The sequence below is a fragment of the Kribbella sp. NPDC050124 genome (assembly GCF_044460355.1).
GTDB lineage: Bacteria > Actinomycetota > Actinomycetes > Propionibacteriales > Kribbellaceae > Kribbella.
Genome location: NZ_JBITJU010000008.1, coordinates 110,044 through 327,870 on the forward strand (window position 1 = coordinate 110,044; position 217,827 = coordinate 327,870).

Here is a 217,827-nt window from a genome sequence, read left to right on the forward strand (position 1 = left end):
CGCTATTGGATCGATCCAGACATAGGACGTCCCATGTCATCGGTTTTGGACGCGTGGAAGTGGATAAATTACGAGGTGAACAACCGCCCCGTTGTTCACTTTCAGTTTTGGAGGCATCCGCCCATGCCCACCCGACTTCCACTCCTCGTAGCGCTCACGCTGCTGGTGCCCGCCCCGCCGGCTGCCGCGCAACCGCCCACAGAAGCCTTTGGCCCGACAGCAATCACCCAGACCGTGCTCTTCAACAAGGGAGACGCGGGATACGGCTGCTACCGCATCCCCGCGATCGTGAAGACCAAAGCCGGCACCCTGCTCGCCTTCGCCGAGGCGCGGCGAACCTGGTGCGCGGACTCGCAGGAGATCGACCTGGTGATGCGCCGCTCCGACGACGACGGCCGGACCTGGTCGGCGACGCAGACCGTGCTGTCCGGCAGCGACTCCGACCCGAACGCGGTGGCGACCCGCGGCAACCCGGCGCCCATCGTCGACTACGAGACCGGCCGGATCGTGCTGCTGAGCACGATGGACCCCGGTACGACGAGCCGGCCGCGGACGCCGTACGTGCAGACCAGTGACGACGACGGCCGGACGTGGAGCAAGGCAAAGGACATCGGTGATCAGATCGACGATCCGGCTTGGGGCTGGTACGCCACCGGGCCGGTGCACGGCATCCAGCTGACGCGTGGCGCGCATGCCGGGCGGTTGGTCGCCGGGACCAACTACGACAACGGCAGCGGTCGCGCGGCCGGGCAGTTGGTGTACAGCGACGACAGTGGTGAGACCTGGCACAAGGGTGCGACCGATCTGCGGTCCGATGGCGCCGTACCGCAGGAGATCAGTGTCGTCGAGAAGGTGGACGGTGGCGTCTACGCGATTGCCCGCAACAACACCGGTGCTGCCGGAGCCAGTCGGATGTCTGCGGTCAGCAACGACGGCGGGCAGACGTACGTCGCGCCGTACGCGACCATCTCCGGCCTGACCACGCCGGTGGTGCAGACGTCGCTGCAGCGGCTGCGGGCTGTGGATCGCGGGGACAAGTACAACCGGATCCTCTTCGCCGGGCCGGCTGATCCGGAGCGGCGGCGGTACATGACGATCCGGTCCAGCTTCGACGAAGGCAAGACCTGGCAGTCCGTGGCCGACGGCACCAGGATCACCAGCGACTGGTCCGGGTACTCCGACATGGCGATCCTCGACACCGGTGAGATCGGGCTGCTGTACGAAGGCGGCACCGTGGACGCACGCGACCAGATCCGGTTCGCCCGGTTCACCGAGACCGACATCGGCCACCCCGACGCACCGCTCGGCACGACGACGCCCGACGTCTCCGGGCTCGGCAACCACAGTTACCTGCGTGGCGGGACGACCGCGGTCACCGGCAAGTTCGGGCAGGCACGCGACCTCGATGGCGTCGACGACGCGATCCAGCTGCCGTTCGCGGAGTCGCTCGCGGTCGGCGCCGGCGACTTCACCGCGATGGCATGGATCAAGTACGGCGCGAGTACGGCGAACCAGGCGATCTTCTGGGGGTACGGCATCAACGAGTTCTCGCAGTTCTGGCTGCGGGCCGAACCCGCGGACAGCCGCATCCGCGGGCTGATCACCACCAACGGCAACACCGCATCCGTCTCCACAACCAGCGCGTACAACAACAACGCCTGGCATCACGTCGCCCTGCAGCGCAAGGCAGGCACGTTGTCGATCTGGGTCGACGGAGTCCAGGCAGCCAGCGTCACGGCGCCGGCCGGATCGGTCAGTCCGGCGCGACCGTTCAAGATGTACGTCGGCCAGCGGCTCGACGGAGCGCATCACTTCGACGGCTCCATGGACGAGGTCCGCATCTACAAGCGGGCGCTGACCGCGACCGAGATCAACAGCATCCGCACGACGAACAGCACCACGGTGGCGAACGTCGTACTCGATCTGCCGCTCGGATAGCACCATCACACTGGCCTGGCGGAGACCGTCAACCGCCAGGCCAGCTCGCCACTCGGCGGTACGACGGCCGCGTCCCCCGGACCGGCCTCCGCAAGATCGAACACCCGCCCGAGCATCGGCTCCACCCCCAGGCTCCGGTACGGCGTCTCGTCGGGGAAGCCGGCCTGGTTACGCCACAACGCCGTCGACACTGGTTGCCCGGGGCAACTCAATTCCAGCTGCAGGAGGGCACCGCGGTCGAGAACGGACACGGTGGGACAGTCGACGAGGATCGCGCCGACCGCGGTCCCGTCGGATGGACCGTAGGTGTTCAGGTCGAGCGGCGTCGGCCAGGTCGTGTCGAGCCAAGAGGCGTCCGCAGGCCACGGGGTCGAGAGATAGGGGGCGGCTTCGGGGTAGAGCCTGCAAGGAGTCCCACCGGATGCCAGCACCGATGCGCCGACCGCGCAGTCCAGCAGGGCATGCGCCGCCCACGTGAAGCGGTAGCCCGGAGGCGCCTGCAGGTGGTAGTCGGCGGTGACGGAATCGGCGCCGGATGTGAAGGTCCGAGTGAGAGCCGCGTCGCCAAACGTCACCGAGGTGGACCAGGGCTGGTTCCAGAGACCGCCGTGATCCGGCATGCCACGGATGGTGGGGAAGCATTCGTCGAGACCGCCCGCGTCGGTGAACGCGGTGTGGTTCGTGCGGGGTCCGCTCAGGAGCCCGGGTCCCTGCCAGAGCCACTCCCGACCGGCCAACTGTAGTGACTTCCAGCGGCCGCCGTCCTCCGCGTCGATGACTACCATTCGGCGAACGAGCCGTCCGGGTGGGTCCAGACCGGATTGCGCCAGCTGTGGCCGGTCTTGTCCGCTGCTCGGACCGCGGCCTCGTCAACCGTGATTCCCAAGCCAGGCAACGGATTCCAGTCGGCGTGACCGTCGACCCAGGTGTACGGCGCCGGGTCCGTCACGTACGACGTGAGGTCGCTCGCCTGGTTGTAGTGGATGCCTCGGCTCTGCTCCTGGATCAGGAAGTTCGGCGTCGCGAACGCGACCTGCAGACTCGCCGCCAGCGAGATCGGCCCGAGCGGACAGTGCGGCGCCAGCATCGCACCATGTGTGTCGGCCAGCACCGCGATCCGCCGCAACTCCGAGATCCCGCCGGCATGTGACACGTCCGGCTGGACCACCGCAACGCCGGCGTTCAGCGGCGCGACGAAGTCCGCGCGGTGGTAGAGCCGCTCGCCCAAAGCCAGCGGCACAGTCGATGCGCTGACCACCTCGGACAGATGCACCATGTGCTCAGGCAGCACCGGCTCCTCGACGAAGAACGGCTGCAGGTCCTCGACCGCGTGCAGGATCCGCCGCGCGCCGGCCACACCGACCCGGCCATGCAGGTCGATGGCCACGTCGCGCGTGTCCCCGAGAGCTTCACGAGCAGCGCTCAATCGAGCCACGATGTCCTTGATCTCGGCAACCGAAGGCGACGGCTGGATGAGTCCGCTGCCGTTCATCTTCACCGCGGTCATGCCCGCCTCGACCTGCTCGGCGACCTGGTCGGCCACAGCAGCCGGCTCGTCTCCGCCGACCCACGCGTAGACGCGGACCCGATCGCGGACCCGTCCACCGAGCAGTGACGCGACAGGAGCGCCGTACACCTTGCCGGCGATGTCCCACAGCGCGTGGTCGAGGCCGGCGACCGCGCTGCTCAGGACCGGCCCGCCGCGGTAGAACCCGCCCTTCGACAGCACCTGCCAGTGCCGCTCGATCTGCAACGGGTCCTGGCCGATCAGGTACTCCGACAGGGTCTCGATCGCGGTCCGGACGACCTCGGCGCGGCCTTCGACCACGGGTTCGCCCCAGCCGACGACGCCGTCGCTGGTCTCGATCCGGCAGAACAACCAGCGCGGCGGGACCAGGAAGGTCTCGATTCCCTCGATCTTCACGAGCGACGTCCCCGGCCCCGGGTCCGAGCCGACGAGGACCCACGGACCTCGGTCAGGTCCTCCGCCGCCTTGGCCAGCAACTCACGCATGGCCGCCTCCGCAGCGGCGGGGTCGCCGGAACGGACAGCGTCCACCACCCGCTTGTGGCTCGGCAGCGGATCGTCCGACGGCTTCACCTTGTGCACCAGCCGGTCGCGATCGGCGAGCCCGGTTTCCATGATCACTTCCATCTTGGTCAGCAGTTCGTTGCCAGTTGCCGCCAGCAGCGCCCGGTGGAACTTGAGGTCGGCATCGACGGCCGCGAGGTCATCCTTCGCTGACGCCATCTCCTCGAGCGCCGCGTCCAACGCCTCCAGGTGCGTCGACTCGGCACGCAGCGCGGCCAGTCGAGCGGCGGCCGGCTCGACGATGCCGCGCACCTCGTGCAGTTCCTCGAGGAGCTCCGGCCGTACGTCGTCGTCGAAGTGCCAGCGGATCATGTCCGCGTCGAGCAGGTTCCAGTCCGACCGCGGCCGGACGAACGTGCCACGCTTCTGCCGCGCATCGACCAGCCCCTTGGCGGTCAGCACCTTCAACGCCTCGCGGACCGCGGTCAGGCTGACGCCGAGGTCGGCCTGCAGTTCGGGCACGTTGATGGTCGCGCCCTCCGGGATCTGTCCGGACAGGATGCGCTGCGCCATCACCTCCACGATCTGCCCGTGCAGTCCCCGCGACACGCCGCGCTGAATCCCCGTCACACCGCTCTCCCTCATGCAGAGTCCTTCACCGCGGACCAACCACCGTCGACCACCAGGCTGGCAGCCGTCACGTACGACGCTTCCTCCGACAGCAGGAACGCGATCACCTGTGCCACCTCGTCCGGCTGCCCGAGTCGCCCGACCGCAGTGGCCTTCGCACTCTGCTCGCGGCCCTCGGCATCGACGCGGTCCCACATCGCGGTCTCGATCGGGCCGGGCAGCACAGTGTTCACCCGGATGGAGCCGCCGTACTCGACCGCGAGCTGGCGTCCGAGCGCAACCAGCGCACCCTTGGTCGCCGCGTACGCCGGGTGTCCCGGCAGGCCGACCAGAGCGTGCACCGACGACACCAGTACGACTGAAGTCAGGTCGCCGTACAAGGTGTGGAAGCCGAGGAACGCGGCGGTGAGGTTCACGTCCAGCTGCCGTTGCCAGGACTCGGCAGTGAGCTCGTGCGCCGGGCGAACCTCGACGAAGACCGCATTGCTGACGAGTCCGTCGATCGGCCCGAGCTCGTCGCGACCGCGCGACCGCACCTCGGCCCAGGTGTCCGGCGACGACACATCACCTTGTACGGCGATCGCCCGGCCCGGCACCTCCTTGCACGGCTGCACGTCGACCTGCACGACCGACGCGCCCTCGGCCAGCAGCCGCTCGACGCAGGCAGCGCCGATCCCGGACGCGGCTCCGGTCACCGCGATCACCCGCCCCGTCAACCGCACCCGCGCCTCCTCAACGAACCCGGCCGGCCGCCGAGCCCTCCAACGATGAACCAGTTGACCGTGACGCCGCTGTCCCGTCAAGCGATTTGCTCGTAATTTACGAATTAATATTGACACCCGGGAGCCCTCGCCGCAAGATCGTCCGCAACACACCCCTCACTCGACCGGCTCATCGCGCAGATGACCGTCGGGGCGATTTCAGGAGTTGGCATGACGGGTCTGGCAGCAGATCGGCGGACTTTCCTCAAGGGACTCGGACTGCTCGGGGCGGCCGCCCTGGTGCCCGGGTGCGCGACCTCGACAAGCAGTCCGGGCAGCGGCAGCGCGGCCACTGGTGAGCTTTCGCTGCAGTCGAACCTCTCCAGTGAGCAGGCGAAGGCCGCGATGGAGAAGCTCGTTGCCGCGTACAACAAAACGGGCGCGTCCCAGGTCAAGCTGAACACGGTCGCGTCGGAGATCTTCCGGACCCAGCTGCCGACCTACCTCACCTCGGCGAACCCGCCGGACGTCTACACCTGGTACGCCGGCTCGGTCGCGGACTCGTACGCGAAGAAGGACCTGCTGCTCGACGTCACCAGCGTCTGGGACGGCCTGGGCAACTACCCGAAGTCGATGCAGACGCTGTCCACCAGCAGCAACGGGCAGAAGATCTTCGTGCCGACCAGCTACTACTGGTGGGGCATGTTCTACCGGAAGTCGAACTTCGCCAAGTGGGGCGTGACGCCGCCGAAGACGTGGGACGAGTTCCTGCAGGTGTGCAAGACGATCCAGGGCAAGGGCGTCCCGCCGATCGGCATCGGGCTCGGCGACACCCCGTGGGTCGCGTCGGCCTGGTTCGACTACCTGAACATCCGGATCAACGGCGCGCCGTTCCACCGCGAGTTGCTGGCCGGCCAGGGTCGGTTCGACGACCCGAAGGTGAAGGCGGTCTTCACCAAGTGGCGCGAGGCGCTGCCGTACTTCGACCCGAAGGGCAAGTCGTTCCCGTTCCAGGAGGCGACCTCGGCGCTGCTGGCCGGCAAGACCGGGATGTTCCTGATCGGCACGTTCTTCGCGGACTCCGCGCCCAAGGACGCGCTGGACGACATCGACTTCTTCCAGTTCCCGATCATCGATCCCGCCGTACCGGTCGCCGAGGAGGCGCCGACGGACGGGTACTTCGCGTCGAAGAAGGCGAAGGACCCGGACGGCGTGAAGAAGTTCATGACCTGGCTGGCGACCGCCGAGGCGCAGGAGATCTACGTGCAGAACTCCTCCGGTACGGCGATCCCGGCGAACCCGGACGGCAAGGCCGCCGACACGCCGCTGGTGAAGAAGGGCAAGGCGATGATCGAGAGCGCCGCCGAGCTGACCCAGTTCTTCAACCGCGACTCCAGTGACGCGCTCCAGCCGACCGCCGACGCCGCACTCACCAAGTTCCTCGACAAGCCCGACCAGATCGACAAGATCCTGAAGGACTGGCAAGCCGCCGCCCAGAAGGTCTTCACAGCGTGACTTCGACCGTGACGTCGCCTCCCCACCAGTCCGTACGGACCGGTGGCGGGGCGGCTCCCTCCCGACGCCGTACCAGGCCTCGACGGGTGTCGCCGTTGATCCTGGTCTTCGTGTTCGTGCCGTTCGCGGTGGAAGCGGTGTGGGTGTTCTGGCCCGCGCTGCAAGGATTCTGGCTGGCGTTGACGAACTGGGACGGGCTGTCGGCGCCGACGTTCGTGGGGTTCGGGAACTTCGCCGACATGGTGTCGGACCCGATCTTCCGGACGGCGTTGAAGAACACCGCGATCTGGCTCGTGCTGTTCGGTGGGCTGAGTGTGATCGGCGGGTTCGGGATGGCGTTGCTGCTGCAGCGGGAGCGTCGCGGCGTCGGCATCTATCGCGCCGCGCTCTTCACCCCGGTCGTCTTCTCGCTCGTCGTCACCGCGCTGATCTGGCGCGTCTTCTACCAGCCCGATGGCCTGGTCGACACGATCCTGCGCACGATCGGCCTCGGTGACTTCATCCGCCCGTGGCTCGCCGACCCCGACACCGCGCTGTACGCCGTCATCGTGCCGGCGCTGTGGCGTCAGATCGGCTACGTGATGGTGCTGTACCTGGCCGGCCTCAAGGCGGTCGACCCCGCGCTCTACGAAGCCGCGAAGGTTGACGGTGCCTCGGCCTGGCAGCGGACCCGGTACGTGACGATCCCGCAGCTCAAGGGCGTGAACTCCGTCGTCCTCTCGGTGATCGTGATCGACTCGCTGAGATCCTTCGACATCGTCTGGTCGATGACGAAGGGCGGTCCGTACCACTCGTCGGAGCTGCTCAGCACCTACATGTACTCGACCGCGTTCCAGTCCACCCAGCTCGGCTACGCGTCCGCGCTGGCCGTGGTCATCTTCCTGCTCGCCCTCGCCGTCATCCTCGGCTACCTGATCCGCGCCTTCCGGGAGGAGACATGAACCGCCTCAAGACGTCCGGCTACCACCTGGCGATGGGGTTGATCTCGTTCCTGTGGGTCGCGCCGATCCTGTGGGTGATCGTGATCTCGTTCCGCAGCTTCGACGACGTCGCGGCGAACGGGCTCGGCTCACTGCCGCACTCGTTCACGTTCTCGACGTACAAGTCGGCGTGGGAGGACGCGGACGAGTTCCGGGCGCTGATCAACAGCTTGCTGGTGACGATCCCGGCGGTGATCCTGAGTCTCGGGCTGGCGTCGATCGCGGCGTACGGACTGGCGCGGTACAGCATCCCGTTCCGGCGGACGGTGTTGTTGCTGATGCTGATGGGCAACCTGCTGCCGCCGCAGATCCTGCTGATCCCGATTTCCCGGTTCGTGGAGCTGATCGGGTACTACGACACGCTCGTCGCACTCATCGCCGTCCACGTCGGGTTCGGGCTCGGGTTCTACACGTTCGTGCTGCACGGGTTCATGCGGGACCTGCCGCGGGAGATCCAGGAGGCGGCGACGATCGACGGCGCCGGACCGGGGAAGATCTACTCGAGTGTGATCCTGCCGCTGACCCGGCCGGCGCTGGCGGCGCTCGGTGCGCTGTCGTTCACCTGGATCTTCAACGACCTGCTGTGGTCGATCACCGTGATCCGGTCCGGCGAGAAGATGCCGGTCACGCCGGCGCTGCTCGGTCTGCAGGGACTGTTCGTCTCGTCCTGGAACGTGATCGCGGCCGGAACCGTCATCGCCGCGATCCCGACGGTCGCGGTCTTCCTCCGCTTCCAGAAGCACTTCGTCGGCGGCCTGGCGATCGGAGCCGTCAAGTGAGGACCTGGACGCTGCGCGGCCCGGGTACGTCGTACGTCGTCGGCGTACCCGACCACGGCGGGTGGGCCGAACTGGTTGCCTGGGGCCCGCACGCCGTCACCGAAGGACCCTCCACCCTCGCCCCCGAAGGCACCGAACACTTCCTCCCCCGCTCCGACATCCAACCCCTCGAATACGCCGCGCGCGGTGTCCGGTACGGCGCCCCCGTCGACCTGATCCTCTCCGGCCCCGACGGCTCCGACGAACTCCGCCCGACCTTCGCCGGTGTGCGTGAAGGCGGGGAGTTGCAGCTGGAGTTCAAGGACGAACTGCGATCGGTGTGGTTGGTGTTGCACTACCGGATGGTGGGGGATGTGGTGGAGCGGTGGGTTTCGATGCACAACGACGGTGCGGACGGGCTCACGTTGCATCGGCATGATTCGGCGGGGTTTGTGATTCCGGCGCAGGGGCCGATTCGGTACCTGTGGGGGGAGTGGAACAGCGAGTTCCAGCAGGCGGAGGTGAGCCTCGAGCGTGGGCGGTTCACGATCGGGAGTCAGCAGGGGATCACCGGGCACTCCTACTCGCCGTTCCTGGCGGTCGACGGGTACGGCGTGCAACTCGCGTGGACCGGGTCGTGGGAGATGTCGGCCGAGGTGGACACCACCGGGCAGACGCGGATCCAGGCTGGTCGTGCACCCTCCACGCTCGGGCTGAGGCTCGGCCCGGGGGAGTCGTGGGAGTCACCGAAGGCCGTCGGGGCGTACAGCTCCGAAGGACCAGAGGGCCTGGCGCGCGTGTTCCACGACTACCAGCGCTCTTTCTCGCGTCGCCGTACGCCGAAGGTCCTCTACAACTCGTGGTTCGCCACCGAGTTCGACGTACGCGCGGAACACCAACTGGAGCTGGCGCAACGGGCAGCCGCGATCGGCGTGGAGACGTTCGTCGTCGACGACGGCTGGTTCACCGGGCGGACCGACGACCGGCACGGACTCGGCGACTGGGACGTAGACCCGGCGAAGTTCCCCAACGGGCTCGACACGTTCATCACGCAGTTGAAGGGCCTCGGCCTCGACTTCGGGCTGTGGATCGAGCCCGAGTCGGTCAGCCCAGGTTCGAAGCTGGCCGCCGAGCATCCGGAGTGGATCCTGCGCACCGAGGGCCGCGAGCCGCTTCAGGTCCGCAACCAGCTCCTGCTCGACCTGAGCCGGGACGATGTCCGCGAGTTCATCTCGGACACGCTCGACAAACTGTTGTCGGCGTACGACATCACCTACCTGAAGTGGGACGCGAACCGCCCGCGCCTCGACGCCGGCGACCAGCGCCGCGACGTCGACGGTCGCGTGGTCGCCAACCTGTACGCGATCCTCGACCGGCTCCGGGCCGAGCATCCGCAGGTGTACGTCGAGGGTTGCGCCGGCGGCGGCGCTCGGGTCGACCTCGGGATGGCCGCGCGGGTCGATACGCTCTGGCCAAGTGACAACACGGCCCCGCTGGATCGGCTCAGGATCCAGCGGGGGTTCCGCACCGGGTACGCGCCGCACCTGATGAGCTCGTGGGTGACCGATGCCGTGGGCACCCATGACGGCCGGGAGCGGTCGCTCGACTTCCGGTTCCACGTGGCGATGTCCGGCGTACTCGGGATCGGCGCCGACCTGTCCCGGTGGACCGACGACCAGCTCAAGACGGCCGAGCACCACATCGCACAGTACAAGTCGATCCGCGATGTAGTTGTCAACGGCACCGTTCACCAGCTGACCGCCGGCCTGCAGTACGTCGGCGCCGACCGGTCGGTGGTGTTTCTGTGGGAGACGGGTGACGGCAACGTGCGCGGGACGTTGCCGACCAGGCCGCGCCGCGTGCCGCTCGTCCAGCTGGATCCCGCGACGAACTACCGGGTGGGAGACGAGGTCCACCCGGGCAGCTATCTGCTGCAGGCCGGCGTCCGTTGGGACGGCTCGGCCGACTCGAACTGCCTGGTCGTCGAAGCACTCGACTGACCGTTCCGCTCAACGGCAGCAAAGGACAACAGATGAAGCGACTATCCGCATTGCTTGCGGCGGCCCTGGTGAGCGCCTCGCTCGTCACCACCACGACGTCAGCCGGTGCGACCGGCGTGACGACGGCGCAGCCACAGGCCGACGTACTCAGCCCCACGCCGTACATGGGCTGGAACACGTACTACGGACTCGCCGGCGACTTCACCGAGGAGTCGGTCAAGTCGGTGGCCGACTCGATGGTGAGCCGAGGGCTCGCGAAGGCCGGCTATGACATCGTGTGGCTGGACGGGGGCTGGCAGGCCGACGTACCGCGGAGCGAGGCCGGTGACCTGCAGCCGAACCCGGCCAAGTTCCCCAACGGGCTCAAGCCGCTCGTCGACTACATCCACAGCAAGGGCCTGAAGGCCGGCATCTACACCGACGCCGGTCCGTACATCCCGGGCAAGTGTGGTCTCGGCAGCGGTGGTTACTACCAGCGGGACGCGGACCAGTTCGCGGCCTGGGGGTTCGACGCGGTGAAGGTCGACTACCTCTGCGGCATCGCCGCCGACCTCGACCCGAAGACGGTGTTCACCGAGTTCGCCCAGGCGCTGCGCAACAACGCCAGCAAGCGGCCGATGATCTTCAACCTGTGCAACCCGGTCACCTCGCCGGACTGGGGCAACTACCCCGAGTCCCAGCAGTCGATCAACTCGTGGTCGTACGCGCCCGGGATCGCGCAGTCGTGGCGGACGTACACCGACGTCGGCTTCCTCGGTGACATCAAGTTCAAGGACGTACTGCGCAACTACGACGCGAACGCGCGTCACCCCGAGGTGGTCAAGCCGGGTGCGTTCAGCGACCCCGACTACCTCGGACCCGAGCTCGGCATGACGGACGAGGAGTTCCGCAGCCAGTTCACCCTCTGGGCCGTGGCCGCGGCACCGCTCGTCATCGGCAGCGACGTCCGCAAGCTGAGCGCGACCACGATCGCCACCCTGACCGACCCCGACGTGATCGCGATCAACCAGGACAAGGCCGCGGTTCAGGCGGTCCGTGTCGGTGCCGCGGGTACGACGGAGACGTGGGTCAAGCGGCTCGCGGACGGCAGCCGGGCCGTGGTGCTGCTGAACCGCGGCGACAGCGCGAAGACGATCACGACGACGGCGGCCGCGGTCGGCCTGAGCGGAGATCGCTTCACCCTGAAGAACGCGTGGACCAACGCGGTGACCGAGAGCGCCGGCACGATCAGCGCAGCGGTCCCGGCGCACGGTACGGCGCTCTTCCGCGTGCAGCCCGCCACTGGTCTGCCGGGGATCCCGCACGTGACCGCCGGCATTCCGCAGGTGATGAAGGTCGGGACTGACGGACAGCCCGAGGGCGTTGCGCCGGTGGTTGCCGGTGGCGACGAGCTGACCGTTCAGGTTGCCGTTCGCAACGATGGCGTGCTGCCGGTGTTCAAGCCTGCAGTGAAGGTTGCCGGTGGCACCGGGTGGATCGTGAAGTCGTTGACCAAAGCCCCGGCCCTGCTCGCCAGCGGGCAGCAGGCGGCGTTCGCCTTCACCGTGAAGCTCCCCGCCGGCGCCCCGGCCGGATCCGCGAGCCTCACTGCGACGACGTCGTACGAGACCCTCGGGTACGGCGTTCAGCGGCAGACGACCGTGTCGCCGGTGATCGTGGCGCCGGAGCCGCCGGACGGTACGGTCCCGCTGTCGCACCACGACTGGATCAGCGCGACCAGTGGCTGGATGTCGCCGACGATCGACGAGAGTGTCGGTGGTGGCAACCCGATCAAGCTGCTGGGCACGACGTACCAGACCGGGATCGGCGTGGCCTCGCCGTCGACCGTGCGCTACTACCTGGGCAAGGCGTGCGCGCGGCTGACTGGGACCGTCGGGATCGACGACGTCGTCAGCAACGTCGGCCCGGACGGCGGGACGGCGACGTTCCAGGTGATTGGTGACGGAAAGGTGCTGTTCGACAGCGGTGTCGTCGACCGCTTCACCCCGAAGCAGTTCGACGTGGACTTGACCGGCGTACGCGTCCTCGACCTCTTCGTCGGCGACGCCGGCGACGGCGGCTACAACGACCGAGCCGACTGGGCCGCCCCGACGGCAACCTGCTAGCCGGCAACCGCGCTCAGAGGGGCAGGCCGCTCGCCGGTCTGCCCCTCTGGTCCGGCGGACAGGAGGTACCGGGCGCCGACCAGTGCACCTGAGCGTCAAACTCCGGGGCGTGTACGGCGTATCGGAGGTGCACTACCTGTCGAGCGGTACCCCCAACTCCCAAGTCGTCAGATTCTTACGGGGTTTGGCGACTCGCCGTGTGGTGGTGACATGTTGTTCATTCTGGGTCAGTCTCATGTTGTCGGAAAGTGCTTGTGCAGTTGGTTTCTATTACTGATTTTCATGGGTACTTGCGGCCGCCTTCGCCGGCGGACGGGGGGACGATCGCCGGGCCGGACGGGAAGGCTCAGGTTGTCGGGGGAGCGGCGTACCTGGCGACTCATCTGAAGACGATCCGGGCCGGGCACAGCAACTCGGTGTTCTTCGCCACCGGGGACAGCTTCGCTGGCTGGCCGTTCGAGGTGGATTCGCATGCGGACGAGCCGACGGTCGAGGTGCTGAACGCGCTCGGCCTCGAGTTCGACGCCGTTGGGAACCACGAGCTCGACGTGTCGAAGAGCTTCCTGGTCGACCACATGGCCAAGGGCAAGTGCTTCGGCGAGGTCGGCGTGGACAGCTGTTTCACGGACTCCACCGGCCGCCGCTTCCACGGTGCCGACTTCAGCTTCCAGTCGGCCAACATCGTCGACGCGAAGGGCCGGACCATCGTCGCGCCGTATACGATCCGCTGGGTCCGCAACCACGGTCGCGCGTACCCGGTCGGCTTCATCGGCCTGACCGTCCCGGACACCCCGGTCGGCTCCACGTCGTACCAGCCGGAGCTCAAGGCGCTCGACCCGCTCGCGTCCGCCAACCGGGCGGCGGCCGAGCTGACCCGGCGGGGTGTGAAGGCGATCGTGCTCAACATGCACGACGGCGGCACCGACGGCTCGGCGACGTACGACAACTGCGTCAACCCGAGCGGTCCCGCGATCGACCTGGCCCGCAAGGTGACGCCGGAGATCGACGCGATCGTGACCGGCCACTGGCACGCGGCGTTCAACTGCAGCATCCCGGACCCGGCCGGCAACCCGCGCCCGGTCGTCGAGGCGGCGAACCACGGCCGGCTGATCAACGAGATCAACGTCCAGCTCGACCCCAAGACCGGCGAGGTACTGCGGGACCGCACGACGTCGACCAACCACGCCGTCACTCGCGACGTCACGCCCGACCCGCAGATCCAGCGCATCGTCGACTACTGGACCGCGGCCGGCGACCGCAAGTACGCCGAGCCGGTCGCGACCATCACGGGCGACTTCACCCGTACGGCGAACGCAGTCGGCGAAAGCACCTTCGCCGATCTCGCGGCTGACGTGCACCTCTGGACCGCCCGCCAGAACGGCCACGCCGACCTCGGTGTCATCGCCGCCAAACCCGCCACCGGATCGACCGCACTCCGCGGCGATCTCCTGGTTGCCAACAGCAACAAGCCCGGAGATGCGGACGGCCGGGTGCTGCTGGGGGAGTCGTGGGAGGCATACGGGTACGGCAACCCGGTCCTGACCGTCAGCCTGACCGGTGCGCAACTGGACGCCGTACTCGAGCAGCAGTGGCAGACGCAGCCCGACGGCACGGTGAAGTTCGCACCGCTCGCGGTCTCAGGCAACGTCAGCTACGCCTTCGACGCCCGCCGCCCGGTCGGTGATCGAGTCGACCCGGCCGACGTCAAGATCGACGGCGCCGTACTCGATCCGGCCAAGACCTATCGGGTCGCCGCGCTGGCCTACACCGTGATCGGCGCGGACGGCTACGCCGCCTTCAAGGTCGCCACGGACCCCGTCCGCAACAACACCGACCACGAGACGTTCGCGTCGTACCTCAGGACTCACAAGACACTGACCCCGGCGCCGCTCACGCGAGTGGTTCAGAAGGGGTAGCCGCGGTGGCATAGTCGAGGTGTGGTGCTTGGGTTCGGGGGAGATCTGGAGTTCGACCCGGTGTTGTTCGAGGTGCGCCGGGGTGGAGTTCCGGTGCCGCTGGAGCCGCAGGCGTTCGACGTCCTCGCCTACCTGGTCTCGCACCGTGACCGGGTGGTCGCGAAAGAGGAACTGATGGACGGTGTCTGGGGCGGCCGTTTCGTGAGCGAGACGGCCGTCACCAGCCGGATCAAGCAGGTACGGCGGGCGCTCGGCGACGACGGCCACAGTCAGCGGATGATCCGGACCCTGCACGGCCGCGGCTACCGTTTCGTCGCGCCGGTCGACGCATCCGAGCCGCGTGCGGCCGAGCCGGTCCGCTACACCGTCAGCGACGGCTTGCACATCGCGTACCAGGTATCCGGCGGCGGCGACCTCGACCTGGTGCTGATCTCCGGGTTCGTGTCGCACCTCGAACTGGACTGGGCCGATCCGCGGCACGCCCACTTCCTGCACCGGCTGGGAACGATGGGCCGGTTGATCCGGTTCGACAAGCGCGGCACCGGGATGTCGGACCGGCCGTCCGGCCTGCCGGACCTCGAGACGCGGATGCACGACGTACTCGCGGTGATGGACGCGGTCGGGTCGCAGCGGGCGGTGCTGGTCGGGTACTCCGAGGGTGGTCCGATGGCGATCCTCTGCGCGGCGACACATCCCGAGCGGGTCGCGGGGCTCGTCCTGTACGGCGCCTACGCCAAGCGGATCTCGTCGGAGGGCTATCCCTGGGCGCAGACCCAGGAAGTGTGGCGGGCCTACACCGATGAGCTCGTGAACGGGTGGGACTGGGAGGCGGACATGCGGCGGCGCTGTCCGTCGGCCGACGCACCCATGCAGCGGTGGTGGGCACAGCGCATGCGAGCGGCCGCGACACCGTCCACCGTGCGGGCGCTGCTGGACATGAATGCGCTCGTGGACGTACGGGATGTGCTCCCGGCGATCCGCGTTCCGACGCTCGTGCTGCACCGGGTCGGTGACGCGCTGATCGAGGTCGGTGGAGCTCAGTTCATCGCCGACCGCATTCCCGGCGCGCGGCTGGAACTGCTCAAGGGCGACGACCACTTCGTTTCCGGGTATCCGGATCAGATCCTCGACCCGATCGAGCGGTTCCTCGCCGATCTGCCGGAGACGACCGCCCGGCCGCCGGCGCTGGCTGCTGTGGCCGCGCCCGCCGGGCCGGGAGCCGGTGACCTGGTCTCGAGCCTGGTCGCGGCCGGCGGGCGCCGGTGTTCAGGACCGGGCGCGCGAGCGATCGTGCTGTTCGACGGTCCTGCCACCGCCGTGCGTGCGGGACTCGCCCTTCTGCATCCTGCTGACGCGCTAGGGGTCGCGATCGCGGAGGTTCCCCGCGACGCGGTCGAGCTGGACGCGTACGGCGTACAGGTCGCGATCGGCCTCGCCGACCAGGCTGCCCCGGGGTCCCTGTTGGTCACCCCGGGGGTTCGTGACCTGTTGTCTGGCTCGGGGGTTGCGACAGAGCCCTCCGACTCGGTGTTCCGGGCCTTAACGACCGGGGTGTGATCAGGCGGTCGCGACGTCGATAGACACCGGGACGCCGTGCGTGATCACGTCGTACACCGCGGAGCGCCGGCGCGACTGGTCGACCAGGGCGGCCAGCTTCTCCGCCGCCGCGTCGCCCTTGACGTGGAAGACGACCCGGATCGCCTCGTACCCGTTGCGTACCTCGGGGTCGAGACCGAGGATGCCGAGCAGGTTGATGTCGCCCTCGACCGTCGAGGTGACTTCCCCGAGGTCGATGCCGCGGGCGGCGGCGATGTTCGCCAGCCCACTGGTGAGGCAGGCGGCCAACGCGAGCAGCAGGTGCTCGGCCGGGGTCGGGCCGTTGTCCCCACCGACCAGCACCGGCGGGTGGTCGGCGTCGAACGTGAAGGCGGCCGCGTGGGTGTGCTCCTGCCCGGCGCCGTAGAACCCGGTGATCGTGCCGCGGTTGTGGGTGCCGCTGATCCACCGGTTGGTGGCGCGGAACTGGAAGCGGGCGAGCGCGGGCTGCGCCTTGACCGCGTCGAGGGTGGCGAACAAGGTCGCGGTGTCGACGCCGTTGCGATGGTTCTCGGTCGTGGTGGTCATGATGCTTGTCCCTTCAAGCTGCTGAGCTGACGGCCTGGTGGCCGGGAAACGAGGCCAGCTGGTCGGCCTCTCGTTCGAGCACTTCGCTGAGCTGGACCTGCAGCTCGACGAAGCGTTCCGGTGCTGGGAAGGCGGTCAGTGCGCGCGTCAGGTCGAGGACCTCGCGCGCCATCGCGTTCCGGGTCTCCTGGTACGACGACATCGCCGCGCGCTCGGTGGACGGGTCGCGGAGTCCGGCGTCGACAGCCGTCGCGAGCAGCTCGGCATCCCGGAACGCATCGGTGATGCCGTGCCCGGTGATCGGGTCGCGGTGGTAGCCGGCGTCGCCGACGAGCGCCCAGCCGGGACCGTGGGCCTGGCGGAGGTAGTTCGGCAGGTCGGCCGCTCCGCGCAGTCGTTCGGTGATGCGACCGGCGCGAACCCGGGTCCCCAGGCTGGGCACCAGTTGCTCGAGTTGCTCGACGAAAGCCTCGGTACGGCGGGAGCCCGCCGTACGGATCGGGTCGAGCAGCGGAGTCGGCCGGATCAGCCAGACACAGGCCTCGTCGTGGTGCGTCGGGAAGACACCGGCGAACGCATCCGGCGCAAGGTGGAACTCGTAGGTGTCCGGCGCCAGACCGGTCACGTAGGTGAAGAAGACCGCACAGGGCGAGGTGTCGTGCTCGAGTGTCGTGGCTTTGACGAACTCCGCCATTCGTGAGCGGCGACCGTCTGCGCCGACGACGATGCGTGCGGGCAGCTCGATCCGATCGCCGTCCCGGTCGTGGCCGACGATGCCGGTGACTCGTCCGTCGCGTCCTCGCAATAGACCGGTGGCCGTCACACCCGTGCGGAGCTCGGCGCCAGACTCCACCGCCGCGTCGGCGAGCAGGCTGTCGAGGATTTGGCGACGTGGCGCGACCAGAACATCCACACCGTCGCGCGGCTTGATCCGTCGTAGCTTGGTCTCACCTGGCAGCTCGAACCGCACCTTTGTGACCGCCGGCGTCCCACTAGCCAGGACGGAGTCCAGCAGTCCCCAGCGGGACAACTGCACCACCCCACCCCGAAGCAGCCCATGCGTCGACAAGGTGTCGCTAGGCAGCCCCGCCTTGTCCACCATCACAACCCGGTGGCCCATCCTCCCCAGCAACATCCCCGTCGCCGCCCCCGCACACCGCGCCCCCACAACCACCACGTCGTACATCTCCCGCCCCCATCGTCGATACCCCGACTCTGCGGCAGAACGACCCCCAAAACTTGGAGACCGATTGGAGGTCCCGTCTCCACAATTCCTCCACAATTCGCGGACGTCCGACGATTCACGCCCCCGACGCTCTGTGGTTCCAGTTGCTCTCAGACCGGCGGGGTCGCGACCAGGGTGGCCGGGACCCCGCCGGGGGTGGTCGAGTGAGCGTGGGGGACTACTGCGTGCGGTGGTGTTGGGCGAGGGCTTTCAGGTAGAGGGCGCTGGCTTTGGGGGTTCGGGTCTGGGTTTCGTAGTCGACTCGGACGATGCCGAAGCGTTTCGCGTACCCGTAGGCCCATTCGAAGTTGTCCAGCAGGGACCACGCGAGGTACCCGCGGATGTCCGCGCCCTGCTGGATCGCGGAGGCGACAGCGGCCAGGTGTGACGTGAAGTAGGCGACCCGTTCAGCGTCGTCCACGAAGCCGGACGAGTCAGCATGGTCTTCGAAGGCGGACCCGTTCTCGGTGATGACCATCGGCAACCCCGGGTAGTCCCGGGCGATCCCGACGAGCAGGTCGGTGAAACCTTCGGGAACGATCTCCCAATCCATCGCCGTGCGCGGCTTGTCGAGCGGGATGGTCCGACTGACCGGCCGACCCTCGTCGTCGACCGTGCGCCCGTCCTCGCCGAACCCCGTGAACTTCTGGCTGAAGTAGTAGTTCACCCCGAGTACGTCGATCGGCGCAGCGATCACCGCAAGGTCGCCATCGAGAATCGGCAGTTCGACACCCTCCGCAGCAAGATCCGCAACCACATCGGCGGGATAACGCCCGAACACCAGCGGATCGAGGTAGATCCGCCGCCCCATCCCGTCCGCCCGCCGGGCGGCGTCGACGTCGGGCTGGGCATCCGAAGCCGGGTACGCCGTCGCCACGTTCAGCGTGATCCCGATGTCCAGCTTCCGCGGCGCCGCCTCCCGCATCCGGGTCGTCGCGAGACCGTGCCCGAGCAGCAAATGATGTACGGCGGCCAGCGCCGCCGGGTACTCACGTCGCCCCGGCGCATGAGCGCCGTACGCGTAACCGAGCATCGCCGAGCACCACGGTTCGTTCAGCGTGGTCCACGTGTCGACGCGATCGCTCAACGCGTCGAAGACGAGCATCGCGTAGTCCGCGAACCGGTACGCCGTGTCGCGCGCCGGCCAGCCGCCCGCGTCCTCCAGGTCCTGCGGCAGGTCCCAGTGGTACAGCGTCACCCACGGGTCGATGCCTTGGGCAAGCAGTTCGTCGACGAGCCGATCGTAGAAGTCGATGCCGGCCAGGTTGACCGGACCCTTCCCGTGCGGCTGGACCCGCGGCCACGCCACCGAGAACCGGTACGTGTCCAGGCCGAGGTCCTTGATCAGGGCGACGTCGGCCGGCATCCGGTGGTAGTGGTCGCAGGCGATGTCACCGGTGTCGCCGTTGTCGATCGCACCCGGCACCCGGCAGAAGGTGTCCCAGATCGAAGGCGTCCGCCCGTCGACGGCGACAGCGCCCTCGATCTGGTACGCCGACGTCGCGACACCCCACCGGAATCCGGCCGGCAGCCCCGCGATCAGTTCGGCGTCCCCCGAGACAGAAGTCGTACTCATGCAGAGCCTTTCAGGAGGTTGGTACGCGGCCAGGGAGCCAGCAGGCGACGGACCGGCTGGGATCGTTGCGTGCGGACGGAATTCCCAACACCGGGATCTCCGCCGAGCACCGGTCGAACGCGTGCGGGCACCGGGGATGGAACGAACAGCCGGACGGCATCCCGCGCAGGTCCGGCGGTGATCCCGGGATCCCGGCCAGCTCCCGCCGCGGACCACGCAGCGCCGGGAACGACTTCAGCAGGCCCTCGCTGTACGGATGCAGCGAGTCCTTGTAGAGATCCGCCGACCGCGCTTCCTCCACGATCCGGCCGCCGTACATGATCGCGATCCGGTCGGAGAACTCGACCAGCAGCGACAGGTCGTGGGTGATGAACAGCACCGAGAACCCGAGCCGCTCGCGAAGCTCGACCAGTTGGGCGAGGATCTGCCGCTGCATCACCACGTCGAGGGCGGTGGTCGGCTCGTCCATGATCACGACCTGCGGTTCGAGGACGAGCGCCATCCCGATCATCACCCGCTGCCGCATACCGCCGGACAACTGGTGTGGGTAGGCGTCCATCCGGTCCGCCGAGATCCCGACCAGTTTCAGCATCTGCGCAGCCCGCGCGGTCCGTGCCTGCGGCGTCAGCCCGGGCTCGTGCGCCTTGATGACGTCGAGCATCTGGGTCGAGACCTTGTGCACCGGGTTGAGCGAGTTCATCGCGCCCTGGAACACGATCGACGTCTCGGCCCACCGGAACGCCCGCAACTCCGGGTCCGTCAGCGCCATCACGTCGTACGCATCACCGCTCGGCGGGTGGTAGACGACCGAGCCGCCGCTGATCACACCCGGCGGCGGCAGCAACCGCGTCACGCCGTACGCGAGCGTCGACTTCCCGCTGCCGCTCTCGCCCGCGAGCCCGAGCACTTCACCGCGATGCAGCGTCAGCGTGACGTCGCGGACCGCCTGCACCGCCTGGTCGCCGAGTCCATAGTCGACGCAGAAGTCCTTGATTTCCAGCACCGGCTCCTTCATGCGGCTTCCTCCTTGCGCCGTACGACGGGGGTCGCAGGACCGGCCTTGGATCCGAGGACCGGCGTGAAGCCGACCCGCATCCGGACCGAGTGACCGTCCTTCGTCTTCACCCGGGTGTGCCCGCTGCTGCGCAACCGCGGGCTGACGAACTCGTCGATCCCGAAGTTGATCAGCGACAGCGCCGTACCGAGCACCGCGATCGCGAGACCGGCCGGGACGAACCACCACCAGGCGCCCTGGGCCAGTGCCTGCTGGCTCTGCGCCCAGAACAGGATCGTGCCCCAGTTCCACTCCGAGATGGTCGAGATGCCGATGAACGCCAGCGTGATCTCGGACATCACCGCGAAGATCACCGTGCCGACGAAACCGGAGGCGATGATCGCGGTCAGGTTCGGCATGATCTCGGCGGTGATGATCCGCCAGGTGCTCTCACCGGTTGCCCGCGCGGCCTCGACGTAGTCGCGACGCCGCAACGACAACGTCTGTGCCCGGAGCACTCGCGCGCCCCACGCCCACGAGGTGAAACCGATGACCAAGGCAACCATGAGATCGCCGGCCGAAGGGATCGTCGAGGCGACGATGATGATCAGCGGCAGCGCCGGGATGACCAGGAAGACGTTCGACAACGCCGACAGGCTCTCGTCCGCGGCGCCGCCGAGGAAGCCGGCGCTGACCCCGATCAGCACCGACAGCGCGGTCGCGACGATGCCGGCCAGCAGGCCGACGAACATCACGCCGCGGGTGCCGACGAGCACCTGGCTGAAGATGTCCTGGCCGAGGTGCGTCGTACCGAACCAGTGCTTGCCCGACGGCGGCTGGATCAGGTCGCTGCTGCGCGCGGACGGGTCGTACGGCGCGATCCACGGCCCGATGATCGCGATCACGCAGAAGAAGGCGAGCACGATCAGGCCGGTCGCGGCCTTCGGGTTGGCAACGAACCGCAGCCGGCGGCGTTTGGCCGGCGCGGCCGCGACCTCGGGACCTTCCGGAGTGACCGCGGTGATGGTGCTGGCTGGTGCGGACACGTCAGCCCTCCTTCCGGGTACGCGGGTCGAGCAGCAGGTAGGCGATGTCGGCCATCAGGTTGGCGACCAGGACGGACAGCGTGATGACGAGGAAGATGCCCTGCATCAGCGGGTAGTCCTTGGCGCCGACCGCCTGGAAGAGGTTGTAGCCGATGCCCGGGTAGGAGAAGACGATCTCGACCAGCAGCGTGCCGCCGACGATGAAGCCGAGCGACAGCGCGAAGCCGGAGACGTTCGGCAGCAGCGCATTGCGGGCGGCGTAGCTGACCATCACCCGGCGCTCGGGCAGGCCCTTGGCGTGCGCGACGGTGATGTAGTCCTCGGAGGCTACCGTGACCATCATGTTCCGCATGCTCAGGATCCAGCCGCTCACCGACGAGATCAGGATCGTGACCGCCGGGAGCAGGCTGTGCTGGATCGCGCTGCCGATGAACTCGCCGTTCCAGGACGGCACCAGACCGGGCTCGTAGCCGCCGGACGACGGGAAGATGCTGCCCGGGCCCGCCAGCAGGGTGATCGCCAGCAGGCCGAGCCAGAAGTACGGGATCGACGACAGAAAGGTTGTCACCGGCAACAGCCCGTCCAGCCAGGAGCCGCGGCGCCAGCCGGCCAGCACGCCGAGCGACGTACCGATCATGAAGCTGGCGAACGTGGTGATGCCGACCAGCGCGATCGTCCACGGCAGGCTCTGGTTCAGGATGTCGGCGACCGGCGTCGGGAAGAAGGTGAACGACAACCCGAGGTCGCCGCGGAACACCTGGCCCCAGTAGTCGACGTACTGGCTCCAGAGGCTGGCGTCGTTGTCCAGGCCGAACAGCACGTAGAGCGAGTTGATCGCCTCGGTGCTCATCTGCCCCTGGAACTTGTTGATCAGCGAGGTGACCGGGTCGCCAGGGATCATCCGCGGGATGAAGAAGTTGATGGTCAGCGCGGCCCACGCGGTGAACAGGTAGAAGGCGACGCGTTGCAGCAGGAACTTCACTTCGCCGCTCCTTCCTCGTACAGCCAGCACGCCGCCCAATGGCCGTGATTCGTGGGCAGGTCGAAGCGAGGCGGAAGGTCCGTCGAGCACTTCGGCATCGCGTGCACGCAGCGCGGGTGGAAGCGGCAGCCTGTCGGCGGGGCGATCAGGCTGGGCGGCTCGCCGCTGCCCCGATCTTCCTCGGACTGGAGATCGCCGACGCGGTCGAGCCGGTCCGGATCCGGCGCGCTCTCGATCAGCAGCCGCGTATACGGGTGCGCCGGGCTCTGCGTGACGGTCTCGGAGTCACCGCCCTCTACCATCCGGCCGGCGTACATCACCAGCGTCTCGTCGGCGAAGTACCGGGCCGACGCGATGTCGTGGGTGATGTAGAGGATCGCCAGGTTGAGCCGTTCCTTCAGGTCCCGCAGGAGGTTCAGTACGCCGAGCCGGATGGAGACGTCGAGCATCGACACCGGCTCGTCGGCGAGCAGCGCTTCCGGGTCGGCGCCGAGGGCACGGGCGATCGACACCCGCTGGCGCTGACCGCCGGAGAGCTCGTGCGGGAACTTGTCCAGGTAGCGCTCCGGGGGAGTGAGCTGCACGCGGAGCAGCAGGTCGCGCAGGTTCTGCTCGAGTTCGGCGGCCGACTCACCAGCCCGGCCGTGGATCTTCAGCGAGCGCGTCAGGTGGTACCGCACGGTGTGCGTCGGGTTCAGCGACGCGAACGGGTCCTGGAAGATCATCTGCACCCGGCGGCAGTACGCGCGGAACTTACGGCCGCCCTTCACCGTGACGGTCTCGCCGTGCAGCCGGATGTCTCCCGCCGACCGTGCGTACAACTGAGCCAGCAGACGGGCGACGGTCGACTTGCCCGAACCGGACTCACCGACGAGCGCGGTGACCCGGCCCCGGCGCAACGTGAGCCGGATGTCGTCGACCGCGTGCACGACCTTGCGCTCCTTGGTGAGCAGGTCGCGGACTCCCCGCCGTACCGGGAAATGCTTGGTGAGGCCTTCGGCCTCGAGGACCACCTCAGAGTCGGTGACCGTCATGAAACTCCAATCACGGCTCGCTCCGCTCGCCGGGTGTGGTAGCAGGGCACCGCGACGCCGGGGACGGCCCCGGCGTCGCGGTTCGGCGTCACTGGGCGCCGGCAGGCTTCAGGTTCAGGACGATCTGCAGCGCGTTCTGCTGGGTCGGCTGGGCAGGCGCGTACTGGTTCTGCTCGTCCGGCCAGCCCTCCCAGTTCTTGGTGCTGTAGAGACCGCCGACGTTCGAGGCCGAAGTCGGCACGACCGGCATCTGCTCGACCATGATCTTCTGCAGCGTGTTCAGCGCCGCGGTCCTGGTCGCGTCGTCGGTGGCGTTGGCGTACTGGTCCAGCGCTTTGGTCGCGTCCGGGCTGTTGAACCGGCCGTAGTTGCCGCTCACACCGCCCTTGCCGACCGGCTTGAGGATCTTGCCGTCCATGATGTTCTGGTAGATGTCGTACGGCGTCGCGCCGCCGTTGGTCCAGTGCATCCCGGCGTCGAAGTTGCCCTCGTCGAAGGCCTTGAACCAGGCGTCCTGGTTGGCCTTGTCGACGGTCGCCTTGATCCCGATCGTGGACAGGTTGTCCTTGATGATCTCCAGGTCGGTGATGTAGTCCGACCAGCCGGCCGGGTCGGTCAGCGTGATCGTCACCGGCTTGCCGGTCGGGTCCTTGAGTACGTCGCCCTCGAGCTTGAAGCCGGCGTCGGCCAGCTCCTTCTTCGCAGCCTCGACGTCGACGGAGTGCAACTTGTCCTTGAACTCCGGCGCGATGAACGACTCACCGGCCGGCGTCGGGATACCGGTGATCGACTCGACCTTCGGGTAGAAGTAGCCCGCCTCACCCTGCATGAAGATGTCGTCGCGGTTGATCACCTTGTCCATCGCCCGCCGCAGCGCCGGGTTGTCGAACGGCTTCCGGGTGGTGTTGATCCACAGACCGTGGATGCCGAGGTTCGCCGGGAACCACAGCTTGTGGTGCTCGGGGTCCTTGTCCTGGTAGACGGCCTTCACGTTCGGGACGAAGACGAAGCTCCACTCCGACGCGCCGTTGGCCAGCGCGGTGGTCTGAGCGTTGTTGTCGTTGTACGACGTGTACCGCAGTTCCTTCACCTTCGGCAGGTCCTGCCAATACGAGTCGCGCACCGTCAGCGTGGTCGTCTGCGGGGTGAAGGACTTCACCGTGTACGGGCCGGTGCCGACCGGGCTCTTCAGCGTGTCCTGGCTCGGGTCCTTGAGCGTCGACCACTGGTGCTTCGGTACGACGAAGACGGTCAGGATCTTGTTCTGGTTGACGAACTGGGACCGGGTGAAGGTCAGGTCGACCTTGTTGCCGGACGCCGTGATCGTGCCGTACGGGATGGCGTCGGAGTTCAGCCCCTCGTTGTCCTTACGGAGCTGGAAGGAGTACGCGACGTCGTCGGCGGTCATCGGCTTGCCGTCGGAGAACTTCACGCCGTCGCGGATGGTCAGCGACAGCTTGGTGAAGTTGTCGGCCCACTTCCATTCGGTCGCCAGCCAGGGCTTGCCCGGCTCGGTCGGCTTGATGCCGTTGATCATCACCAGCGGCTCGAAGATCATCCACCGGTACCCCAGCGAGGCACCCGAGGAGGAGCCGAGGAACGGGTTGTGGTTCTCGGTCTGCGGGCCGTTCGGCATCCCGACGTTCAGCACCGTCGCGGCGCTGCCGGATCCGCTGGTCGTGGTGCTCCCGTCCCCGCTACTGCAGGCAGCCAGCGTGGCTGCCGCGAGCAGGCCCGTCAGGGCCAGCGCGACTGTCCGTCGTGCTCGCATCGGTTCCTCCTGTGCATCTGTTGGCGGCTGTGTTGCTTCTTTGACTGGCTCACGCCTGAGCCGCGTGAGCGAGTGCATCGTGGCGTGAGAACGCTCTCATGGGAAGAGCGAACGCCTTAACGGATCGATCTCGGGGGTGCGCCGGCGGCGGGACAGGGGCAGCTGCCCCGCCGCCGGAGTCTCAGGAACGCCGGTGTCTCGGGGCGGGTTTCGGCGATCTCGACGGTGACTTCTTCGGGGCGGTTGAGCTGCGGACCACCAGCGTGGTCGGCAGCACTTGCGGGTCCTCGGGCAGCGGAGTGCCGCCGAAGTACCCCATCAGCATCCGGGCCGCCGCCTGGCCCATCTGGCGCATCGGCTGATGCACCGTGGTCAGCGGGGGCTCGGTGTGCTCGGCGTACGGGATGTCGTCGAACCCGACCACCGAGACGTCGTCCGGCACGTTCCGCCCGGCCTCCCGGACGGCCTGGATGGCGCCGCCGGCGGACAGGTCGTTGTGGGCGAAGATCGCGTCGAACTCGAGTTTCTGGTCCAGGGCCTGCTGGACGCCGCGGCGGCCGCTCTCGTGGGTGAAGTCGCCTTCGAACACGAGCCGCTGGTCGAGCTCGATCCCGGCTTCGGCGTAGGTGTCGCGGAAGCCGTCCAGGCGTTCGTGCGTGCAGCCGAACCGCTCGACACCGGTGATCACCAGCGGCTTGTGCCGGCCGAGCTCGATCAGGTGCCGGGCCGCCGACTCGCCGCCGGCCCGGTTGGTGGTGGCGACGGACGGGAACTGCGGCCGCTTGGCCCGGTCGTCGATCAGTACGACGGGCAGGCCGCGCGCATGCAGTTGCTCGATGTAGGTGAGTGTGCCCTCGGGCTCGATCACCAGCAGGCCGTCGAACGACTGGGCCGAGACCTGGGAGGCGAACTGGTGCATCGACTCCTCACCCCGGTTGAAGGTGAAGAGCAGCAGCCCGTACCCCTCGCTCTCGACCACGTCGACGGCGCCCTGCAGGACCTCGCCCATCCACGGCCAGGTCAGCGACGGGACCAGCATGCCGACGATCCGGGTCCGGCCGCGGGCCAGGCCGACGGCGCGGGCGCTCGGCACGTAACCGAGCTCGGCGATCACCTGGCGGACCCGCTCGGCGGTGCGCAGATCGAGCTCACCCTTGCCGTTGAGGACGCGCGAGACGGTCGTCTTGCTGACGCCGGCACGCGCTGCGACATCGGCGATCGTGATCGACAAGGCACTGCTCCCCTCGGGCGGGATGGGCCCCGGCCTGATCGGCCGGAACCGGTTTCGGAAGCGGTTCCGTAGAGTGAATCCGAGGGGGTCGGTCACCGTCAATCACGGGACGGTAACGAAACAGGTCTTAGTTCACGACCTGGATGAAGCCCGTCTTCCGGGCTGCCGGTGCGCCGTGATGAACTTCGCGTGAGCGGCCTGGCTGAGGCCGGACCAGGTAGGGGTAGACGGCATGGATGTACGGCGGACCACTGTGCGCGACATGCGGCGGTCCAACCGGGCGGCGCTGCTGACGACCATCTACCGGGAGGGCCCGCTCAGCCGGCACGAGCTGGGGCACCGCACCTCGCTGAGCGCCGCGAGCGTGAGCAACCTGGTCAGCGAGCTGATCGCCGAGGGCGTGGTCGAGGAAGCCGGGTCGGTCGACTCCGAAGGTGGCCGGCCGCGTGTCCTGCTGCGGGTCGCTCCGACGTTCCGGTACGTCGTGGGCGCCGAGGTCGGCGAGACCCGGGTCAAGGTCGAGTTGTTCGACCTCGCGATGAACGTGCTCGCGAGTGCCGACTATCCGATCGACGCACCGCAGCCGTCAGTGGTCGTGAAGCACGTGCTGGAAGGGATTTCGACGGTCATCGCCGCGTCCGGCGTACGGTCCGACCTGATCCTGGGAGTCGGGATCGGGGTCGCCGGCGTGGTCGAGGGGAACGCCGTCGTCGATGCGCAGACGTTGGGCTGGGACGCCGTACCGCTGCGGGAGCTGATTGCCGAGGGCACCGAGATCCCGATCCAGGTGGACAACGGGGCGAACATGCTGGGCAAGGCAGAGATGTGGTTCGGCGCCGGCCGGGGAGCGACGGACGCGGTGGTGGCGTTGGTCGGCTCCGGTGTCGGCGCGGCGTTGGTTGCCGACGGCTCCAGTTATCGCGGAACCCGTTCCAGTGCAGGCGAATGGGGCCACATGACGATCGCGTACGGCGGTCGCCAGTGCCGGTGTGGAGCGCTCGGCTGCCTGGAAGCGTACGCCGGCGCCGAGGCCGTGCTCGAGCGGTACCGGGAGGCCGGTGGAACCGTCTCGGCCACCGATGAGGAGGCAGCCTTCGTCGAGCTGCTCGACGCCGTCGGTACGTCGGAGGTCGCGGCAAGGATCGTGGACGAGACGGTCGGGTACCTCGCCGCGGGCGTCGCGAATCTGGTGAACCTGGTCAACCCGGAGCGGATCGTGCTCGGCGGATGGGCCGGACTGTTGCTGGGGGAGCGGTACTTGGACGACCTGCGCGCAGCCGTTGGTGAGCACGCGTTGCGGCAGCCGTACTCGCAGGTGTCGATCGAGCTCTGCGAACTCGGCAGGGACGCGGTCGCCCTGGGCGCCGCGACCCTGCCGGTCCTCCGCCTGCTACGCGACGGCGGCGTCGTACCCCCGCGAAGCTAGCTCCCCGCTGGTGGGCTGACCCACCCGGGTGCGGGTTTCCGACCCGGATTTCGGTAGGCCAACCCATCTTCCGGTGGGTCAACCCATCGGAGGGGCTAGACGGTCCACTTCTGGTTGGCTGCGCCGGTGCAGGTCCAGGTCTGCAGCGGTGTTGCGTTGGCCGAGTTGTTGCCGGTGACATCGAGACACTTGTTCGCCTGTGGGTTCACCAGGTCCCGGCCGGAGGTGTAGACCCATTGCTGGGCGCCGGTGCCGTTGCAGGTCCAGAGCTGCACTTTGGCGCCGTCGGCAACGGATCCGGCGCTCACGTCGAGGCACTTGCCCAGGGCCCGGATGGTGCCGTCACCGGGACGGCTCCACTGCTGGGCGTTGGTGCCGTTGCAGTCGTAGAGCTGGACCGGCGTACCGTCCGCGGTGTTGGCGGCGGCGACATCGACGCACTTGCCGGCCAGGCCGGTGATCGGCGTGCCACCTGAGCTGCTGCCGAGCGTGGAGACGCGGACGTAGTCGATGGTCATCGTCTGCGGCAGAACCGTCGTACCGTCGGGGTAACCGGGCCAGTTCCCGCCGACCGCGACGTTCATGATCATGAAGAACGGGTGGTTGAAGACCCACTGGTTTCCGTTCAGGTCGGCCGGCGTCCGGCGCTGGTACTGCACGCCGTCGACGAACCAGGTGATCGAGTCCGGCGCCCAGTCGACCCGGAAGGTGTGGAAGTCGTCGGCGAACGCCCACCCGTTCGGATGGTTGTACGCGGCCCCGATCCCGCCGGCGCCGGCGTAGCCCGGGCCGTGGATCGTGCCGTGCACGGTCGCGGGCTCGCGGCCGATGTTCTCCATGATGTCGATCTCGCCGTCGTTCGGCCAGTTGCCGCCGCCGAGCATCCAGAACGCGGGCCAGATCCCTTGCGTCCTGGGGATCTTGATCCGGGCCTCGAACCGGCCGTACGTCTGGGTGAAGGTCTGCGCGGTGAGCAACCGGGCCGACGTGTACTCGCAGGTGCCGTAGTGGCACTGGTGGCCGCCGCTCTCGCGGCGCGCGGTGATCACCAGGTTGCCGTTGCCGTCGAGCGCGGAGTTGCGGGTGCTGTTGGTGTAGTACTGGCGTTCGTTGTTGCCCCAGCCGGAGCCGCCGATGTCGTACCGCCACTTCGACTGGTCGGGCGCCTGGCCGGCGGGACCGTCGAAATTGTCCTCCCAGATCGTCGCCGTCGGTGCGGCGGCCGCCTGGGGATCGGCGTTGGCGGGGGACTGGAGCAGTGCGGCGCCGACCAGCGCGGCACCGAGGGCGACGAGCGCCGTGATGCGGGAACGCTTCATGATGCCTCATTTCTCGCGGGGGCGGTCGGGAGTCAGGGCTCGGCCGGATCTTGCTGTGAGAACGCTTTCACGTCAAGGTCGGGACTAAATAAAAGACGTGAAAAAAGTTCGGTTTCGGCGTTGACACACCCATATACGGATGGTTACCTCGTGCTGACCACCTGTTGCGGCGCGGGCAGACGCCGGAACCCTGAAACCCTTCTAGCCAAGGGAGAACCGCCCCATGCCCGCGAACGGGACACTCAGGCTGTCGCGCCTGATCTCGCGCCTACTGCGCGGCGCTCGGCACGGCACCTCGCCGCACTGGCCCGAAGGCCACGATGCTCCGCATCGAGACCTCCGTTCCAGCACGCCGATGCACCGCACCGAGCACCTGCTCGCTACGGCACGAGATCAGGCGCGACAGCCTCGTCGTGCCCGCCCCTGGCGACGACGCCTCCTGCCGGCCGCGGTCGCCGCTGCGTGCGTCGCCGCCGTACTGAGTGTCGGAAACCCGCCACCCGCCCAGGCCGCCGGTGAGCAGGTGAACATCTGGCTGACCACCACGAACGACTCGGCCGGCCGCAACGTCACGCGCGGACTGCAGCAGCAGACGCCGGTCAACTTCGGCCCGGCCGGCGGCACCGCGAACCAGACCATCACGGTCAACGAGAACACGACGTACCAATCCTTCGAAGGGGGTGGCGCGTCATTCACCGACAGCGCCGCCTGGCTGCTCAACAGCAGCAACACGATCACCGCCGCCACCCGCGACCAGGTGATGCGCGACCTGTTCGACCCGGTGAACGGGATCGGGCTCGCCTTCACCCGCAACCCGATGGGCGCCTCCGACCTGGCCCGCTTCAACTACTCCTACGACGACACCTGCTGCGACCTGAACGACTTCAGCATCAACCACGACCTCGCGGACGTGGTGCCGTTGACCAAGAAGGCCCGGCAGCTCAACCCTGCGCTGAAGGTGAAGGGCGCGCCGTGGAGCTCGCCGGCCTGGATGAAGGACAACAACAAGTTCACCAACCGCGGCTGGCTGAAGTGGGAGTACTACCCGCTGTACGCCCAGTACTTCGTCAAGTACGTCCAGCAGAACGAGGCCCAGGGCAACCACATCGACTACGTCTCGGTGCAGAACGAGCCGACCTGCTGCGGCACCGACGACACCGGCTACGCGTCGATGAACTGGAACGGCTCCGGGCTGCTCGAGTTCACCAAGAACCACCTGATCCCCGCGTTCCGGGCGGCCGGTCTCACCACCAAGGTGATGATCCTGGACTACAACTGGGGCAACTACAACGACCTCGGCTCGGTGCCGCTGGCCGACGCGGCGTTGCGCAACGACCCGCTGTTCGGCGGCATCGCCTGGCACGGGTACGGCGGTGACGTGAACCTGCAGACCCAGGTGCACAACCAGTACCCGGCCGTGAACCACTACATGACCGAGCACTCCGGCGGGACCTGGATCGCGAACCAGCAGGTCGAGGACATGAACAACCTGATCGACTACACCCGGAACTGGAGCAAGTCCTGGGTGAAGTGGAGCCTCGCCCTCGACCAGAACCACCTTCCGTACGTCGGCGCCGGCTGCAACGTGTGCACGGGCCTCGTGACGGTTCAGCGCGGTGGCAGCCGCGCGGGCCAGGTGGACAAGACGGTCGAGTACTACACGATGGGCCACCTGACGAAGTTCGTGAAGCCGGGCGCGGTCCGGATCGAGTCGAACGCCAACAACTCGGTGAAGAACGTGGCCTGGAAGAACCCGGACGGGTCGAAGGCGCTGATCGCGTTCAACACCACCGGGGGCTCGCAGTCGGTGCGGGTGAACTGGGGCTCGCAGTCGTTCGTCTACACGCTGCCGACGAAGACGTCCGCGACGTTCACGTGGTCGGGTTCGCAGAGCGGTGGCGGCACGGGTACGGCGATCACCGGGCTGGCCGGGAAGTGCATCGACGTTGCCGGAGCCAACAGTGCGGACGGGACCGCCGTACAGCTCTATGACTGCAACGGTACGACGGCCCAGCAGTGGACTCGGCCTGGTGACGGGACGATCCGGGCCCTTGGCAAGTGTCTGGACGTGAGTGGTGGGTCCGTCGCCGATGGCGCTCGCGTTCAGCTGTGGACGTGCAACGGCAGTGGTGCGCAGCAATGGACCTATACGAGCGGAAGAGATCTGGTGAATCCACAGGCGAACAAGTGTCTTGATGTGACCGGCAACAACTCCGCGAACGCGACACCGCTGCAGATCTGGAGCTGCACGGGCGCCGCCAACCAGAAGTGGACCGTCTGATGCGCCGGGTAGCGGCGGCGGCCGCAGCCGTTGTGCTTGGCGCCGGACTACTGGTTGTTTCATCTCCGGCTCAGGCGGCGACTGGCACGATCACCGGGCTGGCCGGCAAGTGCGCTGACGTTGCCGGGGCCAACAGTGCGGACGGGACCGTCGTACAGCTGTACGACTGCAACGGGACCGCTGCGCAGTCGTGGACGCGGTCGAGTGACGGGACGATTCGGGCCCTGGGCAAGTGTCTGGACGTGAGCGGTGGTTCGACCGCGAACGGTGCCCGGGTTCAGCTGTGGACGTGCAACGGGAGCGGTGCCCAGCAGTGGACGTACACGTCCGGGCGCGACCTGGTGAATCCGCAGGCGAACAAGTGCCTCGATGTCACCGGCAACAACTCGGCGAACGCAACACCGTTGCAGTTGTGGTCGTGCACCGGTGCGGCGAACCAGAAGTGGAACGTCCCAGCGGCCGACGACGGTCCGCCGCCGACGGGTGGCGCTCCGATGGCGGCGGCGCCGTACCTCTATCAGGGCTGGGGGAGCCCGCCGAACCCGGCGACCGTGATGAACGCGACCGGGGTCAAGTGGTTCACGATGGCCTTCATCTTGTCCAACGGGTACTGCAACCCGATGTGGGACGGGCAGCGGCCGCTGACCGGTGGCGTCGACCAGCAGGCGATCAACACGATCCGCGCGAACGGCGGTGACGTCGTCGTGTCGGTGGGTGGCTGGTCCGGCAACAAGCTCGGACAGAGCTGCAGCAGTGCCGGTGAGCTGGCGGCGGCGTACCAGAAGGTGATCAACGCGCTGTCGCTGAAGGCGTTCGACGTGGACATCGAGGCGGGTGAGTTCACCAACGCGACGGTCCGGCAGCGGGTGATCGACGCGCTGAAGATCGTCGAGCAGAACAACCCGGGGATCGCGACGTACCTGACCTTCGGTACGTCGACCACCGGGCCGGACGGCGACGGTCAGGACCTGATCCGGCGCGGTGCGGCGTCCGGGCTGAACCTGGACGGCTGGGTCATCATGCCGTTCAACTTCGGCGGCGGGTCGACGAACATGGCCACGCTGACCCGGCAGGCGGCCGACGGGCTGAAGAACCGGGTCCGGGACGCGTACGGGCTGAGTGACGACGCGGCGTACCGGAAGATCGGCATCTCCTCGATGAACGGCATCACTGATGTCGCCGGCGAGCGGGTCAACCTCTCCGACTTCGAGTCGATGCTGTCCTACGCCTCCCAGCACCACCTGGCCCGCTTCACCTTCTGGTCCGTCAACCGGGACCGCCCCTGCACTGGCGGGCCGGCCGACAGCTGCTCCGGCGTACCCCAGCAACCCTGGGACTACACCAAGGTGATCGGCCGCTACCGCGGCTGACCTTCGACTCGGCAGTCACCCGTCTCCGGGCGGGTGGCTGCCGTGTTGTTTGACTCTCCGGCTACCGGAGGGTGGAAGGTTAGGGGCATGACGGCGACCGTGACAGTGGGCGAGTTCTCCCGCCTGACGCACCTCAGCGTGAAGACGCTGCACCACTACCACGAGATCGGGCTGCTCGCGCCCGCTTCCGTCGATTCGTCCTCCGGCTACCGACGCTACGACACCGCCCAGGTCGACACCGCCCTGCTGATCCGCCGGCTCCGCGAGCTTCGCATGCCGCTCCCCGAGGTCCGGCAACTCGTGGAGACAAGTGAAGGCAGCCAGCGCGAGGAGACGCTCCGAGCTCACCTCGAGCGCATGGAACAAGAACTCGCCCACACCCGCGAGGTCGTCACCTCCCTGCGCGAAATGCTCACCCCTGGTCGCCCCACCCTCGACGTCGAGTACCGCTTCATCCCGGCGTTCCGCGCATACGGCGTCCGCGACCAGGTCGAGCGTGAGCTGATCGGCCCTTGGTGCGAGCGGACCTTCCGCCGACTGGGTGAGGTCGGCACCGCGCGAGGCATCTTCGCCACGTCCGGGGCGACGTACAGCGACGAGTTCTTCACCGACGACACCGGCGAGGTGGTCGCGTTCCTCCCGGTCGCCCCGGACCAGGAGCCGGCCGACGGCGTCGAGCTCGTCGACCTGCCCGGTGGCTTCTTCGCGATCGCCGTCCACGCCGGACCTCTCACCGACTTCGACCGCAGCTACGGCGCGCTCGGCAGTCACGTCGCCGAACACTGCGAGGTCGCCCCCGGGCCGATCCGGGAGCTGTACGTCGTCAGTCCGGGCGACGTGGACGACCCGGCCGCCTGGCGAACCGAAATCTGCTGGCCGATCCAGCGCATCCCCGCACCGAAAGGCTGAACATGTCCATCTCCATCGCCCAGGTCACCATCGACAGCGACAACCCGCGCGCCCTCGCCGGCTTCTGGTCCGCCGTACTCGAGCAGGAGATCGACGACTACGGGAACGAGTTCGTCGCCACGGTCGGCCGGGCCGGCGGCAGCACCACACCGCTGATGTTCATCAAGGTCCCCGACGAGCGCATCGGCAAGAACCGCCTGCACCTCGACCTCGCCACCGCCGAGTGGTCCGCCGAGATCGACCGCCTGGTCGGCCTGGGCGCCAAGCGCCTCGACGAGTACGACGAGTTCGGCACCCACTGGATCACCTTCGCCGACCCCGAAGGCAACCTCTTCGACCTCGCCGAGATCCGCTAAACCGTGAAGTAGCGGCTGCCGTCGTACGTCGCTGTGCCCTCGTCGACCAAGTTGTTGAGGTGGGCTCGGGCCTGTGGCACCGGCCAGCGGAAGGCGCGGCCCAGCTCGCCGGGGGTTGTTTGGAGCATGGTGCTCAAGAAACGCTCGGTGGCTCGGGGGTGGTCGGGTCCGCCGCCTACCTCGAACTGGTCGCAGGTGAGGGTGATCAGGGCGGCGGGCCAGCCGGAGGTGGTCTCGTGGACACCGGCTGTGGTGATGATGAGGTTGCGCTGGAGCTCGGTGATCGCTCGCTTGTAGCGGCCGGGGTCGCCGATCAGTGCGCGGAGGGTTGCGCTCGGCAACGGCTCGACGGCGATCGCCTTGGCGATCTCGTGGGCTGCGGGCGACAACTCGAGCGCTTCGTGGTCGCTGGGGTGGCCGGCGGCTGGGTACAGCGCTCGGAGGAGATCCGGTGCGAGGAACGATCCCCGGCCGCCAAGGTAGGCGCCGTACCAGGCAAGTCCTTGGCGTGGCAGCTCGTCCTTCCAGGTCCAGACGCGCTGCTCGTTCGTACCCATGCCTTCGCCGAACGGCGGCGCGTCCTCGCCGGCCACCGCCTCCCACAGTGACGGTACGGCGGCGCGCGGTGCCGGGAACAGCGCCGCGAAACCGACGTCCTCGACGAACGCGGCAGCGCGTTTGATCGACGCCACTTTTCGTCCTCGGACCCACCAGCGTGAGGCGCGTGCGCGACCGAGCTCGACGTCCGTTGTCATCGGCCCAGTCAACCACCGGCCTCGGACAGATTTCCCTCCGACGGGGGAGGAGTCTCCCTCGCTGTCGGGACGTGCTGGCGATGCGCTCCGTTCTACCGTCGGGGGGTGGCTGATCCGGATCGCTTGCGGCGCTGGCCGGCGTACTCGATGGCGGTGCTGATGCTCGGGTATGCGGTCGGCAAGGCCGCCTTCGCGTTGAAGTCGCAGCTCGGCTTCCCGGGTGGCCCGCCGGTGTCGGCTGCGGAGACCGCCGCCTACTTCCTCGACCCAGCTCTGGCTCAGTGGCTGGCCAGTGCGTCCGGAGTACTGGGTGCGTGCATCGCCGTCGCAACCGTCACCACACCAGGTCGCGGCGTGCCGAGACGCCTGATGCTGGTCGTGCTGGCGATCATGACGCTGGCCGTCCTCGGTGGTGGCGGAGTGATGCTGGTGGACGGCTTCGTCGGCATCGGTGTCGGCTGGCAGTGGTACCACGGAGTCGTCGGCCTGGCCGCGATCGTCTTGTCTGTGGAAATGTTCCGGTCCTACCTGACGACAACCCGTGCCACGCGCTGACCGCACGCGGGCAGCCGGCTACGGCGCGGCCCTACTTGCAGCCGCCTACGGATCGATGAAGCTCGCCCAAGCGCTCGGCGCCAACGCATTGGCCGACAAGGACCCGCTCCCTCCCGAACTGCGCGAACGGCTGCTCGCCCGCGACCCACTCTTCATCGCCAGTCACTGGGCACTCGCCTCCGCGGCGGCCATCGGCGTGATCGTCGCGTTGGCCACCGTCCGGCCCTGGGGTACGACGCTTCCACGCCGACTCCTCATGGTGGGGACCACGACCCTCGGGATCCTCATGATCGCCCGATCGGCCGGAGTCGTGGGGTTCGGTTTCGTCGGTGATGTCCTCCTGCTCACCGGACTACGACCGGCACGGCACGAGTACGCCGTACTGGCTCGGGACCTGGCGTGGTGGGACCTGTTGTTGTGGTCGCCGTTCTTCCTGCTGTGGGGTGCGTGCTGGGTGACCGCCGGTTGGCGGCTCCGCCGTACCGACCGTGAGCGGTTGTGATCGTCGAGACATAGGTGCGCAGGTGTGGGCGCCGGGCATTGCCAGGGCTGCGCTCGCGGAGCAATGTGGGTTCCGACCGGTGGCGCCACCGGGGCGCTGCCCTGAGGGGTAAGGGGGTGGATCGTGTACGCGCGTTCCACCACGATCAACGCCAAGCCGGGGTCGATCGACGCCGGCATCGCGCAGGTGCGCGACGAGGTGATGCCCATGATCCTGGAGATGGACGGCTGTATCGGCCTGTCCATGCTGGCCGACCGGGAGTCGGGACGGTGCATCGCCACCAGCGCCTGGCAGTCGGAGGAGGCGATGCGGGCCACCGACGAAGGGCTCCGGCCGATCCGCGAACGGATCGCCGAGACGATGGGCGCCGGCAACCTCAAGGTCGAGGAGTGGGAGATCGCAGTACTGCACCGCGATCACCGCTCAGGTGAGGGCGCCTGCGTTCGCGCGACCTGGGTGAAGGTCGACCCGGCGAGCCTGGACCGGTCGATCGACGTCTACAAGATGGCCTCACTGCCCCGGATGGAAGACCTGGCCGGCTTCTGCAGCGCGAGCCTGCTGGTCGACCGCGCTTCCGGTCGCGGGGTCTCGTCCGTCACGTACGACAGCCAGGAGGCGATGGACAGCAACCGCGAAGCCGCCGCCTCGATGCGTTCGGCCACCACCAAGGAAGCCGGCGCCGAGGTCCTGGACGTCTGCGAGTTCGAGCTCGCCATTGCCCACCTCCGGGTGCCCGAGCTCACCTGACCCCGCCTCACCCACCCGCACGGCCCGGAACCCCCTCCGGGCCGTCCGTCAGTCCATCGTGTCGAGGTGTGCTTCGAGGGCGTCCAGGCGGGACCGCCAGAGGTCGCGGTACGGCTCGAGCCAGGCGTCGATCTCAGTGAGCGGAGCGGGCCGCAGCCGGTACCAGCGGCGCTGGGCGTCGTGGCGAACCTCGACCAGCCCGGCATCACGCAGTACCTTCAAATGCTTCGACACGGCCGGCTGGCTCATCGACAGTTCCTCGACCAGATCGCCGACCGGGCGTTCCCCACTCCGCAGCAGGTCCAGGATCTCCCGCCGCCGCCCTTCCGCGAGCACTTCGAACGTACTTGCCATACAAGGAATATACGTCGATCCGCTGTCAGAGCGGGTGGCCGAATGTCGCCGTGAAGGCTTCCTCGAACAGCGTGCGCAGGTCGGGCTCGCCATCCTCGGCGGCCCAGCGGAGCAGGGCGATGTGGGCGACCCCCAGGCATGCGCTCGCCGCTGCACGTGCCTGGAACTCGGTCGCGGGGTCCTCGGATCCGCCGGTGAGTGCGGCGACGAGTGCCTCTTGGGTCGCGTACTGACTGTCGAGGTGGCGGGCGCGCAGGGCCTCGGTCGCGATCATCAGCCGCAGCCGGGCGAGGTGGAACTCCTTGTCCGCGATCGCGTCTTCGTAGGTCTTCGTGAGGGTACGCGCGATGCGTACGACGAGGGGCTCGTCGGCCGGTAGTTCGGTGACGGTCGCTGCGGCCTGTTGGTCGAACTCGTCGTACAGGACCAGGTCTTCCTTCGTGGCGAAGTGCCGGTAGACGGTCATCGCCGAGACGCCGGCCGCTTCGGCGACGTCGTTGACCGTGGTCGCGTCGTACCCGCGGTCCATGAACAGCCGGATGGCCTGTCGCTGGATCGTGTGCCGGGTCTCGCTCCGGCGACGTGCCCTCAGGTTCATGTGATAGATACTAACATCATGAGAGTATCTAACACTTCTGGCGGGGTGGCACTGGTGACTGGTGCCTCGCGTGGGATCGGGCGGGCGATCGCGGAGCGGCTGGCCGCGGACGGCGTCGAGGTGGGTGTGCACTTCAACAGCGACAAGGCGGGAGCCGAGGAGACGCTGGCTCGGCTCGGTCGTGGGTTCCTGGTCGGTGCGGAGCTCGGGGTGCCTGGTGATGTCGACGGGTTGGTGTCGCAACTCGAGGCCGGTCTGGCGGGTCGGCCGCTGGACATCCTCGTGAACAACGCGGCCGCACCTCCGGCGGGTCCGATCGAGACGGACACTGTTGACGCGTTCGATCGGTTGTTCGCGGTCAACGTCAGGGCGCCGTACTTCCTGATCCAGCGGGTGCTGCCGCTGCTGCGGGACGGCGGCCGGATCATCTCGGTGTCGTCGGTCGCGACGCGGATGGCGAATCCGACCCAAACCTCGTTTGCCATGACCAAGGCCGCCCTTGAAACCATGACGCTCACGCTCGCGCAGTCCCTGGGTCCGCGTCGCATCACCGTCAACGCCGTCGCGCCCGGCGCCACCAGGACCGACGCGAACGCAGCCTTCTTCGAGGCTTCCGGCCTGACCGACGCCATCACTGCCCTGACTGCCCTCAACCGGCTCGGTCGCGCCGAGGACGTCGCTGACGTCGTCGCCTTCCTGGCCTCGGATCAGGCTCGCTGGATCACTGCCCAAACCCTGGATGCGTCCGGCGGTCTCTTCCTCGGCCCTCGGGTCGCCTGACCTTTGGACCGCGGAGGCTGGGCCGTGGTCAGCCGGTCAGGTAGGTGACCACGGCCCGGATCCGGCGGTTGTAGCCGGGGGTGTGGGTGAGGCCGAGTTTGTCGAAGATGGCGTTGGCGTGTTTCTCGACGGCGCTGGAGGAGATGAACAGGCGCTCGCCGATCGCGTTGTTGTTGTGCCCCTCGGCCATCGCGGCGAGGACCTCGCGCTCGCGCGGGCTCAGGCGTTCCAACGGGTCGGTGTGGGTGGTGCGGGACAGGAGTTGCCGCACCACCTCCGGATCGAGGGCCACGCCGCCGGAACCGACTCGCTCGAGCGCATCGAGGAACTCTTCGACCCGCATCACCCGATCCTTCAGCAGGTACCCGATTCGTGTCTGTCCGGAGGTGATCAGCTCACTCGCATACGACCTCTCGACGTACTGCGACAACACGAGCACGCCCACCGACGGCCAGGCCTCCCGGATCGCCAGCGCGGCCCGCAATCCTTCGTCGGTGTGGGTCGGTGGCATGCGTACGTCGACGCACACAACGTCAGGCAGAACCCCGTCGTCGGCGCTCGCGCGCACCGCCGCAACCAACGCATCCCCGTCTCCAACGGCCGCCGGCACCTCATGGCCTTCCTCGACGAGCAGTCGAACCAGCCCTTCCCGCAACAATGTCGAGTCCTCCGCCAAGATCACGCGCACGAGATCTCCTCCGCATCGGCTGAGGTGGGTGCGGGCTGCTGGTTTCGACGGCGGGATCCGGGGGTGTAGGGGAACACGGCGTGAATCGTCGTGGGTCCGCCGGGTGGGCTGGTGATGGTGAGCTGACCGTCGATGGCGGCTACACGTCCGGCCAGGCCGGTGAGGCCACGGCCGTGCGGGTCGGCGCCGCCGTGGCCGTCGTCGGTGACGGCGATCAAGACGGTCGCTGGGTCCGGGATGGCCGGCGCCGATGCGTTCACTTCGTCCGGGGTGGCCGACGCGGATGCGTTCGCTTCGCCCGGGCTGTGCTCGTCGGCGGCGGGCGCCGTACTGGTGAGGGTCACGTCGATCTGCCTGGCGTCGGAGTGTTTGGTGGCGTTGGTGAGCGCTTCGGAGATGACGAAGTACGCCGCAGTCTCGAGGTCGGGGGATGGGCGGTCTGGCAGGTCGTAGCGCAGCCGCACCGGAATGCTCGAGCGTTCAGCGAGGACGGCGATGACGTCGCGGAGCCCGAGTTGGTCGAGGACGGTCGGGTAGACGCGCCACGCGACGTCGCGGAGATCCGCGAGCGCCAGCTCGGACTCCTCGTGTGCCTGGCGGACCAGCTCGGCGGCCTGGACCGGGTCACGGGTCCGGCGGGCGCGGCTGAGGAGGAGTCCGAGGGCGACCAGACGTTGCTGGACGCCGTCGTGCAGATCGCGCTCGATCCGGCGGCGTTCGTCGTTGACGACCTCGACCACCTCGGCGCGGCTCACGGTCAGCTCGGAGATCCGGCGGGCGAGCGTCTCCTCGACGGACGGCACCAGGTGGCGCCGGGCGAGCCGCGTGTCCAGATCGACGACGCCGATCAGCCCCATCACGTTCAGATAGAGCAGTAAGGCACCCGGAACTGCGGCGACCGCCATCGTGGCAGTGCTCACCCGGCCGGCGCTCTCGATGAAACCCCAGGTCCCGTCCAGTGCCCAGGCGCTGATCATCGTCCCCGCGACCACCAGACCGTACAGAAGGAGCAGCACGACGAGGCCGCCGAGCCCGCCGATCGCCCAGCGTCTGAGGACATAGCCGTACGCCGAACGGTCGGTGAACGGACCGAGATCCCGGATGCCGTGGAACGTGCCGAGCCGGCGCAGCTCCATCACCGAAAGTTGCCGTGCGCAACGATAATTGAACGCCTCGACCGTACGCCGGGCCCGCGGTGTCGCGACGACCGGCACCAATACGAGCGCAGACAGCAGCACAAAGCACAGCTCGACGACGGCCGTGAGCGTGCCGGACATCAGGCCCGCCAGGGTCGCGATGCCCCGTCGCAGGAGGCCGTGTCGTTGCTGCATGCACGCAAGAGTAGTGGGCACAGGACCAGAAGAAACTGCGGTTTTCCTCAGTTATGTACTGTGGAAAATCCCAGCAAAAGACGGCGGTTGGCCTCAATGTGCGGACCTCGTCCGCGCGCCTACCGTCGTCGCCATGTTCACGACGAATCAGGTGATGATGACCGCGCTGCAAGCGACGCACGAGCCGACTGGAGGAGTGGCCGGATGGGCGATCGGCTTGATGGAGAAACTCGGCGCACCCGGCGCCGGGCTCGCGGTGGCGCTGGAGAACCTGTTTCCGCCTCTGCCCAGCGAGGTGATCCTGCCGCTGGCCGGGTTCGCCGCCAGCCGGGGTGATCTGGGTCTCGTCAACGCGATCATCTGGACCACGATCGGCTCGGTCGTCGGCGCGCTCTCGCTGTACGGCGTGGGCGCGGGACTTGGCCGGGACCGGACCAGGGCGCTGGCGGGGAAGCTGCCGCTGGTCAAGATCGAGGACGTCGACAAGGCAGAGGGCTGGTTCAACCGGCACGGGCCGAGGGCCGTGTTCATCGGGCGGTTGGTGCCGGTGGTGCGAAGTCTGATCTCGGTGCCGGCCGGCGTGGAGCGGATGTCGGTGCCACTGTTCCTGATGCTGACCGCGGTCGGCAGCCTGATCTGGAACTCATTGCTGATCGTCGCTGGGTACCAACTCGGTGAGCGGTGGCACGTCGTCGAGTCCTCGGTGGGTGTCTTCCAATGGCTCGTGATCGCGGGCGCGGTGGCCGCAGTGACGTGGTTCGTGGTTGTCAAGGTTCGGGCCAGGCGTTCGGAATCTGAGAAAGTCAAGTAGCACGCTCGACTTTAGCTAGTCTCGATCCATCACTGCCGAGCTCAGGAGATGGGTCAGATGCCCTCAGTCGCGTTCGAACCGCAGGTCGTGCCGGATCCGCCGGTGTGGCCGCAGTCTGTCGTCACCGTGGTGGGCAACCCCCGGGCCGGTTCGCGGACCGCAGTAGCTGCCGCGTCCGTCGCCGAACTGCTGGCGTCTGAGCTCGGTACGCCGTACCGGATCGATGAGCTCGTGGATCTGGTGACGTTCGCGCCGGCGATCTTCCAGGGGGACGGTGCGGGGGAGGAGCAGCGGGCGGCGCTGGAGAACGCGATCGATCTGGTGTCGTCGGCGTCGGTGCTGGTCGTGGGGACGCCGGTGTACAAGGGCAGTTACACGGGATTGCTGAAGAGCTTCCTGGATGTGCTGAAGCCGCAGGCGTTGGCCGGGGCGGTTGTAGTGCCGGTCACGGTGTCCGCGGCGCCTAGCCACAAGCTGCTGGCGGATCAGCACTTGCGTCCGGTGCTCGCGGAGTTGGGGGCGAGCGTGCCGGTGCCTGGGGTGATCCTGGAGGAGCGCGACCTCGAGGACCTGCAGGTCGTCCTCTCCGGCTGGATCCGCGAAAACGCCGGCATAGTTCAAGCCACCACCATCGCCCTCCAACCGGTCGCAGAACCAACCCCCGCCCGCTAGTCCCCGCTGGGGCCGCAGAGTCGGGTGGTTGTGGGCTGCGGAGTCGGCTCTTGGTGGTGTTGCGGATGGCCGGGCGGGGGGTTCTGCGCGGTGGTGCTGCGGGCGGTCGACCTGCTCACGCGGGTCGGGCGGGGCTCCGGGGTGAGGGGTGTGGGGAGCTGCCGGTGGAGCTTCGCGAGTGGCATCCGAGGGTGGTCATCGAGCCGACGTGGGCAGGGCGAGGCTCCGGGGTGAGTGGTGTTGTTGTCGGTGTGCGAGTACCGGCGCGTCGAGCCCGGCTGGTGATCCGCTGCCACGGGGGTGCGCTCCGGACCGGCGCGGCGGTCCCCCCCGTGGTATCCAGCGGATCAGGCGTCGGGGATGGGACACCTGGTCGGGGCCGTGAACAGGCTATGTCATGTCCGAGCCCCCCGCTTCCTGGTCAAGCCACCGCTTGTTGACGTACTCCGGCTGGCTGTGCCGACTGGATGACGGTCTCTGGCGGTTGTCAGGTGAGCCGCTTTGCTGGTTGCGGGTTTGGCGGGTGGGGTTAGTCGGTGTGGGTGGGTTGGGTGGGGGAGTGGCGGAGGGTTGTGGTGGCGGGGATGAGGGTTGAGAGGAAGGTCAGGGCGGCTGCGGCTGCGGCGATGAGTAGGTAGATCCAGAGTGGGCCGGTGGGGAGAGCGGAGCCGGAGACCTTGGCGGAGAAGGGGATCAGGCAGGCTAGAGCTACCAAGGTGCCTAGGGTGATGCCGGTGAGCCACACCAGGGTGCTTTCGGTGGTGAGCATGCGTAGGACTTGGGCGCGGGTGGAGCCGGTGAGGCGTTGGAGGGCGAACTCGCGGCGTCGGCGCAGCGTGGTCGAGACGAGGGTGTTGACGACCGAGACTGCGGTGTACGCGATCAGCATGCCGACGAGCATGTAGTTGACCCAGGCCTGTGTCTGCAGGTCTTCCGCGTTGGCGGCGACCAGTGAGTCGCGGTCCGCGACCTGCACGCCGGGGTTCTTCGCGGCAAGGGCGGTCAGTGCCGGGCGTACGTCGGTGTCGGGCGCAGAGCGGACCAGCAGTTGCGTGATCAGCCCGTCGGTGGTGTGGGCCGCGACGAGCGATGCCGGCAGAATGATGGATTCGTAGCCGCGTTCGGCCGCGAAGGTCGCGACGACCCGCAACTTCACCGCCGTTCCGTCGCCCAACGTCATGTCGATCTCCGAGCCGAGGCCCCGGTCGATCTTCTTGGCCACATAGTCCGGCAGCGCCACGGTCGAGCCGGTCAGGCCGGACAGCGATCCGCTCGTCAACCGGACCGGCGCCGTACCGTCCGCTCCCTGCGCGTCCACTCCGATCAGCGGCGCGCCTTCCTCGTCGAACGGCGCGTTGCGCGGCTCGTCGATGACACCGGTACTGCGGACGAACGCCGAAGCACTCGCCACCCCAGGCGTCTCCCGGACCTCGGTCAGCAGGCGAGGCGACAGGCCTGCCGAGGAGACCAGTACGGCGTCCGCGCGGAGGTCCCGCGTGAAGGCCTCGGAGGCGGCGTGGACCTGCGTGGTCTGCATGTAGAGGTTCGCGGTGGAGATGCCGACGGCAAGCATCACCGGCATCGCGGCAGCCGACATCGCGACCGATCGCGCCGTGACGTTGCGGATCGCGAGGCGGCCGTTGACCCGGGTGAGTGCCTGCACCGGCCAGCGCCACACCAGCAGCACGACCTTCGTCCAGAACGGGCCTAGCAACGCGACGCCGATCGCCCAGCACAGGATCGACGGCCCAGCGGTCGCGCCGGCCAGCGGACCGGTCATCACGGTCGCGGTCACGATCAGCAGAGCCATACCGCCGCCGAGGAACAGCACGCCGAAGAGCAAACGCATCCAGCTGAACCACTTCCGCTGGAGCGACGCCTCCATCAGCGCCTCGACCGGGCGGATCTTGGCCGAGCGACGCGCCGCGATCAAGGCGGCGCCGATGGCCGCGAGTACGGCGGCTCCCGCGCCGGCGGCGAACGGAATCCAGCCCTGGGAGAACTCGATGACCGACGAGGCAATCCCGTGCGACCCGAGCTCCTCGAACAGGAAGCGACCAAGGAAGACGCCGGGTACGACGCCCAGCAGCACAGCCGGGAGTGACACCAACAGCGCTTCACCGAGGATCATCCGCCGTACCTGGCCCGGGGTCGTGCCGATGCCACGCAGCAGGGCGAACTCACGCTCGCGATGCTGGGCGGACAAGGCCAGCGTGGAGGCGACGACGAACATCATTGTCATCGCCGCGATCCCGCCGAATGAGCCGGCGATCGCGATCAGTGCGACCGCCTGTGACTCGCTTCCAGGGTGCTCGGCCAGGCCACGATCGATCCCGGTCCGGACCGAGATGCCGGCGTCGAGGGCCTCGATCCGGTCCTTGACCGCGTCGATATCGACGCCGGGAGCGAGCAGTACGCCGATGTCGGCGAAGCGCGTCGGATTGTCGACAATACGACGAGCGTCGCGGTCGGAGAAGAAGGCGTGACCGGCGGGACCCTGGGCGATGCCGCTGACTTCAAAAGCAGTAGGTGTGCCATCGAGAAGGAAGGTGACGCGGTCGCCGACCTTCGCGCCAGGTGCGGTGGTGACGACCTCGCCGGCGGATGGAGCCCGGCCCGAGGTCAGCTGGTACGGCGCCAGCGCGGCGGAGCTCCAGTTGTGGCCTTCAGCAACCGTCGGAGCGCCGGCCGAGGCGCCGGCGCCAAGCATCGTGGCCGGGAAGGTGTAGTCGCCCAGAGCGGCCGAAACACCTTCCACAGAACGGATCTGATCCAGCAATGAGGTCGGGACGCCGACGCGTTCGGGCAGCGGCGTGGCGTCCTCAGCGCCCGGTCGAAGATGCGACTGCTTGCCAGTGACAACGATCGGTGCGGCGGCGAGGCGTTCCGGTGCGACGTTGGAGCGGATACCGGTCTCCATCAAGCCACCGCAGGCCATCACGATCGCGGTGCCGAAGACGACCGCGACGAACGTTGCGATGAACCCGCCCTTGCGGAAGCGCAAGGTGCGGACAGCCAGGCGCATCATCCCGCCACCGCCGACAACGCACGCGCGCCCAGGTGGGTCATCCGGTCCGCGACCTGTTCCGCGGTGGGTGCGACCAGGCTGCCGGCCAGTACGCCGTCGGCGAGGAAGACCACCTGGTCGGCGTACGAGGCGGCGACCGGATCGTGCGTGACCATGACGACCGTCTGACCTTGGGTGCGGACCGGCTCCCGGAGCAGTGCGAGGACATCGGCGGCGGTCTGGGTGTCGAGGGCGCCGGTGGGCTCGTCGGCGAAGATCACCGCGGGCCGGGCGACCAGCGCACGGGCGATGGCGACGCGCTGCTGCTGACCTCCGGAGAGTTCCCCGGGACGGTGCTTGTGGCGATCCCCGAGGCCGACCCGGTCGAGCACCGCGCGGACGGCGGCGCGGTTGGCGCGGCGGCCGTCGAGCTCCTGAGGCAGGCAGACGTTCTGCCAGACGGTCAACGCAGGCAGGAGATTGAAGGATTGGAAGACGAAGCCGATGCGCTCACGGCGGAGCTCGGTCAGCTTGCGCTCGTTCAGCTCGGCAAGCGACTGGCGGGCGATGAGAACGCTGCCCGACGTGGGACGGTCCAGACCGGCCGCGCAGTGCAGGAACGTGCTCTTGCCCGAGCCGGACGGACCCATCACCGCGGTGAAGGTACCGGGGGCGAAGTTGATCGAGATGCCGTTGAGGGCGGTGACAGCGTTCGCGCCACGGCCGTAGACCCGTCGTACGTCGTTCAGGACGACCGAGTACTCGGGCCCGCCGACTGATTCCTGCAACCGTCGCGTCTTCTTCTTCATGCCCAAGACGCTACGGAGAACGAGCGGTGCTCCCCAGGGTGCTGGACCGCCGCGGATGGTGGGTGAAACTCCACCAATGCGCTACGGCTGGAGCAGTGCGCGCAGCCCGGCGCTGTAGGTGTCGGGAGAGACGTCGCCGATCAGCAGGCGCTGGAGCAGGAAGCCGGGGAGGAACCCGAACAGCGCCTGGGCGATGTAGCGCGGGTCGACCGAGGCATCCACCGTGCCGTCGGCCTGCGCTCGTCGCGCGACCGCCTCGAAGTGGCCGCGGAGCTTGCCGTACTTGCTCTGCGCGGTCTCCATGATCGCGGGGTTGCGCAGCGCCTCCGCCCAGGCCTGGATCGCGACCCTGGTGACGTCGCCGCCGGGGCGCTCGGCGATCGCGACGATGTGCTTGAGCGCGGCCTCCAGCGCGTCGAACGGAGTGAGCGGCTTCTCGGTCGCCAGGATCTTCTCGAAGAGCTCGTCGACCGTGCTCAGCGCTTCCTCGGCGATGGCCGCGACGATCTCCTCCTTGCTCTTGAAGTACCCGTACACCGCGCCGGCGGACAGGCCGGACTCGCGGATCACGTCGGCCATCGTCGTCTTGTGGAAACCCTGCTCGATCACGCACGTGCGGGCCGCGTCGACGATCTGCCGGCGCCGGGCCAGCCGGTGCTCCTCGGTGACTTTCGGCATGCCGGGAACATAAAACGAATGTCCGTTCTTGACAAGCTGCCCGCCCTGGGTCCACGCTCGAAGTAATAAAGAACGGTCATTCGGTTTACAAGGAGTCCCCTTCATGTCCGCTCAGCTGACCGGGCACCACCCGGAGCAAGCGCCCGAACACACGCCTGAACACGCCGCCGGCAACCGTCAACGGCCGCCGGTCATCGCCGTCATCACGCTGCTGACCGCCCTGCTCACCGTGCTGCTGATCGCGTTCGCCTGGCCGGCCGCGCGGTCCGAACCGCGCGACGTCCCACTCGCGGTCGCCGGACCTCAATCAGCCGTCGCGCAGGTGGAGCAGGGGCTCGAGCAGGCGATGCCGGGTGGCTTCGAGGTCACCGCCGTACCGGACCGGGCTGCGGCCGTGCAGTCGATCGAGGATCGGGACGTGTACGGCGCCATCGTGCTCGACCCGCAGCAGCCCGAGGTGCTGACCGCGTCCGCAGGGAGCCCCGCGATTGCGCAGATCCTCACGCAGCTCTCGGCCAAGTTGTCGCCGGAGGCGCCGGCCAAGGTGACGGACGTCGTACCGCTGCCGGCCGATGATCCGCGTGGTGCGGGGCTGGCCGCGGGTGCGCTGCCGCTCGTGCTCGGCGGGATCGTCGCCGCCGCGTTGCTGACCCAGTTGGTGAGGTCCGGCTCTCGGCGGATGGTCGGGGCGATCGGGTTCGCGATCACGGGTGGGTTGGCGCTGGCCGTCGTACTGCAGTTCTGGCTGGGGTCGTTCGAGGGCAGCTACTGGGGGAATGCGGGTGTGATCGCGCTGTCGATCGGTGCGGTGAGTCTCACATTGCTCGGGCTGGAGTGGCTGCTCGGCCGGGCGGGGCTCGCGCTCGGTGCGGCCGTAATGATGCTGCTGGGCAACCCGCTGTCGGGCCTGGCGAGTGCGCCGGAGATGCTGCCGAGCGGCTGGGGTGCGCTGGGGCAGTTGCTGCCGCCGGGAGCCGCGGGTACGGCGCTCCGCTCGGTGAGCTTCTTCGACGGCGCCGGCGCCGGGCGACCCCTCGTCGTACTGGGCTGCTGGCTGCTTGCCGGACTGCTCCTGTGCGTACTCGGAGCACTCAAGTCGCGACGCGTCGTACACCCCCAACACGAGCTGAAACCGGCTACTGTCTGAATGTCATGACAACGCGGTGACCGGATCGTTACGTGCCGGTCACCGCGTAGTCGCGCTCAGACCCGGACAACGTTGTCTGTCAAGCATTGACTTCGGCCGCCTCGGCCTCCTACGGTCGCAAAGCCCAGCGGGTTTGGGTCGTGGTACCGGGATGACAACGATTGCCCGAAGGTGGACGTGATGGTGACAAGGAAACGTTTCAAAGCAGCCGCCGCGGTGAGTGCGCTGCTGCTGGCGGTCTCGGCCTGCAGCCAGGGGTCGACGACCAAGGAGCCGGAGGCGGGGGGCTCGCAGAGCGCCGGTCCGGCGAACATCAAGATCGCGTACCAGCAGTGGGGCCCGGGCACGGTGATGAAGAACTTCCTCGCCGGCGTCAAGGCCGAGTACGAGTCGGCCAACCCCGGCTCGACCGTCGAGGTCCTGCCGATCGTGGCCAGTGAGAACGACTACTACACCAAGCTGCAGCTGATGATGCGGTCGCCGAACACCGCGCCGGACGTGGTCTACGAAGACACCTTCCTGATCAACTCCGACATCACCGCCGGCTACCTGAAGCCGCTCGATGACTACATCAAGAACTGGGACCAGTGGGGTCAGTTCGAGGACACCGCCAAGGGCGCGGCCAAGGCGCTGGACGGCAAGACGTACGGCGTCCCGGACGGCACCGACACGCGGGCGCTCTGGTACAACAAGCAGCTGTTCGCGAAGGCCGGACTGCCCGCCGACTGGCAGCCGAAGACCTGGGACGACGTGCTCAGCGCCGCCCGGACCATCAAGGAGAAGGTCCCCGGCGTCATCCCGCTGAACGTGTACTCGGGCAAGCCGATGGGTGAGGCCTCGGCCATGCAGGGCTTCGAGATGCTGCTCTACGGGACCAAGGACTCGCTGTACAACAACGACCAGCAGAAGTGGGTCGTCGGCAGCCAGGGCTTCAAGGACTCGCTGAACTTCATCAAGACCATCTACTCCGAGGGCCTGGCCCCGACGCCGAAGCAGGCGCTCGACCCGAACATGGGCAGCAAGGTCGGCACCGAGCTGCTGCCGGGTGGCAAGCTGGCGATCGCGCTGGACGGCTCCTGGATCTACGGCAACTGGCAGAAGACCGGCGCCAAGCCGTGGCCGCAGTGGAGCGAGGTGCTCGGCCAGACCGCGATGCCGTCGCAGGACGGCGGCGGCAAGGGCAAGGTCAGCCTCTCCGGCGGCTGGACCTGGGCGATCCCGGCCAAGTCGAAGAACCCGGACGCGGCCTGGAACCTGATCAAGACGCTGCAGACCCAGAAGAACGCGGCCAAGTACGCGACCGAGGGCGCGCAGATCGCCGTACGCAAGGACGTCGCCTCCGACGAGACCTACAAGTCGTCCGCGAAGAGCACCCAGTTCTTCACCGACCTGGTCTCGGTCACCGTGTACCGCCCGGCGTACGCCGAGTACCCGAAGGTCTCCAACGAGATCATCACCGCGATGGAGGCGGTGATGACCGGGCAGTCCACACCGGACGAGGCCGCCAAGAACTATGACGAAGCCGTCGAAGGCATCGTCAGCAAGGACAAGACGACCACGGACAGCGGCGGGCAGTAGCCCCCGTCTGTATCCCGTCAACTAGCCCCCGGCTGACGAAGGATCCCTCCCTGTGACGACGACAGTCGCTCCCGCGGCGGCCAAGCCCGCTCCGTCCGGCAAGAAGTCCGGACCGAGCGGGCGGCCGCGCGCCGCCAAGCTGTTCAGGATGTTGCCGCTGACACCGGCGATCGGGTTGATGCTGGTCTTCCTGGCCGGCCCGATCATCTACTGCCTGTACGCCGCGTTCACCAACATGGCGCTCACCGGCACCGGTGCGGCCGACGTCAGGTTCGTCGGCCTCGACAACTTCCGCAAGGCGTTCGGCAGCGGCGCGTTCACCAACGCGATCTGGCTGACCCTGGTGTTCACGCTGATCTCCGCGATCATCGGCCAGAACACGCTCGGTCTCGGCCTGGCCCTGCTGATGCGCCGGTCCACCAAGCTGGTCCGCAACTTCGTCGGTACGGCGGTCATCGGAGCCTGGGTGCTGCCCGAAGTGGTGGCGGCGTACCTGCTCAGCGCGTTCTTCAACGACGAGGGCACGCTGAACGTGATGCTGCACGCGGTCGGCCTGCCCGGCCAGGACTGGTTGTACGCGGCACCGATCATCGCGGTGTCGCTGGCCAACATCTGGCGCGGTACGGCGTTCTCGATGCTGGTCTACTCGGCCGCGCTCAGCGAGATCCCCAAGGAGATCGAGGAGTCCGCCGAGATGGACGGCGCCCGCGGCGGCCGGCGGCTGCTGTGGGTCACGCTGCCGATGATCAGCCGGGCGATCATGACCAACCTGATGCTGATCACGCTGCAGACGCTGAGCGTGTTCGGCCTCATCTACGCAATGACCCGCGGCGGGCCCGGCACCAAGAGCCAGACGCTGCCGCTGTACATGTACGAGCAGGCGTTCAGCTTCTCCCAGATCGGCTACGGTACGGCGATCGCCCTGGTGATGCTGGCGATCGGCGCGGTGTTCTCGCTGATCTACCTGCGTGGACTGAGCTCGGAGGCCGCATGACTGTACATATGCCACGCCTCCGGCGCGGCGGATCATCGGGCTGTAACTCCCGGCCTTCCCTCGTCACTCCGGTCGCTTCGCTCCCTTCACTCCTCAGTCCAGGCCGGGAGGCCCGATGATCGCGCGCGATCGAATCAGCAAGCTGTCCGCCAACCTCATCCTGTTGGCGATCGGCGTGCTGTTCGTCCTGCCGCTGCTGTGGGTGCTGTTCGCGTCGATCAACCGGACCGCCGGACTGCGGGTCGAGTTCCCGACGAATCCGACCCTCGGCAACTTCAAGGCGGTCCTCAACACCGATACGACGTACCGGCCCGTTCTGAACGGCGTGGTGCTGTGTGGTGGTGCTGCACTGCTCACGATGGTTTGTGCGGTGCTGGCGGCGTACCCGCTGTCGAGGTTCAAGTCGAAGTTCAACCGGCCGTTCCTGCTCACCGTGCTGTTCTGCACCGGGTTGCCGATCACCGCGGTCATGGTGCCGGTGTACGGCCTGTTCGTGCAGCTCAACCTGGTCGACACGATCGGCGGCACGATCATGTTCATGGCGACCTCGTCCTTGCCCTTTGCGATCTGGCTGACGAAGACGTTCATGGACGGCGTACCGCTGTCTCTCGAGGAAGCCGCGTGGGTGGACGGCGCCAGCAACATGCAGGCGCTGCGCCGCATCGTGCTGCCGCTGATGTGGCCGGGGATCGCGGTCGTGATGATCTTCACCTTCATCGGCATGTGGGGCAACTTCTTCGTCCCGTTCATGCTGCTGCTGTCGCCTGAGCGGCTGCCGGCCTCGGTCAGCATCTTCACCTTCTTCGGCCAGTACGGCGAACCCAACTACGGTCAGCTGGCCGCTTACTCCCTCATCTACACGACTCCTGTGTTGCTGCTGTACCTGCTCTTGAGCCGGAAGCTGGGCGGCGCGTTCGCCCTCGGCGGCGCAATCAAGGGCTAGTACGACGGGGAAGTCCAAGAGGACACCGCTTCGCGGCGGCAGTCCTGTTGGCCGCCTCCGGCGGCGTGCGCGGACTGTGGTGACGGGTCGATCTGGTCGGCGCCGCGGACTGCAGGCGGGGCAGGAAATGACGCCGCTCCGCGGCGGCTGATTCGTCGGGCGCGCACGCTGCGGTGACAGGCCTGCGTGGTTGGCGCGGCGGCTGTGGTCGGCGATCAACGGACGCCGCTGCGCGGGCGGCTGACCAGCTGGCCGCCTCCGGCGGCGTGCGCAGGCCGAGGTGGATGGCAGCGCTGGTTGGCTCCGTGGACTCGGGACGGTGGGAGAGAACGTCGCTGACTTGTCGGGGCGTTCACACCGGGTCGATGTGATTTGCGCGAGTTGCGGACGTGGGTCGTCGAGTTGTGGATTTCTGTTGCAGATCCGCTGGCCAGTGAACCGAAATCGACGACTCGCTACATCGCCGACACTGCTGGCCGGTCGATCGGCAATCTTCGCCGTGGCGGCCGGGGCTGCAGTGAACATCAAACCTGGAGCTCGCGGCATCTGGCTCTACAAAGGGGACGCCACGACGGCAGGTCGGCCGATGGAACTACCTGACCAGACCGCAGCTGGAATCGCGGCCCAGCGAGTAGCGAGTCTGGGGCTCCCGCGATGCGGAGGGAGGTATTGAGATGTTGCGTGCAGGGCCTGTCATTGCCGGGATGCTTGGCATCTTGGTTGTTGGATGCACGAATCAGACGCCAACGGGTGGTTCGGAATCGACGTCTAGAGTGACGGCGCCAGGTCAGTTGCCGACACACAGCTCCGACGAGTCTGGTCCGACCGAGGGTGAGATTTACGCTGCGGTCTACGAGGCGTTCACCGCTCCAGACGTTCTTGCTGTCTGGCCCGGGTCGACCGCGGAGTGCTGTCAGTGGGGACAGTTGGAGCGACTCCCTGAACGTGACCACACCACCGACAGCGGCGAGACGGTCCACGCATTCCCTATAGCACTTGACTACGTGGGCGAGTACTACGACAGCGACGGCGAGCTCATCCTGACTGTGCAACGTCGTGGCGCTGATCAGGCGCTCTGCTTCTTCCGGGCGGACGATGAATGGCAGAGCGAGATCTGCACTCCATAGAAGTTCTGCGTGGGCGTCCGGCGTAGGAGAGCGGTCAGAAGAGGGTCGGTGCGTCAGAAGCCGCTGTGGCTTGCAAGTCAGTGAGGATCGACGTCGGCACGGTTCTGTGTCATTAGCAGCTTCAAGAGGCGGGCGCAGGCGAGCGCGTCGTACGTTGCGCGGTGAGGGACGAGACCTGGAGGGAAGTCGAGATCCAGACCTAGGGCGTCGACGAGGAAGCCGAGGCTGTACGACGTTTGGCCCGGTAGCAGGCGTCGGGCCAGTCGCAAGGTGTCCAGGACGCGATCGGGTTGATAGCCAGGGACCGATCGAGTGACGACGCCGAGGTCGACGCTCGCGTTGTGGGCGACGAAGACCCGGTCGCCGAGCGACTCTCTCAGTTCGCCGACGATGTTGGCGACCGTTGGAGCATCAGCCACCTGGGCGTCGGTGATCCGATGGAATCGTCGTGCCATCGCGGTGATCGGGCGAGGTGGGCGGACAAGCCAGGTCTTGGGCTGACCGATCGTTCCCTGCTGGATCGGCACGATCGAGATCTCCACCAGATCGGGTGGGTTCTGACCGTTGCCCTCGACATCGACTGCTGCATACTCGAATGCTGTCCAAGTGGGCTGCGCCTCGACCATAGACCGTGTCCTTGTTGGTGCGGCTAGCGGTTGGTGAGGGTGTGGTGGGTTTGTTGCCAGAACTCGAGTCTTTGGGCGAAGGGCCAGTCCCATTGGTAGTCGGGGGCGGCTTCGGCGAAGCGGGACAGGGCGGGCGGCGCGAGCGCTGCGGTCGCGTCTGGGACGGCGTCGAGGACCAGGGCCAGTCGGACCGTGAAGGTGACGAGTCTGGTGAGGCGGGAGTGGTCTTCGAGGTCTTTTAGTTGGGTGCGGAGTTGTTTGATGGTGCGTAGGGCGGTGCGGTGTTCGGAGCGGCCTGGTGGGGTGAGTTCGTCGGTGGGGATGCCGAGGAGTTCGGCTAGGTCGGAGAGTGGGACCTCGGGGGCGGGGGAGGTGGGCTTGCGCAGCAGGCCTGGTTTGTCTGCCTGGAGGCGGTCGGCGATCTGGTTGAGCAGTTCGTCCAGGCCGCGGACGACTGCAGGGAGTGCGAGGTCGGCGGTTTTGCGGCGGTTGCCGGCGAGGGCGGTGACGCGTGCGTGGTCGGCCTCGACCGTCGTACGCAACGATTGTGGCCAGTCGTCGAGCCCGACCAGTTCCTCCTTGGGGGCAGCCGACGTGTTGAGATCACCCGTGCTGAGAGGCTTGCCGCCGGCGAGTGCTGCGGCGATCTCCTCTTCGATCTTCTTCTGCGGACCCGGAACGATTGAGCTCACCCATCCACCCTACGCAGGTCTGGGTGCTGCCGACGGGCTGGTGGGCGCTGCGGGTGTCCTTCGTTGTCGGTGGCGCTGGGTTGGGGTGGACTGGGGTGCGGGCCGCGAAGGTGGCGGTTTTGGATACTGAGAGTGATCATGTGAAGGGGTTCACGCAGGGCAGCTCATCACAACCCGTGATCGGTGAGGGCTGCCGTTGGGGCGGGGTTTTCGCTACCTTGGGGTATTGGTCCCTCGATTTTGCAGGAGGCTCCGTGAAGATCAACGACGTACTGCGCGGCAAGGGCAACCAGGTCGTCACCATCTCCCCAGAAGCCACTGTCACCGAACTGCTCGCCTTGCTGGCCGACCACAACATCGGCGCGGTGGTGGTGAGCCCGGACGGGTCCTCCGTGGCCGGCATCGTCTCCGAGCGCGACGTCGTGCGCCTCTGGAACGGCACCCCTGACGCGGGCGACGTCCGGGTCAGCTCGATCATGACGTCCCAGGTCCACACGTGTACGCCGGACGATCACATCGACAACCTGATGCGGCTGATGACCGAGCAGCGGATCCGGCACGTGCCGGTCGTGGTCGACGGTTCACTGACCGGTCTGGTCAGCATCGGCGACGTGGTCAAGTCCCGGATCGGCGAGCTCGAATTCGAGCGCGAACAACTGTCCAACTACATCAGCCGCTAGGCCGCGGAGAAGGCGAACAGCACCACCATCGCCAGGACTAACAGCAGGCCGATGGCGAGCAAAGCCGTGCCGATCAGGCCGCAGATCTGGCCGGCCTGGGCCATCCCGCGGTTGTTGTAGACGCCCGGCGACGCGTCGATCTCGGCGAGTGCCTGGCTGCCCAGCCACCAGGCGACCGGCGAGACGATCAGCAGGCCGGTGCACAAGGCGATCGCGCCGAGCACGAGGGCGACGGTGGCCTGCGAGTGGTCGCGCAGGACGCCGTACGCCGGCTGGTCCGGGAGGCCCGGCTGGAGCGGGTACGACGGGGACCAGAAGGTGTGGGTGCGGTCGGTCGCGTCGGTCGGCCGCTCGGTGAACGACATGGTCTTGCTCCTCTGCTCAGAACCCAGGCGCTGAGCAGAGGAGCCAGACGCTCTCAGCTCAGTTCGATCAGGTCGCCCAGCGCGAGCTCGGTGAGCTGCGGCCGGACGTCCTTCGCTTCCCCTACGACGACGACCAGCAGGCCGTTGGTTCCGACGTACCGCCGGTAGGCCTCGGTGGCCTCGTCGGCGGTGGTGGCGGCGATCTGGGCCAGGTAGGTGTCGGCGAAGCCGATCGGGACCCCGTTCGCGATGTTGCTGCCGACCTGCTGGGCGACCGAGTCGGCCTGCTCGTACCGCAGCGGGGCGGTCCGGATCAGGCTGTCCTTCGCCTCCTGGACCTCCTGCTCGGTCAGCCCGTTGCGCGCCTCCCGGAGGATTCGGAGCGCGTCGCTGATCGCGGCGCCGGTCACCTCGGTGCGTACGGCGCCACCCAGGCTGAACGTGCCGCCCTTGCGGGGCGCCGCGAAGCTCGTCCGGGTGCCGTAGGTGTAGCCCTTCTCCTCGCGCAGCACGGTGTCGACGCGCGACGTGATCGTGCCGCCGACCACGTGGTTCGCGACCGCGGCCGCACCCCAGGCGGGGTCGCGGCGGTCCGGACCGGCGCAGCCGATCAGCAACTGGCTCTGCACGGAGCCAGGCCGGTCGACCAGTACGACGCGGTCGCCCGGGATGTAGATCGGCTCGGGCGTATCGAGGGCCGGGCCGGACGCGGAGGTCCAACCGCCGAACGCGTCGTCGATGATCCCGGCCACGTCCACGCCAGTCGCGTCACCCGCGAACAGGATCTGCGCGCGGCCCGGGCCGATGTTGTCGCGGTAGAACTCGGCCACCTGGACGTTCGTCAGCGGCCGGATCGTGTCCGGTGTCCCGGCCGTCGGGCGCGAGCGTCGCGTCGCCTTGTCGAACAGGTTCGCCGCGAACGCCTCCCGCGCCCGGTACCCGGCGTTCGCCCGCTCCTGGTTGATCTCGCCGAGCCGGATCGTCACGTGCCGGCCGACATCCTCCTGGTTGAAAGCGGGCCGGGTGACCGCCTCGGCCAGCAGTGTCACCGCCGGCGCCAGGTGGGACACCGGCACCGAGATCTCCACGTGCAAGGCGTCCGAGCTGACGTCCACGCCGTACGCCGCTCCGTGTCGCTCCAGCGCGGCCGCGAAGTCGTTGGCCGACCGCAACTCGGTGCCCTCGTCGAGGGTCCGGGACATGATCGTCGCGACGCCCTCGAGCTCGCGCGGCTCGGCGATCAGCGGCATCGCGATGGTGACCCGGACGGTGGCGACGTACTGGCCCGGGCGGTCGAAGACGTGCACCGGGGTCCCGGCGGCGGTCGTCGTGGTGGTCGCGTCCGGGAACTTCCAGGGACGCTGCGCGCCGACGGCCGGCGGGGTGGTCACAACCTGGTTCATGCCTGCTCTCCTGCCGACTCGGTACGGCGGTAGGTCACCTGAGCGCGCCCGGACGCGCGGATCCACTTCGCGGCCGCGGCCTGCACCTCGTCGGCGGTGACCGCCTTGACCTGGTCGATGCGGGTGTTGATGCGGTTCGGGTCGCCGAACAGCAGGGCGTGGTGGGAGATCTCGTCGGCCCGCCCGGCGCAGGTGGCCAGCTGCTCCAGCCAGTCGCGCTCGGCCTGCGCCTGCACGGTGGCGAGCTCGTCCTCGGTGATGCCGTTCTCCGCGAGCTTCTCGATCTCCTCGAGCAGCGCGTCCTCGACCTTCTGCAGGTCCACGCCGTCCGAGGCGATCCCGGTCAGCGTGCCGAACGAGACGCCGCCGATCAGCGGCAGCGCGCCGCCGGACACCGACTGCGCGATCTGCTCGTCCCGGACCAGCCGGCGGTTCAAACGACCGCTCTGGCCGGCCGCGAGGATGTCGAGCGCGAGACCGGCCGCGTCCAGCTCCGGCGTGCCGTCGACCGGCAGCCGGAACATCATCGTGACCAGGTCGGACGGTACGTCGGACACCACGTCGTCCCGCAGCACCTCGGTCAGCGGGCCGATCGTGCCGTCCGGGGCGGCGGGCGGCTTCGGGATCGCCGGCAGGTGGCCGAAGTACCGCTTGGCGGCGTCGAAGGCGTCCTCCTCCGAGACGTCGCCGACGATCGTCAGGACGGCGTTGTTCGGGCCGTAGTACCGGCGGAAGAACGCGTGCACGTCATCGACCGAGGCGGCGTCGAGGTCGGCCATCGAACCGATCGTCATGTGCGCGTACGGGTGGCTGCCGGGGAAGGTGAGCCTGACCAGCCGCTCGTAGGAGTCGCCGTACGGGCGGTTGTCGTAGCTCTGCCGCTTCTCCTCCTTGACCACGTCGCGCTGGTTGTCCAGGTTCTCCTGGTTGACCGCGTCGAGCAGGTAGCCCATCCGGTCGGCCTCGAGCCACAGCGCCAGGTCGAGACCGCCGCTGGGCAGCGACTCGAAGTAGTTCGTGCGGTCGAAGAAGGTGCTCGCGTTCAGGCTGGCGCCGGCGGTCTCCAGCAGGCTGAAGTGCTGACCGGACGCCACGTTGCGTGACCCCTGGAACATCAGGTGCTCGAACAGGTGCGCGAACCCGGTCAGCCCCTCCGGCTCGTGCCGCGAGCCCACGTCGTACCAGAGGTTCACGGCGACGATCGGGACGGCACGGTCGGAGCTGACGACGACACGCAAGCCGTTGTCGAGCGTCTGCTCCGCGATGGGGTAGGTCAAGGGCATGCCAGCTACCCTACGTGGTCCCGAAAACCTCCGCGTGGGTTGTCGATCTCGCCCGTGTTCGCGCATCGGGTTGGTAGATGCTGGATTCCGACCTGCACAGGAGAGGTGAGATCGGTGGGCAAGTACCTGGTGATGATCTACGACAACGAGTCGATGTGGGCGGCCGCCGGACCGGAGGTCGCGGAGGCGAACCACCAGCGGCACCAGGCGTTCGCGGCGGCCAACGGGTCTGCGCTGCGCGGTGGTGCGCAGCTGGGTGAGAGCGGCACCGCGACCTCCATCCGCTCGGACGGCAACGGCGGGTACGTCGTCACCGACGGGACGTTCGTGGAGACGAAGGAAGTGATGGGCGGCTACTACCTGATCGAGGCGGCCGACCTGGACGAGGCGCTGGAGATCGCCAAGCAGGTGCCGGCACCGATGGGCGGCGTCGAGGTCCGGCCGATCGTGAACGGTGGCTGACTCAGTCGCGGAGGCCGTGGCGGAGGCCCACTCGTCGGAGTGGGCTTTCGTCCTGGCCGCGACGGCTCGGGTCGCGGCCGACCTCGACCTGGCCGAAGACTGTGTCCAGGACGCGTACGCGCAGGCGCTGGTGCACTGGAAGGAACAGGGCGTACCGCGCCGCCCGGGTGCGTGGCTGACGACTGTTGCCACGCGGCGGGCGCTGGAGCTGCGCCGCAGGGCGACTGTTGCCGAGCGGAAGCTGCCGCTGCTGGTGCCGGACCCGATCGACGACTCCGGCGCCGAGGTGTTCCCGGACGACCGGCTGCGGCTGGTGTTCACCTGCTGCCACCCGGCGCTCGCGCAGGAGGCGCAGATCGCGCTCACGCTCCGGCTGGTGTGCGGGTTGTCGTCGGCGGAGATCGCGAAGGCGTTCCTGGTCAAGGAGACCGCGATGCAGGCTCGGATCACCCGGGCGAAGCAGAAGATCTCCCGGTCCGGCATTCCGTACCGGGTGCCCCGGCTGACCGATCTGCCGGAGCGGACCGACGCGGTGCTGGACGTCGTACACCTGGTCTACACCGCAGGGCACACGGCTGCGGACGGTGCTGAGCTGTCGCGGCCAGACCTGGCCCGGCGGGGGATCGACCTCGCTCGGATGGTGCGGTTGCTGCTGCCGGACAGCGGGGAGGCTACTGCGCTGCTCGCGTTGCTCCTGCTGACGCAGGCGCGGCAGGCGGCGCGGGTCGACCACACCGGGCAGTTGGTGCTGCTGGAGGACCAGGATCGCTCGGTGTGGGACCAGACGCTGATCGCTGAGGGGCTAGCCCTGGTGCATGAGGCGCTGGGGTGGCCGGTTGGGCGGTTCGGGTTGATGGCGGCGATCGCTGCGGTGCACGCCGAGGCGGAGCGGTGGGAGGACACGGACTGGCCCGAGATCCTGGGGCTGTACGACCTGCTGGTCGCTCGCTGGCCGTCTCCGGTGGTGGCGCTCAACCGGGTCGTGGCGCTCAGCTACGTCGACGGGCCTGCCGCCGCGTTGCGGGTGCTGTCGGAGTTGGCCGACGATCCGGCGTTGGCGACGTACCCGTATCTCGCGTCCACTCGTGCCGAGATGCTGTGGCGGTGCGGCCGGGTCGCGGAGGCGCGAGCGGCGTACCAGGAGGCCCTGGCGTTCACGAGCAACGCCGTGGAGGCGGAGTTCCTGGTACGGCGGATCACTCGAGGCGCTTGAGGACCTCGTCGTGCAGGCGGCCGTTGGTGGCCACGGCGTTGGGTCCGTTCGGTCCGGGGACGCCGTCGACCGAGGTGAACTTGCCGCCGGCCTCCTCGACGATGATCGCGAGGGCGGCCATGTCGTACAGGTTCAGCTCGGGCTCGGCGGCGATGTCGACGGCGCCCTCCGCGACCAGCATGTAGGACCAGAAGTCGCCGTACGCGCGGGTCCGCCAGCAGGAGTCCATCAGGTCGGCCCACTGGTTCTTCTTGCCGAGCTTCTCCCAGCCCTTGAGCGACGCGTACGACAGCGAGGCGTCCTCGATCTTGCTCACGTCGCTGACCCGGCAGGGCTGTGAGGAGTGCAGGGCGCGGCCGGTCCAGGCGCCGTCGCCGTACGACGCCCACCAGCGCTTCCCGAGGGCGGGAGCCGACACCACGCCGACGACCACCTGGTCCTCGATCATCAGGCTGATCAGGGTCGCCCAGACCGGGACGCCGCGGATGTAGTTCTTGGTGCCGTCGATCGGGTCGACCACCCAGCGCCGTACGCCCCAGCCGGTGGTGCCGTCCTCCTCGCCCACGAACGCGTCCCGCGGGCGGGCCCGGGCGAGCGTCTTGCGCATCACGTCCTCGACCTTCTTGTCCGACTCGCTCACCGGGGTCAGGTCCGGCTTGGTGGCCACGTGCAGGTCGAGCGCCTTGTAGCGGTCCATCGTGGTCGAGTCCGCGTCGTCGGCCAGGATGTGGGCGAGCCGCAGGTCATCCGTGTGCGAAGGCATGCCGGAAGGCTAGCCTGAACCCCCGCTCAGCGGAGAGTGCGTCGGCAAAGGTTGCGGAACGGTTGCGACGCGGATTGAACCGAACCCGGTCGTTGAACGTGCATTAAGTGTCCCGTGAGCGGCGTGGCTTGACGCTACCGACGCCCAGGCACGCACCTCACGGCACTGGAGAAGCATCCACGATGCTCCGCATCGAGGACGCTCCTCCAGCACCGCGATGCACGCACCTGAACGCCGCTATCGTTCAAGCCACGCCGCTCACGGGACACTAGTGTCTGATCACGTTCACGACTGCCATGGAGGCGTCAATGTTCGAGCGCTTCGGGGACCTGCCGCTGCACGTGCTGGTGATCCACGCCGCGGTGGTCATCCTGCCGCTGGCCGCCCTCACGCTGATCGCCTTTGCGGTGCTGCCGCGGTGGCGCTGGCTGCTCCGATGGCCGGCCCTGCTGCTCGGGCTGGGTGCGCTGGTGCTCGCGTACGTTGCGAAGGAGAGCGGGCAGGCGTTCGTCGCCGCCGTACCGACGCTCGAACAGGCGGTGCGGGAGCACGAAGAGCGGGGCAACCTGTTGTTCTGGTTCTGTCTGGTGTTCGCGGCGGTGTCAGTGGCCGCTGTCCTGCTGCTCGGCGGGCCGTCCGCGCTGGCCAGCGGAAAGGGTGCCAAGGCAACCAAGAGCAAGCCGCTCGAACTGGCCACCAGCGCCGCCGTCGTGGTCATCGGCGTACTCGTCATCTACCAAACCATCCGCACCGGCGACGCCGGCGCCAAGGCAGTCTGGGACGGGCAGCTTCCTAAGTAGCCTCGGGAACGGCTGGGGGAGCGTCGCGGCCTTCGCGGCTGGCTAGGAGGCGGCGGAACGAGGCTACTCGTGCCGGATCCACGCCTTGGGCTTCGTCGAGGGCGCAGTCGGGGGCGGATTCGGTGTGGGTGCAGCCTCGGGGGCAGTCTTCGGCGATCTCGGCGAGGTCGGGGAAGGCGTGGATCAGGTGGTCGGGGTCGACGTGGGCCAGGCCGAAGGAGCGGATGCCGGGGGTGTCGATCAGCCAGCCGCCGTCGGGGAGGCGCAGGACCTGGGCGTTCGTCGAGGTGTGGCGGCCGCGTCCGGTGACCTCGTTGACGACGCCGATGGCCCGGTCGGCGCCGGGGATGAGTGCGTTGACCAGCGTGGACTTGCCGACACCGGAGTGGCCGACGAGCACGCTGGCGCGGTCGTGGAGCTGTTCGCGGAGTTCAGTCAGGTCGCCGTTCTGGTGCGTCGCCACCGACTCGACGCCGAGCGGCCGGTAGATCGAGAGCAGCGGGCTCGGGTCGGCGAGGTCGGTCTTGGTGAGGCAGAGCAGTGGCCGCATCCCGGCGTCGTACGCGGCGACCAGGAAGCGGTCGATCAGGCCGGTGCGCGGCTCGGGGTTCGCGACGGCGACCACGATGGCGAGCTGGTCCGCGTTCGCGACCAGCGGGCGCTCGACCGGGTCGTCGTCATCGGCCGACCGGCGCAGCAGCGTCGTACGCGGCAGGACCTCGACGATCCGCGCCAGCGTGCCTTCGTCGCCACTCGCGTCGCCGTCGAGCTTGACCCGGTCGCCGACGATCACACCCTTGCGGCCGAGCTGCCGGGCCTTCATCGCGGTGACCTGGCGATCGTCGACCCAACACGTGTAGCGGCCGCGGTCGCGGGTGATCACGAAGCCGATGACGGCGTCGTCGTACGAGGGGCGGTCCTTGGTCCGCGGCCGGGTCCGGCGCTTCGGCCGGTCGTACCGGGCCTCCTCGTCGTACCGCGACATCAGCCGGCCAGGCCGTGCGTGATGGTTCCGCGCCGTAGCGAGCAGGTGCTCGGTGCGGTAGCTCGGCGTGCTGGAGTGAAGGTCTCGATGCGGATCCATCGTGGCCTTTGCTCCAGTGCGGCGAGATGCCGTGCCGAGTGCCGCGCAGTAGGCGCGGGACCATCACGCACGGCCTAGCCCCGACCAGAGCTCGGGGAACTCGGGCAGGGTCTTCGCCGTGGTTCCGATGTTCTCGATCAGCAGGCCGTCGACGAGCAGGCCGAGTACGGCGGCCGCGTGCGCCATCCGGTGGTCGTGGTACGTGCCGAAAAGCCCACCGTGCAAGGGCTTCGGCCGGATCTCCAGTCCGTCCGGCGTCTGCGTCACGTCGCCGCCGAGCGCGTTGAACTCACGCTCGAGCGCCGCCAGCCGATCCGTCTCGTGGTTGCGCAGATGCGCGATCCCCCGCAGGTACGACGGCCCGTCGGCAAACGCAGCCACCGCGGCGATCACGGGCGTGAGCTCACCGACCTCGCCCAGATCCAGGTCGACGCCCTGCACCCGCCCGGTCCCGCGAACGGTCAGACCGTCGTCGGTGCGGGTCACCTCGGCTCCGAAGCGGGTGAAGATGTCGCGCAACTGGTCACCCGGCTGCGTGGTCTGTGCCGGCCAGCCGGTCACGGTGACCTCGCCACCGGTGAGTACGGCGGCGGCCAGGAACGGCGCGGCGTTCGAGAGGTCCGGCTCGATCGCGGTGTCCGTCGCGCGAATGGGGCCGGGGGCAACGACCCAGCGGTTCGGCTCGCTGTCGTCGACCTGGACACCGCGTTCGCGCAGCATGCCCACCGACATGTCCAGGTGCGGCTGCGACGGCACCGGCTTCCCGTCGTGGCGGATGTCGACGCCCTCGTCGTACCGGGCGCCGGCGAGCAGCAGCGCGGAGACGAACTGGCTGGAGCCGGACGCGTCGAGCGTGACCTTGCCGCCGCGGACCGAGCCCGCCCCGGACACGGAGTACGGCATCCGGCCGGTGCCGTTGTCGTCGATCTGGACGCCGAGCGTGCGCAGGGCGCCGAGGATCACGTTCATCGGCCGTTCCCGTGCGTACGGGTCGCCGTCGAACTCGACCACACCGTCGGCCAGCGCGGCCACCGGCGGGACGAACCGCATCACCGTGCCGGCCAGACCGCAGTCGACGCTCGCCGGGCCCTTGAGTGAGCCCGGAGTGACGGTGACCGTGCCGCCGTTCTCGGAGATGCCGACTCCGAGGGAGACCAAAGCGGACCGCATCAGCGTGGTGTCGCGGGCCGCGAGCAGGCCGGTCAGGTGCGACGGGCCGTCCGCGATCGCGGCGAGGATGAGCGCACGGTTACTGATCGACTTCGATCCGGGCACCGTGACCCGGCCGGTGACCGGTCCCTCGGCCCGCGGTGCCGGCCAGCCCTGCTCACTCATGCAACTCCTTCAGCTCGGATTTCCTGCCCCGAGCCTAGGGCATGAGCGTCATCGCGCCTCAGCTCAGGTGAGCTCCGCCTTCGCGAGCCGGGCCGCCTGCTTCGTCTCGCGGGCGAGCTGCTTGGCCTCGCGCTTGGCCGCCTTGGCTCCGCGCGTGGTCTCCCGCTTGGCCGCCTTGGCGCCGCGCTTCGTCTCGCGCTTCGCGGCCCGGGCGCCGTGCGACGCCCGCCAGGCGAGGCCCGGCTGGCCCTCGGTGTCGACTGCCGCGAGCAGCAGGCCGCCGAGCAGGCCGAGGTTCTTCATGAACTGGACCCGCTGCGCGGCCCGGGTCTCCTTGTCCTTCACCTGCCAGAACGGGTGGCCCGCGACGGTCACCGGGAGCAGCGTGGTCGCCAGCGTCGCGGCACCGAGCCGACGGCCCTTGCCGGTCGCCAGCGCGAGACCGCCGAGCACCTGGACGGCGCCGTTCAGGCGGACCAGGTTCACCGTGGTCTCCGGGATCCGGTCGCCGACCTGCGGCGGCGCGACCCGCTTCACCATCGGCACCAGACGGTCAGTCACCGGCTGGGCCTTGGGCACCAGCGGCTCGGGGTTGCGGATCGAGTTCGCACCCTGCACGACGAAGATCATGGACAGCAACGGCCTGGCCAGTGCGCGCACGACAGTCATGCCTCCTTCATACACCACGTTCCGGACGACTCCCGGTACCCACGGCTCAACCGTTCAGGCTTAGACGGGGCAGCCGTCCGGGCCGCAGGTGGGGTCGTCGGTGCCGGTCGGGGCGGTGATCAGGGTGACCGGCTTGCGGTCGGCGTTGGCCCGGCGCAGCGCCTCCTGGAACACCTCGACCGGCTGTGCACCACTCACGCCGTACTTCTCGTCGATGACGAAGAACGGGACGCCGTTGGCGCCGTACGCCAGCGCCTGGGCCTGGTCGGCGGCGACCTCCTCGGCGTACGTCGTACTGGCGAGGACGGCTGTGACTCGGTCGGAGGGGAGGCCGACCTCCGTCGCCAGGCTGGTCAGCGTGGCGTGGTCGCCGACCGGGAGGCCGTCGGTGAAGTACGCCTTGAGCAGGCGCTCCTTGAGGCGGTCCTGCGTGTCAGCCGGGACCTCGCCGGCGTCGACCAGCTCACGGGCCAGGTGCAGCACGCGGTGCGCGTCGACGGTGTTGGCGGACTTCGCCTGGTCGAGGTGGTACTCCAGGCCGACCTCAGCCGCGATCTCGGTGACGTGCGCGTTGGCCTGCACGCCCCACTCGCGGCCGCGGCCGTACTTCTCACCGAGCCGGGTCGGGAGGTCCCTGGGGTCGTCGCTGGTGGCCGACGGATCCAGCTGGAAGCTGTGCCAGACGATCTCGGCCTCCTCAGCGCTCTCGGCGAGCGCCTGCTCGAGGCGGCGCTTGCCGATGTAGCACCACGGACAGACCACGTCGGACCACACATCGATACGCATGCCCGGCGCAACCTGACCTGATCCGGACCTATTCCCAACCAGCTCCGGATGTGACGCGTCTGACGCTCCATGGACGACGACATGGACGAGGAACTCGTACGGTCCCTCTTGCAGGAACAGCATCCCGACCTGGCGTACCTGGAGCTGAAGGAGGTAATCGGCGGTTGGGGCAACCAGATGTGGCGGCTCGGCGACGACCTGGCCGTCCGGATGCCCCGGACCCACGGAGCCCCGGAACTGCTCCGCAAAGAGCACAGCTGGATGCCCGGTCTCGCCGCCCGTCTTCCCCTGCCCGTCCCGACCCCGCTGCGCCTCTGCGAACCGTCGGACCGCTTCCCGCGGACGTGGATGATCACCACCTGGGTCGCCGGAGAACCCGCGGACCATGCACCGATCACGGATCCGGCCGCCGCTGACGTCCTGGCCGGCTTCCTCAAGGCGCTGCACACCGACGCGCCGGCGGACGCGCCCGTGAGCGACAGATCCGGTCTGCCGCGCGGCCTGGGCTTCGAGGAGATCCACGAGTACGTCGGCCGCCGCGACGAGATCCGTGCGGTCTGGGAGGACGCGATCGCGGCACCGGCGTGGGACGGGCCACCGGTGTGGCTGCACGGTGACCTGCACCCGGCGAACGTGGTTGTTGCCGACGGCACGCTTGCCGGTGTGGTCGACTTCGAGGAGATCGGCGCCGGCGATCCGGCGACCGACCTCGCGGCCGCCTGGATCCTGCTGCCGGCCGGTGCCGCCGGCCGGTTCTTCGAGGCCTACCCAGCGGACGAGGCGACGGTACGGCGAGCCCGCGGCTGGGCGGTGACCCGGGCGCTGTTCCTGATCGCGATGGGGATCAACGGCGACAAGGGCCTCCCCGGCGGCAAGCCGCACTGGGGACCAGCTGGACAAGCGGCCCTCGACCGATTGCTGTAACGCGGGTTGTGCGGGGGGGGTGCGGAGCGCCAGGCCAGCACAACTTCGCGACCAGCTGGCCCGTGAGCGTGCCACGGGCACTGGGACCGCGATTGTGATGGCCTGGCGGTTCGGCACTCAGCGTCAGCTGACGGCCTGGGCGATCAGGTCGGCGACGGCCTTCGGCTGGGAGACCGAGACGGCGTGGGAGGCGTCGACCTCGATCGTGGTGGCGTCGGCGCGGGCGGCCATCTTGCGCTGGCCGTCCGGGTGGATCGCCTGGTCGCCGGTGGCCACCAGGAAGTGCACCGGCAGGCGCTTCCAGCTCGCCGGGCCGGACTTCTCCTCGAAGGCGGCGGCCGCGATCGGCCGCTGGAACCGGCCCAGCAGCTCGGCGTTCGGTACGTCGGCCGCGAACAGCGCCGGGAACTTGTCCAGCGCGAGGCTCAGGAACGTCTCCTCGCCACCGTCCCCGGTCGGCAGGGTGTGCGGGACCAGCCCGGACGCGAACTCGTTGGCGGGGAAGCTGCCGATCAGGCCCTGCAGGCTCTCGCCCTCGTCCGGCGCGAAGGCCGCGACGTACACGAGTCCGGTCACGTTGTCGGCCTCGTTCGCGGCGTTGGTGATGACGGCGCCGCCGTACGAGTGCCCGACCAGGACGACCGGGCCGTCGATCTCACGGACCAGCGCGGCGACCCGGCTGCCGTCGATGCCCGCGCCTCGCAGCTCGTTCGCCACGGCCACGGCCGGGATGCCCCGGCTGGTCAGCTCCGCGATCACCTCGGCCCACGCAGATCCATCCGCAAACGCACCGTGCACGAGGACGACGGTCGGGGTCTTGTCAGTCATGTTGCTCGATCTCCTTCGGTTGGCTTGTGTAGAAGGAAACCGCTTGGGGCCGGTACGACGGATCGGGCGAACAACTGAACTTCCGGCCACCGGATCCGGTCGTGGCAGGCTGGCCTGCACCCAAATCTCATGCGTTTGGGGGAGGGGTGAACCTTTCCAGCACCAGACGGGTCAGCTGGACCCGCGAGTTGACCCCGAGCTTGCCGAACGCCGACCGCAGATGCGTCCCGACCGTACTGGCCGACACCACGAGCTCCTCGGCAGCCGAGCGGTTCGTGTGCCCCTCGGCGACGAGCAGTGCGACCCGGCGCTCCATCGGCGTGAGCGCCTCCCACCCCTCCTGCGCTCGCGGCGGTACGGCGGCCCAGCGACGTCGCCGTACTCCGGCCGCCTGCAGCCTCGCCTGGATCCTCCCCGCCGGAGCGGTAGCACCGAGCCTGGTCAACGTGTCGAGCGCGTGCTCCAGCACCTCGATACCGGTGGCGCGGTCGCCAGCCTCAAGCTCAGCCCGGCCGTAGCGTTCCTCGGCAGTCGCCAGCAGCAGTGGTCGGTGCGCCCCGCCCAGGAGGTCGGTGGCGGCCTTCAACCGCTGGAGGTCGTCGCCAGCGGCCACCAGCTCAGCGGCCCCACGGAAGGCGGTCGACGGCGTGGCCGCAGCTTGAGCTGCCAGCTGGTCCCCGGCGTCTGCCTGCAACAGCACACCGGTCCGCTCGGGGAAGTCGAGTGGTACGTCGTGCAGCCGCGCAGCCGCCTTGGTGTCGCCGTCGGCCATGGCGAGCAGCGCGTTGATCGTCGGATCGTGGCCGGCGAGCTCACGGGCGTCGGTGAGCTGGCCGCGCAGCAGTGCGATCAGCGCGAGCACCTGGTGAGCTACCGGTGCTTGGGCCGAGTCGCCGAGGTCGGCCATCCAGCGCAGACCGGTCTTGGCGGCTGCCTCCGCATGCTGCAGGTTGCCTGCGGCCAGCTCGAGCCGTGCCTGCAGTACGGCCAGCTGTGGCGCCGACCACGAGTCGCCGGCGCTCAGGAGCTCCCGCACGCGCTCCAACGCTGCCGGGAGCTCGTCGGTCTCGGCGCGACAGTAGAGCTCGCCCACCTCGACCAGTGTGTCCGGCAGGCCTGCGCCGGCTTGTCGTGCTTCGACGTACAGGTCGCGCGCTTCGACGTACCTGCCTTCGGCCCGTGCGCGTTGGGCTGCGGCGACCTGCAGGACTGCACGTGCCACGGGGTCGTCTGCTGTGCTGGGAGCCTCTGCACCGGCTAGGACTCGGTAGGCGGCCAGGCGCTCGGCGAGATGCGGTGCGGTGTTGGGGACTGTGAGTTCGCGAGGATCCAGTCGGCTGGTCGCCCACTGGTGCGGGGCGAGCAGCAGGCGGAGTGATGCGGTGTGGTCGGGGGTGATGGGGCCGCGGTAGAGCGCCGTACCGCTCAGCAGGTCGTCGGCGAAGGCCTTGGCCCGGTCGTACTGACGCGCTGCGAGCAGCACACCGACCACGTCCGCACCGACCTCGGCTCGGAGTGGCTCGTCGACCAGAGTCAGGTCGAAGGCCTGCTGGATGACCTCGGCGGCAGTGCTCGACATCGTGGCGAGCAGGTCCTGAGTCGCTATGCGCAGGGTGGCGACAGCGGAGGCATCACCCGGCTGGGCGACCGCGATGACGTGCGGAGCCGCCGCAGCCGCTCCGCGTCCGGCTGTGATCAGCTGGTCGGCGATGGCACCGTGCAGTGCGCGCTGGGCAGACGGCGGTACGTCGGCCAGCGCAGCGGACCGCAGGAGCTCGTGCCGGAACCGCAGTACCGAGCCGGTGTCGGTCAGCAGACCAGCCTGGATGACCTCCTCCAGCGGCACCGCCAGCTTCGCCACCGGCTCAGCCATCAGTACGGCGACGTCCTCGAGCCGGAACTCGCTACCGAAGACCGCGGCCGTCCGCACCAGCGCCCGGCCTTGCTCGGACAGTCCGCTGGTGCGACGCCGTACGCCCTCGACCAGACCGGGCGGGAGCGGACCGGTCGGGGTAGCGGGGTTGTCGAGGTACAGGCCGGCGATGAGTTGCTCGGCGAGGAACGGGATGCCGTGGACGCCGGCCAGTTGCAGAGCGAGGGCCGAGTCGACCGGGGCGTTCAGGAGGTCGGCAGCGATGTCCTGGATGGCGTCCGGAGTCAGTGGGGTGAGGTCGATCGCGTGGACGGGGACCTGCGCACGGACGGCGTCCGTCAGCTGATCCGTCACGCCGCCAGGGTGCGGTCGGGTCGCGAGGAGCCAGAGGACGTGCGCCGTCGAGAGGCGGGGGATGACGACCCGCAGCACGAAGGCCGTCAGCGGGTCGGACCACTGGGCGTCGTCCAGCACGACCAGCGCGGGGCTGTCACCGAGACGGCGGCCGATGAGGTCGGCCAGCCGCTCAGCCAGCCAGAGTGGTTGGGTGTTGAGGCTGGCCAACTCCAGGAAGTGTTCCGTGTCGATCAGCGGGTGCTGGCCGGCGCGGAGAGCAGGGGCCAAAGAGGCGAGCGGACTGATGTTGTCGGTCTGCTGAGCGGCTGCACTGGCTACCAGGAAGCCACGGCGCTCGGCCTGCTCGACGGCTGCCCGCAGGAGCGCGGACTTGCCGATCCCCGGCTCGCCGGTGACGACAGCCAGCGAGGCCTGCCCGTCGCCAGCCGCGCGCAGAGCCTCCAGGAGCCGTCCAAGCTCCTGTGAGCGCCCCCGCAACGGTCCCATGGCGGACTTTGTATCAGCCGCAGCGCCGGACGGCTAAGAGGGCGTAAGCGCGGGCAGCGTGGAGGACTTCGTCGAGCCGGACGTGCTCGTCGGTCGCGTGCGCGTAGCGGACATCGCCAGGGCCGTACTGCAGCGTGGGGATGCCTGCGGCGGCGTACTGGCGAAGGTCCGAGCCGTACGGCGCGCCTCTGACTTCGGGAGCAGGGTCACCGGCCGCTGCCAGCGTGTCGGCGAGGAGCGGGTCGTCGCCCGCGAGCAGACCGGAGGCGAAGGCGCCGCCGGGCCACGTGACCCTGATCGGGTGGTCGCGGAGCCAGTCGTCCTTGGCACACGCCTCGGCGACCGCGGACTCGAACGCATCGCGCGCTGCGGGAAGCGACTCACCGAGGCGTACGCCGTACCTGCCTTCAGCGATCAGTACGTCGGGGACCGTGCTGGCCCAGTCGCCGGACTGGATCGTCCCGACGGACAGCGGGTTCGCCAGTTCGAGGTGGGCGAGCAACGGGTGCGGATCGCGGTTGCGCTCGGCCTCCAGCGCCTGCAACGCGGCCTGGATCACGACGAACTTCTCGATCGCGCTGACCCCGCGGGTCCGGGTCGAGCCGTGCGTCGCCAGGCCGGGGATCTCCAGCCGGAAGGTGAGCGACCCGGCGTTGGCCGGGATCACGCAGCCCGCGGTCGGCTCCGCGATCAGGCACGCCTCGCCGGTGTGCCCGCGGCGCAGCGTCGCGAACGTCCCGAGCCCACCGTCCTCCTCGCCGATCACCGTGTGCACCGCCAGCGGCTTCCGCAGCTGAATGCCCGAGGCAACGATCGCCGCGACCGCCCCGAAGATCGCCGCGACCCCACCCTTCATGTCACAGGTCCCCCGGCCCCACATCACCCCGTCCGCCACCCGTGCCGAGAACGGATCGCCGTCGGGCCACAGACCCGGCGGCACCACATCGACATGGCCGTTGAGGATCAACCCCGGCGTCCCGTCCCCGCCGAGCGTCCCGACGCAACCCCACGCCTGGTCCCGCTCGACCTCCATCCCGGGAAACTCCGGATCCGCGACCACGGCCGGGAGATCGATCGGCCAGTGGTCCACCTCCAGCCCAAGCTCCCCCAACCGCCCCGCACACCACGTCTGTACGTCGGCCTCCGCCGCCGTCCCGTCAACACTTGGAATCCGCACCAGCTCGCGCAGATCGTCGACAATCCGAACGTCGTCAATCGCCGCCAGCACCCGCCCCGCCACCTCACTCACCATGCGCACATGATGCACGGGAGCTGCCTCCGCGGGGACTGACCGTCCCCGCGGAGGCAAACGCATCAAGGTGTGAGGCGGTGGAGGTCGCGGGGGAAGAGGGTGACCTCGCGGATGTTCTCCGCGCCGGTCAACCGCGCCACGAAGCGCTCCAGACCGATCGCGAAACCACCGTGCGGCGGCATCCCGTGCTTGAACGCCTGCAGGTACGAGCTGTACGCCGGGGCGTCCGGCGACTCGCCACGGGCCTGTAATGCCGCCGCGTAGTCGGAGTAGCGGTGGAGGCGTTGGCCGCCGGTCACCAGCTCCACGCCGCGGAAGAGCAGGTCGAAGGAGTTGGACCAGCGTGGGTCCGACGGCTGCGGGTGGGTGTAGAACGGCCGCTTCACCATCGGATACCCCTCGACGGCGACGAAGTCGCTGCCGTGCTCCCGCAGTGCCCACTCGCCGATCGCGCGCTCGTCGGCCGGTGCCAGGTCCGGCTCGTCCGGGTTCGCACCGGCGATCTTCAGCGCCTCGCTGAAGTGCACCACCGGCACGTCGACCGGGATCTCCGGCAGCGCCACCCCGAGCCGCTCCAGCGCAGCGCCGGCCCTCGAGCCCACCGCGGCCAGCATCCCAGCGATCGCCGACCGCAGCACGGCGAGTACGTCGCGATGGTCCGTGATGAACCCGAACTCCGCGTCCAGCGACACGTACTCGGCCAGGTGCCGAACCGTGTCGTGCGGCTCGGCCCGGAACACCGGGCCGACCTCGAAGACCCGCTCGAACACCCCGACCATCGTCTGCTTGTAGAACTGCGGCGACTGCGCCAGGTACGCCGGTCCGCCGAAGTAGTCCAGCGCGAACACGTTGGCTCCGGACTCGGTCGCCGTACCGACGATCTTCGGCGTCTGGATCTCGGTGAAGCCCTGACCGTCCAGCGCCGTACGGAAGCCGTGCAGCGCCGCCGCGGCGATCTCCCACCCGGCCCGTACGGCGGGGTGCCGCAGGGCGACCGGTGCGTTGTCCAGTACGACGGGCAGCCCGGCGCCGACCGCCGGACGCCACAGCTCGATCGGCGGCGTCTGCGCCGGCTCGGTCAGCGGCTCGATCACCGGGTCGATCAGCTCGGCGCCACCCGGCGCCTGTGGGTTGGCGGCGACCGTGCCGGTCACCTGGACCACAGTCTCCTCACCGAGCTCGTCCAGCTGAGCCTGTGTCTCCGGCGCCTTCACGACGATCTGGCAGAGGCCCGACCGGTCGCGCAAGATCAGGAAACTGACGGCAGCGAGCCGTCGTCTTCGGTGCACCCAGCCGGCCACCGTGACGGTCTGGCCCACTGCTGAGGGGATCTCATGGCTGAGAATGCGCATTGCTGTTTCACCTCCAGGTCTGTACTCGAACCCCGGAGGTGTGGGCGAAGGGGAACTCGCGGTGCCACCACACCTTCACCGGATCCGGCGGACCCGGCCTCTTGCCGTGCAGTCGCTCAGGAGTGTCTTCGCCACCGCTCCAGGTATCGCCTCACAGCAACCGGCGACTCTCTCGGACCTGGCGTACGGCGCTACTTGGTTCCGTCAGCGCGAACATCACCAGAATAGGGCAGGCGGCAACCGCATTTCACCGGCGCGTCGTGGACGGCGGGATCTGGACGGTGTCGGTGTCCTCGCGACCGCCGACCCGGGCGTGCACGGTGATCTGGTTGGCCGAGCCGGTGCCCGGCAGCCACGCGCTCCACTCGGAGTTGAACGGCTTGACGTAGTTCTCGGTCCAGCATGTGGCCCGCCGTACGTCGCTCGACCGCGAGCAGATCCAGCCCTTGTCGAGCGTGGACAGGAACGACAGGTTGCGGCCCCACGAGATGTCCAGGGTCACCCGGCGATTCGCGACCCCGTTCACCTTCAGGAACCGGTTGTAGACGAACGGGTTCGGGTCGGTCCCCGCCGTCGGCGTGAGGATCTGCAGCAGCGACTCGTCCGGCTGGATCCCGGGCAGCGTCTCGGAGTCGGTGTCGCTGACCAGCCCGGCTGTCGCGGCCACGGTGAACGTCCGCGCCGCGGCCGACCCGTCCTCCGGTACGTCGAAGTCAGCCGGCAGCGGAGCCGGTTTCGCCGGGTTGGCCGCCGTACACGTCTGGGTCTTCGGGGTGCACGTCCAGCCGGCCGGGTTCCTGGCAATCGGCCACTCGAGGGCGGCGCCGTAGGTGATCTTCAGCGTCACGCTCGGGCGGTCCGTGCCGGGGGCAACGGTCAGGACGCGGTGGTGGACATCCGGGTCGGCCGTGCCGTCGACGATCTCGAGCAGGTTCTCGTCGGTGCGCGGCGCCGCGGTCAGGGTCTCGGAGTCGTCGTCGTAGAACCGGCCGGTCTTGGCCGAGACGGTGAAGGTCCGGTCGACCTGCGATCCGCCGGTGGGGGCGTCGTAGGTGACTGGCAGCGGCTCGGGGGCTGCCGAATTGTTCGCCGTACACGTCCCGGTCGACGCGGTGCAGATCCAGCCGCGCGGGTTGCCGCTCAACGGCCAGTTCAGGGCCTTGCCGTACTTGATGCCGATGACAACGGGGTTCGTGTTCTGCGCCGGGGTCTTGATGGTGATCACGAACCGGACGCCCTCAGCCTGCTCTTCGTCAGCGCTGAGGGCAGGTCCCCGACCGCCGGGCGGCATGCTGATCGTCAGCAGGCCCTCGTCCAGGATCGGCGTCGTCGGCACCGGCGGCGTGGCCGACGGGGACGTGGTCGTCGGCGCGGGCGGCGTCGGAGTGGGCGTCGGCTCGGGCTCCGACGGCTCGGTGGTCGGCGCAGTCGTCGGTGCGGTCGTCGGAGCCGTGGTCGGCTGGGTCGCCGGCGGCTTCTTGGTCGGGGGCTTCACCGGCGGGACCGTCGGCTGCGTGCCCGGTGGCTGGGTCGGCTGCCGCGTCGGCGGGTTGCTGATCGCCGCTGGGGGAGTCTCGTTGCCGGTCAGCGCCATGGCAGCGAGTACGGCGGCCACCGCAACGACCACGACCGCTCCGGCGCCGACCGCCGTACGCGTGCTGTTCTCCGTGGCCTTCTTCCAGCCGGTGACGAAGAAGCCGACCAGACCGACCTTGGCACCGGACGCGGCGGCCAGGTAGCCGAGGCCTGCGGTGCCCAGCAGGGCCGGGGCGAGCAGCGCCGGCAGCGCGCTGTTGACCTCGACCAGCTCGAGGTAGACCGCGGTGCACTTCGCGCAGTCGTCCAGGTGCTCGCGGACGTTGCGGTTCTCCCGCTTGGTCAGGCCGCCGCGGACGTAGGCGCCGAGGCGCTCGGTGGTCCACCGGCAGCGGTCGCCGGCCACGTCGGCCAGGTGCTGTTGCAGGTACGCCTGCCGCAGGCCCTCGCGAGCGCGGTAGGCCAGCGCGGAGACGCCGTTCGCGGTCAGTCCGAGCAGAGGAGCGATGGCGGCGGGCTTCTCGCCCTCGACCTCGGTGTGCCAGAGGACGGCCTGCCACCGCTCGGGCAGGCTCGCGAACGCCTTGGCCGCCGCGCCGCTCTCGAACCCGGTCACGGTCGGGTCGTCGAAGGTCTCCGGCTCTCGCTCGTACGACGCGATGTCGTCGGTCGCCTGCACCTTCCGGCCGGACCGGATCCGGTCGACATGCACCCGCCGTACCGTCGTCAGCAGGTACGCGCGGAAGGAGATGTCCGGGCCGCCGCCGGCGCGCAGCGCGTCGAGCACCTTGGCGAACGCGTCACTGGCCAGGTCGTCGGCGTCGTTGGCCGGGACCAGCTGGCGGGCCATCCGCTCGGCCGCGAGGTGGTGCCGGCCGAACAGCTCGCCGTACGCCTCGAGATCGCCGTTGCGGACGCGCGCGATGAGTTCGGCGTCGCTCGGTCCTTCCGGCGTCTCCATCTGTCTCCCCGGGTGATCACGACTGTCCGTACGACGACGTCACCGTCCGTCACGTCGTTGCCAGGGACAAGGTTCCCACGTGGGACGGCTCCGCGCACCATTCCTGACGCGGAACCGTGCTCCTTTCCTGACGAGATCGGTAGTGCGGAAGTTACGCGGAAAAAAGTTCGGCGAATCCGCGTCATGAACCTCCACCCCGGCTGTCTCACCTCCGGAACGACGCTTCCGGCCGACCGGTCGGGAGACTGACGGGGCTGTTCGAGGAGGGCCATGTCGCTGTTCGCGGACATCCGCAGACGGTTCGACCTGCGTCCGGCCAAGTCCCTGAACCTGGCGGGGTCGCCCGCCCGGACCCGGCCGGAGGAGTCGTCTCCCGACGATCAACCGTGCGAGTGGAGGGACACGCACGGCACCGCCGGCACAGACGTGACGAGCTGTCCGGCAAGCTGCTCCGACTCCAGCGCCTATCTCGCGATCGCCGAGGCGCTGCGGGACGGAGCCGATGTCGTGCCTGCGAGCGACGAGGTCGGCCGGCAGTTGGCGGCCGACGGAGTCTCGTTGCTCGAGGCACTTGATGGGCTGAGTGCGCTGTACCGCTCGATCGCCGGGGGCGAGCCGGCTTTCGCCGCGGTACGCGCACTCAGTTCCAGCTGGGCCGAGGCCTCGCTGGTCTACCTCCACTCGCTGTCCTGCGAGGACCCGCTGACCGGGCTGTCCAGCCTGGCGCACCTGCGGTCCCGGCTCGGCGAGCTCTACCGAGAGGCCGAATTCCGTGGAACTTCCGTACCGCAGACCCACGCACTGGTGGTTGTCGAGCCGCTCAATCCCCCGGGGACGACGCCGTTCGATCGCGAGCTCCGGCGCGTCGACGTCGCGGAGTGCCTGCGGATCGTCTTCTGCGGCGGTGACGTACTGGGCCGCGTCGGCTCACGCCGTGCGGCGGCGCTCGTCGGCCGCGAGCCGAACCTGCCGGAGCAGGTCGAGACGGTACGAGCCCTGATCACCCAGTGGCGGCTGGACACCGACGTACCGCAGCTGGCCCGGATCTGGATCGAGGGCCTGCCCGGGACCGACGCGATGGCCGGGAGGGTGCTCGACGAGCTCGCCAGACCCTAGGACCTGCGTCCGGACGCCTACAGGGGGCGCCCGGACGCATCAGGCCGGCGGTGGATCGCCCGACACGGGGTGGGCGATCCGCCGCCGCTTGGCTGCTTGGACTGTCGGTGCGGCTGACTAGGCCCTGTCCGCCGACCCCGCGCCTACTGCGCGGCGCTCGGCACGGCACCTCGCCGCACTGGCCCGAAGGCCACGATGCTCCGCATCGAGACCTCCGCTCCAGCACGCCGATGCACCGCACCGAGCACCTGCTCGCTACGGCGCGGGATCAGCGGACAGGACCTAGGCTGTCGGTATGTGCGGAAGGTATGCGTCCAGCCGGGATCCGTCCGACCTCGTGGCCGAGTTCGAGATCGAGGCCGGGAACGTGCGCGAGTCCGTGCAGGAGGTGGGTGAGAACTTCAACGTCGCGCCGACCAACCAGGTGATCGCGGTGGTCGAGCGGAAGAACCGCGAGGCGCCGGAGGAGACGGTGCGCAAGCTCACCACGGTCAAGTGGGGGCTGGTGCCGTCCTGGGCCAAGGACACCTCGATCGGGAACCGGCTGATCAACGCCCGGATGGAGACGGTCGCGGAGAAGCCGGCGTTCAAGAAGGCGTTCGCGACCCGGCGCTGCATCCTGCCCGCCGACGGGTACTACGAGTGGTACAAGTCCGAGCAGAAGGTGAACGGCAAGCCGGTCAAGCAGCCGTACTTCATCCGCCCGGCCGACGGCGGCATCCTGGCGATGGCCGGGCTGTACGAGATCTGGCGGGACAAGACCGTCGAGGACCCGGACTCCGACGAGGCCTGGCTGTGGACCTGCACCGTCCTGACGACCTCGTCCACCGACGATCTCGGCCGCATCCACGACCGGATGCCGCTGCTCGTCGAGCGCGAGCGGTACGACGCGTGGCTCAACCCGCTGAACTCCGACAAGGACGACCTGCTGGACCTGCTGGTGCCGGCCGCACCCGGTCGCCTCGAGGCGTACGCCGTGTCCAAGGCGGTCAGCTCGGTGAAGAACAACGGACCGCATCTGGTCGACCCGCTTCCACCCGACGGCATCGACCCACTCGACAAGCCTGAGGAGCCCAAGGAACCCCCGCTCTTCTGACGCACCGCGCCAACACCCACGATCCTCGCGCGAGTGATGACAGGATGGGGCGGTGACCGACGAACGGATTGTGGGGACGCCGCACGGGGACGCCCGGATCGTGGCGCATCGGGCCCGGCGACCGGTGGCGACGCTGGCCCTCGGTCACGGCGCCGGGGGCGGCATCGAGTCCGGGGACCTGGCCGCGCTGGCGTCCCGGCTGCCGAAGCAGGACATCAACGTGTTCCTGATCGAGCAGCCCTGGCGGTACGCCGGGAAGAAGCTTGCCCCGGGCCCGAAGATCCTCGACGAGGCCTGGATCGCCATCGTTGGCAAGCTCCGGATCCGCACGCCGCTGGTGATCGGCGGCCGCAGCGCCGGCGCCCGGGTGGCCTGCCGGACCGCGAGCAGTCTGGGGGCGTCCGGCGTACTGGCGCTGGCGTTTCCGCTGCATGCGCCGGGGAAGCCGGAGAAGTCCCGGGTGGACGAGTTGCAGGGCGCCGGGTTGCCGACGCTGGTGGTGCAGGGGGAGCGGGACCCGTTCGGGACGCCCGAGGAGTTCCCGCCGCTCACCGAGATGGCCGTGGTCCCGGACGCCGACCACTCGTTCAAGGTGCCGAAACGCGCCGAGCTGACCCAGCAGGAGACCCACGACCTGCTGGTCGAGGCCGTGTTCGAGTGGGTCAGTCGCGAAGTGTCCGGATAGTGGTCACCGGTTGACCGGCCCCCGCCGCCCCGGGAATGCCCCCGCGGCCGGGCGTGTTGTGCCGGTCATGATGGCGACGAGAGAGGCTCCGGCGAGGACCGGCGGGAAGACCCCGGTATTCTCGATCCCGATGCCGACTCCCACCACGACCGAGACACCCGAGCAGCGGACCGCGCGCTTCGAGCGTGAGGCGCTGCCCTTCCTCGACCAGATGTACGCCGCGGCGATGCGGATGACCCGTAATCCGTCGGACGCCGAGGACCTGGTCCAGGACACCTTCGCGAAGGCGTACAGCTCGTTCCACCAGTTCACGCCCGGCACCAACCTGAAGGCGTGGCTGTACCGGATCCTGACCAACACCTTCATCAACGGATACCGCAAGCGCCAGCGCCAGCCGACGCAGTCGCCGACCGAGGAGATCGAGGACTGGCAGCTGACCGCCGCCGAGTCGCACACTCCCGGTGGCCTGAAGTCGGCCGAGGCGGTCGCGCTGGAGCATCTGCCCGACTCCGACGTCAAGGAAGCCCTGCAGGCGATCCCGGAGGACTTCCGGCTGGCCGTCTACCTGGCCGACGTCGAGGGCTTTGCGTACAAGGAGATCGCCGACATCATGGGTACGCCGGTCGGCACCGTGATGTCGCGGTTGCACCGTGGCCGGCGTCAGCTGCGTGACCTGCTGGGCGACTACGCGCGTGACCGGGGCCTGATCCCGTCCGACGAGACCGGAACCGAGGAGGAGTCGTGAGCTGCGGCGAGCACCACGACATCGACTGCAGCGAGATCCTGCAGCGTGCGTACCTTTTCATCGACAACGAGCTCCAGGACGCCAGCACCGACGAGATCCGGCAGCACCTGGAAGAGTGCGCGCCGTGCCTGGACGAGTACGACCTGGAACGCTGCGTCAAGAAACTGGTGCACCGCTCCTGCGGCTCCGACCACGCCCCCGACGCCCTCCGCCAGAAAATCCTCCTCCGCCTCACCCAAATCCAGGTGGAAACCACCATCACCACCACCGACTGAACGCTGGTCAGGAGAAATTCGGCTGGTAGGTGTAGGTTTCGCCCCGGTCCAGTACGGCCAGCAGGTCGAGCGCGTCGCGTTCGACCTTGTCGGCAGCAGCATGGAGTGACGGGATGGCTTCGGCGAGCAGTTGTCTGGCGCTCTCCGAATCTCCGGACGCGGCCCTGATCTTCGCCAGCTGCAGCAGCAATCGGCCCTCGCGTAATCGATTTCGGTAAGCCCTGGCCAATTGGATCCCGGAGCGCGCGTGTTCCTCGGCTACGGCGAATTCTCCTTTGCCGGCGAAGGCCACGGTGAGGACCTCTTTGCTCTCGGACTGGGCATTGCCGTCACCCAGCCGTCCGGACGCCTCGATGCTCGTCCGCAGTGATTCGATCGCGTTGTCGAATCGCTGGTTGGCGACGTGCGAGATGCCCGCGTTGAGGTAGCGCTTCGCCAGCGATCGTTGATCGCGGCTCTGCTCGGCAAGCCGGATGCTCTCCGCGAACGCCCGGTCGGCGTCGGCGAAGTCGCCCAGCCGGTTGTGCAGGCCGCCGAGAGCGAGATAGGTGACGCCCTCGACCGACCTGTCGTCGAGCCGGCGACTGAGCTCCAGCGCCTGCTGGATCATTGACAGCGCCTCTTCGGTCCGGCCGAGCCGCTCGAGCACATGGCTGAGTGAGGAGCAGCAGCGAGCCTGACCCGCGATGTCGGAGACGCCGCGGAACCTCTCCAGCGCCTTGACCAGATGCGCCCGGGCAGACTCGAAGTCACCGAGCTCGACCATGGGGATCGCGGTGTCGTGCTCGAGCCACGCCGCCATCAAGGGCAGGCCCAGTCGCTCGGCGAGTTCGACCATGCCCCGGCTGAACTCGCGCATCTCGACCCAGCGGGACCGGGGCTCGTGGTAACCGAACAGCGCAAGGGCGAGCTCGGGTAGCAGCGCCGACCTGGCCAGCGACGTCGCCGACGCCTGGCGGAACCGGTCGATCAGGTTGCGCTCCTCGTCGTCCAGCCACCGCAGCGCCGAAACCGTGTCCCTGAGCGCCGGGACGGGCGGAATCCGGATGGTGGCGAGCCCAGGCCGCTGGCTTGCCTCGTGCGTAAGACTCTGACAGGCCCACGCGAAGCCGACGTAGAAGCGCAGCACGCGGCCAAGGCCCGCGTCGAGCTCGGACTGGGTGAGGGACTGGTCGGCCAGCTCGCGAGCGTAGGCACGGATCAGGTCGTGGAAGCGGTAGCGCTCGGGTGCGACGGGATCGAGGAGGTTGAGGTCGACAAGGCGTTCGAGAACGAGGACTGCCTGCCGGATCGGCACGTCGAGCAGGTGCGCGGCCACGGAGCTGTGCAGGTCCGAGCCGTCGGGCACACTCAGGGTCGGCAACGCCAGGGCTGCCTCGCGATCGACCTCACGATCGCTGGACTCGAGGAACCGCACGGAACTGGCGATGCTCGCGCGGACGCCGGTGTCGTCGGAACCCAGGCTGTCCAGTCGCCGTCCTTCGTCTTCCAGGACGTCGACGAGGTGCCGGATCGGCCAGCCCGGCCGCGCGGCGAGCCGGGCGCCGATCAGCCGGACGGCGAGTGGCAGCCGCCCGGCGAAGCGAGTCAGGCTCTCGGCGGCGTCTGGTTCGGCCGCGACCCGGTCCGGGCCGGCGACTCCGGCCAGGAGGTCGACGGACTCTGTTTCGGACAACGCGTCAAGGCGGATCTGGCGGGCCCCGGGCAGCGCTGCGAGCGAGGCCCTGCTGGTGATGATCGCCGCCGATCCGGGGCTGCCGGGCAACAGCGGCGTGACCTGGTGAACGTCGGTCGCATTGTCGAGCAGCATCAGCATCCGCCGGCCGGCCAGCTGGGATCGAAGCAGCGCGGCCGCCTCCTCCACGCCCTCGGGGATCAGCTGAACATCCAGGCCCAGCGAGCGGAGCAGCTGTCCCAGAGCGTCCGCGGTCGCGATCGGCTTGCCCGGGCCGTACCCGCGGAGGTTCAGATAGAGCTGGCCGTCGGGGTAGCTCTCGACCAGCTTGTGCGCTGCCCGGACTGCCAGCGCGGTCTTGCCGATCCCGCCCATCCCGGTCACGGCGACCAGGCCGACGGCGCCGCCACCCGATCCGTCCGGGTCCCGGAGTGCCGACAGGACGGCATCGAGCTGTGCGCTCCGGCCGGTGAAGTCGGGGATTGCCGGCGGCAGCTGCCAGGGCACAGGCAATGAGTCGATCGAGGCAGCCGGTCCGGAAGGCGCAGTAGTTGCCGGCGCCGGTCGCCTGGTGCCCCGGGCAACAGCCATGAAGCTGGCGGCGTCCGCGGCGTCCAGGCCGAGTGCTGTGATCAGTGCCCGAACGGTGTCGACGCGGGGGCGGCGACGGGTTCCGCGTTCGAGCACGCTGATCGCCTGCTCGCTCAGGCCGGCCTTTTCAGCCAGGGCGGCCTGAGTCAAGCCGAGCCTAGTTCGATGTCGCCGCAGCAGCTCACTCAGGCTCTCGACGCTCAGCCGAACCACCTCTCTCGCTCGCCGAACCGATCTGGTCACAGTCGGTTCCGGATGCCCGAGCCAACTCTAGGAGGTACGGCGACTGGATGGACGGCTTATCCACAACCTGATGGAACCGCTCCGCGCACTGTCAGGACGCCTGAGACCCCCACACAAACGACTGTTTGAACATGACAAAGGGTATTCGGCCCGGGACGCTCCGAATACGGGGCCCGTGTGAATGGCGATCTGACCGACCTGTGACCAAATTGCAAAGACCCCGGTTTTGGCCGGGGTCCTCGCTTTCTGTAGCCGCCTGAGTCAGGCGTTGGGGCGCTTACCGTGGTTTGCGCCCTTCTTCTTGCGTGCGCGGCGCTTGCGGCCGGTCTTGCCCATTCCTAAGCCTCCTTGTTACAACTGCAAAGAGTCACAGTCTCTCATATCGCGGGAGACTCTTCAGTTCGTGCGGCGGGTCACGGTCTGGCTTACAGTGTTTCGGCGCAGTCCTGATGAGCAAAATTCAAGTCGAGTCAGCGATGTGCTGTCTGCCCCCCTGCGCCCGCTGACTGGGCGCAAGACCAGCGACCCGCTGATCGGAGGTGACGTACTATGGTCGGCGACGTCTGGGACTGGTGATCCTTCTGTCATGGAGGGCATGAGATGACGTGGCGCCCCCGTGTCAGAATGCTGCGTTGTGCTGTCGCGGGAACCGCCGTCATCGCCCTGGTCGCGCTGGGGCTCGCGATCTCCGAGACACAAAATCCACTGGTGGTGGCCGGGCTGTGCCTGGTCGCGCTCGTCGCCAGTTCGCTGCGATCGGTGCACACTCAGCGCCAGATCGAACTGGTGTCCGTCGTTCTGGTTGCCGTCTACGTGATCGCAGGGCCCGCGGCGGCCGTCATCGTCGCTGCCGCCGGATCTCTCGTCCAGGCGCCGGCTCCGGCGATCAAGCGGATCTTCAACAGCGCGCAGCGGGTCGTGTCCGCCGCCGGTGCGGCGGTCGCCTATGCGGCCTTGGACGGACCGGTCGGCGACGAGGTCTTCGCCCGGGTCCCGGACGCCCTGATCGCGACGACAGCCGCCAGTGTCGCGCTCCAGCTCGTGAACGCCGTGCTCGTCTCGATGGTGCTCAGTCTCGAGCGCGGACCGAATGCCGTGAAGGAGTTTCTCCGGCACGTGGTCCGGACGACCGCACTCCCGGTGCTCGGCTACGGACTGCTCGGTCTGTCGATGGCCGTGGTCTGGCTCGGCGGTCTGAGCATCTTCGCCGGCGTGCTCATCCTCGGTCCGCTGGTCGTCGCCCGCTGGGCCCTGTCGCAGTACGAGGCCGAGCGGCTGGCCCAGGCGGCGACCATGCGAGCGTTCATCCAGGTCATCGAGGCCAAGGATCTGTACACGCGCGGGCACTCGGAGCGGGTCAGTGAAGGGGTCGGGATGCTCGGCAGGCAGCTTGGGCTGAACCAGGATCGCCAAAGCGCCCTCGAGCACGCTGGACTGCTGCACGATGTCGGGAAGGTCGGCGTGCCGACCAGCATCATCCGCAAGCCCGGCCGGCTGGACGACGCGGAGATGGACGCCATCCGCCTGCATCCGGCGCGGGGAGTCGAGCTGATCGGCAACATCCCGTTCCTGGAAGAGGTGAAGTCGGCGGTCCTGCATCACCACGAGAAGTACGACGGCAGTGGCTACCCAGCAGGGTTGGCCGGTGAGAAAATCCCGTATTTCGCTCGCATCATCGGCATCGTGGACGCTTTCGACTGCCTCACCTCCACGCGCTCGTACCGCCCGGCCCGGGGCGTCGAGGAGACGCTGGAGATCCTGCTGCAGGACCGCTACACGCACTTCGATCCGCTCTTGGTCGACGCGTTCGTCCAAGTGATCCGGCAGCAAGGCTGGAACGCGGCCGCGGACCAGCCGGCCCCGGATGCCAACGTGGAGGTCAGCATCGACCACGACGACCTCAGCCTCGGCAGCGGTGGTGGCGCGTCGGGGTCGGCGGCCGGACCGGCCGACGGATGAGCACCGTGCAGGGCAACTATCAGGTCCGGATCTCCGGCAGCGGGGTCGCCATCTTGCTGGTCGGGGCCATCCTCGGGGTGACGGCCACGGTGCTGACCATCGAGCGAGGAGTCACCGGCTGGTCGTTCGCGATCACTTTCGGGCTGCTGATCGCCGTGGGGGAGATGGTGCAGTTCCGGGTGGACCGAAGCCGCAACCGGGCGCCGATCGCGACAAGCGCCGCCTTGGCCTACGCGCTCCTGCGCGGGCCGGAGGTGCCGGTCGTGCCGGATGTCGCCCAGATCGTCACCGTTGTGGCGGTGGCCACCATTGCCGGCGTCATTCCGCGTACGGTGGCCGGCCTTCGGTGGGATCTGGTGATCTCCACTCGGCGGGTGATCTCGGTGGCCGCCGCCGCGACCGTGTTCGCGGTCGTCCTTCCGGACCATCTGCAGTGGGACGGGACCTGGTCGCACGCGCTGCCGATCACCGCGGCGATGTTCCTCGCCGTGCTGACCGCTGCCCTGAGCGACGGCCTGGTCGGCGCGGGGCAGATGACCGAGGCGTCGAACCGGCCGTTCCCGGCCGCCCTGCGCGACGAGCTGGTGGTGCTGGCGAGGATCGGGCTCGCGATGGGTATCAGCGGTGTCCTCCTGGCCGCGAGCACGTCGTTGCTCGGGTTGTGGGCCGTGCCGCTGGTGGTGGTGCCGTTGTTGTTGACTCAGTTCGCGTTCCGGCGGTTCGCGTCGGCGCAGCGGACCTATCGAACGACGGTTCGGTCGATGGCGCGGAGCACGGAGATCGCCGGCTTCAGCAGTCCGGGGCAGAACGCGCGAACGGCGCAATTGGCCGTTGCGCTGGGCCACGATCTGGGGCTGACTCCGCCGCGGATGGAGGCGCTGGAGTACGCCGCATTGCTGTCCGGGGTGGGGCAGTTGGCGTTGTCGGATCCCAGTCCCGGTGGAGCTTCGTTGCTGCGGACACGGGAGGAGCGGCAGCGGGCGGCCGAGATCGGCGCGTCGGTCATCGAACGGTCCGGTGTGCTGGATCGGGTGGCCGAGATCGTGCGGCACTCGAATGATCCGTATCGGCGGGGGCGGGCGAGGAACGCTGACATTCCGTTGGAGAGTGGGATTGTGAATGTGGCGTTGGCTTATGAGCAGTTGGTGGGGGAGGGGACCGGGCAGACGCCGGGGAAGGCGATGGAGTCGATCGGGTTGGGGATCGGGGCGGAGTACGACCCGGTGGTGGTCGAGTCACTCAGGAGGGTGATCGGCCGGGGCTTCCGCTTTTAGGCGGAGCAGGGCGGGGGTTCCGTCGCAGGGGTGCAGGTGATGCCACTGCGGTGCTTCGGTGGCTGGGATTCGGTGCGATCCGCCCATTCCGGCGTACAGGAGGAGGCCTGCGCCGGCGGCGATCAGGACGTCGCCGGGGCTGACCGCCTGACCGAGTCCAGGAAGGGCCACAGGTACGACGTCGCCGAGCCAAGGCAGCCTGGTCGCAGCGTCGACCAGCTCGTGACGCGGTGAGCTGACGAAGGGACCGACGCCGGCGCGGGTCAGCGCGTCGGCGTCGACCGGCATCGCGCCGTTCAGGGCGACCACCACGGCGTTGGAGAAGAAGCCCAGGGCAAGTAGTCCGACGCCGGGGTGCCGCAGGTTCTGGCGCAGGAAGACCGCGATGCAGACCGCGGACCCGATCAGCCCGACCGGGTACGCCGTACTGCCGATGATCGAACCGAGGAACTGGCCGATCGCGGCCGCGCCCAGCCAGTGCACGCCGGTCAGCGAGTTGGCGGCCAGGTTGGTGATCCGTCCACCGGTCGCCCAGGCCGCAGCCGCGGCGAGCACCATGACGAGGAGGACCAGCAACACCCTCGCGATTCTGCCGCGCCGGACCCGGAAACCCGGGCAAGCTGAGCCCGCAGCGTGTCGACATAACAGCAAAGAGTGATGGCGGCCCCTTCCGCAGCAGGGACCGCCATCGTGAAGGTCAGGACTTGGCCGAGGCCGCGCCGCCCTCGTCGAGCAACTCCGGCAGGTCTTTCACGCCCGGATCACCCGCGTCGGCGCGGTAGTCCGACGTGTGCGTGCTGTCCACACCGTCCGGCACCTTCACGGCCCGGAAGATCAGCGTCAGCACGACGACCACGATCAGGTTGAGGCCGAAGGCCGTCAACGCGATGTAGGCCTGGGTGTCGGTGAACGGGATGTTCGTCACCGAGCCGCCGAAGTGCTTGCCGGTCGCCGGGTTGACCACGTTGTAGGCCTCGAGGGTGCCGTACACCATCGCCACCGCCCAGCCGGCCAGCAGCGCCCAGCGATGGAACCATCTGGTGTACAGGCCGACCACGATCGCCGGGAACGTCTGCAGGATCCAGATGCCGCCCAGGAGCTGGAAGTTCAGCGCGAGGGTCTTGTCCAGCGTGAGCACGAACGCCAGCGCGCCCAGTTTCACGACCAGCGACGCCAGCTTGGAGACCTTCGCCTCCTGCGCCGGTGACGCGTTCGGTTTGAGGAAGTCGCGATAGATGTTGCGGGTGAACAGGTTCGCGGCCGCGATCGACATGATCGCCGCCGGCACCAGCGCGCCGACCGCGATCGCCGCGAACGCGATCCCGGCGAACCAGGACGGGAACTCCTGGTCGAACAGCCGCGGGATGGCCAGCTGCGGGTTCGCGATCCCGTCCAGGCCCTTCACGTCCACGTTCGCCTTGATCGCCATGAACCCGAGCAGCGCGAGCAGGCCGAGCAGCAGCGAGTACGCCGGCAGGATCGCGGCGTTCCGCCGGACGATGTTGCGGTTCTTCGTCGACAGCACCGCGGTCACCGAGTGCGGATACATGAACAGCGCCATCGCCGACCCCAGGGCCAGCGTCCAGTACGCCGAGTAGCCCGTCTCACCCGGGATGAACGCGCCGACCGGCTTGCCGGTGTTCGGGTTCGTCGCCGAGAGCTTGGCCTCCGCGGCGTCGAAGATCGAGCCCCAGCCGCCGAGCACGTGCGGCAGGTAGAAGATCGCGACGGCGATCACCAGGTAGATCAGGCCGTCCTTGACGAACGCGATCATCGCCGGCGCCCGCAGGCCCGACGAGTAGGTGTACGCCGCCAGCACCGCGAACGCGATCAGCAGCGGCAGGTCCTTGGCGAGCAGGTTGTCGCCGCCCAGGCCCATGGTCTCGAACACCGCCTGCATACCCACCAGCTGCAAGGCGATGTACGGCATCGTGGCCAGGATGCCGGTCACCGCGACCGCCAGCGACAGCGACTTGCTGCCGTAGCGGCCATGGACGAAGTCGGCCGGGGTCACGTAGCCGTTGCGGTGCGAGACCGACCACAGCCGGGACATGAAGATGAAGATGATCGGGTAGACCACGATTGTGTACGGCACCGCGAAGAAGCCGCTGATCGCACCGGTGGCGTACATCGCGGCCGGTACGGCGATGAACGTGTACGCGGTGTAGAGGTCGCCGCCGAGCAGGAACCAGGTGATGAAGGTACCGAACCCGCGGCCGCCCAGACCCCACTCGTCGAGGTTGTCCAGGTTGCCGGTGCTGCGCCAGCGCGCGGCCATGAAGCCCATCGCGGTGACGGCACCGAAGATGAGCACGACGATGATGAGCTGCACCCAGTCGACTGTGTGGTTCACTGGTCGCCCTCCTTCGCCGCAACCGGCTTGTCAGGGTCACCAAGGCCCTGCGCCGCCCGGCGCTTGCGCTCCTCGGTGACCACCAGCTTGTAGCAGATGCTGACCAGGGCGGCCGAGAGGAAGACCCACAGGAACTGGTACCAGTAGAAGAACGGGAAACCCCACAAGCGGGGCTCGTCCTTGGCGTACGTCGACACCAGGAGCGGCACTACGACTGCGATCGCCAGCAGGACGCCGGAGATCCAGTACGCGGGTTTGACCGCGGACAATCGGGACACTGCAAACCTCCTCGGGACACAGGCGCAACGGAGCACGCTACCGTTCGACAGGACACGGGACCAGAGCTTCCAGGGTGGTTCATGGATAACGAACGAGCATGGTTGGTACGGCGGGTCGTGCTGTCCGTTCTCTTTCTGCTGATCGTTGCCACCCCGCTGTATCCGGAGGTGTACGGCCTAGACGAGGTCACCCCTTTCGCGCAACTTGTGGCGTTTCGCCCGCAGGGACTGGCCGTTCTGCTCCTGCTCGGCCTGCTGATGCTGGTACGGCGGGGATGGCGTATCGCCGCCGTACTCGTGCTGGGCCTGGCGCTGACCGGGGCCGTGCTGACGGCTCCGCGGCAGTTCTCCGACGCGAACCCGCCCCCGGAGGGAGCCCGGGTGCTGACGATCATGGTCGCCAACGTGCTCGGCGGCGGCGCCGACGCGGGTGCGGTGGCCAAGGTGATCCAGGACCGCCGGCCCGACCTGGTTTCGTTGCCTGAGGCACAGGTCGACGTCCGCGAGGAGATCCGCGCACACCTGCAAGGCCTGACGTACAACGGTTACACGCTGCAGCCGAGCAAGGCGGTCGAGAGCGCGACGAGCGTTCTGGTGTCGTCGTCACTGGGTCCGGTGCGCTTCCAGGCCGACCAGCAAGCCACGACCTTCGGCCACATCATCGTGACCGGCGGGAACCTCGGCGCGGTGCGGCTGATCGCGTACCACGGCTTCCCGCCGTTGCCGTCCGAAGTGCCCACATGGAAAGAGGATCTCGACGTACTCCGGCACTGGTGCGCGCAGAATCCGCCGACGATCGTGGCCGGCGACTTCAACGCCACCACGGATCACGCGGACTTCCGGCAGGCGCTCGGATCGAACTGCCGCAGCGTCGCGTCGCTGACGGGCGCCGGGCTCGTCGGCACCTGGCCGTCGGACCGGCCGGCGCTGACCCGGACGCAGATCGATCACGTGCTGATCACCCGGCAACTCGAGCCGGGGCGCTTCACGACGTACCAGATCGAGGGCAGCGACCACCGGGCCGTCGTCGCGACTGTGTTCTATACGAGCCCCACCCCACCGCCCCGGTCTGGCGCCGTACCTAAGACTGAGTAGAGGCCGGGCGGTAGATGTAGGGCTGCGACGCCTGCACAGCTTCGGTCAGCATCAGCAGCATGTCGGCGCGGGCCTCGATCGGGCGACCGAACAGCTCGTCGTCACCCGGGATCGGGAAGCCCTTGACCCCGATCGCCAACTGGCTCAGCAGGACGTGCAGCACCCCGCGGGCGTTGAAGACCGAGGGAGTCGGCCACTCCGGCAACGTCTCGTGCATCAACGGCTGCTGCGCCGCGGTCGCCGCCACCGGCTTCAGCCAGCGCTCCAGCTCGTCGCTGGTCAGCATGTTGCGGTGCAGGATCGTCATCACCGCGTGCGCGACCCGGTCGTGCTCCTCGTGCACCCAGCGGTACTGCGTGTCCTTCACGATCCGGTCGGCCAGTACGTCGAGCAGCGCACGAAGCACCCCGGTGTCGCAGTGCCGCGACCGGGCCAGCGCGCCGATCGCGTCCGCGCCATGGGCAACGGCATGCGCCCAGCCGCAGTCCGGCACGTAGCCGCGCAGGTCGCGCTCGCGCAGCAGCCAGGTGGCCAGCCGGTCGCCCCAGCGCATCACCACCTCGTCGTGCACCAGGAACTCGGCGTTGTCGCGGTGGATCACCTCCGCCAGCGTCAGCGCGGTGAAGGAGCGGCGGAAGACGGTGTCCGTGCCGTCCTCGCCCAGCCCGTACGCGAGGCCGGCGCACAGGCCGTCACCGAAGCCCGGCAGCAGGTCGTCGTACACCCCGCGCTCCAGCCAGGTGGCCAGCGTCGGGTACGCGAGCGCGTCGCGGACCTGCGGGTTGGTGCTGGCGAGGCCGCGGACGAGCTCCTCGGTGAGGTCGGTCAGACCACGGTCGCGCGGTACCGCGTAGTCCGCGGCCATCACGTCCTGCCAGTACGTCGACTCCACCAAGCCATCCTTTCATCCGTGCCGAGGGCCCGCCTGCCGGTCCCCTGCGTGCTGCGCGGCACCCGGCGGCGCACCTCGCCGCACCGGTGCAAAGGTGACGATGCTCCGCATCGACCCCTTCGCCCCGGCACGCCGAGCTACACCACCGGGCACCTGCTCGCGACTGCAGGGGACCGGCAGGCGCGCCCTGATCAATCAACACCTATCTACACCCATCTGTCGAGTGGACCACCACAGATACTGGTAAAGGCCGTCGGTAGCATCGAACCGTGCCGTCGCTGACCGATGTGGCCCGTAACCACACCACGCTGGACCAGGCCGACCTGGACCGTCTCCAACTGCTCGTCTCGGACTGGCAGATGCTCGCCGACCTGTCGTTCGCCGACCTCGTGCTCTGGCTGCCCGACACCGAGGGGCTCGGCTTCTGGGCCGGGGCGCAGATGCGGCCCACCACCGGCCCGACGGCGTACCTGGACGACATCGTCGGCAGCTTCATCCCGCGCGGCCGCCGGCACCTGCTGGACCAGGCCTACGACGGCGGGCGGATCTGCCGCGAGGGCGACCCGGAGTGGCGCGACGACGTCCCGGTCCGGGTCGAGACGATCCCGGTCCGGCGCGGCACCCGGGTGATCGCGGTGATCGCGCGCAACACCAACCTGCTCGGCGTCCGGACCCCGTCCCGGCTGGAGATCGCCTACCTGCAGAGCGCCACCGACCTGGCCCGGATGATCACCGACGGCGTCTTCCCGTACGGCGGGGAGCGGCTGCTGTCCACCACCCCACGCGTCGGCGACGGGTGCATCCGGGTCGATCGGCACGGGATGGTGACGTTCGCGAGCCCGAACGCGTTGTCGGCGTACCGGCGGATGGGCCTGGTCACCGACCTGGTCGGCAGCCGGCTGAAGGACGTCACCGGTGAGCTGCTGCACAGCGGCCACAAGGTCGACGACGTGCTGGCGTCGGTGCTGACCGGGCGCGCGGCCAAGGAGCTCGAGATCGAGAACGCCGACGCGACGCTGTTCCTGCGCGCGATCCCGTTGCGCGCCGAGGGTCAGCACGTGGGGGCGCTGATCCTGCTCCGGGACGTGACGGAGCTGCGTAGCCGGGAGCGGGAGCTGGTCACCAAGGAAGCGACCATCCGGGAAATTCATCATCGCGTCAAGAACAACTTGCAGACCGTCGCGGCGTTGCTTCGGATGCAGGGCCGGCGGATCACCGTGCCGGAGGCCCAGGCCGCGCTGGCCGAGGCGGTCCGCCGGGTCGGGTCGATCGCCATCGTGCACGAGACGCTGTCGGAGTCCTTCGACGAGCACGTGGACTTCGACGACGTCGCCGACCGGGTCGGGGCGATGGTCGCCGAGGTGTCAACAGTCGCCACCTCCGTGGAGACCAAGCGGTCCGGCAGCTTCGGCGTACTGGACTCCGAAATCGCGACCCCGCTGGCGATGGTGCTGACGGAGCTGATGCAGAACTCGGTGGAGCACGCTTTCCGGTCCCGCGACGGCGGCGAGGCCACCGGCACCATCGAGCTGTCCGCCGAGCGTTCGGTCGGCCGCCTGCACGTCACCGTGATCGACGACGGGCAAGGGCTGCCGGCAACGTTCGACTCGGAACTGTCGGGGAACCTCGGCCTGTCCATCGTCCGCACCCTGGTGATCGGTGAGCTGGACGGGACCTTGGAGTTCGGTCCCCGCCACGACGGCAAGTCCGGCGCCCAGGTCACCTTGGACCTGCCGGTCAAGGACTGACGCCCGCCCTCTGGTGGGTCAGCCAACCAGGCGGTGGGTTGGCATCCCGGAATCCGGTGGGTCAACCCACACTCTGTTGGGTCAGCCAACCAGAGGGGGAGGGGAAAGCGGAAGGCCCCGCGGGATGGTCCGCGGGGCCTCGTAGGTACTTGCTCAGGCGGTGCGGATGCGGGCGCGCGCGTTGCGGCGCTTCAGAGCGCGGCGCTCGTCCTCACTCAGACCGCCCCAGACACCGTGATCCTGGCCGGCTTCGAGCGCCCAGGCGAGGCACTGCTCACGGACGTCGCAGCGACGGCACACCTGCTTGGCCTCCTCGATCTGCATGATCGCGGGCCCGGTGTTGCCGATGGGGAAGAACAGTTCCGGGTCCTCATCGAGGCAAACGGCCCGGTGGCGCCAATCCATGGCGGATCCCATCTCTCTCAGTAGTTGTCGTACGCTGTGAGCCTGGTCTGTGCCCAGCCAGCGCGCTTTTACTCGTGCTCTCAGCTCGCACAGGGGGTTCGAGGTGCGAGGTGTTCGATCCAGGAACGTGTTGTGAACGTTTTCACGAACGAGACCATGTTCCCAATCTCAGCGGAGTGAAACAAGGGTTCTGGAGTTGTCGATCCGATCACAACACTTCCTTAACACTACGAACCGGTGCGCAGCCGTTCACCCCGTCCGATAACCGGACCGAGCTCCGTTCTTGCACTCACCCGTTCACTGCAAGTAACCGATGCAGCGGCCTTTTGGTTACGCACAACCTCAGATCCCTGTGGGGCTGGGGTTCCCGTGACCGAATGGGCACGCAGGAAGAGAAGGTGATCGTCCCTTGCGCCCGAAGTACCCGCACGGCATGGGGCACTAAGCTGGCGAAGTGCCGACCGACTCCCCAGCTGCCGCCGTACCGAGACCGCTCAAGCTAGCCGCGGCTGTGGTGGCTGCGGAAGGGCTTGTGCTCGTCGTTCTCGGAATTGCCGAAGCATTAACGATCCAAGGCCCCCGGGTCTTCATGGGCCTGACCACCACCGCGTTCTTCGTCCTGTACGGCGTGGGCCTCGGGCTGATCGCCCGCGGCCTGTCACGGGCGTCCACCTGGAGCCGGGGGCCGGCGGTGTTCGCGCAGCTGATCCAGCTCCTGATGGCGTACAGCTTCTGGGGCGGCGGCACCAAACCGATCGCCGTCGCGCTGGCCCTGGCGGCCCTCGGCGTCCTGATCGCGATCTTCCAGAAGGCTTCCACCGAAGCCCTTGCCGACGATCCGACCAAGGACAAGGACCGCCCGGTCCTCTGACTACTCCTTCAGCAGGCCGGTCCGCAGCTCGGTGAGGGTGCGGGCGAGCAGGCGGGAGACGTGCATCTGGGAGATGCCGATCTCATCGGCGATCTGGGACTGCGTCATGCCGCGGAAGAACCGCAGCGTCAGGATCCGCTTCTCCCGGGTGTCCAGCTGCGCCAGCAGCGGTTTCAGGGACTCCCGGTACTCCACACTCTCCAGCGCCTCGTCCTCGCCGCCGAGCCCGTCCAGGACCGTCGTGGTGTCGGTCTCGTTCTGGTCCGGGGCATCCAGGGACAACGTGTTGTAAGCGTTTGCGGACTCCAGGCCCTCGATCACGAGATCCGGCGACAGGCCCAGCCGATCGGACAACTCGGCGACTGTCGGCGCCCGGCCCAGCTCCTGGGTCAGCTCGGCGGTCGCGGCGGTCAGCGAGAGCCGGAGCTCCTGCAGCCGTCGCGGCACCCGGATGGCCCAGCCCTTGTCCCGGAAGTACCGCTTGATCTCGCCGAGGATCGTCGGTGTCGCGTACGTCGAGAACTCCACGCCGCGATCGGAGTCGAACCGGTCGATCGCCTTGATCAGGCCGATCGTGGCCACCTGGACCAGGTCGTCGTACGGCTCGCCGCGGTTGCGGAAGCGGCGGGCCAGGTGCTCCACCAGCGGCATGTGCAGCGCGACCAGGCCGTCCCGGGCGACGCCGTACGCCGGCTCACGCAGGCCGGCGGCCGACATCGCGCGGAACAACTCGGCCGTCCGGGTACGCAGATCAGGAGAGTCCTGGGACCCGCCCAGGGGCATGTCCTCGGTCACGCCTGCGCCTCGCTGGCGCTCGGCTGCGGCGTAACCATCAACGGTGCTCTACCCATCGTTCGCTCGCTACGCTCGCTCACAGAGTCTCCGTTGCGGTGGCGGTCGCCGTCACGGTGATGGTGAGTCGGCCGTCGACCGTCTCCGCGGCCGCGGACTCCACCAGCGCGGTCAGCACGGTCCAGCCGAACGACGAGGTGTCGGGCTGCCAGCCGTTCGGCACGACGGCGCTGGTCCGCACCGTAAGCTGCGGCGGGTCGATCTCGAACACGCAGTCCAGCACGCCGTCGGACGCCTGCGGCAGCAGCAGCGCGCACGCCTCGTCGACCGCGATCCGCAGGTCGTCGATCGCGTCCACGGTGAAGTCGTTGCGGGCCGCCAGGTTGCCCACCACCGACCGCGGTACGGCGATGTACGCACTGTCCGCCGGAATACTCAGACGGACCTCGGCGGATCGTCCCCTGCTGCCCACACTGCCTCCCTCGGGTCCGGCGGGCGATCGTCCCACCACGCCGTACATCTTCCACTCTGAAAGCCCGCAATGCACGAAGGCCCGGCCTTGTGGACAAGACCGGGCCTTCGCGGCTGTCGAACGTCAGCTGGTCGGCTCGACGTGGGTCGGGTCCAGGACCCGGCGCAGGAACGTGCGGGTGCGCTCGTGCGCGGGGTTGCCGATCACCTCGGCCGGCGGGCCCTGCTCGACGATGACACCGCCGTCCATGAACACCACCCGGTCGGCGACCTCGCGGGCGAACGCCATCTCGTGGGTGACCACGAGCATCGTCATCCCGTCCAGCGCCAGCTTGCGCATCACCGTGAGCACGTCGCCGACGAGCTCCGGGTCGAGCGCGGACGTCGGCTCGTCGAACAGCATCAGCGCCGGGTCCATCGACAGCGCCCGGGCGATCGCCACCCGCTGCATCTGGCCACCGGACAGCTGGGCCGGATACGCGGCCACCTTCTCGTTCAGGCCGACGCGTTCGAGGTTGGCCCGGGCGATCCGGTCCGCCTCGGCCGGCTTGCGCTTCAGCACGGTCGTCTGGGCGATCGTGCAGTTGGCCAGCACGGACAGGTGCGGGAACAGGTTGAACTGCTGGAACACCATCCCGATCTGCTGCCGGGCCGCGTCCAGGTGACAGTCCCGGTCGGTGATGTCCTCACCGCGGACGAACACCTGCCCCTGCTCCGGCTGCTCCAGCAGGTTGACGCAGCGCAGCAGTGTGGACTTGCCCGAGCCGGACGGGCCGATGATGCAGACCACCTCGCCCTGCTCGACCGTGAAGTCGATCCCGCGCAGGACGTGGTTGCTGCCGAACGACTTGTGCAGGCTCTTGATCTCGACCAGTGCCATCAGCGCGCCCTCGCAGCCTTCGCCTCGAGCCGGCGGACCAGGATGCCCAGCGGCAGGGTGATCAGCAGGTAGCAGAAGCCCGCGGTGACCAGCGGAGTCAGGTTCGCGTACGTGTTGGCCAGGTCCCGGCCGAAGCCGGTCAGCTCGTACGCGTCCGCGCTGACGCCGATGATGAACACCAGCGAGGAGTCCTTCACCAGCAGGATCAGGTCGTTCGTCAACGGCGGCAGCACGATCCGGAACGCCTGCGGCAGCACGATCCTGCGGGTCGCCAGCCCGGCCGGCATTCCCAGCGAGCGAGCCGCTTCGACCTGGCCCTTCGGGACGGCCTGGATGCCGGCCCGGATCACCTCGGCCATGTAGGCCGCGGCGACGATCCCCAGGGCCAGCCAGACCACGCCGTACGGATCCCACGGGATCGTCAGGCCCTCGAACGCCAGCGGCAGCAGGCTGAACGCGATGAACACGACGATCGCCGGCAGGCCGCGGAAGAACTCGATGTAGGCGGTCGCGATCCAGCGGTACGGCCCGACGATGCTCAGCCGCATCAGGGCCAGGACGGTGCCGCCGATCAGGCCGATCACGAACGCGCCGGCGGTGTACTCCAGCGTCTTGACCAGCGCGTTGAGCAGGCCGTCCTCGAACGCCGCCTTGATGTATTCCGGCTTGAAGAAGACGTCGACGATCTGCTGCCAGTTCGCCGTGAAGGCGGCGAACAGGATCAGTGCGATCAGGACCCCGTACTGGATCCAGCGGGACCGCTGAGCCCGCTGCCGCGGGCTCAGCCCCTTCCGCTCAACGATGTCGGTGGACTTGGCCGGCGTACTCACTTCTTCGGCTCAACCCCGAACCACTTCTTGTAGATCTCGTTGTACTGGCCGTCCGACTTGGCCTTGGTCAGCAGTTCGTTGAACTTGGCGACCAGTTTCGGGCCGCTGCCGTCCTTGAGGGCGCCGAAGCCGTACTGCTCGCCGGTGTTGAACTCGGCGGTGACCGCCATGTCCGGGTTCGCCTTGACGTAGTCGTAGAGCACGCCGTTGTCGTTGATGGCGCCGTCGACCCGGCCGGACTTGACGTTGTTCTCCTGCAGCGCCAGGTCGTTGAAGACGACCACGGTGAAGCCGATCTTCTTCGCCTGCTCGTTGGCGAACGCCTGGCCGGTGGTGTCGGCCTGGACACCGACCTTCTTGCCCTTCAGGTCCTCCAGCGACTTGTAGCCGGAGTCCTTCTTCACCAGTAGCACCTGGGTTGCGTCCATGTACGGGTCGGTGATGCTGATCGCGGCCTGCCGCTCCGGCGTGATCGTCATCGCGCCCATACCCATGTCACACTTCTTCGCCTGGAAGGCGGCGCCCGAGGTGACCTGGGCCCACTCGATGTTGACGACCTCCTGCTCCAGGCCGAGGTCCTTGGCGACCAGGTCGAGGAGATCCACGTCGAAGCCGACGACATCGGCGCCGTCCTTGTACTGGAACGGCTTGTACGGCAGGTGGGTGCAGACCATCAGCTTGCCGGACTTCACCAGGGTGATGCCGGCCGCGGCGGCCTTGTCCTCGGTTCCACCGCTGCTGGTGCCCGAGTCGTCACTGCCACAGGCTGAGAGCGTGAGCGCGAGCACTGCGGCCGTGGCAACGACGGCGCGGGTGCGACTCTTGCGGAGGGTGGAGACGATGTTCATCGCTGTTACTCCTCGACACTGGAACTTGTATTCCGTCCCGCACGGTAACCGGGCCGGATGCCGCATCCTGACACAGCAACCAGCCGGGTGGCGGCAGCAGACTCCGGCCGATACCTCATCGTCACCCTGTTGCGGCTGTTCGGAACCCTGTGGGCACCCTCACAGAGCAGACCAGTGCGGTGTGTGGTTTACTCGGTGCGACGGGTGACCCCCTGGCCACGGCGTTGTTCGACGCACCCACTGATCGAACCGCCCACTCACTGTAATCGACCGCCATCTCGCTGTTATCGAAGGGTCCCCGCATGGTCGCCCAGCCGCATCCGTCCGTTTCCACCCCGCTGCCCGAGTCCGACCGGTACGCCGGTGACGCAGTCTTCGAGCTGCACCGCGGTGGCAAGATCGAGGTCACCTCGTCGGTCCACGTCCGCGACGCCGCCGACCTCTCCAAGGCCTACACCCCGGGTGTCGCCCGGGTCTGTACGGCGATCGCCGAGGACCCGGCCCTGGTCCGGCGCTACACCTGGAAGTCCAACGTGGTCGCGGTCGTCACCGACGGGACCGCCGTACTCGGGCTGGGTGACATCGGCCCGGCCGCGTCGCTGCCGGTGATGGAAGGCAAAGCCCTGCTGTTCAAGGAGTTCGGCGGCGTCGACTCGGTGCCGATCGCGCTCGACTGCACCGACGTGGACGAGTTCGTCGAGACCGTGGTCCGGCTGGCCCCGACGTTCGGCGGGATCAACCTGGAGGACATCTCGGCGCCGCGCTGCTTCGAGATCGAGCGGCGGCTGAAGGAGCGGCTCGACATCCCGGTGTTCCACGACGACCAGCACGGTACGGCGGTCGTCGTACTGGCCGCGCTGCGGAACGCGCTCCGGGTCACCGGGAAGTCGATCGAGGACATTCGCGTGGTCATCTCCGGAGCCGGCGCGGCCGGGGTCGCGTGTGCCCGGATCCTGCTGCAGGCCGGCGTCGGCGACCTGGCCGTTGTCGACAGCAAGGGTGTGCTGCACGAGGACCGCCCGGACCTCAACCCGGTGAAGCTGTCGCTGGCCCGGGACACCAACACCGGCGGGCTTTCCGGCCGGCTCGTCGACGCGCTGGACGGCGCGGACGTGTTCCTCGGAGTGTCCGGCGGGACGGTGCCCGAGGAGGCGATCGCCCGGATGGCCGACGGGTCGATGATCTTCGCGCTGGCGAACCCGAACCCGGAGGTGCACCCGGACATCGCGCACCGGCACGCCGCCGTGGTCGCGACCGGCCGCTCCGACTTCCCGAACCAGATCAACAACGTGCTGGCGTTCCCCGGCATCTTCCGCGGCGCCTTCGACGCGAACGCGTCCCGCATCACCGAGGGCATGAAGCTCGCCGCCGCCGACGCCCTCGCCAACCTCATCGCCGAGGACGACCTCCGCCCCGACTACATCATCCCGTCGCCCTTCGACCCCCGCGTGGCCCCCGCAGTAGCCACCGCCGTAGCAACAGCAGCCGAAGCGGACGGCGTCGCTCGCTAAACTCCACTAGGTGCGCATGCGGGAGATGGTGGGGCGGACCGGGGTTAGTGAGCGGTTGTTGCGGTATTACGAGGATCAGGGGTTGTTGCGGCCGGAGCGGCTGGCCAGTGGGTATCGGGAGTACGGCGAGGGTGACGTCGCGTTGGTGGGGCGGATCCGGACGTTGCTGGCGGCCGGGTTGTCGACGGCGATGATCGCCGAGGTGCTGCCGTGCGTGACGGAGAAGCTCGAGCCGACCTGCCCGGTGCTGCTCGACAAGCTGCAGCACGAGCGCGACCGGATGTCCGCGTCGATCAAGGCGCTCGAGGAGTCGCGCGACCTGCTGGACGGCGTGTTGTCCACACCTGTGGTGAATTCGGTAACTGACTCGGCGTAGACCACCGCGTAGGTTGGTACGCATGCTTGCTGCCTATGCCGCCAAGTTCGACGCCGACGACCCGATCGCCGCGCTGGAGGTGGGGGAGCGGCCCGACCCGACGGCGCCCGAGGGATGGGTGACGATCGACGTCCGGGCGACCGCCCTCAACCACCACGACCTGTGGTCGCTGAAGGGGGTGGGGCTGGCCGAGAAGAGTCTGCCGATGATCCTCGGCTGCGACGCGGCCGGGATCGACCCGGACGGCAACGAGGTCGTCGTGCACGCGGTGATCTCGGACCCGGCGTGGAAGGGTGACGAGACGCTCGACCCGAAGCGGTCGCTGCTCAGCGAGCGCTACCAGGGGACGCTGGCCGAGAAGGTCGCCGTACCCGCGCACAACGTGGTGCCCAAGCCGGCGGGCCTGAGCTTCGAGCAGGCCGCGTGTCTGCCGACCGCGTGGCTGACGGCGTACCGGATGCTGTTCACCCAGTCGGGGCTCAAGCCGGGCGACACCGTGCTGGTGCAGGGCGCCGGCGGTGGCGTGGCGACCGCGCTCATCACGCTGGCGCGCGCGGCCGGGATCCGCGTTTGGGCGACCAGCCGGGATGAGGGCAAGCGGGCGAAGGCGCTGGAGATCGGCGCGCACGACGCGTTCGAGTCCGGCGCCCGGCTGCCGGAGCGGGTCGACGCGGTGATGGAGACGGTCGGGCAGGCGACCTGGTCGCACTCGCTGAAGTCGCTGAAGCAGGGCGGCACCGTGGTGATCTCCGGCGCGACCAGCGGCCAGGCGCCGAAGTCGGCCGAGCTGAACCGGATCTTCTTCCTGCAGCTGCGCGTCCAGGGCTCCACGATGGGCACCCGGCAGGAGCTCGCCGAGCTCGTCCAGTTCATGGCGAACGCCGGCATCTCCCCGCACATCGACTCCGTCCTCCCGCTGGCCGACGCCCGCAAGGGCTTCGCCAAGATGAACGAGGGCGACGTCTTCGGGAAGATCGTCTTTACTGTCTGAGTGCAACCGGAGATTCGCCGCGCGACGCCTGATGATGCCGAGGCTGCGGCCTGGTGTCACCTGCTGTGCTGGCGGGAGGCGTACGACGGCCTGGTGGACGGCGCCGTACTCGCGGAGCGGACCAGCGACCTCGATCGCCGGATCGAGCGCTGGTCGCACGCGCTCGGCGAGGGCTGGATCCGGTGGGTGGCGATCGACCCGGATCCGGCCGCCGGGGTCGAGGATCGGGTCATCGGGTTCGCGGCGGCCGGCCCGGCGCGGGACGACGACGCGCCCACGCCGCTGGAGCTGTTCGCGATCTACGCCCGGAAAGCCTGGTGGAGCACCGGCCTGGGCGCCCGGCTGCTGGAGGTTGCCATCGGCAAGGAACCGGCCAGCCTGTGGGTGCTGGAGGGCAACCAGCGGGCGCGGGCGTTCTACCGGCGGCACGGGTTCCACGAGGACGGCACCCGGGTCGACGAACCGTTCTTCGGCGTACCGGAGATCCGGATGGTGCGCCGCTGAGTGCCACCGGCACTTTTGTGCCGGATGCCGTTTCACGCCGGAAACATTCGCGTCGCACCGGGGCAACGCAACTGGCTCACTCTGTTCCTACCGCAGCACGTTTCGATCCGCCTGATCGATGAGGAGCAGGAGTGCCCATGAGGCCGACCTTGACGGTGATCGCCGACCCCGCCGACCGCTGGATGACCAAGGCCGCGTGCGTCGGCCAGGCCCCGTCGTACGACGAGACCGCGAGCCAGTGGGAGCAGCGCAAGGCCCAGGCCGTGTGCCTGACGTCGTGCCCGGTGATCGAGGAATGCCGCGATTGGGCCCGCCGGACCAAGTTCACCGGCACCGCAGCCGGCGAGAAGTTCCTCTACGGCCGCCGCCGCGGCCGCCCGGGCCCCCAGGAGCGCCGCCGCCCCATCGTCGAGGAACAGCAGGCCAGTTAGGTGGGTTCTGTCTGCTGATCCCTCAGACCCCGACGAGCTCGTCGGCGCGCTCCGCGTCGGCGAGCTTTTCCGTACGGCGGAACGGGGAGGTCAGCGTCGGCAGCAGCTCCCGCCGGTTCCGCGCGAACGCCACGATCGCCAGCACCAGGTAGATCCCGCTCAGCACGTACCGCCCGGTCTGACCCGGTACGGCGAACTGCACCGCGAACAACCCGAGCAGCGTCCAGGCCGCCCACCGTGGGAAGCGCAGGCTCAGCAGTACGGCGAGGCCCAGCAACGTCTGCGTCGCCGTGAGGAGGAACTCCTCGACCTGCCGTCCGTCCAGGTGCAGCGCCGCCGACCCGCCGCCGATCCCGTAGGCGATCGGGAGGCTGCCGATCAGCAGGGTCCACTGATTCACCTTGGCCGAGATGAGCAGGCCCAGTGCGGCCGCTCCCTTGCCCCGCCAGGCGAACAGCAGCGCCACGATGAACTCCGGCGCCTCCGAGGCCAGCGGAGCCAGCCACTGCACCAGCAGGAACTGGTCGATGCCCAGCGCGTGCCCGCCCTCGACCAGCGAGTCCGCGAACGGCTCCGCGGCCGCCAGGATCACGCCCGCCGCCGCCAGGAACATCCCGATCACGGCGACCCGGCGCTGCACGGTCGGCAGGCCACCGATCGTCGCCGCCGGGCCGATCAGGTCCGGCTCGTCGTCGTGGCCGGAGACCGCGGCGCGGTAGAGGTAGTAGGCGAAGAACGCGAGCAGCAGGATGCCGAGCACCAGGTGGATCTCGCCGGTCACCGGGATCACGAAGGCGACCACGGCGGCGATCGCCAGGAAGCCGAGCTCACGGCGATAGCCCGAGTCGAGGACCAGGGCCTTGATCGTGCGGCCGCTGCGCCGGGAGGCGACGTACAGACTGAGCAGGACGACACTCGACCAGCCGAGGCCGAGGAGCAGCCGGTTCGACCCGGTCATGTTGGCCGCGGCGTACTGCACGTAGTCGGGGTTGGAGCCGGCTGTGTGCGCGAAGTAGAGGTCCACCGCGTACTCCGGCAGGACCGCGATCACCGCGAGCAGCGCGATCGCCAGACCGCCGGAGATGTCCACCTCCGCGGCCTCCGCCGCCCAGGCCAGCACGAACGACGCGGCCACCACCGCCAGGCCGAAGACGAACATCGACGCCAGGGCCGGCGGGTGCGTGCCGGTGAGCCGGAGGGCGACTGCGGGGATCGCCACCACGAGCAGCAAAAGCACGGGGCGGAGGGCTCGGAGCATGCCTCCAGCCTGCCATCGTTTTGATACTTTCGCAATTGCGAAAGTATGAGACCGTCATCACCACGGCCTGCCGCGCTCCCGCCGGGCCGTTCCAGCGGTCACAATGACTGCGCGATGACGACTCCGTTCCCAGAACCCACGAAGGCGCAGCTGGAATCCGCCGCCGGCACCTTCGCGATGCTGTCCGCCCCGGTGCGGCTGCATCTGGTCTCACTGGCGGCCCAAGGCGAGTACGACGTCGGCACCCTGGCTGACCGTGTCGGCGTCAGCATCGCCACCGCCAGCCAGCACCTGGGCAAGCTCCGGCTGGCCGGCATCATCACCGCCCGGCGTGAGGGCCGACGGCACATCTACACCGTCGACGACCCGCACGTCCTCAACCTGGTCGACCAGATCTTCGAGCACATCGCCCCCGACGGCTCCCTGGCCCCCGACCCACCCCGCCGAACCAGACCCCCACACACCGAGTAACAGCAAAATGCCCTCCGCGCGGCGGAGGGCATTTGTGCTGTTCGGATCAGTCGTCTTCGTCGTCGAGGCGGGCCAGCCAGGTGGCGAAGCGTTCGATGGGGGTTTCGAAGTCGGGGTTCAGGTCGACGAACTCGCGCAGCCGTTCGGCCACCCAGGCCAGCGTGACGTCTTCCTCGCCACGCCGGCCCTCGAGCTCCTCGATCCCTCGATCGGTGAAGTACACGTCAGCTGAACGCCTGCTTCAGCAGCGTGGACTGCTCGGACTGGTGCACACCGTGCGAGCCGACCGACGGCGCCGACATGGCCGGGCGGGAGACCCGGTAGAACGGCTTGCCGCCGAGGTGCTCGGTCAGGTTCAGCGCCATGAACGGCCACGGGCCCTGGTTCGCGGGCTCGTCCTGGACCCAGCGGACCTCGGTCGCGTTCGGGTACTTGGCCAGCTCGGCGACGAACTCCTCGGCCGGCAGCGGGTACAGCTGCTCGACCCGGAGGACCGCGGTGCTGAGCTTGTCCGGCTCCGCCTTCTTCCGCTCGGCCAGCAGGTCGTACACGATCCGCCCGGACGCCAGGATGACGCGCTCGATGGTGCCCGTGGTCGCCTCGGCCGCGGCGTCGCCGAGCACCGGCTTGAAGGTGCCGTGGGTCAGCTCCTCCGGCTGCGACACCGCCTCCTTGCGCCGCAGCAGCTGCTTCGGCGTGAAGACGACCATCGGGTTGTGCTCCTCGCCGAGCGTGTGCCGGCGGAGCAGGTGGAAGTACGACGCCGGCGTCGACGGCTGCGCGACGGTCATCGCGTTCTCCGCGCAGAGCTGCAGGAACCGCTCGATCCGGGCCGACGAGTGGTCCGGACCCTGGCCCTCGTACCCGTGCGGCAGCAGCAGGACGACGCCCGACTTCTGGCCCCACTTCGCCTCACCGGACGAGATGTACTCGTCGATGATCGACTGGGCGCCGTTGACGAAGTCGCCGAACTGCGCCTCCCACAGCACCAGCGCGTCCGGACGCGCCACCGAGTAGCCGTACTCGAAGCCGAGCGCGGCGTACTCGCTCAGCAGCGAGTCGTAGACATGGAAGTTCGCCTGGCCCTCGTCCAGGTGCTGCAGCGGCACCCAGTCCTGGCCGTTGACCCGGTCGATGATCGCCGCGAACCGCTGCACGAACGTGCCCCGCCGGCTGTCCTGGCCCGCGAGCCGGACCGGCCGGTTGGCCAGCAGCAGCGTGCCGAACGCGGTGATCTCGGCGCTGGCCCAGTCGATCGGGCCCTGGGTGATCGCGGACGCCCGGCGCTGCAACTGCGGCAGCACCTTCGGGTGCACGGTGAAGCCCTCCGGCAGCGTGGTGTACGCGTCGGCGATCTTCTTCAGCACCTCGGGCGTGGTCGCGGTCGCGTCCGGGCCCTCCGGCTTGTCCGGGTACACCGGGACGGTGACGTACGGCGCCGGCGTGTCCGGCTGGCTCTTCGCCTCACGGACCTCGGTGAAGACCCGCTCCAGTCGCTGCTGGAAGTCCCGCATCGCCTGCTCGGCCTCTTCGACCGTGATGTCGCCACGGCCGATCAGGGCCTCGGTGTAGAGCTTGCGGACGGACCGCTTCTGCTCGATCAGGTCGTACATCAGCGGCTGGGTGAAGCTCGGGTCGTCACCCTCGTTGTGACCGCGGCGGCGGTAGCAGACCAGGTCGATGACGACGTCCTTGTTGAAAGCCTGGCGGTACTCGAAGGCCAGGTCGGCGACCCGGACACAGGCCTCGGGGTCGTCGCCGTTCACGTGGAAGATCGGCGCCTGCACCATCCGGGCCACGTCGGTGCTGTACATCGACGAGCGCGACGAGGCCGGGGAGGTGGTGAAGCCGACCTGGTTGTTGACGATCACGTGGATCGTGCCGCCGGTGCGGTAGCCGCGCAGCTGGGACAGGTTCAGCGTCTCCGCCACCACGCCCTGGCCGGCGAAGGCCGCGTCGCCGTGCACGAGCACCGGCAGCACCGGGAACGCGGTGCCGCGGTCCAGGATGTCCTGCTTGGCCCGGACGATGCCCTCGAGCACCGGGTCGACGGTCTCCAGGTGGGACGGGTTCGCCGCCACCGAGACCTTGATCTTGTCGCCGAACTCGGAGACGAACTCGCCCTCGGCGCCCAGGTGGTACTTGACGTCACCGGAGCCCTGCACGGTCCGCGGGTCGATGTTGCCGTCGAACTCGCGGAAGATCTGGCCGTAGGACTTGCCGACGATGTTGGCCAGCACGTTCAGCCGGCCGCGGTGCGCCATCCCGATGACGACCTCGTCCAGGCCGGCCCCGGCGGCCTCCTCGCAGAGCTCGTCGAGCAGCGGGATGGTGGTCTCGCCACCCTCCAGCGAGAACCGCTTCTGGCCGACGTACTTGGTCTGCAGGAAGGTCTCGAACGCCTCGGCCTCGTTCAGCTTGGCCAGGATCCGCAGCTGCTCCTCGCGCGGCGGCTTGGTGTGCGGCCGCTCGACCCGCTCCTGGATCCACTTGCGCTGCTCGGGGTCCTGGATGTGCATGTACTCGATACCGGTGGTCCGGCAGTACGAGTCGCGCAGGATGCCGAGGATCTCGCGCAGCTTCATGAACTTGCGGTCGGCCGCGCCGAACGAGCCGGTGGCGAACTCGCGGTCCAGGTCCCACAGGGTCAGGCCGTGGGTGGCCACGTCCAGGTCCGGGTGGCTGCGCTGCTTGTACTCCAGCGGGTCGGTGTCGGCCATGATGTGGCCGCGCACCCGGTAGGCGTGGATCATCTCCAGGATCCGGGCCTGCTTGCTGATGTCCTCCTCGTGGCTGTGCGGGAGGTCAGCGGCCCAGCGGATCGGCTCGTAGGGGATCCGCAGCGACTGGAAGATCTCGTCGTAGAAGCCCTCCTGGCCGAGCAGCAGCTGGTGCAGCCGGCGCAGGAACTCACCCGACTGGGCGCCCTGGATGATCCGGTGGTCGTACGTCGAGGTCAGCGTCATCACCTTGCTGACCGCGAGCTTGGCCATCGTCTCGTCGGCCGCGCCCTGGTACTCCGGCGGGTACTCCATCGCGCCGACGCCGACGATGCAGCCCTGGTTGGTCATCAGCCGCGGCACCGAGTGCTGGGTGCCGATGGTGCCGGGGTTGGTCAGGCTGATCGTGGTGCCCTGGAAGTCGGGCAGCGCGAGCTTGTTGTCCCGGGCCCGCCGGACGATGTCCTCGTAGGCCATCCAGAACTCGGCGAACGTCATGTCCTCGGCGGCCTTGATCGACGGCACCAGCAGCTGCCGGGTGCCGTCCGGCTTCTGCATGTCGATGGCCAGGCCAAGGTTGATGTGGGCCGGCTGGACCAGGGTCGGCTTGCCGTCGGTCTCGGCGTACGACGCGTTCATCTCGGGCAGCGTCTTGAGCGCCTTCACCAGCGCCCAGCCGATCAGGTGGGTGAAGGAGACCTTGCCGCCGCGGGCGCGCTTGAGGTGGTTGTTGATGACGATGCGGTTGTCGATCAGCAGCTTGACCGGGACCTGCCGGACACTGGTCGCGGTCGGGACCGTGAGGCTGGTCTCCATGTTCTGCGCCGTCCGCGCGGGCGCGCCGCGCAGGATCTGCCGCTCGGCGTCGCTGCTGGACGCGGGAGCGGGCTTGGGCTGGGCGCTGGGCGGCTGGTTCACCGTGCCTCCGGTCGGGGCGGCGCTGCTCGGGGCAGGCGCCGCCTTGGCTGCGGGCTGGTTCTGCGGTACGGCGGCCTGCGCACCGGCCGGCGGAGTTGCGGCAGCCGCGGCCGGAGCGGCGGCTGCAGGCGCAGCGGCGGCGGCCGCGGCTGCAGGTTGGCTCGAGGCGGGCGCGGACGCTGCAGTGCCGCGGCTCGGCGCCTCAGGAGTCTTGTTCTCCGACACCGCATCGGGCCGGGGAGCGTCGGCCGGGGTGGTGGTCACCGGCTTCGCGTCACCTGGCTTGTAGTCCTTGAAGCTGTCACTTTGGAAAATGGCGAGCCACGCCGGATCCACTGAATTCGGGTCCTGCAGGTACTTCTCGTACAGCTCGTCGACCAGCCATTCGTTCGCACCGAAGGCTGCTAGTGGATTGGTGTCTGATGGCTCGGTGGCCACTTGGCAGTTCGCCTCTTCCGATCGGTCCGGTACCGCGGGTGTTAATGCTGATGTTATGGGTGGTGTCCCAGGGCAAGGCTAATAGCACGCGGACCACTTCCACAGCCCGGGACCACCGGACCAGTGCGTCGGGTGGTCGGGCCCTGCCGACTTGATCGATCGAGGCCTGAAACACTGTGCTGGCAGGTGTTTCAGCTCACCGCCCCGAGGTCTCGAGGTGAGTGGCAGGACGGAAACTCGGCCGGAGTCCGGGACGCCTTGCAGAGGTGGGATTCCGGCCGGTCTTGCGGTGACTCTCGGTGCACCGTTCGAGCCTGACTGGCCACTGTATGCAACTAACTACTCGCGGTGGGTGCCGATCAGGACTGCGCGGAAATGTGGTGAAGCTCACGCTCTGGATCAGTCCAGTTCGCAACAACTGGGCTCACCGGTTGCTCAGCCGGCGGACCAGTTTGAGGCCGGACCAGGTCGCGTCGATCGCGCAGACCTTGACGTCGACGACGCCGAGCGGGAGGGCGAGTTCGCGGATCCCGTTCTCGTCCAGGTCGGTCGGCACGCCCGACGACCGCTTCGGCCAGGCGATCCAGACCATCCCGGCGGCCGTCGTTTTCTGGAGTAACAACGGCAGCCGTTTCGCCAGCCGGTCCCGGTCCGGGCAGAACGCCAGCACGACCTCGTACGGCGTCCGGCCGGTCCGGCGCGCGATCGTCGTACCGTCCGGCAGACCCTCGATCGTGAAGTCGTCCGGCGCGTTGTCGAGCAGCACGACTTGCCCGGGCTTGATGCCCAGCTTGGCCGCGAGTGGCTTACCCGAGTAGCCCGGCGTGGTCGCCATGACGGCATGCTATGTTCTGGATATCAGATATCCAGAATCTGTGCGGAGGAGTGCGTGATGATCACCAATCCAGCGGAGCTGCACGACCCGACCGGCTTCGGCTACAGCCATGTGGCGAGCGTCGGGGACCTGGTCTTCGTCGCCGGCCAGTACGCGTCCGGGCCGGACGGCCTGGTGCCGGTCGAGGACTTTGCCGAGCAGGTGAAGTTGTCGTTCGAGAACCTCGGCGTCGCGCTGCGGTCGGCCGGGCTCGACTACGCCGACGTGTTCCAGTTGCGCACGTACGTCGTCGACCACTCGCCTGAGAAGCTCGCCGTCCTCGGCGCCGCGATCGCCGAGCGCTGGCCCGGCAAACCACCGGTCCAGACCCTCCTCGGCGTCGCCCGTCTGGCCCTCCCGGAAATGCAGTTCGAAGTTGATGCCATTGCAGTACGACGTTAGAACGTCGGAGCGGCATACTGACCAGATGGCGTTGACGGATGAGGCGATCGTCAAGATCAAGGGGATGATCACCTCGGGGGAACTGGGGCCTGGGGATCGACTGCCGAAGGAGGCGGATCTCGCGGCGCGGCTCGGCCTGTCGCGGAACTCGCTGCGCGAGGCGGTCAAGGCGCTGACGCTGGTCAACGTGCTGGACGTCCGGCACGGCGACGGCACGTACGTGACCAGCCTGGATTCGGCGCACCTGCTCGACGCGCTGAACTTCATGGTCGACCTGCACCGTGACGACTCGGTCCTGCAGTTCTTCGAGGTACGGCGCCTGCTCGAGCCGGGCGTGGCCGCGCTGGCGGCCACCCGGATCACCAAGGAGCAGGTGATCGAGTTGCGGTTGCTGTGCAGCGATCTGACGCCGGAAGCCGAGGTGGAGGAACTGGTCGCCAACGACCTGCGCTTCCACCGCGGCATCGCCGAGGCGACCGGCAATCAGGTCGTCTGCTCGTTGCTGGACGGCATCTCCGGTGCGACCCAGCGGGCCCGGATCTGGCGCGGGGTCACTCAAGCCGGGGCGGTCGAGCGGACGCTGCTCGAGCATGCCGCGATCCTGGACGCGATCGAGATCGGCGACGCCGAGGCGGCCCGCGCCTGGATGACCGCCCACATCGCCGGCGTCGAGACCTGGCTGCGCAAAGCCCCATAGGGGTACCGGGCTGGTATGGCCTTCGAGCCGCCTCCACCGCGCAGTGCGCTGACGCTGCGGCTGGTGCTGGCGTGCTTCGGCGTGGCCATGTGGATCACGGCGGCGGTGCTGTCCGCAGTACTGGACCTGCCGGTGGGCTGGGTGATCGCGTTCGGCCTGCTCGCGGTGGTCGCGGCCGTCGACCTGGTCATCGTTGCCTGGCGCAAACACCGGATAAATGGTTGAAGCGGTGAACCACGACCCCGTAGGCTGGGTCGCGTCCCATTCCCGACGTCAGGGGTCTGCGTTGTAACTCCGAGGTCTTCCTTTCAGCCGGTGATCGCCACCCGTCGAGGTGCGCGGTCTCGTCCGAGACCTCTTTCTGGAGTACACGCATATGAGTCATTCCCTGTCCTGTACGGACCTCTTCTTCGCCTGGCCGGACGGCGACGTGCTGTTCGACGGGCTCAGCTTCGTCGCCGGGCCGGTGCGGTCCGGGCTGGTCGGCCGCAACGGCGCCGGCAAGTCGACGCTGCTCCGGTTGATCGCCGGCCGGCTCACGCCGCAACGTGGGTCGATCCGGGTCAGCGGCGAGCTCGGGTACCTGCCGCAGGACCTCACCCTCGACACCACGCTGCGCGTCGACCAGGCGCTCGGCATCGACGCGGTCCGCCGGGCGATCACGGCGATCGAGTCCGGCGACGCCTCCGAGGAGAACTTCGCCGCCGTCGGCGACGAGTGGGACGTCGAGGAGCGGGCCGAGGCGATGCTGGGCAAGCTCGGCCTCGGTGCGATCGGGCTGGACCGCAGCGTCGGCGAGCTGTCCGGTGGCGAGACGATCCTGCTCGGTCTGGCGGCCGAGCTGTTGCGGCGTCCCGACGTACTGCTGCTGGACGAGCCGACCAACAACCTCGACCTGCGGGCCCGGCGGCACCTGTACGACGCTGTCGACCAGTTCCGTGGTGCGTTGCTGATCGTCAGCCACGACCGGGAATTGCTGGACCGGGTCGACCAGATCGGCGACCTGCGCAAGGGCGACATCACCTGGTACGGCGGCAACCTGACGGCGTACGAGGAGGCGGTCGCGGTCGAGCAGGAGGCGGCCGAGCGGATGATGCGGTCGGCGGAGGCCGACGTGCGCAAGCAGAAGCGGGACCTGGTCGAGGCGCGGATGAAGATGGACCAGCGCCGGGCGCGGGGCCAGCGGGCCTTCGAGCAGGGCGGCATCCCGAAGATCATCGCGGGTGGGTTGAAGCGGTCGGCGCAGGTTTCGGCGGGCAAGCACCTCGGTATGCAGAGCGAGCGGCTGGAGTCTGCGCAGGAGGCGCTGGCCGACGCCGAGGCGAAGGTCCACGACGACGACACGATCCGCGTCGACCTGCCGAAGACCGCCGTACCCGCTGGGCGGATCGTGCTCAAGCTGGAGGAGCACGCGCTGCGGACCGGTGCACAGGTGGAGCTGGAGATCCGCGGTCCGGAGCGGATCGCCTTGACGGGGCCGAACGGGGCGGGCAAGACGACGCTGCTGCAGTCGATCGTGGCGGGGGAGTTGCCGGTGGTGCCGTTCCGGTACCTGCCGCAGCGGCTGGATCTGCTCCGGGACGACCTGTCGATCGTCGACAATCTCGCCCTGCTGGCGCCGAGTACGGAGAACCAGGAGCGCCGGTCGCGGTTGGCCCGGTTCCTGTTCCGGGGGCGTTCGGCGGATCAGTTGGTCAGCACACTGTCCGGTGGTGAACGCTTCCGGGCGACGCTGGCGGCGCTGCTGCTGGCCGAGCCACCGCCGCAGTTGCTGATGCTGGACGAGCCGACGAACAACCTGGACCTGGCCAGCGTCGCGCAGTTGCGGGACGCGCTCGCGTCGTACAACGGCGCGCTGATCGTCGCGAGCCACGACGTGCCGTTCCTGCGGGAGATCGGCATCACCCGATGGGTGGAGCTGACGCCGGAGGCGCTGACCGACATCGAGCCGCTGTAGTACCTCGTCCGACAGCCCCGTCATCCCGTCGGTGGGTGGCGGGGCTTTGTCATGCCCCTTGAAATGAATACCCCTAGGGGGTATGGTCCCGGGTATGGATGAGCACGGTGAGCACAGTCACGAGAGCCACGGCGGCCACGACGGGCATGCTGAGCACGGCGGCCATGCGGGGCATGGGGATCACGCGGCGCAGTTCAAGGACCGGTTCTGGATCAGTCTGGGGCTGGCGGTGCCGGTGGTGTTCTTCAGCGAGATGTTCGCCGACCTGCTCGGATACATGCCGCCGGAGTTCCCCGGCTCGAACCTGATCGCGCCGGTGCTCGGCACCGTGATCTTCTTCTACGGCGGCCAGCCGTTCCTCACCGGTGGATGGAGCGAACTGAAGTCTCGCCGGCCCGGGATGATGCTGCTGATCTCGATGGCGATCACGGTCGCGTTCGTCGCGTCCTGGGTCACCACGCTCGGACTCGGCGGCTTCGACCTGGACTTCTGGTGGGAGCTCGCGCTGCTGATCGTGATCATGCTGCTCGGGCACTGGCTCGAGATGCGTGCGCTCGGCGCCGCGTCCGGAGCGCTCGACGCGCTGGCCGCGTTACTGCCCGACGCGGCGGAGAAGGTGACCGCCGACGGCGTGGTCGAGGTTTCGCTGTCCGAGTTGGAGGCGGGCGACGTCGTACTGGTCCGTTCCGGTGGTCGTGTGCCGGCCGACGGGACGGTGGTCGACGGGCAGGCTGAGGTCGACGAGTCGATGATCACCGGTGAGTCGCGACCGGTCTCCCGCGCGGTCGGCGACCCGGTGGTTGCCGGAACCGTTGCCACCGACAACGCCCTGCGGATCGAAATCACCGCGGTCGGCGAGGACACCGCGCTGGCCGGGATCCAGCGACTGGTCGCGGAGGCGCAGGCCTCGTCGTCCCGCGCGCAGGCGTTGGCCGACCGGGCGGCTGCATTCCTCTTCTACTTCGCGTCGATCGCGGGCGTGATCACGTTCCTGGTCTGGACCTTGCTCGGTGAGATCAACGAGGCCGTCACCCGGACCGTGACCGTCCTGGTGATCGCCTGCCCGCACGCCCTCGGTCTCGCCATCCCGCTGGTGATCGCGATCTCCACCGAGCGCGCCGCGAAGGCCGGCGTCCTGGTGAAGGACCGGCTCGCGCTGGAGCGGATGCGGACGATCGACGTCGTACTGTTCGACAAGACCGGCACGCTGACCAAGGGCCAGCCCGTCGTCACCGGTGTTGCGGCGACCGGCTCGGTGACCGAGGACGAGCTGCTGGAGCTGGCGGCCGCGGTCGAGGCGGACAGCGAGCACCCACTGGCCAAGGCGATCGTCCGGGCGCACTCGGAACGCGTACCGGCCGGTGGGCGGGGGAGTGCGACTGCTTCGGACTTCCGGTCCTTGACCGGTCGCGGCGTCCAAGCGGTTGTCAACGGCAACGAGGTTGCCGTCGGCGGTCCGGCGTTGCTCCGGGAGTACGGCGTACCGGAGCCGGAAGAGCTGGAAGCAGACGTTGCCGCCTGGAAGGGGCGGGGTGCCGCGGTGCTGCACGTGGTCCGGGACGGGCAGGTGCTCGGCGCGGTCGCGTTGGAGGACGAGGTACGAGTGGAGTCCAAGCAGGCTGTGGACGCGCTGCACCGGCGGGGCGTGAAGGTCGCGATGATCACCGGTGACGCGCACCAGGTGGCCGAGGCGGTGGCCGAGGAGCTCGGGATCGACGAGGTGTTCGCCGAGGTGCTGCCGCAGGACAAGGACGCCAAGGTCGCGGAGCTGCAGGCCCGTGGGCTGAAGGTCGCGATGGTCGGCGACGGCGTGAACGACGCACCGGCCCTGGCCCGCGCCGAGGTCGGCATCGCGATCGGCGCCGGCACCGACGTCGCCATCGAGTCCGCCGGCGTCGTGCTCGCCGCCGACGACCCGCGCGCGGTCCTCTCGGTGATCGAGCTCTCCCGGGCCAGCTACCGCAAGATGTGGCAGAACCTGGCCTGGGCGACCGGCTACAACGTGATCACGGTCCCGCTCGCCGCCGGCGTACTCGCCTTCGCCGGAGTCCTCGTCTCGCCGGCCGTCGGCGCGATCCTGATGTCCGTCTCCACCATCGTCGTGGCTCTCAACGCCCAACTCCTGCGCCGCCTCAACCTCAACCCGGCCGATCTGGCGCGCTGACCGACTGCTGCCGGGCTCCCCGCTCCGGGGAGCTCGGCAGTCTGCTGTCAGTTGCTCTCGAGGAGGTTCTGCATCGTGGCGATCTCGGCAGTCTGAGCTGCTTGGATCTTCTTGGCCAGAGCGATGGCGGCGGGGTCCTTGCCGTCCTTCTGCTCGGCCGTCGCCATGGTCACGGCGCCTTGGTGGTGCTTGATCATCAGCTGTATCCAGGCCTTGTCGAACTCGGCGCCCTTCGCCTTGCCGAGCTGCGACATCTCCTCCTCGCTCATCATGCCCGGCACCACCTGATGCTGGACGCTTTGGTGCCGGTCACCAGCCACCACACCATGCGGCTGAGCCTCCGCCCCATGTGCCGCAGCCTGCGTCGGCGGGGCAGCCATCGCCGCATCGTGGTGAGCAGCCTGCGTCGGCGGGGCAGCCATCGCCGCATCGTGGTGAGCCGTCAGCCCGTGCATGGCAAATACCGCAGCCAGCAGCCCAAGCACACCAATCACACGCAGCAACAACAGTCTGCGCACCCCGGCCCGATCATCCATCCCGCCCGAGGCTACAGACCAGCGCGACCCCACCCCACCGCCCCACCGCCACGCCAGCGGCCCACCGCCGTACGACGGGATAACCCCGCGAGTGCAGCCTTCTCCCCTCGTACACCAGGGGAGAAGGCTGCAGTCCAGGGGATATCCGGCTGTTGTGTTGGATGTGTGGGTGATGCGGGCATGTCGGGTCAGCGTGCGGCTCGACAGGTAGTGCACCGCGTCCCGCCGTACACCCCGCCGACACCCACGCTCAGGTGCACTACCCAGCCCCGGACACCACCTGTCCAACTGCCCCCTTGCCCGATGCCGGCCCCAAGTGGTGCGACAGTCGCCGGAGGGTTGGACAGTTGCCGGGAGTCGAGCAGTTGCCGGGGGCTTGGACAGGAAGCCGTGGGCGGGGACCTGCTATGTCCTGTCCTCACCCACCAGACGGTGTTCAAGCCCCCGCCTTCTGCCCGGCACCTACCACCATCCGGACTGACCGGCCACTCCACGAGGATTCACGCGGTGCCCATCCAGCTCACACCCCTCGGCAGACACGCGAGCCGATCGCGGCCAGTGGCCGCGGCCGGCTACTCCAGTTGCGGCTGGCGGGTTGTGGTGGTCGCTGGCGGGATGCAACAGGGCAGCGGTAAAACAACCCGCCAGCCAGCGGCTCCAGGACTGCTCGGGCGAGTCCACGAACCCCACGCAGGGACAGGCAGGACTGCTGTGCGGCGAGCGCACCAACCTGCACGGGGACGGCAGGACTTCTGCGACCCAAACATCCAACACAAGAGCCGAAATAGCCTGCTTACGGCCACGAGAAGGTGTGCAAGGCTACCGTCTTTGCTGGAAATTGGCGGGCGGGATGGGGTGGGGGTTGGTAGCGTGAAGGTGGCCGTGTGAGTGTGAGGAGGTGGGACCCATGGAGGTTGTTCGTACGTGGGTGCTCCCCCTCGTCGCCACGGTCGGGCGATCGACGTAGGGGTCGCCGGGAGCGCCGGACAGGTTTGGCACTCCCGAGAGGCAGTAGACCTATGCATTCTTTGCGTTTCACCAACGAGACATCGTCGAACGGTGTCGTCGAGTGCGACTTCATGGTGGGCGACGTTCCCGGCGTACTGTGGTCGCCCGCGTCCGGTCGCGAGCAGGCGCCGCTGGTGCTGATGGGGCACGGCGGCGGCATGCACAAGAAGACGCCGGCGCAAGCGTCTCGCGCCCGCGAAGCCGTCACGCAGTGGGGCTACAACGTGGCCGCCATCGACGCGCCCGGGCACGGCGAACGCCCGCGTACGGCGGACGACGAGCAGGCCCGACTCGACCTCCGGCGAGCGCTGACGGACGGCGACAACGAGCGCTTCAAGTCGGTCAGCATCCGCTTCGCGATCTCACTTGCGGAGCGCGCCGTACCGGAATGGCAGGCGACCCTGGACGCACTCCAGGAGCTGCCCGAGATCGGGGTCGAGGCACCGATCGGGTACGGCGGCGGCATCTCGCTGGGCACCGCGATCGGCGTACCGCTCACGGCCACCGACTCCCGCATCTCAGCTGCCATCTTCGGCGGCGGCTTCTTCGTGTACGACGAGCAACTCGAGGCGGCCCGACGAATCACCGTCCCGATCCAGTTCCTCCTGCCCTGGGACGACGAACACGTAGACCGCCAGTCCGGCCTCACCCTGTTCGACGCCTTCGCCAGCCAACACAAAACCCTCCACGCCAACCCAGGCGACCACCGCACCATCCACTGGCTCGACCTGGACACACAGTTCCTCCCCCGCCACCTCGGCCGAGTCGCAACCTCACCCGCCTAACCCACCCGAGGCTCACCCAGGAACTGGTTGGTGTGAACAGCAAATATCCTGTTCACACCAACCAGATGGTCTCCAAGCCACCGCCTTCCGGCTGGGTTCAGCCGGGGGTGGGGGCGTCTTCGCGGAGGAGGCCGGTGGATTTCAGGTCGGTCCAAAGGGCAGCCGGGATCTCGGTTCGGGCCAGGGCTGCGTTGGTGTGGACCTCGGCGGGGGTGCGGCAGCCTACGGCGATGCCGGCCACGGCGGGATGGGACAGCGGGAAGGCGAGGGCCGCGGCGGGAAGGGTGACGCCGTGGGACTCGCAGACATCCGCCAGCTTGTTGGCCTTGTCGACCAGGGATGCGGCCGCCGGGGCGTAGTTGAAGGTGGCGTCGGCGGCCGGACGGGGCTGGGAGAGGAGGCCGGAGTTGAAGATGCCTACGGCAACTACCTGGACGTCGTTGGCGACGCACGCCGGGAGTACGTCGTCGAGCCCGTCGGGGTCGATCAGGGTGTAGCGGCCGGCCAGCATGATCACGTCGATGTCGATCTCCTGGACGAACCGGGTGAGCATCGCGCTCTGGTTCATGCCGGAGCCGATGGCGCCGATCACGCCCTGGTCGCGCAGTTCGATCAGGGTCGGGAAGGCGGTCGCGACGGCCTCGTCGTAGTGGTCGTCCGGGTCGTGGACGAAGACCACGTCGAGCCGGTCGGTGCCGATCCGGCGCAGCGAGTCCTCGATGCTCTGCAGTACGCCGTCCCGCGAGAAGTCCCAGCGCCGACGCCGAGTCGAGTTGATCGCAAAACCTTCGTCGTCGGTGGCAGCGTCCGAGGCGGTGTAGATGATCCGCCCGACCTTGCTCGACAGCACGTACGAGTCCCGCGGCTTGCCGTCCAGGCCCAGGCCCAGTCGCTCCTCGGCCAGCCCGAGACCGTAGTGCGGCGCGGTATCGAAGTACCGCCAGCCCTCGTCCCACGCCGCGTTGACCGTGGCGACCGCGGCGGCGTCGCTGACCTCGCCGAGCAGGTTCCCGATCGGCGCGCCGCCGAGCCCGATCCGCTGGTCAGACGGGAACAGCTTCATGACCGCGCCGCCGGAAGCCGGAGGTTCTGCATCCCGCCGTCGACGGCAAGCGCCGTACCGGTCGTCGAACCCGACAACGGGCTGGCGAGGTAGGCGATCGCGGCGGCCACTTCGTCGGCCGAGACCAGCCGACCCATCGGCTGGCGGGCTTCGAGGGCGGCCCGTTCCGCCGCCGGGTCCGCGGCGACCTCGAGGAGGCGGCCGACCCAGGGCGTGTCCGCCGTACCAGGGTTCACGCAGTTCACCCGGATGCCTTCGCGAACGTGGTCCGCGGCCATCGCCATCGTCAGCGCCAGTACGGCGCCCTTCGACGCCGAGTACAACGCTCGGTTCGGCAGACCCGCGGTGGCGGCGATCGAGCAGGTGTTCACGATCGCGGCGGCCGAGGACTTGCGCAGGTACGGCAGCGCGGCTCGGGTCACCCGGGCGATGCCGACCACGTTCACGTCGAGGACGCGGTGCCACTCCTCGTCGTCGTTGGCCGCGACCGTGCCCTGGGCGCCGATGCCGGCGTTGTTCACCACGATGTCGATCCCGCCGAGCTGCAGCGCGGCCGCGGCGACCGCGTCCCGGACCGAGCTGTCGTCGCTGACGTCCGTGGCGATCCCGGTCAGTGGCTCGGTGACGTCAGGCTTGAGGTCCAACACGACCACCTGCGCACCGCGCGAGGCCAGCAGCGAGGCGGCCGCGAGACCGATCCCCGAGGCACCTCCGGTCACCACGGCCTTCAGGCCGGCGAAGTCGGTCACTTGCCCTCCTTGGTCAGGTCGGTCCAGATCTTGCCACTCGGGTACCGGTAGTCACAGAGCGTCTCAGTATCCATCTCGGCCCCGAACCCGGGCTTCAGCGGCGCGACGTAGTGCCCGTCCTTGATCACCACCGGGTCCAGGAAGTGCTCGTGCAGGTGGTCGACGTACTCGATCACGCGGTCCTGCGCCGAACCGCTCACCGCCACGTAGTCGAACATCGACAGGTGCTGCACCAGCTCGCACAGCCCGACCCCGCCGGCGTGCGGACACACCGGCACACCGAACTTCGCGGCCAGCAGCAGGATCGCGATGTTCTCGTTCACCCCGGCGACCCGGGCCGAGTCGAGTTGCAGCACCGACAGCGAGCCGGCCTGCAGCAACTGCTTGAAGACCACCCGGTTCTGCACGTGCTCACCGGTCGCGACCCGGATCGGCGCGATCCCGGCCGCGATGGCCGCGTGCCCGAGGATGTCGTCCGGGCTGGTCGGTTCCTCGACCCACCACACGTCGTACGGCGCCAGCGCCTTGACCCACTTGATCGCGTCGGCCACGTCCCACCTCTGGTTGGCGTCGATCGCGATCCGGATGTCCGGACCGATCGCCTCGCGGGCCAGCCGCATCCGCCGTACGTCGTCGTCCAAGTTGGCGCCGACCTTCAGCTTGATCTGGGTGAACCCCTCGGCCACGGCCTCATGACAGAGCCGGACCAGCTTGGCGTCGTCGTACCCGAGCCAGCCGGGAGTGGTCGTGTACGCCGGGTAACCGCGCTCGCGCAGCAAAGCCTCCCGCTCGGAGCGCCCGGCCTCGGCGGCGCGCAGGATCTCCAGCGCCTCCTCGGGCGTCAGTGCGTCGGTGAGGTACCGGAAGTCGATCAGGTCGACGATCTGCTCGGGAGTCAGGTCGGACAGCAGCTTCCACAGCGGTACGCCGGCCCGCTTGGCGGCGAGGTCCCACACGGCGTTCACGACTGCGCCGATCGCCATGTGCATGACGCCCTTCTCCGGGCCGAGCCAGCGCAGCTGCGAGTCGTGCACGAGGGAGCGCCAGAACCCGCCGAGGTCCTTCAGCGTCGCGTCGAGGTCGAGCCCGATGACGTGGTCGCGGAGCGCCTCGATCGCCGTGGTCTGAACGTCGTTGCCGCGGCCGATGGTGAACGCGAACCCGTGCCCCTCGAGCCCGTCGCCGGCGTCGGTCCGCAGGATCAGGTACGCCGCGGAGTAGTCCGGGTCGGTGTTCATCGCGTCGGAGCCGTCCAGGTCCAGCGACGTGGGGAAGCGGACGTCGTACGTCTCTAACTCGGTGAATCGTGGCATGAGGACCCGATCTGCAGCGGTGGGCGGACTGACGCGTCGAATCCTATAGGATATGTGGCGACTTGGGCAGTGCTGGGCGGGTGGTGGTCCGCCCTATACAGTCGCTCCCATGACGCAGCGCGGCGTACTGCGACTGGGCGGCCGGTCGTTCGGGGTGGGCGAGTTCGCCCTGATGGCGATCGTGAACCGGACGCCGGACTCGTTCTTCGACCGCGGCGCGACGTACGCGACCGAGGCGGCGTACGAGGCGATCGACACGGCGGTCGCCGACGGCGCGGACCTGGTCGACATCGGCGGCGTCAAGGCCGGGTACGGCGAACCCGTGAGCGAGGCCGAGGAGCTTCGCCGGACCGTGGACTTCGTCGCCGGGATCCGGTCCCGGCACCCCGGGCTCGTGATCAGCGTGGACACCTACCGCAGTGGCGTCGCCCGCCGGGTCGCCGAGGCCGGCGCGGACCTGATCAACGACACCTGGGCGGGCGCGGATCCGGAGGTTGCCGCGGCCGCCGCCGAGTTCGGCGCCGGGCTGGTCTGCAGCCACGTCGGCGGCCTCTCGCCACGCACAGACCCGCACCGGATGGCGTACGACGACGTGGTCGCCGACGTGATCCGTACGACGACCGCCCTCGCCGACCGCGCCGTCGCCGCCGGGGTCCGGCCGGACGGGATCCTGATCGACCCGACCCACGACTTCGGCAAGAACACCCTGCAGTCGCTCGAACTGACCCGCCGCCTGGACGAGCTGGCCGCCACCGGCTGGCCGGTCCTGGTCGCGGTGTCGAACAAGGACTTCATCGGCGAGACCCTGGAACTGCCACCGGGCCAGCGCGGCAACGGCACGCTGGCCGCGCTCAGTGTGTCGGCCTGGCTGGGTGCCCGGGTCTTCCGCGTGCACGATGTACCGGCCGCGCGGCAGGCACTCGACCTGATCGCCGTACTGCGGGGCACCGCCCAGCCCGCCGGAACCCGAAGGAGCCTGGCCTGATGCGTCGCCTGGAAGACCTGTCGGACGCGGAGTTGACGGCGGCCTACGAGCCGGCCGACCGCTCGGTGCCGCACCTGCGCGCGAACTTCGTCAGCAGCCTGGACGGCGCGGTCGAGATCGACGGCCAGTCCAAGGCGTTGTCGAGTGACTCGGACAGCCGGTTGTTCAGCCGGATCCGGATGCTGGCCGACGTCGTGATGGTCGGCGCCGGGACGATCCGGGACGAGGGCTACAACCCGCTGCGGCTGTCGGCGGCCAGCCGCGAGTGGCGCCGGGCCTCCGGCCTGCCGGAGAACCCGACCCTCGTGGTCGTGTCGTCGCGGCTCGAGTTGAGCCCGGTGAACCCGATCTTCCAGTCGGCGGTGCGGCCGATCGTGGTCACGCACTCCGCGTCCCCGCCGGAACGCCGTGAAGCGCTGGCCGAGGTGGCCGAGGTACTGGTGCTGGGAGCGGCCGAGGTCGATCTGACCGCAGTCGTGAAGGAGTTGGGCGAGCGGGGGATGCCGCAGATCCTCTGCGAGGGCGGTCCGCACCTGCTGGGGTCGCTGACCGAGGTGGACCTCGTGGACGAGCTGTGCCTGTCGCTGGCGCCGTTGCTGGCCGGCCCGGGCGCCGGACGGATCACGGCCGGTCCGGAGACGACACTGACCCGGCGGATGAGGCTGGAGACTGTGCTGACGGCAGACGACGGGTACGTGTTCCTCCGCTACCTGCGGGAGGCGTGAGTGCCCGTCATCAGTGCGGCAGTCTGCCCGCACCCGCCCTTGCTCGTCCCGGAAGTCGCCTCAGGTGCAGCGGGCGAGCTGGACGACCTGCGCGCTGCCTGCCTCGCCGCAGTCGACCACCTGTCTGCTGCGGACCGCCTGCTGGTGGTGGGCTCGGGGGATGAGCAGCAGTACGACGGGTCCGCCGGCGGCTCCTTCGGTGCTTATGGCGCTCCCGGTGTGCTGGTGGGCACAGGGGACGCGGTGCTGCCGCTGTCGTTGGCGATGGGCGCGTGGCTGCTCGAGCAGAGCAAAGCGGTCGGACTGCCGCGCTCGTACCTCGCGGTGTCGCCGGACACCCCGCCCGCGCAGTGCTTGGCGCTCGGCCGTGAGATTGCCGCAGGCAACGACCGGGTCGGTCTGCTGGTGATGGGCGACGGCTCTGCTCGGCGCAGTGAGCACTCCCCGGTCCACCTGCATCCGCGCGCCGAGGTCTTCGACACCACTGTCGCGACTGCGCTGGGTCGCGCTGATTCCGTAGTACTGGCTGCTCTTGATCCCGACCTCGCCGCCGAGCTGCAGGCGGCTGGGCGCGCACCTTGGCAGGTGCTGGCCGGAGTGCTGGAAGGGCTGTCTGGCAACCTCTCCTACCACGCGGCCCCGTACGGCGTCGGCTACTTCGTGGCCACCTTCAGCTAGGGACAGGCGGCCAGCGGTCAGCGGTGTCGGCCAGGTCGTCGCGACCGGCTGCCCGCAGCTGTTCGACCAGCTCCGAGCGAGCAGCCTGTACGGCGGCCACCGCGGCGTCGGCGGTGTCGTGTGGACCCGACCAGTTGCATACCGCGTCACCGGCGTACCAGTCACCTGTGGACGAGCGCCGTACGTGAGACGCGGCCAGACGTGCTGCCGGTAGATCGGCTGCGGCCAGTTGGATGACGGCGTCGACCGCTACGACCTCAGCGTCCAGGTCCAGCAGCGGCCGTAGCTCGACCGCGTCCGTCAGGACGAACTCGTAGCCCGCAGGTGCATGCTCGGCCAGCCAGGCGAGCGCCTCCTGAGCGGTGTCCTGCAGCAGCCTCGCGTTGTCGGGGTCGGCCAGCGTCTGCACACCGCACAGCCGCGTGTGAGTGGGGCGAAGCTCGTTCTGCCAGAGGCGGACCTGCAGCTCTTCCCGCCCCGACAACCGCCGCCCGAGAATCCGCGCCAGCCCGACCACATCGAAGTGCAGTTCGTCCACTGTCCGCGTCCGGCCCGGTCGGCCGGGCCGGGTGCCCCGCGTCGTCCATGCACCCACATGCCACCGCTCCAGCGCCGTCATAGGCCCGACCCTATCGACCGCCCCACGCCGGTCACTCTGTGCTGTGGACTCGGTCACGGTTTTGGTCCATGGTTGAGCATCACACCGGTGGCCGGGGGGCCATCGAGTATCACGTGGGGGGAACCACAGTGAGCCAGACCAAGACAGGCACGCCTGCCGGAAAACCGGACGAGCAGAAGGGCGATGCCTGGCACCGGCATCCAGCGTTGATCGCGGCGATTCCCGCGGTCGGCGCGGTGATCGGCGCGGCCTTGACCATCTTCCTGGGCCAATCCGGCGCGCTGCCCGCCGCCATCAACCCGGCACCGGCGCCGACCACCGTCCTCGCGACCCAGACCGTGACCGCCAGCAGCACGATCACCGAGACCGTCCTCCAGACCCCGACGGTCGACCCGACGACCGAGCCCTCCGGCACCGTCCCGACGCTGGAAACGCCACCGCCGGGCAAGCTGGCCGTCACCATCCGGATCGGGAGCGGAGGCAAGATCGGGCCCGCCGAGTACCAAGCCGGTGCCACTCCGGGCGCGAACGCCGACGTGTTCGACGAGACCGGGCGTCAACTGAACCGTGGGTGCTACCCGACCTGGACACTCAAGCGTGGGCAGACCACCGTGCACTCCGTCCGTGGGACGGCGTGTGAGGGCAACGGGTTCACGATGTTCAGCTTCCGCGACGCACTGAAGACGCCCGGGCTCTACCACCTGACCGTCTCGGTCGTCACTGATGGCGGCGCGACCGGCACCGCCACCGCGGACTTCAAGGTGAGCTGAAGTCAGGCCTTGGTGGGCGCCGGGACGTCGAAGGTCTTGGCGAGGTCGGTGAGGATGACCCAGGCGCCCTGCAGGCCGACGGCGGTCATCCAGGTGAGGTCGGGGACCTCGTGCACCTTCGGGGCCAGCGGCTGCCAGAGCGGGTTGGCCTTGAACTGGGCCGCGGTCTTGGCGCTCAGGCCCTTCTCGTCGGCGTACTCGGTGACGAAGATCGCGTCGCCGTCGGCGTCCTTGATCCGCTCCGGGCTGATCTCCAGCGCGAAGTCCTCGACGTCCTGCGACTTCGGCCGGGCCAGCCCGGCGTCCTTCAGCACGATGCCGGAGAAGCTCTTCTTCTGGTACAGCCGGGTCGGCCCGTCGACGAACCGGACGATCGAGATGGCCGGGTTGCCGGCCTTGGCGTTGATCGAGTCACCGACCGTCTTGGCGGCCTTCTCGTACGCGGTGATCTCCTGCTCCGCGAGCTGCTCCTGGCCGAGCGCCTTGGCCTCCAGCCGGATGTTCTCCTTCCAGGTCGGCCCGGTGGTCTCCGACATCACCGTCGGCGCGATCGCGGACAGCTGGTCGTAGAGCTTCTCGTGCCGGACCTTCGCGGTGATGATCAGGTCCGGGTCGAGGGCGGCGATCTTCTCCAGGTTCGGCTCAGCCAAAGTGCCGACCGCCTGCGCCTCCGACCCGTACGTCGTCCGGTCCTCGCCGAGGTAGTCCGGCAGCTTCCCGTTGATGCTGCGGTAGTCGGTGTACCCGACCACCGGGGTGTCCAGGATCAGCGTGGCGTCGACGAAGCTCGCGTCCAGGGCGACCACCCGCTTCGGCTTGGCCGCGATCTCGGTCGTGCCCATCGCGTGCTCGACGGTGCGCGGGAAGCCCGCGTCCGAGCCGGTCGCGGCCGATGGATCCTCGTCGGACGAGCCGCCGCACCCGGTCAGAGCGAGGGCGGCGACAGCGAACAGGGCGGTCAGGCGGGTCAGACGCACGGGTGTTCTCCTGGTGGGACGAGGGCGCAGGTTAAGGTGGCTCACCACCTCAGTGAAGTAAGGCAACCCTAACCATATGCGCTCCGCTACCCCCGTCGCACTTCCGGTACGGCGTACCCTCGCGCTGCTGATCCTGGTCGCGATCCTGGCGCTGGCGTTCGCGGCCAGCCTCGCGTTCGGATCCCGCTGGCTGGGTCCGGGCGCGCTCTGGCACGCGTTGACCGCGAACACCGGCTCGGACGCCGACGTGATCGTTCGCAGCCTGCGCTTCCCGCGGACCGTGGTGGCGGTGCTGATCGGGATCTGTCTCGGCATCGCCGGCGCACTGATGCAGGGTCACACCCGGAACGCGCTGGCCGAGCCGGGCATCTTCGGAGTGAGCTCGGGCGCCGCCTTCGCCGTCGTACTCGGGCTGCAGCTTGGACTGGTCGAGTCGGTGGCGTCGACGGTCTGGGTCGCGCTCGCGGGCGCGCTGCTCGCGACCTTCGGGGTACAGCGGCTGGCATCTCGGGGGAGTGGCGCGTCGCCGGTCGGCCTGGCGCTGACGGGTGCCGCGGTCGCGGCGATGCTCGGTGCGGCGACGTCTGCGATCGTGCTGCTCGACGCGAACACGCTGGACAGTTATCGCTTCTGGGCGGTCGGTTCGGTGGCCGGTCGCGGGCTGGACGTGGCCGTGCAGGTGCTGCCGTTCGCCGTACTCGGTCTGCTTCTTGCCCTGGTCAACGCGCGGGATCTGGACCTCCTGGCCCTCGGCGATGATGTGGCTGCCGGCCTGGGGTTGTCGATCCGGCGTGCGCGGCTGGTCGGGCTGGCCGCGATCGGGTTGCTCACCGCGGCGGGCGTCGCTGCCTGCGGTCCGATCGGGTTCCTCGGTCTGCTGGCGGGGCACGTCGCGCGGCGGATGTTCGGTGCCCGCAACAGTTGGCTGATCCCAGCCGCGGGACTGATCGGTGCGACGTCGCTCGTGCTGGCGGACCTGGTCGGTCGCCTCGTCGGCGGTGCCGGTGAGGTCCAGGCCGGTGTGGTTCTCGGCATCGTCGGAGCGCCCTTGTTCGTGCTTGTCGTCCGACGTCGCGCGGTGGCCCTGTGAAGTCGCGGACGGTCTTCCTCAGCGTGCTCTTTGCGGCGCTGGCCATTGTGGTGGCCTTGGTCTCCTTGAGTGTCGGTACGACGAAGCTGCCTGTCGCGGATGTGGTCGAGGTACTGCTCGGCGGCGGTCGCCGCGGCACCAGACTGGTCGTCCTCGAGCTCCGCCTGCCGCGTGTAGCGACCGGTCTGCTCGTCGGCATCGCGTTCGCAGTGTCCGGTGCGCTGCTGCAGACCCTGTTGCGCAACGCACTCGCCAGCCCGGACATCGTCGGAGTCAACTCAGGTGCGTCCGCCGGTGCGGTCGCCGTGATCGTCCTCGCCGGCACCGGTGGCGGGAACATCTCTGGCGTCGCAGCCAAGGTCGGCATCCCGCTGGCCGCCGTACTGGGTGGACTCATCGCGACGCTGATCGTGGGTGCGTTGTCGATTCAGCGTGGCGTGGTCGACGCGGGGCGGGTCGTTTTGATCGGCGTCGGTGTCGCGGCGGCGGCCAACTCGCTCGTCGCGTGGTTGCTGGTGATCGGCGACGTCAACGACGCGGGCCGGGCTGCCGCATGGCTGGCCGGTTCGCTCAACTCGCGCGCGTGGAGCGACGCCGTACCGGTCGGGCTGGCCGTGTTGCTGTTGGTGCCAGTGGCAATGATGTTCAACCGGGACCTGTCCGCGCTGGTGCTCGGTGACGACGTCGCGTCGTCGCTGGGTGTGCGCGTGGCCCGGATGCGGCTCGCGCTGCTGGTCATCGCGACTGTGCTGGCCGCAATGGCCACCGCAGGTGCCGGGCCGATCGCGTTCGTCGCACTGGTCGCTCCGCAGATCGCGCAGCGGCTGACCAGGATGGAGAGGCCGCCGCTGCTGACCACTGCGATGCTCGGCGCGCTGTTCGTCGTACTGGCGGATCTCCTGGCCAGGAACGGGTTGCAGTGGTTGCAGGTCGGGCCGTACGAGCTGCCTGTCGGCGTGGTCACGGCCGCGGCGGGTGCGCCGTACCTGCTTCATCTCATCGGTCGCCAGCAGAGGGGACGCTAATGCACGTAGAGAACATCACCCTCGCGTACGGCGCCGATGCGCCGGTAGTGACCGGGTTGACGCTGGAGGTGCCGGCGGGGCAGCTGACTGCCGTGGTCGGGCCGAACGGATCAGGCAAGTCGACACTGCTGCGCGGCATGAGCCGGCTGCTGACCCCGCAGAGCGGTCAGGTGCTGCTGGACGGGAAGGACATCCACCAGCTGCCCGCCCGCGAGCTGGCGCGGCAGCTCGGCGTATTGCCGCAGGGACCGGTCACGCCAGAGGGGATCACCGCAGCGGAGCTGGTGTCGCGTGGACGGCATCCACACCGTGGGCTGTTCGGTCGGCTCACCGCCGAGGACGACCTAGCGATCGACCAGGCGCTCGCAGCCGTCGAGCTGACCGAGCTGCGGGAGCGGCCGGTGGATCAGCTGTCCGGTGGGCAGCGGCAACGGGTGTGGATCGCGATGGTGCTGGCGCAGGGCACGCAGCACCTGCTGCTCGACGAGCCCACGACGTACCTGGACCTGGCCCATGCCGTCGATGTGATGAACGTGGTGCACGCGGCTGCCGCGTCCGGGCGGACTGTGGTCGCCGTACTGCATGACCTCACCCTGGCTGCCCAGTACGCCGACCACCTGGTGGTGATGGGGGAGGGCCGGATCGCGGCTGAGGGGCGGCCGGTCGACGTACTGACCGAGAAGTTGCTGGACGACGTGTTCGGGCTGCAGGCCACCGTGGTGGAGGTCGGAGGCGCGCCGGTCGTCGTACCCGACCGTAGGCTGGCCGGGTGACGTACTCCGTCGGCCGCCTGGCCGCCATCGTGGACGACGCGGTGGCGTGGGTGTCTGTGCGCGTTGCGGACTCGGTGCCGGGGCCGGAGTGGGTGTCGTGCGCGGAGGTGGTCGCGGAGCAGCAGGCCGGCGGCGACCCGACGTACGGGTGGCGGAAGACGGTGCGGGAGGACTACGCCCGCGAGTACGACATCGATCCGCCGGTGCGGATCGCGGCCATGATCACGCTGATGTGGTACGTCCAGGTGCCGGCTGTCATCGCCGGAGTGGCTACCGCGGTGACCGGCATGTCACCGGACGTGTCGCCGGCCTCACTGGCCTTCCGGCGGCATCCGACCGCGCACTACCCGTTCGAGGTCGCGCTGCTCACGGATCAGGTCGTCACGGTCGACGAGGCGGCCGCACAGCTCGACAAGCACACGACGGCGTTCCTCGAGTCGTACAGGCCCGAGGTGAAGCTCGGCTCGCTGCAGCGGTTCGGGGCGGTCAAGGACGAGCTCCGGCAGGCGATCCGGATGCCGGAGGAGGCGCCGTACGCCGACCGCGCGGCCGCGGCCTTCGACGTGTCGCTCGAGGACACACTGCGCATCTCGTGTTGCTACTACTACGCGCTGCCGAACATCAAGGCGTGCACGACCTGCCCCCGATTTCGCTGAGTTCAAAAAACTGTCGGTGGGGGCGGGCACGATGGCCGGCATGACATTTTCAGCGTGTCCGGCGTCACCGACGGGTAACCCGCCGTCGGTTGTCCGGCTTGTGGTCCAGAGCTAGGTTCGACGACGTGACCTCGCCCGGTGATGCTCCGGCGACGACTCCGATCGGCTCCCGGGCCGATGCGGAGGGGTTCGTCGCGATGGTCTGTTTCAAGCACGGTCCTCCGCTACTGCACGGCGTCGAGCTGGAGTGGACCGTGCATCACGCGGAGGATCCGCGGCGGCCCCTCGACGCCGATCGACTCAGCAAGGCCCTGGGCGATCATGCCCCCGCCACCCTGGTCCGCGGCAGCCCGCAGCTGCCTCTCGGCCGGGGTGCTCTGGTCACTGTGGAACCGGGTGGCCAGGTGGAGCTCTCCGGTCCCGCCCTGGAGTCGATCCCCCGGTTGATCGACGACACTGCCGCCGACGCGGCCGAACTGACTTCTCTCCTTCTCGAAGCGGGGCTCGTCCCGGGCGATCACGGCCTGGACGCCTTCCGCACCCCCCGCCGCATCCTGACCGTCCCGCGCTACGCCGCGATGGAGGCCGCTTTCCAGCAGCTCGGTCCACACGGTCCACGGATGATGTGCAGCACGGCCGGCCTGCAGATCTGCCTCGACGCCGGCGAACCGGATCAGACCGCTCTGCGCTGGCGTGCCCTGCACGACCTCGGCCCGGCTCTGGTCGCGCTGTTCGCCAACTCGCGACACCGGGCGGGCGCTGACACCGGCTGGGCATCCGCTCGCACCCAGGCGACCTTCGGCACCTGCGCTCCGTTCACCGAGCCGCCGCCGCTCGACAGCGACCCCGCCGCCGCCTGGGCGCGGATGGCGATGGAGGCACCGGTGCTGTGCTTCCGCCGTGGCGACAGCTGGGACGCACCGGCCGGGCTGACGTTCGGCGCCTGGGCGGACGGCGCGCTGCCCGGCGACAGACCGACGTACGACGACCTCGAATACCACCTGTCCACGCTGTTCCCGCCGGTGCGGCCGCGCGGGTATCTCGAGGTGCGCTACCTCGACGCGCAGACCGGCGACGGGTGGATCGCCCCGACCCTGCTGCTCACCGCTCTGATGTCCGGCGCGGTGCCCATCGACCATGTGCTCGCTGCAGCCGAGCCTGCGGCCGGGCGCTGGTTCCCGGCCGCGCGCGAGGGCCTCGAGGACAAGGCAGTCCTCGACGCCGCCCGCGCAGTGGTCGAGCTGGGCACCCGTGTGCTGGACCAGACCGGAGTCACCCCCGAACTCAGCGATCAAGTCGCGACCCGACTCCATCGCATCGTCGACGACACCCCTGGAAGGCGAGCTTCATGACCCAGCAATTGTCCGAACTGTCTGCAGAGGGGCTGCGCGCGTACGTCGCCGAGCAGCTCGAGCGGTCGCGGGCGCGGACCGTCCAGCTGGCCGACGCGGTCGACACCGACGACCTGGTCAAGCAGCACTCCAAGCTGATGTCCCCGCTGATCTGGGACTACGCGCACGTCGGCAACCAGGAGGAGCTCTGGCTGGTCCGTGACGTCGGCGGCCGCGAACCGCTCCGGCAGGACATCGACGAGCTGTACGACGCGTTCATGCACCCGCGCGCCGACCGCCCCGCGCTGCCGCTGCTCGGCCCGGTGGAGACCCGGCGGTACGTCGTCGAGGTACGGGACAAGGTGCTCGACGTCCTCGACCACGTGAAGTTCGACGGTGGCCGTGAACTGGTGGACAACGCGTTCGCGTTCGGCATGATCGCGCAGCACGAGCAGCAGCACGACGAGACCATGCTGGCGACGCACCAGTTGCGTGCCGGTGTCCCGGTGCTCGACGCGCCTCCGCCTCCGACCGGACGCCGCCTGGCCGCGCCCGAGGTGCTCGTGCCGGGTGGCGTCTTCGAGATGGGTACGTCGGTCGAGCCGTGGGCGCTGGACAACGAGCGACCGGCGCACGCCGTACACGTCGCGCCGTACATGATCGACACGGCGCCGGTCACGAACGGCGACTACCTGCGCTTCGTGCTCAGCGGCGGGTACGGCGATCGGCAGTGGTGGTCCGCGGACGGGTGGGCCCACGTGCAGAAGACTTCGCTGACCGGGCCGCGGTTCTGGGAGCTCGCGGATGGTGAATGGTGGCGGGTGCGGTTCGGGCACCAGGAGCGACTGCCGCTGGACGAGCCGGTGATGCACGTCTGCTTCTACGAGGCCGAGGCGTACGCGAAGTGGGCCGGGAAGCGGCTGCCGACCGAGGAGGAGTGGGAGTTCGCGGCGCGGTTCGACCCGGCCACCGGGCGGACCCGGCGGTTCCCGTGGGGCGACGAGAGCCCAGGGCCGCAGCACGCGAACCTCGGCCAGCGGCATCTCGGACCGGCGCCGGTCGGGGCGTATCCGGCGGGCGCGTCACCGCTGGGCGTCGAGCAGCTGATCGGCGACGTCTGGGAGTGGACCTCGAGCGACTTCCGGCCGTACCCGGGCTTCCGTGCCTTCCCGTACGACGAGTACTCGCTGGTCTTCTTCGGTTCCGACTACAAGATCCTGCGCGGCGGCTGCTTCGGCACCGACGAGGTGGTGGCTCGCGGGACCTTCCGGAACTGGGACTACCCGATCCGCCGGCAGATCTTCGCCGGCTTCCGCTGCGCCCGGGACCCCCGCCCCGAGGAGCTCGCCTAGTGTGCCGGCACCTGGCCTACCTGGGCCCGCCGGTCACTCTCGCGTCCCTGGTCCTGGAGCCCACCCACCCCCTCTACGAACAAAGCTGGGCCCCCAACGACATGCGAGGCGGCGGCACAGTCAACGCCGACGGCTTCGGCCTGGGCTGGTACGCCGACGGCACACCAGTCAGGTACCGGCGGAACGTGCCGATCTGGGCTGATGACAACCTTCCCGGCTTGGCTGGGTCCATCCGGTCCGGGGCGGTGATCGCCGCGATCCGCAACGGAACGGTCGGCATGCAGCTCGGCGAGTCCGCGGTGGCGCCGTTCCGGACGGGGAAGTGGTTCTTCAGCCACAACGGGAGAATCCCGGGTTGGCCGGACTCGGTGGTGAAGCTCGCCGAGCGACTCCCGGCGGCCGAACTTCTCCGCCTCGATGCACCGACCGACTCCGCCCTCCTGTGGGCGCTCATCGCCGACCGCCTGGGCTCCGGCGACCCGGCTGACGTTGTCGCAGCCGTCGTACGAGAGGTCGAGGCGGCGGCGCCGGGGTCGCGGCTGAATGTGTTGATGACTGACGGGGAACACCTGATCGCGACCACCTGGACGCACTCGCTGTGGGTGCGGCAGACCTCCGACTCGATCACCGTCAGCTCGGAACCGTTCGGAGCCGACGGCTGGACCGAGGTACCCGACCACTCATTGCTCGCGGCCACCGCCACCACGCTGCGCATCACGCCGATGGAAGGACAGTTGTGACCCAGATCGACGTACACCTGACTCCGGACTACGCCGCCCGCACCCTCCGTGAGGACGTCCGGGCCGGGCTGACCGCAGAGCCGAAGTGGTTGCCACCGAAGTGGTTCTACGACGCCCGCGGCAGCGAGCTGTTCGAGCAGATCACCCGCCTGCCGGAGTACTACCCGACCCGGGCCGAACGCGAGATCCTGCAGGCTCGTGCAGGTGAGATCGCGGCGATCACCAAGGCGCACACGCTGGTCGAGCTCGGCTCGGGTTCGTCGGAGAAGACGCGGCTGCTGCTCGACGGGCTGCGTGACCACGGCACGCTGACGACGTTCGTGCCGCTCGACGTGTCGGAGTCCGCGCTGCGTGACGCCGCGGACGCGATCAACGTGGACTATCCGGCCCTCGACGTCCACGGCGTGGTCGGCGACTTCACCGCGCACCTCGACAAGCTGCCCGGTGACGCGCCGCGGGTGGTCGCGTTCCTTGGTGGGACCATCGGCAACCTGCTGCCGGCCGAGCGCGCGACCTTCTACGCCTCGGTCCGCGACGTCCTCGAGCCGGGGGAGTGGCTGCTGCTCGGCACCGATCTGGTGAAGGACCCGAAGACTCTGGTTGCCGCGTACGACGACAGCGCAGGGGTCACCGCGGAGTTCAACAAGAACGTGTTGCGGGTGATCAACCGCCAACTCGGCGCGGACTTCGACGTGGACGCGTTCAGCCACGTCGCGATCTGGGACGCCGACAACGAGTGGATCGAGATGCACCTGCGCGCCGACCGGGCGATGCGGGTACTGATCCCGGAGATCCACCTCGAGGTCGACTTCGCCGAGGGGGAGGAGCTCAGCACGGAGATCTCCGCCAAGTTCCACCCGCAGACCGTCCACGCCGAACTGGACAAAGCGGGCTTCACCGAGGCGGCCTGGTGGACCGACTCCGAAGCCCGCTTCGCCCTCTCCCTCTGGCAAGCCGTCTGACCAGCTAGCCCCCTTGCTTGATCAGCGCGTTGATCTTCTCCACATATCCCTGGAGGTCAGAGACGGGCTTCTTGCCGTTGAGGATCGGCAGGTAGTTGGCCGTGGTCAGGTCGGCGACCTGCTGCGCCCACTGGGTGGTGTACCGCACGCCGACCGTCTTCTCGGCGGTCAGACCCGACTTCACGGTCTCGACGACGGTCGGCTGCTGGGCCTTGGTCAACGCGTCGAAGTAGCTCGTCTGCGCCGGGGTGTAGGCCGGCGGCGCCACCGGCGAGGCGGGCAGTACGGCGTTCCACACGTCGGTGTTGATGTACTGCAGCACCTTGAACGTCGCGTCCTGGTTCTTCGTGTACGACGGGGTGCAGACACCGACCGCGTCGTACACGGTCGCCGGGGTGTCGACCTGCGGCAGCGGAGCGAACCCGTACTTGACCTTCGGCTTGTCGGTCTGGAACCCGGCGGCCAGCCACTGCCCGCCGAACATCATCGGCACCTTGCCGGCCGCGAAGAGTCCCTGCACGTTGGAGACGTCGTACCCGGGCGGCGCGACGGTGCCGGACTTGATCGCGTCGACCAGCTTCTGCACGCCCTCGGTGTACTTGCCGTCGGCCTCGGCCTTGGTCGGGTGGTTCACGTTGTCGGTGAACGGCGCGCCGCCGGCCGAGACGGAGTACGTGCTCATCGTGAACGGGCCGTCCAGCGCGGTGAGCGGGTCCGCCACCAGGCCGTACTTCGCCCCGTTCTTGCCGGTCAGCTTCGCGGCGGCGGCGTACATCTCGTCCCAGGTCCAGCCGGCCTTCGGCTCCGCCAGCCCCGCGGCCTTGAAGGCGTCCGCGTTGTACCAGATGCCCGACACGTTCATGAGTGACGGCAGGCCGCCCATCTGGCCGTCGGCCGTCTTCCAGTTCTCCATCGCGGACGGGACGAACTTGTCCGCCTTGAAGTCCCCGTCACCGCTCTCGATCTTCTCGGTCCAGTCGACCAGCAGGCCCTGCGACGTGTACTGCTGCTCGGTGTCGTTGCCGCACCAGAACAGGTCCGGCAGCTTCTTCGCCTGGGTCAGCGAGGCCAGCTTGTCGCCGTAGTTGCCGCTCGGGGTCTCCAGCAGCTCGACCTTGATGTTGTCGTCCTTGAACTCTGCCAGCGCCTTCTTGATCGCGGCGTTGGTCTGGACGGACTCCCACGTCATCACGGTCACGGTGACCGGGCCGTCCGCCGTACCGCCGGAGTCCGAGCCGCTGCACGCCGTTGCCGTCAGCAACCCGGCCAAAGCCAACGTTGTAGCAAGGTGGATGCGATTCACGCCGATGTTCCCCTCTATTTCTGGTTCGTGCTGCCGAGAGCGCCGAGACCCTGGATGAAGTAGCGCTGCGCGGCGAAGAAGATGATCAGCGGCGGCAGCATGTAGAGCAGGTTGGTGGCCATGTAGTAGCTCCAGTCCGGGGTCTGGCCGGCGAAGGACGAGATGAACGACGCCATCCCGACCGACAGCGGCCACTTCTCGGCGGAGTACAGGTAGACCAGCGGGTTGAGGAAGTCGTTCCAGGACGCCTGGAACGCCAGGATCGCCATCGTGATCCAGGCCGGCCTGGTCAACGGCAGCATCACGCTGGTGAAGATCCGGAAGTGCCCGGCGCCGTCGATCTTGGCGGCCTCGTCGATGGAGTACGGGATGGCCAGGAAGTACTGCCGGGCCAGGAAGATGAACAGCGGGTTGCCACCGAAGAAGGCCGGCACGATCAGCGGCAGCCAGGTGTCGTACCACCCGATGCTCTTGTAGAGCTGGAACAACGGGATCAGGCCGACCACGCCGGGCAGCAGCATGCTGCCGACGAACAGGTAGAACCACAGCTTCCGGCCCGGGAACCGCAGCCGGGCCAGGGCGTACCCGGCCATCATCGCGGTCAGCACCCCGCCGAACACGCTGAGCAGGGTGATGACGGTGGAGTTCAGCAGCAGCCGCGGGAAGTGGATCGCCTCCGGCCCGTTGACGAAGTTGCTCCAGTTCCACTCGGTCGGCAGCAGCTTCGGCGGCACGTCGAACACCGCCGTCTTGCTCTTCAGGCCGATGGTGATCATCCACAGCAGCGGGACGATCATCACCGAGCAGATGAACAACGCGGTCACGTACCAGGCCGTCGTACCGGCCACGCGGGGTTTCTTCTTCGGTCGCGGCGACGACTGCTCCGTTGCCGGGGCGACCGGGGCGGCGACGTCAGTCGGGAGTGTTGTCACTGTAGGTCCAGAGCGAGGAGAACTTCGCGGTCAGGGCGATGACGGCGATGATCAGCACGAACAGCACCCAGACCTGCGCGGACGCGTACCCGAGTTGCGGGACCCGGCCGAGGTTGGAGAAGCCGTTGTTGTAGATCGCCAGCATCAGCACGTTGGTGCTGAAGCCGGGTCCGCCGCCGGTGAGGATCTTCGGCTGGTTGAACGTCTGCAGCGCGGCCGTGGTCTGCAGGATCACCTGCAGCAGCATGATCGGGCTGATCATCGGCAGCGTGATCCGGAAGAACACCGGCCACGGCCCGGCACCGTCCACCCGGGCCGCCTCGTAGAGCTCGGTCGGCACCGCCTGCAGCGCGGCGAGGAAGATGATCATCGTCCCGCCGACACCCCACAGCATCACCAGCACGATCGACGGCATTGCCATCGCCGGGCTCTGCAGCCACTGGCTGGTCGGCAGTCCGAGCCGGTCCAGCACCGTGTTCAGCAGGCCGACCTGCGGGTTGAGGATGAACTTCCACAGCGTGATGGTCGCGACCACCGGGAGGACGACGGGCAGGTACGCAAGCGTGCGGACGATCCGCACCCCGGCGAACCGCTGGTTGCAGAACATCGCCAGCGCCAGCCCGAGGATCAGCGACAGCGGCACGTAGAGAATCACCAGGTACGCCGTCGCGCGCAACGACGGCCAGAACGCCGGGTCCACGGTGAACAGCCGGCGGAAGTTGCCCAGGCCAACGAACACCGGATCGCTCAGGCCGTTGTACCGGGTCAGCGAGAGGTGGAAGGAGCGGATCAGCGGATACACCACGAACACGGTGAACCCGATGATCGCCGGGGCGATGAACAGGTACGCCGCCTTGGTGTCGGAGCCGGCGTTGCGACTCATTCCACCGGCGCGGGCTCGGCGCGTCCCACCGGCACGGGTCCGACGAACTCCGCCACGAGAGGAAGCGCTCATGCTTCGCTCGCTACGCTCGACGAAGAACTCACTCAACCTCCTGGACGGTAACGTTTCCAACGTTTTACTGTGGGGTGACGATGCCGTGTCGTGAAAAGGAAGTCAACCCCGTGTCCGAAACGTTTCCAACGCAACCTGAGGCGAGCCGCCCGACGATGATCGACGTGGCCCGCCGGGCCGGCGTCGGGCTGGGCACCGTGTCGCGGGTGGTGAACGGCGGCCACGGTGTCCGGGAGGAGACCGCGCAGCGGGTCCGGACCGCGATCGCGGAGCTCGGGTTCCAGCGCAACGAGGTCGCCCGGGCGCTGCGGCCGGGCAAGAAGTCGTCCAGTCTCGCGCTGGTGCTCGGCGACCTGACCAACCCGTTCTACGCCTCGATCGCGAAGGCGTCCCTCGAGGTCGCCGGGCAGTCCGGGTTCGCCGTCGTACTGGGCAGCGTGGACGAGGACCCGGAGGGGGAGAAGCGGGCGATCCAGGAGCTGGTCAGCCGGCAGGTCGCCGGATTGATGATCGTGCCGGACCAGGGCGACCACTCGTTCCTGGCCGGCGCCGGCGTACCGGTGGTGTTCGTCGACCGGCCGGCGCACGGGATCGAGGCCGACATCGTGATGGTCGACAACGAAGGTGGTGGCCGGCTCGCGACCGAGCACCTGCTGGAGCAGGGCCACGAGCGGATCGCGATCCTGCTGGCGCCGTCGTACTACACGACCGGGCGGCGGCTGCGCGGCTATCGCCGGGCACATCGGTCCGCCGGGATCGAGGTCGACGAGTCGCTCGTCGTCCAGTTGCCCGAAGGAAATGCGGCGGCCGCCGCGAAGGCGACGCTCGAGCTGATGCTGCGGCCGGATCCGCCGACCGCGCTGTTCGCCTCGACCAACTTCCTCACCGAGGGCGTGCTGCGGGCGTTGCAGGAGGTCGGCCAGGAGCCGGCGGTGGTCGGGTTCGACGACTTCCGGCTCGCCGACATGCTGCCGACACCGGTCACGGTCGTTGCCTCCGACATCGCCGAGCTCGGGCGGAACGCGGCGCAACTGCTGCTGGACCGCGCGTCGGGCTCGGACAACCGTCCGCCGCAGCGGATCGTGCTGCCGTGTGCGCTGATCCAACGCGGTTCCGGGGAGCGGCCGCTGGATTCTGCCCGCAAGAGAAAGGCGCGCTGATCAGGGTTCGCCGTCGTTAGGATCGGCGGGTGTACTACGAGAGCTTCGGCGCCGGCCGGCCGATCGTCTTCCTGCCCGGGTGGGGCGGGGACGCCGGCGAGGGCCGCGACCTCCACGAACCGGTGTTCGCGGAGGTCGACGGCTGGCGGCGGATCTACGTCGACCCGCCGGGCTTCGGCAGGTCGCCGGCCGACCCGGCGATCAAGGACCAGGACGGCGTCCTGGCAGCGATCGTCGCGTTGATCGACGAGGTCGTCGGCGACGAACGGTTCGCCCTGGTCGGTACGTCGGCCGGCGGCCTGCACTCCCGCGGCATCATCAAACGCGACCCGTTCCGCGTCCTCGGCCTGCTCCTGCGGGTGCCGGGCATCATCGTCGACCGCACGCAACGGACCCTCCCGAAGGACGGGCCGGTCGAGTCACCCGAGTGGCTCGACAAGCAACGCCGGTACTACGACGTCGCCGAGGCGCAGGCAGACCTCGAGTTCCTCGACCGGATCCAGGGCGATCTCGCGACCTACGCGCTGCGCGAAGATCCGGCCGCGCGCTTCGACCGGCCGACGCTGATCGTGACCGGTCGCCAGGACACCATGACCGGCTACGCCGACGCCTGGTCGATCCTCGACGACTACCCGCAGGCCACCTACGCGGTGCTCGACCAGGAGGGGCATGAGCTCCCCGTTCGAAGCACGGCGCTCTATCGCGCGTTGGTAGCGGACTGGCTGGAAAGGATCGAGCACCCGGACGCGTGAGGGGCGGAACGCGCGTCCAGGTGCTCGAGATCGGGGTGTGGCTCAGAAGTTCGGCCAGGCCCAGCCGAGGTAGCTGCTGAAGTACGGGAGCTTGGCCAGCCCGATCTTGCCGCCGACGCTGGTGGCCCAGAAGTAGCCGTCACCGCGGGCCACACCGACGTGGCCGTACGGGGCGGCGAGGTCCCAGAACACCAGGGCGCCCTTCGGCGGGTAAAGGTCACCGCGGTGGGCGGCGCCGCGGGCGACCGCGTCGTTCCAGTTGGCCTTGGCGGAGGCGTAGATCCCGGTCTTGCCGTAGGAGTTCTCGGCCGCCATCTCGCAGTACCCCTGGTACGCCGTCGAGCCGTTGCGGGCCGCGTACCACGCGATGGCCTTGTCGGCTCGCGGGTTGCTGGCGCACAGCGGCGCGACCAGGCCGGAGCTTCCGGTGTCGACGTACGCGTCCGAGATGTAGCCCTTGCCGGGGACGTGGTCCCAGATCAGGCTGCGGCCGAACTTGCCGGTGACCGGCTCGCCGTAGATCTGGCAGTCGATTTCGACCGGGCCGTTCGGCTGGGTCCCGACCGCGCTGAAGCTGGTGGCGTTACCGGATCGGATGGTCACGCCGGCTCCGCTGTCGGTGACCACCGTGCCGCTGGCGGCGTGGGCGGGGAGGGTGCCCGCGCCGACCAGGGCGCCGGCGCCGAGCAGGGTGACGGCGGTGAGTCGGGCGGTGATGCGCAGGAGGGCGGTACGCATGATGTTTGTCCTTTTCGCTCGTCAGTGGCGAACTGGCACTGACTTTCAGAGAATCAGAGGGTTACGGTGTTGTCGCAGTGGGCAACGATCGATTCGGGAGCGCGCCGTGAGGCCAGCACAGGCTCGTCTTGTGATCGGCGCCCGGATGCGTGAGCTCCGGGAGGCAGCCGATGTGCCGCTGTCGCGCGCCGCCGCGCTGTCCGGCTGGGACAAGGGCCACCTGTCCCGGGTCGAGCGTGGCCACACCAAGCCCAGCCGCGAGCTGATCGAGTGGTACGACGCCTCGTTCGGCGCCGGCCAGGCGCTCGTCAACCAGCTGATGGAGCTGGACGCCGCCGTCCGGGCCGGCCGCGACGTGTCGCTCCGGGACATGCGCCGGCACGTCCAGCCGGTGCTGCTCGGCGGATCCGTGCCGATCGACCACCACCCCGAGGACAGGGCCGAGTTGGTGGGTGAGACGGTGCCGGACGGGACCCGGGTGTGCCGGGAGCAGGAGTTCGAGAAGACGTGGGAGGTCCGCAACAGCGGTGAACGGCCCTGGCGCGACCGCTGGCTGACCCGGCAGGGTGCTGCCGGGACCCCGGGGTGGCTGCGCTCACCACATCGCGCTCCGCTGCCGGACGCCGTACCGGGGGAGATCGTGACGGTGTCGATGACGCTGCAGGCGCCGTCCCAGGTCGGAGCGTCGACGGCGTACTTCAAGATCACCGACGAGGCGGGGCGGTTGTACTACCCCGGGCTGGAGTCCCCACCCATGTATTGCACGATCTTCACGGTGTACGAACTTTAGTGTCTTGCGTCGGATGTCCCTTGGCGCTTGCGGCGCCCAGGCACGCACCTCACGGCACTTGCCCAGCGCCCACGATGCTCCGCATCGAGGCCACTGCTCAAGCACCGCGATGCACGCACCTGGACACCGCAATCACTCAAGCGACATCCGACGCAAGACACTAGGGATTGCCCTTGACCTGGCCTCGACGGGTGTTGCTGACCGCCTGTTCCGGCATACGTTGCTGTTCCTGAACCCGCCCGGACACACAGGAGTTGGCAGCGTGATCAGACTTCCCAAGATCGCACTGGCCCTGGCTGCGGCACTCGTCGTACCGCAGGTGGCCATCAGTTCGGCAGCGGCGGCGCCCGCGGCCAGGGGCCCGGTGGACCCGCCGGTCCCGTCCATCCCGCAGCGGTACCTCGACCAGCCGATCACCTGGGCGGTCTGCTCGTTCGACGCCCAGGTCAAGCGGCTGTACCCGCAGGCGCCGACCACGAACTGCGCGAAGGTCAAGGTCCCGATGGACTGGGCGAACCCGGACGCGCACCCCGACGTCGAGGTCGCGATCGCCTACAGCAAGGCCACCGGGACGTCGAAGGGCCTGATGACCACCAACCCGGGCGGACCGGGTGGCGCCGGGCTGACGCTGTCGGCGTCGCTGGCGATCGAGAAGACCCAGCTGTTCAGCGACTTCGACCTGCTCGGGTTCGACCCGCGTGGGTTCGGCCAGAGCACGCCGCTGCAGTGCCTGACCACGACCGACAAGCTGAACGCGCTGCCGACCACGCCGGACTTCAAGGAACGCACCCGGCAGACCCACCAGACCGAGGTGGCCGAGGCGAAGCTGTTCGCCGAGGCGTGCTCGGCCACCGAGTTCGGCCAGTTCGTCAGCAGCCAGCAGACGGTCTACGACATGGAGTTCCTGCGGGCGCTGTTCCAGGCGCGGCAGCTGAACCTGATCGGCTACAGCTACGGCACCTGGCTCGGCGGCTGGTACGCCGACACCTACCCGTCGAAGGTCGGCCGGTTCGTGATCGACTCGAACATGGACTGGACCCACACCCAGTGGGAGAACGTGAACTTCGACCCGTTCTCCGGCCAACGCCGGCGCGACACCCAGCTGTTCCCGTGGATCGCCCGGCACGCCGACCAGATCGACGGCCTGGGCAGCACGTTCCGGCAGGTTCGCGGCAACTACAACGCGATCCGGGCCGGCCTGGTCAAGCTGGTCAAGGCCGGTACGTCGACGGTGCGCGGTGACGACCTGGACGGCACGATCTACAGCACCCAGTACGGCAACGTCCGGTTCATCCGGGCGACGCTCGACATCCTGGTCCACGACGAGTACCTGAAGGACCCGTCGGCCTCGGGCGACATCGAGCTGCGGCACGTCGACCGCGCCTGGGCCCGGATCTCGCCGGAGCTGCAGGCGTTCGAGACCCTCGCCGCGATGCGGGCCCGGTACGGCGTGACGCCGGCGCCTGCCGCGACCGTGGCGGCGGTGAAGGTGGACTCGACGCACTCGATCCTCGCCGACGCCCGCGAGGCCGCGGCCCAGTCCTCTGGTGACGCCGTGGTCAACCTCGGCGCCGTCGGCACGACGGTCCGCTGCAACGACACCAAGTGGAACTCCGACCCGCGGTTCTACCTGCGCGAGGCGGACCGGATGGCCGCGAAGTACGACTTCTTCGGCTACATGAACGGCGTGCCGTTCTGCGCCTTCTGGCCGTACCAGCCGCAGGACCGCAAGCTCGACCTGAAGGGCTCGCCACGGCTGCTGATGATCCAGGGTGAGCTCGACCCGGCGACGGCGTACGAGGGTGCGCTCCGGACCCACAAGGACACCGCTCGGGCCACCCGCTTCGTCGCGATCGACGACGAGGGCCAGCACGGCCAGTACGTCGGCTCGGCGTCCGCGTGCGCCGAGGCGATCGGCGACACCTTCGTCTTCACCGGCGAACTCCCCGGCAAGAACCAGGTCTGCGGCACGTCCCCCCTCCCCGCCGAGCTGACCGTCTACCCGGTCAACGGCCCCGTCAACGGCAACGCCGTACACCTCCCCAGGTCCAAGTCGGTGAACCCCCTCCTCCAACGCAACCTCGACATAATCGCCAACGGCACCCTGCGCTAACCCGGTACACCTCGTGGGGACCCCGGACATCCGACCAGATGTCCGAGGTCCCCGTTTGGTGTCTGAGGCACCCCGGATCAGGCCAGCCGGCGCAGCAGGCGTGCGGCCGTGGCGCGCGGGCGATCCAGGTCCGGCCAGGTGACGCGGACTACCTGGTATCCCTGCTCGCGGAGTCGGTCCTCCCGCCACTTCTCGGCGATGACGGCCTCGGCGGTCTCGCCGTACTTCAAAGCGCCGTCGAACTCGACGACCAGGTTGCCGGGCAGGAGGAAATCCACCCGGCCGATCAGTTCGCCGTCGTCGGCGAGGATCTCCACCTGGAGGCGTGGTTCCGGCAGGTGACAGTTGTCCATCAGGACGCGCAGCCGGGACTCGCCGACCGATTCGCTCAGCCCGTCGGCGAATCGCGCCGCTGCACGTGCCGCGGGTGAACCGGCCCAGTGCCGATGGCGATCCGCGGTCCACACGAGCCGCTCGGAGGAGGTCAGCCCGTCGCGCAGTCCTGCGTCGGCGAGGACGACGCCGACCTCGTACGACGCGGTGCACGCCGCCTCCGTGATCGCTCGGTCGACGGTTGTCACGCGCATGGTACCGAGCTCGGTGATTTCATCTGCATCCAGTGGAGATCGATGCACGGACAGCGTTTCGCTGGACCGAACTCGCCCAGTCGATCGGGTCACGTGGACTCTGCTGAGGTCGAGACCCCAGGTCGGCAGGCCATGCACAACGGCCGCCGATTGATGGCTGATCACTACGTCTTCGAGCCGATCCGTCACGGCCCGGGCAGTCAGCAGGTGCAGCCGTCTCGCCCGATCCCACGGCGGCTCGTCCACCGGCCACTCACTCCGCTCGACGAAGGCATCACGACTGAGCCGCGCCCACTGCCCTCGGCGCAGTCGCCGCCGCAGTTCCGCGTCGCTGTAACCGGCCGCGAGCACGTCGCTCCGCTTGAACCACCCCTGCCGCTGTTCGGACAGCACCTTCAATTTCGGATTCACACCCAAGAACATGCCGTCGTTCCGGCACCTCAGCCCCCGGCATCCGTCACCTGTGGATAAACCGTGCCCAGCAAACGGGGACCTCGGACATCTGACCAGATGTCCGAGGTCCCCGTTGGGTGTCCGAGGTACGGCGACAGGCGCGGGCTAGGCGTCCAGTTCGGCGTCTAGTTCGGCTTTGCGTTTGACCCAGCGTTCGCTGAGGCCTTTGACTTCGGCGCTGATGAAGTCGATGAAGGCGAGGGAGACGCGGATGCGGCGGTGGGCGGCGGTGCCTTCGCCGGCGGCGTCGAGGACTTTCTGGAGTGAGGCGGCCCAGCGGACCAGGGCCTGGTCCTCGCTCATCATGGTCTGGTACCAGGCGTCGTCCTGGACGACGTAGACGTCGCGGCGGCTGCCGGGTTCGCGTTCCCGGTTGGCGAGGCGGAGCTGGAGCAGGTAGTTGACCGCGCCCGAGACCGCGGCCGGGCTCGCCTGCAGCTGGTCGGACAGCTCGGCAGCCGTCATCCGGCCGTCCTCGCTGGACAGGATGGCGGCGAACACGCGCGCGGCCATCCGCGGCCAGCCCGTGTCGGCCAGCAGGTTGCCGAACTGCTCGGCGTACCGCCGGACGGCTTCGTCGTCTCGTTGTGCGCTCACCGCCCCATCATCTCCTCTGTGGTGACCGATCCACCGATCGTGTGAGAACCGTGTTAGTAAGATTCACAATCTTCTGAATGAAGTGTACGTTATGAATCATGACATCAGCCATCGTGGTCTCTGGACTGCACAAGTCGTACGGAAGTACGCACGCCCTCGACGGTCTCGACCTGGTGGTCGCGACCGGTGAGGTGCACGGGTTCCTCGGCCCGAACGGCGCCGGGAAGTCCACCACCATCCGGGTGCTGCTCGGGCTGCTGCGCGGTGACGCCGGCGATGTCTCGCTGCTCGGCGGCGACCCATGGCACGACGCGGCGAAGCTGCACCGCCGGCTCGCCTACGTCCCGGGTGACGTGAACCTCTGGCCGAACCTGACCGGTGGCGAGGTGATCGACCTGCTCGGGCGGCTGCGCGGCGGGCTCGACGTGAAGAAGCGCGACGACCTGCTCCGCCGCTTCGACCTCGACCCGACGAAGAAGGGCCGCACCTACTCCAAGGGCAACCGGCAGAAGGTCGCCCTGGTCGCCGCGCTGGCCAGTGACGTCGAGTTGCTGATCCTGGACGAGCCGACGTCCGGCCTGGACCCGCTGATGGAGGAGGTGTTCCGGCAGTGCATCGAGGAGGAGCGCCAGCGCGACCGCACCGTGCTGCTGTCGAGCCACATCCTGTCCGAGGTCGAGGCCTTGTGTGACCGGATCAGCATCATCCGCCGCGGCAAGGTGGTCGAGACCGGCACGCTGTCCGACCTTCGCCACCTCACGCGTACGTCGATCCACGCCGAGCTGGCCGGGTCGCCGAACGGTCTGGCGTCGCTTCCTGGTGTCCACGACCTCGATGTCGAGGGCAACCGCGTGCGGTGCGAGGTGGACACCGCCCAGCTGGATGCGGTGATGCGGCAACTGTCCGCGAGTGGGATCAAGAGCCTGGTCGCGCAGCCGCCGACGCTCGAGGAACTGTTCCTGCGGCACTACGAGGACGAGGTCGAGCCGATGGCGGCGGTCCGATGAACGACTTCGTCGGGACCGGGACCCTGGTGCGGCTCGCGCTGCGCCGGGACCGGATCCTCATCCCGGTCTGGATCGTGGTGTTCATCTCGATGGCAGCCGGGTCGGCAAAGGCGTCGATCGACCTGTACCCGGACGTCAACTCCCGCGTCGAGGCGGCCCGTACGTCGAACGCGTCGCCGGCCCTGGTGTCGCTCTACGGCCGGATCTTCGACGAGACCTCACTCGGTGAGCTCTCCTTGTTCAAGCTGACCGCGTTCGGTGCTGCCCTGGTCGGGTTGCTCGCCGCGATCCTCGTCGTACGGCACACCCGGACCGAGGAGGAGACGGGCCGACTGGAGCTGCTCAGCGCGGGCGTCCTCGGTCGGTACGCGGCTCTGACGGCAGCACTGATCGTGTCGTCGGCGACCGTCGTACTGCTGGGGTTGCTGACCGCGCTGTCGTTGATCGGCGTCGGTCTGCCCGCCGCAGGGTCGTTCGCCTTCGGGCTGCAGTGGGCGGGAGCCGGGCTGGCCTTCGCGGGCGTGGCTGCGGTGACTGCTCAGCTCACCGAGGGCGCTCGGGCCGCGAACGGGCTCACCGCTGTCGTCTTGGGCGTGGCCTACGTACTGCGGGCGATCGGTGACTCGTCCGCCGACGGCAAGTCCGAGTGGGTCTCGTGGCTGTCGCCGATCGGCTGGTCCCAGCAGGTCCGCGCGTACGCCGGTGACCGGTACGCCGTACTGCTGCTGCCGCTCGTGTTCCTCGTTGCACTCGTGGCTGGTGCGATGGCGCTGATCCGCCGGCGTGACGTCGGTGCGGGCCTCGTGCGTCCGCGGCCGGGGCCTGCTCGGGCGTCAGCGTCATTGCGGTCGCCGCTCGCGCTTGCTTGGCGGCTGCACCGAGGCTCCTTGTACGGCTGGGGTGCTGCGTTCCTGCTGCTCGGACTGCTGGTCGGCAACATCGCCAGCAACGTGGACGGCTTCGTGACCAGTGACGCCACCAAGGAGATGGTGCAGAAGCTCGGTGGCGTCAACGGCATCACCGACGCGTTCCTGTCGACGGAGATGGGCATGGTTGGGCTGCTCGCCTCGGCGTACTGCATCCAGGCGGCGCTACGGCTGCGGTCCGAGGAGACTGCGCTCCGTGCCGAGCCCCTGCTCGCGACTGGGGTGGCGCGTGGGCAGTGGCTCGGCAGTCACGTGCTGATGGCGCTGTTCGGCACCGGTGCGCTGATTCTGGTCGCAGGGCTCGGCTCGGGCATCTCCAGTGGGGCGTCGCTCGGCAACATGGGTCGCCAGGTGCCGCGCATGCTCGCGGCGGCGGCCGTCCAGTTGCCCGCGATCTGGCTGGTCACCGCACTGGTCGTCGTACTGTTCGGACTGGCTCCGAAGCTGGTCACGGGCGCCTGGGTGCTGTTCGGTGTCTTCCTGCTGATCGGGCAGTTCGGCGCAATCTTCGACCTGCCGCAGGCCGTGATGAACCTCAGCCCCTACGGCCACACCCCGCGCCTGCCCGGCGGTGACTTCTCCGCGACCCCGGTCATCTGGCTGACGGCGATCGCCGCAGCACTGACAGCGGCTGGCCTGGTCACCTTCCGCCGCCGCGACGTCGGGTAAGGAAACGTGCGCCGGTCTGAGGGGTCCGGCGCCCAACGGCCCGCCCGGCTGGTTGCCGGGCGGGCCGGTCTGTCTACGATCTCGGAGTGCCTTGGAGTGACGGACTTGTCGAGTTCTGGACCGAGCGGCAGCTGTGTGTGCTGAGTACCGTCCGTGCGGACGGGACAGTGCACTCGACGCCGGTCGGTGCGACGTTGGACATCGAGGCAGGCCTCGTCCGGGTGATCTGCTCGGGTACGTCGCACAAGGCCCGCACGATCCGCAAGGCCGGTACGGCAGCGGTCTCGGTGACCCAGGTCGACGGGCGCCGCTGGTCCACACTGGAGGGCCGTGCGGTGGTCAGCGACGATCCGGAGCGGGTGGAGGACGCCGTACGGCGGTATGCCAAGCGCTACCGTGAGCCGCGACCCAACCCACGCCGGGTGGTCATCGAGATCACTGTGACGAGGGTGCTCGGCAATGCCTGAGCCGGTGACGGTCGTGGGGATCGGTGCGGACGGCTGGGAAGGGCTGTCACCCGCTGCGCAGAGTGCTGTCGTGGCCGCAGACGTGCTGATGGGCAGCACGCGGCAGCTGGGGCTGGTGCCCGGCGACGGCTTCGAGCGGGTCGCCTGGCCTTCGCCGTTGTCCGAAGCCCTGCCAGGACTGCTCTCCGAGTATCAGGGCCGGCGAGTCTGTGTCCTGGCCAGCGGGGATCCGACCTTCCACGGCATCGGTACGACGCTGACCCGGCTGCTCGGCGCGGACGCCGTACGGGTGATCCCACACCCGTCGAGCGTGTCGCTGGCCTGTGCACGCCTCGGCTGGCCGCAGGACGAGGTGCAGGTAGTCAGCCTGGTCAATCAGCCGGTCGAGCGACTCCATCCACACCTCCAACCGGGTCGACGCCTGCTGATCCTCAGCCGGGACGCTCAGACCCCTGCCCAGGTGGCCGAACTCCTCACCGATCGCGGCTTTGCGTCCAGCACCTTTACCGTCCTCGAGCAGTTGGGCGGACCCGCCGAGCGCATCCGCACGGAGCTGTCCGGTGACGTCGATGCGCTCAACGTGATCGGCGTGCTGTGCCAGGCGGACGCGGGCGCACCTCTGCTCCCGACCGTGCCTGGCCTGCCCGACGACGCGTATGAGAGCGACGGCCAGCTCACCAAGCGCGAGGTCCGTGCGGTCACGCTCTCGCGGCTCGCGCCCGTACCCGGCCAGTTGCTGTGGGACGTCGGTGGCGGCGCGGGCAGCATCGCGATCGAGTGGTCCCGCCACCACCCCACCTGCCGTGCAATCGCGATCGAACGCGACTCGGACCGGGCCAAGCGCCTCGAACGCAACGCGGTCTCACTGGGCGCCTCGGTCGCAGTCGTGCTGGGCAAGGCGCCTGACGCGCTGCACGGCTTGGAGACTCCCGACGCGATCTTCATCGGCGGGGGAGCGACCGCGGCAGGCATGGTCGAAGCCTGCTGGGAGGCGCTCGCGCCCGGCGGCCGGCTGGTGCTGAACGGCGTGACGTTGGAGACCGAGGCCCTGATCGCCCGCTGGTACGGCGAGCTCGGCGGTGACCTGATCCGGTTGGATGTCCAACGCGCCTCAGCCGTCGGAACCATGACCGGCTGGCGCCCCGCCATGCCCGTGACGATCTGGAGCGTGACCAAGTGACGGTGCACTTCATCGGAGCCGGACCGGGCGCCGCCGACCTGATCACCGTTCGCGGCCGGGACCTGATCGCGTCCTCGCCGGTCTGCCTGTACGCCGGCGCGCTCGTGCCGGTCGAGCTGCTAGACCACTGCCCACCCGGCGCGCGCAAGGTCGACACCGCCAACCTGAACCTCGACGAGATCATCGCGGAGCTCGCCGCCGCCCACGCCGACGGACTCGACGTCGCCCGGCTGCATTCCGGCGACCCGTCGGTGTTCAGCGCGATGGCCGAGCAGTTGCGCCGCCTCGACGACCTCGGCATCCCGTACGACGTGACGCCCGGCGTCCCCGCCTACGCAGCAGCCGCGGCCACCCTCAGTCGGGAGCTGACCGTCCCCGAGGTCGGCCAGACGGTCATCCTCACCCGCATCGCGGGCCGCGCATCCGCGATGCCGCCGGGGGAGGACCTGGCCACGCTGGGCGCGAGCCGCGCCACGATCGTGCTGCACCTGGCCGTCCAGGTGATCGACCGCGTCGTCGAGGAGCTCATCCCTGCGTACGGCGCCGACTGCCCGGTCGCTGTGGTCGCGCGGGCGTCCCGCGACGACGAGGTCGTCCTGCGTGGCACGCTCGCCACCATCGCGGACCACGTGCGGGCCGAGGGCATCCGCCGTACTGCGGTCATCATCGTCGGCAAGGTGCTGGCGGCCACCGCTTTCCGCGACAGCCACCTGTACTCGACCACCCGGGTTCGATGAAACTCCTGCTCCTCGGCGGCACCGGCGAGGCCCGTTCGCTTGCGCAGGAGCTGTCTCGCTCTGGGGTTCACGTCGTCTCCTCGCTGGCCGGACGCACCACCGACGCACGTCTGCCGGTCGGCGAGGTCCGTCACGGCGGCTTCGGTGGCGTTGAAGGCCTGATCGACTGGCTGCGGGACAACGCGGTCGATGCCTTGGTCGACGCCACCCATCCGTTCGCGGCCACGATGACCTCGCACGCCGCCGCCGCTGCTCGTGAGCTCGACCTCCCGTTCCTCGTCCTCCGCCGTCCCGGCTGGACAGCGACCAAGGGCGACATCTGGCATTGGGTCGACTCACCTGACGCCGCCGCCCGCCTCCTGCCGGACGTCGGCTCGCGCGCCTTCCTCACCATCGGCCGCCAAGGGCTCCACGAGTTTGCCGGGGTCGGAGTCTGGATGCTCGCCCGTTGCGTGGACCCGCCTGAGCCGGTGCCGACGTGGTGCGAACTGATCCTCGACCGCGGTCCGTACGACGTTCCCGGTGAGCTGAGCGTCTTGCGGGAGCACGACATCGACGTACTGGTGACCAAGGACAGCGGCGGACCGCAGACCTCGGCGAAGCTGGTGGCAGCAAGGCAGCTCGGCGTACCGGTGATCGTGATCCGCCGCCCGCCGCTGCCCGCGGGCGTCCAGGCGGTCGAGTCGGCGACCGAGGTCCTGGCCTGGGTGCGGGTTCACGTAGATTGACGCCCATGGGGATTCAGATCGCGCCGAGCATCCTGTCCGCCGACTTCGCCCGGCTGGCCGACGAGGCGCAGGCGGTGTCGAACGCCGACTGGCTGCACGTCGACGTGATGGACAACCACTTCGTGCCGAACCTCACCCTCGGCCTGCCGGTGGTCGAGTCCCTGGCGAAGGCGACCGACACCCCGCTCGACTGCCACCTGATGATCGAGGACCCGGACCGCTGGGCTCCCGGGTACGTCGAGGCCGGCGCCTCGAGCGTCACCTTCCACGTCGAGGCGTGCCGCGCGCCGATCCGCACCGCGCGCGAGATCCGGGCCAAGGGCGCCCGCGCCGCAATGGCGCTGAAGCCCGCGACCCCGATCGAGCCCTATGAGGACCTGCTGCCCGAGCTCGACATGATCCTGATCATGACCGTCGAGCCCGGTTTCGGCGGCCAGAAGTTCCTCGACGTCTGCGTGCCGAAGATCCGCCGGACCCGCCAGTTGCTCGACAAGCACGGCCTCGACCTGTGGGTGCAGATCGACGGTGGCGTCTCGGTGGACACCATCGAACGCTGCGCCGACGCGGGCGCCGATGTGTTCGTGGCCGGCTCGGCCGTGTACGCGGCGGACAACCCCAACGCGATGGTCGAGCAGCTACGCACTCTCGCCGCGGAGGCCGCCGGCTGACACGCTGTCGGCGGATTGCTCCGGCGGGATCCGGAGCAACAAGAGGAACGACACCGCAGCCATAACGGCAGCGAACAGCCACACGTAGCGGACGCCGTAGCTATCGACGATCGCACCGGCCACCGCCGCACCGATCGCCGCACCGCCCATCGCCGCGCTGCTCATCCAGCCGAACACCTCGGTCCGCACGGTGTCCGGAGTCAGTGCACCCAGACGCTCGTACAACGCACCGATCGCCGGCGCGAGCGTCAGCCCGGACAACGTGAGCGCGATCCCCAACGACACCGGCGACCAGGTCGCGAACACGCACAACAGCATCCCGACGGCGACCAGAGCCGCTCTTCGCCACAAGTACGACGTACGGCGGCCTGGCAAGGCGCCCGCCACAGCGCCGCCGACGAGGCTGCCGAACGCCCAGACGGCCTCCATGATGCCGGCGATCAGCCGCTGACCGTGCTCGTCCGCGAACGCGACGATGCCGAGCGAGATGCCGTTGAACGCTGTCACCCACAGACCGAAGGAGAGGATGAGCGGCAGGCGGTAGCGGTGCCAGAGCAGTTGCCGCGCGGTCAGTCGTGGTCCGCTTGCCTCGTCGTGGTGGATGGGTGGCGGTTGCTGCAACGCGTACCACCAGATGAAGGCGGCGGACATCGCTGCCGCCAGCAGCACACCGAGTCGCGGGCTCGCCACGCTTACGGCTGTTGCCCCGAGCATCGGGCCGACGATGAACAACAACTCCTGCGCGGTAGCGTCCACCGCGTACGCAGTCCGCAGGGCCGGACCGTGGACGACCCGCGGCCAGGCAGCGCGCAGTGTCTGCATCACCGGCGGCACAAGCGAACCGGCGAGGAAGGTCAGAACTGGCATGAGCCGGTAAAGCCCGCCAGGTAGCGCCGCGAGCTCAGCCAATGCGACGCTCCAGGACATTCCGGTCACCAGGAGCACGCCACGCGCGCCGCGGCGGTCGGCTGTCCTCGCCCAGAGCGGTCCGGCGATCGCCATGCCGATCGAGTACGCCGCCGCGACGACGCCCGCCCAGCGGAACGATCCGCTCAGGTCCTTGGCCAGGAAAGCCACCGGCACCATCGTGGCCAGCACCGGGAGGCGCGCCAGCAACGACGCTGCCAGCAGCGCCATCACGCCGTGCGTGCGCCACAGCTCGCGGTACCCGGAAAGCTTCACGCCCGCATTCTCACTCCGATCACCGACAATTTTTGCGAGCACTACGATGGGGGCCATGTCAGAGCACAAGCCCGTGGAGAGCTGGCTGACGGACATGGACGGCGTCCTCGTGCACGAGGAGCGCGCAATCCCCGGGGCGAGTGAGTTCATCACCGTCCTGCAGAAGTCCGGGAGAAAGTTCCTGGTTCTGACCAACAACTCGATCTTCACCCCGCGCGACCTGCGCGCCCGACTGCTTGCCGGTGGCATCGATGTCCCGGAGACAGCGATCTGGACCAGCGCGCTGGCCACGGCTCAGTTCCTCGACGACCAGCGTCCCGGCGGGACGGCGTACGTGATCGGCGAAGCCGGCCTGACCACGGCGCTGCACGAGATCGGCTACGTGCTGACCGACCGGGCGCCGGACTACGTCGTGCTGGGGGAGACCCGCACGTACTCGTTCGAGGCGATCACGAAGGCGATCCGGCTGATCTCCGACGGTGCCCGGTTCCTCGCCACCAACCCGGACCCGACCGGCCCGTCGACCGAGGGCCCGCTGCCCGCGACCGGTTCGGTGGCGGCCCTGATCACGCGCGCCACCGGCGTCGCGCCGTACTTCGTCGGCAAGCCGAACCCGCTGATGATGCGCAGCGCGCTGAACCGGATCGAGGCGCACTCCGAGACGACCGTGATGATCGGCGACCGGATGGACACCGACATCATCAGCGGCCTCGAGGCCGGTCTGCGCAGCGTCCTCGTGCTGTCGGGTTCCACCGGCGAGCACGAGGTCGACCGCTTTCCCTACCGCCCGACTCGCATCGTGGAGTCCATCGCGGACGTCGTACCTCTCGTCGAAGCGCTGGCCTAGCAGGTCACCGTGCGGAAGCCGTAGCCCTGGGCTTTGAGCGTCTTCAGGATGGTGGGCAGCGCGGCGACCGTCTGAGCGCGGTTGCCTCCGCCGTCGTGCATCAGGACGACTGAGCCGCTGTGTACGCCGGTCAGCACCCGCTTCACGATCGCCGCCGTACCAGGCTTGGTCCAGTCGCGTGAGTCGACCGTCCAGACGATCAGCTGCTTGTCGAGGACCTTGGCCCGCTGCGTGACCTGGGCGCTGATCCCGCCGTACGGCGGCCGGAGGCAGCCCGGCACCTGGCCGGTCTGGGTACGGATCGCCCGGTCCGTGTCCGCTACCTGCTTCCGGAACGCGCCGGCGGACAGGTGCCGCAGGTCCGCGTGCGACCAGGTGTGGTTCTGCACGCTGTGGCCGCCGTCGTGGATGCGCTTGGTCAGCGCCGGGTGCTTCACCACGTTCCGGCCGACCTCGAAGAACGTCGCCTTGGCGTCGTACTGCGCCAGGATGTCCAGGATCTTTGGCGTGTAGACGGGGTCTGGGCCGTCGTCGAAGGTCAGGACGACGTACTTCGCCGGTTGCACGGCAGCGGCTGCGGCGGCCGATAGTGGCGCCGCCGCCGCGGGGCTGCCGGGCTGCGGCCTGCCCGGCGTGCGCGCTGCCGCGACCACGACGGTGCCGATCACCACGCTGACCGCCACCATCATCGCCAGACCGACCAAGCGGTTGCCGGCGCGTGTCAATGCCATGTGTCCCCCAGGGCGGTGGCGGTCATCACTTCCGACCACTGTCGGGTGCGATCCGCCGAAACCGAGCAGGCCACGCCGCTGCCGCGTCAACAATCCCCGCATACCGGACGCTGGGGCATCGCGCGATGTGACGGGCCGGTGCCTTCAGGTAACCGCCGAGGGGTCTCAGAGCACCTGAGAAAGGAACTGCTGCAGCCGAGGCGACTCCGCCGCGGTGAAGATCTGCTCCGGTACGCCGGACTCCACCACGACCCCGTGGTCCATGAACGCCACCTGGTCGGCGACCTCGCGGGCGAACCCCATCTCATGCGTGACCACGACCATCGTCATTCCGGCCTGCGCGAGATCCGCCATCAAACCGAGCACGCCCTTCACCAGCTCCGGATCCAGCGCCGACGTCGCTTCGTCGAACAGCATCACCTCAGGCTTCATCGCCAGCGCTCGCGCGATCGCGACCCGCTGCTGCTGCCCGCCGGACAGAGTGCCCGGCCGCGCCGGCGCCTTGTTCGCCAGGCCGACGAGCTCGAGCTGCTCCAGCGCCGCGACCTCGGCCTCCTCCGGCCCGAGCTTCTTGATCTTGCGCAGCGGCAACGTGATGTTCTCGAGCACGCTCTTGTGCGGGAACAGGTTGAAGTGCTGGAACACCATCCCGATCCGCCGCCGCAGCTCGTCCGGGTTGCCCTTCAGCACCGACTCACCGGCCAGCCGGACGTCCCCGGCTTCCGGTTCGAGCAGCCGGTTGACCGCTCGCAGCAACGTCGACTTCCCGGATCCGGACGGCCCGATGACACACGCCGTACGCCCGGCCGGTACGGCGAGATCGACGCCGCGCAGCACCTTGTTGCTGCCGAACGCCAGCTCGACGCCCTCGACCTCGAGACTGGCCGCCTCAACGGTGGTCTGCATGCGCCAACTCCTCCCGTACGACGTTGTCCGCGCTGGTGCTCTCGTCCGACGGACGGCCCTCGCGCAGGCGCTTGTCGAAGTAGTTCACGAGGTGGGTCAGCGGCACCGTGATCACCAGGTAGAAGATGCCGGCCAGCAGCAGCGGCGACAGGTTGCCGTTCGTCGCGGCCGCGTCCTGGCCGATCCGGAACAGCTCCCGCTGGCTGGCGAGCAGGCCGAGGAAGTAGACCAGGCTCGACTCCTTCACCAGCGCGATGAACTGATTCACGAGCGCCGGCAGCACTCGCCGTACTCCTTGCGGGATGACGACCAGGCGCATGCCGGAGGTGTAGCTGAAGCCGAGCGCGCGGGCGGCCTCGAGCTGGCCCTTCTCCACGCTCTGGATGCCGGAGCGGAAGATCTCGCCGATGTAGGCGGCGGCGATCAGCGAGAGCGCGAGGATGCCGAGCGGGTACGGGTTCGGGCCCCACCAGTGCCGGGTGATCGGCGACAGGCCCTGCCCGATCAGCAGGATCGTCAGGATCGCCGGGAGGCCGCGGAAGATGTCGGTGTAGATCTTCGCCGGCCAGCGCAGCCAGCGCTTCCGGGACAGGGAGAGAACCGCCACGACCATGCCGAGCAAGGTGCCCAGGACGACCGAGGCGGCCGCCAGAATCAGGGTGTTGACCAGTCCCACCTTGAGCATCTCGGGCAGGACTTCCTTCATCGACCCCCAGTCGAGGAAGGTGTCGTTCAGCGTGGACCAGATGTCCATCAGCCGGCTGCGGGAGTGGGGGTGCTGCCGGCCGCGGGCGTGACGGTGCCGCTGCCCGGCTTGAAGTTCGCCGGTACGGCGCGACCCGGGTAGTACTGCTCGACCAGCTTGGTCCAGGTGCCGTCGGCGATCACCTCGTCGAGCGCCTTGTTCACGGCTTCGCGCAGCTTGTCGTTGTTCTTGGCCACCGCGAACGCCATCGGCGCGTCGCTGAGCTCCTTGGCGGCCAGGATCACCGTGCCGCCGCCCTGCTCCTTGGCCATCTTCTCGCCGATCTCGGCCGGCGAGACCCACGCGTCCGCCGTACCGGCCTTGAGCTGGCCGAGCGCGGCGTTGTAGTTCGGCACTCGGACCGGGTTCAGGTTCTTCTGGGTGGCGTAGTCGTCCTGCACGGTGCCCTGGACGACCACCACGCGCTTGCCCTGCAGCTGGTCGAACGTGGTGATACCCGAGTCCTTGGTGGTGTTCAGCCCGAGGTAGCCGAAGTCATACCCATTGCTGAAGGCAACCGTCTTCTTGCGCGCCTCGGTCACCGTGATGGAGGAGCTGCCAAGGTCGAACTGGCCGCCGTTCACCTGCGACAGCAGCGCGGAGAAGTCGGTGCCGACGAACTCCGGCTTCAGGTTCAGCTTCGCCGCCACCGCGGTGATCAGGTCGTTGTCGAACCCGGTGAACTTGCCGTCCTTCACGTACACGTTCGGCGGCGCGTCGGTCAGCGTCCCGATCCGCAACGTCCCGCCGTCGATCAGCCCCAGGTCGTCACCGGCCGCACCCTCGCCGCCGCCATCGCTGCCGCAGGCAACCATCGAGAACGCCAAGGTGACCGCGGCTCCCACCGCAACGATCCGCCGAAAGCCGCTGAACGCGCGCACAACATCTCCTCAAACAGTCGAAAGCAGGCCCAACCGCCCGCCCCCGAACCCAACACCACCCCCACCCGCGCCATTCCACCCCGACACCCACTGAGACACCCCCACAATGTCCACCCACCCCGTGCTATATCCCACCCAAAACCCCAGCATCTAAACCAATCCCCGTGACCCCGGCCACACCCCACCCCCCCAAGACGTGTCGAGCATCACCCACCCACACCCCATCGCCCAGCACCTCACCACCCGCATCGCCCAGCACCCTCACCGCCCGGGTCGGCCGCCGCTTCGCCGACCGCATCACCCACCCATCGCATCGGCCAGCACGTCACCGCTCGCATCGCCCAGCACCCTCACCACCCGGGTCGGCCGCCGCTTCGCCGACCGCATCACCCACCCATCGCATCGGCCAGCACGTCACCGCCCGCGTCGGCCGCCGTATCACCGACCGCATCACCCACCCACCCCATCGCCCAGCACCTCATCACCCGCATCGCCCAGCACCCTCACTGCCCGGGTCGGCCGCCGCATCGCCGACCGCATCACCCGCCCACCACGAGCCGGGCCAGAAGGTCCGGATCGGGTTCTCCGTGCATCGGGCATCGCATCACCGCCCGCGTCACCGCCCGCGTCGGCCGCCGCATCACTCACCGCATCGGCCGCTGCCGGGCCGACGCCTCGTCGCTCGCCCCACCTACCGGATCGGCTCGACGCCTGTGGTGGTCAGCCGTGATGTTGCTCGTAGTGCGCGAGTGCGTCCGCCGTCCGGCCGGCGCCGTACGTCAGCAGCAACTCGGCCAGCGCAGGCGACTCGCCCGCGATCGCGCCCGCCGCCCGCTGGACCTCGTCCGCCGAAGCAACAGCCCGAAACAGATCCTGAATCTCACGTACGACGGCCCGCGCCGGCGGCTGCCCCACCACAGAGCCTGCAGCCGCCGCCGACAACCCAGCGTGCCCCTGCCCCAAAGCTGCCCCGTCGCCACCCAGCATCGGCGGCGTAGCAAACGCCGCCCCAGCCACTTGCCCCGCCTGGCCACCTGCCTGCCCTGGATGGCCGCCGGCCTGCCCGGATCCACCGCCCACCTGCCCGGGCTGGCCAACCGCGTGCCCGGCCCCACCGGCCGCCTGCCCGGACCCACCCGGCGTCTGCCCGGACCCACCGCCCGCCTGCGCGGACCCGCCGGACCCCGGTCTCGGCAGGTGTGTAGTCGGGTCAGACCGTGTGAACGCCCCGGTGGCGCCCCGGATCGCATCGAGCGCTCCCGGGATGTCGTACTCCCTGACCTCCCCAATCATCGCCAGGTGGGCGAGATCGTCGAGCGCCTTCAGTCGCGAGACCACCGCCGGATTGCCGATCTTCACCCGCTGGGCGCTCATCAGTTGCGAAAGCATCGGCGCAGACAGCCCGATCACCTGGGCCACGCCGCCTTGCGTCAGCCCGAGTGGCCCGACCACTCGGCGAACGAGCTCACCGAGCGGCTCGCCGTACAGTTCGGTCTGCTGCTGCAGGTTGTGCGCTGTCTGATCCATGTCTGTGAACCCCTCCGACCGCCGCCGTGATAGCGACTGCAAACCATCTTCGCAGTTGCGAACGCGAATTTCCAGTCGCCTCCCGCGACTTGTGGACGAGGTGGCACGCGCAAGAGGTGTGGATCGCCGCTTGACATTTGCGATCGCAAACGGTCAGTGTTTGCGGCAGCGAATCTCACTGGAGGAAACGATGACGGCTCTGCAGCGGCACCGCCGCCCCGCGGTGTGGGCGATCCTCGCCATCACGCTGACCGCCCTACTGGCCGGCCTGGCGACCGGGTCCGCGTACGCCGATCCCGACCCGGGCAACAGCAAGCTGGTCCTGGTGCTCGACTCGTCCGGCTCGATGAAAGAGCCGGCTGGCGACGGGCAGACCAAGATCGTCGCCGCGCGCACCGCCCTGGGTCGCGTCATGACCAAGCTCCCAGCGGAGGCCGAGGTAGGCCTGCGGGTGTACGGCGCGACGGTCTTCAAGCGCAGCCAGCCCGGCGCGTGCACGGATACCCAGCTGACGGTGCCGATCGGGACGGACAACCGGCCACAGTTGCAGGCCGCGATCGCGAAGTACAAGCCGTACGGCGAGACCCCGATCGGGTACGCGCTGCAGCAAGCCGCGAAGGACCTCGGTCCGACCGGTCAGCGCACGATCGTGCTCGTCTCCGACGGTGAGGCGACCTGCGCGCCCGACCCGTGCGAGGTGGCGCGGTCGATCGCCAAGCAGGGCATCGACCTGAAGATCGACGTCGTCGGCTTCCGCGTCGGCGGAAAGGCCCGCACCCAGCTGCAGTGCGTCGCCCGCGAAGGCCGCGGCGACTACTACGACGCGGACTCCACCATCGACCTCGAGGCCGGCCTGGACCGCCTGTCGACCCGAGCGTTCCGCCCGTTCCGCATCTCCGGTACCCCGATCCACGGTGGGCCGCAGCAGGAAGGTGCGCCGGTTGTTGCCCCGGGCCACTACTCGGACACGTTCGGCGGCGACGAGACCGCCCTCTACTACCTGATCAAGCGCAGCATCAAGGGATCCACCCTGCGGGCCGGGGTGAGCTTCCGGCGAATCCCGAGCGAAGAGCTGGTGGTCCAGGCCGAGGTGAAGCTGAAGACCCTCGGCGGCGACCAGTGTGGCTGGAGCTATCCGCGGGTGTTCGGCAGCGACCAAGGACTGGCGACTGGCACCGCCTCGAGCTGGTCGGATTGGCAGAAGGAGTGCGCCGACGAAGAGCAACTGGTGCTGACAGTCTCACCGGGCAAGGACTTCCGCGAACTCAAGGGTGTGCCGTTCGAGCTGCGGATCGACGAGGAGCCGCCGGTGACGTCGACGGCGAACCTGCCCGCAGAGGCCGGCGACCCGGTGTGGACCCAGATGCCGGGCACGACCCCGCGCGAGATCGTCCCCGGATCGAGCTTCCCGGACGCTCCCTTGCTCGAGCCCGGCAGCTACAAGACGACGATCATGCCGGGCGAGCTTCAGCTGTACCGCGTGAAGGCGGACTGGGGTCAGCGGATCCAGGCCCAGTTCACGGTGCCGAAGCTCGGCGCAGCGACCAGTGAGGCACTCGGAGGTACTCGTTACCTGGACACGGCACTGATCTCACCGATCGGTGAAGACGTGTACTCGGTGTTCGCGAAGAACGTGCCGGGAGGAGCAGGCAAGCGCGGCGTGCTGACCAGGCAGGGCACGGTCCAGGCGATCACCACCAAGGAGATCCGCTACCTGAACCGAAACGGCGCCAACAACCAGGACACCGGCACCTCGATGCCCGGCGAGTACTACGTCGCCGTCTCACTCACCCGCAAGGACAACGACAGGGCCTTCACTGTCCCGATCACGCTGACAGTCGGAGTGGTCGGTACGCCGGGCACCGGCAAGCCCGAGTACGTCGACGGCGCCACCCCCGTCGCCGGCACCTCAGTCACCCCGTCACCGACCGCCACCCCCTCGGAATCCGGCAACGAGAACGAAAACGGCAGCACCCCCCAGGCCGGCGGCCCCGTCCAGGGCAACCCGCCCAACTCCACCGACACCACCCCCATCGCCCTCATCGCCGGCCTCTCCGGCGGCGGCGTAGTCCTCCTCCTGGTAGGCGCCCTAGCCCTCCTCCGCCTTCGCCGAAAGCCCGCCATAACCCAACCAAGCGCCACCGCATGGCGCTCCGGCCCCCAGCAGTACCCCAACCACCCCAATCCCAGCGGCCACCCCAACCAACGCGGCCAACGCCCGTCCCAACCGCCGTACAACTAACCCGCCACGCACCCCACCAGAGCCCGGGCCCACAGCCCGGGCTCTGCCCACGTCAGCCGGCGCCGTGCTGTTGATCTCACCCGTGACGCATCCCGCCTCAGTAGCCCCTGGAACCTGCCCCGCGTCAGGCCTCAGTTAAGGAGGAGCCAGGAGCCTGCGGCTAGCGGGCCTCCAGCCCTTGGACACCCGATCGCACGGGCAACTCCGAGCCAACCAACGCCATGGCCTGCCCTCGCCCCACTCCACCCCGGCGCCTCGCACGCGTCAGCAACGTGCAAACCCTCGGTGGGCCAACCGGTCCCTCCAACCGACGTTGCAGAACTCGGTCAGCAGACACACGGCCAACTCACCGCCGTCCGCCCGCCCTAACGCCGGACCGCCCGCCTAACGCCGGACCGCCGACTCGACCGCCGGACCGCCGGAGCTCCGGCTCGACCGCCGTACGGCGAGCTGAGCGGACCTGCTGCTGACCAAGCGGTCATGGGGCGCTTCTCAAGCTCCGGAGCCGTCTGGGGTTTGGTGCTACTTGAGGACGAGCCAGGTGGCTGTTCCTAGGAGGGCTAGTGCTCCGGTGAAGCTCAACGAGGCGACCCAGACGAGCAGGCGACTGCCGGGGCGAGCGGCCTGGGTGGTGGTAGCGGAGGCGGGGGATGCCGAGGCGGGTGATGCCGAGGTGGTCGGGGATGTGGCGGGGGTGTGCGAGGGGTGGATTCGGGCGGGGGTGGGTATGGCGGGGCGGGCGGCGACGCTGGCGTCGGCGGGGCCTGTGGTTGATGTCGGGGTTGTTGGGGTGGTGGGTTCTGGGGCGGGCGGCGGGGTTGGGTAGTGGGCGGGGTTGGTGGTTGATGGTGGTGGGGTTGGGGCTGGGATGGGGTTGGTTGGGGGTGGGCCGGTGGGGGTCCATGGGGGTGGGAGGGGTGGGAGTTGGTCGAAGACTTCGGGGGAGTCGGGGTGGGTGGACCAGGGGGTGGTGGAGGTGGGTGGGAGGGCGCCGGACTCGGCCAGGAGGCGGCCGGCACCGCGGGCTGTGGTGGGGCGGTGAGTGGGGTCGGTCGCCGTACTGCGGTGGATGAACTCGGCGAGGGGGCCTTCGACGGGTGGGAGTTTGCCGTCGGGGCCGGGGCGTTCGCCGGTGAGGAGTTCGGCGGCGACGGCGCCGACTGTGTAGAGGTCCTGGCGGGGGTCGGGATCGGCGCCGGCGAGTTGTTCGGGGGCAATGTAGCCGGGGGTGCCGAGGATTGTGCTGTGACGGGTCATCCGGGGTTCGTCGAGCAGGCCGGCGATGCCGAAGTCGGACAGGCGCAGGTGCGGGCGGCCCTTGCCGGTGGCGTCGAGGAGCAGGTTGGCGGGTTTGAGGTCGCGGTGTACGACGCCGGCCGCGTGTACTGCGGACAGGCCGTGCAGCAGTTGGTCGAGCAGTACGGCGACGTACGACGTCGGTAGTGGGCCGTGGTCGCCGAGCAGGGTCGCAACCGAGCCGCCGCGGACGAGGTCCATCGCGAACACGACCTTGTCGTCGTCAGCCGCCCACCCGTGCGGCGCCACCACGTGCGGGTGCTCGATCCGCAGCGACTGCTCCCGGACGAACCGCAGCAGGGTCGCGGCGTCGTGCTGCCCGAGCACCTTCGCCGCCACGTACGCCGACCGCCGCAGGTCCCACGCCCGCCACACCGAGCCCATCCCGCCGGTCCCGATCAGATCGATCAGCCGATACCGCCCCGCAAACGCCTCCACCGACGAAAACCTACCGCCCCACCAGCCGAGCCCACCCCAACCACCACGAGCCCCCAGCCACCTCGACCTACCAGTCACTGCCGGGTTATCGCACCGATGCCGTGCTGTAACCCGTCAGCGGTGAAACAGCTGTCGGTGGGGATCAGCCCGCCGACAGTGAACCAAACCGGCGGCCGGGGCATGGTCGCGAAGGTGGTTGGGTGGGGTGGCGCTGGGCTGATGGGGTCGGGTGTGGCCGCTTGTCCTGGGCGTTGGGGTGGGGTGCGGCCGCTTGTCCTGGGCGTTGGGGTGGGGTGGCCTGAGGGGGGTGCGGGCGCTTGTCGTGGGCGTTGGGGTGGGGCTGAGGGTGGGGGTGAGCGTTGGGTGGGGGTGACCAGGATGTGACCTGGGTCCTGGTGGGGTGGGGTGGGGGTGGCACACTTGAAGTACGAGTGAACCCACTCGCGTGCTCCGGGGTCGGTGTAATTCCGAGCCGGCGGTGACAGTCCGCGACCCGGCCGCAGCAGTTGAGCGGCCGGTTGACCTGGTGGAATTCCGGGACCGACGGTGAAAGTCCGGATGGGAGGCGCACGCGATCGGCGGGTGCGCTCTGACGTTCGGCAACGCGACCCACAAGGTCTGCCGCGAGGTGCGGCGAGCGACCCCCGGACGGCAGTGCGTTTGCGCCGGTTGTCACGACCCCCGGAGTGCGTCCGTGACAACGAGGGACCGTGAGTGAACAACGCTTCGCCGATCGACGTCGCCTGGATGCGGCGTGCGATCGAGCTGGCCGCGAAGGGTATCGGCAGCACCCACCCGAACCCGGTGGTCGGCTGTGTCGTCACCGGCCGGGACGGGCATCCGGTCGGTGAGGGCTTCCATGCCGTTGCCGGTGGCCCCCATGCCGAGATCGTGGCGCTGACGATGGCCGGCGACCGGGCCCGCGGCGGTACGGCGTACGTGACGCTCGAACCGTGCAACCACACCGGCCGGACCGGGCCGTGTGCCGACGCGTTGATCGAGGCCGGTGTCGCGCGGGTCGTGTACGCCGTACCGGACCCAAACAGGCAGGCCGCCGGCGGCGCCGAGACGCTCCGGAACAAGAACATCCAGGTCATCGAGGGCGTGCTGCAGGAGGAGGCCGAGGCGGTCAACCACGTGTGGCTGCACAGCGTCCGGATGGGCCGCCCGTTCGTCACCTGGAAGTTCGCGACTACCTTGGACGGGCGGTCGGCCGCGCCGGACCGGACCAGCAAGTGGATCACGGGACCGATCGCGCGCGCCGACGTACACCGCAAGCGGGCCGAGTGCGACGCGATTGCCGTCGGCACCCAGACCGTGCTGGACGACGACCCGGAGCTGACGGTCCGCGACGAGCACGACGTACCGGCGGCCCGGCAGCCGCTGCGGGTCGTGGTCGGCGACCGGGAGATCCCGGAGACCGCGAGGGTCCGCAACGACCGCGCGCGGACACTGATCCTGCCGACGCACGACCCCGCCGAGGTGCTCCGGCAGCTCGACGACCACCACATCCGGCACCTCTGGCTCGAGGGCGGCCCGACGCTGGCCGCCGCCTTCCTGCGCGCCCAGCTGGTCGACCAGATCGTCGCGTACGTCGCCCCGGCCGTGCTCGGCTCCGGGTACGCCGCGATCGGCGATCTCGGCGCGGAATCGATCGACCACCTTCGGCGGTTCAAGCTAGCGGACGTCACCCGTCTCGGCGACGACGTCCGGCTGACCCTGACTCCTCTTGGAGGGAAGTAGATGTTCACCGGCATCATCGAAGAACTCGGCACCGTCGAGTCGCTGGACCTGCTGGACGGAGACGCCGCCCGGCTCACCATTCGGGGCCCGAAGGTGACCGAGGACGCCGGGCATGGCGACTCGATCGCGGTCAACGGCTGCTGCCTGACGGTGATCGAGCACGGTGCCGGCGTCTTCACCGCCGACGTGATGCGCGAAACCCTGAAGCGGACCAGCCTGGGCAGCCTGGACAAGGGCTCGAGCGTCAACCTCGAGCGTGCGGTCACGGCTCACGCCCGGCTCGGTGGGCACATCGTCCAGGGCCATGTGGACGGCACCGGGACGATCGCGAGCCGCACGCCGGCCGAGCACTGGGAGGACGTTCGCGTCGCGACCACGCCCGAGATCCTCAAGTACGTCGCCGAGAAGGGCTCGATCGCCATCGACGGCGTCTCCCTGACCGTCACCGACGTGGACGACGCGACCGGAACCTTCGGGGTCAGCCTGATCCCGACCACGCTCGAGCTGACTGTGCTCGGCCGCAACGCGGTCGGCGACACGGTCAACCTCGAGGTCGACGTGATCGCCAAGTACGTCGAGCGGCTGCTCACCGCCAAAGGAGGGGACCAGTGATCGACTGGTTGCTGCACTCGGAGGTGGAGATCGCCGGCTCGCCGGTGCTCGTTCGCGAGATCGTCGGCAACGTGTTCGGCCTGGGCAGCGCCCTGTTCGGCATGCGCCGGCTGGTCGCCGCGTGGCCGGTCGGCATCGTCGGCAACGTCCTGCTGTTCACCGTCTTCGTCGGCGGCATCTTCGACACGCCGCAGGACAAGGATCTATGGGGTCAGGCCGGTCGCCAGGTGTTCTTCGCGCTGGTCAGCCTCTACGGCTGGTACCGCTGGTACCAGACCCGCCACGGCGGTGCGGGCAAGGCAGTGCAGCCGCGGTGGGCGACCACGCGTGAACGGCTCGAACTTCTCGGCATCGCGGTCGTCCTCTACGCGATCTCGTACGTCGTCCTGCGCGAGCTCGGCTCGTGGGGACCGCAGTGGGACGCGTGGATCCTGACCGGCTCGATCCTCGCGACGTACGGGATGGCTCGCGGGTTCGTCGAGTTCTGGCTGATCTGGATCGCCGTCGACGTGGTCGGCGTACCGCTGCTGATCCAGGCGAAGTTCTACCCGTCGGCGACGATGTACATCGTCTACGGGTTGTTCTGTGTCGTCGGGTTCGCCTCCTGGTGGCGGATCCAGAACCGGGAGCGGACCGTGGCTCCGGAACCAGTGGTGGTGGGCTGACATGGGTGATGTGCTGAAGCTGGACACGATCGAGCACGCGATCGACGAGATGCGGGCCGGGCGGCCGGTGATCGTGGTCGACGACGAGGACCGCGAGAACGAGGGCGACCTGATCTTCGCCGCGTCCAAGGCGACACCGGAGCTGCTGGCGTTCCTGATCCGGTACAGCTCCGGCGTGGTCTGCGTCCCGATGGAGGGCGCCGAGCTGGACCGGCTCGGCATCCCGCTGATGACCCCGCACAACCGGGAGCGGATGCGGACGGCGTACACGATCTCGGTCGATGCCCGCGACGGCGTCAGCACCGGGATCTCGGCCGCCGACCGGGCCCGGACGATCCGGGTGCTGACCGACTCCGCGTCCGAGCCGTACGACGTCGTCCAGCCGGGGCACGTGTTCCCGCTCCGCGCCCGCGACGGCGGCGTCTTGGTGCGGCCGGGGCACACCGAGGCGTCGATCGACCTGGCCCGGCTGGCCGGGCTGACGCCGGCTGCGGTGATCTCGGAGCTCGTGAACGACGACGGCACGATGAAGCGCGGCCCGGAGCTGCGTGAGTTCGCCGACGAGCACGGGCTGGTGCTGGTGTCGATCGACGATCTGATTCGCTACCGGCGCCGTACCGAGAGCCAGATCCAGCGCGTCGCGACCACCACCCTGCCGACCCAGTACGGCGATTTCGTTGCCCACGGCTACCGGAACGTCGTCGACGGGTCGGAGCAGCTGGCGCTGGTCCGCGGCGAGATCGGGGACGGGCCGACGCTGGTGCGACTGCACTCGGAATGCCTGACCGGTGACGTGTTCGGGTCACTGCGGTGTGACTGTGGTCCGCAGCTGGACGAGGCGCTGCGTCAGGTGGCGGCCGAGGGCGGTGTCGTCGTGTACCTGCGTGGGCACGAGGGCCGTGGGATCGGGCTGCTGCACAAGCTGCAGGCGTACGAGCTGCAGGACGCGGGCCGCGACACGGTCGACGCGAACCTGGACCTCGGGCTGCCCGCGGACGCCCGTGACTACGGCACCGGCGCGCAGATCCTGGCCGACCTCGGTGTCACGTCCGTCCGGCTGCTGACCAACAACCCGGACAAGCTGGCCGGCGTCCAGGGCTACGGCATCGATGTGGTCGAGCGCCGGGGCATCTCGATCGACCCGACCGAACACAACCTGCGGTACCTGCGGACCAAGCGCGACCGGATGGGCCACCACCTGCCCGCCGGTGTCCTCGCCGAAGAGAACGGAGCCGGCTGATGTCGGGCAGTGGAGCACCCACCATCGAGACCCCGCGGGCCGACGGCGCCCGCGTCGCGATCGTCGGAGCGCAGTGGCACCCGAAGGTCACCGACGCCCTGGTGGCCGGGGCGATCCGCGCGCTGGACGAGTCCGGCGTCACCGATTACACGGTGATCCGGGTGCCGGGATCCTTCGAGCTCCCGGTCGCGACGTTGCACGCGGCGAAGAGCGGGTACGACGCGGTGATCGCGCTCGGAGTCGTGATCCGCGGGGATACCCCGCACTTCGAGTACGTCTGCCAGGCCGCGACCGAGGGCCTGATGCAGGTCGGCGTGAGTACGGGCGTCCCGATCGGCTTCGGCGTACTCACGTGTGACAACGACCCGCAGGCGCTGGACCGCGCCGGGCTCCCGGACAGCCGCGAGGACAAGGGCTACGAGGCAACCCAGGCCGCGCTCTCGACCCTGGTGGCGATCCGTAGCCTTTAGCCTCATGGACTGGCACCGCTGGCACGGCGACTACGACGTACCCGGTTCGTTCCTCGCGCGGCGTCTGGAGGTTGTGCAGGCGCAGCTCCGGCTGGCGCTGGATGCTGCGCCGCCCGGCCCGCTGACGGTGGTGAGTCTCTGCGCCGGCGAGGGCCGCGACCTGCTCGAGGTGCTGCCCGGGCACCCACGTCGTGACGATGTGCGGGCCCGGCTGGTCGAGTTGGATCCACGCAGTACGGCGGTTGCCGCGGAGGCGATCCGGGTCGCGGGGCTGACCGACGTCGAGGTGGTCGAGGGCGATGCGGCGTTGACGGATCAATACCGGGGGCTGGTGCCGGCGGACGTCGTGCTGGCGTGTGGAGTGTTCGGCAATATCGTGGACGCGGACATCGAGCGGACTGCCGACACGTGCCGGCAATTGAGCAAGGCCGGCGGCACGGTGATCTGGACTCGGCATCGGGGCGCGCCGGATCGGGTGCCGGCGATTTGCGAGTGGTTCGAGGAGCGCGGGTTCGAGCGGGTGTTCGTGTCCGATCCGGAGGCTGGTTTCGGGGTCGGCGTACATCGGTATCGCGGTGTGCCTGAGCCGCTGGTGCTGGGGCGGAGCATGTTCACGTTTGTCCGCGACCTGTGAGGTACCGGCCGCTGATTTGGTTGGCGGTGGCAACGTTCTCGACGGGGATCGACGGATATGTGCTGGCTGGGTTGTTGCCGGCGATTGCTTCGGATTTGCGGGTGGTCGAGGCGGTGGCCGGGCAGTTGGTGTCGGCGTTTGCGTTGACGTCGGCTCTGGCGGCGCCGTTGCTCAGTACGGCGACCAGTCGCTGGGAGCGGCGGCGGACGATCGCGCTTTCGTTGGGTGTGTTCGTCGTGGGGAATCTGGTCGTGGGACTCGCGCCTGGGTATTCGGTGGCCCTCGGCGGGCGGGTGGTGGCGGCGCTTGGGGGATGCCTGCTCAATGCGGCTGTTACCGGTTATGTGATCGCGTTGACGCCGGCCAAGGATCACGGCAAGGCGTTGTCGTTTGTGCTCGGCGGGTGGATGGCGGCGACTGCGCTTGGCGTGCCGGTCGGTTTGGTGCTCGGGCAGTCGAGCTGGCGGTTCCCGATGATTCTGGTCGCGGCGGTGGGGACCATCGCGTTGGCCGGGATCGTGCTGAAGCTTCCGCGCTTGCATTTGCCGGCCGGCACGTTGGCCGACCGGCTGCGCCCGCTCGGTCAACCACGACTGCTGGCCGGCCTGCTCGTCACGACGGGCATCCTTTGCAGCAGCTACACCTGCTTCACCTACGCCACGCTGATCCTCGCACCTGCCTTTCCCGGCGAGTGGATGATCATCCTCGTCATGTTCGGCTACGGCCTGGCCAGCATGCTCGGCAACGCGGTCACCGGGCGGCTGACTGACCGCTTCGGTGCGCTCCGGGTGCTGACCGTCGTACTGATCGGGCTGCTTGTGGACGCGGTGCTGGCCGCGCTGGTGTTCAAGGTCAGCGGTGTGGTGGCTGTTGTCGGTTTGCTGTGGTTCTTCGCCGCCGGCATCGGCAACGGCGGCGCGGCAGTCCCCCAACAGGCCCGCCTAGCCGCCCTCGCCCCCGACTCCGCAGCCATAGTCATGGCCCTAAACGGCAGCGCCATCGCCCTCGGCTGCGCCCTAGGCAGCGCCCTAGGCGGCGTAGCCCTAGCCGCCGGCACCCCCGCACCCGCCCTCCCCGCCGTCGCCGCGTTGATCCTGGCCCTCACCTTGACCCTCCACGCAGTCCTTCCCGCGCGCGCTATGCAGCCACTCCTTCGTCGCGACCGCTAGGCGCGCTCCCTGGTTCCCGCGCGCGGCCGTTGATGACTTTGAGGCCATCGAGCTTGGCCGAGCCAACTTCAGGTGTCAGCGTTGAGCCTTGGATGACAGATCGGACGAGTGGAGATGCGCGTGGAGAACACAACCGCTACCAACAAGACGATGGAAACCTCGGGCCATGCCCTGTTCAGCCGGCTCGCACCTGTTCTGAACGTCGCCGACCTCGCGGCCGAACGGGAGTTCTACGAACGGCTGGGTTTCCCGGTGATCTACGAGGGGCCGGAATACCCGTCGTTCATCGCGTTCGGCACCGACAGCATCCATTTCGGTATCCAGCAAGCGCTCACACCGAACGACCCCCCAAGCGTGCTCACCTGGCAGATCGCAGTCACCGACGTCGACGCCGCGATGGAGCGCTGCCGAGCCGCGGCGGTGGACTTCGAGCTCGAGCAGAACGATCCCGCCCCAGGCTGGAGCTATCGGCGGCTGATCCTGAGAACCCCCAGTGGCTTCCGGCTTGTACTGGAAGGCGAGTCCGAGGCTGCGCGCAGTGAAGGCCACAGCTGAGCAGCTGGGTAGCGCGTGGGGAGGACTAGCTGGTTCGGGTGTGTTGCATTTTCCAGTTGGGGGTCCAGGTGTGGCCGTTGTCGGTGGAGAAGGATTGTTGCCAGGCGGCTTTGTCGGTGCCGGGGGTCCAGGTGAAGCGGACGTCGATTGGTTGGCCTTCCCAGGTGTCGGGGCCTTCGAAGGTGCCGGTGCCGTCGTCGGTGAAGGAGCCGATCACGGGGGTTTCCAGGTGGCCGCGGAGGCTGTTGATCCAGTGGATGGCCCACGTCTTCGACGTCGGGTTGTAGATCCGCAGCGTCGCGCCCCGGAACCCTTCGGTCGGGAACCACCCCTCGTCGAAGCTGACCGCACCGTCGAAGTACGACCACACCTCCATCTGCGACTCGACGTCGTACCACTCGGCCGGCGAACCCAGCGCGGGCTTCCGCCGGCTGTTGTGCATGTCCCAGCGCCCGACGAGGAAGTCGAAGTCGCCGGTCAGCTTCGGTACGTCGAGGGGCGGGGGCGGCGTGTCCCGGCGAGTGAAGTCCATGACCCAGTTGAGTTCCCAGGTCTCGCCGCCGTCGTTGGAGTAGCACTGCTCCCAGTGCGCGGTCTGCTCGGTGATGTCGGACCACTCGTAGCTGACCATCACGGTCTGCCCGTTCACCACCTCGTCCGCGCCGACGAGCCGGCAGGACGTGCCGTCGGCCGTCCAGCCGCCGCGGACGGGCGGGTAGAGCTCCATGGTGCGGCCGTCGATCCACCAGATGCTCCACTCCTTGGCCTCCGGGTCGAACAGCCGCACCGACATCCCGTACGACGACCTCGATGGGAACCGCATCTCGTCGATGCTGATCGCCCCGTCGAAGTGCGTGCGCGCCGTCGTGGTGCCCTCGAACTCGTTCCACTCGTCGCAGCCCACGAAGACCTGCTTCAGGGTTCGGTGCCGGACGTCGAAGTACCCGTTCAGGAAGTCGAAGTCGCCGGTCACCTTGGTCCATGTCGTCATGCAGCCAGCATCCGATCGATACCTGACAGCGAGTGGCAGTGTTCGGAGCTAACCTCGTGACATGCGTTCAAGCCGGCTGCTGTCGATTCTGCTGTTGCTGCAGACCCGCCGGCAGCTGACCGCGCGCGAGCTCGCCGACGAGCTGGAGGTCTCGCTCCGCACGATCTACCGCGACGTTGAGGCGCTCGCCGCAGCAGGCGTGCCCGTGTACGCCGACCAGGGCAGAGCCGGCGGTTATCGCCTAGTCGAGGGATACCGCACGAAGCTGACCGGACTCACCGAGCAGGAGGCCGCCGCGCTCTTCCTCGTCGGCATGCCCGGCGCTGCCGCAGCGCTCGGTCTCACCGCGGAGACGAGTGCGGCCGAGCTCAAGCTGCTGGCCGCGCTCGCCCCGGATCAACGCGACCGCGCCGGTCGGCTGAAGAACCGCTTCCACCTCGATCTGCCCGCCTGGTACCAGGACGCCGAGAACTCGCCCCACCTGTCCGCCGTCGCCGACGCTGTACTGCACGACCGCCGGATCAAGGTCCTGTACCGCCGCTGGGAGGCGCCCCGCGAGGTCGAGCGCGTGCTCGAACCGTACGGACTCGTCCTCAAGAACGGCGCCTGGTACGTCGTCGCCGCAACATCCGGCGGGATCCGGACCTACCGCGTCTCCAGCATCCTCGAGCTCACCCCGACCGACGAGGAGTTCGAGCGCCCGGCCGACTTCGACCTCCCGGGCTTCTGGCAGGAACGCCTGGCCGGCTTCGACCAGACCCGCTTCACAGCCGAGGCCGTCGTACGCGTGTCGCCGCACCTCGCCGCGCACATGCACGACGTGTCCTTCCCGACCCTGGTGAAGGCAGTCGCCGCCGCCGATCCGGCCGAGGACGGCAGCGTGACGGTCACCATCCCGATCGAGTCCATCGGCAACGCCGCCGCGACCCTGTCCCGCTTCGGCAACTCCCTCGAGGTCCTGGACCCACCAGAACTGCGAACCGAGCTGGCAGCCCTCGGCCGCACTCTCCTGAACCTCTACGAGTCCTGACCCAGCGTCTCGGTCGCGGATCGGCCGGCCTCGGCGCCGCGCCGGAGGAAGCCGGCGATCACTTCGAGCTCGTCCTGGGTGTAGTCGTTCAGTACGTCGTCCGCCGGCGGTGACGGGGATCACCCGGTTGCGCCTGTTCCATATACTATGATTTCCGTACTATATGAGGTGCAGATGACTTGACTGACGATAGCGCAGGAGGAGTACGGATGAGGCTCACGGTTTTCGGTGCGACGGGCGGGATCGGCGGTCACGTCGTACGGCAGGCGCTCGATGCGGGGCACGAGGTGGCGGCGGTGGTGCGCGCGTCGTCGTCGTACGACGTGGCGCATCCCAAACTCGAGGTGGTCCGGGTCCCCGGACTGACCTCGGCCGAGCCGCTCGTGGAGGCGGTGGACGGGAGCGACGCGGTCATCTCCGGTGTCGGGCCGCGCGGGCGCAAGGACGGGCCGGTCGCCTCCGGCAGCACTCGCTCGATCCTCGCGGCGATGAGGAAGACCGGTGTACGGCGCTTTGTCGCGGTGAGCGCGGCGCCTCTGGGCCCAGACGCCCCGGACGAGAGCTTCGTCAACCGGCGTCTCCTGCTGCCGATGATGAACGCGGTCGCGGCCGACGTGTACGCCGACCTTCGGGTGATGGAGGGCGACATCAGGACCAGCGACGCCGACTGGACGATCGTCCGCCCACCGAAGCTCACCAACGGCAGACTGACCGGTACGTATCGCACGGTGGTCGGCGGCACTGTCTCCCGCGGCTTCACCATCTCGCGCGCCGACGTTGCCCACCTCATGTTGGCCGCCCTCACCACTCCCAACACCATCAACCAGCCGGTCGGGGTGGCGTACTGATGGACAGGCTCGTACGGACCGCCAGTCTGCTGTTCACTGGCCTGTTCGCCGGCTTCCTGCTCGGCGTCCTCGTGCTGGAGAACTCTCTCCGCGGGTACGGCGCCGCGGTCTACACCCAGGTCCGTCAGGTCGAGTTGGACGCCCTCGACACGCTCGCGTCGGTGACGCTGATCCCGGCGATCATCACGACCGTGGTCCTAGTGGTGCGCGGCAGCAACCGGCGGACGGCTCTCCTGGCAGCCGCATTGCTCGTGCTGGTGTTCGTCACGTCGCTCGTTGTCAACCTGCCGATCAACGCAGACCAGGCTGACTGGGCAGTGCAGAGCCCGCCGGCAGACTGGGCGGAGGTGCGGGACCGCTGGCAACTGGCTCACCTGGTCCGCACCATCGCCGCCCTGCTTGCCTTCGGTGCTCTCGCCGTCGGGACTCAGGTGAGTCGGGCGGTTCCAGTCAGGCGTGAGTGGGCGACGGCGTGAGCGGTGCGCCCCTCGAAGCCGGTGGTGGTTGTGGCCATGGTGAGGGAGTTCAGGAGGGCCTCCTCGGTTGACTCCATCGTGGCTTGGAAGACCGGGCGGAGATCCTTCTCAACGATGGCACCTTCAGCCCGTGTGCTGAAGGCGATGGCGTAGTCGCCGCTGCCGGGGGCGTAGTCGGAGCCGACGCGGGACATGGCGAACACGGCGCGGCGGGCGACCCGGCCCAGCTGACGGGCGTCCAACGGCAGGTCGGTGGCGACGACGATCATGCAGGAGTTGCCGTCGGCATCGAGCGGGGGAGCCGGGATCTCGGTGCCGCGGACGGTGAGGGTGCCGGAGAAGTTGGCTTGGACCAGTACGCCGATCGTCCCCGAGTCGACCGTGCGGGACGCCGTACCGATGCCCGCCTTGAAGCCGAGGGCCGTGGTCCCGGTGCCGGCTCCGACGCAGCCCTCGGCCGGCAGTTCGGACGAGGCAGAATCGAGCGCGGCGTGGACGTGTGAAGCCGTGATCGGGCGGCTGCGGATGTCGGAGAGATGGCCGTCGTTGGTCTCGCCGACGATCGGGTTCAGGCTGGTGGCGCGCGGGTTCAGGTCGAGCAGCCAGGTGAGCAGCGCGTCGGCGACCCGGAAGACGCTCAGCGTGCCGGTCAGCAGGATCGGCGTCTCGATCACGCCCAGCTCGTCCACCTGGGTCGATCCGACGAGCTTCCCGTACCCGTTGCCGACCGCAACCGCTGCCGGGAGGCCGTCCGCAAACGAGGCCGGCACGATCGCGGTCACCCCGGTATGCAGGTCGCCCGAGGAGATCGTGGTCTGGCCGACACGCACACCAGGTACGTCGGTGATCGCGTTGAGCGGCCCGGTCGGCAACGTGCCGATGGTGATCCCGAGCTCGCGGACTCTCCGGGGAGTTTGCATGCCAGCTATCGTCAACCAGGTGCTGGAACAGCTGAACGGCCGGGTGTGGCTCTACCCGCCCGACCCCGATCCCGACGCCATCCGCCCGTCGGTTGCGGTGATCGCCGACGACCGGGGGAGTGTCGTGATCGACGCCGGCAACAGCCCGGAGCACGCCCGCGAGGTCCAGGCGGCGATCGCGCAAGCGGAGCTCCCCGCCGCCCGTTGGCTGGTCTACACGCACCACCACTGGGACCACGTCTGGGGAGCCTGTGCCTGGGACGACGTCACCGTCGTCGCCCACGCAGCCGCCGTCGAGATCCTCACCATCGAGGCCGAACGCCCGTGGAGTCACCGCTACCTGCACGACCAGGTCAAGGCGAACCCCAAGCTCGGACCCAGCTTCCGCGCCCGCGCCCTCGCCGTACCCGACTGGACGGACTTCCGGATCGTCCTCCCCGACCAGACCTTCGACGACACGCTGACGCTGCCGACCGGCGTCGTACTGCGTCATGTCGGTGGCAACCACGCGCCCGACTCGCTGGTCGCGATCGACTCCGGCGTGATCCTGCTCGGCGACGCGTTCTACCCGCCGCCGTTCCACCTCCGGGCCGAGTCCGACACCATCGACCACGGCATGGTGAAGCGCCTCCTGGCCGAGAATCACACCTGGTACGTCGATGCTCACTCAGTGCCACGGGGTCCCGGTAGGCGGACCTGAGCGGACGGCGTCACCAGGGGGCCTCTAGGCTGGGCGCGCGATGAAGACCTTTGAGGAACTGTTTGCCGAGCTGGGCGAGAAGGCGCTGACGCGGCCGGAGGGATCCGGGACCGTGGCGGCGCTGGATGCCGGCGTGCACGCGATCGGCAAGAAGCTGGTCGAGGAGGCCGCCGAGTCCTGGATGGCCGCCGAGTACGAGAGCAAGGAGCGGGCCGCCGAGGAGCTGTCCCAGCTGCTCTACCACGCGCAGGTGATGATGCACGCGCTCGGCCTGGACCTCGACGACGTGTACCGACATCTGTAGGAGCTGATCCCGCACACCATCGGTTCACTCCAGAAAGGGCAGTGTCATGCTGCGCGTCGCAGTACCGAACAAGGGCTCGCTGAGCGAGGCGGCCACCGAGATCCTCTCCGAAGCCGGCTACAAACAGCGCCGGACCACCAAAGACCTGACGCTGACCGACGCCGCGAACGAGGTCGAGTTCTACTACCTGCGGCCCCGCGACATCGCTGTGTACGTCGGCGAGGGAACCCTCGACGTCGGGATCTCCGGGCGTGACCTGGTGCTCGACTCGCACGCCGACGCCGAGGTGATCATGGAGCTCGGGTTCGGCGGGTCCACGTTCCGGTTCGCCGGTCCGCCCGGGGCCGCGACCTCGATCAAGGACCTGGCCGGCAAGCGGATCGCCACGTCGTACGCCGGAGTGCTCGCCGACCACCTGGCCGAAAACGGGGTCGACGCCTCGGTCGTCCGCCTGGACGGCGCGGTCGAGTCGGCCGTCCAGTTGGGCGTCGCGGACGTGATCGCGGACGTCGTCGAGACCGGTACGACGCTGCGCCAGGCCGGGCTCGAGGTGTTCGGCGAGCCGATCCTCAAGTCCGAGGCGGTGCTGATCAAGCGGCACGGCGTGGAGACCCCGCCGAACGGGCTGCAGCAGCTGGTCCGCCGGCTGGAGGGCGTCCTGATCGCCCGGAACTACGTGATGATGGACTACGACATCCGCGCCGAGCAGGTCGACGCCGCCACCGCGGTCGCGCCCGGTCTGGAGTCGCCGACGGTGTCGCCGCTGCACCGGCAGGGCTGGGTCGCCGTCCGGGTGATGGTCCAGCGCGCCGACGCGCAGCGGATCATGGACCAGCTCTGGGAGGTGGGCGCGCGTGCCATCCTCACCACGGACATCCACGCTTGCCGGATCTGAAGTGACCGTATCTATGCCGCGCCTCCGGCGCGGCGGGTCACGGGGCTGGAACTCCCGGCCTTCCCTCGTCCCTCCAGTCGCTGCGCTCCCTCCGCTCCTCAGTCCAGGCCGGGAGGCCCCGTGACCGGCGACGGCCGGCTGTTCACGTTCCACCCGCGGATCGTCGCGCTGATGGCCGGCGGGATGGGGCTGTCGCTGATCGCGGTGTTCGGGGTGATCTGGTTCCGGTTGTCGGAGGACTCCCGGGACACGTTCAGCTGGTTCCAGCGGCTGACGTTGCTGGCGTTCTTCGGCGCGGTGCTGTGGATCCTCTACCGGATGACGACGCTGCGGGTGTCGGCGTACCCGGACCGGCTGCAGGTGCGGAACGTCTTCAAGTCGTACACGCTGCGGTGGGACGACGTGACCGCGCTGCGGTTCAAGCCGGGGGACGCCTGGCTCCAGCTGTTCGATGCTGATGGCAACCGGCTGGGCATCCTCGCGATCCAGGCTGCCGAAGGCTTCCGCGCGAGCAAGGCGGCCAAAGAACTGGCAGCCGTCGCCCGCGCCCACGGCGCGGGCCCGTCGCCCCGAACTGAAGAAAAGAAGTAAGAAGAAGGAAGAGGGCGGGAGCAGGGCCTAAGTCGACACCTGGAACGTAGTCGTGTGGGTGTCGCCGGGCTTCAGGACCACCAGGTTCTGGCCGGTGACGAAGGCGTTCGGCGGGCAGGTCATCGGCTCGACGGCGAGCGCCGTACGGCCGATCGCGCCACCGGTGTAGAGCTGCATCCAGGCCGTGTCACTGGTCAGCACCGACCTGGCGCCGCTGTCGGGATCCGTGAGCGTGACCGACCACGTGCTGCCGCCGAGCCCGGTGAACGCGTTGTCGATGTCGAGGTCCCCGATCACGCGACCTGTGCTGAAGTCGTACGGCGAGTCGTGGATCGGTGACAGCCCGATCGGCGTCATCCGCTCCGGCGACACCTCCAGCCACTCGGCCGCGCGGAACTCCAGCACGCACTCGTCGATCGACCGCCCGACACTCAGGTACGGGTGGGCCCCATACCCGTACGGCGCATCGGTCGCGCCGGCGTTGGTCGCAGTGACGGTCACGGAGAGCCCGTCGGAGCCGAGCTGGTAGCGAATCCGCAGGTCGAGCTGGTGCGGGTACCCGGGCTGGCCGTGCAGCCGGTGACCGACCTCGACCACGGCCAGGTCGGCGCCGTCGTCGACCCGCTCCCAGGTCGCCCAGCGGGTCAGACCGTGGATCGCGTTCTGCCGGCCCGGCTCCGTCAGGTACAGCTGCTCGTCGACGCCCTCGAACGTGTACTTCCCGTCGGTGATCCGGTTCGGCCACGGGATCAGGTGCTGACCGATCCCGGCATGCGCCGGCTCGTCCTCGCCGTACCCGAGCAGCACCTCGCGCCCGTCGTACGTGAGCCCGCGCAGTCCGCCGCCGACGCTCACCACCGTCGCGGCGTACCCGCTCGCTTGCAGTCCCCACTGCTCCCCGGAAGGCAGAATCATGTCCACCATCCTGACAAATTTTCTCCGACGCAGCTGTCCATCGGGGCCTGACCCGTTCGTGGTGATGCTGTAAACACGCCAACAGGAGGTTCCGAGATGAAGTATCTGCTGCTGATCAACGCCGGCGAGGTCGACCTGAGCGACGGCGGGGCGGTCGGGTGCGAGCCGGAGGACTGGATGCGGTTCGACAAAGAGATCCAGGACGCCGGGGTCGTGGTCGCGTCCGAGTCGCTGGCCGACCTGGTCACCGCGACCCGGGTCCAGGTCGCGAACGACGGGAAGCGGACCGTGACCGACGGGCCGTACGCCGAGACCCGCGAGGTCCTGGGCGGCTTCTACGTCATCGACGTACCGGACCTCGACGTCGCGCTGGAGTGGGCCGCCAAGTGCCCCGGCTCCCGCGGCGGCGGCTCGATCGACGTCCGGCCCGTCGCCGCGTTCCCGGGAGCCTGACGCGCCATGCACGCCGAGGTCGAGGCGGTGTTCCGGGAGGAGCGTGGGCGGTTGCTGGCCGCGCTCGCCCGGCGGTTCGGTGACCTCGACCTCGCCGAGGAGGTCACGTCGGAGGCGATCGAGACGGCTCTGACGCGCTGGCCGGTCGACGGCGTACCGCCCAATCCCGGCGCCTGGTTGATGACCACCGCGCGGCGGAAGGCGGTCGACCGGCTGCGGCGCGACCAGGTGTACGCCGCCAAGCTCGCCATCCTGCAGGTCGACGCCGACCGGGCCGCGCCGCCGCCCGTCGGCGGCGAACTGCCGGACGAGCGGCTGCAGTTGTTCTTCACCTGCGCACACCCGGCCCTGGCGGCCGAGGACCGCGGCGCGCTCACGCTGCGGTGCCTGGCCGGGCTGACCACGCCGGCGGTGGCGCGCGCGTTCCTCATCCCGACCGCGACGATGGCCAAGCGGATCGTCCGGGCGAAGAAGAAGATCAAGGACGCGCGGATCCCGTTCCGCGTCCCCGGCCCGGACGAGCTGCCGGAGCGGCTCCCGGGCGTGCTGCAGGTGATCTACTCGGTCTTCACCGAGGGGTACGCCGCCAGCTCAGGACCGTTCCTGCAGCGCCTGGACCTGGCCGAGGAGGCGATCCGGCTCGCCCGGATCCTGCGCCGCCTGCTCCCGTCCGAACGCGAGGTCGCCGGCCTGCTCGCGCTGATGCTGCTCATCCACGCCCGCCGCGACGCCCGCACCGGTCCGGGCGGTGACCTGATCCTGCTCGACGACCAGGACCGCACGCTCTGGGACCGCGACATGATCGCCGAGGGCAGCGAACTCGTCGTCGCCGCGCTCACCGGCGGCCCTGCCGGACCGTACGGCGTTCAGGCCGCCATCGCCGCCCTCCACGACGAAGCAACCGACGTCGCGAGCACCGACTGGCCCCAGATCGTCGCCCTGTACGACGTCCTGATCGCCATGGACCCGTCTCCGGTGGTCGCCCTCAACCGCGCAGCCGCCATCGCCATGCGTGACGGGCCGGACAAGGGACTGGCGCTGCTCGACGAACTGGCCGACGAGCCCCGACTACGCGAGTACCACCCTTACCCGATGGCCCGGGCGGACCTCCTGCATCGCCTCGGGCGATTGCCTGAGGCAACAGCGGCGTACGAGGAAGCGCTCGCGCTGGCGGGCACCGAGCCCGAGCGCGTGCATCTCCGGCGCCGCCTTGCCGCGATCACCGAGGAGACCCCATGACGGATCGGTTGAGTCGGATCGCGCGCGGCTGGGACCAGGCGGCCGACGGCTACGAGGCATACTTCGTGCCCCGGTTCGCGCCGTGGGTGGCCACGGCCGTCGAAGCCCTGGAGGATGTGCCGGACGGGCCGATTCTGGTGCCGTGCTGCGGGACGTTCCCCGAGGCGGAGCTACTGCTCGAGCGGTTCCCCGGCCGGGAGCTCGCCGGGATCGACCTCTCGGCCGGGATGGTCGACCGGGCCCGCGAACGCCTCGGTCAACGTGTGACCGTGGTTCAAGGTGACGCGAACATCCTTGACGCCCGGTGGACCGGTGCATGCGCTGCCGTTGTCTCCGCCTTCGGTCTCCAGCAGTTACCCGACCCCGAGGCCGCGATCCGCTCGTGGACGGATGCGCTGAAGCCCGGTGGCCGGCTGTCGGTTGTCTACTGGCCCGAGATCACCGAGGACGACGGTCCGTTCGCGGTGGTCGCGAGGGCGATCGGCGAGCGCAGCGACTACTCGTGGGAGGACCGCCTCCTCGACGGGCTCGACGCGGTGGTCGAGCGGGACGAGTTCGTGACGCACCCGATGACCCATCCCGACGCGGCGACGTACTTCGACACCTCGAACCACGGCGGATCGATGCGGGCACTGGCACTGGCCCGTGGCGACGACTACATCGCGCAACTTCGGGAGAAGTACCTGGAGCAGGCTCCGGCGGGGGAGTGGACCCATCACCCGCGGGCGCGGCTGATCGTAGTCAGGAAGCCGCTGAGTCGTGCGGAGGCAGTGCCACCGACTTCGTGACCAGCTCGAGGGCCGGGTCGTGAGCTATCGACGGGTGGCCGTCCGCGATGACGTGGGCCCGGGACCGGGTGCCCTGCTCGGCGAAGTGGTCGCGTTCCCAGCGCATCCACTCCAGCCAGTGGTCGCGCAGCGCCTCGCCGTCGCGGGCGATCCCACGCCCCAGGCGTACTTCGTTCGACGTCTCGATCCAGACCCGCAACGACTGCCAGTGGTCGGCGTCGCGGTCACAGGAGGTGACACCCTCGACGATCAGCAACTCGACGGTCACGGGTACGACGTGCAGCTCGGCGTACATCCCGGTGTGCCAGTCGTAGCGCCGGTACCGTCCTTCGCGGCCGTCCGCGATCCGTTGCAGGACGTGGTCGCGGAGCAGGCCGAAACCGCGGACGGCTCCGGTCCAGCCGTCGTACAGGTCGTCCATGTGGATGACCCGGGTGTTGAGGTCGCGGGCCTCGGCGCGGGCCGCGAAGGTCGCGGCCAGGGTGGACTTGCCGGAGCCGGCCGGTCCGTCGACGCTGATCAGCCTGGTGTTGCCGAGGCGGGGCGGGGCGGACTGGACGTGGTCCAGCAGGGAGTCGATGGTCAGCGGGTGGGGGGCGTTCGTGTCAGTTGATTCCATGGCGCTTCAAGATGTCCTCGATCTCGTCGAACTCCGACGATTCCTGCTGCTTCGCCTTCGACCCCTTGGCGGGCTTGGCAGCTTTGGCGGGAGCGGCCGACGCGGGTTCCGGACCCGTGGCGGTCAGCTCACCCGCGGGCGAGGCGGGCTTTGACTTCGGTGCCTTCTGGTTCCCACCCCGGCCCCGGGCCACACCCGAGACCACGTAGAGCACGACCGAGACGCCGAACAGCGCGATCCCGGCCCACACGGTGGGCGAGAAGATCAGGTGGGTGACCCAGCTCACGGTCGAGCGCACCACGTCCCAGACCAGCTCGAGCAAGCCGGTCAGGTACAGCGAGACCGGCAACAGGGACCAGGCCACGCCACGGGTGCCGGCCGCCGCCCCGCGGCGCCGCCAGGCGGCCCACGAGCCGATCAGGCCGAGCAGCGTGAGGCCCACACAGAACGGCAGCAGCGTCAGATCGTTGAAGTCAGGCACGTCTCCAGGCTCGCACAGTCCGTGCCCGAACCAAGAGGGGAACAGCCCTGACGCACCCCTGAAACCCCACCCCGGGGCGGCCGAGTGAGAATACGGGCATGCAACCTGAGCGCCGCCTGGCCTTCACCGGCTTCGACAACGACGACGGGTCGGCCGACCCCGCGCTGGCGAAGGCGCTCGCGGAGGGTGACCACGGCGCGGTCCTGGCCGCGCTGGCCAAGGCCCGGCTGCTGGTGCCGGTGGTGGCGATCCTCGGCGAGGTCGAGCACGACGAGAACGGCCTGGCGCACGACAAGACCTCGGACATGGCGGTCGCGCTGCTGCAGGGGCAGGACGGCCGCAACGCCCTGCTCGCGTTCACCGGCAGCGAGTCACTCGCCCGCTGGAGCCCGGACGCCCGCCCGATGCCCGCCCAGTCGCAGCTGGTCGCGACCGCGGCGATCCAGGAAGGCGCCGCCGCGATCGTCATCGACGTGGCCGGTCCAGCCGCCGCAGTGATCGAGACCGACGACGTACGGCGCCTCGCCGCCGGCCTCCAGGTGATTCGCCTGGAAGACGGCGGCTACGCGTGGATCGAGTCAGCCGACCGGTGAGCTGAGCGCGTCCATCGGCTTGGCCCGCAGTGCGATCCGCGCGGTGATCGCGGTGGCGGGCAGGACGAGCAGGAATACGACGGCGATCCAGCCGAGCAGCACGAGCGGTGTTCCAGCGGGAATCGGCCAGCCGCGGGTGGCGACCGCGATCGGGAGCACAGCGCACGCGGCGGTCACCACACCGAGGACCAGCCCGAGCGCCGCGATCACCAGGTGCTCCAGGTAGAGCATCGACTTCACCTGCCGGCTGGTCGAGCCGGTCAGCCGCTGCAGGCCGAACTCCCGCCGCCGGTCCAGTACCGCGACCGCGATGGTGTTGACCGAGGCGATCGCCGTGTACGCGATCGCGATCCCGGCCAGCAGGTACCCGATCCACGCGTCGATCCCGAGCCCGGCGTCGTATTCCGCGGCCAGCAGCTCCCGCCCACCGATCGTTGCCCCCGGCCACTTCGACAGGTCCGGCGCGACCGGGCTGTCCGTCGTCAGCAGCACCTGCTCGGGCTGGCCGGACGTCGTGTGTACGGCGAGCAGCGCCGAAGGCAGCAGGAGTGGTTCGTAGCCGTCGGGGCCTTCGACCAGGGCGGCCACCTTGACCTTCACTAGCGCGTTGTCCCCGAGGCGGACGCCGATCTCGGAGCCGACGCCGACCTTCAACTTCCGCGCGGTGTCCGGCGGCAACGCGATGGTCGAGCCGGTGAGGTCGTCGAGCGAACCCGCCTTCACCTTGCCCTCGTACACCGGCCCGCTGAGGCCCAGGAGCGGCCACGGATCGCTGGTGTGCGAGGCGTCGTACGGCTCCTCGATCCAGCCCTTGCTACGAACCAGTTCGGACGCCGCGGTGACTCCGGGGAGCGAGCGCAGTTCCTCGGCCAGACCCGTCGGGACGCCCGCGGGGTTGGTCACGACGACGTCGGCGGCCAGGTTGTCGGTATACGCCTCGACCGCGGCCTGCTCTTGGGTGGTCTGTGAGTAGATGTTGCCGAGTGCGATCGCCGACGCGAGCGTGATCGGCACCAGGATCGCGGTGAACTGTGCCGCCCGCACGCGAAGGTTGGTCACCGCGAGGAATCCGCTCGGACCACGCCCTTCGAGGAACGCCGTCACCCGCGGGACCAGCGCGGTCCGGATCACCCGCGGCCCGAGGATCGCGACCGCGATCGAGCCGGTCAGCCCGGCCGGCCCGCCGATCGCCGCCGCGTTCGCCGGACTCATGAACATCGTCGACACCGCGATGCCGGCCGTGGCCGCGGCGAACACCAGCCCGACGACGAGCCGGGCCTTGCCCAGCTCTCCCGACGGTACGGCGGCCTCCGCCAGCGCCTGGATCGGCCGGATCCGTGCCGCCCGCCCGGCCGCGATTCCGACAGTCACCCGCAGTACGACGAACGTCAGCAAGGCGGCTCCGGCGAACGGCAGCGGTCCCTGGTCGAACCGCAACTGTGACGGCACAATCCCGCCGTCGGTGAGCAGCCCGAAGATCCAGTCACCGACAACACGGCCGGACGCCAGCCCAACGAGCAGTCCGATCAGCCCGACCACCATGGTTTCGGTGACCACCATCCGGTGCACCTGCCGCGGCGTCGCGCCACTCGCCCGGAGCAGCGCCAGCTCACGCCGCCGCTGCCGGACCGACAGCCCGATCGTGGCCGACACGACCAGCGCCATCACCACAGCCACCATCCCACCGAAGACGCCGGACATGATGATCAACGGCAGACTCGTCGCGATGCCGCTGTACTCCGCGACGCCCCGATCGTCCCCGACGTACGCCTCGACGCCTTCCGGCAACTCGAGCCGCAACGTTTGGGCGGTCACCCCCGCCGCTGGGAACACCCCGATCGCGTAGATCTCGCTCGACACGTCACCATCGGCGAAGAACACCGCCGGTGCCGTCGCAACACCGGCGACGCTGACCGCCTGCGCCGTCGCGACACCTGCCACGGCGACCGCCTGCGCTGTGCCGTTGACGACCACGCTGATCTGGTCACCCGGCCTCGCGCCCAGCCGTTGGTCGACCACTACCTCGCCGGCGGCCGGTGGACGGCCCGCGATCAGTTGGTACGGCGCCAACGCCGCCGACGACCACGTGTGACCACTGACCGGCTCCTTGCTCGCGGCAACCACGACCGGGAAGGAGCGATCCGGGATCGCCTGCGCGACTCCCGCCGTACTCGCGAGCTTGGTGACGAGGGACGCGTCGAGGGGTTGCCGTTCGGGGAAGGCGACCGAGCCGGAGCCGTTCGGTGGGTGGTAGGCCGGGTCGCCGGTGACGACGATCGGCGCGGCGGCGAGACGCTGCGGTGGCGCGTTGAGCCGGAGTCCGGTCTCGAGCAGGCCGCCGGCGGCGCAGAGGAGGGCGCTGCCCAGCGTCACCGCGACGAAGATCGCGAGGAACGCCGCGGTCCGGTACCGCAGGCTGGAGAAGGCGAGGCGGATCATGGCGAGACCTTCGATCGGGACGAGAGCTGGGCGAGGTGGGCCGCGACCGACTCGGCGGTCGGGCGCTCGGTGTCGGCGACGATCCGGCCGTCCACGAGGAACACGACGCGATCGGCGTACGACGCCGCGACCGGATCGTGCGTCACCATCGCGATCGTCTGGCCGAGCTCCCGGGACTGCTCCCGGAGCAGCGACAGCACCTCGAGTGCGGTGGTCGTGTCCAGCGCCCCGGTCGGCTCGTCGGCGAAGGTGATCGCCGTCCGAGCCGCCAGCGCCCGCGCGATCGCCACGCGTTGCTGCTGACCGCCGGACAGCTCACTCGGCCGATGCCGGACCCGGTCGCCGAGACCGACGCGGCGAATCACCTCGGTCACCCACGCGCCATCCGGCGACTTCCCGGCCAGCGTGAGCGGCAGTACGACGTTCTGCCGCACCGTCAGCGTGGGCATCAGGTTGAACGACTGGAAGACGAAGGCGACATGCTCCCGCCGCAGCTCGGTCAACGCGGTCTCGTTGAGTCCACGCAGCGACCGGCCGACCAGGTGTACGTCGCCGGACGTCGGTGAGTCGAGTCCGGCGGCGCAGTGCAGCAGCGTGCTCTTGCCCGACCCCGACGGCCCCATGACCGCGGTGAACGTGCCCTCGGCGAAGCCGTAGGTGACACCGTCCAGGGCAGTGACCGCGCCTGGACCGGTGCCGTAGACCTTGCGGACCTCGGTGAGCTGGACCGGCGCGTTCACCGATCCACCTGTACGACGCTCTTGCGGTGGTAGGACTCGTGGGTCCACCACAGGATGCCGACGACCAGGCCGAGTCCGAGGTCGGAGAACAGCCACCACGGCCAGTCGAGGTTCCCGAACGCCGCCATCGTCAGCCAGATGACGAACTGCACCACACAGCTGACCAGCCAGACCGCAGTGACCACGCGCAGGGCGACGGTCAGGCCGCCCGGCGGTAGCGCGCCGTCGACACCGTCGAAGACCTGGTGCAGCTCGCCGCGAGTGCGGGCGGTGTGCAGCAGGTCGCGCCGGTCGACGGCCTGCGGTGGCGTGAGCGTGCCACGCCGTACGGCGTTGTCCAGCCGGGCGGACGCGGTTTGCCGGTCCGTGGCGGAGAGCTGGATCTGGTCGGGCAGCAACAGTGGGTCGAGGACGGTGTTCATCGGGAGTACCTGCTTTCAATCCGGGTGCGTTGGAAATAGCGTAAGGATTGAACAGTTTGCGGGCGGTGGTGCTAGCACCCCTGTTGGCCGGCGTACGCGAGGATGGGAGTCATGACCGAGGACCGCGCAGCGCTGCCGCCCGGACTGGCCCTGTCCTGGGGTGTGCTGCCGGTGCAGCGGCGCGGACCCAAGCCGGCGCTGTCGGTCGAGCAGATCGTCGACACCGGGATCGAGTTCGGGGACCGGGACGGGTTCGAGGCGATCTCACTGCAGCGGATCGCGGCCCACCTCGGCGTCACCACCAACGCGATGTACCGCTACGTCCGCTCGAAGGACGAGCTGATCGTGCTGGTCCACGAGAAGGCGATCGGTACGCCGCCCGAGTTGCCGGCGGACTGGCGAGCGGCTGCGACCGCATGGGTGCAGGCGCAGGTCGATCGATTCGCCGAGCGCCCGTGGATGCTCGACGTACCGATCCGCGGCGCGCCGGTCACGCCGAACATGCTGCGGTGGGTCGAGGTGATGCTGCAGGCGCTGGCCGGCACCGGGCTCAGCCAGCACGACAATCTCGGCTGCCTGCTGCTCTTGAATGGGTTCGCGCACAACTACGCGAGCATGGTCCGCCAGCTCTCGGCCAGTGACAACACGCCGGTCCAGGCGGAGGAAGTCGGCAGCTTCCTGGTCCCGCGGCTTGCCGAGGGCAACTACCCGATGCTGCTCTCGCTCTACACCAACCAGGAGTACGAGGACGGTGTCGACGACGACTTCGAGTTCGGCCTGACTCGGATCCTGGACGGCATCCAGGTCCTGATCGACGCGAAATCCTAGGGCAGCACGATCCGGACCGGCCCGTCGGCGCGGGCCGCGACCCACTGCAGGTGGAACTCGCTGCCGGGGGCAACCTCCGGCCGTCGCTCCGGTTCCTCGCGCAGGTTGACGGGCGCCGTCAGCGTGGTCGCCCGGGCGTGTTGCACGCCGTTCGCCCGGACCTCGGCGATCACATCCGCCAGCGCCTGCGCGGCCGGCTTGCGCTGGTGATCCACGGTGAACAGACCCAGGTCGTACTCGCGGTCGGGGAAGTCGAGCAGCCGCCGGTCGATGTCGTGCGACGACCACCAGGTCACACCCCACAACGCCGGGTTCTCCAGCACCAGCTCGACCGTCCGCCGGGTGAACTCGGCCTGTAGGTCCACCGGAATGTCAGGCCCCGGTACGCCGATCTCCTGCAACCACACGGGCCGCGTCGGGTCCAGCGACGTCGCCGCGGCCAGCTCGACCAAGTAGTCCGGATGGCTGAGCGTCGCCGGACCGAGCGGACCGTCCACTCGGGAGACCCCGTTGAAAACCCACGAGTGGACAGTGCTCAGATCCCCCAGGTCCACCACGTCCGCCGGATGGAACGGGTGGTCGGCCTTGTACCAGGCGTCGTCGAACACCGAGTGCAGCGCCAGTACGCCGGGCGCCGCCTGCTTGACCGTGGACAGCAGCTCCCGCGCCCAACTGGTCGAGCTCTCGAAGCTGGTCGCGCTGTCCGGCCAGAGGTTGTTCACCTCGTTCCCGAGCGTGATCGCGAAGACGTTGGGCTTCGCAGCCACGGCTCGCGCGACGGTGTCGACGTACGCCGTCAGTCCGTCACGGACCGTGGAGTCCTCGAACAGGCTGGCCTTGTGCCAGGTCAGCACCCACGACGGCAGGAAGTCGAAGCTGGACAGGTGCCCCTGGACCAGGTCGACCGCCACGCTCAGGCCGTGCTCGGCGGCGGCGTCCACGGTGTCCAGCAGGTCCTCGATCGCCCGCTCGCGGATGATCGCCCGGTTCGGCTGGATCCAGGGCCAGATCGGGAACACCCGGACGTGGTCGAGACCCAATCCGGCCAGGTCCGCGAAGTCCCGCCGTACCGCCGCGCCGTCGTAGTCGAGCCAGCTGTAGAACCAGCCGGCCGACGGGACGTAGTTCGCGCCGAACCGGGGCGTGCCGGGATCCGAGACCATGGCAGTGATGCTAAATCGGTTTAGGATTCTCGGGCAACTCAGCCACGGGCTCCGGCCGGCGGCGCGGTCGACTCGCGGACGGTCAGGACCGGGTCGGCGCCGCGGCGGTTGATCACCTGGGCCGGGTCGGCGATGGTCTCGAGCAGCACCTCGGCGGCCTGCCGGCCGAAGTCGAAGGTGTCCCGGGACAGCGCGGTCAGCGCCGGGTGCATCAGCTGGGTCAGGATCGAGTCGTCGAACGCCACGATCGACAGGTCGCCCGGCACCGCGACGCCCATCTCCATCGCGACCCCGAGCCCGGCCACCGCCATCACGTCGCTGTCGTAGACGATCGCGGTCGGCCGCTGCGCCTGGGACAGCAGCTTGCGGGTGATCGCGGCCCCCTCGGCGTCGCTGAAGTCGGTGGTCAGCGACGGCGCGTCGACCAGGCCGAGGCGGGGCGCGGCGTCCTTGACGGCCCGGATCCGGCGCTGGGTGTGCTGGAAGTTCGGCGTACCGGCGACGTGCGCGATCCGGCGGTGGCCGAGCGCGGCGAGGTACTCCACGATCGACAGCATCGCCTCGCGGTCGTCGGCCCAGACCGAGGGCAGCGCGCCCTTGCCGCCGCGCCCGCCGATCACCACGGCGGGCAGCTCGAGCGCCTTCAGCTCGTCCACCCGCGGGTCCTTCACGGTCAGGTCGACCAGGATCACGCCGTCCACCCGGTGCTCCGAGGCCCAGCGGCGGTACACCTCGATCTCGGCCGCGGTGTCCTCGACGATCAGCAGCTGCAGCGAGATCGACTCCGCGGACAGCCCGGACTGCACGCCGGACAGCAGGTGCGCGAAGAACGGCTCGACGCCGAGCGTGCGGGCCGGCCGGGCGATCACCATGCCGACCGAGTCGACCCGGGACGCGCCGAGCGCCCGGGCGGCGCTGTGCGGCCGCCAGCTCATCTGCTCGGCGATCCGCAGGATCCGCTCCCGGGTCGCCTCGCTGACGCCGGGCCGTCCGTTCAGCGCGAACGACACCGCGCCCTTGGACACACCCGCCCGGTTCGCGATGTCAGCGATCGTCGGTCTGGCCACGTCTACCCCTCTCACCCTTGACAGCGGATTCTACGATCCCGGATAGTGCAGGAGCTATACCGGTTTATCAATTCCAGGAGAATCCATGCGTAGACGTCGTCCGGCAGTGGTGGCCGTCCTGGCCGCCGCGGCCCTCTCCCTTGCTGGTTGCGGCCTCGGTTCGTCCGCGGATTCAGGCAGCGGCGCCACGCCGACCGTCGACGCGAATGCGCAGGTGACCGGCGAGGTCAGCTTCCAGACCTGGGCGCTGAAGCCGAAGTTCACCTCGTACGTCGAGGGCGTGATCAAGGCCTTCGAGGCGAAGTACCCGGGCACCAAGGTGACCTGGCTGGACCAGCCCGGTGACGGCTACGACAAGAAGGTGCTGAGCCAGGCGTCGGCCGGCCAGCTACCCGACGTCGTGAACCTGCCGCCGGACTTCGCGCTGTCGCTGGCCAAGCAGAGCATGCTGCTCGACGTCGGCGCCGCCGACCCCAAGATCACCGAGGAGTACGTCGAGGGCGGCGTCCAGGCGTACCAGTACCAGGGCCTGAACGGCACCTTCGGCTACCCGTGGTACCTGAACACCGACATCGACTACTGGAACGCGGACAAGTTCGCCGCGGCCGGTCTGGATGTGAAGAACCCGCCGAAGACCTTCGACGAGCTGCTCGCCGCCGCCAAGGTGATGCACGACAAGACCGGCGGCAAGGAGTACCTGATGAGCCGGTTGCCCGGCATCGGTGACTTCACCAACGCCGGCGTCAAGATCATCAGCGACGACGGCAAGAAGTTCGAGTTCAACAGCCCCGAGGCGGCCGCGCTGCTGGACAAGTACCGCGACGCGTACAGGGCCGGCTACCTGCCGCGCGACATCCTGACCCAGGAGTACCTGGGCAACTCCAAGCTCTTCACCCAGAGCAAGGTCGCCTGGACCACCGGCGGCGGCAACGCGATCCAGGACTTCGTCAAGGACAACCCGTCGCTGAAGGGCAAGGTCGTCCCGTCGCCCGCGCTGGACACCCCGCCGCTGTACGTGCAGGGCCTGTCGGTGTCGGCCAAGACGAAGAACCAGGCGGCCGCGATCGCGCTGGCCCGGTTCGTCACCAACGCCGAGAACCAGGCCGCGTTCGCCAAGATCGTGAACATCTTCCCGTCCACCAAGGCATCCGCCTCGGACCCGTACTTCTCCAAGTCCGACGGTACGCCGGAGAGTGACGCGAAGGTGCTCGCGTTCGAGTCGCTCGCCAAGGCGAAGGTGCTGCAGCCGCCGGTGATCAGCGGGGCCACCAACGACTTCATCGGGCAGCAGATCTCGCTGGCCATCTCCGGCAAGATCTCCTCCCAGGCGGCGCTGGACGCGGCGGTGGCGAAGGCCAACCAGCTGCTGACGCAGTAATGCGCTACCACCGCTGGTTCACGCCCTGGGTGCTGGTCGTCCCGGCCCTGGCCTGGTTGTTGGTGTTCAGCCTGTGGCCGTCGATCAACACGGTCATCCTGTCGTTCACCAACGCCAGGCCGCTCGGCGGCGGCACGTTCGTCGGGCTGAAGAACTTCGAGGCGCTGCTGCACGACGAGCAGTTGCGGTGGGCGCTGCTGAACAGCGTCATCTACATGGTGGTCTGCCTGCCGTTCCTGACCGTCCTGCCGCTGCTGCTCGCCGTCCTGGTGGAGAAGAAGCTGCCTGGGATCACCTTCTTCCGGACCGCGTTCTACACCCCGGTGGTGGCCTCGGCCGTGGTCGTCGCGCTGATCTGGCAGTGGATCCTGGACGACCGCGGCCTGGTCAACGGCCTGGCCGAGAAGCTCGGCGTCATCTCCGGGCCGCTGCCGTTCCTCAGTGACCAGTGGTTGTTGTTGCTCAGCGCAATCAGCCTGACGATCTGGAAGGGGCTCGGGTACTACATGATCATCTACCTGGCCGCGCTCGGGAACGTCGGGCGCGACCTGCACGAGGCGGCCGCGGTGGACGGGGCCAGTGCGTTCCGCCGCTTCGTGCACATCACCGTGCCGGGTGTGCGCGGGACGATGATCCTGATCTCGATCCTGATCTCGGTGTCGGCGCTGCGGGTGTTCTCCGAACTGTTCATCCTCAGCGGTGGCAAGGGTGGACCGGGCGGCCGGGACAACTCGGTCGTGATGCTGATCCAGCAGTACAGCCAGGGCTTCGAGGGCAACCTCGGGTACGCGTCGGCGCTGTCGATCGTGCTGTTCTTCGTCACCGTCGTACCGATGCTGGTCCTGGCCCGCCTCAACCGCCGAGGAGCCGAAGCATGAGTGTTGTGACCGATCCGGCCCGGCCGGCCGTCGTCGAGGCGCCCGGTACGGCGCCGTCCGGGCGCCGGCGTGGATCCTTCGGGTTCAACACGATCTCGACCCGGGAGAAGGTGGTCCGGTACGCGCTGCTGGTGTTCGTACTGCTGATCACCATCGGACCGTTCCTGTGGCAGCTGTCCACGTCGCTGAAGGGATCCGGGGAGGACATCTACACCCGGATCCCGCGGCTGCTGCCGGCCGAGCCGACGTTCGACCACTACGGCGCGGTGGCGGACACGATCCCGGTCTGGGACTACGCGCGGAACTCGCTGGTGGTCGCCGTACTGGTTGTCGGCGGCAACGTCCTCGGCGCGTCGCTGGCCGGGTTCGCGTTGTCCCGGCTGCAGTTCAAGGGGCGCAAGCTGGTGCTCGGGCTGTTCCTGGCCACCCTGGTGCTTCCAGGTGAGGTCACGATCATTTCGCAATACGTGACGGTGCGGGAGTTCGGGCTGGCGAACACGCTGTTCGGGGTCGCGCTGCCGGGGATGATCGGGACGCTGAACGTGCTGCTGATGTACAACGCGTTCCGGGCGCTGCCGATCGAGGTCGACCAGGCGGCGATCGTGGACGGGGCGAACGCGTGGCAGCGGTTCGTCTTCATCGGTCTGCCGTCGGTGCGCGGGACGATCAGCGTGGTGGCGATCTTCGCCTTCATCGGGGCCTGGGACGACTTCCTCTGGCCGTTGATCGTGCTGACCGACCCGGACAAGTACACGCTGACCGTCGGACTGCAGTACCTGTCCGGCACGTTCAGCAACAATCCCCGGCTGATCGCGGCGGGCACGATGATCGCGTTCATCCCGATCGTGATCGTGTTCGCGACTCTGCAACGGTTCTTCTTCAAGGGCGTCGAGGAGGGCGCGGTCAAGGGGTAGCGGCCTGCCGGGCCTCTACGATGGGGGCTCGGCGAGCTGAGGGGTGGCCGTGGCGCTGCGATTCTCTGTGCTGGGCCCGCTGACCGTCCTCCGGGACGGTGAGCCGGTGGAGCTTGCCACCAAGCTGCGCACCTTGCTGGCCACGCTGCTCGTCCGGGCGGGCCAGCCGGTGCCGCTGCACATCCTCGCCGACCGGCTGTGGGGCGAGGAGCCGCCGGTCAACGTGCGTGGGTCCCTGCAGACCTACATCACCCGGCTGCGTACTGCGCTCGGCGACGACGGCCAAGTCGTGCAGACCGTGCCCGGCGGCTACCTGATCCAGGCGGACGCCGAGCAGCTCGACTTGGCCGCCTTCCGGGAGCTGGTCGCCCGCGCGGACGTCGAGGCGGGCCACGACCAGGCCGAGGCCGCGCTGCTCCACCAGGCGCTCGAGCTGTGGAACGAGATGCCGCTGTCCGACCTGGCACCGGGCTCTGTCAGCAGTCAGGACCTCCCGGCGCTGGTCGAGACCCGCATGTCCGTGCTGGAACGGCGGATCGACGTCGACCTCCGCCTCGGGCTGCACACCCGCCTCGTGCCCGAGCTCCGCGCCCTCACCGCTGAGCATCCGTTGCGTGAACGCCTCTGGGCCCAGCTGATGCTCGCCCTGTACCGCTGCGGTCGCCAGGCGGACGCCCTCTCGGCCTACGAGTCCGTACGGCGCTTACTGGCCGCAGAGCTCGGCCTGGATCCGGGACCAGAGCTGCGAGAGCTCCAGCAGGCGGTCCTGGCCGGCTCGGATCGGTTGGCGCCACTGGAGCAGGAAGCAGCACCCGAGCCACGGTGGCCCGTCCACCATCAACTGCCGCTCGAGGCGCCGTACTTCACTGGTCGTGAGGAGCTGGTGAGTCAGGTCGAGAAGCTGCTCACCGATCCGTCCGAGGGTGTGCCGATTGTGGCTGTCTCGGGTCCGCCTGGTGCCGGCAAGTCCGCTCTCGCTCTGCATGTGGCGCATCGGATCGGGACGGCGTTTCCGGACGGGCAGTGGTACGTGCACCTGGCAGGGGCGGGGGAGCGGCCGCGGGAGCCGGCCGACGTACTTGCCGAGTTGCTGGTCACGTCCGGCGTGCCTCGGGCGGAGGTGCCGGACGGGCTCGATGCGCGGTCGGCCTTGCTGCGTTCGCGATTGGCCGGTCGGCAGGTGCTCGTCGTACTGGATGATGCGGCGAAGGCGGAGCAGGTCCGGCCGTTGCTGCCTGGCACACCGCAGAGCGCCGTACTGATCACCAGTCGGAGTGCACTCGGTGGGCTGACGGCGTTGGCGGGCGCGCACCGGTTGGTGATCGGGCAGTTGGAGCCGGAGGAGTCTGCGCTGTTGCTGGCGCGGTTGCTCGGCGGGCGGCCAGGTGACGGGGCGGATGCGTTGGCTGAGTTGTGTGGGCATTTGCCGCTGGCGTTGCGGATCGCCGCGTCCAACCTGGCGGTGGGGCCGGGCATGGAGTGGGGGCATTACCTCGACTCGCTTCGGGCGGGCGATCGACTGGCTCAGTTGGCGGTGGCGGGCGACCCGGATGCCGCCGTACGGAATGCCTTTGATCGGTCTTACCTGGCGCTTGATGACGGTACGGCGCGGTTGTTCCGGCTGCTCGGGGTTGTGCCGGGGCCGGACTTCACGGCTGAGGCTGCGGCTGCGTTGACGTCGTCTGCGGACGCGGCTCGTCAGTTGGAGTTGCTGGCGGAGGCGAACCTGGTGCAGCGGTATCGGCCAGGAAGGTTCCAGTTCCACGACCTGCTGCGGTTGTATGCGGCCGAGCTTGCTTCGGCGGATCCGGTTGATCGGGATGCGGCTCGGCAGCGTTGGTTTGACGCCTACTTGCACAAGACGATGGCGGCGATGCAGGTGTATGGGCCGCAGAAGCTGCGGTTGCCGTCGAAGGTGACCGTCGCGGTGCCGGCTGACTTGGACGCGGGGGCTGCGCAGGCGTGGCTGGATGCGGAGCGGTCGAACCTGGTGGCCGCCGTACTGGATGCCGAGGCGCATGGTGAGCTCGAGTCGGCCTGGTGCCTGGCGGACCAGTTGGGCGGGTACTTCTCCGAGCGCGGTCACCATGCGGACTGGCATGCGGTGATCGACGCCGGGCTGGGCGCTGCGGAGGCGGCTGGCAATGCGCAGGCGATGGCGGCGATGTACCGGGCGCGGGGGTCCAGCCTCAAGAACGTCGGCCGGACTGCTGAAGGGCGCGACTTCCTGGTCGAGGCGCTGCGGCTGTATCGAGCGGCGGGCGACTTCCGGGGCGAGCACAGTGTCACCAATCTGCTGGGGATCGCGGCGGCGCACCTCGGTGACAGTGTTGGCGCTTTGGACTGGTTCCGGCAGACGGCTGAGGCGGCTCGGCGGTCGTCGAATCCGCGCGCGATGGTCATGGCGACCGACAACCTGGCCGCGATCCTCCACGAGATCGGCCGGGTCGACGAGGCGCTCGCGCTAGCGCTTGACGCTCAAGCTCAGCATGTGGCGCTGGGCGACGGTCCCGGGCAGAACTCGACACAGCATGTCCTGGCCGTTCTTCACCAGGATCGCGGTGAGCTGGACGAGGCGCTGGCGTTGATCACCGACGAGATTGCCGCCGTACACCGGTCTGGGCGGCGGCAAGGGGAGGCGATGTCGACGGAGGCGCTCGCGACGATCCATCGGGACCGCGGTGAGTTCGAGCAGGCGGAGAAGGTGGCTCGGGACGCACTCGAGTTGGCTCGCGGACTGGGCGACGTACGCATCGAGTGCCATGTGGAGGCGACGCTCGGCGACGCGTTGTCCGGGCAGGGGCGGTACGACGACGCAATCGACCGCTTCCACATCGCGCTGGCACTGGCGCGGCAGGTGGGAGCGCGTGAGGTCGAGGTGCGGGCGCTGATGGGGCTGGCGCTGGCGCGGCTGGGGCTCGGCGCGATCGACTTGGCCCTCGCCGACGCCGAACAGGCTGTCCGCGAATGCGAGACCCTGCAAATGGCCGTCCTCCTCGGCCGCACCCTCACCGCCCTGGCCACAACTCAACACGCCGCCGGCCAACCCACAGCCGCCGAAGCATCCGCCCGCCGCGCCATCAAAATCCAACGCGAAACCGGCGCCCACCTCTACCTCACCACCGCCCAATCCGCCCTAACCACCATCCGCCCCTAACCCCCGGGACACACCTTCCAGATCTATTGACTTTCGATAGATGGCGGTTGATAGTCGATGCATGAATCTGGTGCACCGGGTCGTCGTACCGCTGCGGGTCCTGCTGGTGATGCTGTTCGCGGGTCTGGTGGTGGCTCAGGTGATGAGCATGCCCGGCCAGTTCGCGTACATGGCGAAGGAGCAGCCCGACCTGGCGTACCTGCGCTGGCCGCTGACGATCTGGTCGATCCTGGAGCTGCTCTGCATCCAGATCGTGATCGTGTGCACCTGGAAGCTGCTCACCCTGGTCACCAGCGACCGGATCTTCAGCGAGGAAGCCTTCGCCTGGGTCGACGCGATCATCTGGGCTCTCGGCAGCGGCTGGGCGCTGTTCCTCGGCGTGTTCGTCTACCTCGGCTTCCTCGCGAACGACCCCGGTCTGCCGATCCTGATGTTCGGGATGGTGCTGGTCGGCGGCGTACTCGTGCTGCTCATGGTGGTGATGCGGGCCCTGCTGCGGCAGGCGACTACGCTGCGATCCGACATGGAAGCGGTGATCTGATGCCCATCGTGGTGCGCATCGACGTGGAACTCGCGAAGCGCAAAATGGGCGTCGGTGAGTTCGCCGAGAAGGTCGGCCTCACCCCGGCCAACGTCGCCGTCCTCAAGAACGGCCGCGCCAAAGCCGTCCGCTTCAGCACCCTCGAAGCCATGTGCCGAGTCCTCAACTGCCAACCCGGCGACCTCCTCGAATACATCGACGAAGACACCGCCGACCACCCCAACCCCACAACCACCCACTCAGCCTGACGTCTTCGCCCGGCTGAAGTCGTCGAGTTGTCGATTTGTGTAGGTCCGATCCCCGTTCCGGCGCAGAAATCCACAACTCGATGGCGCGAACCCAGCCGCGGCGGCGGGGCGGGGTTATCTGCGGGAGGCGGAGGGGTGGACGGGGCCGGTGTATTTCTCGCCAGGGGCTTGGCCTGGTTCGTCGGGGATGGTGGAGGCTTCTTTGAAGGCCAGTTGGAGGGAGCGGAGGCCGTCGCGGAGGGGGGCGGCATGGTGGTGGCCCAGGGAGGGGGCGGCGGCGTCGAGGAGGCCGGCGAGGGCGTCGATGAGGGAGCGGGCTTCGTCGAGGTCCTTGTGGTCGGGGAGGTCTTCGGCGAGGCCGAGGTTGACGGCGGCGGCGCTCATCAGGTGCAGGGCGGCGGTCGAGATGATCTCTACGCTGGGTACGTCGGCGATGTCACGGGACACCGTGGACAGGGGGTCGGGCTGCGAGTTGGCACCTGATTCCGTCATGCTGCTACTCTTGCATGGCGACCGACCGGGTCCAGCGGTGACCCCTGAGCGGAATACTCAAGGGAATCCGGTGGTTCTGGTCTAAGCGGAGGGCCACCTCCCACCCAGTCGATGAACAGTCGGCGGGTCCCGGTCACGTCGAGGTTCCGGAGCGATCCGGTGGCTTCGGCGATCGTACGGCGTACCTCCCGCAAGGGTTGGGACGTCGTCGATCTGGGAATTGGGCCTTCGTGTGATCGCACGAAGGCCTTCGTCGTTCCAGGAGGCCTGCGGCGGTCGCGAGGTGGCACCGAAACGAGCACAACCCAGGAGGACCCATCACCATTGAACTGCGCGTCAACGAGCGCATCCGCGTTCCCGAGGTGCGACTGGTCGGACCGAACGGTGAGCAGGTAGGCATCGTCCGGATCGAGGACGCACTTCGGCTGGCACAGGAGGCCGATCTCGACCTGGTCGAGGTCGCGGCGACCGCCCGGCCTCCGGTCTGCAAGCTGATGGATTTCGGCAAGTACAAGTACGAGACCGCGCAGAAGGCGCGCGAGTCCCGCCGGAACCAGTCCAACACGGTCATCAAAGAGATGAAGCTGCGGCCGAAGATCGACCCGCACGACTACGAGACCAAGAAGGGTCACGTCGTTCGGTTCCTGCGTGCCGGGGACAAGGTCAAGATCACCATCATGTTCCGTGGCCGCGAGCAGTCCCGTCCGGAGCTCGGCTTCCGGCTGCTGCAGCGGCTGGCCGAGGACGTCAGCGAGCTCGGCTTCGTCGAGTCCTCGCCGCGCCAGGACGGCCGGAACATGATCATGGTGCTCGGACCGCACAAGAAGAAGTCCGAGGCGCGCGTGGAAGTGGAAGCCGAGAAGGCGAAGCGGAAGGCCGAACGTGAGGCCGAGGAGCAGGCGGAGCGCGCGGAGCGCGCCGAGCAGGCTCAGGCTCACGAGGCCCAGCGCGCCGCCGGCACCGCGAAGAAGCCGAAGGGTCCGGCCGACAACCTCGACCCGGAGTGACGAAACGCTCCGGCCGTCGACGCCGACGCCGGAGCACCGTCAACCGAAGATCGAGTCAACGAAACACAATCAGGAGCACATACAGCCATGCCGAAGATGAAGACCCACTCGGGGATGAAGAAGCGCGTCCGGATCACCGGCTCGGGCAAGCTGCGCCGCGAGCAGACCGGCAAGCGCCACCTCGCCGAGGCGAAGCCGACCAAGCGCAAGCGCCGCCTGTCCGGCACCGTCGAGGTCGCGCCGACGCACGTGAAGAAGGCCAAGAAGCTTCTCGGCATCTGACGTCACCCCCTTCCCCGAACACCCCCCGCCGAGTGGGCACAGTCTGTCTCCGGCGCAGAAATACAAGGAGTAACACCTCATGGCACGCGTGAAGCGGGCAGTCAACGCCCACAAGAAGCGCCGGGTCGTACTCGAGCAGGCCAGCGGCTACCGCGGCCAGCGCTCGCGGCTGTACCGCAAGGCCAAGGAGCAGGTCACCCACTCGCTCGTCTACGCCTACCGGGACCGCAAGGCGCGCAAGGGGGACTTCCGCAAGCTGTGGATCCAGCGCATCAACGCTGCGGTCCGCGCCGAGGACCTGACCTACAACCGGTTCATCCAGGGCCTGCGGCTGGCCGAGGTCGAGGTCGACCGCAAGATCCTCGCCGACCTGGCGGTCAACGACCCGGCGGCGTTCTCCGCGCTGGTCCAGGTCGCCAAGGCGGCGCTGCCGGCCGATGTGAACGCTCCGAAGAGCGACGCCTCAGCGGCCTGAGCTGGACCACAGATTGCAGAGTGTGGCGAGCCCTGGTCTATTGACCGCACAGTCCGTGCGGATCAAGCAGGCCCGGCGGCTCGCCACTCGTGCGTTCCGTCGCAAGACCGGACGCTTCCTAGTCGAAGGTCCACAGGCTGTCCGCGAAGCCCTGGAACACCGTGAGCTCGTCCTCGAGGTGTACGGCGAACCCGACGTCGCCACCCGGCATCGCGATCTCCGCGACCTCGCCCGCGCCGCAGGCGTGCCGTGGTTCGAGGTCAACCGCGCCGCCATCGAGGCGCTCAGCGAGACCGTCACCTCCCAAGGCGTCGTCGCCGTCTGCTCACTCGTCACGGTCCCTCTGGACGAAGCAGTACGGCGTACCGCGCAACTCGTCGCTGTCGGAGTCCAGGTCCGCGATCCCGGCAACGTCGGGACACTCATCCGTACGGCGGACGCCGCCGGTGCGGATGCCGTCGTACTGTCCTCGGAGTCCGTCGACCCGCACAACCCGAAGGCGGTCCGGGCCAGCGTCGGCAGCGTCTTCCACCTCCCGATCAGCGTCGACGTCGACATCCCCGCAGCCGCGAAGTCGTGGCGCGACCAGGGCCTGCAGGTCCTTGCCGCCGACGGGTACGGCGCCACCGACCTCGACACCTGCATCGACGACGGCACGCTCGCCAAGCCGACGGTCTGGCTGTTCGGCAACGAGGCCCACGGCCTGCCTGACGGGTACGACGCGATCGTCGACCGCTCGGTCAAGGTGCCGATCTACGGCCGGGCCGAGTCCCTCAACCTGGCCACGGCCGCCGCGATCTGTCTGTATGCGTCCGCCCGGGCGCAGCGCCGTACCGACTGAGTCACTTCTTCAGGCGACCCTCGAGGCCGTCGAGCAGGCAGTCGAGGCCGAAGACGAACGCCTCGTTGTGCATCGTCGCCAGGTCGCGGTTGGAGCGGCGGCGCAGCGACTCCTGCATCATCGCGTCGTCCGCGGTGGCGACGCGGGCCTGCTCCAGCACGTCCTGGACCCATTCCTCCGTCGTCTGGCCGGAGTTCTTGATCGAGGTCTTGACGGCGACTTCGGCGTTCGCCGTGCCGAAGACGAACGACATCACGCTGCCCATCGCGAAATCGACGTCGCGTTCGGAGAAGCCGCCGGCGCCGAACAGGATCAGCCCGCGGGAGCCGAGCGACGTCGCGTTCGGGCCGATGCTCGGCCGGGTGTAGACGACCTCGGGCAGCCACGGGTGCCGCAGGATCATCGCGCGCAGGCTGTGCGCGAACAGCATCGCGCCGGACCGCCAGCCGGCCAGCTCCGGCTCGGGTACGTCGACCTCGCCGTACGTCTCGTCGATCAGCAGGTCGATCAGGTCGTCCTTGGTCGGGACGTGCCAGTAGAGACTCGTCGCGCCGGAACCGAGTTTGGCGGCCAGCTTGCGCATGCTCAGCCCGGCCAGGCCCTCGGTGTCCAGGGTCTCCATCGCCGCCTGCACGATCTGCTCGCGGGTCAGCGTCTCCCGGGCAGGTGCGGCGGCCCGCGTGCGGGTCCAGATCGAGTCCTTCATGTGCCCATCCTACTCAGGACTCGCACACTGTACGAGTTGTGTCGTACAGTGTGCGAGTGACTAGTACACCGTTCGAGTCCACCGCGACCGGTCACCCGCGACGCTGGTGGATCCTGCTGATCCTGTGCTTGAGCCTGATGGTGCTGGTGGTCGACAACACCGTGCTCAACCTGGCCATCCCGTCGCTGATGCGCGACCTGGAGGCGACTCCCGCCGACGTGCAGTGGATCATCGACGCCTACATCCTGGCGTTCGCCGGCCTGCTGCTGACCGCGGGAAGCCTGTCCGACCGGTTCGGCCGCCGGAAGATGCTGATCCTCGGGCTGGTGGTGTTCGGGCTGGCCTCACTGCTGGCCACGCTGGCCGAGACGCCGTGGCAGCTGATCGCCTGCCGGTTCCTGATGGGTGTCGGCGGGTCGCTGCTGATGCCGAGCACGCTGTCGCTGCTGTTCACGGTGTTCCCGCCGGAGGAGCAGCGCAAGGCGATGGCCGGCTGGTCGATGGTGGCGATGGTCGGCGTGGTGGCCGGCCCGACGGTCGGCGGCGTACTGCTCGAGCACTTCTGGTGGGGATCGATCTTCCTGCTGAACGTGCCGATCGCGGTGCTGGCGATCATCGGGGCGATCACCATGATCCCTGAGTCGCGGGGGCCGGCGCGGGCGGTCGACCCGGGTGGCGCCGTGCTGTCGATGGTCGGCATGACCGCGGTGGTGTGGGCGATCATCTCCGTTCCCGTCGAAGGGTTCGGGTCCGCGAAGGTGCTTGGTGGGCTGGCCGTCGGTGTGGTCGCGCTGACCGGGTTCGCGGTCTGGGAGAAGCGAAGTGCGCACCCGATGGTGCCGCTGGCGTTGTTCCGCAACCGCAACTTCAGCGGGACCAGCTTCTCGATCGTGCTGCTGTCGTTCACCGCTGGTGGGTTGCTGCTGGCGCTGACGCAGTACCTGCAGTTCGTGCTCGGCTACACGCCGTTGAAGGCTGGGCTGGCGCTGATCCCGTACGCGGCGTCGGCGATGCTGTTCAACGGGCTGGGGGCGACGCTGGGCAAGAAGCTGGCCGACCGCACGCTGATCGCGGCGGGGCTGGTGGTGATCGCGGCGGGCTTCGGGATCCTCACCCAGGTCAGTATGTCGTCCGGCTACGGACTGTTGATCGTCGGGCTGCTCGTGATGGGTGTCGGCGGTGGTCTGGCCGGACCGGCGGCGTACACGCTGCTGATGCAGTCCGTCCCAGCCGAGCACCGCGGTGTCGGGTCCGCCATGAACGACACGGTCCAGCAGACCGGCGCCGCGCTGTCGGTAGCCGTCCTGGGCAGCGTCCTGGCCGCCGCCTACTCGTCGTCCCTGCCGGACTCGGTCCCAGAAGCCGCCCGCAACTCGATCGCCGAGACCCTCGCCCTAGGCCCCGCTTTCGTCTCCGCAGCCCGCGCCGCCTTCACCGACGCCATGTCCATTGCCATGACCACAGGCCTGGTAGGAGCCCTAGCCGGCGCTGTGGTGGCCCTGGTCGCACTACCGCGCCAGAAGCAGGAAGCTGCCCCGGAGGAGCCGGCGCTAGAGGAAACCGCCACAACTCCCTGACAGATTGTTTTATGTCGCCCGCCCGGTGTCTGGAGGCACCGGGCGGGCTGCCTGTGGACGGCCGATTCACGCTCCGGGGCCGGAGGTTCCTAGACTGCTTGTCGCAGAAGTTCCGATGGAGAGCGAGCCATGTCCGGTCCCAACACTGATTACGACCCGGTCGAAGTGACGCCGTTGCATGCCGAAGAGGTGGAGCGGACCAGGGACGAGGCGCTGAAGGCGTTTGCCGAGGCGGCCGATCTGGCTGCCCTGCAGGAGGCCAAGTCCGCGCACCTGGGCGAGAAGTCCCCGATCGCGCTGGCCAACCGCGAGATCGGCGCGCTGCCGCCGCAGGGCCGCAAGGAGGCCGGTCAGCGGATCGGCGCGGCGCGGAAGGCGATCAACGAAGCCTTCGCGGCCCGGCTTGCGGTGCTCGAGGCGGAGCACGAGGAGCGGATGCTCGCCACCGAGCGGGTCGACGTGACGCTGCCGTGGCACACGCCCGAGCTCGGCGCCCGGCACCCGCTGTCGCTGATCTCCGAGCAGATCGCGGACGTCTTCACCGCGCTCGGCTGGGACGTCGCCGAGGGTCCCGAGATCGAGGCCGAGTGGCTGAACTTCGACGCCCTGAACTTCCAGCCGGACCACCCGGCCCGGCAGATGCAGGACACCTTCTTCGTCGAGCCGGCCGGTTCCGGCACGGTGCTGCGGACCCACACCTCGCCGGTGCAGGCGCGGTCGATGCTGACCCGCAAGCCGCCGATCTACGTGATCTGCCCGGGCCGGGTGTTCCGCACCGACGAGCTCGACGCGACCCACACGCCGGTCTTCTACCAGGTCGAGGGCCTGGTCGTGGACGAGGGCATCACGCTCGCGCACCTGAAGGGCACCCTCGACCACTTCGTCGTCTCGATGTTCGGTGAGGGCCTGGAGGCGCGGCTGCGGCCGAACTTCTTCCCGTTCACCGAGCCGTCGGCCGAGGTGGACCTGAAGTGCTTCGTCTGCCGCGGCGCCTCCGTCGGCAACCCGGACCGCCCGTGCCGCACCTGTGGCAGCGAGGGCTGGATCGAGTGGGGTGGCTGCGGTGTGGTGAACCCGCGCGTCCTGCAGGCCTGCGGGATCGACACCGACCGGTACTCGGGCTTCGCCTTCGGCATGGGCCTGGAGCGGACGCTGATGTTCCGCAACGGCGTCGAGGACATGCGCGACATGGTCGAGGGTGACGTGCGGTTCAGCCGCCAGTTCGGGATGGAGATCTGATGCGGGTCCCACTGTCATGGCTTCGTGAGTACGTCGACCTGCCCGCCGGCGTCACCGGTCGCGGTGTCGCGGAGAAGCTGATCCGGGCCGGCCTCGAGGTGGAGACCGTCGAGGAGTCGGACCTGACCGGTCCGCTGGTGGTCGGCAAGGTGCTGACCTTCGAGGACGAGCCGCAGAAGAACGGCAAGACCATCCGCTGGTGCTCGCTCGACATCGGCAAGGACGAGCCGCAGTGGGTCGTCTGCGGTGCGAACAACTTCGCGGTCGGCGACCTGGTCGTCGTCGTGCTCCCGGGCGCCGTGCTGCCCGGTGGGTTCGCGATCTCCGCGCGGAAGACCTACGGGCACGTCTCCAACGGCATGATCTGCTCCAGCTCGGAGCTCGGCCTGGGCGACGACGGCTCGCACGGCATCGTCGTACTCGAGCCGGGTGAGGCGAAGCCCGGTGACGACGCGATCGAGCTGCTGGCGCTGCAGGACGACGTACTGGACATCGCGGTGACACCGGACCGGGGCTACTGCCTGTCCATCCGGGGTGTCGCCCGCGAGGCAGCGACGGCGTACGGCGTTCCGCTCAAGGACCCGGCGGAGCTGACGGTCGACGGGGACGCGAAGGGCGGCTACCCGGTCCGGATCGAGGACGAGCACGGGTGCGACGTCTTCGTCACCCGGACCGTCACCGGGATCGACCCGGACACGCCGTCCCCGCGCTGGCTGCAGAAGCGGCTGCTCGCGTCCGGGATGCGGCCGATCTCGGTCGCGGTCGACATCACCAACTACGTGATGCTCGAGCTGGGCAACCCGATCCACGGCTACGACAAGAACCTGCTGTCCGGCGAGATCGTGGTCCGGCGGGCGCAGCTCGGCGAGAAGCTGGTCACGCTCGACGACCAGACCCGCGAGCTCGACCCCGAGGACGTGCTGATCACCGACGGCTCCGGGCCGATCGGCCTGGCCGGGGTGATGGGTGGTGCCACGACCGAGCTGTCGCCGACCACGCGGGACGTCGTGATCGAGGCGGCGCACTTCGACCCGATCGCTATCGCGCGGACCTCGCGGCGGCACAAGCTGTCCACCGAGGGCTCGAAGCGCTGGGAGCGGACCGTCGACCCGAGCCTGCCGCGGTTCGCCGCGCAGCGGGTGGCGAACCTGCTCCGCGACCTGGCCGGCGGCACGATCGAGCCGGCCGAGACGTACGTCGACGTGCACCAGCTGCCGGAGCCGGTCACCTTCCGCGCCGACCACGCGGCCCGGGTCGCGGGCGCGCCGATCACCATCGAGGAGACCGTTCGCCACCTTGAGTCCGTCGGCTGCAAGGTCGTTCCGGCTGAGCCGTGGGCGCGTCCGGCGCCGTTGGCCGCGGGCGTTCACGCACCCGCGCTCGTCGTCGAGTCCCGCCACGGCGCGACCGGCGCCGACGCTGTCCTCGGTGGCGAGCACGCGACGCACGGAGTCGCGGCTCTGGCCGGGGATGACCTGTTGACCGTGACGCCGCCGTCGTGGCGCCCCGACCTTCGGGACCCCAACGACTTCGCCGAAGAGGTCATCCGCCTGTTCGGGTACGACAACGTGCCGTCGGTCCTGCCGCCCGCGCCGGGTGGCCAGGGGCTGACGGTGTCGCAGCGGCGGCGGCGCCGGGTCGCGACCGCGCTGGTCGGCGCCGGGCTGACCGAGGTCGTGTCCTACCCGTTCACCGGTGAGGCCGACTTCGACGCGATGGGGCTGCCTGCCGACGACGCACGCCGTACGACGGTCAAGCTGGTGAACCCGTTGTCCGACGAAGAGCCGTCGATGCAGACCACCCTGCTGGCGACGCTGCTCCGGACCGCCGAGCGCAACGTCGGCCGCGGGAACACCGACCTGGCGATCTTCCAGACCGGTCTGGTCTTCCTGCCGAAGACCGAGTCCAAGCCCGCGCCGCTGCCGTCCGTCGCGCAGCGCCCGAGCGATGCCGAGATCCAGTCCCTGTACGACGCCCTGCCGGACCAGCCGCTGCACCTTGGTGCAGTGCTGACCGGTGCGCGGACGCCGACCGGCTGGTGGGGCAAGGGTCAGCCGGCCGCCTGGTCGGACGCCGTGCAGATCGCGCGGACCGTGGCGAACGCGGTCGGTGTCGAGCCGGTCCTGCGCAACACCGAGCTCGCGCCGTGGCACCCGGGGCGGTGTGCGGAGTTCACGGTCAACGGGAAGGTGGTCGGTCACGCCGGCGAGCTGCACCCGAAGGTCTGCCAGGCGTTCGGGCTGCCGGCGCGGTCCGGTGCGGTGGAGCTCAATCTGGATGCGCTGATGGCGGCGGCGCCGTCGTCGATCACGGCCGAGCCGTTCTCGTCGTACCCGGTGGCCAAGGAAGACGTCGCGCTGATCGTCCCGGCTGAGGTGGCCGCGGCGGAGGTCGAGGCGGCGCTGGTCGAGGGTGCGGGCGAGCTGCTGGAGTCGATCCGGCTGTTCGACCTCTACACCGGGGAGCAGATCGGCGAGGGCAAGAAGTCGCTCGCGTTCGCGCTGCGGTTCCGGGCACCGGACCGGACCTTGAAGGAGAACGAGGTGGCCGACGTCCGGCAGGCCGCGGTCCAGGTCGCCGTCGACCGCTTCGGCGCCGTTCAGCGGGTCGGCTGACACCATGAGCCGGGGCGGCGGCCGGCCGGTGCGGGGTGTGGCATGACCGGCGGGCATCCGCGGGTCGCGGTCGCGGCGCCGAACGCCGCGGCCGCCGACGCCGGCGTCCGGGTTGCCGCCGAGGGCGGGAACGCGGTCGACGCCGCGATCGCCGCCATCCTGGTGACGATGGTGAACGAGATCGGCGTCGTGTCGCCGGCCTCGGGTGGTTTCGTCACCCTGCAGGTCGCCGGTGGCGAGGCGGTCACCATCGACGGCTGGGTGGAGATGCCCGGCCGCGGGCTGCCGACCGACAGCTTCGGCCGCGGCGTCTGGGACGTCACGACCGACTACGGCGGCGGGACGACGACCACCGTCGGCCATGGCTCGGTCGCGACTCCCGGCGGGATGAAGGCGCTCGACCTGGCGCACCGGCGGTCCGGGAAGGCGCCGTGGCGCGAGGTTGTCCAACCCGCGATCGACGTGGCCCGCAACGGGTTCCCGCTCAGCCGGACGTCGGGCTACTACCTCGGCTACACCCACGAGATCATCTTCGGCTGGCACCAGCCGAGCCATCGGGTCGTGCACGCCGACGACGGCGCGGTGATCAAGGCCGGCAGTACGGTCGTCATCCCCGAGCTGGCCGAGGCCCTCGAGCTGATCGCCCGCGACGGTGCCGAGACGATGTACACCGGTGAGCTCGCCCAGCTGCTGATCCGCGACATGGCCGAGAACGACGGCATCCTCACCGCTGAGGACCTCGCCGCGTACGAGGCCGTCGTACGCCCGGCCCTCACCGTCCGGCAGAACGGGTGGCGCCTCGCGACCAACCCGCCGCCCGCGGTCGGGGGAGTCGCCGTGGCCGCGATGCTCGCGCTGCTGGACGGCGTGCCGGCGGACGGCAGCTGGTCGCAGTCCGAGCTGGAGCGGCTGATCGACGTGCAGCACGCCGTACTGGGAGCGCGGCTGGCGGAGCTGGACGCGGAGGACGTGCGGCAACTGGAGGGCCAGAAGCTGCTCGACCTCGCCGCGTCCGGTGACTTGCGTGCGTTGAGCTCACCGAGTACGGCGACTGTCTCAGTCGTCGACGACGAGGGTGACGCGTGTGCGATCACCGTGTCGTCGGGCTACGGCTCGGGCGTGCTGACGCCAGGCACCGGGATCTGGTTGAACAACGCGCTCGGTGAGCAGGAGCTGCTGCACGGCGGGCCGCACAGCCTGGCGCCGGGGACGCGGCTGACCTCGAACATGGCGCCGAGTGTCGCCCGCCGGGAGAGCGACGGCGCAGTGCTCGCGATCAGCTCACCCGGTTCGGACCGGATCCCGACCGCGTTGGCGCAGGTGTACGCGCTCTACACGCACGGCGGGCTGCCGCTCGCGGAGGCGGTCGAGCACCCGCGGCTGCACGTCCGGGTCCGGCAGGACGTGGTGGTCGACTACGAGGACGAGCTGCCGGTGTCCGGCGCGACCGGGCTGCCGACCCGCCCGATGCCGCCGCACTCCATGTACTTCGGCGGCGTCGCGGCCGCCTACTGGGACCCCTCCGACGGACTCCTCGCGGTCGGCGACCCCCGCCGTACCGGAGCCGTCGCGATCTCCCCGCCACTCTGAACGTGCCCACACCCCGACTCCGTCGTTAGTAAGGTCAACCCTTTCGACACCCTGAACTGGAAGGTCTGCAGCATGCGGGACACGGACCCCGAGCTCTCCGTCGTCGTACCGATGTACGACGAGGAGGAGGTGCTGCCGATCTTCTTCGAGCGGATGCAGCCGCTGCTGGACGGCCTCGGGATCTCCTACGAGCTGCTCGTCGTCGACGACGGCAGTCGCGACGGGACTGCGGCTCTGTTGCTGGCGGCGGCGGAGGACTGGCCGCAGCTGCGGGTCGTGCGGCTGCTGCGGAACAGCGGTCACCAGGCCGCGCAGTCGGCAGGGTTCCGTCGGGCGCGTGGCCGGTACGTGGTCACGATCGACGCCGACCTGCAGGACCCGCCCGAGGTGATCGCGGACTTCCTGAAGGCGGCTCGCGACGAGAATGTGGACGTGGTGTACGGCGTTCGCGCGGATCGGTCGAGTGACTCGTGGCCGAAGCGGACGACGGCGCGGCTGTATTACCGGTTGATGTGCCGGCTGGTCGGCAAGGACATCCCGTTCGACGCGGCTGACTTCCGGTTGGTGTCGCGTCGGGTGGTGGATGCGGTGAACGCATTGCCGGAGGACGGCCGGGTGTTCCGGTTGGTGATTCCGTGGCTGGGGTTCCCGAGCGCCGAGGTGAAGTACGTGCGTGCGGAGCGGGCGGCGGGGACGACGAAGTACAACCTGTCGAAGATGCTGCGGTTGGCGTTCGACAGTGTGACCGCGTTCTCGGCGGCGCCGCTGCGGCTGGCGACCTGGTTGGGGTTGCTGGGTGGCGCGATGTCGGGGTTGTTCGTGGTGGGTGCGTTGATCATCAAGCTGACCGGGCGGAGCATCCCGGGCTGGACCTCGACCGTGCTAGCGGTGAGCGTGATCGGCGCGATCCAGTTGCTGTGTCTGGGGCTGTTGGGTGAGTACGTCGCTCGGCTGTTCCAGTCGAGTCAGCGCCGTCCGCAGTTCCTCGTCGGATACGACAGCCTCGAAGACCAGGGGCATCCGGAACCCTTGCACCAGAGATGAAGCGGCTGCTCCCGTGGCTGCTGCCGTCCCTGGCCGCAGTCCTCGGGCTCGTTGCCATCGACGTACCGCCCGGCCCGATCATCAAGTACGGCGTCTACTTCGCGCTGGCGATCGCCCTGCCCGGCACGCTCCTGCTGCGCGCTGCCTGGCGTAGTACGGGCAACTGGGCCGAAGACCTCGGCCTCGGCTCGGTCGTGGGAGCGACCTGGCAGCTGATCGGCTGGGCAGTGTTCACCGCGCTCGGCTGGCAGCGCTGGCTGATCGCCTGGCCCGCACTGGTGCTGATCGCCTTCGCCTCGGTACGACGCCTCCGCCAGCACTGGCGAATCACGCAGCCGGCGCCGCTGCCGGTCCTGTGGACCTGGGGCCTCGCGATCGCGTCCGCCATCGTGCTCGCCGCGACCACGCTGGGCGTCATGGCGTTTCACCAGTTGCCGCCGGAGGGTTCGTCGTACTACCAGGACCTGCTCTACCACCTGTCGATGGTGAACGAGTTGATGCGTGCGGTGCCGCCGGAGCTGCCGCAGGTGGCGGGGGAGCGGCTGGAGTACCACTGGTTCGCCAACGCGGACATGGCTGCGGCGGCGGACATCACGCGGCTGACGCCGTTCATCATCCTGTTCCGGCTGTGGCTGCTGCCCTGGCTGGTCGTCGCGTTGCTGGTGTGCGCCACGCTGGCGCGGACGGTCAGCCGCACGTGGTGGACCGGTGTGCTCGCAGCCGTCGCACTGGCCGCGCCGCAGCTGTACCTGTTCTTCGACACGAGTGTGAACCTGTCGGCTCCGCTGACCTTCCTCAGTCCGTCACAGACGTTCGGCATGGTCGCGTGCGTCGCGACAGCGGTGTTCCTGATCGAACTGCTGTTCCGGGATGCGCGCGGCGGGCTGTGGGTGATTGCCTTTGCAGTGGCAGTGCTGGGCGGCGGGTCGAAGCCGACCGTGCTGCCGATCCTCGTCGGAGCCGTCGGGCTGGCGGCAGTCGTGATGCTGGTGCAGTCGCGGCGGCTGCCGGTGCGGGTGGTCGTGGCCGGGCTGCTGCTGGTCGCGACGGGCGTCGGGACGATGCTGACGGTCGCGGGGAGCACGAGTGGCTCCGGGCTGCAGTTCCTCGCCGTACTGAAGTCGAGTGGGGACTACGTGGCGGCGACTGGGGACCGTACGCCGGCGGGTGAGGGCGGTGTGGTCCTGCCGGCGTTGGCGCATGGCGCAGTACTCGGAACGCTGGTGCTGTTGTGCATGTTGCTGATCAATCAGGCGACCGCGATGGCTGGGTTCGGGGTGCTCGGCAAGCTCCGGCGTGAGCCGCTCGCGTGGTTCCTGGTCGGCGGGTTGGTCGCGGGCTGGGCCGGCTACCTGCTGATCGACCATCCGTCGGTGAGTGAGTCGTACTTCGTCTATACCGCGATCCCGTTCAGCCTGGCCGCGACCGGATGGCTCGCTACCGTTCTGGCTCGGGCGTATCCAGCGCGAACCCGGCGGCGCGCGTTGATCAGAAGTGCGGCGGCTGCGCTGGTGCTCGCCGGGATCTACGCCGGGGTCATGTTGCTGGCCGATGCGAAGCCGGACGGGCTGTGGGCGGTGGCTCGGCCGCTGGTCGTCGTACTCGTGCTGACCGTCGTGCTGGTCCTGTTCGTACGACGGCCTGGTGGGGCACTGGTCGCCGTACTGACGCTCCTGGCGATCGTGCCGGTCAAGTCGTTTGCTCAGAACGCCGTCCACGGGGACACCGAGCGGGTGCAGAGGTTCACGGCGGCGCGGTGGTGGGTGTACCCGGACGAGGAGTCGGCGGCGCTGTGGCTGGGCAAGCACTCGGCGCCGACCGACGTCGTTGCCGCGAACACGTGGTGCCGACCGGCCGGGAAGCAGGCGCCGGGATGTGACGCGCGCGGGTATCTGGTGAGCGGGATCGCGGGTCGCCGGACGTTGATCGAGGGGTGGGCGTACACCAACGAGGCGATGGCCGAGCAAGGCGTCGGCGGTCGCCGGTACACCGAGCAGCCGTCGCCGTGGCCGGAGCGGGTCGCGCTGACGAACCAGGCGCTCGCGGCGCCGACATCGGATCTGCTGAGGCGGTTGCGCGAGGAGTATCACGTGCGCTGGCTGTACGCCGACGCCCGCGACGGAGCCGTGTCACCGGCCCTCGACCGGCTCGCCGTACTGCGACACAGCGTCGGCAAGGTCCGGATCTACGACCTCGGAGAGTGATTACCTCGTAACATCGAGTCGGCGTGGACCGTTACCTCTACGCCGGCCCACCCGCCCCGCGGCCGTGTACGACGCAATGCTCGGGAGGGCGGCACATGCGGGGCACACCACCGAGCACCCAGCCCTCCCGCGCGAAGCGCGGTCTTGGTGTCGTGCTCGCGCTCAGCTTCTGCTCTCTTCTCACCCCCCTCCAGCCGCCGAAGGCGGCGGCCTACCACCGACCACACTGCTCAGCAACCCTTTGTCGACACGGCACTAGAGGTCCTGCACCAGCATGATCTCGTCGCGGTAGTCGCCCGGCGCGACGCGAACCGCGCGCGGGTGACGGCCGACGACCCGGTAGCCGAGGGACTCGTAGAACGTCTCCAGACCGAGCCCGTCGCGGATCGTCAGCTGCAACTGCTCGAGCCCGAGGTCGGCCGCCGTGCCGCGCAAACCCTCCATCAGCATCCGGCCCGCACCGCCGCCCTGATGCTCCGGGTGGACCATCACCCGGAGCACGGTCCGCCAGTGCGCCTGCAGTGCACTGCCCCGACTCACGAGCAGCCCCATGCCGACGTACCGCTCGCCGTTGTGCAGCACCCCGAGCCCATCCACCCCGGCCGCGACCCGCCCCAGCGCCTCATCCAGAGTCTCTGCCACCAGCTCCACCGGAGCCGGCGCCGTGAACCCGACCGCACCACCCGCATCCGTCGCCGCGATCCACGTATCCAGCAGATCCGCGCGCAACCCCGCGTCCATGACCTCGTCCGCATCCACCACCAGGTACTTCACAACACCCTCCACCTGCGACTGAGTTGCAGATAGTCTACGAGTCGAGTTCGTGGAGGGCCGGGACGGTGGTGAGCTTGTCCGGGTTGCGGATCAGGTAGAGGCCGGTGATCAGGCCGTCGTCGCTCTCCAGGAAGGCGACCGTGTCCGGCGCGTCGTCGTAGTACGCGATGAAAGCGTTCTCGCCGTTGAGCGGGGCGATCCGGATCTGGAAGTTCGGGTTCTCCGCGATCACGGCGAACATCCAGCGGGCGATCTTGTCCGGGCCGTGGATCGGGCGCAGGGCGGCCTTCTTCTTGCCGCCGCCGTCGCTGATCAGGACCGCGTCCGGCGCCAGCAGCGACACCACCTGGTCGAAGTCGCCGGACCCGGCCGCCGCCATGAACCGCATGGTCAGCTCGTTGTGCCGCTCCTTGTCCACCTGGTGCCGAGGCTGCCGCGCGTGCACGTGCCCGCGGGCCCGGTGCGCCAGCTGCCGTACGGCGGCCTCCGACCGCCCGAGCGTGTCCGCGATCTCGTCGTACGGGAGGTCGAACACCTCACGCAGTACGAAGGTCGCCCGCTCCAGCGGCGACAAGGTCTCGAGTACGACGAGCATCGCCATGCTGACCGAGTCCGCCAGCTCCACCGCCACGGCCGGGTCGTCGTCGGAGTTGATCGGCTCCGGCAGCCAAGGACCGACGTACTCCTCCCGGCGCGCCTTCTGCTGACGCAACCGGTTCAGCGCCAGCCGGGTCGTGATCCGGATCAGGTACGCGCGGGTGTCCCGCACCTCCTCGTGGTCGACACCCGCCCACCGCAGCCACGTCTCCTGCACCACGTCCTCGGCGTCGGTGACACTGCCGACCACCCGGTACGCCGCACCGACCAAGACCGCCCGGTGCTGGTCGAACTCCCGCGCCAGCTCCTCCTCGGTCACGCCGGCCTCAACTCGCACAGCTCCTTGAAGCCCTGGCTGGTCAGGCCCAATGCGGCGTTCGTCCGGGAGCGGTAGTTCTCCAGCGACACCCAGGCGGTGAGCTCGACCAGTCGCTCATCGGTCAGGTCGCGGCGCAACCGCTCGACCTGCTCGTCGGTGACGGTCGGCGGGGTCGCCGTCATCGCCTCGGTGTAGTCCATCACCGCGCGCTCCAGATCCGTGTAGGCGGCACTGTCCCGCCACCCTGGCACATCGCGCAGCTTCTGCGGGTCGACACCCTGGTTGTGGAACTCCCAGTAGCCGAAGTCCATGCACCAACTGCAGCCGATCTGCGCCGAGGACACCATCACCGCGAGCGCCTTGAGCGTCGGGTCGAGCTTGGTCCAGCGGGTGGCCGACCCCTCCATCAGCATCATCGACACCAGCACCCGCTTGTTGTGCATCACTGCCTGCCCCGGGTCCAGCACCTTCCCGAACCGGCGCCTGCTGCCCCACTCCGCGAGCCGCACAAACCAGGTCCGCCGATGCTGCAATCCGATCCGAGCCATCACAGCCTCCTTCAGGTTCGTCGTCCCCCTTGCGGACACGCCCCACCCGGCGCCCTGTGACATGACCTGCCTCACACCTGGTTCTCCCCGGTCAGAGTGGGTAGTTGACCCTCGGCGGGATGACGAATCTTGGATACTTTTCCAAGCTATGGCATACTCATTCATATGAGTGTGAAGGTGGCGGTGGCCGGTGCCAGCGGATATGCGGGGGGTGAGCTGCTTCGGTTGCTGAGTGCGCATCCCGACGTCGAGATCGGCGCGCTCACCGCAGGCGGAAACGCCGGGACACCGCTCGGACAGCACCATCCACACCTCGTGCCCCTGGCCGGGCGCACCCTGGTCGAGACCACGGCGGAGAACCTCGCCGGTCACGACGTGGTGTTCCTGGCCCTCCCGCACGGACAGTCCGCCGGACTCGCCGAGCAACTCGGCGAGGACGTCACCGTGATCGACTGCGGCGCGGACTTCCGGCTCACCGAGGCCGAGGTGTGGACCGAGTTCTACGGCGGCGAGCACGCCGGCTCCTGGCCGTACGGGCTCCCGGAGCTCCCCGGTCAGCGCGAGAAGCTGCGCGGCAGCAACCGGGTCGCCGTACCAGGCTGCTACCCGACCGTGTCCACGCTCGCCCTGCTCCCCGCCGTCCAGAACGGCCTCGTGGACTCCGCCCAGCTGGTCGTCGTCGCCGTCAGCGGCACGTCGGGAGCGGGCAAGGCCCCCAAACCGCACCTGCTCGGCGCCGAGGTGATGGGCTCAGCCACCGCGTACGGCGTCGGCGGCGTCCACCGCCACACCCCGGAGATCGAGCAGAACCTCACGCCGTACGCCGACCAGCCGGTGAGCGTCTCGTTCACCCCGGTGCTGGTCCCGATGTCACGCGGCATCCTCGCCACCTGCAGCGCACCGGTTGCCGACGGCACCGACCTCGCGACGCTGCGGCAGGCCTACGAGGACGCCTACCGCGACGAGCCGTTCGTGCACCTGCTGCCCGAGGGACAGTGGCCGCAGACGCAGGCCACCCTCGGCGCGAACACCGTGCAGCTGCAAGTCGCCCTCGACCAGCGCACCGGCCGCGCCGTCATCGTGGCCGCGATGGACAACCTCACCAAGGGCACCGCCGGCGGAGCCGTGCAGTGCATGAACCTGGCCACCGGGCTCGACGAGAGCCTGGCCCTTCCCCTCGTAGGAGTCGCACCATGACAAGCGGAGGGACCATCGCAGTCACCCCGGACAATGCTGTCGCAGTCGATCGGAGCGCCGGGGTCACCGCGCCGGCCGGCTTCCGTGCGGCCGGGGTGATCGCCGGGATCAAGCCGGCCGGCACGCCGGACCTCACCGTCGTCGTCAACGAAGGCCCGCACCACGCCGCGGCCGGCGTCTTCACCACGAACAAGGTGAAGGCTGCTCCGGTCCTTTGGTCCCAGCAGGTCCTCACCGCCGGCAAGCTGAAGGCCGTCGTCCTGAACTCCGGCGGCGCCAACGCGTGCACCGGTCCGGAGGGCTTTCAGGACACCCACAAGACAGCGGAGAAGCTGGCCGAGGTGCTCGGCGTCGGCGCCGCGGAGATCGGCGTCTGCTCGACCGGCCTGATCGGTGAACGGCTCCCGATGGACAAGCTCCTTCCGGGGATCGACGCGGCGGTGAAGGCTCTGGGCTCGGAGGCTGAGCACGGGCTGGCTGCCGCTACCGCGGTCATGACCACTGACAACGTGCCGAAGCAGGCTGTGCTCAAGCACCCGGACGGCTGGAGCATCGGCGGGTTCGCCAAGGGCGCCGGGATGTGCGCGCCGAACATGGCGACGATGCTCAGCGTCATCACGACGGACGCCGTACTGGACCAGCCGCACCTCGACCACGCGCTGCGGAACGCGGTCGGCAAGACCTTCAACCGGCTCGACGTCGACGGCGGCACGTCGACCAACGACACCGTGCTCCTGCTCAGCTCGGGAGCGTCCGGCACGACCGTCACCCCCGAGGCCTTCGAGGCCGCGCTGACCGTCCTGGCTGCTGACCTGGTGAAGCAGTTGCAGGCGGACGCCGAGGGCGTCACCAAGCACGTCAGCATCACGGTCAAGGGCGCGGCCACCGAGGCGGAAGCGGTCGCGGCCGCCAAGATCGTTGCCGAGGACAATCTCTGCAAGACCGCGTTCTTCGCCTCCGACCCGAACTGGGGCCGGATCGCGATGGCGGTCGGCAACGCACCCACCGCGTTCGACCCGCAGCTGCTCGACATCACCCTGAACGGCGCGCCGATCTGCATCGCCGGCGGTAAGGGCGTCGACCGCTCCGAGGCCGATCTGAGCGGTCTCGAGATCGACGTGGTGATCGACCTGCACGCCGGCCCGGCGTCCGCAACAGTCCTCACCACCGACCTCTCCCACGCGTACGTCGAAGAGAACTCGGCGTACTCCTCATGAGCACTACGCATGCGGACGCGGTCGAGAAGGCCGCCGTCCTGACTGAGGCGCTGCCCTGGCTGAAGCAGTTCCACGGCAAGACGGTCGTGGTCAAGTACGGCGGCAACGCGATGGTCGACGACAAGCTCAAGCGTGCGTTCGCCGAGGACATCGTGTTCCTGCGGTACGCCGGGGTCCGGGTCGTCGTCGTACACGGCGGCGGACCGCAGATCAGCGACATGCTCGGCCGGCTCGGCATCGACAGCGAGTTCCGGGGCGGCCTGCGGGTCACCACTCCGGAGGCGATGGACGTCGTCGGGATGGTCCTGGTCGGCAAGGTCGGCCGCGAGCTGGTCGGCCTGCTGAACGCGCACGGCCCGTTTGCGGTCGGCATGTCCGGTGAGGACGCCGGTCTGTTCACGGCGGAGCGCCGTACGGCGATCGTCGACGGCGAGGCCGTGGACATCGGGCTGGTCGGCGACGTCGTCGACGTCCGGCCGGAAGCCGTCATCGACTTGATCGACGCAGGCCGGATCCCGGTGGTGTCGACGATCGCGCCGGACGAGGACGGCCTCGCGCACAACGTCAACGCCGACACCGCGGCCGCCGCGCTGGCGTCCGCGCTCGGCGCCGAGAAGCTCGTCGTCCTGACCGACGTGGCCGGGTTGTACCGGAATTGGCCGGACAGCGACGAGATCATCACCCAGATCACCACGACCGAGCTGACCGAGCTGCTCCCGTCGCTGGCCTCCGGGATGGTGCCGAAGATGGAAGCCTGCCTGCGGGCGGTCGAGTCAGGCGTCTCCCGGGCCACCGTGATCGACGGCCGGGTGCCACATTCATTGCTGCTGGAGATCTTCACCGACGCCGGAAGTGGAACCCAGGTGATCCCGTCATGACCGAGTTGCTGACCGTCGACGGCACGCAGTCGGCGCTGACCGAGCGGTACTCGACCGCGCTGATGAACACCTTCGGCGCGCCGAAGCGGGTGCTCGTCCGCGGCGAGGGCGCGTACCTGTGGGATGCCGACGGCAACAAGTACCTCGACCTGCTCGGCGGGCTCGCGGTGAACTGCCTCGGCCACGCGCACCCGTTCGTGGTGTCCGCGGTGACCTCGCAGCTCGCCACCCTCGGCCACGTCTCGAACTTCTTCGCGTCCGCGCCTCAGATCGCGCTGGCCGAGAAGCTGCTCGGCCTGTTCGACACCCCCGGCAAGGTGTTCTTCACCAACTCCGGCACCGAGGCGAACGAGGCCGCGTTCAAGATCACCCGGCGGACCGGCCGGACCAAGATCGTCTCCACCGTCGGCGCCTTCCACGGCCGGTCGATGGGCGCCCTCGCGGTGACCTGGAAGCCGGCGTACCGGGAGCTGTTCGCCCCGCTGCCCGGCGACGTCGAGTTCGTCCCGTACGGCGACGCCGAAGCGCTGGCCGCGGCCGTCGACGACGAGACGGCGGCCGTGATCCTCGAGCCGATCCAGGGGGAGAACGGCGTCGTCGTACCGCCGGCCGGATACCTGCAGGCGGCGCGGCGGATCACCTCCGAGCACGGCGCGCTGCTGTGGATCGACGAGATCCAGACCGGCATCGGGCGGACCGGGACCTGGTTCGCGTTCGAGCACGACGGGATCACGCCGGACCTGGTGACCGTCGCCAAGGGCCTCGGCGCCGGCATCCCGATCGGCGCCTGCATCGGGCTGGGCGCGGCCGCGGACCTGCTGCAACCGGGCAACCACGGGACGACGTTCGGTGGCAACCCGGTCGCTGCGATCGCCGGTCTCGCGGTTCTGACCGTGATCGAGCGGGACGGGCTGCTCGCCCAGGTGAATGCCGTCGGCAACCACCTCGCCTCGTCGATCATCGCGCTCGACAACCCGCTGATCGCCGGCGTGCGTGGCCGCGGCCTGCTGCTCGCGATCGAGCTCACCCAGCCGGTGTCGGACCAGGTGGCGGCACTGGCGCTGGAGGCCGGGTTCGTGGTGAACAACCCGATCCCGAACGCGTTGCGGCTGGCGCCGCCGTACATCCTGAGCAAGGCTGATGCCGACAGCTTCGTCGCAGCCCTCCCGGGGCTGCTGGATCACGTGGGGGCGGGATGACGACGGTGTTGAATGCCGCGCCTCCGGCGCGGGGGTCATGGGGCTGGAACTCCCGGCCTTCCCTCGTCCCTCCAGTCGCTTCGCTCCCTCCGCTCCTCAGTCCAGGCCGGGAGGCCCCATGACCAGGCACTTCCTCCGGGACGACGACCTGTCGCCGGCCGAGCAGGACGAGGTCCTGACGCTGGCGCAGCAGTTGGCGGGGGACCGGTTCGGGCACCAGCCCTTGAGCGGGCCGAAGACGGTCGCGGTGATCTTCGACAAGTCCTCGACCCGGACCCGGATCTCGTTCGCGGTCGGGATCGCCGAGCTGGGCGGCGCGCCGCTGATCATCGACGCGCAGACCTCGCAGCTGGGCCGCGGTGAGCCGATCGCGGACACCGCGCGGGTGCTCGACCGGCAGGTCTCGGCGATCGTCTGGCGGACGTTCGCGCAGACCCGGATCGAGGAGATGGCCGCGGCGTCCCGCGTGCCGGTGGTGAACGCGTTGACCGACGAGTTCCACCCGTGCCAGATCCTCGCCGACCTGCTCACCGTGCGGCAGCACAAGGGGTCGACCGCCGGGCTGAAGCTGGTGTACCTCGGGGACGGCGCGAACAACATGGCGCACTCGTACCTGCTCGGTGGCGTGACTGCCGGCATGCACGTGGTCGTGGGATCGCCCGCGGAGTACCAGCCGGATCCCGCGATCGTCGCTCGCGCTGCCGAGATCGCGTCCGGCACCGGGGGATCGGCCTCGTGGACCGCTGACCCTGCTCAGGCCGTTGACGGCGCCGACGTCGTCGCCACTGACACCTGGGTGTCGATGGGGCAGGAAGCCGAGGCGACCGAGCGGGAGGCGCCGTTCGTCCCCTACGCGGTGACGGAGCAGCTGATGGCCAAGGCGAAGGCCGACGCTATCGTGCTGCACTGCTTGCCCGCTTATCGTGGCAAGGAGATCGACGCGGCCGTGATCGACGGACCGCAGTCGGTCGTGTGGGACGAGGCAGAGAACCGGCTGCACGCGCAGAAGGCGCTGCTGTCGTGGCTGCTGGCGAGGAGTTTTGGGGAATGAGCATTGCCGTACCGACGACCAAGACCGCGAGGCAGCAGCGGATCGTGGATCTGCTCGGGCGGCAACCGGTGCGGTCGCAGACCGAGCTCGCCGAACTGCTGGCGTCCTCCGGACTGGTCGTCGGCCAGGCGACCCTGTCCCGGGACCTGGTCGAGATCGGTGCGGTGAAGGTCCGCGACTCGAGCGGTCAACTGGTGTACGCCGTACCCGGTGAAGGCGGCGACCGTACGCCGCGAGCCGGTGAGGCAGCCGCCTTCGAGGCCAGGCTGGCGCGGGTCGCGTCGGAGCTGCTGGTGTCGGCGGAAGGCAGTGCCAACCTGGTCATCCTGCGAACCCCGCCGGGTGCGGCCCAGTACTTCGCGTCGGCGATCGACCACGTGGGACTGGACGACGTACTCGGCACCATCGCCGGCGACGACACCGTGATGGTCGTCTCCCGCAACCCCACCGGCGGCCCTGCGCTCGCCACCCGCTTCCTGTCCCTCGCCGCTCGCGAACACAAGTAAGGAACCAAGAGTTGAGTACCGGAGAAAGTGCAGCCCTGTGGGGTGGACGGTTTGCGGGTGGGCCGGCGGATGCGCTGGCCGCGCTGAGCAAGTCGACCCAGTTCGACTGGCGGCTGGCGCCGTACGACATCGCCGGGTCGAAGGCGCACGCCAAGGTGCTGCACCGAGCAGGTCTGCTGACCGACGAGGACCTGTCGGCGATGCTGGCCGGGCTGGACGGGCTGCTGGACGACGTACTGGCCGGGAAGTTCCTGCCTGCCGAGGACGACGAGGACGTGCACACGGCGCTGGAGCGCGGTCTGCTCGAGCGGCTCGGCGCTGAGCTCGGCGGACGGCTCCGGGCTGGGCGGTCCCGCAACGACCAGGTCGCGACGCTGTTCAAGGGCTACCTGCGCGAGCACGGCCGCATCATCGGGCGGCTGCTGCTGGACCAGGTGAACACGCTGGCCGAGCAGGCCGAGAAGCACCTCGGCGTCGCGATGCCCGGCCGCACGCACCTGCAGCACGCGCAGCCGGTCCTGCTGTCCCACCACCTGCTCGCGCACGCCTGGCCGCTGATCCGCGACCTCGACCGGCTCGCCGACTGGGACGCCCGCGTCGCCGCGGACTCGCCGTACGGATCGGGTGCGCTGGCGGGCAGCTCGCTCGGACTCGATCCGCAGTACGTCGCCGTGGAGCTGGGCTTCAGCAACTCGTCGGCGAACTCGATCGACGGGACCGCGTCTCGTGACTTCGTGGCGGAGTTCGCGTTCGTGACGGCGCAGGTCGGCGTGGACCTGTCCCGGCAGGCCGAGGAGGTGATCATCTGGGCGACGAAGGAGTTCGGTTTCGTCGAGCTGGACGACGCGTTCTCGACCGGGTCGAGCATCATGCCGCAGAAGAAGAACCCGGACATCGCCGAGCTCGCCCGCGGCAAGGCCGGCCGGTTGATCGGCAACCTGAGCGGCCTGCTGGCGACGCTGAAGGCGCAGCCGCTGGCGTACAACCGGGACCTGCAAGAGGACAAGGAGCCGGTCTTCGACTCCATCGACACCCTCGAGGTGCTGCTGCCGGCGTTCACGGGGATGGTCCGGACTTTGCGCTTCAACGCTTCGCGTCTCGAGGAGCTCGCACCCCAGGGCTTCTCGCTGGCCACTGACATCGCTGAATGGCTGGTCCGGCAGAAGGTGCCGTTCCGGGTCGCCCACGAGCTGGCGGGCGCCTGCGTCCAGGAGTGCGAGAAGCGCGGCATCGAGCTGTGGGACCTGACTGACGAGGACCTGGCCGCGATCTCGCCGTCGTTGACGCCGGACGTCCGCTCGGTGCTGACGGTGGAAGGCTCGCTGGCGTCCCGCAACACGCGCGGGGGGACGGCGAAGGAGCAGGTCGCCGAGCAGCTGGAGGAGCTCCGGCGTCGTGCCGCCGCGCACGCCACGCGCCTCGGCTGACTGGTCCTGCCTGGGCCGCCTGCGGCCTCGCTGTCCGAGGCTTCGCTTAGGGTGCTGCGCATGCCCGTACGCCGTTCGCTGCTCGCGGATCCCGTCCTCGAGGTGGCCCCGAGGCTGCTCGGCATGGTGCTGCGCAGCACCACCGACGAAGGCACGGTCGCCGTACGCCTGACGGAGGTCGAGGCGTACGACGGCCCGAACGACCCGGGCTCGCACGCGTACCGCGGCCAGACACCGCGCAACACGGTCATGTTCGGCCCACCCGGGTTCCTGTACGTGTACTTCACCTACGGTATGCACTTCTGCATGAACGTCAGCGCCAGCCCAGACGGACAGCCCTCGGCCATCCTGCTCCGGGCCGGCGAGATCGTCGAAGGTGCCGACCTGGCCCGCGCCCGCCGCCTGCCCGGCACTCCGGCCGCCAACGGTGTGCTTCCCGGCGCGGCGCGGAAGCGAGTGAACGGGAACCCGGACCGCGACCTCGCGCGCGGTCCGGCCCGGATGTGCGTTGCCCTCGCCATCGGCCGGGACGACAACGGCGCCGACCTGCTGTCCAGGACCTCTCACGTGCAGTTGCTACCGGGGCCCGGCTTCGAAGGTGAGCCGTCGACCGGACCGCGGGTCGGCTTGCGCGAGGCGGCCGACTGGCCGTGGCGCTTCTGGATCCCCGATGACCCGACGGTTTCGCCGTACCGCCCCCACGTCCCCAAACGCCGCGGCTAGCGGTTGGCAAGCTCCAGGACGTGGTCGAGCTGCGGCAGGCCGTGCTCCACCTCCGGGTCCGGGAACAGGCCGATGTGGTGCACCCCGGCTTCCTCCAGCGCGTCGATGTGCGCGGCCGCGTCGTCCAGCGTCCCCACTGCGCCGATCGCGGTCCACCAGTCGACCGGCATCCCGACCAGGCCGTCTGCACCGCTCTCGTCGTACAGCTTCTTCAAGTCGTCGAAGAACGGCAGCGCGGTCAGCCCCGGGTGCTTGTCGTCGATGCGTACGGCGAGCCACGGCGCGGTCCACTCGTACGCCGTCTTGCGGTCGTCGCGCACGCAGAACGCGCTGAACACCGCGACCACGAAGCCCTCAGGCGATCCGGCGTACTCGATCGACTGCCGGACGTACGCCGGGGTCGCCGGCTCAGCCAGGACCAGTCCGCCACCGACCCGCCCGGCCAGCGCCATCGACTTCGGACCCATCACGCCGAGCAGGATCGGCGGCGCCTCGGCCGGCGGCGCGTCCAGCTTCACGTCCGTCAGGTGGACCGTCTTGCCCTCGAACGTGACGGTCTCACCGGCGAGCAGCCGGGTGACGGCAGTGGTGACCTCCTCGAGCGCGGTCAGCGGCGACTTCGGCCGGACGCCCATCTGGCCCATCCAGTCCTGCACGCCGTGGCCGATACCGGGCAGGAACCGGCCCGGCGCAAGCGCGTCCAGCGTGGCGAACTCCATCGCGGTGACAGCTGCCGTCCGGGCCACGGCCGGCACGATGCCGAGGCCGACGGTGAGTCGCTCGGTCGAGGTGAGCGCGGCGGACACCAGCGACGGTCCGGCGGTGTAGAAGCAGTCCTCGATGATCCACAACTCGTCCGCGCCCTCTTGGTCCAGGCGGCGGGCCACGTCGGTCACCAGGGCGGCGGGGTAGGTCCGCGGGAAGCACATCCCGATCTGTGTCATGCGAAGAACCGTAGAGGCGTCCATGGACAGTTCTCAAAGGAGTTCCGGCAGTTGGGTAAAGGTCTTCCCATCCCGTGGGGCGGCAGGCGTAGCGGCCCCTGCTCCGGGTAGGTTTCGGACTATGGCCCGTCCGCACTACGCGTCCCGACTCGAGGACTGGTTCAACATCGGGGTGCAGGCGATCCTGCGGCGGCGCGGATGGCGAGAGCGGATCATCCCGCACGTGGGCTACGGCACCACCAAGTTCGTCCGGGTGCTGGCCCGCGTCGTACTGAGCCGGGACCCGCGCAACCAGCCGCGGTTCGACGAGGACCAGGTGGTGCGCGGCTGGCGGGTGTTCGTGACCGCGCCGGCGACCAAGGTCAAGGTGACGGTCACCGTCAGCGGGCAGACGTTCGAGGCGATGACCGACCGCGGCGGCTTCGTCGACCTCACCGTGCCGGTGGTGCTACCGCCGGGCTGGCACGAGATCAACCTGGGCGTGCACGGCGAGCGGGAGGCCCGTGCCCGGGTGTACGTGCCCGATCCGGACGCCACGCTCGGTCTGGTGAGCGACATCGACGACACCGTGATGCTGACGATGCTCCCGCGTCCGCTGATCGCCGCCTGGAACACATTCGTCCGTGACGAGCAGGCGCGTCGCGTCGTACCAGGGATGGCGGAGATGTACGCCGAGCTGCTGGCGGACCACCCGGGTGCGCCGATCTTCTACCTGTCCACGGGCGCCTGGAACACGGCGCCCACGCTGACCCGCTTCCTGGCGCGGCACGGGTACCCGGCCGGCCCGCTCCTGCTCACGGACTGGGGGCCGACCAACACCGGCTGGTTTCGCAGCGGGCAGGAGCACAAGCGCACCGCGCTCCGTCGTCTTGCGGTGGAGTTCCCGAACGTCCGCTGGGTCCTGATCGGCGACGACGGCCAGCACGACCCCCAGCTGTACGGCGACTTCGCGCAGACGCACCCGGATCACGTGCGCGCGATCGGCATCCGTCAGCTCACCCCGGCTGAGCAGGTGCTGTCGCACGGTCTCCCGGTGCCGAACCCGGACCCGGGCGCGCACGACCCGCACCGGCCCAACGCAGCCACGGTGCATGCACCGGACGGCCACGCACTGCGGCCGCAGCTCCAGGCTGTGCTGACCCGCCCCGACCCGACGTAGCCGCCATACAGGACACTTGTAGTCGACCGACGTACTCGAGGAGAGACAAGTGACCGACAGCGGGACCGCAAGCCGCACCCAGGTGCTCGACGACCTGGAGAGCCGCGGACTGATCGCGCATTCGACCGATCCCGACGCCCTGCGGGCCGCCATGGCGGCCGGACCGATCACCTCCTATGTCGGCTTCGACCCCACCGCGCCCAGCCTGCACATGGGGAACCTGCTGCAGTTGCTGACGCTGCGCCGGCTCCAGTTGGCCGGCCACAACCCCATCGGGCTCGTCGGAGGCGCCACCGGCCTGATCGGTGACCCCAAGGAGAGCTCCGAGCGGGTGCTGAACCCCAAGGACGTCGTTCAGCAGTGGGTCGAGAAGGTCCGTGGACAGGTGGAGAAGTTCATCGACTTCGACCCGGCGCTGCCGAACCCCGGCCGGATCGTCAACAACTACGACTGGACCAAGGACCTCAACACGCTCGACTTCCTGCGTGACATCGGCAAGCACTTCCCGGTGAACCGGATGCTCGGACGTGAGGTCGTGAAGGCCCGGCTGGAGCAGGGGATCAGCTACACGGAGTTCAGCTACGTGCTGCTTCAGTCACTGGACTACCTGGAGCTCTACCGCCGCCACAACTGCACGCTGCAGACAGGCGGTAGCGACCAGTGGGGCAATCTGACCGCCGGCGTCGAGCTGATCCGTCGTACTGAGAGTGGCAAGGCACATGCGCTGGCCACGCCACTGGTGACGAAGGCGGACGGGACCAAGTTCGGCAAGACGGAGTCCGGGACGGTGTGGCTGGACCGGGAGCTGACGTCGCCGTACGCGTTCTACCAGTTCTGGTTCAACACCGATGACCGGGACGTGATGCAGCTGGTGCGGTTCTACACGTTCCGCACACCGGAGGAGATTGCTGCACTCGAGCAGGCGACTGCTGAGCGCCCACAAGCGCGTGAGGCGCAGCGGCTGCTCGCCGAGGACATCACCACGCTGGTACACGGCGAGGAGGAGACCAGGAGAGTGCAGCAGGCGTCGAAGGCGCTCTTCGGCCAGGGAGAGCTCGCCTCTCTCGACGGCTCCACACTGGTCGCCGCACTCCGGGAAGCACCACACGTCGAGCTGGGCGCCGGCGAACCGATGCCGACGTACGGCGACCTGCTCGTGAAGTCCGGCCTGGTCGCCAGCAAGTCGGCCGCGCGGCGGACCGTGGCCGAGGGCGGTGGATACCTGAACAACGAGAAGGTGAAGGACGCCGAGTACGTGCCAGGGGCCGACGACCTGCTGCCGGGTGGCGTGCTGGTGCTGCGGCGCGGGAAGCGTTCGTTTGCAGGGGTTCTGACGTCGTCGGCGGATCGCTGACGGTGTCGGGTCCACTCCCACAAACTGGATGCCGAGAGCAAATTACAGCCGTGTGATCCTGCCCACCGGGAACCGATTTGACCGGCCACCTCGAAGCCACGTAATGTTCTTCTTGTTGGAGCGAGGCGCGGGACGCGAAAGCGGCCGGTCGCTCCGAACCCCCCAAGGCTAGCTGAGCCGAACCGCGTCGTCTGACTCGGGCCGGTAGCTAAGACACGGGCGGAGGGCCAGAAAAACTGAGTCTTGACTCGGTGGATCTGATCCGGTAGAGTAACGCAGGTTGCCCCGGAGTCCTGGCTGAGAGGCCAAGACGCGGTGTGCGTCCGATTCTTGAGAACTCAACAGCGTGCCGAAAGTCAATGCCGAAAGATGCATTAACCCCGTACACAGGCATTGGATGACTGTTCTGGGCCCCTGGTCTTTTGATCTTGGGTTCGGGTGGTTGTTTGTTGTTCTGTGGCGGATTCCTTTGAAACATTATTGATTCAAGTCAGTTTGATTGTTTCTGATTCAAAGGATCACTTTTTGTGAGTCTGTTTTCCGCGGCCTCTTCGGGGGTTGTGGTTGACTTATAGATTTCAACGGAGAGTTTGATCCTGGCTCA

At 68.9% G+C, this 217,827-nt stretch carries 210 protein-coding genes and 1 riboswitch; of the genes, 122 read left to right on the forward strand and 88 right to left on the reverse strand.

Going from position 1 to position 217,827, the window contains the following annotated elements; all coding sequences use genetic code 11:
• Positions 1–123 precede the first annotated feature (123 nt).
• Complete coding sequence (locus ACIBL3_RS20350) at positions 124–1,938, forward strand: exo-alpha-sialidase (protein ID WP_396354976.1); 1,815 nt, start codon at positions 124–126, stop codon at positions 1,936–1,938.
• A gap of 5 nt (positions 1,939–1,943) precedes the next feature.
• Here ACIBL3_RS20350 and ACIBL3_RS20355 read toward each other — a convergent pair whose 3' ends face one another.
• Genes ACIBL3_RS20355 through ACIBL3_RS20370 form a run of 4 tightly spaced genes read right to left on the reverse strand, consistent with a single transcriptional unit; the run spans position 1,944 to position 5,321 of the window.
• Positions 1,944–2,723 (reverse strand): hypothetical protein, encoded by a 780-nt coding sequence (locus ACIBL3_RS20355; protein WP_396354977.1) that lies wholly within the window; start codon positions 2,721–2,723, stop codon positions 1,944–1,946.
• Positions 2,717–3,862, reverse strand: coding sequence for a galactonate dehydratase (dgoD, locus tag ACIBL3_RS20360; protein ID WP_396354978.1), 1,146 nt, complete (start codon positions 3,860–3,862; stop codon positions 2,717–2,719). The genes ACIBL3_RS20355 and dgoD overlap by 7 nt, the downstream gene beginning before the upstream one ends.
• Positions 3,859–4,614 (reverse strand): FadR/GntR family transcriptional regulator, encoded by a 756-nt coding sequence (locus tag ACIBL3_RS20365; RefSeq protein WP_396354979.1) that lies wholly within the window; start codon positions 4,612–4,614, stop codon positions 3,859–3,861. The genes dgoD and ACIBL3_RS20365 overlap by 4 nt, the downstream gene beginning before the upstream one ends.
• Positions 4,611–5,321: an SDR family NAD(P)-dependent oxidoreductase gene (locus ACIBL3_RS20370; protein ID WP_396354980.1), complete on the reverse strand. Its 711-nt coding sequence runs from the start codon at positions 5,319–5,321 to the stop codon at positions 4,611–4,613. The genes ACIBL3_RS20365 and ACIBL3_RS20370 overlap by 4 nt, the downstream gene beginning before the upstream one ends.
• 210 nt (positions 5,322–5,531) lie before the next feature.
• On the opposite strand from ACIBL3_RS20370, the gene ACIBL3_RS20375 reads away from it, so the two are divergent.
• The 7 genes from ACIBL3_RS20375 (at position 5,532) to ACIBL3_RS20405 (ending at position 16,131) form a co-directional block, all read left to right on the forward strand.
• Complete coding sequence (locus ACIBL3_RS20375) at positions 5,532–6,815, forward strand: ABC transporter substrate-binding protein (protein ID WP_396354981.1); 1,284 nt, start codon at positions 5,532–5,534, stop codon at positions 6,813–6,815.
• An 86-nt stretch (positions 6,816–6,901) separates the two neighbouring features.
• A complete protein-coding gene (locus ACIBL3_RS20380; protein WP_396354982.1) occupies positions 6,902–7,756 on the forward strand; it encodes a carbohydrate ABC transporter permease in 855 nt (284 codons plus the stop codon).
• Positions 7,753–8,574: a carbohydrate ABC transporter permease gene (locus tag ACIBL3_RS20385; protein ID WP_396354983.1), complete on the forward strand. Its 822-nt coding sequence runs from the start codon at positions 7,753–7,755 to the stop codon at positions 8,572–8,574. Before ACIBL3_RS20380 ends, ACIBL3_RS20385 begins: the two co-directional genes overlap by 4 nt.
• Positions 8,571–10,553, forward strand: a complete 1,983-nt coding sequence (locus ACIBL3_RS20390; RefSeq protein ID WP_396354984.1) for an alpha-galactosidase — start codon at positions 8,571–8,573, stop codon at positions 10,551–10,553. Before ACIBL3_RS20385 ends, ACIBL3_RS20390 begins: the two co-directional genes overlap by 4 nt.
• Positions 10,554–10,585: 32 nt before the next feature.
• On the forward strand, positions 10,586–12,658 hold the full coding sequence (locus ACIBL3_RS20395; RefSeq protein ID WP_396354985.1) for an NPCBM/NEW2 domain-containing protein: 2,073 nt from the start codon (positions 10,586–10,588) through the stop codon (positions 12,656–12,658).
• 254 nt (positions 12,659–12,912) lie between these two features.
• Positions 12,913–14,574: a bifunctional metallophosphatase/5'-nucleotidase gene (locus tag ACIBL3_RS20400; protein ID WP_396355248.1), complete on the forward strand. Its 1,662-nt coding sequence runs from the start codon at positions 12,913–12,915 to the stop codon at positions 14,572–14,574.
• Positions 14,575–14,595: 21 nt separating this feature from the next.
• Positions 14,596–16,131, forward strand: a complete 1,536-nt coding sequence (locus ACIBL3_RS20405) for an alpha/beta fold hydrolase (RefSeq protein WP_396354986.1) — start codon at positions 14,596–14,598, stop codon at positions 16,129–16,131.
• On the opposite strand, the gene ACIBL3_RS20410 is transcribed toward ACIBL3_RS20405, so the two are convergent.
• The 9 genes from ACIBL3_RS20410 to ACIBL3_RS20450 all read right to left on the reverse strand — a co-directional run bounded on the left by ACIBL3_RS20410 (position 16,132) and on the right by ACIBL3_RS20450 (position 26,557).
• Positions 16,132–16,698: an OsmC family protein gene (locus tag ACIBL3_RS20410; RefSeq protein WP_396354987.1), complete on the reverse strand. Its 567-nt coding sequence runs from the start codon at positions 16,696–16,698 to the stop codon at positions 16,132–16,134.
• Between the two features lie 13 nt (positions 16,699–16,711).
• The gene (locus tag ACIBL3_RS20415) at positions 16,712–17,884 is read right to left on the reverse strand and encodes an NAD(P)/FAD-dependent oxidoreductase (protein WP_396354988.1); all 1,173 of its coding nucleotides are present in this window, start codon (positions 17,882–17,884) and stop codon (positions 16,712–16,714) included.
• Between the two features lie 217 nt (positions 17,885–18,101).
• Positions 18,102–19,499: a GH1 family beta-glucosidase gene (locus ACIBL3_RS20420; RefSeq protein WP_396354989.1), complete on the reverse strand. Its 1,398-nt coding sequence runs from the start codon at positions 19,497–19,499 to the stop codon at positions 18,102–18,104.
• Between the two features lie 10 nt (positions 19,500–19,509).
• Entirely contained in the window at positions 19,510–20,514 is a 1,005-nt protein-coding gene (locus ACIBL3_RS20425) for an ABC transporter ATP-binding protein (protein WP_396354990.1), read from the reverse strand.
• Positions 20,511–21,539: an ABC transporter permease gene (locus tag ACIBL3_RS20430; RefSeq protein WP_396354991.1), complete on the reverse strand. Its 1,029-nt coding sequence runs from the start codon at positions 21,537–21,539 to the stop codon at positions 20,511–20,513. Before ACIBL3_RS20430 ends, ACIBL3_RS20425 begins: the two co-directional genes overlap by 4 nt.
• Before the next feature lies 1 nt (position 21,540).
• Positions 21,541–22,521, reverse strand: a complete 981-nt coding sequence (locus ACIBL3_RS20435) for an ABC transporter permease (protein ID WP_396354992.1) — start codon at positions 22,519–22,521, stop codon at positions 21,541–21,543.
• Complete coding sequence (locus ACIBL3_RS20440) at positions 22,518–23,555, reverse strand: ABC transporter ATP-binding protein (RefSeq protein WP_396354993.1); 1,038 nt, start codon at positions 23,553–23,555, stop codon at positions 22,518–22,520. Before ACIBL3_RS20440 ends, ACIBL3_RS20435 begins: the two co-directional genes overlap by 4 nt.
• A gap of 88 nt (positions 23,556–23,643) precedes the next feature.
• Positions 23,644–25,326: an ABC transporter substrate-binding protein gene (locus ACIBL3_RS20445; RefSeq protein ID WP_396354994.1), complete on the reverse strand. Its 1,683-nt coding sequence runs from the start codon at positions 25,324–25,326 to the stop codon at positions 23,644–23,646.
• A 181-nt stretch (positions 25,327–25,507) separates the two neighbouring features.
• Positions 25,508–26,557: a LacI family DNA-binding transcriptional regulator gene (locus tag ACIBL3_RS20450; RefSeq protein ID WP_396354995.1), complete on the reverse strand. Its 1,050-nt coding sequence runs from the start codon at positions 26,555–26,557 to the stop codon at positions 25,508–25,510.
• A 232-nt stretch (positions 26,558–26,789) separates the two neighbouring features.
• Here ACIBL3_RS20450 and ACIBL3_RS20455 point away from each other — a divergent pair, with 232 nt between their 5' ends.
• Positions 26,790–27,983 carry an ROK family protein gene (locus ACIBL3_RS20455; protein ID WP_396354996.1) on the forward strand — a complete coding sequence of 398 codons (1,194 nt, stop codon included), beginning with the start codon at positions 26,790–26,792 and terminating at the stop codon, positions 27,981–27,983.
• A 95-nt stretch (positions 27,984–28,078) separates the two neighbouring features.
• On the opposite strand, the gene ACIBL3_RS20460 is transcribed toward ACIBL3_RS20455, so the two are convergent.
• On the reverse strand, positions 28,079–29,302 hold the full coding sequence (locus ACIBL3_RS20460) for a ricin-type beta-trefoil lectin domain protein (protein WP_396354997.1): 1,224 nt from the start codon (positions 29,300–29,302) through the stop codon (positions 28,079–28,081).
• A 223-nt stretch (positions 29,303–29,525) separates the two neighbouring features.
• On the opposite strand from ACIBL3_RS20460, the gene ACIBL3_RS20465 reads away from it, so the two are divergent.
• The 4 genes from ACIBL3_RS20465 (at position 29,526) to ACIBL3_RS20480 (ending at position 34,218) form a co-directional block, all read left to right on the forward strand.
• Positions 29,526–31,583 (forward strand): ricin-type beta-trefoil lectin domain protein, encoded by a 2,058-nt coding sequence (locus ACIBL3_RS20465; protein ID WP_396354998.1) that lies wholly within the window; start codon positions 29,526–29,528, stop codon positions 31,581–31,583.
• Positions 31,583–32,953 (forward strand): ricin-type beta-trefoil lectin domain protein, encoded by a 1,371-nt coding sequence (locus ACIBL3_RS20470; protein WP_396354999.1) that lies wholly within the window; start codon positions 31,583–31,585, stop codon positions 32,951–32,953. The genes ACIBL3_RS20465 and ACIBL3_RS20470 overlap by 1 nt, the downstream gene beginning before the upstream one ends.
• A gap of 87 nt (positions 32,954–33,040) precedes the next feature.
• The gene (locus tag ACIBL3_RS20475; protein WP_396355000.1) at positions 33,041–33,862 is read left to right on the forward strand and encodes a MerR family transcriptional regulator; all 822 of its coding nucleotides are present in this window, start codon (positions 33,041–33,043) and stop codon (positions 33,860–33,862) included.
• Positions 33,863–33,864: 2 nt separating this feature from the next.
• Complete coding sequence (locus tag ACIBL3_RS20480; RefSeq protein ID WP_396355001.1) at positions 33,865–34,218, forward strand: VOC family protein; 354 nt, start codon at positions 33,865–33,867, stop codon at positions 34,216–34,218.
• Here the strand turns inward: ACIBL3_RS20480 and ACIBL3_RS20485 are convergent.
• On the reverse strand, positions 34,215–34,910 hold the full coding sequence (locus tag ACIBL3_RS20485; protein WP_396355002.1) for a hypothetical protein: 696 nt from the start codon (positions 34,908–34,910) through the stop codon (positions 34,215–34,217). The genes ACIBL3_RS20480 and ACIBL3_RS20485 overlap by 4 nt on opposite strands.
• A gap of 168 nt (positions 34,911–35,078) precedes the next feature.
• Between ACIBL3_RS20485 and ACIBL3_RS20490 the strand changes: the two genes are divergently transcribed.
• The 3 genes from ACIBL3_RS20490 to ACIBL3_RS20500 all read left to right on the forward strand — a co-directional run bounded on the left by ACIBL3_RS20490 (position 35,079) and on the right by ACIBL3_RS20500 (position 36,777).
• Positions 35,079–35,528, forward strand: coding sequence for a hypothetical protein (locus tag ACIBL3_RS20490; RefSeq protein ID WP_396355003.1), 450 nt, complete (start codon positions 35,079–35,081; stop codon positions 35,526–35,528).
• Positions 35,515–36,030, forward strand: coding sequence for a DUF3995 domain-containing protein (locus tag ACIBL3_RS20495; protein WP_396355004.1), 516 nt, complete (start codon positions 35,515–35,517; stop codon positions 36,028–36,030). Before ACIBL3_RS20490 ends, ACIBL3_RS20495 begins: the two co-directional genes overlap by 14 nt.
• 123 nt (positions 36,031–36,153) lie before the next feature.
• The gene (locus ACIBL3_RS20500) at positions 36,154–36,777 is read left to right on the forward strand and encodes an antibiotic biosynthesis monooxygenase family protein (RefSeq protein ID WP_396355005.1); all 624 of its coding nucleotides are present in this window, start codon (positions 36,154–36,156) and stop codon (positions 36,775–36,777) included.
• A 48-nt stretch (positions 36,778–36,825) separates the two neighbouring features.
• Here the strand turns inward: ACIBL3_RS20500 and ACIBL3_RS20505 are convergent, their stop codons facing one another.
• Both ACIBL3_RS20505 and ACIBL3_RS20510 read right to left on the reverse strand, forming a co-directional pair.
• Positions 36,826–37,131, reverse strand: a complete 306-nt coding sequence (locus tag ACIBL3_RS20505; protein WP_396355006.1) for an ArsR/SmtB family transcription factor — start codon at positions 37,129–37,131, stop codon at positions 36,826–36,828.
• A 25-nt stretch (positions 37,132–37,156) separates the two neighbouring features.
• Positions 37,157–37,729, reverse strand: coding sequence for a TetR/AcrR family transcriptional regulator (locus ACIBL3_RS20510; protein ID WP_396355007.1), 573 nt, complete (start codon positions 37,727–37,729; stop codon positions 37,157–37,159).
• A gap of 54 nt (positions 37,730–37,783) precedes the next feature.
• Between ACIBL3_RS20510 and ACIBL3_RS20515 the strand changes: the two genes are divergently transcribed.
• On the forward strand, positions 37,784–38,509 hold the full coding sequence (locus tag ACIBL3_RS20515; protein WP_396355008.1) for an SDR family oxidoreductase: 726 nt from the start codon (positions 37,784–37,786) through the stop codon (positions 38,507–38,509).
• 28 nt (positions 38,510–38,537) lie between these two features.
• Here ACIBL3_RS20515 and ACIBL3_RS20520 read toward each other — a convergent pair whose 3' ends face one another.
• Together ACIBL3_RS20520 and ACIBL3_RS20525 are read right to left on the reverse strand one after the other, a co-directional pair.
• Positions 38,538–39,197 carry a LuxR C-terminal-related transcriptional regulator gene (locus ACIBL3_RS20520; protein WP_396355009.1) on the reverse strand — a complete coding sequence of 220 codons (660 nt, stop codon included), beginning with the start codon at positions 39,195–39,197 and terminating at the stop codon, positions 38,538–38,540.
• Complete coding sequence (locus ACIBL3_RS20525; protein ID WP_396355011.1) at positions 39,188–40,528, reverse strand: sensor histidine kinase; 1,341 nt, start codon at positions 40,526–40,528, stop codon at positions 39,188–39,190. Before ACIBL3_RS20525 ends, ACIBL3_RS20520 begins: the two co-directional genes overlap by 10 nt.
• 133 nt (positions 40,529–40,661) lie before the next feature.
• Between ACIBL3_RS20525 and ACIBL3_RS20530 the strand changes: the two genes are divergently transcribed.
• Together ACIBL3_RS20530 and ACIBL3_RS20535 are read left to right on the forward strand one after the other, a co-directional pair.
• Positions 40,662–41,339 (forward strand): DedA family protein, encoded by a 678-nt coding sequence (locus ACIBL3_RS20530; RefSeq protein ID WP_396355012.1) that lies wholly within the window; start codon positions 40,662–40,664, stop codon positions 41,337–41,339.
• 57 nt (positions 41,340–41,396) lie between these two features.
• On the forward strand, positions 41,397–42,011 hold the full coding sequence (locus ACIBL3_RS20535; protein WP_396355013.1) for an NADPH-dependent FMN reductase: 615 nt from the start codon (positions 41,397–41,399) through the stop codon (positions 42,009–42,011).
• Between the two features lie 529 nt (positions 42,012–42,540).
• Here the strand turns inward: ACIBL3_RS20535 and ACIBL3_RS20540 are convergent.
• From ACIBL3_RS20540 to ACIBL3_RS20550, 3 genes are all read right to left on the reverse strand, one after another.
• On the reverse strand, positions 42,541–45,039 hold the full coding sequence (locus ACIBL3_RS20540; RefSeq protein ID WP_396355015.1) for an ABC transporter permease: 2,499 nt from the start codon (positions 45,037–45,039) through the stop codon (positions 42,541–42,543).
• Positions 45,036–45,827 (reverse strand): ABC transporter ATP-binding protein, encoded by a 792-nt coding sequence (locus tag ACIBL3_RS20545; RefSeq protein WP_396355016.1) that lies wholly within the window; start codon positions 45,825–45,827, stop codon positions 45,036–45,038. Before ACIBL3_RS20545 ends, ACIBL3_RS20540 begins: the two co-directional genes overlap by 4 nt.
• An 81-nt stretch (positions 45,828–45,908) precedes the next feature.
• Entirely contained in the window at positions 45,909–46,505 is a 597-nt protein-coding gene (locus tag ACIBL3_RS20550; protein ID WP_396355017.1) for a TetR/AcrR family transcriptional regulator, read from the reverse strand.
• A 103-nt stretch (positions 46,506–46,608) separates the two neighbouring features.
• Between ACIBL3_RS20550 and ACIBL3_RS20555 the strand changes: the two genes are divergently transcribed.
• The 5 genes from ACIBL3_RS20555 to ACIBL3_RS20575 all read left to right on the forward strand — a co-directional run bounded on the left by ACIBL3_RS20555 (position 46,609) and on the right by ACIBL3_RS20575 (position 52,294).
• Positions 46,609–47,652 (forward strand): hypothetical protein, encoded by a 1,044-nt coding sequence (locus ACIBL3_RS20555; protein WP_396355018.1) that lies wholly within the window; start codon positions 46,609–46,611, stop codon positions 47,650–47,652.
• 180 nt (positions 47,653–47,832) lie between these two features.
• Positions 47,833–49,230 (forward strand): extracellular solute-binding protein, encoded by a 1,398-nt coding sequence (locus tag ACIBL3_RS20560; RefSeq protein ID WP_396355020.1) that lies wholly within the window; start codon positions 47,833–47,835, stop codon positions 49,228–49,230.
• Positions 49,231–49,282: 52 nt separating this feature from the next.
• The gene (locus ACIBL3_RS20565; RefSeq protein ID WP_396355022.1) at positions 49,283–50,224 is read left to right on the forward strand and encodes a carbohydrate ABC transporter permease; all 942 of its coding nucleotides are present in this window, start codon (positions 49,283–49,285) and stop codon (positions 50,222–50,224) included.
• 115 nt (positions 50,225–50,339) lie between these two features.
• Entirely contained in the window at positions 50,340–51,167 is an 828-nt protein-coding gene (locus tag ACIBL3_RS20570; protein WP_360535309.1) for a carbohydrate ABC transporter permease, read from the forward strand.
• 1,004 nt (positions 51,168–52,171) lie between these two features.
• On the forward strand, positions 52,172–52,294 hold the full coding sequence (locus ACIBL3_RS20575) for a hypothetical protein (RefSeq protein WP_396355023.1): 123 nt from the start codon (positions 52,172–52,174) through the stop codon (positions 52,292–52,294).
• A gap of 77 nt (positions 52,295–52,371) precedes the next feature.
• On the opposite strand, the gene ACIBL3_RS20580 is transcribed toward ACIBL3_RS20575, so the two are convergent.
• Positions 52,372–52,920, reverse strand: a complete 549-nt coding sequence (locus ACIBL3_RS20580) for an exonuclease domain-containing protein (RefSeq protein ID WP_396355025.1) — start codon at positions 52,918–52,920, stop codon at positions 52,372–52,374.
• 23 nt (positions 52,921–52,943) lie between these two features.
• Entirely contained in the window at positions 52,944–53,612 is a 669-nt protein-coding gene (locus ACIBL3_RS20585; RefSeq protein ID WP_396355026.1) for a hypothetical protein, read from the reverse strand.
• 254 nt (positions 53,613–53,866) lie between these two features.
• On the opposite strand from ACIBL3_RS20585, the gene ACIBL3_RS20590 reads away from it, so the two are divergent.
• On the forward strand, positions 53,867–54,292 hold the full coding sequence (locus ACIBL3_RS20590; RefSeq protein ID WP_396355027.1) for a CBS domain-containing protein: 426 nt from the start codon (positions 53,867–53,869) through the stop codon (positions 54,290–54,292).
• Here ACIBL3_RS20590 and ACIBL3_RS20595 read toward each other — a convergent pair.
• Genes ACIBL3_RS20595 through ACIBL3_RS20605 form a run of 3 tightly spaced genes read right to left on the reverse strand, consistent with a single transcriptional unit; the run spans position 54,289 to position 57,343 of the window.
• Complete coding sequence (locus ACIBL3_RS20595) at positions 54,289–54,657, reverse strand: DUF4190 domain-containing protein (RefSeq protein ID WP_396355029.1); 369 nt, start codon at positions 54,655–54,657, stop codon at positions 54,289–54,291. The two genes, ACIBL3_RS20590 and ACIBL3_RS20595, sit on opposite strands and share 4 nt — an antisense overlap.
• 53 nt (positions 54,658–54,710) lie before the next feature.
• Complete coding sequence (locus tag ACIBL3_RS20600; protein WP_396355030.1) at positions 54,711–56,060, reverse strand: M16 family metallopeptidase; 1,350 nt, start codon at positions 56,058–56,060, stop codon at positions 54,711–54,713.
• Positions 56,057–57,343: a M16 family metallopeptidase gene (locus tag ACIBL3_RS20605; protein WP_396355031.1), complete on the reverse strand. Its 1,287-nt coding sequence runs from the start codon at positions 57,341–57,343 to the stop codon at positions 56,057–56,059. The genes ACIBL3_RS20600 and ACIBL3_RS20605 overlap by 4 nt, the downstream gene beginning before the upstream one ends.
• Positions 57,344–57,457: 114 nt before the next feature.
• Here ACIBL3_RS20605 and ACIBL3_RS20610 point away from each other — a divergent pair, with 114 nt between their 5' ends.
• Together ACIBL3_RS20610 and ACIBL3_RS20615 are read left to right on the forward strand one after the other, a co-directional pair.
• Positions 57,458–57,805: a YciI family protein gene (locus ACIBL3_RS20610; RefSeq protein ID WP_396355032.1), complete on the forward strand. Its 348-nt coding sequence runs from the start codon at positions 57,458–57,460 to the stop codon at positions 57,803–57,805.
• Positions 57,798–59,018 (forward strand): RNA polymerase sigma factor, encoded by a 1,221-nt coding sequence (locus ACIBL3_RS20615; RefSeq protein WP_396355033.1) that lies wholly within the window; start codon positions 57,798–57,800, stop codon positions 59,016–59,018. The genes ACIBL3_RS20610 and ACIBL3_RS20615 overlap by 8 nt, the downstream gene beginning before the upstream one ends.
• Here the strand turns inward: ACIBL3_RS20615 and hisN are convergent.
• Entirely contained in the window at positions 59,002–59,781 is a 780-nt protein-coding gene (gene hisN / locus ACIBL3_RS20620) for a histidinol-phosphatase (protein ID WP_396355034.1), read from the reverse strand. The two genes, ACIBL3_RS20615 and hisN, sit on opposite strands and share 17 nt — an antisense overlap.
• Before the next feature lie 308 nt (positions 59,782–60,089).
• Between hisN and ACIBL3_RS20625 the strand changes: the two genes are divergently transcribed.
• The gene (locus ACIBL3_RS20625; protein WP_396355036.1) at positions 60,090–60,581 is read left to right on the forward strand and encodes a DUF2231 domain-containing protein; all 492 of its coding nucleotides are present in this window, start codon (positions 60,090–60,092) and stop codon (positions 60,579–60,581) included.
• Here the strand turns inward: ACIBL3_RS20625 and rsgA are convergent.
• From rsgA to ACIBL3_RS20645, 4 genes are all read right to left on the reverse strand, one after another.
• A complete protein-coding gene (gene rsgA / locus ACIBL3_RS20630; protein ID WP_396355249.1) occupies positions 60,574–61,566 on the reverse strand; it encodes a ribosome small subunit-dependent GTPase A in 993 nt (330 codons plus the stop codon). The two genes, ACIBL3_RS20625 and rsgA, sit on opposite strands and share 8 nt — an antisense overlap.
• Positions 61,567–61,728: 162 nt before the next feature.
• Positions 61,729–63,000 carry a 3-phosphoshikimate 1-carboxyvinyltransferase gene (gene aroA, locus ACIBL3_RS20635; RefSeq protein WP_396355038.1) on the reverse strand — a complete coding sequence of 424 codons (1,272 nt, stop codon included), beginning with the start codon at positions 62,998–63,000 and terminating at the stop codon, positions 61,729–61,731.
• Between the two features lie 63 nt (positions 63,001–63,063).
• Positions 63,064–63,669: a DoxX family protein gene (locus ACIBL3_RS20640; protein WP_396355040.1), complete on the reverse strand. Its 606-nt coding sequence runs from the start codon at positions 63,667–63,669 to the stop codon at positions 63,064–63,066.
• A 60-nt stretch (positions 63,670–63,729) separates the two neighbouring features.
• Positions 63,730–64,455, reverse strand: coding sequence for a DsbA family protein (locus tag ACIBL3_RS20645; protein ID WP_396355042.1), 726 nt, complete (start codon positions 64,453–64,455; stop codon positions 63,730–63,732).
• Positions 64,456–64,536: 81 nt separating this feature from the next.
• Here ACIBL3_RS20645 and ACIBL3_RS20650 point away from each other — a divergent pair, with 81 nt between their 5' ends.
• A complete protein-coding gene (locus ACIBL3_RS20650; RefSeq protein WP_396355044.1) occupies positions 64,537–65,379 on the forward strand; it encodes an aminoglycoside phosphotransferase family protein in 843 nt (280 codons plus the stop codon).
• A gap of 123 nt (positions 65,380–65,502) precedes the next feature.
• On the opposite strand, the gene ACIBL3_RS20655 is transcribed toward ACIBL3_RS20650, so the two are convergent.
• The 5 genes from ACIBL3_RS20655 to ACIBL3_RS20675 form a co-directional block, all read right to left on the reverse strand.
• The gene (locus tag ACIBL3_RS20655; RefSeq protein WP_396355045.1) at positions 65,503–66,207 is read right to left on the reverse strand and encodes an alpha/beta fold hydrolase; all 705 of its coding nucleotides are present in this window, start codon (positions 66,205–66,207) and stop codon (positions 65,503–65,505) included.
• 127 nt (positions 66,208–66,334) lie between these two features.
• On the reverse strand, positions 66,335–68,923 hold the full coding sequence (locus ACIBL3_RS20660; RefSeq protein ID WP_396355046.1) for an ATP-binding protein: 2,589 nt from the start codon (positions 68,921–68,923) through the stop codon (positions 66,335–66,337).
• A gap of 13 nt (positions 68,924–68,936) precedes the next feature.
• Positions 68,937–70,175, reverse strand: a complete 1,239-nt coding sequence (locus ACIBL3_RS20665; protein ID WP_396355048.1) for an ArgE/DapE family deacylase — start codon at positions 70,173–70,175, stop codon at positions 68,937–68,939.
• 62 nt (positions 70,176–70,237) lie between these two features.
• Positions 70,238–71,527, reverse strand: coding sequence for an aspartate--tRNA(Asn) ligase (aspS, locus tag ACIBL3_RS20670; protein WP_396355050.1), 1,290 nt, complete (start codon positions 71,525–71,527; stop codon positions 70,238–70,240).
• A gap of 247 nt (positions 71,528–71,774) precedes the next feature.
• On the reverse strand, positions 71,775–74,024 hold the full coding sequence (locus ACIBL3_RS20675; RefSeq protein ID WP_396355051.1) for a sigma-70 family RNA polymerase sigma factor: 2,250 nt from the start codon (positions 74,022–74,024) through the stop codon (positions 71,775–71,777).
• A gap of 270 nt (positions 74,025–74,294) precedes the next feature.
• On the opposite strand from ACIBL3_RS20675, the gene ACIBL3_RS20680 reads away from it, so the two are divergent.
• The 5 genes from ACIBL3_RS20680 to rsrA all read left to right on the forward strand — a co-directional run bounded on the left by ACIBL3_RS20680 (position 74,295) and on the right by rsrA (position 77,941).
• The gene (locus tag ACIBL3_RS20680) at positions 74,295–75,140 is read left to right on the forward strand and encodes a hypothetical protein (protein WP_396355053.1); all 846 of its coding nucleotides are present in this window, start codon (positions 74,295–74,297) and stop codon (positions 75,138–75,140) included.
• 295 nt (positions 75,141–75,435) lie between these two features.
• A complete protein-coding gene (locus ACIBL3_RS20685) occupies positions 75,436–76,236 on the forward strand; it encodes an SOS response-associated peptidase (protein WP_396355055.1) in 801 nt (266 codons plus the stop codon).
• 52 nt (positions 76,237–76,288) lie between these two features.
• Positions 76,289–76,921 (forward strand): alpha/beta family hydrolase, encoded by a 633-nt coding sequence (locus ACIBL3_RS20690; protein ID WP_396355056.1) that lies wholly within the window; start codon positions 76,289–76,291, stop codon positions 76,919–76,921.
• A 130-nt stretch (positions 76,922–77,051) separates the two neighbouring features.
• A complete protein-coding gene (locus ACIBL3_RS20695) occupies positions 77,052–77,666 on the forward strand; it encodes a sigma-70 family RNA polymerase sigma factor (protein WP_132207908.1) in 615 nt (204 codons plus the stop codon).
• Complete coding sequence (gene rsrA, locus ACIBL3_RS20700; protein ID WP_396355058.1) at positions 77,663–77,941, forward strand: mycothiol system anti-sigma-R factor; 279 nt, start codon at positions 77,663–77,665, stop codon at positions 77,939–77,941. The genes ACIBL3_RS20695 and rsrA overlap by 4 nt, the downstream gene beginning before the upstream one ends.
• 7 nt (positions 77,942–77,948) lie before the next feature.
• On the opposite strand, the gene ACIBL3_RS20705 is transcribed toward rsrA, so the two are convergent.
• Both ACIBL3_RS20705 and ACIBL3_RS20710 read right to left on the reverse strand, forming a co-directional pair.
• A complete protein-coding gene (locus ACIBL3_RS20705; protein WP_396355059.1) occupies positions 77,949–80,450 on the reverse strand; it encodes an ATP-binding protein in 2,502 nt (833 codons plus the stop codon).
• A 261-nt stretch (positions 80,451–80,711) separates the two neighbouring features.
• Positions 80,712–80,786: a 50S ribosomal protein bL37 gene (locus ACIBL3_RS20710; RefSeq protein ID WP_369759046.1), complete on the reverse strand. Its 75-nt coding sequence runs from the start codon at positions 80,784–80,786 to the stop codon at positions 80,712–80,714.
• Positions 80,787–81,074: 288 nt separating this feature from the next.
• Between ACIBL3_RS20710 and ACIBL3_RS20715 the strand changes: the two genes are divergently transcribed.
• Complete coding sequence (locus ACIBL3_RS20715) at positions 81,075–82,409, forward strand: HD-GYP domain-containing protein (protein ID WP_396355060.1); 1,335 nt, start codon at positions 81,075–81,077, stop codon at positions 82,407–82,409.
• Positions 82,406–83,683, forward strand: coding sequence for an HD-GYP domain-containing protein (locus ACIBL3_RS20720; RefSeq protein ID WP_396355062.1), 1,278 nt, complete (start codon positions 82,406–82,408; stop codon positions 83,681–83,683). The genes ACIBL3_RS20715 and ACIBL3_RS20720 overlap by 4 nt, the downstream gene beginning before the upstream one ends.
• Here ACIBL3_RS20720 and ACIBL3_RS20725 read toward each other — a convergent pair.
• The 3 genes from ACIBL3_RS20725 to ACIBL3_RS20735 form a co-directional block, all read right to left on the reverse strand.
• Positions 83,645–84,262, reverse strand: a complete 618-nt coding sequence (locus tag ACIBL3_RS20725) for a DUF5317 domain-containing protein (protein ID WP_396355064.1) — start codon at positions 84,260–84,262, stop codon at positions 83,645–83,647. The genes ACIBL3_RS20720 and ACIBL3_RS20725 overlap by 39 nt on opposite strands.
• Positions 84,263–84,380: 118 nt before the next feature.
• On the reverse strand, positions 84,381–86,036 hold the full coding sequence (gene mctP / locus ACIBL3_RS20730) for a monocarboxylate uptake permease MctP (protein ID WP_396355065.1): 1,656 nt from the start codon (positions 86,034–86,036) through the stop codon (positions 84,381–84,383).
• Positions 86,033–86,314, reverse strand: coding sequence for a DUF3311 domain-containing protein (locus tag ACIBL3_RS20735; protein ID WP_396355066.1), 282 nt, complete (start codon positions 86,312–86,314; stop codon positions 86,033–86,035). Before ACIBL3_RS20735 ends, mctP begins: the two co-directional genes overlap by 4 nt.
• 81 nt (positions 86,315–86,395) lie before the next feature.
• Here ACIBL3_RS20735 and ACIBL3_RS20740 point away from each other — a divergent pair, with 81 nt between their 5' ends.
• Positions 86,396–87,409 (forward strand): endonuclease/exonuclease/phosphatase family protein, encoded by a 1,014-nt coding sequence (locus ACIBL3_RS20740; protein WP_396355067.1) that lies wholly within the window; start codon positions 86,396–86,398, stop codon positions 87,407–87,409.
• Here the strand turns inward: ACIBL3_RS20740 and ACIBL3_RS20745 are convergent.
• Entirely contained in the window at positions 87,396–88,301 is a 906-nt protein-coding gene (locus ACIBL3_RS20745) for a DUF2785 domain-containing protein (RefSeq protein WP_396355069.1), read from the reverse strand. The two genes, ACIBL3_RS20740 and ACIBL3_RS20745, sit on opposite strands and share 14 nt — an antisense overlap.
• A 269-nt stretch (positions 88,302–88,570) precedes the next feature.
• On the opposite strand from ACIBL3_RS20745, the gene ACIBL3_RS20750 reads away from it, so the two are divergent.
• Positions 88,571–90,049 (forward strand): sensor histidine kinase, encoded by a 1,479-nt coding sequence (locus tag ACIBL3_RS20750; protein WP_396355071.1) that lies wholly within the window; start codon positions 88,571–88,573, stop codon positions 90,047–90,049.
• A 153-nt stretch (positions 90,050–90,202) separates the two neighbouring features.
• Here the strand turns inward: ACIBL3_RS20750 and ACIBL3_RS20755 are convergent, their stop codons facing one another.
• Entirely contained in the window at positions 90,203–90,454 is a 252-nt protein-coding gene (locus ACIBL3_RS20755; protein WP_012922773.1) for a WhiB family transcriptional regulator, read from the reverse strand.
• Positions 90,455–90,908: 454 nt separating this feature from the next.
• On the opposite strand from ACIBL3_RS20755, the gene ACIBL3_RS20760 reads away from it, so the two are divergent.
• Complete coding sequence (locus ACIBL3_RS20760; protein ID WP_396355075.1) at positions 90,909–91,325, forward strand: hypothetical protein; 417 nt, start codon at positions 90,909–90,911, stop codon at positions 91,323–91,325.
• Here ACIBL3_RS20760 and ACIBL3_RS20765 read toward each other — a convergent pair whose 3' ends face one another.
• The 5 genes from ACIBL3_RS20765 to ACIBL3_RS20785 form a co-directional block, all read right to left on the reverse strand.
• Complete coding sequence (locus ACIBL3_RS20765; protein ID WP_396355076.1) at positions 91,326–92,120, reverse strand: RNA polymerase sigma factor SigF; 795 nt, start codon at positions 92,118–92,120, stop codon at positions 91,326–91,328.
• A gap of 76 nt (positions 92,121–92,196) precedes the next feature.
• Positions 92,197–92,589 (reverse strand): ATP-binding protein, encoded by a 393-nt coding sequence (locus ACIBL3_RS20770; protein ID WP_396355078.1) that lies wholly within the window; start codon positions 92,587–92,589, stop codon positions 92,197–92,199.
• A gap of 123 nt (positions 92,590–92,712) precedes the next feature.
• The gene (locus tag ACIBL3_RS20775) at positions 92,713–93,468 is read right to left on the reverse strand and encodes an amino acid ABC transporter ATP-binding protein (protein WP_396355079.1); all 756 of its coding nucleotides are present in this window, start codon (positions 93,466–93,468) and stop codon (positions 92,713–92,715) included.
• Positions 93,468–94,298, reverse strand: a complete 831-nt coding sequence (locus ACIBL3_RS20780; protein ID WP_396355080.1) for an amino acid ABC transporter permease — start codon at positions 94,296–94,298, stop codon at positions 93,468–93,470. Before ACIBL3_RS20780 ends, ACIBL3_RS20775 begins: the two co-directional genes overlap by 1 nt.
• Positions 94,295–95,146 (reverse strand): ABC transporter substrate-binding protein, encoded by an 852-nt coding sequence (locus tag ACIBL3_RS20785; protein WP_396355082.1) that lies wholly within the window; start codon positions 95,144–95,146, stop codon positions 94,295–94,297. The genes ACIBL3_RS20780 and ACIBL3_RS20785 overlap by 4 nt, the downstream gene beginning before the upstream one ends.
• A 302-nt stretch (positions 95,147–95,448) precedes the next feature.
• Between ACIBL3_RS20785 and ACIBL3_RS20790 the strand changes: the two genes are divergently transcribed.
• From ACIBL3_RS20790 to ACIBL3_RS20810, 5 genes are all read left to right on the forward strand, one after another.
• Positions 95,449–96,657 carry an NADP-dependent malic enzyme gene (locus ACIBL3_RS20790; RefSeq protein WP_396355084.1) on the forward strand — a complete coding sequence of 403 codons (1,209 nt, stop codon included), beginning with the start codon at positions 95,449–95,451 and terminating at the stop codon, positions 96,655–96,657.
• A 16-nt stretch (positions 96,658–96,673) separates the two neighbouring features.
• Entirely contained in the window at positions 96,674–97,033 is a 360-nt protein-coding gene (locus tag ACIBL3_RS20795; RefSeq protein ID WP_396355250.1) for a MerR family transcriptional regulator, read from the forward strand.
• Positions 97,034–97,055: 22 nt separating this feature from the next.
• A complete protein-coding gene (locus ACIBL3_RS20800) occupies positions 97,056–98,024 on the forward strand; it encodes a zinc-binding dehydrogenase (RefSeq protein ID WP_396355085.1) in 969 nt (322 codons plus the stop codon).
• The gene (locus ACIBL3_RS20805) at positions 98,025–98,528 is read left to right on the forward strand and encodes a GNAT family N-acetyltransferase (RefSeq protein WP_396355087.1); all 504 of its coding nucleotides are present in this window, start codon (positions 98,025–98,027) and stop codon (positions 98,526–98,528) included.
• Between the two features lie 137 nt (positions 98,529–98,665).
• Entirely contained in the window at positions 98,666–98,959 is a 294-nt protein-coding gene (locus ACIBL3_RS20810) for a WhiB family transcriptional regulator (RefSeq protein WP_396355088.1), read from the forward strand.
• A gap of 22 nt (positions 98,960–98,981) precedes the next feature.
• On the opposite strand, the gene ACIBL3_RS20815 is transcribed toward ACIBL3_RS20810, so the two are convergent.
• Positions 98,982–100,217 carry a sodium:proton exchanger gene (locus tag ACIBL3_RS20815; protein ID WP_396355090.1) on the reverse strand — a complete coding sequence of 412 codons (1,236 nt, stop codon included), beginning with the start codon at positions 100,215–100,217 and terminating at the stop codon, positions 98,982–98,984.
• Between the two features lie 114 nt (positions 100,218–100,331).
• On the opposite strand from ACIBL3_RS20815, the gene ACIBL3_RS20820 reads away from it, so the two are divergent.
• Positions 100,332–100,688 carry an ArsR/SmtB family transcription factor gene (locus ACIBL3_RS20820; protein ID WP_396355091.1) on the forward strand — a complete coding sequence of 119 codons (357 nt, stop codon included), beginning with the start codon at positions 100,332–100,334 and terminating at the stop codon, positions 100,686–100,688.
• Positions 100,689–100,734: 46 nt separating this feature from the next.
• Here ACIBL3_RS20820 and ACIBL3_RS20825 read toward each other — a convergent pair whose 3' ends face one another.
• The 3 genes from ACIBL3_RS20825 to ACIBL3_RS20835 all read right to left on the reverse strand — a co-directional run bounded on the left by ACIBL3_RS20825 (position 100,735) and on the right by ACIBL3_RS20835 (position 105,599).
• Positions 100,735–100,911 (reverse strand): DUF6104 family protein, encoded by a 177-nt coding sequence (locus ACIBL3_RS20825; RefSeq protein WP_360365326.1) that lies wholly within the window; start codon positions 100,909–100,911, stop codon positions 100,735–100,737.
• A gap of 1 nt (position 100,912) precedes the next feature.
• The gene (locus tag ACIBL3_RS20830; protein ID WP_396355093.1) at positions 100,913–104,764 is read right to left on the reverse strand and encodes a multifunctional oxoglutarate decarboxylase/oxoglutarate dehydrogenase thiamine pyrophosphate-binding subunit/dihydrolipoyllysine-residue succinyltransferase subunit; all 3,852 of its coding nucleotides are present in this window, start codon (positions 104,762–104,764) and stop codon (positions 100,913–100,915) included.
• Between the two features lie 424 nt (positions 104,765–105,188).
• Entirely contained in the window at positions 105,189–105,599 is a 411-nt protein-coding gene (locus tag ACIBL3_RS20835) for a DUF3052 domain-containing protein (RefSeq protein WP_396355094.1), read from the reverse strand.
• A 57-nt stretch (positions 105,600–105,656) separates the two neighbouring features.
• On the opposite strand from ACIBL3_RS20835, the gene ACIBL3_RS20840 reads away from it, so the two are divergent.
• The 5 genes from ACIBL3_RS20840 to ACIBL3_RS20860 all read left to right on the forward strand — a co-directional run bounded on the left by ACIBL3_RS20840 (position 105,657) and on the right by ACIBL3_RS20860 (position 110,858).
• Positions 105,657–106,040, forward strand: coding sequence for a RidA family protein (locus ACIBL3_RS20840; RefSeq protein WP_396355096.1), 384 nt, complete (start codon positions 105,657–105,659; stop codon positions 106,038–106,040).
• Positions 106,041–106,065: 25 nt separating this feature from the next.
• A complete protein-coding gene (locus ACIBL3_RS20845) occupies positions 106,066–106,737 on the forward strand; it encodes a FadR/GntR family transcriptional regulator (protein WP_360532797.1) in 672 nt (223 codons plus the stop codon).
• Positions 106,738–106,752: 15 nt separating this feature from the next.
• Positions 106,753–106,962 (forward strand): DUF6343 family protein, encoded by a 210-nt coding sequence (locus ACIBL3_RS20850; RefSeq protein ID WP_396355098.1) that lies wholly within the window; start codon positions 106,753–106,755, stop codon positions 106,960–106,962.
• A gap of 151 nt (positions 106,963–107,113) precedes the next feature.
• A complete protein-coding gene (locus tag ACIBL3_RS20855; protein ID WP_396355099.1) occupies positions 107,114–108,694 on the forward strand; it encodes an ABC-F family ATP-binding cassette domain-containing protein in 1,581 nt (526 codons plus the stop codon).
• Positions 108,695–108,788: 94 nt separating this feature from the next.
• Entirely contained in the window at positions 108,789–110,858 is a 2,070-nt protein-coding gene (locus ACIBL3_RS20860) for a copper-translocating P-type ATPase (protein WP_396355100.1), read from the forward strand.
• Between the two features lie 47 nt (positions 110,859–110,905).
• On the opposite strand, the gene ACIBL3_RS20865 is transcribed toward ACIBL3_RS20860, so the two are convergent.
• The gene (locus ACIBL3_RS20865) at positions 110,906–111,394 is read right to left on the reverse strand and encodes a DUF305 domain-containing protein (protein WP_396355102.1); all 489 of its coding nucleotides are present in this window, start codon (positions 111,392–111,394) and stop codon (positions 110,906–110,908) included.
• Between the two features lie 1,019 nt (positions 111,395–112,413).
• Here ACIBL3_RS20865 and ACIBL3_RS20870 point away from each other — a divergent pair.
• A complete protein-coding gene (locus ACIBL3_RS20870; protein WP_396355103.1) occupies positions 112,414–113,187 on the forward strand; it encodes a dienelactone hydrolase family protein in 774 nt (257 codons plus the stop codon).
• Between the two features lie 97 nt (positions 113,188–113,284).
• On the opposite strand, the gene ACIBL3_RS20875 is transcribed toward ACIBL3_RS20870, so the two are convergent.
• Genes ACIBL3_RS20875 through ACIBL3_RS20885 form a run of 3 tightly spaced genes read right to left on the reverse strand, consistent with a single transcriptional unit; the run spans position 113,285 to position 116,312 of the window.
• The gene (locus tag ACIBL3_RS20875; protein WP_396355105.1) at positions 113,285–114,250 is read right to left on the reverse strand and encodes an aldo/keto reductase; all 966 of its coding nucleotides are present in this window, start codon (positions 114,248–114,250) and stop codon (positions 113,285–113,287) included.
• On the reverse strand, positions 114,247–114,999 hold the full coding sequence (locus tag ACIBL3_RS20880; protein WP_396355106.1) for an SDR family NAD(P)-dependent oxidoreductase: 753 nt from the start codon (positions 114,997–114,999) through the stop codon (positions 114,247–114,249). The genes ACIBL3_RS20875 and ACIBL3_RS20880 overlap by 4 nt, the downstream gene beginning before the upstream one ends.
• Entirely contained in the window at positions 114,996–116,312 is a 1,317-nt protein-coding gene (locus ACIBL3_RS20885; protein WP_396355108.1) for an L-fuconate dehydratase, read from the reverse strand. The genes ACIBL3_RS20880 and ACIBL3_RS20885 overlap by 4 nt, the downstream gene beginning before the upstream one ends.
• Before the next feature lie 109 nt (positions 116,313–116,421).
• On the opposite strand from ACIBL3_RS20885, the gene folP reads away from it, so the two are divergent.
• The 3 genes from folP to ACIBL3_RS20900 are packed head-to-tail and all read left to right on the forward strand — an operon-like array spanning position 116,422 to position 118,700.
• Positions 116,422–117,297 (forward strand): dihydropteroate synthase, encoded by an 876-nt coding sequence (gene folP / locus ACIBL3_RS20890; RefSeq protein ID WP_396355109.1) that lies wholly within the window; start codon positions 116,422–116,424, stop codon positions 117,295–117,297.
• Positions 117,297–118,022: a pyrimidine reductase family protein gene (locus tag ACIBL3_RS20895; protein ID WP_396355110.1), complete on the forward strand. Its 726-nt coding sequence runs from the start codon at positions 117,297–117,299 to the stop codon at positions 118,020–118,022. Before folP ends, ACIBL3_RS20895 begins: the two co-directional genes overlap by 1 nt.
• The gene (locus ACIBL3_RS20900; protein ID WP_396355111.1) at positions 118,023–118,700 is read left to right on the forward strand and encodes a class III extradiol dioxygenase subunit B-like domain-containing protein; all 678 of its coding nucleotides are present in this window, start codon (positions 118,023–118,025) and stop codon (positions 118,698–118,700) included.
• Here ACIBL3_RS20900 and ACIBL3_RS20905 read toward each other — a convergent pair.
• Positions 118,693–119,319, reverse strand: a complete 627-nt coding sequence (locus ACIBL3_RS20905; RefSeq protein WP_396355112.1) for a hypothetical protein — start codon at positions 119,317–119,319, stop codon at positions 118,693–118,695. The two genes, ACIBL3_RS20900 and ACIBL3_RS20905, sit on opposite strands and share 8 nt — an antisense overlap.
• A gap of 128 nt (positions 119,320–119,447) precedes the next feature.
• Here ACIBL3_RS20905 and ACIBL3_RS20910 point away from each other — a divergent pair, with 128 nt between their 5' ends.
• Positions 119,448–120,089: a hypothetical protein gene (locus tag ACIBL3_RS20910; protein WP_396355113.1), complete on the forward strand. Its 642-nt coding sequence runs from the start codon at positions 119,448–119,450 to the stop codon at positions 120,087–120,089.
• Between the two features lie 2 nt (positions 120,090–120,091).
• Here the strand turns inward: ACIBL3_RS20910 and ACIBL3_RS20915 are convergent, their stop codons facing one another.
• Complete coding sequence (locus ACIBL3_RS20915; RefSeq protein ID WP_396355115.1) at positions 120,092–121,066, reverse strand: ABC transporter substrate-binding protein; 975 nt, start codon at positions 121,064–121,066, stop codon at positions 120,092–120,094.
• Between the two features lie 76 nt (positions 121,067–121,142).
• Here ACIBL3_RS20915 and ACIBL3_RS20920 point away from each other — a divergent pair, with 76 nt between their 5' ends.
• The 8 genes from ACIBL3_RS20920 to egtD all read left to right on the forward strand — a co-directional run bounded on the left by ACIBL3_RS20920 (position 121,143) and on the right by egtD (position 128,995).
• Positions 121,143–122,156 (forward strand): FecCD family ABC transporter permease, encoded by a 1,014-nt coding sequence (locus ACIBL3_RS20920; protein WP_396355117.1) that lies wholly within the window; start codon positions 121,143–121,145, stop codon positions 122,154–122,156.
• Positions 122,153–123,181 (forward strand): FecCD family ABC transporter permease, encoded by a 1,029-nt coding sequence (locus tag ACIBL3_RS20925; protein WP_396355119.1) that lies wholly within the window; start codon positions 122,153–122,155, stop codon positions 123,179–123,181. The genes ACIBL3_RS20920 and ACIBL3_RS20925 overlap by 4 nt, the downstream gene beginning before the upstream one ends.
• Entirely contained in the window at positions 123,181–123,954 is a 774-nt protein-coding gene (locus ACIBL3_RS20930) for an ABC transporter ATP-binding protein (RefSeq protein WP_396355121.1), read from the forward strand. Before ACIBL3_RS20925 ends, ACIBL3_RS20930 begins: the two co-directional genes overlap by 1 nt.
• The gene (locus tag ACIBL3_RS20935) at positions 123,951–124,610 is read left to right on the forward strand and encodes a (2Fe-2S)-binding protein (RefSeq protein ID WP_396355123.1); all 660 of its coding nucleotides are present in this window, start codon (positions 123,951–123,953) and stop codon (positions 124,608–124,610) included. Before ACIBL3_RS20930 ends, ACIBL3_RS20935 begins: the two co-directional genes overlap by 4 nt.
• 125 nt (positions 124,611–124,735) lie before the next feature.
• Positions 124,736–125,962 carry a glutamate-cysteine ligase family protein gene (locus ACIBL3_RS20940; RefSeq protein WP_396355124.1) on the forward strand — a complete coding sequence of 409 codons (1,227 nt, stop codon included), beginning with the start codon at positions 124,736–124,738 and terminating at the stop codon, positions 125,960–125,962.
• Positions 125,959–127,293, forward strand: coding sequence for an ergothioneine biosynthesis protein EgtB (gene egtB / locus ACIBL3_RS20945; protein WP_396355125.1), 1,335 nt, complete (start codon positions 125,959–125,961; stop codon positions 127,291–127,293). The genes ACIBL3_RS20940 and egtB overlap by 4 nt, the downstream gene beginning before the upstream one ends.
• Positions 127,293–128,033 (forward strand): ergothioneine biosynthesis protein EgtC, encoded by a 741-nt coding sequence (egtC, locus tag ACIBL3_RS20950; protein ID WP_396355127.1) that lies wholly within the window; start codon positions 127,293–127,295, stop codon positions 128,031–128,033. The genes egtB and egtC overlap by 1 nt, the downstream gene beginning before the upstream one ends.
• Entirely contained in the window at positions 128,030–128,995 is a 966-nt protein-coding gene (gene egtD / locus ACIBL3_RS20955) for an L-histidine N(alpha)-methyltransferase (protein ID WP_396355128.1), read from the forward strand. Before egtC ends, egtD begins: the two co-directional genes overlap by 4 nt.
• 4 nt (positions 128,996–128,999) lie before the next feature.
• Here egtD and ACIBL3_RS20960 read toward each other — a convergent pair whose 3' ends face one another.
• The 3 genes from ACIBL3_RS20960 to ACIBL3_RS20970 are packed head-to-tail and all read right to left on the reverse strand — an operon-like array spanning position 129,000 to position 132,113.
• Positions 129,000–130,298, reverse strand: coding sequence for an ABC transporter substrate-binding protein (locus tag ACIBL3_RS20960; RefSeq protein ID WP_396355130.1), 1,299 nt, complete (start codon positions 130,296–130,298; stop codon positions 129,000–129,002).
• Positions 130,299–130,312: 14 nt separating this feature from the next.
• The gene (locus ACIBL3_RS20965; RefSeq protein ID WP_396355132.1) at positions 130,313–131,230 is read right to left on the reverse strand and encodes a carbohydrate ABC transporter permease; all 918 of its coding nucleotides are present in this window, start codon (positions 131,228–131,230) and stop codon (positions 130,313–130,315) included.
• The gene (locus ACIBL3_RS20970; protein WP_396355134.1) at positions 131,211–132,113 is read right to left on the reverse strand and encodes a carbohydrate ABC transporter permease; all 903 of its coding nucleotides are present in this window, start codon (positions 132,111–132,113) and stop codon (positions 131,211–131,213) included. The genes ACIBL3_RS20965 and ACIBL3_RS20970 overlap by 20 nt, the downstream gene beginning before the upstream one ends.
• 182 nt (positions 132,114–132,295) lie before the next feature.
• Between ACIBL3_RS20970 and ACIBL3_RS20975 the strand changes: the two genes are divergently transcribed.
• Both ACIBL3_RS20975 and ACIBL3_RS20980 read left to right on the forward strand, forming a co-directional pair.
• Positions 132,296–133,345, forward strand: coding sequence for a LacI family DNA-binding transcriptional regulator (locus ACIBL3_RS20975; protein ID WP_396355136.1), 1,050 nt, complete (start codon positions 132,296–132,298; stop codon positions 133,343–133,345).
• Between the two features lie 29 nt (positions 133,346–133,374).
• Positions 133,375–134,097, forward strand: coding sequence for an alpha/beta fold hydrolase (locus ACIBL3_RS20980; RefSeq protein WP_396355137.1), 723 nt, complete (start codon positions 133,375–133,377; stop codon positions 134,095–134,097).
• 42 nt (positions 134,098–134,139) lie between these two features.
• On the opposite strand, the gene ACIBL3_RS20985 is transcribed toward ACIBL3_RS20980, so the two are convergent.
• Positions 134,140–134,835: a CHAP domain-containing protein gene (locus tag ACIBL3_RS20985; protein WP_396355139.1), complete on the reverse strand. Its 696-nt coding sequence runs from the start codon at positions 134,833–134,835 to the stop codon at positions 134,140–134,142.
• A gap of 106 nt (positions 134,836–134,941) precedes the next feature.
• Here ACIBL3_RS20985 and ACIBL3_RS20990 point away from each other — a divergent pair, with 106 nt between their 5' ends.
• Together ACIBL3_RS20990 and ACIBL3_RS20995 are read left to right on the forward strand one after the other, a co-directional pair.
• On the forward strand, positions 134,942–135,625 hold the full coding sequence (locus tag ACIBL3_RS20990) for an NBR1-Ig-like domain-containing protein (RefSeq protein ID WP_396355141.1): 684 nt from the start codon (positions 134,942–134,944) through the stop codon (positions 135,623–135,625).
• 262 nt (positions 135,626–135,887) lie between these two features.
• The gene (locus ACIBL3_RS20995; RefSeq protein WP_396355143.1) at positions 135,888–137,738 is read left to right on the forward strand and encodes an alpha/beta hydrolase; all 1,851 of its coding nucleotides are present in this window, start codon (positions 135,888–135,890) and stop codon (positions 137,736–137,738) included.
• A gap of 77 nt (positions 137,739–137,815) precedes the next feature.
• On the opposite strand, the gene ACIBL3_RS21000 is transcribed toward ACIBL3_RS20995, so the two are convergent.
• Positions 137,816–138,736 (reverse strand): type IV toxin-antitoxin system AbiEi family antitoxin domain-containing protein, encoded by a 921-nt coding sequence (locus ACIBL3_RS21000; protein ID WP_396355144.1) that lies wholly within the window; start codon positions 138,734–138,736, stop codon positions 137,816–137,818.
• 147 nt (positions 138,737–138,883) lie between these two features.
• Complete coding sequence (locus tag ACIBL3_RS21005) at positions 138,884–139,375, reverse strand: GbsR/MarR family transcriptional regulator (protein WP_396355146.1); 492 nt, start codon at positions 139,373–139,375, stop codon at positions 138,884–138,886.
• A gap of 98 nt (positions 139,376–139,473) precedes the next feature.
• Between ACIBL3_RS21005 and ACIBL3_RS21010 the strand changes: the two genes are divergently transcribed.
• The 7 genes from ACIBL3_RS21010 (at position 139,474) to rpe (ending at position 145,757) form a co-directional block, all read left to right on the forward strand.
• Complete coding sequence (locus ACIBL3_RS21010; RefSeq protein ID WP_396355148.1) at positions 139,474–140,382, forward strand: ATP-binding cassette domain-containing protein; 909 nt, start codon at positions 139,474–139,476, stop codon at positions 140,380–140,382.
• A complete protein-coding gene (locus tag ACIBL3_RS21015) occupies positions 140,379–141,977 on the forward strand; it encodes an ABC transporter permease (protein ID WP_396355149.1) in 1,599 nt (532 codons plus the stop codon). Before ACIBL3_RS21010 ends, ACIBL3_RS21015 begins: the two co-directional genes overlap by 4 nt.
• 86 nt (positions 141,978–142,063) lie before the next feature.
• Positions 142,064–142,444 carry a pyridoxamine 5'-phosphate oxidase family protein gene (locus ACIBL3_RS21020; protein WP_396355151.1) on the forward strand — a complete coding sequence of 127 codons (381 nt, stop codon included), beginning with the start codon at positions 142,064–142,066 and terminating at the stop codon, positions 142,442–142,444.
• Positions 142,437–143,624, forward strand: coding sequence for a precorrin-6y C5,15-methyltransferase (decarboxylating) subunit CbiE (gene cbiE / locus ACIBL3_RS21025; protein WP_396355152.1), 1,188 nt, complete (start codon positions 142,437–142,439; stop codon positions 143,622–143,624). Before ACIBL3_RS21020 ends, cbiE begins: the two co-directional genes overlap by 8 nt.
• Positions 143,621–144,361 carry a precorrin-4 C(11)-methyltransferase gene (cobM, locus tag ACIBL3_RS21030; protein WP_396355154.1) on the forward strand — a complete coding sequence of 247 codons (741 nt, stop codon included), beginning with the start codon at positions 143,621–143,623 and terminating at the stop codon, positions 144,359–144,361. The genes cbiE and cobM overlap by 4 nt, the downstream gene beginning before the upstream one ends.
• Positions 144,358–145,089: a cobalt-precorrin-6A reductase gene (locus ACIBL3_RS21035; RefSeq protein ID WP_396355155.1), complete on the forward strand. Its 732-nt coding sequence runs from the start codon at positions 144,358–144,360 to the stop codon at positions 145,087–145,089. Before cobM ends, ACIBL3_RS21035 begins: the two co-directional genes overlap by 4 nt.
• 5 nt (positions 145,090–145,094) lie before the next feature.
• Positions 145,095–145,757, forward strand: coding sequence for a ribulose-phosphate 3-epimerase (gene rpe, locus ACIBL3_RS21040; protein ID WP_396355157.1), 663 nt, complete (start codon positions 145,095–145,097; stop codon positions 145,755–145,757).
• On the opposite strand, the gene ACIBL3_RS21045 is transcribed toward rpe, so the two are convergent.
• Positions 145,725–146,939 carry an MFS transporter gene (locus ACIBL3_RS21045; protein WP_396355159.1) on the reverse strand — a complete coding sequence of 405 codons (1,215 nt, stop codon included), beginning with the start codon at positions 146,937–146,939 and terminating at the stop codon, positions 145,725–145,727. The genes rpe and ACIBL3_RS21045 overlap by 33 nt on opposite strands.
• 46 nt (positions 146,940–146,985) lie before the next feature.
• On the opposite strand from ACIBL3_RS21045, the gene ACIBL3_RS21050 reads away from it, so the two are divergent.
• Positions 146,986–147,786: an HAD-IIA family hydrolase gene (locus tag ACIBL3_RS21050; protein WP_396355161.1), complete on the forward strand. Its 801-nt coding sequence runs from the start codon at positions 146,986–146,988 to the stop codon at positions 147,784–147,786.
• Here ACIBL3_RS21050 and ACIBL3_RS21055 read toward each other — a convergent pair.
• From ACIBL3_RS21055 to ACIBL3_RS21075, 5 genes are all read right to left on the reverse strand, one after another.
• Complete coding sequence (locus ACIBL3_RS21055; protein WP_396355163.1) at positions 147,783–148,517, reverse strand: polysaccharide deacetylase family protein; 735 nt, start codon at positions 148,515–148,517, stop codon at positions 147,783–147,785. The genes ACIBL3_RS21050 and ACIBL3_RS21055 overlap by 4 nt on opposite strands.
• Positions 148,518–148,682: 165 nt before the next feature.
• Positions 148,683–149,423, reverse strand: coding sequence for an amino acid ABC transporter ATP-binding protein (locus tag ACIBL3_RS21060; protein WP_396355165.1), 741 nt, complete (start codon positions 149,421–149,423; stop codon positions 148,683–148,685).
• The gene (locus ACIBL3_RS21065) at positions 149,407–150,177 is read right to left on the reverse strand and encodes an amino acid ABC transporter permease (protein ID WP_396355166.1); all 771 of its coding nucleotides are present in this window, start codon (positions 150,175–150,177) and stop codon (positions 149,407–149,409) included. The genes ACIBL3_RS21060 and ACIBL3_RS21065 overlap by 17 nt, the downstream gene beginning before the upstream one ends.
• Positions 150,177–151,049: a substrate-binding periplasmic protein gene (locus ACIBL3_RS21070; RefSeq protein WP_396355168.1), complete on the reverse strand. Its 873-nt coding sequence runs from the start codon at positions 151,047–151,049 to the stop codon at positions 150,177–150,179. The genes ACIBL3_RS21065 and ACIBL3_RS21070 overlap by 1 nt, the downstream gene beginning before the upstream one ends.
• A 720-nt stretch (positions 151,050–151,769) precedes the next feature.
• Positions 151,770–152,576 (reverse strand): hypothetical protein, encoded by an 807-nt coding sequence (locus ACIBL3_RS21075; RefSeq protein WP_396355169.1) that lies wholly within the window; start codon positions 152,574–152,576, stop codon positions 151,770–151,772.
• A gap of 190 nt (positions 152,577–152,766) precedes the next feature.
• Between ACIBL3_RS21075 and ACIBL3_RS21080 the strand changes: the two genes are divergently transcribed.
• Complete coding sequence (locus ACIBL3_RS21080; RefSeq protein ID WP_396355170.1) at positions 152,767–154,818, forward strand: VWA domain-containing protein; 2,052 nt, start codon at positions 152,767–152,769, stop codon at positions 154,816–154,818.
• Between the two features lie 522 nt (positions 154,819–155,340).
• Here the strand turns inward: ACIBL3_RS21080 and ACIBL3_RS21085 are convergent.
• A complete protein-coding gene (locus ACIBL3_RS21085) occupies positions 155,341–156,552 on the reverse strand; it encodes a serine/threonine-protein kinase (protein ID WP_396355172.1) in 1,212 nt (403 codons plus the stop codon).
• Positions 156,553–156,993: 441 nt separating this feature from the next.
• Positions 156,994–157,127, forward strand: a riboswitch (FMN riboswitch).
• A gap of 139 nt (positions 157,128–157,266) precedes the next feature.
• On the opposite strand from ACIBL3_RS21085, the gene ribD reads away from it, so the two are divergent.
• From ribD to ACIBL3_RS21125, 8 genes are all read left to right on the forward strand, one after another.
• A complete protein-coding gene (ribD, locus tag ACIBL3_RS21090; RefSeq protein ID WP_396355173.1) occupies positions 157,267–158,295 on the forward strand; it encodes a bifunctional diaminohydroxyphosphoribosylaminopyrimidine deaminase/5-amino-6-(5-phosphoribosylamino)uracil reductase RibD in 1,029 nt (342 codons plus the stop codon).
• Complete coding sequence (locus tag ACIBL3_RS21095) at positions 158,296–158,907, forward strand: riboflavin synthase (RefSeq protein ID WP_396355175.1); 612 nt, start codon at positions 158,296–158,298, stop codon at positions 158,905–158,907.
• The gene (gene pnuC / locus ACIBL3_RS21100; protein ID WP_396355177.1) at positions 158,904–159,572 is read left to right on the forward strand and encodes a nicotinamide riboside transporter PnuC; all 669 of its coding nucleotides are present in this window, start codon (positions 158,904–158,906) and stop codon (positions 159,570–159,572) included. Before ACIBL3_RS21095 ends, pnuC begins: the two co-directional genes overlap by 4 nt.
• 1 nt (position 159,573) lies before the next feature.
• Positions 159,574–160,812, forward strand: coding sequence for a bifunctional 3,4-dihydroxy-2-butanone-4-phosphate synthase/GTP cyclohydrolase II (locus ACIBL3_RS21105; RefSeq protein WP_396355178.1), 1,239 nt, complete (start codon positions 159,574–159,576; stop codon positions 160,810–160,812).
• Positions 160,812–161,282 carry a 6,7-dimethyl-8-ribityllumazine synthase gene (gene ribH / locus ACIBL3_RS21110; RefSeq protein WP_396355179.1) on the forward strand — a complete coding sequence of 157 codons (471 nt, stop codon included), beginning with the start codon at positions 160,812–160,814 and terminating at the stop codon, positions 161,280–161,282. Before ACIBL3_RS21105 ends, ribH begins: the two co-directional genes overlap by 1 nt.
• Positions 161,283–161,286: 4 nt before the next feature.
• The gene (locus ACIBL3_RS21115) at positions 161,287–161,916 is read left to right on the forward strand and encodes a class I SAM-dependent methyltransferase (protein WP_396355181.1); all 630 of its coding nucleotides are present in this window, start codon (positions 161,287–161,289) and stop codon (positions 161,914–161,916) included.
• Between the two features lie 26 nt (positions 161,917–161,942).
• Complete coding sequence (locus tag ACIBL3_RS21120; RefSeq protein WP_396355182.1) at positions 161,943–163,085, forward strand: MFS transporter; 1,143 nt, start codon at positions 161,943–161,945, stop codon at positions 163,083–163,085.
• A 114-nt stretch (positions 163,086–163,199) separates the two neighbouring features.
• A complete protein-coding gene (locus ACIBL3_RS21125) occupies positions 163,200–163,640 on the forward strand; it encodes a VOC family protein (RefSeq protein ID WP_396355184.1) in 441 nt (146 codons plus the stop codon).
• A gap of 25 nt (positions 163,641–163,665) precedes the next feature.
• Here ACIBL3_RS21125 and ACIBL3_RS21130 read toward each other — a convergent pair whose 3' ends face one another.
• Entirely contained in the window at positions 163,666–164,631 is a 966-nt protein-coding gene (locus tag ACIBL3_RS21130; protein WP_396355185.1) for a hypothetical protein, read from the reverse strand.
• A gap of 61 nt (positions 164,632–164,692) precedes the next feature.
• On the opposite strand from ACIBL3_RS21130, the gene ACIBL3_RS21135 reads away from it, so the two are divergent.
• The 3 genes from ACIBL3_RS21135 to ACIBL3_RS21145 all read left to right on the forward strand — a co-directional run bounded on the left by ACIBL3_RS21135 (position 164,693) and on the right by ACIBL3_RS21145 (position 166,985).
• Positions 164,693–165,661, forward strand: a complete 969-nt coding sequence (locus ACIBL3_RS21135; RefSeq protein ID WP_396355187.1) for a helix-turn-helix transcriptional regulator — start codon at positions 164,693–164,695, stop codon at positions 165,659–165,661.
• Positions 165,662–165,870: 209 nt separating this feature from the next.
• Positions 165,871–166,509 carry an NAD(P)-dependent oxidoreductase gene (locus ACIBL3_RS21140; RefSeq protein WP_396355188.1) on the forward strand — a complete coding sequence of 213 codons (639 nt, stop codon included), beginning with the start codon at positions 165,871–165,873 and terminating at the stop codon, positions 166,507–166,509.
• Complete coding sequence (locus tag ACIBL3_RS21145) at positions 166,509–166,985, forward strand: anthrone oxygenase family protein (protein WP_396355189.1); 477 nt, start codon at positions 166,509–166,511, stop codon at positions 166,983–166,985. The genes ACIBL3_RS21140 and ACIBL3_RS21145 overlap by 1 nt, the downstream gene beginning before the upstream one ends.
• Here ACIBL3_RS21145 and ACIBL3_RS21150 read toward each other — a convergent pair.
• The gene (locus tag ACIBL3_RS21150; RefSeq protein WP_396355191.1) at positions 166,937–167,905 is read right to left on the reverse strand and encodes a P1 family peptidase; all 969 of its coding nucleotides are present in this window, start codon (positions 167,903–167,905) and stop codon (positions 166,937–166,939) included. The two genes, ACIBL3_RS21145 and ACIBL3_RS21150, sit on opposite strands and share 49 nt — an antisense overlap.
• On the opposite strand from ACIBL3_RS21150, the gene ACIBL3_RS21155 reads away from it, so the two are divergent.
• From ACIBL3_RS21155 to ACIBL3_RS21170, 4 genes are all read left to right on the forward strand, one after another.
• Positions 167,904–168,605 (forward strand): MBL fold metallo-hydrolase, encoded by a 702-nt coding sequence (locus ACIBL3_RS21155; RefSeq protein ID WP_396355192.1) that lies wholly within the window; start codon positions 167,904–167,906, stop codon positions 168,603–168,605. The two genes, ACIBL3_RS21150 and ACIBL3_RS21155, sit on opposite strands and share 2 nt — an antisense overlap.
• Before the next feature lie 40 nt (positions 168,606–168,645).
• Complete coding sequence (locus ACIBL3_RS21160; RefSeq protein ID WP_360535585.1) at positions 168,646–168,909, forward strand: phosphoribosyl-ATP diphosphatase; 264 nt, start codon at positions 168,646–168,648, stop codon at positions 168,907–168,909.
• Between the two features lie 46 nt (positions 168,910–168,955).
• Positions 168,956–169,804: an ATP phosphoribosyltransferase gene (hisG, locus tag ACIBL3_RS21165; RefSeq protein ID WP_396355193.1), complete on the forward strand. Its 849-nt coding sequence runs from the start codon at positions 168,956–168,958 to the stop codon at positions 169,802–169,804.
• A gap of 120 nt (positions 169,805–169,924) precedes the next feature.
• Complete coding sequence (locus ACIBL3_RS21170) at positions 169,925–170,395, forward strand: PH domain-containing protein (protein ID WP_396355195.1); 471 nt, start codon at positions 169,925–169,927, stop codon at positions 170,393–170,395.
• Positions 170,396–170,422: 27 nt separating this feature from the next.
• Here the strand turns inward: ACIBL3_RS21170 and ACIBL3_RS21175 are convergent, their stop codons facing one another.
• The gene (locus ACIBL3_RS21175; RefSeq protein WP_396355196.1) at positions 170,423–171,310 is read right to left on the reverse strand and encodes an aldose 1-epimerase family protein; all 888 of its coding nucleotides are present in this window, start codon (positions 171,308–171,310) and stop codon (positions 170,423–170,425) included.
• A 96-nt stretch (positions 171,311–171,406) separates the two neighbouring features.
• Here ACIBL3_RS21175 and ACIBL3_RS21180 point away from each other — a divergent pair, with 96 nt between their 5' ends.
• The 3 genes from ACIBL3_RS21180 to ACIBL3_RS21190 are packed head-to-tail and all read left to right on the forward strand — an operon-like array spanning position 171,407 to position 173,790.
• Positions 171,407–171,763, forward strand: coding sequence for a YciI family protein (locus tag ACIBL3_RS21180; RefSeq protein ID WP_396355197.1), 357 nt, complete (start codon positions 171,407–171,409; stop codon positions 171,761–171,763).
• A gap of 6 nt (positions 171,764–171,769) precedes the next feature.
• On the forward strand, positions 171,770–173,002 hold the full coding sequence (locus tag ACIBL3_RS21185; RefSeq protein ID WP_396355198.1) for an RNA polymerase sigma factor: 1,233 nt from the start codon (positions 171,770–171,772) through the stop codon (positions 173,000–173,002).
• Entirely contained in the window at positions 172,999–173,790 is a 792-nt protein-coding gene (locus ACIBL3_RS21190) for a class I SAM-dependent methyltransferase (RefSeq protein WP_396355199.1), read from the forward strand. Before ACIBL3_RS21185 ends, ACIBL3_RS21190 begins: the two co-directional genes overlap by 4 nt.
• Here ACIBL3_RS21190 and ACIBL3_RS21195 read toward each other — a convergent pair.
• The gene (locus tag ACIBL3_RS21195; RefSeq protein WP_396355201.1) at positions 173,744–174,409 is read right to left on the reverse strand and encodes a uridine kinase; all 666 of its coding nucleotides are present in this window, start codon (positions 174,407–174,409) and stop codon (positions 173,744–173,746) included. The two genes, ACIBL3_RS21190 and ACIBL3_RS21195, sit on opposite strands and share 47 nt — an antisense overlap.
• Complete coding sequence (locus ACIBL3_RS21200; RefSeq protein ID WP_396355202.1) at positions 174,396–174,890, reverse strand: hypothetical protein; 495 nt, start codon at positions 174,888–174,890, stop codon at positions 174,396–174,398. The genes ACIBL3_RS21195 and ACIBL3_RS21200 overlap by 14 nt, the downstream gene beginning before the upstream one ends.
• Positions 174,891–174,988: 98 nt before the next feature.
• On the opposite strand from ACIBL3_RS21200, the gene ACIBL3_RS21205 reads away from it, so the two are divergent.
• A complete protein-coding gene (locus ACIBL3_RS21205; protein WP_396355203.1) occupies positions 174,989–175,483 on the forward strand; it encodes an SseB family protein in 495 nt (164 codons plus the stop codon).
• Here the strand turns inward: ACIBL3_RS21205 and ACIBL3_RS21210 are convergent.
• Genes ACIBL3_RS21210 through ACIBL3_RS21220 form a run of 3 tightly spaced genes read right to left on the reverse strand, consistent with a single transcriptional unit; the run spans position 175,469 to position 179,084 of the window.
• On the reverse strand, positions 175,469–177,922 hold the full coding sequence (locus tag ACIBL3_RS21210; protein ID WP_396355204.1) for an FtsX-like permease family protein: 2,454 nt from the start codon (positions 177,920–177,922) through the stop codon (positions 175,469–175,471). The two genes, ACIBL3_RS21205 and ACIBL3_RS21210, sit on opposite strands and share 15 nt — an antisense overlap.
• A complete protein-coding gene (locus ACIBL3_RS21215) occupies positions 177,919–178,662 on the reverse strand; it encodes an ABC transporter ATP-binding protein (protein ID WP_396355205.1) in 744 nt (247 codons plus the stop codon). The genes ACIBL3_RS21210 and ACIBL3_RS21215 overlap by 4 nt, the downstream gene beginning before the upstream one ends.
• Positions 178,659–179,084, reverse strand: a complete 426-nt coding sequence (locus ACIBL3_RS21220) for a DUF1707 domain-containing protein (RefSeq protein WP_396355206.1) — start codon at positions 179,082–179,084, stop codon at positions 178,659–178,661. Before ACIBL3_RS21220 ends, ACIBL3_RS21215 begins: the two co-directional genes overlap by 4 nt.
• 111 nt (positions 179,085–179,195) lie before the next feature.
• On the opposite strand from ACIBL3_RS21220, the gene ACIBL3_RS21225 reads away from it, so the two are divergent.
• On the forward strand, positions 179,196–179,912 hold the full coding sequence (locus ACIBL3_RS21225) for a TetR/AcrR family transcriptional regulator (RefSeq protein WP_396355208.1): 717 nt from the start codon (positions 179,196–179,198) through the stop codon (positions 179,910–179,912).
• Here ACIBL3_RS21225 and ACIBL3_RS21230 read toward each other — a convergent pair.
• Positions 179,909–181,075: a glycosyl hydrolase gene (locus ACIBL3_RS21230; RefSeq protein ID WP_396355210.1), complete on the reverse strand. Its 1,167-nt coding sequence runs from the start codon at positions 181,073–181,075 to the stop codon at positions 179,909–179,911. The genes ACIBL3_RS21225 and ACIBL3_RS21230 overlap by 4 nt on opposite strands.
• Positions 181,076–181,113: 38 nt before the next feature.
• Positions 181,114–182,142, reverse strand: coding sequence for a LacI family DNA-binding transcriptional regulator (locus ACIBL3_RS21235; RefSeq protein WP_396355211.1), 1,029 nt, complete (start codon positions 182,140–182,142; stop codon positions 181,114–181,116).
• Between the two features lie 85 nt (positions 182,143–182,227).
• On the opposite strand from ACIBL3_RS21235, the gene ACIBL3_RS21240 reads away from it, so the two are divergent.
• From ACIBL3_RS21240 to ACIBL3_RS21265, 6 genes are all read left to right on the forward strand, one after another.
• Positions 182,228–183,520: an ABC transporter substrate-binding protein gene (locus ACIBL3_RS21240; RefSeq protein ID WP_396355212.1), complete on the forward strand. Its 1,293-nt coding sequence runs from the start codon at positions 182,228–182,230 to the stop codon at positions 183,518–183,520.
• Positions 183,520–184,398, forward strand: a complete 879-nt coding sequence (locus tag ACIBL3_RS21245; protein WP_396355214.1) for a carbohydrate ABC transporter permease — start codon at positions 183,520–183,522, stop codon at positions 184,396–184,398. The genes ACIBL3_RS21240 and ACIBL3_RS21245 overlap by 1 nt, the downstream gene beginning before the upstream one ends.
• Entirely contained in the window at positions 184,395–185,312 is a 918-nt protein-coding gene (locus ACIBL3_RS21250) for a carbohydrate ABC transporter permease (protein WP_396355215.1), read from the forward strand. Before ACIBL3_RS21245 ends, ACIBL3_RS21250 begins: the two co-directional genes overlap by 4 nt.
• A gap of 49 nt (positions 185,313–185,361) precedes the next feature.
• Positions 185,362–188,469 (forward strand): BTAD domain-containing putative transcriptional regulator, encoded by a 3,108-nt coding sequence (locus tag ACIBL3_RS21255; protein WP_396355217.1) that lies wholly within the window; start codon positions 185,362–185,364, stop codon positions 188,467–188,469.
• 61 nt (positions 188,470–188,530) lie between these two features.
• On the forward strand, positions 188,531–189,010 hold the full coding sequence (locus tag ACIBL3_RS21260; RefSeq protein WP_396355218.1) for a DUF2975 domain-containing protein: 480 nt from the start codon (positions 188,531–188,533) through the stop codon (positions 189,008–189,010).
• Positions 189,010–189,258, forward strand: a complete 249-nt coding sequence (locus tag ACIBL3_RS21265) for a helix-turn-helix domain-containing protein (protein ID WP_396355219.1) — start codon at positions 189,010–189,012, stop codon at positions 189,256–189,258. Before ACIBL3_RS21260 ends, ACIBL3_RS21265 begins: the two co-directional genes overlap by 1 nt.
• Positions 189,259–189,372: 114 nt before the next feature.
• Here the strand turns inward: ACIBL3_RS21265 and ACIBL3_RS21270 are convergent, their stop codons facing one another.
• Positions 189,373–189,750, reverse strand: coding sequence for a DUF1844 domain-containing protein (locus ACIBL3_RS21270; RefSeq protein WP_396355220.1), 378 nt, complete (start codon positions 189,748–189,750; stop codon positions 189,373–189,375).
• Positions 189,751–190,112: 362 nt separating this feature from the next.
• Between ACIBL3_RS21270 and infC the strand changes: the two genes are divergently transcribed.
• The 4 genes from infC (at position 190,113) to ACIBL3_RS21290 (ending at position 192,355) form a co-directional block, all read left to right on the forward strand.
• Positions 190,113–190,757, forward strand: coding sequence for a translation initiation factor IF-3 (gene infC / locus ACIBL3_RS21275; protein ID WP_396355221.1), 645 nt, complete (start codon positions 190,113–190,115; stop codon positions 190,755–190,757).
• 87 nt (positions 190,758–190,844) lie between these two features.
• Positions 190,845–191,039: a 50S ribosomal protein L35 gene (gene rpmI / locus ACIBL3_RS21280; protein ID WP_396355222.1), complete on the forward strand. Its 195-nt coding sequence runs from the start codon at positions 190,845–190,847 to the stop codon at positions 191,037–191,039.
• Between the two features lie 79 nt (positions 191,040–191,118).
• Positions 191,119–191,514: a 50S ribosomal protein L20 gene (rplT, locus tag ACIBL3_RS21285; RefSeq protein ID WP_337011588.1), complete on the forward strand. Its 396-nt coding sequence runs from the start codon at positions 191,119–191,121 to the stop codon at positions 191,512–191,514.
• A 22-nt stretch (positions 191,515–191,536) separates the two neighbouring features.
• Positions 191,537–192,355 carry a TrmH family RNA methyltransferase gene (locus tag ACIBL3_RS21290; RefSeq protein WP_396355223.1) on the forward strand — a complete coding sequence of 273 codons (819 nt, stop codon included), beginning with the start codon at positions 191,537–191,539 and terminating at the stop codon, positions 192,353–192,355.
• A 1-nt stretch (position 192,356) separates the two neighbouring features.
• Here the strand turns inward: ACIBL3_RS21290 and ACIBL3_RS21295 are convergent, their stop codons facing one another.
• Positions 192,357–193,061, reverse strand: coding sequence for a TetR/AcrR family transcriptional regulator C-terminal domain-containing protein (locus ACIBL3_RS21295; RefSeq protein ID WP_396355224.1), 705 nt, complete (start codon positions 193,059–193,061; stop codon positions 192,357–192,359).
• Positions 193,062–193,117: 56 nt separating this feature from the next.
• Here ACIBL3_RS21295 and ACIBL3_RS21300 point away from each other — a divergent pair, with 56 nt between their 5' ends.
• The 6 genes from ACIBL3_RS21300 (at position 193,118) to ACIBL3_RS21325 (ending at position 203,330) form a co-directional block, all read left to right on the forward strand.
• The gene (locus ACIBL3_RS21300) at positions 193,118–194,638 is read left to right on the forward strand and encodes an MFS transporter (RefSeq protein WP_396355225.1); all 1,521 of its coding nucleotides are present in this window, start codon (positions 193,118–193,120) and stop codon (positions 194,636–194,638) included.
• 129 nt (positions 194,639–194,767) lie between these two features.
• Positions 194,768–195,877, forward strand: coding sequence for a phenylalanine--tRNA ligase subunit alpha (gene pheS / locus ACIBL3_RS21305; RefSeq protein WP_396355226.1), 1,110 nt, complete (start codon positions 194,768–194,770; stop codon positions 195,875–195,877).
• The gene (locus ACIBL3_RS21310) at positions 195,877–198,492 is read left to right on the forward strand and encodes a phenylalanine--tRNA ligase subunit beta (RefSeq protein WP_396355227.1); all 2,616 of its coding nucleotides are present in this window, start codon (positions 195,877–195,879) and stop codon (positions 198,490–198,492) included. Before pheS ends, ACIBL3_RS21310 begins: the two co-directional genes overlap by 1 nt.
• A 42-nt stretch (positions 198,493–198,534) precedes the next feature.
• Positions 198,535–200,082 (forward strand): gamma-glutamyltransferase, encoded by a 1,548-nt coding sequence (locus tag ACIBL3_RS21315; protein ID WP_396355228.1) that lies wholly within the window; start codon positions 198,535–198,537, stop codon positions 200,080–200,082.
• 72 nt (positions 200,083–200,154) lie between these two features.
• Complete coding sequence (locus ACIBL3_RS21320) at positions 200,155–201,126, forward strand: glycosyltransferase family 2 protein (RefSeq protein WP_396355229.1); 972 nt, start codon at positions 200,155–200,157, stop codon at positions 201,124–201,126.
• Positions 201,123–203,330, forward strand: a complete 2,208-nt coding sequence (locus ACIBL3_RS21325; protein WP_396355230.1) for a hypothetical protein — start codon at positions 201,123–201,125, stop codon at positions 203,328–203,330. The genes ACIBL3_RS21320 and ACIBL3_RS21325 overlap by 4 nt, the downstream gene beginning before the upstream one ends.
• 255 nt (positions 203,331–203,585) lie before the next feature.
• Here the strand turns inward: ACIBL3_RS21325 and ACIBL3_RS21330 are convergent, their stop codons facing one another.
• Genes ACIBL3_RS21330 through ACIBL3_RS21340 form a run of 3 tightly spaced genes read right to left on the reverse strand, consistent with a single transcriptional unit; the run spans position 203,586 to position 205,568 of the window.
• Entirely contained in the window at positions 203,586–204,104 is a 519-nt protein-coding gene (locus ACIBL3_RS21330; protein WP_396355231.1) for a GNAT family N-acetyltransferase, read from the reverse strand.
• Between the two features lie 34 nt (positions 204,105–204,138).
• Positions 204,139–205,038, reverse strand: a complete 900-nt coding sequence (locus tag ACIBL3_RS21335) for an RNA polymerase sigma-70 factor (protein WP_396355232.1) — start codon at positions 205,036–205,038, stop codon at positions 204,139–204,141.
• Positions 205,017–205,568, reverse strand: a complete 552-nt coding sequence (locus tag ACIBL3_RS21340) for a carboxymuconolactone decarboxylase family protein (RefSeq protein ID WP_396355233.1) — start codon at positions 205,566–205,568, stop codon at positions 205,017–205,019. The genes ACIBL3_RS21335 and ACIBL3_RS21340 overlap by 22 nt, the downstream gene beginning before the upstream one ends.
• A 165-nt stretch (positions 205,569–205,733) precedes the next feature.
• Between ACIBL3_RS21340 and argC the strand changes: the two genes are divergently transcribed.
• The 8 genes from argC (at position 205,734) to ACIBL3_RS21380 (ending at position 213,766) form a co-directional block, all read left to right on the forward strand.
• Complete coding sequence (gene argC / locus ACIBL3_RS21345) at positions 205,734–206,765, forward strand: N-acetyl-gamma-glutamyl-phosphate reductase (protein WP_396355234.1); 1,032 nt, start codon at positions 205,734–205,736, stop codon at positions 206,763–206,765.
• A complete protein-coding gene (gene argJ, locus ACIBL3_RS21350) occupies positions 206,762–207,982 on the forward strand; it encodes a bifunctional glutamate N-acetyltransferase/amino-acid acetyltransferase ArgJ (RefSeq protein ID WP_396355235.1) in 1,221 nt (406 codons plus the stop codon). Before argC ends, argJ begins: the two co-directional genes overlap by 4 nt.
• Positions 207,979–208,860: an acetylglutamate kinase gene (gene argB / locus ACIBL3_RS21355; protein WP_396355236.1), complete on the forward strand. Its 882-nt coding sequence runs from the start codon at positions 207,979–207,981 to the stop codon at positions 208,858–208,860. Before argJ ends, argB begins: the two co-directional genes overlap by 4 nt.
• The gene (locus ACIBL3_RS21360; protein WP_396355237.1) at positions 208,857–210,059 is read left to right on the forward strand and encodes an acetylornithine transaminase; all 1,203 of its coding nucleotides are present in this window, start codon (positions 208,857–208,859) and stop codon (positions 210,057–210,059) included. The genes argB and ACIBL3_RS21360 overlap by 4 nt, the downstream gene beginning before the upstream one ends.
• A 118-nt stretch (positions 210,060–210,177) precedes the next feature.
• On the forward strand, positions 210,178–211,110 hold the full coding sequence (gene argF, locus ACIBL3_RS21365; RefSeq protein WP_396355238.1) for an ornithine carbamoyltransferase: 933 nt from the start codon (positions 210,178–210,180) through the stop codon (positions 211,108–211,110).
• Positions 211,107–211,616, forward strand: coding sequence for an arginine repressor (locus ACIBL3_RS21370; protein ID WP_396355239.1), 510 nt, complete (start codon positions 211,107–211,109; stop codon positions 211,614–211,616). The genes argF and ACIBL3_RS21370 overlap by 4 nt, the downstream gene beginning before the upstream one ends.
• Positions 211,617–211,627: 11 nt before the next feature.
• Positions 211,628–213,043: an argininosuccinate lyase gene (gene argH / locus ACIBL3_RS21375; protein WP_396355240.1), complete on the forward strand. Its 1,416-nt coding sequence runs from the start codon at positions 211,628–211,630 to the stop codon at positions 213,041–213,043.
• A gap of 60 nt (positions 213,044–213,103) precedes the next feature.
• The gene (locus ACIBL3_RS21380; RefSeq protein WP_396355241.1) at positions 213,104–213,766 is read left to right on the forward strand and encodes a DNA-3-methyladenine glycosylase; all 663 of its coding nucleotides are present in this window, start codon (positions 213,104–213,106) and stop codon (positions 213,764–213,766) included.
• Here the strand turns inward: ACIBL3_RS21380 and ACIBL3_RS21385 are convergent.
• Positions 213,763–214,710 carry an LLM class flavin-dependent oxidoreductase gene (locus tag ACIBL3_RS21385; protein ID WP_396355242.1) on the reverse strand — a complete coding sequence of 316 codons (948 nt, stop codon included), beginning with the start codon at positions 214,708–214,710 and terminating at the stop codon, positions 213,763–213,765. The genes ACIBL3_RS21380 and ACIBL3_RS21385 overlap by 4 nt on opposite strands.
• 121 nt (positions 214,711–214,831) lie before the next feature.
• On the opposite strand from ACIBL3_RS21385, the gene ACIBL3_RS21390 reads away from it, so the two are divergent.
• Positions 214,832–215,869, forward strand: coding sequence for an App1 family protein (locus ACIBL3_RS21390; RefSeq protein WP_396355243.1), 1,038 nt, complete (start codon positions 214,832–214,834; stop codon positions 215,867–215,869).
• Positions 215,870–215,918: 49 nt separating this feature from the next.
• Complete coding sequence (gene tyrS / locus ACIBL3_RS21395; RefSeq protein ID WP_396355244.1) at positions 215,919–217,223, forward strand: tyrosine--tRNA ligase; 1,305 nt, start codon at positions 215,919–215,921, stop codon at positions 217,221–217,223.
• Positions 217,224–217,827 lie beyond the last annotated feature (604 nt).

What these genes read in the sequence shown, in the direction of transcription:
- argC (WP_396355234.1), top strand. Translation starts at nt 205,734, where the DNA reads ATGAGTGTGAAGGTGGCGGTGGCCGGTGCCAGCGGATATGCGGGGGGT.
- ACIBL3_RS20475 (WP_396355000.1), top strand. Translation starts at nt 33,041, where the DNA reads ATGACGGCGACCGTGACAGTGGGCGAGTTCTCCCGCCTGACGCACCTC.
- ACIBL3_RS20350 (WP_396354976.1), top strand. Translation starts at nt 124, where the DNA reads ATGCCCACCCGACTTCCACTCCTCGTAGCGCTCACGCTGCTGGTGCCC.
- ACIBL3_RS20640 (WP_396355040.1), bottom strand. Translation starts at nt 63,669, where the DNA reads ATGACTGTCGTGCGCGCACTGGCCAGGCCGTTGCTGTCCATGATCTTC.
- ACIBL3_RS20895 (WP_396355110.1), top strand. Translation starts at nt 117,297, where the DNA reads ATGCGTCGCCTGGAAGACCTGTCGGACGCGGAGTTGACGGCGGCCTAC.
- ACIBL3_RS20930 (WP_396355121.1), top strand. Translation starts at nt 123,181, where the DNA reads ATGCACGTAGAGAACATCACCCTCGCGTACGGCGCCGATGCGCCGGTA.
- ACIBL3_RS20455 (WP_396354996.1), top strand. Translation starts at nt 26,790, where the DNA reads ATGGATGTACGGCGGACCACTGTGCGCGACATGCGGCGGTCCAACCGG.
- ACIBL3_RS21340 (WP_396355233.1), bottom strand. Translation starts at nt 205,568, where the DNA reads ATGGCTCGGATCGGATTGCAGCATCGGCGGACCTGGTTTGTGCGGCTC.
- ACIBL3_RS20665 (WP_396355048.1), bottom strand. Translation starts at nt 70,175, where the DNA reads ATGGTGAGTGAGGTGGCGGGGCGGGTGCTGGCGGCGATTGACGACGTT.
- ACIBL3_RS20920 (WP_396355117.1), top strand. Translation starts at nt 121,143, where the DNA reads ATGCGCTCCGCTACCCCCGTCGCACTTCCGGTACGGCGTACCCTCGCG.
- ACIBL3_RS20860 (WP_396355100.1), top strand. Translation starts at nt 108,789, where the DNA reads ATGGATGAGCACGGTGAGCACAGTCACGAGAGCCACGGCGGCCACGAC.
- ACIBL3_RS21140 (WP_396355188.1), top strand. Translation starts at nt 165,871, where the DNA reads ATGAGGCTCACGGTTTTCGGTGCGACGGGCGGGATCGGCGGTCACGTC.
- cbiE (WP_396355152.1), top strand. Translation starts at nt 142,437, where the DNA reads ATGCCTGAGCCGGTGACGGTCGTGGGGATCGGTGCGGACGGCTGGGAA.
- ACIBL3_RS20505 (WP_396355006.1), bottom strand. Translation starts at nt 37,131, where the DNA reads ATGGCAAGTACGTTCGAAGTGCTCGCGGAAGGGCGGCGGCGGGAGATC.
- ACIBL3_RS20645 (WP_396355042.1), bottom strand. Translation starts at nt 64,455, where the DNA reads ATGCGTATCGATGTGTGGTCCGACGTGGTCTGTCCGTGGTGCTACATC.
- ACIBL3_RS21060 (WP_396355165.1), bottom strand. Translation starts at nt 149,423, where the DNA reads ATGCAGACCACCGTTGAGGCGGCCAGTCTCGAGGTCGAGGGCGTCGAG.
- ACIBL3_RS21210 (WP_396355204.1), bottom strand. Translation starts at nt 177,922, where the DNA reads ATGATCCGCCTCGCCTTCTCCAGCCTGCGGTACCGGACCGCGGCGTTC.
- folP (WP_396355109.1), top strand. Translation starts at nt 116,422, where the DNA reads ATGACGCAGCGCGGCGTACTGCGACTGGGCGGCCGGTCGTTCGGGGTG.
- ACIBL3_RS20540 (WP_396355015.1), bottom strand. Translation starts at nt 45,039, where the DNA reads ATGATGCGCCTGGCTGTCCGCACCTTGCGCTTCCGCAAGGGCGGGTTC.
- ACIBL3_RS20650 (WP_396355044.1), top strand. Translation starts at nt 64,537, where the DNA reads ATGGACGAGGAACTCGTACGGTCCCTCTTGCAGGAACAGCATCCCGAC.
- ACIBL3_RS20440 (WP_396354993.1), bottom strand. Translation starts at nt 23,555, where the DNA reads ATGACGGTCACCGACTCTGAGGTGGTCCTCGAGGCCGAAGGCCTCACC.
- ACIBL3_RS20480 (WP_396355001.1), top strand. Translation starts at nt 33,865, where the DNA reads ATGTCCATCTCCATCGCCCAGGTCACCATCGACAGCGACAACCCGCGC.
- ACIBL3_RS20820 (WP_396355091.1), top strand. Translation starts at nt 100,332, where the DNA reads ATGACGACTCCGTTCCCAGAACCCACGAAGGCGCAGCTGGAATCCGCC.
- ACIBL3_RS20560 (WP_396355020.1), top strand. Translation starts at nt 47,833, where the DNA reads ATGGTGACAAGGAAACGTTTCAAAGCAGCCGCCGCGGTGAGTGCGCTG.
- ACIBL3_RS21240 (WP_396355212.1), top strand. Translation starts at nt 182,228, where the DNA reads ATGCGTAGACGTCGTCCGGCAGTGGTGGCCGTCCTGGCCGCCGCGGCC.
- ACIBL3_RS21380 (WP_396355241.1), top strand. Translation starts at nt 213,104, where the DNA reads ATGCCCGTACGCCGTTCGCTGCTCGCGGATCCCGTCCTCGAGGTGGCC.
- egtB (WP_396355125.1), top strand. Translation starts at nt 125,959, where the DNA reads ATGACCCAGCAATTGTCCGAACTGTCTGCAGAGGGGCTGCGCGCGTAC.
- ACIBL3_RS20460 (WP_396354997.1), bottom strand. Translation starts at nt 29,302, where the DNA reads ATGAAGCGTTCCCGCATCACGGCGCTCGTCGCCCTCGGTGCCGCGCTG.
- ACIBL3_RS20715 (WP_396355060.1), top strand. Translation starts at nt 81,075, where the DNA reads ATGCTGCGTTGTGCTGTCGCGGGAACCGCCGTCATCGCCCTGGTCGCG.
- ACIBL3_RS20865 (WP_396355102.1), bottom strand. Translation starts at nt 111,394, where the DNA reads ATGGATGATCGGGCCGGGGTGCGCAGACTGTTGTTGCTGCGTGTGATT.
- ACIBL3_RS20465 (WP_396354998.1), top strand. Translation starts at nt 29,526, where the DNA reads ATGCCCGCGAACGGGACACTCAGGCTGTCGCGCCTGATCTCGCGCCTA.
- ACIBL3_RS21125 (WP_396355184.1), top strand. Translation starts at nt 163,200, where the DNA reads ATGCGCGTGGAGAACACAACCGCTACCAACAAGACGATGGAAACCTCG.
- ACIBL3_RS20790 (WP_396355084.1), top strand. Translation starts at nt 95,449, where the DNA reads ATGGTCGCCCAGCCGCATCCGTCCGTTTCCACCCCGCTGCCCGAGTCC.
- ACIBL3_RS20445 (WP_396354994.1), bottom strand. Translation starts at nt 25,326, where the DNA reads ATGCGAGCACGACGGACAGTCGCGCTGGCCCTGACGGGCCTGCTCGCG.
- ACIBL3_RS21055 (WP_396355163.1), bottom strand. Translation starts at nt 148,517, where the DNA reads ATGGCATTGACACGCGCCGGCAACCGCTTGGTCGGTCTGGCGATGATG.
- ACIBL3_RS21325 (WP_396355230.1), top strand. Translation starts at nt 201,123, where the DNA reads ATGAAGCGGCTGCTCCCGTGGCTGCTGCCGTCCCTGGCCGCAGTCCTC.
- ACIBL3_RS20970 (WP_396355134.1), bottom strand. Translation starts at nt 132,113, where the DNA reads ATGAGTCGCAACGCCGGCTCCGACACCAAGGCGGCGTACCTGTTCATC.
- rpe (WP_396355157.1), top strand. Translation starts at nt 145,095, where the DNA reads ATGGGGATTCAGATCGCGCCGAGCATCCTGTCCGCCGACTTCGCCCGG.
- ACIBL3_RS20850 (WP_396355098.1), top strand. Translation starts at nt 106,753, where the DNA reads ATGGCCTTCGAGCCGCCTCCACCGCGCAGTGCGCTGACGCTGCGGCTG.
- ACIBL3_RS20695 (WP_132207908.1), top strand. Translation starts at nt 77,052, where the DNA reads ATGCCGACTCCCACCACGACCGAGACACCCGAGCAGCGGACCGCGCGC.
- ACIBL3_RS20885 (WP_396355108.1), bottom strand. Translation starts at nt 116,312, where the DNA reads ATGCCACGATTCACCGAGTTAGAGACGTACGACGTCCGCTTCCCCACG.
- ACIBL3_RS20815 (WP_396355090.1), bottom strand. Translation starts at nt 100,217, where the DNA reads ATGCTCCGAGCCCTCCGCCCCGTGCTTTTGCTGCTCGTGGTGGCGATC.
- ACIBL3_RS20870 (WP_396355103.1), top strand. Translation starts at nt 112,414, where the DNA reads ATGCATTCTTTGCGTTTCACCAACGAGACATCGTCGAACGGTGTCGTC.
- ACIBL3_RS21190 (WP_396355199.1), top strand. Translation starts at nt 172,999, where the DNA reads ATGACGGATCGGTTGAGTCGGATCGCGCGCGGCTGGGACCAGGCGGCC.
- ACIBL3_RS20845 (WP_360532797.1), top strand. Translation starts at nt 106,066, where the DNA reads ATGGCGTTGACGGATGAGGCGATCGTCAAGATCAAGGGGATGATCACC.
- ACIBL3_RS21065 (WP_396355166.1), bottom strand. Translation starts at nt 150,177, where the DNA reads ATGGACATCTGGTCCACGCTGAACGACACCTTCCTCGACTGGGGGTCG.
- hisG (WP_396355193.1), top strand. Translation starts at nt 168,956, where the DNA reads ATGCTGCGCGTCGCAGTACCGAACAAGGGCTCGCTGAGCGAGGCGGCC.
- ACIBL3_RS21195 (WP_396355201.1), bottom strand. Translation starts at nt 174,409, where the DNA reads ATGGAATCAACTGACACGAACGCCCCCCACCCGCTGACCATCGACTCC.
- ACIBL3_RS20875 (WP_396355105.1), bottom strand. Translation starts at nt 114,250, where the DNA reads ATGAAGCTGTTCCCGTCTGACCAGCGGATCGGGCTCGGCGGCGCGCCG.
- ACIBL3_RS20985 (WP_396355139.1), bottom strand. Translation starts at nt 134,835, where the DNA reads ATGCGTACCGCCCTCCTGCGCATCACCGCCCGACTCACCGCCGTCACC.
- aroA (WP_396355038.1), bottom strand. Translation starts at nt 63,000, where the DNA reads ATGAGTGAGCAGGGCTGGCCGGCACCGCGGGCCGAGGGACCGGTCACC.
- ACIBL3_RS20625 (WP_396355036.1), top strand. Translation starts at nt 60,090, where the DNA reads ATGTTCGAGCGCTTCGGGGACCTGCCGCTGCACGTGCTGGTGATCCAC.
- ACIBL3_RS20755 (WP_012922773.1), bottom strand. Translation starts at nt 90,454, where the DNA reads ATGGATTGGCGCCACCGGGCCGTTTGCCTCGATGAGGACCCGGAACTG.
- ACIBL3_RS21050 (WP_396355161.1), top strand. Translation starts at nt 146,986, where the DNA reads ATGGGGGCCATGTCAGAGCACAAGCCCGTGGAGAGCTGGCTGACGGAC.
- rpmI (WP_396355222.1), top strand. Translation starts at nt 190,845, where the DNA reads ATGCCGAAGATGAAGACCCACTCGGGGATGAAGAAGCGCGTCCGGATC.
- ACIBL3_RS20905 (WP_396355112.1), bottom strand. Translation starts at nt 119,319, where the DNA reads ATGACGGCGCTGGAGCGGTGGCATGTGGGTGCATGGACGACGCGGGGC.
- ACIBL3_RS21135 (WP_396355187.1), top strand. Translation starts at nt 164,693, where the DNA reads ATGCGTTCAAGCCGGCTGCTGTCGATTCTGCTGTTGCTGCAGACCCGC.
- ACIBL3_RS20535 (WP_396355013.1), top strand. Translation starts at nt 41,397, where the DNA reads ATGCCCTCAGTCGCGTTCGAACCGCAGGTCGTGCCGGATCCGCCGGTG.
- ACIBL3_RS20570 (WP_360535309.1), top strand. Translation starts at nt 50,340, where the DNA reads ATGATCGCGCGCGATCGAATCAGCAAGCTGTCCGCCAACCTCATCCTG.
- pheS (WP_396355226.1), top strand. Translation starts at nt 194,768, where the DNA reads ATGTCCGGTCCCAACACTGATTACGACCCGGTCGAAGTGACGCCGTTG.
- ACIBL3_RS21155 (WP_396355192.1), top strand. Translation starts at nt 167,904, where the DNA reads ATGCCAGCTATCGTCAACCAGGTGCTGGAACAGCTGAACGGCCGGGTG.
- ACIBL3_RS21265 (WP_396355219.1), top strand. Translation starts at nt 189,010, where the DNA reads ATGCCCATCGTGGTGCGCATCGACGTGGAACTCGCGAAGCGCAAAATG.
- ACIBL3_RS20800 (WP_396355085.1), top strand. Translation starts at nt 97,056, where the DNA reads ATGCTTGCTGCCTATGCCGCCAAGTTCGACGCCGACGACCCGATCGCC.
- argB (WP_396355236.1), top strand. Translation starts at nt 207,979, where the DNA reads ATGAGCACTACGCATGCGGACGCGGTCGAGAAGGCCGCCGTCCTGACT.
- ACIBL3_RS21370 (WP_396355239.1), top strand. Translation starts at nt 211,107, where the DNA reads ATGAGCATTGCCGTACCGACGACCAAGACCGCGAGGCAGCAGCGGATC.
- ACIBL3_RS21390 (WP_396355243.1), top strand. Translation starts at nt 214,832, where the DNA reads ATGGCCCGTCCGCACTACGCGTCCCGACTCGAGGACTGGTTCAACATC.
- ACIBL3_RS20510 (WP_396355007.1), bottom strand. Translation starts at nt 37,729, where the DNA reads ATGAACCTGAGGGCACGTCGCCGGAGCGAGACCCGGCACACGATCCAG.
- ACIBL3_RS20425 (WP_396354990.1), bottom strand. Translation starts at nt 20,514, where the DNA reads ATGAAGGAGCCGGTGCTGGAAATCAAGGACTTCTGCGTCGACTATGGA.
- ACIBL3_RS21385 (WP_396355242.1), bottom strand. Translation starts at nt 214,710, where the DNA reads ATGACACAGATCGGGATGTGCTTCCCGCGGACCTACCCCGCCGCCCTG.
- ACIBL3_RS20470 (WP_396354999.1), top strand. Translation starts at nt 31,583, where the DNA reads ATGCGCCGGGTAGCGGCGGCGGCCGCAGCCGTTGTGCTTGGCGCCGGA.
- ACIBL3_RS20385 (WP_396354983.1), top strand. Translation starts at nt 7,753, where the DNA reads ATGAACCGCCTCAAGACGTCCGGCTACCACCTGGCGATGGGGTTGATC.
- ACIBL3_RS21150 (WP_396355191.1), bottom strand. Translation starts at nt 167,905, where the DNA reads ATGCAAACTCCCCGGAGAGTCCGCGAGCTCGGGATCACCATCGGCACG.
- ACIBL3_RS21360 (WP_396355237.1), top strand. Translation starts at nt 208,857, where the DNA reads ATGACCGAGTTGCTGACCGTCGACGGCACGCAGTCGGCGCTGACCGAG.
- ACIBL3_RS20365 (WP_396354979.1), bottom strand. Translation starts at nt 4,614, where the DNA reads ATGAGGGAGAGCGGTGTGACGGGGATTCAGCGCGGCGTGTCGCGGGGA.
- ACIBL3_RS21115 (WP_396355181.1), top strand. Translation starts at nt 161,287, where the DNA reads ATGGACTGGCACCGCTGGCACGGCGACTACGACGTACCCGGTTCGTTC.
- ACIBL3_RS20595 (WP_396355029.1), bottom strand. Translation starts at nt 54,657, where the DNA reads ATGTCGTTCACCGAGCGGCCGACCGACGCGACCGACCGCACCCACACC.
- ACIBL3_RS20355 (WP_396354977.1), bottom strand. Translation starts at nt 2,723, where the DNA reads ATGGTAGTCATCGACGCGGAGGACGGCGGCCGCTGGAAGTCACTACAG.
- ACIBL3_RS20545 (WP_396355016.1), bottom strand. Translation starts at nt 45,827, where the DNA reads ATGAAGAAGAAGACGCGACGGTTGCAGGAATCAGTCGGCGGGCCCGAG.
- ACIBL3_RS20395 (WP_396354985.1), top strand. Translation starts at nt 10,586, where the DNA reads ATGAAGCGACTATCCGCATTGCTTGCGGCGGCCCTGGTGAGCGCCTCG.
- ACIBL3_RS20720 (WP_396355062.1), top strand. Translation starts at nt 82,406, where the DNA reads ATGAGCACCGTGCAGGGCAACTATCAGGTCCGGATCTCCGGCAGCGGG.
- ACIBL3_RS21270 (WP_396355220.1), bottom strand. Translation starts at nt 189,750, where the DNA reads ATGACGGAATCAGGTGCCAACTCGCAGCCCGACCCCCTGTCCACGGTG.
- ACIBL3_RS20580 (WP_396355025.1), bottom strand. Translation starts at nt 52,920, where the DNA reads ATGGTCGAGGCGCAGCCCACTTGGACAGCATTCGAGTATGCAGCAGTC.
- ACIBL3_RS20555 (WP_396355018.1), top strand. Translation starts at nt 46,609, where the DNA reads ATGTCCGCTCAGCTGACCGGGCACCACCCGGAGCAAGCGCCCGAACAC.
- ACIBL3_RS21175 (WP_396355196.1), bottom strand. Translation starts at nt 171,310, where the DNA reads ATGATTCTGCCTTCCGGGGAGCAGTGGGGACTGCAAGCGAGCGGGTAC.
- hisN (WP_396355034.1), bottom strand. Translation starts at nt 59,781, where the DNA reads ATGCCTTCGCACACGGATGACCTGCGGCTCGCCCACATCCTGGCCGAC.
- ACIBL3_RS20785 (WP_396355082.1), bottom strand. Translation starts at nt 95,146, where the DNA reads ATGAACATCGTCTCCACCCTCCGCAAGAGTCGCACCCGCGCCGTCGTT.
- ACIBL3_RS21010 (WP_396355148.1), top strand. Translation starts at nt 139,474, where the DNA reads ATGACATCAGCCATCGTGGTCTCTGGACTGCACAAGTCGTACGGAAGT.
- ACIBL3_RS20530 (WP_396355012.1), top strand. Translation starts at nt 40,662, where the DNA reads ATGTTCACGACGAATCAGGTGATGATGACCGCGCTGCAAGCGACGCAC.
- ACIBL3_RS21035 (WP_396355155.1), top strand. Translation starts at nt 144,358, where the DNA reads ATGAAACTCCTGCTCCTCGGCGGCACCGGCGAGGCCCGTTCGCTTGCG.
- ACIBL3_RS21315 (WP_396355228.1), top strand. Translation starts at nt 198,535, where the DNA reads ATGACCGGCGGGCATCCGCGGGTCGCGGTCGCGGCGCCGAACGCCGCG.
- ACIBL3_RS21130 (WP_396355185.1), bottom strand. Translation starts at nt 164,631, where the DNA reads ATGACGACATGGACCAAGGTGACCGGCGACTTCGACTTCCTGAACGGG.
- ACIBL3_RS20855 (WP_396355099.1), top strand. Translation starts at nt 107,114, where the DNA reads ATGAGTCATTCCCTGTCCTGTACGGACCTCTTCTTCGCCTGGCCGGAC.
- ACIBL3_RS21220 (WP_396355206.1), bottom strand. Translation starts at nt 179,084, where the DNA reads ATGAACACCGTCCTCGACCCACTGTTGCTGCCCGACCAGATCCAGCTC.
- ACIBL3_RS20525 (WP_396355011.1), bottom strand. Translation starts at nt 40,528, where the DNA reads ATGCAGCAACGACACGGCCTCCTGCGACGGGGCATCGCGACCCTGGCG.
- ACIBL3_RS20680 (WP_396355053.1), top strand. Translation starts at nt 74,295, where the DNA reads ATGTCGCTGTTCGCGGACATCCGCAGACGGTTCGACCTGCGTCCGGCC.
- ACIBL3_RS21075 (WP_396355169.1), bottom strand. Translation starts at nt 152,576, where the DNA reads ATGGATCAGACAGCGCACAACCTGCAGCAGCAGACCGAACTGTACGGC.
- aspS (WP_396355050.1), bottom strand. Translation starts at nt 71,527, where the DNA reads ATGCGCATTCTCAGCCATGAGATCCCCTCAGCAGTGGGCCAGACCGTC.
- ACIBL3_RS20550 (WP_396355017.1), bottom strand. Translation starts at nt 46,505, where the DNA reads ATGCCGAAAGTCACCGAGGAGCACCGGCTGGCCCGGCGCCGGCAGATC.
- ACIBL3_RS20685 (WP_396355055.1), top strand. Translation starts at nt 75,436, where the DNA reads ATGTGCGGAAGGTATGCGTCCAGCCGGGATCCGTCCGACCTCGTGGCC.
- ACIBL3_RS20605 (WP_396355031.1), bottom strand. Translation starts at nt 57,343, where the DNA reads ATGCCCTTGACCTACCCCATCGCGGAGCAGACGCTCGACAACGGCTTG.
- ACIBL3_RS21095 (WP_396355175.1), top strand. Translation starts at nt 158,296, where the DNA reads ATGTTCACCGGCATCATCGAAGAACTCGGCACCGTCGAGTCGCTGGAC.
- argF (WP_396355238.1), top strand. Translation starts at nt 210,178, where the DNA reads ATGACCAGGCACTTCCTCCGGGACGACGACCTGTCGCCGGCCGAGCAG.
- ACIBL3_RS20740 (WP_396355067.1), top strand. Translation starts at nt 86,396, where the DNA reads ATGGATAACGAACGAGCATGGTTGGTACGGCGGGTCGTGCTGTCCGTT.
- ribH (WP_396355179.1), top strand. Translation starts at nt 160,812, where the DNA reads ATGTCGGGCAGTGGAGCACCCACCATCGAGACCCCGCGGGCCGACGGC.
- ACIBL3_RS20795 (WP_396355250.1), top strand. Translation starts at nt 96,674, where the DNA reads ATGCGGGAGATGGTGGGGCGGACCGGGGTTAGTGAGCGGTTGTTGCGG.
- ACIBL3_RS20600 (WP_396355030.1), bottom strand. Translation starts at nt 56,060, where the DNA reads ATGAACCAGGTTGTGACCACCCCGCCGGCCGTCGGCGCGCAGCGTCCC.
- ACIBL3_RS21310 (WP_396355227.1), top strand. Translation starts at nt 195,877, where the DNA reads ATGCGGGTCCCACTGTCATGGCTTCGTGAGTACGTCGACCTGCCCGCC.
- ACIBL3_RS20410 (WP_396354987.1), bottom strand. Translation starts at nt 16,698, where the DNA reads ATGACCACCACGACCGAGAACCATCGCAACGGCGTCGACACCGCGACC.
- rsgA (WP_396355249.1), bottom strand. Translation starts at nt 61,566, where the DNA reads ATGTCGCGGTACGACGAGGAGGCCCGGTACGACCGGCCGAAGCGCCGG.
- ACIBL3_RS20840 (WP_396355096.1), top strand. Translation starts at nt 105,657, where the DNA reads ATGATCACCAATCCAGCGGAGCTGCACGACCCGACCGGCTTCGGCTAC.
- ACIBL3_RS21080 (WP_396355170.1), top strand. Translation starts at nt 152,767, where the DNA reads ATGACGGCTCTGCAGCGGCACCGCCGCCCCGCGGTGTGGGCGATCCTC.
- ACIBL3_RS21015 (WP_396355149.1), top strand. Translation starts at nt 140,379, where the DNA reads ATGAACGACTTCGTCGGGACCGGGACCCTGGTGCGGCTCGCGCTGCGC.
- ACIBL3_RS20660 (WP_396355046.1), bottom strand. Translation starts at nt 68,923, where the DNA reads ATGGGACCGTTGCGGGGGCGCTCACAGGAGCTTGGACGGCTCCTGGAG.
- ACIBL3_RS21185 (WP_396355198.1), top strand. Translation starts at nt 171,770, where the DNA reads ATGCACGCCGAGGTCGAGGCGGTGTTCCGGGAGGAGCGTGGGCGGTTG.
- ACIBL3_RS21225 (WP_396355208.1), top strand. Translation starts at nt 179,196, where the DNA reads ATGACCGAGGACCGCGCAGCGCTGCCGCCCGGACTGGCCCTGTCCTGG.
- ACIBL3_RS21160 (WP_360535585.1), top strand. Translation starts at nt 168,646, where the DNA reads ATGAAGACCTTTGAGGAACTGTTTGCCGAGCTGGGCGAGAAGGCGCTG.
- ACIBL3_RS21245 (WP_396355214.1), top strand. Translation starts at nt 183,520, where the DNA reads ATGCGCTACCACCGCTGGTTCACGCCCTGGGTGCTGGTCGTCCCGGCC.
- ACIBL3_RS21105 (WP_396355178.1), top strand. Translation starts at nt 159,574, where the DNA reads ATGGGTGATGTGCTGAAGCTGGACACGATCGAGCACGCGATCGACGAG.
- ACIBL3_RS21230 (WP_396355210.1), bottom strand. Translation starts at nt 181,075, where the DNA reads ATGGTCTCGGATCCCGGCACGCCCCGGTTCGGCGCGAACTACGTCCCG.
- ACIBL3_RS20375 (WP_396354981.1), top strand. Translation starts at nt 5,532, where the DNA reads ATGACGGGTCTGGCAGCAGATCGGCGGACTTTCCTCAAGGGACTCGGA.
- ACIBL3_RS21205 (WP_396355203.1), top strand. Translation starts at nt 174,989, where the DNA reads ATGCAACCTGAGCGCCGCCTGGCCTTCACCGGCTTCGACAACGACGAC.
- ACIBL3_RS21295 (WP_396355224.1), bottom strand. Translation starts at nt 193,061, where the DNA reads ATGAAGGACTCGATCTGGACCCGCACGCGGGCCGCCGCACCTGCCCGG.
- ACIBL3_RS21260 (WP_396355218.1), top strand. Translation starts at nt 188,531, where the DNA reads ATGAATCTGGTGCACCGGGTCGTCGTACCGCTGCGGGTCCTGCTGGTG.
- ACIBL3_RS20810 (WP_396355088.1), top strand. Translation starts at nt 98,666, where the DNA reads ATGAGGCCGACCTTGACGGTGATCGCCGACCCCGCCGACCGCTGGATG.
- ACIBL3_RS20655 (WP_396355045.1), bottom strand. Translation starts at nt 66,207, where the DNA reads ATGACTGACAAGACCCCGACCGTCGTCCTCGTGCACGGTGCGTTTGCG.
- ACIBL3_RS20415 (WP_396354988.1), bottom strand. Translation starts at nt 17,884, where the DNA reads ATGTACGACGTGGTGGTTGTGGGGGCGCGGTGTGCGGGGGCGGCGACG.
- ACIBL3_RS20420 (WP_396354989.1), bottom strand. Translation starts at nt 19,499, where the DNA reads ATGAGTACGACTTCTGTCTCGGGGGACGCCGAACTGATCGCGGGGCTG.
- ACIBL3_RS20675 (WP_396355051.1), bottom strand. Translation starts at nt 74,024, where the DNA reads ATGGAGACGCCGGAAGGACCGAGCGACGCCGAACTCATCGCGCGCGTC.
- ACIBL3_RS20835 (WP_396355094.1), bottom strand. Translation starts at nt 105,599, where the DNA reads ATGGCGACCACGCCGGGCTACTCGGGTAAGCCACTCGCGGCCAAGCTG.
- ACIBL3_RS20775 (WP_396355079.1), bottom strand. Translation starts at nt 93,468, where the DNA reads ATGGCACTGGTCGAGATCAAGAGCCTGCACAAGTCGTTCGGCAGCAAC.
- rplT (WP_337011588.1), top strand. Translation starts at nt 191,119, where the DNA reads ATGGCACGCGTGAAGCGGGCAGTCAACGCCCACAAGAAGCGCCGGGTC.
- ACIBL3_RS21250 (WP_396355215.1), top strand. Translation starts at nt 184,395, where the DNA reads ATGAGTGTTGTGACCGATCCGGCCCGGCCGGCCGTCGTCGAGGCGCCC.
- ACIBL3_RS21145 (WP_396355189.1), top strand. Translation starts at nt 166,509, where the DNA reads ATGGACAGGCTCGTACGGACCGCCAGTCTGCTGTTCACTGGCCTGTTC.
- ACIBL3_RS21320 (WP_396355229.1), top strand. Translation starts at nt 200,155, where the DNA reads ATGCGGGACACGGACCCCGAGCTCTCCGTCGTCGTACCGATGTACGAC.
- argJ (WP_396355235.1), top strand. Translation starts at nt 206,762, where the DNA reads ATGACAAGCGGAGGGACCATCGCAGTCACCCCGGACAATGCTGTCGCA.
- ACIBL3_RS21180 (WP_396355197.1), top strand. Translation starts at nt 171,407, where the DNA reads ATGAAGTATCTGCTGCTGATCAACGCCGGCGAGGTCGACCTGAGCGAC.